199 protein-coding genes, 16 tRNA genes, 2 rRNA genes and 4 riboswitches (1 of these 221 cut by a window edge) are annotated in these 230,686 nt (G+C 53.3%); of the genes, 156 read left to right on the top strand and 61 right to left on the bottom strand.

Translation table 11 applies throughout. From position 1 onward, the window contains the following. The first annotated feature begins 32 nt into the window (after positions 1–32). The 20 genes from SNR34_RS01895 to SNR34_RS01990 all read left to right on the top strand — a co-directional run bounded on the left by SNR34_RS01895 (position 33) and on the right by SNR34_RS01990 (position 7,355). Positions 33–2,958 (top strand): 23S ribosomal RNA (locus SNR34_RS01895). Between the two features lie 75 nt (positions 2,959–3,033). Beyond that, positions 3,034–3,150 (top strand): 5S ribosomal RNA (gene rrf, locus SNR34_RS01900). Positions 3,151–3,189: 39 nt separating this feature from the next. Next, positions 3,190–3,266 (top strand) — tRNA-Ile (locus SNR34_RS01905). A gap of 34 nt (positions 3,267–3,300) precedes the next feature. Then, positions 3,301–3,376: transfer RNA gene (locus tag SNR34_RS01910), tRNA-Ala, on the top strand. Positions 3,377–3,385: 9 nt separating this feature from the next. After that, positions 3,386–3,457 (top strand) — tRNA-Glu (locus SNR34_RS01915). A gap of 9 nt (positions 3,458–3,466) precedes the next feature. Further along, positions 3,467–3,542: transfer RNA gene (locus SNR34_RS01920), tRNA-Val, on the top strand. A gap of 5 nt (positions 3,543–3,547) precedes the next feature. Further along, a tRNA-Thr gene (locus SNR34_RS01925) sits at positions 3,548–3,623 on the top strand. A gap of 10 nt (positions 3,624–3,633) precedes the next feature. Next, positions 3,634–3,711: transfer RNA gene (locus SNR34_RS01930), tRNA-Asp, on the top strand. Between the two features lie 187 nt (positions 3,712–3,898). Further along, positions 3,899–3,971, top strand: a tRNA-Phe gene (locus tag SNR34_RS01935). Positions 3,972–3,982: 11 nt separating this feature from the next. Beyond that, positions 3,983–4,068, top strand: a tRNA-Tyr gene (locus tag SNR34_RS01940). Positions 4,069–4,077: 9 nt separating this feature from the next. Next, a tRNA-Trp gene (locus SNR34_RS01945) sits at positions 4,078–4,151 on the top strand. Positions 4,152–4,168: 17 nt separating this feature from the next. Further along, a tRNA-Lys gene (locus SNR34_RS01950) sits at positions 4,169–4,244 on the top strand. Between the two features lie 10 nt (positions 4,245–4,254). Next, positions 4,255–4,342, top strand: a tRNA-Leu gene (locus SNR34_RS01955). 7 nt (positions 4,343–4,349) lie between these two features. Next, a tRNA-Gly gene (locus SNR34_RS01960) sits at positions 4,350–4,424 on the top strand. 5 nt (positions 4,425–4,429) lie between these two features. Then, a tRNA-Arg gene (locus tag SNR34_RS01965) sits at positions 4,430–4,506 on the top strand. Positions 4,507–4,519: 13 nt separating this feature from the next. Next, a tRNA-Leu gene (locus SNR34_RS01970) sits at positions 4,520–4,598 on the top strand. A 6-nt stretch (positions 4,599–4,604) separates the two neighbouring features. After that, positions 4,605–4,678: transfer RNA gene (locus tag SNR34_RS01975), tRNA-Pro, on the top strand. A 13-nt stretch (positions 4,679–4,691) separates the two neighbouring features. Further along, positions 4,692–4,762, top strand: a tRNA-Gly gene (locus tag SNR34_RS01980). Positions 4,763–5,415: 653 nt separating this feature from the next. Next, positions 5,416–6,045, top strand: a complete 630-nt coding sequence (gene cdaS / locus SNR34_RS01985; protein WP_236417758.1) for a sporulation-specific diadenylate cyclase CdaS — start codon at positions 5,416–5,418, stop codon at positions 6,043–6,045. A gap of 203 nt (positions 6,046–6,248) precedes the next feature. Continuing rightward, a complete protein-coding gene (locus SNR34_RS01990) occupies positions 6,249–7,355 on the top strand; it encodes a Glu/Leu/Phe/Val family dehydrogenase (RefSeq protein ID WP_486181020.1) in 1,107 nt (368 codons plus the stop codon). 75 nt (positions 7,356–7,430) lie between these two features. Here SNR34_RS01990 and SNR34_RS01995 read toward each other — a convergent pair whose 3' ends face one another. Next, positions 7,431–8,636: an MFS transporter gene (locus SNR34_RS01995; RefSeq protein WP_486182383.1), complete on the bottom strand. Its 1,206-nt coding sequence runs from the start codon at positions 8,634–8,636 to the stop codon at positions 7,431–7,433. Positions 8,637–8,894: 258 nt separating this feature from the next. Between SNR34_RS01995 and SNR34_RS02000 the strand changes: the two genes are divergently transcribed. Then, entirely contained in the window at positions 8,895–9,473 is a 579-nt protein-coding gene (locus SNR34_RS02000; RefSeq protein ID WP_236417753.1) for a TetR/AcrR family transcriptional regulator, read from the top strand. Between the two features lie 74 nt (positions 9,474–9,547). Here SNR34_RS02000 and SNR34_RS02005 read toward each other — a convergent pair whose 3' ends face one another. Further along, positions 9,548–10,663: an LLM class flavin-dependent oxidoreductase gene (locus SNR34_RS02005; protein WP_339275715.1), complete on the bottom strand. Its 1,116-nt coding sequence runs from the start codon at positions 10,661–10,663 to the stop codon at positions 9,548–9,550. 362 nt (positions 10,664–11,025) lie between these two features. On the opposite strand from SNR34_RS02005, the gene SNR34_RS02010 reads away from it, so the two are divergent. From SNR34_RS02010 to SNR34_RS02020, 3 genes are all read left to right on the top strand, one after another. Beyond that, the gene (locus SNR34_RS02010; RefSeq protein WP_343262230.1) at positions 11,026–12,414 is read left to right on the top strand and encodes a helix-turn-helix domain-containing protein; all 1,389 of its coding nucleotides are present in this window, start codon (positions 11,026–11,028) and stop codon (positions 12,412–12,414) included. A gap of 322 nt (positions 12,415–12,736) precedes the next feature. Further along, positions 12,737–14,107 (top strand): helix-turn-helix domain-containing protein, encoded by a 1,371-nt coding sequence (locus tag SNR34_RS02015; RefSeq protein WP_486181021.1) that lies wholly within the window; start codon positions 12,737–12,739, stop codon positions 14,105–14,107. 248 nt (positions 14,108–14,355) lie between these two features. Further along, the gene (locus tag SNR34_RS02020) at positions 14,356–14,544 is read left to right on the top strand and encodes an aspartyl-phosphate phosphatase Spo0E family protein (RefSeq protein WP_236417742.1); all 189 of its coding nucleotides are present in this window, start codon (positions 14,356–14,358) and stop codon (positions 14,542–14,544) included. A 129-nt stretch (positions 14,545–14,673) separates the two neighbouring features. Here the strand turns inward: SNR34_RS02020 and SNR34_RS02025 are convergent, their stop codons facing one another. The 4 genes from SNR34_RS02025 to SNR34_RS02040 form a co-directional block, all read right to left on the bottom strand. Beyond that, on the bottom strand, positions 14,674–15,324 hold the full coding sequence (locus SNR34_RS02025; protein WP_236417740.1) for an amino acid ABC transporter permease: 651 nt from the start codon (positions 15,322–15,324) through the stop codon (positions 14,674–14,676). Positions 15,325–15,357: 33 nt separating this feature from the next. Continuing rightward, positions 15,358–16,083, bottom strand: coding sequence for an amino acid ABC transporter permease (locus SNR34_RS02030; RefSeq protein ID WP_343262231.1), 726 nt, complete (start codon positions 16,081–16,083; stop codon positions 15,358–15,360). 107 nt (positions 16,084–16,190) lie between these two features. Continuing rightward, a complete protein-coding gene (locus SNR34_RS02035; RefSeq protein WP_486181022.1) occupies positions 16,191–17,024 on the bottom strand; it encodes a transporter substrate-binding domain-containing protein in 834 nt (277 codons plus the stop codon). 41 nt (positions 17,025–17,065) lie between these two features. Continuing rightward, on the bottom strand, positions 17,066–17,806 hold the full coding sequence (locus tag SNR34_RS02040) for an amino acid ABC transporter ATP-binding protein (protein ID WP_290371467.1): 741 nt from the start codon (positions 17,804–17,806) through the stop codon (positions 17,066–17,068). Positions 17,807–18,264: 458 nt separating this feature from the next. Between SNR34_RS02040 and SNR34_RS02045 the strand changes: the two genes are divergently transcribed. Continuing rightward, positions 18,265–19,884 carry a glycoside hydrolase family 28 protein gene (locus SNR34_RS02045; protein WP_486181023.1) on the top strand — a complete coding sequence of 540 codons (1,620 nt, stop codon included), beginning with the start codon at positions 18,265–18,267 and terminating at the stop codon, positions 19,882–19,884. Positions 19,885–20,140: 256 nt separating this feature from the next. Here the strand turns inward: SNR34_RS02045 and SNR34_RS02050 are convergent, their stop codons facing one another. Beyond that, positions 20,141–20,992, bottom strand: a complete 852-nt coding sequence (locus tag SNR34_RS02050; RefSeq protein WP_236417728.1) for a helix-turn-helix transcriptional regulator — start codon at positions 20,990–20,992, stop codon at positions 20,141–20,143. Between the two features lie 254 nt (positions 20,993–21,246). Between SNR34_RS02050 and SNR34_RS02055 the strand changes: the two genes are divergently transcribed. Further along, positions 21,247–21,705 carry a cupin domain-containing protein gene (locus tag SNR34_RS02055; protein WP_236417726.1) on the top strand — a complete coding sequence of 153 codons (459 nt, stop codon included), beginning with the start codon at positions 21,247–21,249 and terminating at the stop codon, positions 21,703–21,705. 108 nt (positions 21,706–21,813) lie between these two features. Here SNR34_RS02055 and SNR34_RS02060 read toward each other — a convergent pair whose 3' ends face one another. Further along, a complete protein-coding gene (locus SNR34_RS02060) occupies positions 21,814–22,641 on the bottom strand; it encodes an aldo/keto reductase (RefSeq protein ID WP_339275725.1) in 828 nt (275 codons plus the stop codon). Between the two features lie 300 nt (positions 22,642–22,941). Here SNR34_RS02060 and SNR34_RS02065 point away from each other — a divergent pair, with 300 nt between their 5' ends. The 4 genes from SNR34_RS02065 (at position 22,942) to SNR34_RS02080 (ending at position 26,597) form a co-directional block, all read left to right on the top strand. Then, positions 22,942–24,228 (top strand): DUF445 domain-containing protein, encoded by a 1,287-nt coding sequence (locus SNR34_RS02065; protein WP_486181024.1) that lies wholly within the window; start codon positions 22,942–22,944, stop codon positions 24,226–24,228. Positions 24,229–24,605: 377 nt separating this feature from the next. Beyond that, the gene (locus tag SNR34_RS02070; RefSeq protein ID WP_486181025.1) at positions 24,606–24,977 is read left to right on the top strand and encodes a hypothetical protein; all 372 of its coding nucleotides are present in this window, start codon (positions 24,606–24,608) and stop codon (positions 24,975–24,977) included. 57 nt (positions 24,978–25,034) lie between these two features. Next, on the top strand, positions 25,035–26,273 hold the full coding sequence (locus tag SNR34_RS02075) for a Tle-like phospholipase domain-containing protein (RefSeq protein ID WP_438286893.1): 1,239 nt from the start codon (positions 25,035–25,037) through the stop codon (positions 26,271–26,273). Positions 26,274–26,324: 51 nt separating this feature from the next. Continuing rightward, complete coding sequence (locus SNR34_RS02080) at positions 26,325–26,597, top strand: hypothetical protein (protein ID WP_236417714.1); 273 nt, start codon at positions 26,325–26,327, stop codon at positions 26,595–26,597. A 163-nt stretch (positions 26,598–26,760) separates the two neighbouring features. On the opposite strand, the gene SNR34_RS02085 is transcribed toward SNR34_RS02080, so the two are convergent. Genes SNR34_RS02085 through SNR34_RS02100 form a run of 4 tightly spaced genes read right to left on the bottom strand, consistent with a single transcriptional unit; the run spans position 26,761 to position 29,562 of the window. Then, positions 26,761–27,114 (bottom strand): YxeA family protein, encoded by a 354-nt coding sequence (locus tag SNR34_RS02085; protein ID WP_236417713.1) that lies wholly within the window; start codon positions 27,112–27,114, stop codon positions 26,761–26,763. Between the two features lie 37 nt (positions 27,115–27,151). After that, entirely contained in the window at positions 27,152–27,883 is a 732-nt protein-coding gene (locus SNR34_RS02090) for an ABC transporter permease (RefSeq protein WP_236417712.1), read from the bottom strand. A 12-nt stretch (positions 27,884–27,895) separates the two neighbouring features. Continuing rightward, positions 27,896–28,648 carry an ABC transporter permease gene (locus SNR34_RS02095; protein ID WP_236417799.1) on the bottom strand — a complete coding sequence of 251 codons (753 nt, stop codon included), beginning with the start codon at positions 28,646–28,648 and terminating at the stop codon, positions 27,896–27,898. Further along, entirely contained in the window at positions 28,645–29,562 is a 918-nt protein-coding gene (locus SNR34_RS02100) for an ABC transporter ATP-binding protein (protein ID WP_236417711.1), read from the bottom strand. Before SNR34_RS02100 ends, SNR34_RS02095 begins: the two co-directional genes overlap by 4 nt. 269 nt (positions 29,563–29,831) lie before the next feature. On the opposite strand from SNR34_RS02100, the gene SNR34_RS02105 reads away from it, so the two are divergent. The 5 genes from SNR34_RS02105 (at position 29,832) to SNR34_RS02125 (ending at position 38,230) form a co-directional block, all read left to right on the top strand. Continuing rightward, the gene (locus SNR34_RS02105) at positions 29,832–30,548 is read left to right on the top strand and encodes a response regulator transcription factor (RefSeq protein WP_339275729.1); all 717 of its coding nucleotides are present in this window, start codon (positions 29,832–29,834) and stop codon (positions 30,546–30,548) included. Then, positions 30,548–31,933, top strand: coding sequence for a sensor histidine kinase (locus SNR34_RS02110; protein WP_236417706.1), 1,386 nt, complete (start codon positions 30,548–30,550; stop codon positions 31,931–31,933). The genes SNR34_RS02105 and SNR34_RS02110 overlap by 1 nt, the downstream gene beginning before the upstream one ends. Before the next feature lie 349 nt (positions 31,934–32,282). Further along, complete coding sequence (locus tag SNR34_RS02115; protein ID WP_236417704.1) at positions 32,283–32,465, top strand: type A2 lanthipeptide; 183 nt, start codon at positions 32,283–32,285, stop codon at positions 32,463–32,465. A gap of 214 nt (positions 32,466–32,679) precedes the next feature. After that, on the top strand, positions 32,680–36,015 hold the full coding sequence (locus tag SNR34_RS02120; RefSeq protein WP_486181026.1) for a type 2 lanthipeptide synthetase LanM family protein: 3,336 nt from the start codon (positions 32,680–32,682) through the stop codon (positions 36,013–36,015). Beyond that, entirely contained in the window at positions 36,008–38,230 is a 2,223-nt protein-coding gene (locus SNR34_RS02125) for a peptidase domain-containing ABC transporter (protein WP_486181027.1), read from the top strand. The genes SNR34_RS02120 and SNR34_RS02125 overlap by 8 nt, the downstream gene beginning before the upstream one ends. Positions 38,231–38,425: 195 nt before the next feature. Here the strand turns inward: SNR34_RS02125 and SNR34_RS02130 are convergent, their stop codons facing one another. The 4 genes from SNR34_RS02130 to SNR34_RS02145 form a co-directional block, all read right to left on the bottom strand. Then, entirely contained in the window at positions 38,426–39,181 is a 756-nt protein-coding gene (locus SNR34_RS02130) for a YcnI family copper-binding membrane protein (protein WP_339275736.1), read from the bottom strand. Between the two features lie 78 nt (positions 39,182–39,259). Further along, entirely contained in the window at positions 39,260–40,984 is a 1,725-nt protein-coding gene (locus SNR34_RS02135; protein ID WP_486181028.1) for a copper resistance CopC/CopD family protein, read from the bottom strand. Between the two features lie 171 nt (positions 40,985–41,155). After that, on the bottom strand, positions 41,156–41,812 hold the full coding sequence (locus tag SNR34_RS02140) for a response regulator (RefSeq protein ID WP_236417698.1): 657 nt from the start codon (positions 41,810–41,812) through the stop codon (positions 41,156–41,158). A gap of 1 nt (position 41,813) precedes the next feature. After that, the gene (locus SNR34_RS02145; protein ID WP_486181029.1) at positions 41,814–42,644 is read right to left on the bottom strand and encodes a sensor histidine kinase; all 831 of its coding nucleotides are present in this window, start codon (positions 42,642–42,644) and stop codon (positions 41,814–41,816) included. A gap of 305 nt (positions 42,645–42,949) precedes the next feature. Between SNR34_RS02145 and SNR34_RS02150 the strand changes: the two genes are divergently transcribed. Beyond that, entirely contained in the window at positions 42,950–43,117 is a 168-nt protein-coding gene (locus SNR34_RS02150) for a hypothetical protein (RefSeq protein WP_236417693.1), read from the top strand. A gap of 171 nt (positions 43,118–43,288) precedes the next feature. On the opposite strand, the gene SNR34_RS02155 is transcribed toward SNR34_RS02150, so the two are convergent. The 3 genes from SNR34_RS02155 to SNR34_RS02165 form a co-directional block, all read right to left on the bottom strand. Beyond that, the gene (locus tag SNR34_RS02155; RefSeq protein ID WP_339275743.1) at positions 43,289–45,106 is read right to left on the bottom strand and encodes a diguanylate cyclase; all 1,818 of its coding nucleotides are present in this window, start codon (positions 45,104–45,106) and stop codon (positions 43,289–43,291) included. A gap of 304 nt (positions 45,107–45,410) precedes the next feature. After that, a complete protein-coding gene (locus SNR34_RS02160; protein WP_486181030.1) occupies positions 45,411–46,001 on the bottom strand; it encodes a DUF5317 domain-containing protein in 591 nt (196 codons plus the stop codon). A gap of 202 nt (positions 46,002–46,203) precedes the next feature. Beyond that, a complete protein-coding gene (locus tag SNR34_RS02165; RefSeq protein ID WP_486182384.1) occupies positions 46,204–47,604 on the bottom strand; it encodes a hypothetical protein in 1,401 nt (466 codons plus the stop codon). Between the two features lie 293 nt (positions 47,605–47,897). On the opposite strand from SNR34_RS02165, the gene SNR34_RS02170 reads away from it, so the two are divergent. From SNR34_RS02170 to SNR34_RS02205, 8 genes are all read left to right on the top strand, one after another. Continuing rightward, positions 47,898–48,929, top strand: coding sequence for a BMP family lipoprotein (locus SNR34_RS02170; RefSeq protein ID WP_236417683.1), 1,032 nt, complete (start codon positions 47,898–47,900; stop codon positions 48,927–48,929). A gap of 113 nt (positions 48,930–49,042) precedes the next feature. Continuing rightward, positions 49,043–50,542: an ABC transporter ATP-binding protein gene (locus SNR34_RS02175; RefSeq protein WP_339278306.1), complete on the top strand. Its 1,500-nt coding sequence runs from the start codon at positions 49,043–49,045 to the stop codon at positions 50,540–50,542. Continuing rightward, positions 50,539–51,606: an ABC transporter permease gene (locus SNR34_RS02180; protein WP_236417680.1), complete on the top strand. Its 1,068-nt coding sequence runs from the start codon at positions 50,539–50,541 to the stop codon at positions 51,604–51,606. The genes SNR34_RS02175 and SNR34_RS02180 overlap by 4 nt, the downstream gene beginning before the upstream one ends. Continuing rightward, entirely contained in the window at positions 51,590–52,513 is a 924-nt protein-coding gene (locus SNR34_RS02185) for an ABC transporter permease (protein WP_339275746.1), read from the top strand. The genes SNR34_RS02180 and SNR34_RS02185 overlap by 17 nt, the downstream gene beginning before the upstream one ends. A gap of 60 nt (positions 52,514–52,573) precedes the next feature. After that, entirely contained in the window at positions 52,574–53,245 is a 672-nt protein-coding gene (locus SNR34_RS02190; RefSeq protein ID WP_236417676.1) for a sulfite oxidase-like oxidoreductase, read from the top strand. Position 53,246: 1 nt separating this feature from the next. Further along, positions 53,247–53,990 (top strand): nucleoside phosphorylase, encoded by a 744-nt coding sequence (locus SNR34_RS02195; protein WP_486181031.1) that lies wholly within the window; start codon positions 53,247–53,249, stop codon positions 53,988–53,990. 189 nt (positions 53,991–54,179) lie between these two features. Beyond that, positions 54,180–54,800: a hypothetical protein gene (locus tag SNR34_RS02200; RefSeq protein ID WP_486181032.1), complete on the top strand. Its 621-nt coding sequence runs from the start codon at positions 54,180–54,182 to the stop codon at positions 54,798–54,800. 210 nt (positions 54,801–55,010) lie between these two features. Next, complete coding sequence (locus tag SNR34_RS02205) at positions 55,011–55,196, top strand: hypothetical protein (protein ID WP_236417670.1); 186 nt, start codon at positions 55,011–55,013, stop codon at positions 55,194–55,196. A 169-nt stretch (positions 55,197–55,365) separates the two neighbouring features. Here SNR34_RS02205 and SNR34_RS02210 read toward each other — a convergent pair whose 3' ends face one another. Continuing rightward, positions 55,366–56,313 carry a response regulator gene (locus SNR34_RS02210; protein ID WP_236417669.1) on the bottom strand — a complete coding sequence of 316 codons (948 nt, stop codon included), beginning with the start codon at positions 56,311–56,313 and terminating at the stop codon, positions 55,366–55,368. Further along, positions 56,291–59,353, bottom strand: a complete 3,063-nt coding sequence (locus SNR34_RS02215) for a hybrid sensor histidine kinase/response regulator (RefSeq protein WP_486181033.1) — start codon at positions 59,351–59,353, stop codon at positions 56,291–56,293. Before SNR34_RS02215 ends, SNR34_RS02210 begins: the two co-directional genes overlap by 23 nt. Positions 59,354–59,581: 228 nt before the next feature. On the opposite strand from SNR34_RS02215, the gene SNR34_RS02220 reads away from it, so the two are divergent. The 7 genes from SNR34_RS02220 (at position 59,582) to nfsA (ending at position 66,492) form a co-directional block, all read left to right on the top strand. Beyond that, positions 59,582–60,070 (top strand): GNAT family N-acetyltransferase, encoded by a 489-nt coding sequence (locus SNR34_RS02220; protein WP_486181034.1) that lies wholly within the window; start codon positions 59,582–59,584, stop codon positions 60,068–60,070. A 112-nt stretch (positions 60,071–60,182) separates the two neighbouring features. Next, positions 60,183–60,584 (top strand): metal-sensitive transcriptional regulator, encoded by a 402-nt coding sequence (locus tag SNR34_RS02225; RefSeq protein ID WP_339278307.1) that lies wholly within the window; start codon positions 60,183–60,185, stop codon positions 60,582–60,584. A gap of 27 nt (positions 60,585–60,611) precedes the next feature. Further along, positions 60,612–60,812 carry a copper ion binding protein gene (locus tag SNR34_RS02230; protein ID WP_236417666.1) on the top strand — a complete coding sequence of 67 codons (201 nt, stop codon included), beginning with the start codon at positions 60,612–60,614 and terminating at the stop codon, positions 60,810–60,812. Between the two features lie 136 nt (positions 60,813–60,948). Continuing rightward, entirely contained in the window at positions 60,949–63,471 is a 2,523-nt protein-coding gene (locus SNR34_RS02235; protein ID WP_343262246.1) for a heavy metal translocating P-type ATPase, read from the top strand. Positions 63,472–63,756: 285 nt separating this feature from the next. Beyond that, the gene (locus tag SNR34_RS02240) at positions 63,757–64,917 is read left to right on the top strand and encodes a YhgE/Pip domain-containing protein (protein WP_236417664.1); all 1,161 of its coding nucleotides are present in this window, start codon (positions 63,757–63,759) and stop codon (positions 64,915–64,917) included. Between the two features lie 233 nt (positions 64,918–65,150). Then, a complete protein-coding gene (locus SNR34_RS02245; protein WP_236417662.1) occupies positions 65,151–65,765 on the top strand; it encodes a TetR family transcriptional regulator in 615 nt (204 codons plus the stop codon). After that, positions 65,746–66,492, top strand: coding sequence for an oxygen-insensitive NADPH nitroreductase (gene nfsA, locus SNR34_RS02250; protein WP_236417660.1), 747 nt, complete (start codon positions 65,746–65,748; stop codon positions 66,490–66,492). Before SNR34_RS02245 ends, nfsA begins: the two co-directional genes overlap by 20 nt. Before the next feature lie 218 nt (positions 66,493–66,710). On the opposite strand, the gene SNR34_RS02255 is transcribed toward nfsA, so the two are convergent. From SNR34_RS02255 to SNR34_RS02280, 6 genes are all read right to left on the bottom strand, one after another. Continuing rightward, entirely contained in the window at positions 66,711–67,517 is an 807-nt protein-coding gene (locus SNR34_RS02255) for a TatD family hydrolase (protein WP_236417659.1), read from the bottom strand. 38 nt (positions 67,518–67,555) lie between these two features. Continuing rightward, entirely contained in the window at positions 67,556–68,404 is an 849-nt protein-coding gene (locus SNR34_RS02260; protein WP_486182385.1) for an ABC transporter ATP-binding protein, read from the bottom strand. A gap of 76 nt (positions 68,405–68,480) precedes the next feature. Then, complete coding sequence (locus SNR34_RS02265) at positions 68,481–69,239, bottom strand: ABC transporter permease (RefSeq protein WP_236417657.1); 759 nt, start codon at positions 69,237–69,239, stop codon at positions 68,481–68,483. Continuing rightward, positions 69,239–69,529, bottom strand: coding sequence for an MTH1187 family thiamine-binding protein (locus tag SNR34_RS02270; RefSeq protein WP_236417656.1), 291 nt, complete (start codon positions 69,527–69,529; stop codon positions 69,239–69,241). Before SNR34_RS02270 ends, SNR34_RS02265 begins: the two co-directional genes overlap by 1 nt. A gap of 42 nt (positions 69,530–69,571) precedes the next feature. Next, positions 69,572–70,609: an ABC transporter substrate-binding protein gene (locus tag SNR34_RS02275; RefSeq protein ID WP_343262250.1), complete on the bottom strand. Its 1,038-nt coding sequence runs from the start codon at positions 70,607–70,609 to the stop codon at positions 69,572–69,574. 196 nt (positions 70,610–70,805) lie between these two features. Next, positions 70,806–70,917: riboswitch (TPP riboswitch) on the bottom strand. An 82-nt stretch (positions 70,918–70,999) separates the two neighbouring features. Beyond that, the gene (locus tag SNR34_RS02280) at positions 71,000–71,386 is read right to left on the bottom strand and encodes a VOC family protein (protein WP_236417652.1); all 387 of its coding nucleotides are present in this window, start codon (positions 71,384–71,386) and stop codon (positions 71,000–71,002) included. A 205-nt stretch (positions 71,387–71,591) separates the two neighbouring features. Here SNR34_RS02280 and SNR34_RS02285 point away from each other — a divergent pair, with 205 nt between their 5' ends. From SNR34_RS02285 to sdaAA, 28 genes are all read left to right on the top strand, one after another. Then, complete coding sequence (locus SNR34_RS02285) at positions 71,592–72,080, top strand: DUF2798 domain-containing protein (protein ID WP_486181035.1); 489 nt, start codon at positions 71,592–71,594, stop codon at positions 72,078–72,080. A gap of 326 nt (positions 72,081–72,406) precedes the next feature. Further along, positions 72,407–73,699 carry a serine--tRNA ligase gene (gene serS / locus SNR34_RS02290; protein ID WP_486181036.1) on the top strand — a complete coding sequence of 431 codons (1,293 nt, stop codon included), beginning with the start codon at positions 72,407–72,409 and terminating at the stop codon, positions 73,697–73,699. 123 nt (positions 73,700–73,822) lie between these two features. Then, entirely contained in the window at positions 73,823–74,926 is a 1,104-nt protein-coding gene (locus SNR34_RS02295; protein ID WP_339275768.1) for an Ig-like domain-containing protein, read from the top strand. 180 nt (positions 74,927–75,106) lie between these two features. Continuing rightward, positions 75,107–75,529 carry a ribosomal maturation YjgA family protein gene (locus SNR34_RS02300; protein ID WP_486181037.1) on the top strand — a complete coding sequence of 141 codons (423 nt, stop codon included), beginning with the start codon at positions 75,107–75,109 and terminating at the stop codon, positions 75,527–75,529. Between the two features lie 55 nt (positions 75,530–75,584). Beyond that, positions 75,585–76,142 (top strand): GNAT family N-acetyltransferase, encoded by a 558-nt coding sequence (locus SNR34_RS02305; RefSeq protein WP_486181038.1) that lies wholly within the window; start codon positions 75,585–75,587, stop codon positions 76,140–76,142. A 59-nt stretch (positions 76,143–76,201) separates the two neighbouring features. Beyond that, the gene (locus tag SNR34_RS02310) at positions 76,202–76,537 is read left to right on the top strand and encodes a DUF952 domain-containing protein (RefSeq protein WP_236417639.1); all 336 of its coding nucleotides are present in this window, start codon (positions 76,202–76,204) and stop codon (positions 76,535–76,537) included. Between the two features lie 64 nt (positions 76,538–76,601). Then, positions 76,602–77,165, top strand: a complete 564-nt coding sequence (locus tag SNR34_RS02315) for a DUF1572 family protein (RefSeq protein WP_438286891.1) — start codon at positions 76,602–76,604, stop codon at positions 77,163–77,165. Between the two features lie 80 nt (positions 77,166–77,245). Continuing rightward, positions 77,246–77,836, top strand: a complete 591-nt coding sequence (locus tag SNR34_RS02320; RefSeq protein WP_236417635.1) for a histidine phosphatase family protein — start codon at positions 77,246–77,248, stop codon at positions 77,834–77,836. 66 nt (positions 77,837–77,902) lie between these two features. Beyond that, on the top strand, positions 77,903–78,703 hold the full coding sequence (gene pxpB, locus SNR34_RS02325; RefSeq protein WP_486181039.1) for a 5-oxoprolinase subunit PxpB: 801 nt from the start codon (positions 77,903–77,905) through the stop codon (positions 78,701–78,703). Further along, positions 78,654–79,682, top strand: coding sequence for a 5-oxoprolinase subunit C family protein (locus SNR34_RS02330; protein ID WP_486181040.1), 1,029 nt, complete (start codon positions 78,654–78,656; stop codon positions 79,680–79,682). The genes pxpB and SNR34_RS02330 overlap by 50 nt, the downstream gene beginning before the upstream one ends. Beyond that, entirely contained in the window at positions 79,679–80,440 is a 762-nt protein-coding gene (locus SNR34_RS02335; RefSeq protein WP_236417624.1) for a LamB/YcsF family protein, read from the top strand. Before SNR34_RS02330 ends, SNR34_RS02335 begins: the two co-directional genes overlap by 4 nt. Before the next feature lie 38 nt (positions 80,441–80,478). Next, positions 80,479–80,937, top strand: a complete 459-nt coding sequence (locus tag SNR34_RS02340; protein WP_236417783.1) for an NUDIX domain-containing protein — start codon at positions 80,479–80,481, stop codon at positions 80,935–80,937. An 89-nt stretch (positions 80,938–81,026) separates the two neighbouring features. After that, a complete protein-coding gene (locus SNR34_RS02345) occupies positions 81,027–81,443 on the top strand; it encodes a pyridoxamine 5'-phosphate oxidase family protein (RefSeq protein WP_236417621.1) in 417 nt (138 codons plus the stop codon). A 451-nt stretch (positions 81,444–81,894) separates the two neighbouring features. Then, positions 81,895–84,156, top strand: a complete 2,262-nt coding sequence (locus SNR34_RS02350) for a bifunctional 2',3'-cyclic-nucleotide 2'-phosphodiesterase/3'-nucleotidase (RefSeq protein ID WP_486181041.1) — start codon at positions 81,895–81,897, stop codon at positions 84,154–84,156. Between the two features lie 235 nt (positions 84,157–84,391). Further along, entirely contained in the window at positions 84,392–85,435 is a 1,044-nt protein-coding gene (locus SNR34_RS02355) for an EAL domain-containing protein (RefSeq protein WP_236417619.1), read from the top strand. 235 nt (positions 85,436–85,670) lie between these two features. Then, complete coding sequence (locus SNR34_RS02360; protein WP_486181042.1) at positions 85,671–87,764, top strand: methyl-accepting chemotaxis protein; 2,094 nt, start codon at positions 85,671–85,673, stop codon at positions 87,762–87,764. A gap of 90 nt (positions 87,765–87,854) precedes the next feature. Further along, positions 87,855–89,147 (top strand): arsenic transporter, encoded by a 1,293-nt coding sequence (locus SNR34_RS02365; protein ID WP_486181043.1) that lies wholly within the window; start codon positions 87,855–87,857, stop codon positions 89,145–89,147. A 585-nt stretch (positions 89,148–89,732) separates the two neighbouring features. Beyond that, on the top strand, positions 89,733–90,671 hold the full coding sequence (locus SNR34_RS02370; protein WP_486181044.1) for a phosphate ABC transporter substrate-binding protein PstS family protein: 939 nt from the start codon (positions 89,733–89,735) through the stop codon (positions 90,669–90,671). A gap of 117 nt (positions 90,672–90,788) precedes the next feature. Continuing rightward, positions 90,789–91,721: a phosphate ABC transporter permease subunit PstC gene (gene pstC / locus SNR34_RS02375; RefSeq protein WP_236417614.1), complete on the top strand. Its 933-nt coding sequence runs from the start codon at positions 90,789–90,791 to the stop codon at positions 91,719–91,721. A 2-nt stretch (positions 91,722–91,723) separates the two neighbouring features. Continuing rightward, positions 91,724–92,611 carry a phosphate ABC transporter permease PstA gene (gene pstA, locus SNR34_RS02380; protein ID WP_236417774.1) on the top strand — a complete coding sequence of 296 codons (888 nt, stop codon included), beginning with the start codon at positions 91,724–91,726 and terminating at the stop codon, positions 92,609–92,611. Positions 92,612–92,623: 12 nt separating this feature from the next. After that, positions 92,624–93,379 carry a phosphate ABC transporter ATP-binding protein PstB gene (gene pstB / locus SNR34_RS02385; protein ID WP_236417613.1) on the top strand — a complete coding sequence of 252 codons (756 nt, stop codon included), beginning with the start codon at positions 92,624–92,626 and terminating at the stop codon, positions 93,377–93,379. A 339-nt stretch (positions 93,380–93,718) separates the two neighbouring features. Beyond that, complete coding sequence (locus SNR34_RS02390; RefSeq protein WP_339275777.1) at positions 93,719–94,429, top strand: response regulator transcription factor; 711 nt, start codon at positions 93,719–93,721, stop codon at positions 94,427–94,429. Beyond that, on the top strand, positions 94,426–95,889 hold the full coding sequence (locus SNR34_RS02395; protein WP_486181045.1) for a sensor histidine kinase: 1,464 nt from the start codon (positions 94,426–94,428) through the stop codon (positions 95,887–95,889). The genes SNR34_RS02390 and SNR34_RS02395 overlap by 4 nt, the downstream gene beginning before the upstream one ends. A 35-nt stretch (positions 95,890–95,924) precedes the next feature. Further along, positions 95,925–97,013 carry a LolA family protein gene (locus tag SNR34_RS02400; protein ID WP_486181046.1) on the top strand — a complete coding sequence of 363 codons (1,089 nt, stop codon included), beginning with the start codon at positions 95,925–95,927 and terminating at the stop codon, positions 97,011–97,013. Between the two features lie 17 nt (positions 97,014–97,030). Further along, positions 97,031–97,537 carry a PH domain-containing protein gene (locus SNR34_RS02405; protein ID WP_486181047.1) on the top strand — a complete coding sequence of 169 codons (507 nt, stop codon included), beginning with the start codon at positions 97,031–97,033 and terminating at the stop codon, positions 97,535–97,537. Beyond that, entirely contained in the window at positions 97,527–99,038 is a 1,512-nt protein-coding gene (locus tag SNR34_RS02410) for a PH domain-containing protein (protein WP_486181048.1), read from the top strand. The genes SNR34_RS02405 and SNR34_RS02410 overlap by 11 nt, the downstream gene beginning before the upstream one ends. A gap of 292 nt (positions 99,039–99,330) precedes the next feature. Continuing rightward, positions 99,331–99,459: riboswitch (glycine riboswitch) on the top strand. A 4-nt stretch (positions 99,460–99,463) separates the two neighbouring features. Next, a riboswitch (glycine riboswitch) is annotated at positions 99,464–99,562 on the top strand. A gap of 122 nt (positions 99,563–99,684) precedes the next feature. Continuing rightward, positions 99,685–100,374 (top strand): L-serine ammonia-lyase, iron-sulfur-dependent subunit beta, encoded by a 690-nt coding sequence (gene sdaAB / locus SNR34_RS02415; RefSeq protein WP_236417606.1) that lies wholly within the window; start codon positions 99,685–99,687, stop codon positions 100,372–100,374. Beyond that, on the top strand, positions 100,364–101,296 hold the full coding sequence (gene sdaAA, locus SNR34_RS02420; RefSeq protein ID WP_343262265.1) for an L-serine ammonia-lyase, iron-sulfur-dependent, subunit alpha: 933 nt from the start codon (positions 100,364–100,366) through the stop codon (positions 101,294–101,296). Before sdaAB ends, sdaAA begins: the two co-directional genes overlap by 11 nt. Before the next feature lie 99 nt (positions 101,297–101,395). On the opposite strand, the gene SNR34_RS02425 is transcribed toward sdaAA, so the two are convergent. Further along, positions 101,396–103,159 carry an alpha-glycosidase gene (locus tag SNR34_RS02425; protein WP_343262266.1) on the bottom strand — a complete coding sequence of 588 codons (1,764 nt, stop codon included), beginning with the start codon at positions 103,157–103,159 and terminating at the stop codon, positions 101,396–101,398. 108 nt (positions 103,160–103,267) lie between these two features. On the opposite strand from SNR34_RS02425, the gene SNR34_RS02430 reads away from it, so the two are divergent. From SNR34_RS02430 to SNR34_RS02455, 6 genes are all read left to right on the top strand, one after another. Further along, positions 103,268–103,951 carry a response regulator transcription factor gene (locus SNR34_RS02430; protein ID WP_236417603.1) on the top strand — a complete coding sequence of 228 codons (684 nt, stop codon included), beginning with the start codon at positions 103,268–103,270 and terminating at the stop codon, positions 103,949–103,951. Continuing rightward, complete coding sequence (locus tag SNR34_RS02435; RefSeq protein ID WP_486181049.1) at positions 103,948–105,480, top strand: HAMP domain-containing sensor histidine kinase; 1,533 nt, start codon at positions 103,948–103,950, stop codon at positions 105,478–105,480. The genes SNR34_RS02430 and SNR34_RS02435 overlap by 4 nt, the downstream gene beginning before the upstream one ends. Positions 105,481–105,580: 100 nt before the next feature. Then, positions 105,581–106,495: an ABC transporter ATP-binding protein gene (locus tag SNR34_RS02440; RefSeq protein WP_236417601.1), complete on the top strand. Its 915-nt coding sequence runs from the start codon at positions 105,581–105,583 to the stop codon at positions 106,493–106,495. Further along, complete coding sequence (locus SNR34_RS02445; RefSeq protein WP_236417600.1) at positions 106,492–107,208, top strand: ABC transporter permease; 717 nt, start codon at positions 106,492–106,494, stop codon at positions 107,206–107,208. Before SNR34_RS02440 ends, SNR34_RS02445 begins: the two co-directional genes overlap by 4 nt. Before the next feature lies 1 nt (position 107,209). After that, complete coding sequence (locus tag SNR34_RS02450; RefSeq protein ID WP_236417599.1) at positions 107,210–107,944, top strand: ABC transporter permease; 735 nt, start codon at positions 107,210–107,212, stop codon at positions 107,942–107,944. 151 nt (positions 107,945–108,095) lie between these two features. Continuing rightward, complete coding sequence (locus SNR34_RS02455) at positions 108,096–108,950, top strand: alpha/beta fold hydrolase (protein WP_486181050.1); 855 nt, start codon at positions 108,096–108,098, stop codon at positions 108,948–108,950. Positions 108,951–109,042: 92 nt separating this feature from the next. Here the strand turns inward: SNR34_RS02455 and SNR34_RS02460 are convergent, their stop codons facing one another. Then, on the bottom strand, positions 109,043–109,996 hold the full coding sequence (locus tag SNR34_RS02460; protein WP_343262269.1) for an L-lactate dehydrogenase: 954 nt from the start codon (positions 109,994–109,996) through the stop codon (positions 109,043–109,045). 563 nt (positions 109,997–110,559) lie between these two features. Between SNR34_RS02460 and SNR34_RS02465 the strand changes: the two genes are divergently transcribed. Both SNR34_RS02465 and SNR34_RS02470 read left to right on the top strand, forming a co-directional pair. Further along, on the top strand, positions 110,560–111,294 hold the full coding sequence (locus tag SNR34_RS02465; RefSeq protein WP_236417588.1) for a MerR family transcriptional regulator: 735 nt from the start codon (positions 110,560–110,562) through the stop codon (positions 111,292–111,294). A 105-nt stretch (positions 111,295–111,399) separates the two neighbouring features. Beyond that, positions 111,400–112,260 carry a serine/threonine protein kinase gene (locus SNR34_RS02470; RefSeq protein WP_486181051.1) on the top strand — a complete coding sequence of 287 codons (861 nt, stop codon included), beginning with the start codon at positions 111,400–111,402 and terminating at the stop codon, positions 112,258–112,260. A gap of 201 nt (positions 112,261–112,461) precedes the next feature. Here the strand turns inward: SNR34_RS02470 and SNR34_RS02475 are convergent, their stop codons facing one another. After that, positions 112,462–112,674 carry a hypothetical protein gene (locus SNR34_RS02475; protein ID WP_236417585.1) on the bottom strand — a complete coding sequence of 71 codons (213 nt, stop codon included), beginning with the start codon at positions 112,672–112,674 and terminating at the stop codon, positions 112,462–112,464. A gap of 254 nt (positions 112,675–112,928) precedes the next feature. Here SNR34_RS02475 and map point away from each other — a divergent pair, with 254 nt between their 5' ends. Beyond that, positions 112,929–113,675 (top strand): type I methionyl aminopeptidase, encoded by a 747-nt coding sequence (gene map / locus SNR34_RS02480; RefSeq protein ID WP_236417584.1) that lies wholly within the window; start codon positions 112,929–112,931, stop codon positions 113,673–113,675. A gap of 170 nt (positions 113,676–113,845) precedes the next feature. After that, positions 113,846–114,859: an NADP-dependent oxidoreductase gene (locus tag SNR34_RS02485; protein WP_236417583.1), complete on the top strand. Its 1,014-nt coding sequence runs from the start codon at positions 113,846–113,848 to the stop codon at positions 114,857–114,859. An 89-nt stretch (positions 114,860–114,948) separates the two neighbouring features. Here the strand turns inward: SNR34_RS02485 and SNR34_RS02490 are convergent, their stop codons facing one another. Next, positions 114,949–115,443 (bottom strand): CcdC family protein, encoded by a 495-nt coding sequence (locus tag SNR34_RS02490; protein ID WP_236417582.1) that lies wholly within the window; start codon positions 115,441–115,443, stop codon positions 114,949–114,951. Between the two features lie 309 nt (positions 115,444–115,752). Here SNR34_RS02490 and SNR34_RS02495 point away from each other — a divergent pair, with 309 nt between their 5' ends. Then, positions 115,753–116,874 (top strand): hypothetical protein, encoded by a 1,122-nt coding sequence (locus SNR34_RS02495; protein ID WP_236417581.1) that lies wholly within the window; start codon positions 115,753–115,755, stop codon positions 116,872–116,874. Positions 116,875–117,053: 179 nt separating this feature from the next. Here SNR34_RS02495 and SNR34_RS02500 read toward each other — a convergent pair whose 3' ends face one another. Both SNR34_RS02500 and SNR34_RS02505 read right to left on the bottom strand, forming a co-directional pair. After that, on the bottom strand, positions 117,054–117,629 hold the full coding sequence (locus SNR34_RS02500) for a TetR/AcrR family transcriptional regulator (protein WP_236417580.1): 576 nt from the start codon (positions 117,627–117,629) through the stop codon (positions 117,054–117,056). Next, positions 117,626–118,351, bottom strand: a complete 726-nt coding sequence (locus SNR34_RS02505; RefSeq protein WP_339275806.1) for an MBL fold metallo-hydrolase — start codon at positions 118,349–118,351, stop codon at positions 117,626–117,628. The genes SNR34_RS02500 and SNR34_RS02505 overlap by 4 nt, the downstream gene beginning before the upstream one ends. A 340-nt stretch (positions 118,352–118,691) precedes the next feature. Here SNR34_RS02505 and SNR34_RS02510 point away from each other — a divergent pair, with 340 nt between their 5' ends. Together SNR34_RS02510 and SNR34_RS02515 are read left to right on the top strand one after the other, a co-directional pair. After that, complete coding sequence (locus SNR34_RS02510) at positions 118,692–119,126, top strand: RrF2 family transcriptional regulator (RefSeq protein ID WP_236417578.1); 435 nt, start codon at positions 118,692–118,694, stop codon at positions 119,124–119,126. 188 nt (positions 119,127–119,314) lie between these two features. Continuing rightward, positions 119,315–119,941 carry a nitroreductase family protein gene (locus SNR34_RS02515; RefSeq protein ID WP_486181052.1) on the top strand — a complete coding sequence of 209 codons (627 nt, stop codon included), beginning with the start codon at positions 119,315–119,317 and terminating at the stop codon, positions 119,939–119,941. Between the two features lie 154 nt (positions 119,942–120,095). Here SNR34_RS02515 and SNR34_RS02520 read toward each other — a convergent pair whose 3' ends face one another. Both SNR34_RS02520 and SNR34_RS02525 read right to left on the bottom strand, forming a co-directional pair. Beyond that, positions 120,096–120,779, bottom strand: coding sequence for an S-layer homology domain-containing protein (locus tag SNR34_RS02520; protein WP_343262272.1), 684 nt, complete (start codon positions 120,777–120,779; stop codon positions 120,096–120,098). A 92-nt stretch (positions 120,780–120,871) separates the two neighbouring features. After that, positions 120,872–121,774 (bottom strand): AraC family transcriptional regulator, encoded by a 903-nt coding sequence (locus SNR34_RS02525; RefSeq protein ID WP_236417575.1) that lies wholly within the window; start codon positions 121,772–121,774, stop codon positions 120,872–120,874. Positions 121,775–121,849: 75 nt separating this feature from the next. Between SNR34_RS02525 and SNR34_RS02530 the strand changes: the two genes are divergently transcribed. Together SNR34_RS02530 and SNR34_RS02535 are read left to right on the top strand one after the other, a co-directional pair. Continuing rightward, positions 121,850–122,035: a hypothetical protein gene (locus SNR34_RS02530; protein WP_486181053.1), complete on the top strand. Its 186-nt coding sequence runs from the start codon at positions 121,850–121,852 to the stop codon at positions 122,033–122,035. Beyond that, positions 122,013–123,071, top strand: coding sequence for a lactonase family protein (locus tag SNR34_RS02535; protein ID WP_236417574.1), 1,059 nt, complete (start codon positions 122,013–122,015; stop codon positions 123,069–123,071). The genes SNR34_RS02530 and SNR34_RS02535 overlap by 23 nt, the downstream gene beginning before the upstream one ends. A 214-nt stretch (positions 123,072–123,285) precedes the next feature. On the opposite strand, the gene SNR34_RS02540 is transcribed toward SNR34_RS02535, so the two are convergent. The 6 genes from SNR34_RS02540 to SNR34_RS02565 all read right to left on the bottom strand — a co-directional run bounded on the left by SNR34_RS02540 (position 123,286) and on the right by SNR34_RS02565 (position 130,376). Next, positions 123,286–124,251, bottom strand: coding sequence for an ABC transporter ATP-binding protein (locus SNR34_RS02540; protein ID WP_236417573.1), 966 nt, complete (start codon positions 124,249–124,251; stop codon positions 123,286–123,288). Continuing rightward, complete coding sequence (locus SNR34_RS02545; protein ID WP_236417572.1) at positions 124,244–125,227, bottom strand: ABC transporter ATP-binding protein; 984 nt, start codon at positions 125,225–125,227, stop codon at positions 124,244–124,246. The genes SNR34_RS02540 and SNR34_RS02545 overlap by 8 nt, the downstream gene beginning before the upstream one ends. Positions 125,228–125,239: 12 nt before the next feature. Continuing rightward, positions 125,240–126,271 (bottom strand): oligopeptide ABC transporter permease, encoded by a 1,032-nt coding sequence (gene opp4C, locus SNR34_RS02550; RefSeq protein WP_339275817.1) that lies wholly within the window; start codon positions 126,269–126,271, stop codon positions 125,240–125,242. A 12-nt stretch (positions 126,272–126,283) separates the two neighbouring features. Beyond that, positions 126,284–127,240: an ABC transporter permease gene (locus tag SNR34_RS02555; RefSeq protein WP_236417570.1), complete on the bottom strand. Its 957-nt coding sequence runs from the start codon at positions 127,238–127,240 to the stop codon at positions 126,284–126,286. Between the two features lie 122 nt (positions 127,241–127,362). Further along, positions 127,363–129,099, bottom strand: a complete 1,737-nt coding sequence (locus SNR34_RS02560) for an ABC transporter substrate-binding protein (RefSeq protein ID WP_236417569.1) — start codon at positions 129,097–129,099, stop codon at positions 127,363–127,365. Between the two features lie 329 nt (positions 129,100–129,428). Beyond that, positions 129,429–130,376 carry an ArsR/SmtB family transcription factor gene (locus tag SNR34_RS02565; protein ID WP_486181054.1) on the bottom strand — a complete coding sequence of 316 codons (948 nt, stop codon included), beginning with the start codon at positions 130,374–130,376 and terminating at the stop codon, positions 129,429–129,431. Between the two features lie 256 nt (positions 130,377–130,632). Between SNR34_RS02565 and SNR34_RS02570 the strand changes: the two genes are divergently transcribed. The 5 genes from SNR34_RS02570 (at position 130,633) to SNR34_RS02590 (ending at position 136,321) form a co-directional block, all read left to right on the top strand. Next, positions 130,633–132,507 (top strand): rhamnogalacturonan lyase, encoded by a 1,875-nt coding sequence (locus SNR34_RS02570; protein ID WP_486181055.1) that lies wholly within the window; start codon positions 130,633–130,635, stop codon positions 132,505–132,507. A 382-nt stretch (positions 132,508–132,889) separates the two neighbouring features. After that, positions 132,890–133,975, top strand: coding sequence for a sulfate ABC transporter substrate-binding protein (locus SNR34_RS02575; RefSeq protein ID WP_343262278.1), 1,086 nt, complete (start codon positions 132,890–132,892; stop codon positions 133,973–133,975). 106 nt (positions 133,976–134,081) lie between these two features. Further along, positions 134,082–134,918 (top strand): sulfate ABC transporter permease subunit CysT, encoded by an 837-nt coding sequence (cysT, locus tag SNR34_RS02580; RefSeq protein ID WP_486181056.1) that lies wholly within the window; start codon positions 134,082–134,084, stop codon positions 134,916–134,918. 58 nt (positions 134,919–134,976) lie between these two features. Further along, on the top strand, positions 134,977–135,852 hold the full coding sequence (gene cysW, locus SNR34_RS02585) for a sulfate ABC transporter permease subunit CysW (protein WP_236417565.1): 876 nt from the start codon (positions 134,977–134,979) through the stop codon (positions 135,850–135,852). 229 nt (positions 135,853–136,081) lie between these two features. Further along, positions 136,082–136,321 (top strand): YezD family protein, encoded by a 240-nt coding sequence (locus SNR34_RS02590; RefSeq protein WP_236417564.1) that lies wholly within the window; start codon positions 136,082–136,084, stop codon positions 136,319–136,321. A gap of 105 nt (positions 136,322–136,426) precedes the next feature. On the opposite strand, the gene SNR34_RS02595 is transcribed toward SNR34_RS02590, so the two are convergent. Beyond that, positions 136,427–137,299 carry a hypothetical protein gene (locus SNR34_RS02595; protein WP_486181057.1) on the bottom strand — a complete coding sequence of 291 codons (873 nt, stop codon included), beginning with the start codon at positions 137,297–137,299 and terminating at the stop codon, positions 136,427–136,429. A gap of 138 nt (positions 137,300–137,437) precedes the next feature. Between SNR34_RS02595 and SNR34_RS02600 the strand changes: the two genes are divergently transcribed. The 3 genes from SNR34_RS02600 (at position 137,438) to SNR34_RS02610 (ending at position 140,568) form a co-directional block, all read left to right on the top strand. Beyond that, complete coding sequence (locus SNR34_RS02600) at positions 137,438–137,851, top strand: GNAT family N-acetyltransferase (RefSeq protein ID WP_339275828.1); 414 nt, start codon at positions 137,438–137,440, stop codon at positions 137,849–137,851. 199 nt (positions 137,852–138,050) lie between these two features. After that, positions 138,051–138,683: an NAD(P)-dependent oxidoreductase gene (locus SNR34_RS02605; RefSeq protein ID WP_343262280.1), complete on the top strand. Its 633-nt coding sequence runs from the start codon at positions 138,051–138,053 to the stop codon at positions 138,681–138,683. A 220-nt stretch (positions 138,684–138,903) separates the two neighbouring features. Next, the gene (locus SNR34_RS02610; protein WP_486181058.1) at positions 138,904–140,568 is read left to right on the top strand and encodes an NAD(P)H-hydrate dehydratase; all 1,665 of its coding nucleotides are present in this window, start codon (positions 138,904–138,906) and stop codon (positions 140,566–140,568) included. Positions 140,569–140,874: 306 nt separating this feature from the next. On the opposite strand, the gene SNR34_RS02615 is transcribed toward SNR34_RS02610, so the two are convergent. The 4 genes from SNR34_RS02615 to SNR34_RS02630 all read right to left on the bottom strand — a co-directional run bounded on the left by SNR34_RS02615 (position 140,875) and on the right by SNR34_RS02630 (position 146,495). Beyond that, a complete protein-coding gene (locus tag SNR34_RS02615; protein ID WP_486181059.1) occupies positions 140,875–142,527 on the bottom strand; it encodes a methyl-accepting chemotaxis protein in 1,653 nt (550 codons plus the stop codon). A gap of 65 nt (positions 142,528–142,592) precedes the next feature. Beyond that, positions 142,593–143,609 (bottom strand): BMP family lipoprotein, encoded by a 1,017-nt coding sequence (locus SNR34_RS02620; RefSeq protein ID WP_486181060.1) that lies wholly within the window; start codon positions 143,607–143,609, stop codon positions 142,593–142,595. A 257-nt stretch (positions 143,610–143,866) separates the two neighbouring features. Further along, positions 143,867–145,477 carry a gamma-glutamyltransferase family protein gene (locus SNR34_RS02625; RefSeq protein ID WP_486182386.1) on the bottom strand — a complete coding sequence of 537 codons (1,611 nt, stop codon included), beginning with the start codon at positions 145,475–145,477 and terminating at the stop codon, positions 143,867–143,869. Between the two features lie 118 nt (positions 145,478–145,595). Continuing rightward, positions 145,596–146,495: a glucose 1-dehydrogenase gene (locus SNR34_RS02630; protein ID WP_236417556.1), complete on the bottom strand. Its 900-nt coding sequence runs from the start codon at positions 146,493–146,495 to the stop codon at positions 145,596–145,598. Positions 146,496–146,644: 149 nt separating this feature from the next. Here SNR34_RS02630 and fosB point away from each other — a divergent pair, with 149 nt between their 5' ends. Both fosB and SNR34_RS02640 read left to right on the top strand, forming a co-directional pair. Then, entirely contained in the window at positions 146,645–147,070 is a 426-nt protein-coding gene (fosB, locus tag SNR34_RS02635; RefSeq protein WP_236417555.1) for a metallothiol transferase FosB, read from the top strand. A 197-nt stretch (positions 147,071–147,267) separates the two neighbouring features. After that, entirely contained in the window at positions 147,268–149,082 is a 1,815-nt protein-coding gene (locus SNR34_RS02640) for a S9 family peptidase (RefSeq protein ID WP_486181061.1), read from the top strand. 189 nt (positions 149,083–149,271) lie between these two features. Here the strand turns inward: SNR34_RS02640 and SNR34_RS02645 are convergent, their stop codons facing one another. The 3 genes from SNR34_RS02645 to SNR34_RS02655 form a co-directional block, all read right to left on the bottom strand. After that, a complete protein-coding gene (locus tag SNR34_RS02645) occupies positions 149,272–150,246 on the bottom strand; it encodes an SMI1/KNR4 family protein (RefSeq protein WP_486181062.1) in 975 nt (324 codons plus the stop codon). Positions 150,247–150,478: 232 nt separating this feature from the next. Further along, positions 150,479–151,510 carry a ribonucleotide-diphosphate reductase subunit beta gene (locus SNR34_RS02650; protein ID WP_236417551.1) on the bottom strand — a complete coding sequence of 344 codons (1,032 nt, stop codon included), beginning with the start codon at positions 151,508–151,510 and terminating at the stop codon, positions 150,479–150,481. Positions 151,511–151,658: 148 nt separating this feature from the next. Next, positions 151,659–153,992, bottom strand: coding sequence for a ribonucleoside-diphosphate reductase subunit alpha (locus SNR34_RS02655; RefSeq protein WP_486181063.1), 2,334 nt, complete (start codon positions 153,990–153,992; stop codon positions 151,659–151,661). A gap of 765 nt (positions 153,993–154,757) precedes the next feature. On the opposite strand from SNR34_RS02655, the gene SNR34_RS02660 reads away from it, so the two are divergent. From SNR34_RS02660 to SNR34_RS02675, 4 genes are all read left to right on the top strand, one after another. Next, complete coding sequence (locus SNR34_RS02660; RefSeq protein WP_236417549.1) at positions 154,758–155,093, top strand: MTH1187 family thiamine-binding protein; 336 nt, start codon at positions 154,758–154,760, stop codon at positions 155,091–155,093. Between the two features lie 337 nt (positions 155,094–155,430). After that, a complete protein-coding gene (locus SNR34_RS02665) occupies positions 155,431–155,535 on the top strand; it encodes a YjcZ family sporulation protein (RefSeq protein ID WP_236417547.1) in 105 nt (34 codons plus the stop codon). Between the two features lie 411 nt (positions 155,536–155,946). Further along, positions 155,947–156,069 carry a YjcZ family sporulation protein gene (locus tag SNR34_RS02670; protein WP_236417769.1) on the top strand — a complete coding sequence of 41 codons (123 nt, stop codon included), beginning with the start codon at positions 155,947–155,949 and terminating at the stop codon, positions 156,067–156,069. 484 nt (positions 156,070–156,553) lie between these two features. Continuing rightward, entirely contained in the window at positions 156,554–158,077 is a 1,524-nt protein-coding gene (locus SNR34_RS02675; protein ID WP_486181064.1) for an HD-GYP domain-containing protein, read from the top strand. Here SNR34_RS02675 and SNR34_RS02680 read toward each other — a convergent pair. Next, positions 158,070–158,723, bottom strand: coding sequence for a phosphatase PAP2 family protein (locus SNR34_RS02680; protein ID WP_236417545.1), 654 nt, complete (start codon positions 158,721–158,723; stop codon positions 158,070–158,072). The two genes, SNR34_RS02675 and SNR34_RS02680, sit on opposite strands and share 8 nt — an antisense overlap. 221 nt (positions 158,724–158,944) lie before the next feature. Here SNR34_RS02680 and SNR34_RS02685 point away from each other — a divergent pair, with 221 nt between their 5' ends. Then, complete coding sequence (locus SNR34_RS02685; RefSeq protein ID WP_339275848.1) at positions 158,945–160,357, top strand: ATP-binding protein; 1,413 nt, start codon at positions 158,945–158,947, stop codon at positions 160,355–160,357. 157 nt (positions 160,358–160,514) lie between these two features. Then, the gene (locus SNR34_RS02690) at positions 160,515–160,889 is read left to right on the top strand and encodes a RidA family protein (RefSeq protein ID WP_236417543.1); all 375 of its coding nucleotides are present in this window, start codon (positions 160,515–160,517) and stop codon (positions 160,887–160,889) included. A gap of 115 nt (positions 160,890–161,004) precedes the next feature. Here the strand turns inward: SNR34_RS02690 and SNR34_RS02695 are convergent, their stop codons facing one another. Further along, positions 161,005–161,763 (bottom strand): tryptophan-rich sensory protein, encoded by a 759-nt coding sequence (locus SNR34_RS02695; RefSeq protein ID WP_236417542.1) that lies wholly within the window; start codon positions 161,761–161,763, stop codon positions 161,005–161,007. Between the two features lie 222 nt (positions 161,764–161,985). Here SNR34_RS02695 and SNR34_RS02700 point away from each other — a divergent pair, with 222 nt between their 5' ends. Continuing rightward, positions 161,986–162,954: an arsenic resistance protein gene (locus SNR34_RS02700; protein ID WP_486181065.1), complete on the top strand. Its 969-nt coding sequence runs from the start codon at positions 161,986–161,988 to the stop codon at positions 162,952–162,954. A gap of 235 nt (positions 162,955–163,189) precedes the next feature. Here SNR34_RS02700 and SNR34_RS02705 read toward each other — a convergent pair whose 3' ends face one another. Together SNR34_RS02705 and SNR34_RS02710 are read right to left on the bottom strand one after the other, a co-directional pair. After that, on the bottom strand, positions 163,190–164,818 hold the full coding sequence (locus SNR34_RS02705; protein ID WP_486181066.1) for a response regulator: 1,629 nt from the start codon (positions 164,816–164,818) through the stop codon (positions 163,190–163,192). After that, entirely contained in the window at positions 164,815–166,653 is a 1,839-nt protein-coding gene (locus SNR34_RS02710; protein WP_343262502.1) for a cache domain-containing sensor histidine kinase, read from the bottom strand. The genes SNR34_RS02705 and SNR34_RS02710 overlap by 4 nt, the downstream gene beginning before the upstream one ends. Positions 166,654–166,796: 143 nt before the next feature. Between SNR34_RS02710 and SNR34_RS02715 the strand changes: the two genes are divergently transcribed. The 23 genes from SNR34_RS02715 to SNR34_RS02825 all read left to right on the top strand — a co-directional run bounded on the left by SNR34_RS02715 (position 166,797) and on the right by SNR34_RS02825 (position 195,940). Continuing rightward, a complete protein-coding gene (locus tag SNR34_RS02715; RefSeq protein ID WP_236417538.1) occupies positions 166,797–167,678 on the top strand; it encodes a carbohydrate ABC transporter permease in 882 nt (293 codons plus the stop codon). Further along, entirely contained in the window at positions 167,678–168,514 is an 837-nt protein-coding gene (locus SNR34_RS02720) for a carbohydrate ABC transporter permease (RefSeq protein WP_486181067.1), read from the top strand. Before SNR34_RS02715 ends, SNR34_RS02720 begins: the two co-directional genes overlap by 1 nt. Before the next feature lie 865 nt (positions 168,515–169,379). Further along, the gene (locus tag SNR34_RS02725) at positions 169,380–170,678 is read left to right on the top strand and encodes an ABC transporter substrate-binding protein (protein ID WP_486181068.1); all 1,299 of its coding nucleotides are present in this window, start codon (positions 169,380–169,382) and stop codon (positions 170,676–170,678) included. An 89-nt stretch (positions 170,679–170,767) separates the two neighbouring features. Further along, on the top strand, positions 170,768–171,388 hold the full coding sequence (locus tag SNR34_RS02730) for a TetR/AcrR family transcriptional regulator (RefSeq protein WP_486181069.1): 621 nt from the start codon (positions 170,768–170,770) through the stop codon (positions 171,386–171,388). Between the two features lie 75 nt (positions 171,389–171,463). Further along, positions 171,464–173,431 (top strand): alpha/beta fold hydrolase, encoded by a 1,968-nt coding sequence (locus SNR34_RS02735; RefSeq protein WP_486181070.1) that lies wholly within the window; start codon positions 171,464–171,466, stop codon positions 173,429–173,431. Positions 173,432–173,639: 208 nt separating this feature from the next. Further along, positions 173,640–174,590 (top strand): DUF1177 domain-containing protein, encoded by a 951-nt coding sequence (locus tag SNR34_RS02740; protein WP_339275857.1) that lies wholly within the window; start codon positions 173,640–173,642, stop codon positions 174,588–174,590. Between the two features lie 65 nt (positions 174,591–174,655). Then, the gene (locus tag SNR34_RS02745; protein ID WP_486181071.1) at positions 174,656–175,324 is read left to right on the top strand and encodes an AroM family protein; all 669 of its coding nucleotides are present in this window, start codon (positions 174,656–174,658) and stop codon (positions 175,322–175,324) included. 32 nt (positions 175,325–175,356) lie between these two features. Then, positions 175,357–176,304: an aminopeptidase gene (locus SNR34_RS02750; protein ID WP_236417531.1), complete on the top strand. Its 948-nt coding sequence runs from the start codon at positions 175,357–175,359 to the stop codon at positions 176,302–176,304. 232 nt (positions 176,305–176,536) lie between these two features. Beyond that, the gene (locus SNR34_RS02755; RefSeq protein ID WP_343262493.1) at positions 176,537–177,187 is read left to right on the top strand and encodes an aspartate/glutamate racemase family protein; all 651 of its coding nucleotides are present in this window, start codon (positions 176,537–176,539) and stop codon (positions 177,185–177,187) included. Between the two features lie 371 nt (positions 177,188–177,558). Further along, positions 177,559–179,100: a PucR family transcriptional regulator gene (locus SNR34_RS02760; RefSeq protein ID WP_236417529.1), complete on the top strand. Its 1,542-nt coding sequence runs from the start codon at positions 177,559–177,561 to the stop codon at positions 179,098–179,100. Positions 179,101–179,409: 309 nt separating this feature from the next. Further along, a complete protein-coding gene (locus SNR34_RS02765) occupies positions 179,410–180,420 on the top strand; it encodes an ABC transporter permease (RefSeq protein WP_236417527.1) in 1,011 nt (336 codons plus the stop codon). Between the two features lie 27 nt (positions 180,421–180,447). Further along, positions 180,448–181,350 carry an ABC transporter permease gene (locus SNR34_RS02770; protein WP_236417525.1) on the top strand — a complete coding sequence of 301 codons (903 nt, stop codon included), beginning with the start codon at positions 180,448–180,450 and terminating at the stop codon, positions 181,348–181,350. A 528-nt stretch (positions 181,351–181,878) separates the two neighbouring features. Beyond that, positions 181,879–183,462, top strand: a complete 1,584-nt coding sequence (locus SNR34_RS02775) for an ABC transporter substrate-binding protein (protein ID WP_486181072.1) — start codon at positions 181,879–181,881, stop codon at positions 183,460–183,462. Positions 183,463–183,570: 108 nt separating this feature from the next. Further along, positions 183,571–184,893, top strand: coding sequence for a M20 family metallopeptidase (locus tag SNR34_RS02780; protein WP_343262489.1), 1,323 nt, complete (start codon positions 183,571–183,573; stop codon positions 184,891–184,893). Between the two features lie 54 nt (positions 184,894–184,947). After that, the gene (locus SNR34_RS02785; protein ID WP_236417519.1) at positions 184,948–185,928 is read left to right on the top strand and encodes an ABC transporter ATP-binding protein; all 981 of its coding nucleotides are present in this window, start codon (positions 184,948–184,950) and stop codon (positions 185,926–185,928) included. Continuing rightward, a complete protein-coding gene (locus SNR34_RS02790) occupies positions 185,925–186,887 on the top strand; it encodes an ABC transporter ATP-binding protein (protein WP_339275865.1) in 963 nt (320 codons plus the stop codon). The genes SNR34_RS02785 and SNR34_RS02790 overlap by 4 nt, the downstream gene beginning before the upstream one ends. A 517-nt stretch (positions 186,888–187,404) precedes the next feature. Further along, positions 187,405–188,106, top strand: coding sequence for a dihydroorotate dehydrogenase electron transfer subunit (locus tag SNR34_RS02795; RefSeq protein ID WP_236417515.1), 702 nt, complete (start codon positions 187,405–187,407; stop codon positions 188,104–188,106). Then, positions 188,087–189,019 carry a dihydroorotate dehydrogenase gene (locus SNR34_RS02800; protein ID WP_486181073.1) on the top strand — a complete coding sequence of 311 codons (933 nt, stop codon included), beginning with the start codon at positions 188,087–188,089 and terminating at the stop codon, positions 189,017–189,019. The genes SNR34_RS02795 and SNR34_RS02800 overlap by 20 nt, the downstream gene beginning before the upstream one ends. A gap of 286 nt (positions 189,020–189,305) precedes the next feature. After that, positions 189,306–189,737, top strand: a complete 432-nt coding sequence (locus tag SNR34_RS02805) for a chemotaxis protein CheW (protein ID WP_236417511.1) — start codon at positions 189,306–189,308, stop codon at positions 189,735–189,737. A 253-nt stretch (positions 189,738–189,990) separates the two neighbouring features. Next, on the top strand, positions 189,991–193,197 hold the full coding sequence (locus tag SNR34_RS02810; RefSeq protein WP_486181074.1) for a DEAD/DEAH box helicase: 3,207 nt from the start codon (positions 189,991–189,993) through the stop codon (positions 193,195–193,197). A gap of 52 nt (positions 193,198–193,249) precedes the next feature. Then, the gene (locus tag SNR34_RS02815) at positions 193,250–194,035 is read left to right on the top strand and encodes a hypothetical protein (RefSeq protein WP_486181075.1); all 786 of its coding nucleotides are present in this window, start codon (positions 193,250–193,252) and stop codon (positions 194,033–194,035) included. A gap of 349 nt (positions 194,036–194,384) precedes the next feature. Then, entirely contained in the window at positions 194,385–195,353 is a 969-nt protein-coding gene (locus tag SNR34_RS02820; protein ID WP_236417507.1) for a M15 family metallopeptidase, read from the top strand. A 194-nt stretch (positions 195,354–195,547) separates the two neighbouring features. After that, positions 195,548–195,940, top strand: a complete 393-nt coding sequence (locus SNR34_RS02825; RefSeq protein ID WP_486181076.1) for a RidA family protein — start codon at positions 195,548–195,550, stop codon at positions 195,938–195,940. Positions 195,941–196,134: 194 nt separating this feature from the next. Here the strand turns inward: SNR34_RS02825 and SNR34_RS02830 are convergent, their stop codons facing one another. Beyond that, positions 196,135–197,268: a copper amine oxidase N-terminal domain-containing protein gene (locus SNR34_RS02830; RefSeq protein ID WP_486181077.1), complete on the bottom strand. Its 1,134-nt coding sequence runs from the start codon at positions 197,266–197,268 to the stop codon at positions 196,135–196,137. A 300-nt stretch (positions 197,269–197,568) separates the two neighbouring features. On the opposite strand from SNR34_RS02830, the gene SNR34_RS02835 reads away from it, so the two are divergent. After that, positions 197,569–198,096, top strand: coding sequence for a GNAT family N-acetyltransferase (locus tag SNR34_RS02835; RefSeq protein ID WP_486181078.1), 528 nt, complete (start codon positions 197,569–197,571; stop codon positions 198,094–198,096). A 36-nt stretch (positions 198,097–198,132) separates the two neighbouring features. Continuing rightward, the gene (locus SNR34_RS02840) at positions 198,133–199,203 is read left to right on the top strand and encodes a Gfo/Idh/MocA family protein (RefSeq protein ID WP_236417503.1); all 1,071 of its coding nucleotides are present in this window, start codon (positions 198,133–198,135) and stop codon (positions 199,201–199,203) included. A gap of 37 nt (positions 199,204–199,240) precedes the next feature. On the opposite strand, the gene SNR34_RS02845 is transcribed toward SNR34_RS02840, so the two are convergent. Beyond that, complete coding sequence (locus SNR34_RS02845; RefSeq protein ID WP_236417502.1) at positions 199,241–199,606, bottom strand: hypothetical protein; 366 nt, start codon at positions 199,604–199,606, stop codon at positions 199,241–199,243. A gap of 119 nt (positions 199,607–199,725) precedes the next feature. After that, positions 199,726–202,287, bottom strand: a complete 2,562-nt coding sequence (locus tag SNR34_RS02850) for a UvrD-helicase domain-containing protein (RefSeq protein ID WP_486181079.1) — start codon at positions 202,285–202,287, stop codon at positions 199,726–199,728. A 360-nt stretch (positions 202,288–202,647) separates the two neighbouring features. Here SNR34_RS02850 and SNR34_RS02855 point away from each other — a divergent pair, with 360 nt between their 5' ends. Together SNR34_RS02855 and SNR34_RS02860 are read left to right on the top strand one after the other, a co-directional pair. Next, positions 202,648–203,445, top strand: coding sequence for a zinc ribbon domain-containing protein (locus SNR34_RS02855; protein WP_236417501.1), 798 nt, complete (start codon positions 202,648–202,650; stop codon positions 203,443–203,445). Positions 203,446–203,516: 71 nt separating this feature from the next. Next, on the top strand, positions 203,517–204,323 hold the full coding sequence (locus SNR34_RS02860; RefSeq protein WP_236417500.1) for a TrmB family transcriptional regulator: 807 nt from the start codon (positions 203,517–203,519) through the stop codon (positions 204,321–204,323). 269 nt (positions 204,324–204,592) lie between these two features. Here the strand turns inward: SNR34_RS02860 and SNR34_RS02865 are convergent, their stop codons facing one another. Next, a complete protein-coding gene (locus SNR34_RS02865) occupies positions 204,593–205,291 on the bottom strand; it encodes an NUDIX hydrolase (protein WP_486181080.1) in 699 nt (232 codons plus the stop codon). A gap of 80 nt (positions 205,292–205,371) precedes the next feature. On the opposite strand from SNR34_RS02865, the gene SNR34_RS02870 reads away from it, so the two are divergent. Then, positions 205,372–205,674 carry a hypothetical protein gene (locus SNR34_RS02870; protein WP_236417498.1) on the top strand — a complete coding sequence of 101 codons (303 nt, stop codon included), beginning with the start codon at positions 205,372–205,374 and terminating at the stop codon, positions 205,672–205,674. A 181-nt stretch (positions 205,675–205,855) separates the two neighbouring features. On the opposite strand, the gene mscL is transcribed toward SNR34_RS02870, so the two are convergent. Then, positions 205,856–206,407, bottom strand: coding sequence for a large conductance mechanosensitive channel protein MscL (gene mscL / locus SNR34_RS02875; protein WP_486181081.1), 552 nt, complete (start codon positions 206,405–206,407; stop codon positions 205,856–205,858). 185 nt (positions 206,408–206,592) lie between these two features. Continuing rightward, a riboswitch (purine riboswitch) is annotated at positions 206,593–206,692 on the top strand. 248 nt (positions 206,693–206,940) lie between these two features. On the opposite strand from mscL, the gene SNR34_RS02880 reads away from it, so the two are divergent. Further along, positions 206,941–207,528: a xanthine phosphoribosyltransferase gene (locus SNR34_RS02880; protein ID WP_236417497.1), complete on the top strand. Its 588-nt coding sequence runs from the start codon at positions 206,941–206,943 to the stop codon at positions 207,526–207,528. 1 nt (position 207,529) lies between these two features. After that, positions 207,530–208,891, top strand: a complete 1,362-nt coding sequence (locus SNR34_RS02885) for a nucleobase:cation symporter-2 family protein (RefSeq protein ID WP_236417496.1) — start codon at positions 207,530–207,532, stop codon at positions 208,889–208,891. Between the two features lie 313 nt (positions 208,892–209,204). On the opposite strand, the gene SNR34_RS02890 is transcribed toward SNR34_RS02885, so the two are convergent. From SNR34_RS02890 to SNR34_RS02900, 3 genes are all read right to left on the bottom strand, one after another. Then, positions 209,205–209,543 carry a DUF4870 domain-containing protein gene (locus SNR34_RS02890; RefSeq protein ID WP_486181082.1) on the bottom strand — a complete coding sequence of 113 codons (339 nt, stop codon included), beginning with the start codon at positions 209,541–209,543 and terminating at the stop codon, positions 209,205–209,207. A 172-nt stretch (positions 209,544–209,715) separates the two neighbouring features. Next, positions 209,716–211,572 carry an IucA/IucC family protein gene (locus tag SNR34_RS02895; protein WP_486181083.1) on the bottom strand — a complete coding sequence of 619 codons (1,857 nt, stop codon included), beginning with the start codon at positions 211,570–211,572 and terminating at the stop codon, positions 209,716–209,718. A 22-nt stretch (positions 211,573–211,594) separates the two neighbouring features. Beyond that, positions 211,595–212,905 (bottom strand): MFS transporter, encoded by a 1,311-nt coding sequence (locus SNR34_RS02900; RefSeq protein WP_486181084.1) that lies wholly within the window; start codon positions 212,903–212,905, stop codon positions 211,595–211,597. A gap of 256 nt (positions 212,906–213,161) precedes the next feature. Between SNR34_RS02900 and sbnA the strand changes: the two genes are divergently transcribed. The 15 genes from sbnA to SNR34_RS02975 all read left to right on the top strand — a co-directional run. Beyond that, complete coding sequence (gene sbnA / locus SNR34_RS02905; RefSeq protein ID WP_486181085.1) at positions 213,162–214,154, top strand: 2,3-diaminopropionate biosynthesis protein SbnA; 993 nt, start codon at positions 213,162–213,164, stop codon at positions 214,152–214,154. Between the two features lie 25 nt (positions 214,155–214,179). Continuing rightward, entirely contained in the window at positions 214,180–215,202 is a 1,023-nt protein-coding gene (sbnB, locus tag SNR34_RS02910) for a 2,3-diaminopropionate biosynthesis protein SbnB (protein WP_236417490.1), read from the top strand. 65 nt (positions 215,203–215,267) lie between these two features. Beyond that, positions 215,268–216,467 (top strand): type III PLP-dependent enzyme, encoded by a 1,200-nt coding sequence (locus SNR34_RS02915; RefSeq protein ID WP_486182387.1) that lies wholly within the window; start codon positions 215,268–215,270, stop codon positions 216,465–216,467. Between the two features lie 54 nt (positions 216,468–216,521). Continuing rightward, positions 216,522–218,366 carry an IucA/IucC family protein gene (locus SNR34_RS02920; protein ID WP_486181086.1) on the top strand — a complete coding sequence of 615 codons (1,845 nt, stop codon included), beginning with the start codon at positions 216,522–216,524 and terminating at the stop codon, positions 218,364–218,366. Next, on the top strand, positions 218,363–220,303 hold the full coding sequence (locus tag SNR34_RS02925; protein ID WP_486181087.1) for an IucA/IucC family protein: 1,941 nt from the start codon (positions 218,363–218,365) through the stop codon (positions 220,301–220,303). Before SNR34_RS02920 ends, SNR34_RS02925 begins: the two co-directional genes overlap by 4 nt. 129 nt (positions 220,304–220,432) lie before the next feature. Continuing rightward, a complete protein-coding gene (locus SNR34_RS02930; RefSeq protein ID WP_486181088.1) occupies positions 220,433–221,443 on the top strand; it encodes an ABC transporter substrate-binding protein in 1,011 nt (336 codons plus the stop codon). Between the two features lie 221 nt (positions 221,444–221,664). After that, complete coding sequence (locus SNR34_RS02935; protein ID WP_486181089.1) at positions 221,665–222,666, top strand: FecCD family ABC transporter permease; 1,002 nt, start codon at positions 221,665–221,667, stop codon at positions 222,664–222,666. Continuing rightward, positions 222,663–223,670: a FecCD family ABC transporter permease gene (locus SNR34_RS02940; RefSeq protein ID WP_486181090.1), complete on the top strand. Its 1,008-nt coding sequence runs from the start codon at positions 222,663–222,665 to the stop codon at positions 223,668–223,670. The genes SNR34_RS02935 and SNR34_RS02940 overlap by 4 nt, the downstream gene beginning before the upstream one ends. 46 nt (positions 223,671–223,716) lie before the next feature. Further along, the gene (locus SNR34_RS02945) at positions 223,717–225,327 is read left to right on the top strand and encodes a helix-turn-helix domain-containing protein (protein ID WP_486181091.1); all 1,611 of its coding nucleotides are present in this window, start codon (positions 223,717–223,719) and stop codon (positions 225,325–225,327) included. Further along, a complete protein-coding gene (locus SNR34_RS02950; protein ID WP_486181092.1) occupies positions 225,303–225,431 on the top strand; it encodes a hypothetical protein in 129 nt (42 codons plus the stop codon). The genes SNR34_RS02945 and SNR34_RS02950 overlap by 25 nt, the downstream gene beginning before the upstream one ends. A 123-nt stretch (positions 225,432–225,554) precedes the next feature. Beyond that, the gene (locus SNR34_RS02955; protein WP_486181093.1) at positions 225,555–227,267 is read left to right on the top strand and encodes a helix-turn-helix domain-containing protein; all 1,713 of its coding nucleotides are present in this window, start codon (positions 225,555–225,557) and stop codon (positions 227,265–227,267) included. A gap of 42 nt (positions 227,268–227,309) precedes the next feature. Continuing rightward, positions 227,310–228,323: an ABC transporter substrate-binding protein gene (locus SNR34_RS02960; RefSeq protein ID WP_486181094.1), complete on the top strand. Its 1,014-nt coding sequence runs from the start codon at positions 227,310–227,312 to the stop codon at positions 228,321–228,323. A 42-nt stretch (positions 228,324–228,365) separates the two neighbouring features. Next, on the top strand, positions 228,366–229,391 hold the full coding sequence (locus SNR34_RS02965) for a FecCD family ABC transporter permease (RefSeq protein WP_486181095.1): 1,026 nt from the start codon (positions 228,366–228,368) through the stop codon (positions 229,389–229,391). Continuing rightward, a complete protein-coding gene (locus SNR34_RS02970) occupies positions 229,388–230,419 on the top strand; it encodes a FecCD family ABC transporter permease (RefSeq protein WP_486181096.1) in 1,032 nt (343 codons plus the stop codon). Before SNR34_RS02965 ends, SNR34_RS02970 begins: the two co-directional genes overlap by 4 nt. A gap of 4 nt (positions 230,420–230,423) precedes the next feature. Continuing rightward, on the top strand, positions 230,424–230,686 hold the start of the coding sequence (locus tag SNR34_RS02975) for an alpha/beta hydrolase (RefSeq protein WP_486181097.1). 1,354 nt of this gene lie beyond the right edge of the window; 263 of the gene's 1,617 nt are visible here — the first part of the coding sequence; the start codon lies at positions 230,424–230,426; its stop codon lies beyond the right edge, outside the window.

Genomic DNA, 230,686 nt, shown 5'->3' on the forward strand with positions numbered 1-230,686 from the left:
TAGTGAAAACTGCATTGCTCATCCGAGCAATTGGTTAAGCTACTAAGAGCACACGGAGGATGCCTAGGCGCTAGGAGCCGATGAAGGACGTGGCGAACAACGATACTGCCTCGGGGAGCTGTAAGCAAGCTTTGATCCGGGGATGTCCGAATGGGGAAACCCAGCTGGCGTAATACCCAGTTACTCTTGTCTGAATACATAGGGCAGGAGAGGCATACCAGGGGAACTGAAACATCTAAGTACCCTGAGGAAGAGAAAACAATAGTGATTCCGTCAGTAGCGGCGAGCGAACGCGGAACAGCCCAAACCAGGGAGCTTGCTCTCTGGGGTTGTGGGACGTCTCACATGGAGTTACAAAGGAGCCGGTTAAACGAAGAGGTCTGGAAAGGCCCGCCATAGAAGGTAAAAGCCCTGTAATTGAAAGTCTGCTCCCTCCGAGACGGATCCCGAGTAGTGCGGGGCACGTGAAACCCCGTATGAATCCGGCAGGACCATCTGCCAAGGCTAAATACTTCCTAGCGACCGATAGTGAAGCAGTACCGTGAGGGAAAGGTGAAAAGCACCCCGGAAGGGGAGTGAAATAGAACCTGAAACCGTGTGCTTACAAGAAGTCAGAGCCCATTTTAGGGGTGATGGCGTGCCTTTTGTAGAATGAACCGGCGAGTTACGTTCCCGTGCAAGGTTAAGGTGAGAAGCCGGAGCCGCAGCGAAAGCGAGTCTGAATAGGGCGACATAGTACGTGGACGTAGACCCGAAACCGGGTGATCTACCCCTGTCCAGGGTGAAGGTGCGGTAACACGCACTGGAGGCCCGAACCCACGCACGTTGAAAAGTGCGGGGATGAGGTGGGGGTAGCGGAGAAATTCCAATCGAACTCGGAGATAGCTGGTTCTCCCCGAAATAGCTTTAGGGCTAGCCTCGGAAAACAGAGTCGTGGAGGTAGAGCACTGATTGGGTGCGGGGCCCGCAAGGGTTACCAAGCTCAGTCAAACTCCGAATGCCATAGACTTACTTCCGGGAGTCAGACAGTGAGTGCTAAGATCCATTGTCAAAAGGGAAACAGCCCAGACCATCAGCTAAGGTCCCCAAGTGTGTGTTAAGTGGGAAAGGATGTGGAGTTGCACAGACAACCAGGATGTTGGCTTAGAAGCAGCCATCATTGAAAGAGTGCGTAATAGCTCACTGGTCGAGTGACTCTGCGCCGAAAATGTAACGGGGCTAAACACACCACCGAAGCTATGGCTTGATCTTATGATCAGGGGTAGGGGAGCGTTGTATAAGGGTTGAAGGTGTACCGTAAGGAGCGCTGGACATTATACAAGTGAGAATGCCGGTATGAGTAACGAAAAGATCAGTGAGAATCTGATCCGCCGAAAGCCTAAGGGTTCCTGAGGAAGGTTCGTCCGCTCAGGGTAAGTCGGGACCTAAGGCGAGGCCGAAAGGCGTAGTCGAAGGACAACAGGTCGAAATTCCTGTACCACCGTAAATCGTTACGAGCGATGGGGGGACGCAGTAGGGTAGTGACGCAGGCTGATGGATGCCTGTCCAAGCAGTGAGGCTGGTTAGTAGGCAAATCCGCTAACCGCAAGGCTGAGCTGTGATGGGGAGTGAAAATTACAGTAGCGAAGGTCATGATCTCACACTGCCAAGAAAAGCCTCTAGCCAGATGAAGGTGCCCGTACCGCAAACCGACACAGGTAGGCGAGAAGAGAATTCTAAGGCGCGCGGAAGAACTCTCGTTAAGGAACTCGGCAAAATGACCCCGTAACTTCGGGAGAAGGGGTGCCCCGGTAGTGTGAATAGCACGAGGGGGCCGCAGTGAAAAGGCCCAAGCGACTGTTTAGCAAAAACACAGGTCTGTGCGAAGCCGTAAGGCGAAGTATACGGGCTGACGCCTGCCCGGTGCTGGAAGGTTAAGGGGAGCGGTTAGGGATTTATCCCGAAGCTGTGAACCGAAGCCCCAGTAAACGGCGGCCGTAACTATAACGGTCCTAAGGTAGCGAAATTCCTTGTCAGGTAAATTCTGACCCGCACGAATGGCGTAACGACTTGGGCGCTGTCTCAACGAGAGATCCGGTGAAATTTTAATACCTGTGAAGATGCAGGTTACCCGCGACAAGACGGAAAGACCCCATGGAGCTTTACTGCAGCTTGATATTGAATTTGGGTACGATCTGTACAGGATAGGTGGGAGCCTGAGAAGCATGAGCGCCAGCTTGTGTGGAGGCACCGTTGGGATACCACCCTGATCGTATCTAGGTTCTAACCTGGTGCCCTAATCGGGTACGGGGACAGTGTCAGGTGGGCAGTTTGACTGGGGCGGTCGCCTCCTAAAGAGTAACGGAGGCGCCCAAAGGTTCCCTCAGAATGGTTGGAAATCATTCGAAGAGTGCAAAGGCATAAGGGAGCTTGACTGCGAGACCTACAAGTCGAGCAGGGACGAAAGTCGGGCTTAGTGATCCGGTGGTACCGCATGGAAGGGCCATCGCTCAACGGATAAAAGCTACCCTGGGGATAACAGGCTTATCTCCCCCAAGAGTCCACATCGACGGGGAGGTTTGGCACCTCGATGTCGGCTCATCGCATCCTGGGGCTGAAGTAGGTCCCAAGGGTTGGGCTGTTCGCCCATTAAAGCGGTACGCGAGCTGGGTTCAGAACGTCGTGAGACAGTTCGGTCCCTATCTGTCGTGGGCGTAGGAAATTTGAGAGGAGCTGTCCTTAGTACGAGAGGACCGGGATGGACGTACCGCTGGTGTACCAGTTGTTCCGCCAGGAGCACCGCTGGGTAGCTATGTACGGACGGGATAAGCGCTGAAAGCATCTAAGCGTGAAGCCCCCCTCAAGATGAGATTTCCCAGTATGTAAGACCCCTTGAAGACGACGAGGTAGATAGGCTGGGGGTGGAAGTGCAGCAATGCATGGAGCTGACCAGTACTAATCGGTCGAGGGCTTATCCAAGAAATGCAGGTTCTAAGATCGCAGATTTCGTTTCGAATCCAGTTTTCAGAGAGCAATCTCTGAACTGAAAAATCGTTTGGTGGCGATGGCGGAGGGGTTCCACACGTTCCCATCCCGAACACGACCGTTAAGCCCTCTAGCGCCGATGGTACTTGGACCGCAGGGTCCTGGGAGAGTAGGAAGCCGCCAAGCGAAACCCCTTAAGGGGCTTTTTTTTCGCCTTATTTGCTTGGGCCCTTAGCTCAGTTGGTTAGAGCGCACCTCTGATAAGGGTGAGGTCGGTGGTTCGAGTCCACCAGGGCCCACCATTTAACTTACAAATCAATAAATCCTACATATTATGGGGCCATAGCTCAGCTGGGAGAGCGCCTGCCTTGCAAGCAGGAGGTCAGCGGTTCGATCCCGCTTGGCTCCACCATTATATCAAGGCCCGTTGGTCAAGGGGTTAAGACACCTCCCTTTCACGGAGGTAACAGGGGTTCGAATCCCCTACGGGTCATAGTAGTATGGAGGCTTAGCTCAGCTGGGAGAGCATCTGCCTTACAAGCAGAGGGTCGGGGGTTCGATCCCCTCAGCCTCCACCATATACGCCGGTGTAGCTCAACTGGTAGAGCAACTGACTTGTAATCAGTAGGTTGGGGGTTCAAGTCCTCTCGCCGGCACCATTTAGTGCCTGGAACCGTGGTGTAGTTGGCCTAACATGCCTGCCTGTCACGCAGGAGATCGCGGGTTCGAATCCCGTCGGTTCCGCCACTTTGAATATTCAGCAGGGATGAGAATCCGTAAATGGGTTCGTCGAAGCATTCACTTCGAGAGCATAAGCTGCGCAGTCTCGAACGAAGTGAGAGTATCCCGTCGGTTCCGCCACTTGAATATTCATCAGGGATGGCAATTCGGTATTGGGTTTGTCAATTCCGCTTTTATCTTTATAAACGAATATGGCTCGGTAGCTCAGTCGGTAGAGCAGAGGACTGAAAATCCTCGTGTCGGCGGTTCGATTCCGTCCCGAGCCACCTTATATTGTGGAGGCTTAGCGAAGTGGCCAAACGCATCAGACTGTAAATCTGCTCCCGTACGGGTTCGGTGGTTCGAATCCATCAGCCTCCACCATTATTTTATAGGGGCATAGTTTAAAGGTAGAACAGCGGTCTCCAAAACCGTTAGTGTGGGTTCAATTCCTGCTGCCCCTGCCAGAGAATTTTTTTAGTAAGAGCCATTAGCTCAGTTGGTAGAGCACCTGACTTTTAATCAGGGTGTCGAAGGTTCGAGTCCTTCATGGCTCACCAGTTATATTATGCGGTCGTGGCGGAATTGGCAGACGCGCACGGTTCAGGTCCGTGTGGGCTAACCCCCCGTGGAGGTTCGAGTCCTCTCGACCGCACCAATCATATGCGGACGTGGCTCAGCGGTAGAGCATCGCCTTGCCAAGGCGAGGGTCGCGGGTTCGATTCCCGTCGTCCGCTCCAAATATGCGCCCTTAGCTCAGCTGGATAGAGCGTTTGACTACGAATCAAAAGGTCGGGAGTTCGAATCTCTCAGGGCGCGCCATTTAATTAAATAAGCCGGTGTGGCGGAATGGCAGACGCGCTCGACTCAAAATCGAGTGGGAAACCGTGGAGGTTCGAGTCCTCTCACCGGTATGTTTTCGGGATGTAGCTCAGCTTGGTAGAGCACCTGGTTTGGGACCAGGGGGTCGCATGTTCAAATCGTGTCATCCCGATTTTTTATAGGATGCGGGTGTAGTTCAATGGTAGAACTCCAGCCTTCCAAGCTGGTAGCGTGGGTTCGATTCCCATCACCCGCTTAAATTTTTTTGAGACCCTTGTGCGACAAGGGTTTTTTCTTTGCGTAAATTTCGACATACTGATCTCGAAGCAGCATGTCCGCGGTATGCCGTATCCTCAATCCTCGGAGCGATGCCAACCAGGGAGGAATATTCAATTCCACATCCTAGAATTCGGTATCTGTACCGGCCCATCCACAGTTCTGATTTTCGCCCGATCCTCCTAAAGAGTGGAACAACATATTATAAACGCAAAAAGAAATGTAGAAGTATTTAAGAATGCCACGATCCCTGGAGGCGACGCCCTCGATCCTGGAACCCCAATAGTAGTCCAATTCGTCGTCTCTTAATGGTCTGTTTTTAAATTAATGCAAGAAGGATCTGCTTCGCATTTAGACGAACGGGTCCTTTTCTCGATCTTTTGTACGTTTGACAACCATAGACTTCGACCATCACCCAACTTATATTTAAAACACAAAAAAGCTTTTGCGCTGCAAGGGCTTTTTTTGTTGCTTATAGGTGGTGTTCCACCCTGGTAAAAAAGTACCTTTGTTATGATGGCGGAACAGATTATGTAGCATTGCATAGATTGAATGGGCTTATGGGCACGTTAATGAACATTAGGTACCGTGAACGTTGGAAAGGATGAAGACATCACGAAGGAGGAACATTCCATGATCCATCAGCAGGCAGATTGCGACAGTTCATCCATGCGGCAAAAATTGAAGGAGGATCTTCGGCGCGTGGCGAACCGCATGAATGAGACATTGACGCGTTTCGATCAGGATAGCGTCTGTTTGCTGGCACAGTTTGCGGAGATTCGGAACGAGATCAAGAGGGTCGAGGTGCTGGCTGCCTCCTTTTATCTGGACTGCTATTTGTCACCCTTCACGGAGAAATTTGCCGAACTGACGGTGAGTGTGCAGCATTTGTCGGATCGCAGATATGGTGCGTTGATTGTGATCGAACGCGAAATATCGCTTGAGAAGATTATCCATTCCGGCGTTGCCGTGGATGCGAAAGTCACGCATGCCTTGCTGGAATCGCTTTTTATTCCGGGTGCTCCGTTACACGACGGTGCCGTGTTGATTCGTGGCAACCAGATCGTGTCGGCCGGCAACGTGCTTCCCGTCTCGCAGGCCGACGCCATTGGAGGAAAGTTGGGAACCCGTCACCGGGCCGCGCTGGGACTGAGTGAGCTGACGGACGCGATCGTGCTGGTCGTCTCCGAAGAGACGGGACAGGCTTCTTTTGCAGTCGACGGGGAGCTCCATCCAATCAACGTGATAGAGACGATTCAGTAAAGGTTAGGGCCTGCACGGAAAGGAAATATATTGCCCCCAGAAATAAGTAATCCATTCTGACATTAGAAAGCTAGTATGAATATGATCTTTACATGGTTGGTGTCATTGTAATGGAAATAATGAATCGCGTGCGCAACAGAGAGGAGTCAAAAAGACAGAATGATTGATTCGATCGCAAAAACGGTTTGAGGAGACGGTTAGCCATGAATTGGTTTGAAGCAATGGAACGCCATGATTACGAGGAGCTCGTCTTGTGTCAGGATAAATCATCCGGATTGAAGGCGATCATCGCTATCCATGACACAACGCTTGGACCTGCACTGGGCGGGACGCGAATGTGGACATATGCCTCCGAAGATGCAGCCATTGAAGATGCACTGCGGCTTGCCCGCGGAATGACGTACAAACATGCCGTATCCGGCCTGAACCTGGGCGGAGGAAAGGCAGTTATTATCGGGGACCCGCGACGGGACAAAAATGAAGCGATGTTTCGCGCTTTCGGCAGATACGTTCAAGGGTTGAACGGCCGTTATGTGACTGCGGAAGACGTCGGTACGACCGAGGAAGACATGAACCTGATTTATCAGGAGACGGACTACGTTACGGGCATCTCCCCGAGTTACGGTTCATCCGGTAATCCTTCTCCGGCGACGGCCTGGGGCGTATATCGGGGAATGAAGGCAGCAGCCAAGGAGGCACTCGGCACCGATTTACTGGAAGGCAAAACGATAGCCGTGCAAGGCATCGGAAACGTGGCCATGCGTTTATGCGAGTATTTGCATGAGGAGGGAGCCCGCCTGATCGTGACGGATATCCATAAAGACGCTGTGCAGGAAGCGGTGAACCGTTTTGGCGCGACTGCCGTGGATCCCTCGGATATTACTGGCGTCGACTGCGATATTTATGCACCTTGCGCCCTTGGAGGCACCATCAATGACGACACACTTAGGACGCTGAAGGCAAAGGTTGTCGCTGGCTGTGCGAACAACCAGCTCTTGGAGACTCGGCACGGCGACCGACTTCACGAGATGGGCATCGTATATGCGCCTGACTACGTGATTAACGCAGGAGGCGTCATCAACATAGCCGATGAACTCAGCGGGTATAACCGGGAGAGGGCATGGAGCAAGATTGGGGAAATTTACGAAAATCTGGAGAAGGTTTTTGAAATTTCGCGGACGGAAGGTATAGCAACTTACATGGCGGCGGACCGTCTGGCTGAGCGTCGCATTGAATGGATGAAAAACGCGCGCAGTACGTTTCTGCAAAATGGGCATCACGCCCTGAGCTCCCGCAGATTGCGCCGATAAATCAGCATAAGCAAAAAATCAGGAGAGTCCCTTGCAGGATTCTCCTGATTTTTTATATGCGTCGAAACTAGAAGTTTACGGATTGACTGCGGCCTGAGCTTTTCTCTCCGTCAGATAGTAACCGAGAGCAAGCAGCGGCATAATCAATCCGATAAGCGTGGTAAGGCTCCATCCTCCGGCTGCATAAGACCAGCTGCCGAGTGTTGAGCCGATCGCCCCGCCGATAAAAAAGATCGACATGAAGATCCCATTCACGCGTCCGCGGGCATTGCCTGCCAGAGAATAGATCACGCGCTGTCCCAGAACCAGGTTGCCCGAAACGGCCATGTCCAGCGTGATGGCGACGACGACGAGCAGAGAGAGCGACAGGACGGAGTGGCCTTGGAACAGATAAGCGAGACCGAAGGATAGGGCAGCGACGACCATGGCGACTCCCGTCAATACTTTGGTCATGCCCCGGTCTGCCAGACGGCCTGCAATCGGAGCAGCCACGGCACCGCCCACACCAGCCAAAGCGAACCAGGCTATGCCTTGCTGAGACATATTGAAGTCATTAGCCAAACGCAGCGGAACGGTAGTCCAGAACAGGCTGAAGGCACCGAACAGGCTGGCCTGGTAGAAGGCGCGGCGACGGAGCATCGGCAGTGTTCTGAACAATTTGGCGAGCGATCCGATAAGTTGGCCGTAATTCATGACAGGCTCGGGTCTCCGGGTAGGCAGGGCCCGAGAGAGGAGCAGGGTCAGCAGAGCGATTACGACGGCCGAGAAAATGAAGACCGCATGCCATCCGAACAGGCTGGTGATGAAGCTTGCGACAGGGCGAGCGAGCATAATGCCGAGCAGCAGGCCGCTCATCACGTTGCCCACGACGCGCCCCCGCTGCTCTTCGGAAGTCAGGTACGTGGCGTACGGCACAAGAATCTGGGCGATCACGGAGCCGATTCCGATAATCAGCGAAGCTGACAGGAACAGCGATGCATTAGGTGCGAACGAAGCCACCATAAGTGCGACGATCAGAACAAGGAGAAGTATGGTGATCAGACGGCGATTTTCGGTAATGTCGCTAAGCGGCACGATAAAAAGCAATCCAAGGACGTACCCGATTTGGGTAATGGTGACGATCAGTCCGGCTGCGGCAGACGATAGCCCCGTGGCAGCGCTGATTGGGCCAATGACGGTTTGAGCATAATAGAGATTGGCCACGATGAGCCCGCATGCCGAGGCCAAAAGCAATATCATCCATGATGATACGGGCGCAGCCGGCTTCGAATTTTTGGTCATTTCCATGACGATCATCCTCCGTAATATTCAAATTGTTATTCGTATCGTTCGTTGCGAGTTAAAGATGAATTACTAAACGTTTAGTTCATTAATTATGGTTATATAATAAACTATACGTTTAGTATTGTAAATAGGCAAATCCATTTTTTCTGCATTCAAATTTGAAGCGGGGCGAAAATTGGTTGTGTCCGATTTCTTTTAGTATAATGAACGTACATTATATGGATGATTAGTTTATAGGTTTGGGGAGGACTATCGATGACTGCCAAAAGAGGGCGCCCTCGCAACATGGAAACCCAGAACGCTATTCTGACCGCATCGTACGAGCTGCTGCTTGAACTCGGATTCGCGGCGGTTACGGTGGAGAAAATTGCTGAACGGGCGCAAGTGAGCAAGGCAACGATCTATAAATGGTGGCCGAACAAAGGCGCAGTAATTATGGACGGATACATGAATGCGGCCACGGCACGGCTTCCCGTTCCCGATACGGGAACCGTATTCGAAGATTTGCGCATTCATGCCGCCAATCTCGTCGTTTTTCTGACGAGCCGTGAGGGGAAAATGATTACTGAAATTATTGGAGAAGGACAACTCGATCCTGCGCTAGCCGAAGAATACAGAAGCAGGTATATCCGCCCTAGAAGGCAGGAAGCTTGGGGGATCATCGAGAAAGGCGTGAAACGCGGAGAATTGAGAGCCGATGCCAACATCGGATTGTATATCGATATGATCTATGGACCGGTTTTCTATCGAATGCTCGTTACGGGGGAAGGCATCTTGGAGAGCGACATCCTGGAGCTTCTGGACTCGTTATTTGAGGGGATTCGCGTTACATAGCGATTGTTCGGCCAAAAGATTAAGGGACGATTCCATGGAATCGCCCCTAGTTTGCGTGGGGAAGAGGACAAATATCATACCTGAAAAATCGGGGAAATGGCAGGAGGGATGCCGACAGAGGACGAAGTGGAGTCATGCTCATTCAGAATCGGGGGTGTGCTCCACACCTGACTGGGGATTTCCCTCCGTAAAATGGGAGCCACTTCTTCAGCGAAACGCTGTACTTGCTCTAACTGCTCCTGATGGCTCAGGCCGTCCACGCTGATGCTTAGCACCTGATGGCCAAATGCCTGGTGGTAATCCAGAATTTTTTCGACGATCTGCTCCGGGCTTCCAATCAGTACCGGGCCGTTAGCGATGTTATCCTCCAGGTCCTTGAAAGGCGACTGGTTATGCTGAGCGGCGGCTGTTGCATGAAATGCCTCGTAGTAGGGCTTGTATCGGCGTATGGCTTCCTCGCGCGTATCTGCCAAATACAGGCTGCCTGCTCCGGAGCCTATAAGCGCTTTGCCGGCATCGTGGCCGTAGTGCTCAAGGCGTTCTCGATAATGATCAATCAGCGCCTTGTATTTGGCTTGGGGATGGAAGGAATTCGAAGTGAACAAAGGCTCCCCATGTTTGGCTGCAAGCTCGGTAGACAGGGTGCTGGATGCACTGCCATGCCAAACAGGGATGGTTTGCTGATAAGGCCTTGGCTGGGTTGTGACTTCATGTAATGGTGGGCGGTATTTTCCGTTCCAGGTGACGCTCTCTTCCGTCCAAAGCCGTTTCAGCAGCTCGTATCGTTCTCCTAGAGATTCCCATTGATCCTCTTCACGGATGCCGAACAGCGGATAATGCCGGGGATCGTTGCCTTTGCCGATGATTAGCTCCAGGCGTCCGCCGGAGAAGTGGTCAAGCGTGGCGTAATCCTCGGCTACACGCACGGGGTCAAGCACGCTAAGCACGGTTACCGTCGTCAGCAAACGAATGCGCGAAGTCGCGGCAGCCACCGCGGTTAACACGACGGGAGGGGAAGATGAGAGGAAGGGAGCGCCATGTCTCTCGCCGACCCCATATGCATCGAAGCCCAGCTTCTCCGCCAGGCGGGCCTGATCCAAAATGTTCAGGAACTTCTGCTGCGTGGTCAGGGCTTCGCCTGTTAACGCATTGGGCAGATTCATCATGAGGCTGAACAAGGCAAACTTCATTCCATCGTCTCCATATCCTATTGGAATAATTGGATAAGTTACTTTTTTAATGTACCATGGTCCGAATCAAACTTCTAATGGATTTTTTCTATAAGCAGCGGAAAAGGTGTAGAGTCAGATTCGAAGCCAGGTTATTTTGAATGCGTTGAGTACGGCTTCGCATATTAGCAGCCCGATCATGAACACGAGAAAATAATTTGATTAGTGACAAAAATCACTGAAAACGAACAGACATAGCATGAATGATATTGAAAAGGTAACGGAATTGCCACGATTTTTATTGACCACTGTAAAATTTAGGGTTAAAATTATTGTTATCATATAAATTCTAATTTCTGGATTTTATTGCGGGGGTGGGATGCATGGAACCTACAGCTACGATTCGCTCGACGATCGAGGATTACATCAGGAAACAGGGGTACACCCTGCAGTACTTTGCTGATATATCCGGTGTTAATGCAGGGACCTTGAGTGCCATCATCAAAGGGACAAGACCCATCGCCATGGCACAGCTTGACTTGCTGACGGAAGGCATGAAGCTGGAAGAGGGGCATTTTTACGAGCAGTATGGGGCCGAATGCTTCGTGGAAGCAGCCCCGCATTGGAGAAGGCTGGAGCCTTTCCTGCAGCGTTGTGCCGAATTGGACAAGCTGGATTGCATCCAGAACGTGATTCGCCAGGTAACGGACGACCGTTCGTACATTTCCGAGTTGTTCGAGATGGCGGAAGGCATGTTCGAGCGCGGACAGAACCAGGCGGCACTCATGCTCTACGAATGCGTTGCGGAGTGCGAGAAGTATCAACATTCCGAGCGTTTGGCACTCTGCCAATACCGGATTTTCACCTTGTCCTTGGGTCAGGATCAACATGCAAACCTGAGAGCGGCCGTGCATTTCGAGCCCTTCATCAATCGGCTGGATGAGGAGCGGCAGCTTGATGCGATCAAGGATCTGGCAAATACATATGGAGGGCTTAATCTATGGGATAAAGTTCTTCATCTTGCCAATGAACTCGAAGAAAGAGTAAACTTTATGGAGACCATATATAGGAAGAATTCGGATGTATCTCTGAACAGATTATCTAAATATCCATTATTCATATACAAGTATTACTCCTATTTAATGAAGTCGGTAGTTTTTGGTGAATATCAAGATTACGAAACAGCTTTAAGTTTCACAAAATTATACTCGGATATTCATGTGGAAAACGCGAGCTCCGAGGATCGATTATTTATTGAGAGATTTAAAGGCTGGGCAGAAGTCAACACATATCTTTTTCTATTGATGATGGGGAATTTGGAAGCGTTAAAGCCATACGTCAATTATATTGAAAATAATCCGGATGAATTATTACCGGGTTTAGTGAAAATATTAGAGGCTTCCAATATGTATGATATTAACATTGACCATGTTCTTACAAAATTTGATTCATTTATTTCTCTATTAAATGGCCCTGATCATCTGAATAGCATCTACAATACCGAAATCAGTAATGAGAGGCAAGTAAAGCTTCTAATGGAATTAGCTAAATATTATTTAAGAAGTTCAGATTCTATCGAAGGTTTCGTTCAATTGTTGAGTTGTTTGTCTCACGCAATCAGAATCAATGACCACAAAACCATTATTTATTGCGTAGGACTTTTTGAGAAAAATAGATCCAGTGCTCCAAATCATATTATTAATAGTTACAGACAACTGATTGAGGAGGTCTATAAAGGTTATGAGAAGAAAAAAAATATCTACGTCCATTAAGGTTTGTACGGTGGCAATGTTGACTTTCTCAATTACGTTGGATACTGTTTTAAGGCTGTTAAACCATGGATTTGGTGGAGTATGATGTATAAACCGTTATTACAACATAAGTTCGGGATTTATTAAAATTACGAGTATAGCGAAATGAAAAACAGTAACCCCTAACCTGAGGGGCTACTGTTTTTTTTGTTGAATTAACAGATCAACAGGTTTAAAATCGAGGATATAATTTACATTAATTATATTTATCGTTTATGTTTGCAGATTCGGGGTGGGACCATTGGGGCCAGAGGCTACGATTTGCTCGCAAATTGAAAGGCACATGAATAAGGAAGGTTACAAACTTCAGAGATTTTCAGAATTATCTGGAGTAAATGTTGGGACACTTAGCGCCATATTAAAAGGAAAAAGGCCGCTGTCTATGAATCAATTAGACAAAATTACTGCTGCTATGGGACTAGAGTTAGGTTTTTTTTACGAGAAATATGCAATAGAGAGTTTTGTTGAAGGAGAAACTCATTGGAGAAGGTTGGAGCCCTTTTTAAATCGGTGTGCTGAACTTAACAAGCTTCAGTGTATAAAAAAGGTTGTAACCCGTGCAACAGATGACCGTTCTTATATCAATCAGTTATTTAAGTTGGCTGAGAAATGGTACGAAACAGGGTTATACAAGGCTGCGCTTATTTTATACAAATGTGTCGCAGAGATCGAAAAATATCAGCACTCAGAAAAACTCGCTATATGTCACTACAGAATTTTTATCTTGTCTCTAGACTCTGATAGCAGAAAAAATCTCCGTTTAACGGCAGTTTTTGAGAAGTATGTTGATTGTCTGGATGAAGATCATAGGTTGGATGCGATAAAGGATCTTATGAATGTTTACTCTGCTTGTCTTGAACTTGATAAATTATACGATACTACGATTAAACTTGAAGAAGCTGTGCAGACAAGGAAAAAGTACACATCAAATAAAACTGTAGCAAAATCTAAATACCCGATTTTCGTTTACGAAGCATATGCATATTTAATGAGAGGCTCGTTTTTCAGTCATACTGAGCAATATGAAAAAGCTTTGTTATGTGTGGAACATTATCAGAGAATCACCTTAATTAATGATCCAACAAGAGAAGAATTGATACACATCAATAAATTTAGAGAATGGGCAAAGTTGAATAGTTTACTTTATAACGTGATGATGGGTAATATGACAAAATTAAGAGAATATATACAATGTATAATTGCGTATAAAGATGAAGAGCATATTGCGTTGGGACATATATTTAAAGCCGCGAATAAATATGATTATGATGTTGATTTTGTAATAATTCAATTCGAGGAACTGTTAAATAAATTCTACCATTTCCCTTTTGAGGGAGATGTAATGACATCGAATAAATTTGTAATTTCAATGTTTTACGAGCTTTCACGATATCATTTGCGAAAAAAAAGATACGATAAGGGTATAAGGTTCTTGCTTAAAAGCTTAGAAGCTGCTATCAATAATTGGGATTATTTTACGATTGTTAAATGTCTCGATCTCTACGGTGAGAATAGGGGCCATGCTACGTTAGAGCAAGAGAAAGAATATGACAGATTTCTTCAAACAATGTCTATGGAAACGCCTCGATACAAGAATTTCACCGCTGAGAGAGGTTTAGGTACTTGTGAGCGCAAAAAATATGGAACCAACTGAATGTCGGACGCTGACCGATGTTGGTTGGTTTTTTTTATTTGCTGAATATTTTCTTTTGGAGAGTTGTGAAAAATAAAGTAAATTTTTATCAGTGATTGGAAGTTTGTTGTTTGGTTATGTTTGAGGAGGGTGTCATTATTCTATGAAAAATTATTTTTGCAAACCATCATTTCAATTTGCAAAGGAAAAAAAGTTCAACTTTTTGGCAAACTATCTTAAAATGGATATAAGAAGGGGAGGGGCATGCTGTGAGAGTACCGAAACAGATTAGAGACCAAATCGAACAGAACCGGAAGGAACTAAGTCGTTTGGCGGCCGATCATGGCATGCACGACCAGAAAGTGCTGCACCAGTCTATGGTGCTGGACGAGCTTATTAATGAGTACTATCGTTTCGATTACCAAAAACGTATTCTGAACCATCAGCCGATCGCGTAGAGCCGTCGGTTTTTTTATTTTGCCAAATGAAAAGAGTCGAAAAACCGCCGATTGCATCATGCATTCGGCGGTTTTGTCATGGTATCGTTCATACATTCATCGGATACGTTATCGAGCCATGCGTTTTCCTCAATGGATACGGGCCTCAAGTCGTCGTGCCACGATCGACAACGTGTAGTTGATGATAAAATAGAGCGCGGTCGCCAGCAGCAGGGCCGGAATGACGTAATTGAAGCTTTGCCCGCCAAGAATCTGCACATTGCGCATCAGCTCCGGCAAGGAAATGATGATCGCAAGGGACGTATCCTTTAGCAGGGAGATGAACTGGCTGACCATGGGAGGAGACATGCGCCGCAAGGCTTGAGGCATAATGATGCTGCCTAGTGTCTGCATATAACTCAGGCCGGACGAGCGGGCTGCTTCAATCTGCCCTCGTTCAATGGAGTTCAGCCCGCTGCGAACGATCTCGGCGATCATGGCCCCCTCAAACAAACTCAAGCCCACAACGGTGGACCAAAATACGGGCAGTTTGATGCCGAGCTGCGGCAGGACGATATGGATGAAAAAAATGATCAGCAACAGCGGCAAATTGCGAATGATGTCCACGATGACCGCAGCAAGCTGCGACAGAACCGGAACCCGCATATACCGGATCGTTCCGAACACGGTTCCAAGCACGAAACTGAATACGATGGATAATCCGGCGACCTGGAGGGTTACCAGAAACCCCTGAAGCAGAAAGCGTAGATTGGGCCAAGCGTAAGCGCCGGCAAAGTCCATGGGATCGATCACCACCTTTGATAAAAGAATGCCTCACATCGTCGCTTGCTCCGAGCGCTTATTCGGTTTTCGGGAATGCTGATGTTTGGGCCGAATTCCGCCATCGCTTTTCCCGAGCCGCCGTTCCATGTAGTGCACAAGGAAGCTGAGCGGCAAGGTCAGGACCAGATAGAACAAGGCAACGATCGTATAAACGCTGAGCGGCTGGAACGTATCGGAGTTGACCAGGTCGGCGAAATACATCAGATCCATGCCAGCCACGACGGCCAGTATCGAGGAATTTTTGACCAGGTTGATAAATTGGTTGCCGATGGACGGCAGCACGATTTTGATTGCCTGCGGCAAGATGACCAGATTCATGGCCTGAATGTAGGAAAGACCCGATGACCGGGCGGCCTCCAGCTGCCCGCGCGGTACGGACTGAATGCCCGCGCGGATCGCTTCGGCGATAAACGCCGCAGTATAAATGGTCAGGCCAAGCGTGCCCGAGACGAAGCCGTCCAATGAAATGCCGAGTGCAGGCAGCCCGAGGTAAAAGAAAAACACGACCAGCAGCAGCGGGATGTTGCGAATGAACTCGACAAACGCGGTGCCGATCCAGTTAAGCGGCTTGACGGGAGCGATGCGAAAGACCGCAATGACCGCACCCAAAAGAAAACTGCCAACGAGGGCGATCAGGCTAATCTGGATCGTATTCAGGAAACCTTCAAGGAAGCGGTCCGAGTGCCTCGTCAGCACGCTGAAATCCAATGTTCCCATAACGTTAAACGCCTCCGTTCGTTGCGGGAGTGACACAGATGGGGTGAAGCAGGGCAGAGGACTGGTATCGGTTGATTGTCTGCAGACCTATCCGCCCTGCTGCTTGTTTACTCAGGCTTGCTGCCCAGCCACTTTTCATGCAGGGCATCGTATTCGCCGCTATCTTTCATGTTTTTGAGCAGGGTATTCACTTCCTCCACAAAGGCGCTGTCTCCCTTGCGGATGGCCATGCCGTAAGGTTCGCTGGTGAAATTGCCGCCGACGAGCTTATAGTTGTTATCGGATTGCTGCATGCCGATGAGGATGATATTGTCGGTGGTTAGCGCATCGCCTTTGCCGGCTTTGAGAGCGGTGAAGGCATCCTGATAGTTGTCGTATTCCAGCACCTCGGCGTCCGGTGCTTTTTCGCGAATGTTTTGCGCAGAGGTGGAGCCTTTCACCGCAAGCACTTTCACGCCTTTGCCAAGGCTATCCAGCCCGGTGATGGAGCTATCGTTTTTCACGAGAAGGGATTGCCCTGCTTCGAAATACACATCGCTGAAATCAACCTGCTCCTTACGCTCATCGGTAATGGTCATGGTTGCGATGATGATGTCGATGTCGCCGTTTTGCAGCATGGGGATGCGCGTTTTGGAGGTGACCTCTTTCAGCTCGACCTTGGTTTCGTCTCCGAGAATTTGCTTGGCGAGCGCTTTGGCAATATCGACGTCGAAGCCTTCGACGGCTCCGCTGGACGGGTCTTTGAGGCCAAACAGCTTGGTATCGTACTTCACCCCTGCGATGAGTTTGCCACGCTCTTTAATCTGTTCGATCGTGCCTTTGGCCGAGGAATCGTCGTCCCCGCCGTTCCCCGGTGAATCGCTCCCCGTATTACAACCGGAAAGAACAATAGAGAGCATCAGCACCAACATGAATGCAGGCCATTTCAACACGTTTTTCATTGGATCATACCCCTTTCGGATCGTGGATTTTCTCTGCTTTCCTAATGATGAATCAAGCGGCTAAGAAATTGTTGTGCACGTTCCTCCTTCGGTTGATCAAAAAAGTCGGCGGCAGCGGCTTCTTCCACAATTCTTCCTTCATCCATGAAAATAACCCGGTCCGCTACCTCGCGGGCAAAGCCCATCTCATGCGTCACGACGACCATGGTCATGCCATGATGGGCCAGGGAGCGCATGACGTCGAGCACTTCGCCGATCATCTCCGGATCGAGCGCGGAAGTGGGCTCGTCAAACAGCATGATTTTGGGCTCCATCGCGAGTCCTCGCGCAATTGCCACGCGCTGCTGCTGGCCTCCGGACAATTGGGAGGGATAGCTGTCGGCTTTGTCGGCAATGCCTACGCGGGTCAAATACTTCATGGCCGTGGCCGCGGCCTGGTCTTTGGATTGTTTGCGTACTTTGATGGGGGCAAGGGTGATGTTATCGATGACTTTTTTGTGAGGGTAGAGATTAAAGTGCTGGAATACCATGCCGATGTCGCGCCGGAAGAGGTTGATGTCCACCTTTTTGCCATGCAGGGCGACGCCGCTAACGAACAGTTCGCCTTCGGTGATCGTTTCCAGACGATTGATGCAGCGAAGCAGCGTGCTTTTGCCTGAGCCCGAAGGGCCGATGATCACGACGACCTCGCCCTCGGCAATGGTGAGATGGATATCTTTGAGGACATGAAATTGACCATAATGCTTCTGAACACCCCTGAATTCAATCAAAATACATCCCATCCTTTCTGCTGTTTTGGTGTGACAGGAAATTTTAGGGATTAAATGGAATTGGTTATTCTATCATACCGAGACATCCTCTTCATGGCAATTGATTTGTTATAAAATATGACGTAAGTAATAGAAATAATGGGCCTGAAGCTCGTTATTATGTTATATGTTTGTGATGTTGTTGGAATTGTTGTGACGAATCCTGACAAAAAAATGAATCGAATCGCCTAGATGATTTGTAGAGATTGGAATATATGGTTGTAGTATACTTATTATGGAGAAGCCCAAATGATGTGGATCATGGAGCATATAATCTCAAATTCCGTGCGGACAGAGCAAAAAAGCTCAACCCGAAGGGCTTGTCCTGCTGATATGATGGAGCCACCATCTGTGAACCGGGGGGTTGATGTCCGGTTTTGGTGCCATTCCAAAGTTTTGAATAGTAATGATATGGAGGGTGATTCGGTTCGATGAATACATATAACGCTTCCTTGCAAACAGACAAAGGTACTGCTTTCAACACCAATGAACCAAAATATGAAGTACAGCTGCCCAAGATTCCTGCGCGTGATTTTCGAATCACCGATTACGGCGCCGTTGGAGATGGCCACACGGACAATTCGGAGGCATTCCGATTGGCAATAGCGGCCTGCGCGGAAGCGGGCGGCGGGCGAATCGTCATTCCGGCAGGCGTATGGCTGACAGGACCAATCGTGCTCCGCAGCAGCATCGAACTTCATACACAAGCAGGGGCGTTGGTCACCTTTAGTCAGGCATTTGATCAGTATCCCTTAATTGCATCGAGTTTTGAAGGGTGGCAAGTCGTCAGATGCCAATCCCCGATCGATGCCGAAGGAGTGGAAGATATTGCGATTACGGGCGAGGGCATCTGGGATGGGGGCGGTCAAGCCTGGAGACCGGTCAAACGTTCCAAGCTGACACCTTCGCAATGGAGAAAGCTTGTGTCTTCGGGCGGAGTGGTAGCGGGAGCCGGAGAAGAGGACCAGATCTGGTGGCCGTCCGCGTCTGCGCTTGAAGGCGGTTCCATCGCCCTGCGCCTATATCAGGAAAAGGTACGGGATGTGGCGGCCTATGAAGGAATTCGCGATTTTTTGCGTCCCAACATGGTCAGCCTGCGACGCTGCAAACGGGTGCTGCTGGACGGACCGACGTTCCAGAATTCACCGGCATGGAACCTGCATCCGTGGGCATCCGAACACGTGACGATTCGAAATGTGCAAGTGCGTAATCCGTGGTTCTCGCAGAACGGTGACGGGCTGGATATAGATTCATGCCGTCATGTGCTGGTGGAACAAAGCGTATTTGACGTTGGCGATGATGCCATCTGCTTAAAATCCGGCAAGGACGCGGAAGGACGCGAGTTGGGAATGCCCTCCGAGTACATCACGGTCCGGGATTGCACCGTGTATCACGGACATGGCGGGGTGGTCATCGGCAGCGAAATGTCCGGCGGCATTCGGCATGTACGCGTGTCGGACTGCACGTTTATCGGCACGGACATCGGGCTGCGTTTCAAAAGTGCACGCGGACGCGGAGGGGTTGTCGAGGATATTCAGATCGAGCGTATTTACATGAAAGATATCATCTGGGAAGGCATCTCGTTCTCCTTTTTCTATGCTAACCAGGAAGGTTCAGCGAGGGGCAGCGACTTGGCGCAGGAGGTTAGCGAGGAGACCCCCGTTTTCCGTGACATTCACATTCGGGAAGTGGTCTGTGCAGGCGCGGAAACGGCGCTGTTTGTCAGCGGGCTGCCCGAAATGCCGTTGGAAGGATTGGTCATCGAAGATTACAAGGTACAGTCCCGATCCGGAATACAGTGCTCCCATGCCAAACATTTGCGAATTGCGCGGCTGGACGCCGACATTGCCGAAGGTTCCCTAATCCATTTGCATCAGTGCAAAGGAGCGGAGTTGGAGGCGATTGGGGGGCATGGCGCGGACGGGCGTTTGTTGACGTTGACCGGGCGAGAAACAGCGGGGATCGTTTGCCGAGAAGGTGATGACGAAACAGCAGGACGCCAGATATCCGTCGGACCCGAAGTGCGGAGCGGGGCGCTTATTCGCAGATAGTCCCGACAAGACGCCGCAGCTGGGTTGAGGGAGCGGCGCTGTCATACAGACGTGTCTCGCGGTGGCTGGAAACAGGGCACAGCCACCGCGCCTTTTTTTCATAATGAGAACTCCAGTCGTTGATCTCCACATTCCAGTGGCTCGGCTTAAGCGTCCAATCGGGTAAGGGTCGCATTCGCGAAATGCGGCTCTTTTTGTCCTATATGAAAAAGACGGAGAGAAGGGCCGGAAATGCAATATGCTTGCTCCAGACCGTTCACCGATGTTCTTTCCGGTATCGAAGGGGGGTCGTCCCCGTCACCTGTTTGAATGTTTTATTGAAATGGGCCGTGTGCTCGAATCCCACCTTCTCCGCGATCATCTGTACCCGGTCCCTGGTAGAGAGCAATCGGCGCTGGGCCTCCCTGACGCGCACGACGCGCAAATATTCGCTGAAACGGAACCCCGTAAATCGGCTGAACATCCGGCTGAGGTACGAAGGGCTGATATAAAAACGGGACGCCGTATCTTCAAGCGTAAGGGCTTGGCTGTAATGCTCGTTAACGTAACCTACGATTTCGCTAATCTTGTCCTGCATGGGATGGACGGGATCGGACATCGTCTGGCGCGTAGCCTCTTCTACGCGATGGATGCTGATCAATAGTTGGGCAAGCAGGCTTCTCACCGCAATCTCATGATGCGATCGGCGCTCTTTGCATTCACGCAGCATCTGCCATAACAAACGTTCGGTCTCCGGCTGCTCCTCTTTCGGGAAATGAACCAAACGGGAATGGTCAAAGGGAAGCAGGCCGCAGAGGCCGACCTCCATGCCCGTAGCAAAAGAGGGGGAGAACTCGATCAGGATCCGTTCAAAGCCGGGATTGCTTCCTTTGGATGTTGTATGTGGATCATGGGGATTGATGAGCATCAGGTCCCCTTTGCGTGCGGTAAGAACCTGTCCCTTCATGGAATACACCCGTTCTCCTTCCAGGAGATAATACAGCTCGTAAAACGGATGGGCATGCGGGTGTGTCATGGCGTATCCGTCCTGTCTGCGTATATGCTGAATGGTAAATGAATTCTCCCCGATGCGATACTTGGGTCCGATTCGATCCTCGATTACATGCATTTGCGCAGTTCCTCCCTGCAAGAATGGTTTACGAATATAACCATATCATAACGGAAAATCCAGTTAATTGTAAACGCTATCAATAAATTGACATGCTGAAGGCCGGGGGTGGGGCGAATCGGCTCTAAATCCGAGTATCGTTCAGGTTAGGAGCGGGAAGGATGACAAAATATGATCGATGATTTACAGTAGGAGGAGTGGGACAGAGCCTGGATCGGCGTCTCCAAACTGAAGTGGAAGGAAGGAAATTGGTTATGACGACACATGAACTTTCGCCTCTCGTAGCTGCGCTCGACATGCAGCCGCACGTTGAAGGTGGTTGGTATAAGGAAGTATGGAAAGCATCCTATCAAATTCCGCAGTCCGTGCTGCCTGAAGCCTATTCAGGCCCGCGCTTTGCGGCGAGTTCGATCTATTTCCTGCTTCACCCGCATGAATTTTCCGAATGGCATACAGTGCTGTCGGATGAACTGTGGATGTGGCACAGCGGAAGTCCGATCGAACTGAAGCTGGGCGGCACCGGCGAGCGTCCGGAAAATGAGGAAGTCCATGTGCTCGGCATGGATATTGCCGCAGGACAGCTGCCGCAATTGCTTGTGCCGGCAGGTGCTTGGCAAACGGCGCGTCCACTTGGCGATGAGCCGGTGCTCGTTTCGTGCGTGGTGGCGCCAGGTTTCCACTACGACGATTTCAAACTGGTAGCCAAGGGCTGATTTGGCTTTTCGAAAGCATGCTAACCATTGTTAACATTCATTCCAACAACAAACGAAAACCCCGATGCAGACATGAGCCTGCATCGGGGTTTTTGGCATCATTATTTTTTAGAAATTGAAGTTGTCGGGGTCCGAACCGAAGCGTTTGTTTTCGTTCAACCCGTTAATTTGCCCGATGTCTTCCGGCGTCAGTTCGAAGTCGAACAGATCGGCATTTTCCCGAATGCGCTGCGGTGTAACGGATTTGGGAATGGTGACGATGCCGTTCTGAAGATCCCAGCGCAGAATGACCTGGGCCGGGGACTTGCCATACTTGGCGCCGATTTCTTGGAGCAGCGGATGTTCCAACAAATGGCCCTGACCAAGCGGAGACCATGCTTCGACCTGGATTTTATGCTTACTGCAATAATCCCGCAATTCCTGTTGGTTCAATAGCGGATGCAGCTCAATCTGATTGACGGCAGGAACAACGGTTGCTTCGGTCATCAAATCCTCCAGATGGTGAATTTGGAAGTTGCTTACGCCAATGGCGCGAATGCGTCCTTCCCGATGCAGTCGTTCAAGCGCGCGCCACGTATCTTTGTATTTTCCTTTGACCGGCCAGTGAATGAGATAAAGATCCAGGTAATCCAGCTCCAGGCGCTCCATGCTGGCCTCGAAGGCAGCAAGCGTGGATTCGTAACCCTGGTCGGAATTCCAAACCTTCGTTGTAATGAACAAATCTTCACGGGCAATGCCGGATTCGCGAATGCCTTGGGCAACGCCGGTTTCGTTGTTATAGGCTTTGGCGGTATCGATGCTGCGGTAACCGGTTTCAATCGCCGTTCTGACGGCGTCCACGGCTTCTTGTCCGTCCTTCACCTTGAATACGCCAAATCCAAGCCATGGCATTTTGACTCCGTTATACAGCGTCGTCGTGTCCTGTACATGTTTCATGGTCCGAAATTCCTCCTTTGGTTATGTCGATGTGTTCTCCGTGTGCTTCCCCGGATGTGTGCTTGGCCCTGCAGGATGATTCCAACATTTATTATACTAAAGCTGCTCCTCCGTCGGCAAAGTTTATGGACCATGTTGGACATGAAGATCAGCTGTTTTTTTCCTTATTCTACAGGAAGAGGTTTGGATTTGATGCGCACGGGTGATAAGATGAAGTATAACGAGTCAGGGGGCTTTGCTTCCGCTGACGAAGGATGATCTCAATTGAAGGGATGCGGCTCGAACGGCAACTAACGGGGCGTGTCATTAATCATAAAGGAGCAAGTGGAGATGAAGAAATCGAAGCATACCAAAACCGCGGCGGCCTGGTCCCTCGTCGTCATGGGGGCGGGATTTGCCGCATCCTTGCCGTTCCAAGGCTCGATTGCCGGCAAATTGCTGGTGGGATCGTTCGAGGCCGGTTTGGTGGGAGGACTTGCGGACTGGTTCGCCGTCACGGCATTGTTCCGCCATCCGCTCGGCATTCCGATTCCGCATACGGCCTTGCTGCCGAAGAATCGGGCGAAAATGACGGAAGGGCTTGTGTCTGCCGTGGAGAACAACCTGCTCAACAAGGAGAGCATCACGGAGAAAATCGCCGGATTCAAAGCAGCGGAGATGGTGATGGATACCCTTATGCGGGAACTGCATACCGACGGAGCCAAGCAGATGATGGATACGCTCTGCAAACGCATTCTGGCCGGGCTGCCGCTGGAGCAAATTGCTCCCATCGTGGCGGCAGAGGTCAAAACGCAAGCCGGGGCATTCGATCTTGGACCGATTCTGGAACGGGCGATATCGCAGGTTAGCGAAAAAGGGTATGACGCCAAGGCATTGGATTATGGCCTGAAGCAGGCTGAGGAATGGCTGGTGAAGCCGGAGACGGTCTACGTGCTTGGCGAGAGCGCCATGAAAGCGATCGGCGGCATCCAGATGAATGGGCTAATGCAGTTTGCGATGAACGCTTTTCTGGGTTACATGAACGAAGAGAAGATGGGCGCGATTTTGCAGGGGTATCTTTTCGACAGGGTAGAAGACATGAAACGCGAAGGCAGCGCCCTCCGCTACAAAGTGCTTGGCCTTGTCCGTGAGCAGGCCTCCAAGCTTGCTTTCAGCGCCAAGGTGCAAGACGGGCTGAATGGATGGAAGAACGACATGTTGAACCAATGGGATGCCGAGCAGACGGTGCTTAACAAATTGACCGAGCTGCGCGACAAGGCCCTTAGCGCCATGGAGGATGGAGCCTACGTAGAGGCGTATGCGCTGCCTGCCATCAGCAGGATGCTGACGGATCTGCGCTCCGACGAAGAGCTGCTGTCCGGGCTCAATGCCAAAATCGTGGTAGGCGTCACGACGTTGCTGGAGAAGAACCATTCCAAGATCGGCAGCCTGGTCCGTGAAAACGTCGAGAAAATGGACAATAAAACGTTGATTTCGCTGATCGAAGACAAAGTGGGACAAGATTTGCAGTGGATTCGGATTAACGGCGCGGTTACCGGTTTTATCATTGGAATCGTGCTCACGGGACTACGAATGGTGCTGGAATAATAGCGAGAACCCAGAATCGTCTGGGAAAAGGAGAGAGCCGCTGGGAAGCGGCTCTCTTTGGCATGCGTTCGTGCCGTTATGGCACAAGGATTGCAGAGGGTTCAAGGAAAGCTTGGTTAACAGCACAGCATGTTGCATCGGACCGACAAGCGGGTAATATAGACCGGGACACTTTGCCCGAATCATTTTAGGAATAAAGTTTCACAAAAACGATGCTGACAGCCGATATGGCCGATGTTGATTTTGTACTATCATTCATCTAACAGGCAAAATAGCGGATATGGAGCAAACGGGTCTGCATAGATTCATTATGGGGCGGATTGACTTCAGCGTCTGTTTTTCGCAGGAAACTCAATGGGGAAGAGAAGGTGACCCGCATGAAGCCGAGAAAACCTTGGGTGATTTTGTTAGTCGTGACGATGTTGTCTATGTTCGTATTGGGGGGGTGCCAGAACATGAAGGTAAGCGAAAAAGAAGCCTTGTTCAAGGAGGCGGAGGCCAAGGCTGTCAGTTATTTCAAGAACAATTATGAATTGGACGTGGCGATTACCAGCAAGAAGCTGCTGCCCGAAATGGCAATGAACGAGATCGGTCTGGAAGGCCATGTTCAGGGACACGAGGAACAACACTTCAGCATTTCGTATAACTATGACAAAAAAACCATGGTGGGCTTCGTCATGAGCCCGGAAATCAAGGAAGCCATCATAGCGAATGGATACGATCCGTTTGCGAAGCCGCAGGCCGAATAGGGAGGGGAGAACAGTTTGAGCCAAGGACAGAAAATCGATGACGAAACGTACAAGACGATGTCCCAGCTTGCCTACCGCGATTTCAAAGAAGGGGACGAGGTGCAGGACTTGCCGGGCTGGAAGGTGCTTGAAGACAGCCATGGGAACAAGAGGTCGGGATTCGATGCGGTGACCTTTTACAACCCGGAAACCAATCAGGCGGTAATCGCTTATCGGGGAACCGAAGGCAGTGCCGGACTGGATCGCATGGCTCCCGACTTGTTCGCGGACGGACAGATTGCGCTTCCCGAGTTGGGGCGCAAAATCGATCAAAGCATGGATCTGCGGCCCGACTGGCTGTCAGGCGGCATTCAGAAGGTCAAGGACGTTACGGGCATGACCGCAGTGGAAAACTTTTTCGGCGAAGTGGATAAAGGGATCGATAAACACCTTTCCTTTGGACCAAACCAGATGTACGAGGCTGAGGATTATGCCAAGGATATGCAGAAAAAACACAAGGATCTGGACTTTTCGCTGACAGGACATTCGCTTGGCGGTGGTAATGCGCAGTACGCCGCGGTGTATACGGGCCTGCCTGCAGTCACGTTCAGCGCGCCATCCGTCATTTCAAGTCTGACGCCGGGCATGAAGCGTAAGGCCGAGGATGGAGAATTCGACAGCCAGATCATCAATTTCGGGCATCCGGGCGATTTCGTGGCCAGCGGGTTTTTCGGAGGATACGACCGCCACGTCGGCTCTACCTATTACATCGATTCGAATTACCAAGACATGAACGACGACATGAGCATGATCGACAAGATCAAAAACACCTTCGGGGGCAAAGATTATCATAGCCTGGATCGCTATGAGTTCGAAAATGGCTACGTGTCCAACGAATTGTACGACCCCGTCACCGGCGAACGGATCGCACGCACGCCAAGACAGCCGTCCAACGCGCTGAGTGATCTTGCCCTGTTTATGCGTAACATTGGCATTCGCGCAGGCGAAATTGCCATGGGGGCGGTTGCGGGCACGATCCAGGTTACCCCGGAAGAACTCAAAGACGTGGCCACTCGCTGGAAGCAGCATGCCCAGCAATGCAACGGGGAACTGAACGCGGTGCGGGGCCGCATGATGCAATATCTGCATTCCAGCCGCAGCCGAAGGCTGGAGCCGATCGTTGGCCAATTGGATGCCTCGATGAACGAACTGGGTACTTGGCATATGAAACACACAAGCCAGTTTTTGAACTTCATTGAGCAAAAAGCCGAAGAATTCCGGCAGGCGGACCAAACGCAGGTTAGTTTTGCCCGATAGGGCATGGTCACTTGTTGCCTGGTTAGAGGGTGTACATAAGGAGGGAGCGAAGTGAACGGACAATTGCTTGTAGAGCTCAATGATCTCCGGACTGCGGAAAGGGAGCTGTCCCAGCTGCTGGTGCGCCTGCAGGCGGATGAACAGGAAGCGAGGGCGCTTTACAAACGGTTGGAAGACTGGAAAGGGCAATCGGCCGATCATGTCAGGCAGCAGATCGAAGCCTTTTTTGCAGGTCTGTCGAGCCGCATACAATCCATTGAGGAGCAGAAGCGGAGTTTATTGCAGTATATTGAGGCCATGATCCAGACGGACCAGTCGAGGTAAGCCATTTGCACCCCATCCGATCCGGTTCATAAAATAAATTCCATGGACTTTATAAACTGAACCCCGGCAATATGAACGGAGGCAGCTGCCCTCCGTCCGTATTACCGGGGTTGTTTGGTGCGAGGAGATGAATACGGCACACTTCCGTAGGCGATTCCGGATGCTATTGGGAAGATAACTGTCGTGCTTCGCCAGGAAGATCATTTGCACTGACCTCTTCCCAATGTGTGACTCCGCGCAAGGTGGTTACGTACAATTTCAGGAATGCGCCCTGCTGAAGCGGCTTGCTTGCGGTAAAGCTGAGTTGTTTCGATTTTCCCTCATCCGTGTAACCGGTCAGCTCATACGCGTATCGGCCATTGCTATCCGTCGTGGCGCTTTCCTGATTTACGACGGTGTAATAAATCGTTTTGCCTGCCGGATTGTCTGGGGTCAGCTTGGCCGGATTCATGAAAAACAGCCACAGGCCAGTCAAGATGACCAGTCCCACAGCCAGTAAGGTGAATGCTTTTTTCATGGGGACCTACCCTCCTTAATGGATGATGACGTTTGTTTTAGGACGAGACGATGTCCTTGGTTTTCAGGCGATGTATCGACCAGAAAGCAAAAATCAGTATAAACGCGATATTCATCAACATAAACAGGACGTTCTGGGCCCGTGTGAGTCCTGTCTGGCTCAGGACGCCCATGCCGATGGTCAGCAGAGAATGGGGAAACAGCATGCCGATTTTGAGTACGTACATCCCCAAGCCAAGGAAGACGGCGCACAGGCCGATACCGATCGGCGTGGCGAAGCTGCGGATGCGGATCGACAGGCCGAGCTGCAAAGCGGCGATCGATAGGGATGCGAACCAACCGCGCAGACTCCATATGATGGTCTCCATGGGGAAGGCGTCAGGAATGGCAAACAGCTTCCCTGCAGCCCAATACATAAACATAAAGAACCCTTGGGCTGCCAGAATCAGCACGCCGACGATAACCAATTTTGCCATAAAGAAGCTGGTAACGGACATCGGGGACGAGAGCACCATGTTCCAATTACGATTGTTATGCTCCAGTCTGCAGACGAAGGCGCAGCATATCGCGATCAGGATCGGCAGAAAAAACTCCCCGTAAAACAGGCTCACCTGCGTCCAAAGGCTGTACCATCCATTCTGAAGTGCGGCCTGGTTGAAATAATAGTTGAAGCATCCGATCAGCAGGCTGATAATGGGCAGAATGGCCAACACCAGGCTGATCCGGGAATGCCTCAGCTTGAGCCATTCGGCGGAAATGCTTCGGATCATGTGGTTTCCTCCTTATACGTCTTGTCGTGAGACATGGATATTGCCCGCGATGTAAAACAAGATTGCCATGAGCAGGGCGGCGGCAAGCAGTCCGCCAGGCAGGCTGCCAGAAACGTAAGACCCCGAGGAAGCGCCATAAATATACGTCACCGGAGTGAGATCCATGTAGTAGGACCAGATAAAAAGGTGCCGAACGCCTGCGGGAAACAAGCCAGACGTCGTTCCGATGAATCCTCCGAGCATGCCAAGGCACAGCGCAAAGGCCTGGTTATGGACGGTGAGCGATAACCATTGTTGAAGAGCGGTAATCGCAAGCGTCGTAAGCAGTGTCCCGATCACGAACTGCCCGAGCAGGGAGAACGGGAGAGGGCCCGGTATGTTTTTGGAAAGACCAAAAGCGACGATGAACACGGCCTGAGCCAGAATGCCGTACAGAATCAGGCTGTTGGAACAGACGTACTTGGCGGTGTATACCTCATTGCGCCCGATATTGGTAGTCATCAGCATTTTCCAGGTGCTGCCCTTGTGCTCCATGTCGCAGATGCGGGAGACGACAATCGCCGAGATGATGGGAAGGAACAATCCGTTCATGGAAGCGATGCTGAAAATGAGGGCCTCCCAGTTTGCGTTAGACGCGCTGCGGGAGATGGAAATACTGATAGACATCGCTGCCCAGATCATCTCGGCGGCGAGAAACAGGGTCAGCATGACCCAAATCTTTTTGCGTCGAATTTTGAAATACTCCAGCGCGAGTGCCTTCATTATAAACTCCGCTCCTTCCCGGTAAGATCAAGGAAGATGTCCTCCAGGCTTTTTTTGTGCTCTTCGATGCGCGTTACGGCGATTTCCTGTTCCACCAGAATTCTGTTCAAGCGGGACACTTCCTCATCGCGGAGATAATCGAAGACCAGCTGTTTTTCTTTTGTTTTGGGCATATAACCCTGCGTAAGCAAAATTTTCTCCGCCCGGGCAGGATCTGCCGTTTGGAAATGGATCGTTGCCCTGTTGCTGGCCTGCAGTTCCTGCATCGTTCCTTGGTACATCAATCTCCCGTCACTAATGATGCCGACGGATGTGGCAATCTGTTCGATTTCGGATAACAGGTGGCTGGAGAGCAGCACGGTGATGCCATATTGCCCCGGCAGGGACTTGATCAGCTCGCGGATCTCGCCGATACCGGAAGGGTCAAGGCCGTTCGTGGGTTCATCCAGAATCAGCAGTTTGGGAAAGGCAAGCAAAGCCATGGCGATCCCGAGACGCTGCTTCATGCCGAGCGAATATTGATCCGCCTGCTTGTGCTTCTGATTTTCGAGGCGGACGATTTGCAGCACCTTGTCGATGTTTTTCGCAGGAGCATTCCGCAACCGCTGCATCACTCTCATGTTTTCCAATCCGGTCAGATGGCCGTAGTAGGAGGGGGATTCGATCAGCGAACCCGTCTGGTTCAGGATCGTGGGGCGATGCTTGCTCAGGTCTTTGCCAAAAACCCGTATGGTGCCTTCCGTAGGTTTGATCAAGCCTAGCAGCATTTTTAGCGTCGTTGTTTTGCCGGCCCCGTTGGGACCCAAAAATCCATAGATTTGTCCGGTTTCCACGCAAAGGTTGACTTGATGCACGCGCTCTACGCCGCCGTAGGTTTTGGTCAACTGCCGCGTTTCTACGATGGGTTGTATGCTCATCGTCGTCTCAACTCCATTTCAACTCGATTTATCCCGTTGTCCCCAATATAGCGTCATCGCCTTGCTCCCCGCTGAAGGTAACCTTACATTTACCTTAAATGAAATTGGAAAATATCGGGTGAATGCCTTTATCATGTATAATAAGAAAAAAGTCTGTAGATGTAAATTCATGGAATGTTGGAAAAAGCCGAAGAAAGTTCTTAGTGCAGTGCCGGGGAACCGTACTGCCGCACCAGAAGCGTACCTAGTTTAAAAAAAGGTGATGTGAATTGGATACAATGAAGAACAAAAAAATACTGATTGTGGACGATGAACCTGAAATACGGGAGATGATTGAACGGTTTTTGCGAAAAGAAGGTTTTTTTCGGGTATACACGGCAGACAACTTTGCCAATGCACTCTCGGTATGCAGGATGGAAAAGCCGGATGCCGCGATTCTGGACGTGATGCTTCCGGACGGAGACGGTTTTTCCCTGCTCTCGTCCATTCGCTCATTCTCGGATATGCCTGTATTGTTCTTGTCGGCCCGAGGCGAAGATGAAGATCGATTGCTGGGCCTTGGCTTGGGCGCGGACGATTACATGGTAAAGCCCTTCTTGCCGAGAGAGTTGATTTTGCGGCTAATGGCTATTTTGAAACGGGTATACGCGGCACCGGTCGTGGAAAGATTGCCTGTGTTTCGCCTCGGTTCGCAAGTCATCGATTTGGAAAGCGCAACGGTGCAAAGGGGGGATAGCGAGCATCCCCTGACGGCCAAGGAGCATGCCATTCTGGTCAAGCTGTACGAGAATCAGGGCCGAATCGTAACGAGCGATGCACTATGCCAGGCCGTCTGGGGGGATGAAAGCTTCGGATATGAAAACACGCTGATGGTTCATGTGCGCCGCATCCGGGAGAAGATTGAGGAGGACCCGTCCAAGCCGATGTATTTGCTGACCGTGCGGGGGCTGGGGTATAAGCTGCTCGCTGTTCAGGAGGCGCGTTAATGGATGGGGCCGTCCGCATTCTCAGGCGATTCGTCGGTTCCACCATTCTCGTATCCGTTATGCTTCTCATATTCAACTTAATCCTGCTCGGTTCACTGATCTTTAAAGAGCTTCATGAGGGTCCTTCGCCTGAAGCGGTTGTGAAGCAGCTCTCAAGCGGTCTTGCGGAGGATGGACAGGGAGGTTATGAGCTAAATGCGGAATCCTCCGGCCTGCTTGGTGCGCATCAGGCTTGGGCGATGCTGCTGGACGAGCAGGGGAAGGTGCAGTGGAGCGAGCATTTGCCGACTGAAATTCCACGATCGTACAGCGTAACCGATGTCGCAAAGTTTTCCAGATATTATCTCATGGAGTACCCGGTGTATGTGTGGGAACACGCGAACGGTCTGTTAGTGGTAGGATACCCCAAGAACTCCCACGGGAAATATCAGCTTGATTTTCTCGCAGATTGGTTGAGATCCCTTCCGCTGCGCATCCTGCTGCTATTGGTATGCAACGTAGTTCTGGCGTTGGTGGTGTCTATATTAATCGGAACACGCCTGATTCGCAGCATCCGTCCACTCATGGAAAGCATCCATGCGCTTGCAAAAGGAAAGCCCGTGCATGTGGAGAACGGCGGTATTTTCAGCGACCTTTCCCAGAGCATCAACTCTGCGTCCCGCATGCTGCAGGAAAAAAACGAGGCATTAAAGGCAAGGGACGAGGCCCGCTCGAACTGGATCGCAGGCATATCGCATGACATACGGACGCCGCTCTCCATGATTTTGGGTTACGCAAGCGAGCTGGAGGAGAGGGAGGAGCTGCCCGAGGAGGCCAGCCATCAAGCTGGGATCATCCGTCGGCAAGGGGAACGCCTGCGTTCGCTCGTCAGCGATCTCAACCTGGTATCCATGCTCGAATACGAGATGCAGCCGCTGCAGATGAAGCCGATCCGGCTCTCTGTGCTCGCGAGACAGGTCGTATCCGACTTTTTGAACAACGGGTTGGATGATCGGTACGACATCGTGCTTCAAGTACAGGACGAAAGTTTGCAGGTGATGGGCGATGAGCGCCTTCTATATCGGGCCGTCACGAATTTAATACAGAACAGTATTCGGCACAACTCCGAAGGATGCACGATCCGGCTGCAAACATTGCGTTCTTCAACCGATGGCTTTTGTCATTTTGTGGTATCCGATGACGGCCAGGGCATTGCCAAGGAGGAACTGTCCGATGTCGTCATGCTGCCCTACGCCGCAGGGCGAAAACGGCCTTCCCGGCAAGGACACGGCTTGGGCTTACCTATGGTTTCGCGAATTGCCCAAGCTCACAAGGGCAAGCTGATCTTGAAAAGCGACGTTGGAGCAGGTTTGTGGGCTGTTATAGAGCTTCCCCTATCCCGATAGGTTTCTTTCGGGGACGGGACTCTTTGACGTTTATGCCTATAACAACGATAGAAAGATACATAAGAGCGTTTTATATGATTCATTGGATCGTTCAATGCTTTGAGGAGTGCATTCTTTGAACTGGCAAAAGAACTTGGAGTGACGAGGCATTGTAGGCAGGCTGCATTTTTTGTAAAAATGTTGGAAAAAAATTTAAGGAAACTATTTACAAATACTAGAATAGTATGGTAGATTATGAGTATAGAAGATTTACAAAATATTTAAATAATGTAATAAAATGTTTATTTAATGTGGTGTTTAGCTTAATTTAAGCTATTCATAAAAAATTATTCGAATGGAGGTTTTCTCAATGAAAGAATTCAATTTTGAAGCATTGGGAGCAATCGAAGACATCAGTGATGACGAGCTCATGGTCATTACGGGCGCGGTAGCGGCCATCGAGGCTGCGAAAAGCGGCGGCGTGTTCTGCACGGTGAGTCATGAGTGTCATTATAATTCGGTTTCGCCTTCTTCCTGGTTGACTTGTTGCTAAGTTCTTTTGATCATCTTCAAGCACATGGCTGTTATCAGTTGTGTGCTTGAATTTTTTAAAATTATGGAACATACAGGTTTCAGCGGAGCTGAACCATTCTATATCGCAAAATTAACTTCGTCTAAGAACGGACCATCTTCCTTCAAGTTACGTAGATGGACGTTTTTTCTTATAGGGCTTTATATCATCTCGCACAGGACAGGAGTTGGGAAAAATGAACATGCAAGAACTACTGGGGGATGTTCGATGGAACAATGCCCTATACCTGAACGAAAAATATGAACGCTTCAAGCAGGCTGTGTCGTCTGGACGTGCCTCATGGTCGTCTCTGCATAACCGTACCGCAGGACCGGAGGAATCAGGAGGCCGGATGGCCGATTGGATCGAGAAGTATTTCGGTGACCGGCAGCTTTTGGAGGAACGTTTTGAGGCTGAGCATATGACGTTTGAAGAGGTTCGTTCATTGTCTGAACATGAGGATTGGTCCGATGCTTACACGCACATGGAATGGTATGGGGAGCTGAAGCGCACCTTTTTGGAGAACGAAGATTATGAAATCGAATATTATATCGGGGGCGAGACGGAAGAAATTCCGTTTTTTGAATTTTCCAGGCCATTTCTGCAACGAGTCATTCATATTTTGCAGGAGGGCATGCACGAAGGCTATGAGTGGCTGGACCGCAGGCGCATCACGGGGCTGGTGCTCAAAACCGTATCGGATAAAGTGTTTCACCTGTCCGCCAAAATGCTGATTTATGAGTTGAACAGGTCGAGACTACAGGGAGAATTGAAGGGAGATCATCCTGCCGAGAGGTATAAATATTTCGTCAGGGAGAACTTGCAGCATCGGCATCAGATTCTTAACCTGCTCATCGATTACCCCGTACTGGCCAGAGCCATTGTCGAGCAGACCCGGCGGATTGCGCTAAATCTGCTGACTGTTCTGGATAGGCTTACGCTGGATCGTCGTGACCTGGAAGAGGTGTTTGCTTTTAATTTGGACCGGCTGGAGGATGTCGCTTATCTGGGAGATTCCCACAATGGCGGGGCAAGCGTGATGCGGTTACAGTTTGCCAGCGGTGCCAGCCTGATGTACAAGCCGAGAGATATGGGGATTGACACGGCTTTTGCCAAGCTGCTGCAATGGTTCAATGATCGGCAGATCGCGCTGCCTTTTCGAATGATCAAGTCGCTGGATCGGTCGGATTACGGATGGCAGCAGTTCATTCCTTATAAGGAGGCTGCAAGCCTTGAAGAAGTGGAACGATTTTTCGAGCGGCAGGGGCAATATCTCGCCGTCTTGTATGCGTTGAACGCGACCGATATGCACATGGAAAATATCGTTGTTCATGGCGAGCATCCATTCTTTATCGATTTGGAGTCCCTTCTGCACAATCAACCCTTCCAGTATAACGATGACCAGATAGGGGGAACGGCGCTCGAGAAAACGATGGCCATCCTGAATGATTCGCTGCTGAAAACAAGCATGCTTCCTACGCTCGATGCCAATGCCTTGTACCATAGCGACTTGAGCGGGCTGGCGGGCGATGTGGACCAAGTACTCAATACGTATGAAATTTTGGACAAAAATACAGATACGATGCGAATCAAACGAACGAAGGTTAGCGTAACCCGATTTAATCATTTGCCTTCCTACCGCAATAAGCCGATCAATCCCGAGAGGTACATCCAGAACCTGAAGACAGGCTTCTACCGCACGTATTCCCTTATCATGGAAAGCAAAGAGTCCTTTGTCGATGCGCTGTCTTCGTATTTTCACGGTTGCACGGTGCGAACCATCGTCCGTCCTACCGTTTCCTATTTCAGCCTGATCGAAGCAAGTTCGCATCCCAAATATTTAAAAAATGCGCTGGATCGGAACCTTCTTTTCGACATGATGTGGATGATCGTTCGCCAGGATCGGAACCGGAAAAGATTGTTCGCATACGAGTATTATGATCTGCTGCACGGGGATGTACCGATGTTCAAGACGAGGATCGGAGACAAGCTTTTGTTTCACCATTCGGATCATGAGCCGATCGATGGCGTGTATGCATCGGACATTTTGACGCTGACGGCGGACAAGGTTATGCGAATGTGCCCGGAAGATCTGGAGATGCAGTGGGAGTTCGCAGAACGAACCATTCAAACGAAATATGTGCTTGAACGTTCCTTCGCCATGGAAAAAAGCAAGGATCGCGTCAGGGCGGAACAAATAGAAGGAAAGCGCACCACGTTGTCCGCCGAGGATTACCTGCTTGAAGCATCGAGGATCGGGGATTACATAAAAGAAATTGCCATTGCGGGAGACGACGGTCGGTCCGTATCGTGGATAAGCATGGGAATGGATGCCGACGAGAAGCTGATCTACAAATCCTCCGAGCTTGGTCTGTATAACGGGGTAACGGGAATTGCCTTTTTCTATCTCTATCTGAGCAAGGAGACCGGAAAGAGCGAGTATTTGGAAATGGTGGATCGGTGCACGGAGACGGCCTGGGAGATGATCCGCAAAAAAATGGACAGGAACGTTTCCTTGTTCACGGGATACGGTTCGCTGCTTTACCTGCTGATGCATCGATCCAGCGTCTGTTCCGAACCGGCAATCCATGCGGATACGCTTGAATTGCTGGACATTCTGGAAGAGATGATCGATGACGATCAGCAGCTTGACGTGATATCCGGTTGTGCGGGTACGCTGATCGCCTGCGTAGACATGTACGTCTCCCAATCCTTCGGAAGGGCTTTGGAGGTGGCCAGACGCTGCGGCGATCGTTTGTTGGAAATGGCGCGTCCCATGGAAAGCGGAATCGCCTGGGTCACTTCGGCCATCAATAAAACGCCGCTCAGCGGAATTGCCCATGGAAATGCGGGAATCTGCCTTGCGCTTGCCCGGTTGTACCGCGTGACCGGCCAGACGAAATATTTGGATGCTTGCCTGAAGGGACTGGAATATGAAGAAAGCCTATACAACCCGGAATTGAACAACTGGAAAGACCTTCGATTCACCGATGGAAGCGAGCCGGAGAATCATTATGTCATGTACTGGTGCAACGGTGCGCCGGGCGTTGGTATAGCTCGAGTGGGCATTGCGGAGCAGCTTGGATCATCTGCCGCAGCCCAGAGCGTGGAGACGGACATTCATCGCGCCGTAGCGAAAACGATCGACGACGGATTCACGGAAGTAAGCTATTCGCTATGTCATGGCGATATGGGGAATCTGGAGCTGCTGCTGCTGGCTTCCAGTCATTTCGGCGATCGTGAGCTGGAACAGTATGCTTACGATATGGCAGGCCACATCGTAAGGCAGGTACGCAAAGACGGGCATCATTGGAGATGCGGCGTTCCCGGCCGCCAGCAGATCCCCGGATTGATGCTTGGCTTGGCGGGAATCGGATACCAGCTGCTAAGGCTTCATAATCCCGACTTGCCTTCCGTACTCATGATGGAAGGACCACGGAGCGACAACCGAACGGATCCGGAAGGGACGCTTCATTTGGAGGGCATTCCGAGCAGAGTTGAAACCTATGCGGGGGAGCAGCCTTATGCCTAAGGGAAAGGTGCTCGGGCTATGGCGGGGAAAACGACGCCGCGTTCCTATTAAATTGCAGATGAACCAGTATGATTGCGGGCCGAGCTGCCTGCACATGCTGCTTTCCTATTACGGTTATGAGGCAGACTTTGCCGAGCTGAAGGAGCGTTTCGCTATGCTCGGCAATGGCCGTGACGGAAGCTCCATGCTCAAAATGAAGGAAGTGGCCGAGAGCTATCAGTTGAACGGAATTGCCAAACGGGCATCCATTGAGCAGATGAGCAACGAATTTTTGCCGGTCATTTGCTTCTGGGAAAACAGGCATTTCGTCGTCCTGGAGCAGATTAGGGCAGGCGGGCAATATGTGGTGGCTGACCCGGCGCTGGGCAGGGTCACGCTTGACCGGAAAGAATTCGAAGAAAAATATTCGTGCATTTTTCTGCTCGTGCATCCCAATGAACACTTCGTGCCGCTAACGGGTAAAAAAATCAGCAAGGTTGGCTATTTCGGGGAACTCATCCGCAGCAACAAAAAATATTTTGCCTGGACGGTAGCGCTGGCACTGGGACTTCAACTCGTATCGGTTGCTTTCCCCTTCCTGATGCAGATATCCATCGATACGGCGATGGGAGAGAGCGGGCAGTCCATTTTTTCGGTGCTGATCGTCAGCATCGCGGCATTGACCCTGTTTCAGATCGGTTTCAGCTATATCAAGGATATGTGTATCGTCAAGCTGCAGGAACTGCTCGATGCACAATTGACGACTCGTTTCGTGTCCCATATGTTGAAGCTGCCATACCAGTATTTCGAGATTCGGTCCCGCGGCGATCTGATGATGCGGCTGAACAGCAATACGACCATTCGGGAAATCGTATCCCAAAAAATGATCTCCACCCTGATCAACTTATTTCTGATCGTAGTGACCTTCACGTATATCGTGATCCAGTCCCGGGTGATCGCTTTTACGTTATTGGGCATCGGCGTGCTGCAGGTGGCGATTTTCGGATGGACGCGCAGCAGATTCAAGAAGCTGACCCAGACTCAAATCGTCGCGCAAAGCCTTGCGGGGTCGTTCATGACGGAAGTGCTTGAGGGAATATCGACGATCAAATCACTGGGCATTGAAGAGCGAACAGAGGATACGTGGCGGGAACTGTTCAAACGTCAATTGGCCACGATCAAGGAGAAGTCGATCTTTCAAACCCGGGTCAATACGGTGACGAATACGCTTAATTTCGTGGCGCCCATGCTGATTTTGTTGGTGGGCTTGTACCAAATCATGCAGGGGAACATGACATTGGGCATGCTTGTATCATTTCAGTCACTGGCTGCCCTGTTTCTTGGCCCGTTGAATGCGTTGGCGTTGATGCTGAATGAGTTTGTCATGGCGGACACGCTGCTTGATCGGATCTATGACGTCATCCAGGCGGAAGAGGGCGAGAGATTTAAGGAAAAAGAAACGGATAACAACCTGACGGATTTTAAGTTGTCAGGCGAAGTTGCGATCGAACAGGTCAGCTTCAAATATACCGATTATGGATCGGAAGCCTTGAAGAACATCAGCATGCAGATCAAGGCCGGCGAACGGGTTGCTTTGGTCGGCAAATCCGGTTCGGGCAAAAGCACGTTGGCAAAATTGCTGGTAGGGTTGTATGCGCCTACCCAAGGCAAGATTTTCTTTGACGGTGTAGATATGGAGGATTTAAGGCAGCAGGAGATTCGTAACCAGATCAGTATTGTGCTTCAGGATAACTTCGTGTTCAACCGAACGGTATGTGACAATATCAGGCTTCATGCAGAGCAAGCAACTATGGAAGAGGTCGTTTTCGCCGCCAAGCTGGCGGACATTCACGAAGATATTCAGAAAATGCCGATGAATTACAACACTTTGATATCGGAAGCGGGGTCCAATCTGTCTGGTGGGCAAAAACAGCGGGTTGCCTTGGCGAGGGCGCTGGTCAGCAGGCCCAAAATATTGCTTCTGGACGAGGCGACCAGCGCACTCGATACGATTACGGAGGCAACCATTTCACGCAATTTGAGCATGCTCAAATGCACCCAAATCATCATAGCCCACCGCCTTAGCACGATTCGGAATGCGGATAAGATATATGTGCTTGATCAGGGCGAGCTGATCGACGCCGGTACGCATGATGAATTGCTGAGCCGCTGTGAAACGTATGCCGAGTTGGTTGGCGAGCAGCTGATGGAATCGGCTATCCGGCAGTATGGATGAGATCGTGCTGGCCTTCATTCCCCGCATGATAGGCAAATCCCGAATCCGCAAGGCGCCATGGACGGTTTAGAAACAAAGAGAAAGAAGCCACGGCTCACGGGTATTCCGTGCGGTCCGATGGCTTCTTTTCATTCAGCGCTTATCTTTCCTGATGAAGATGTGGAGCGTTTAACGTCTCATTGAGGAAGTGCATGATCATCTTTTTTTGCGACGTGTGGCCAGTGCGATTCCAAGGAAGGACAGGATCAATGCCAAAATAGAAACGATCAGCGTAGCCTGCTGCAATCTCAGCGTACCGGGATCGGAGTCGGTGTTGTTCGGCTCTCCGGTTACCGTATCACTTAATGCATCGCCAAGCGTGGTATTGTCGTTGGACTTGCTGCCATCGCTTGCTTTGTTTGTGCTGCCGGCTGTTCCGTCGCTGTCATGGCCATGGCTGTCCGCCGCGGAATCTGCGGCGTCGGGATTGGCCGTAATGGTCGTGATGCTGTGCGGGTAATCCGCATTCGATTCGCCTGTCCATTCCACGATGCTGCCATCGCTGTAATATTGGAACGCATCCCAGGCAACTTCCGCTTCGCGATCCGTGTTCTGGGCAACAAAGTTAAATTGTTGGAATTGTCCGGCCAGAATCCCTTCGTTATCGCCGTCCACTTCCCAAGTGACCATAGTGACTTCGTTGGAGTCGTTCTTTTCGGTGGTTACTTTCCAACCGGCCAGCGGCTGGTATTGTTTGAACGAAACGCCCTCAGGTATTTTCAAGGCGATTTTGGTCGTGGCGATGTCCTTCTCGGACGGAATCTTGATCGTATACGTTTGCCATGCTCCTGTCTGCGCGACAGAGGGATTGACGGTAACGTGAGCGCTGGCGAACCCGGCAAAGAGCATGAGGGCGGCGGCTCCGGCAGTTAAAGTGGAAGCAAGTTTGGACATCCATGACGTTTTTTTCAACTTGAGTAACCCCTTTCGTAATGCGTAACTTTGTTTTTTAATGGTAAATCCAAGGTTTGGAAAAGGATCATCGCCTATTCAGGGATTGTTTGTCTCGAATTCGAATTCGGCATCCAGTGAATCCAGGGACCTTGTCAGTGCGTGTACTTTGACGTGCCAATGGCCGGGCATGGAGAGATAATCCTCGGCTTTATAGATGCCGGCGTCGTTTTTGGGAATGGTAATCTCATAGATGCCCATATCCATATCCAAATGAGTCAGGGAAAGCGTAACCTGTTCCAGATCGTTGACGGTTGTTCCGTCTGCCCGTTTGATATCCACAGTAAAGGTATTTTCACCCGTAACGTTGGGACTGATCTGGAGCGTGATCTCCGATCCGTCCTGGATCGTTTGCGTTTCCTGAAACGGCCCCGATGCGGCCGGTTGTCCTGGCGACAGATGTGTCAGGACGGCGGCAAGAGCGAGCACGACAGCGCCTGCGGCCAGTTCAGCCTTGAGGCTTCCCGAAAGCCGGCCCCCCGTTCCGGTGCGGGCAAGCGCAGCGTGGCGCCATGCGAGTGCCAGCATGGCCATGAGCAGCAGCACTTTGGCCAACAAGACATAGCCATAAGCGGTCGTGAACAGCGATGTCAGGATCGGCTCGGGCAAAATGACCAGGCTGCTATAGATCCCCGTAGCAACCAGAGCGGCCACGGCACCGATTCCCCAGGCCGAGAAGCGGCGAATGGACGCCCAGTAAGCTTCTCCTCTCAAGGACGCGGGGAGTCTGTCCGTTAGCGGCGGCAAACATACAGCCATAACCGCCAGGGCGCCGATCCAAAATGAGGCTCCGACCAGGTGGATGTAGTCCATGGCAATCGCCAGTACCTTCTCCTCCGCAGCCGCCGGGTGCCCGGTCATGGCATGGGTGAACAGCCAGCCCAGGACAAGGACTAGCGAGCCATAGGAATTCCAGTGCCGCGCCTTCACTGAACGATCGCGATCATATCCGGACAGGATGGTCACAGCGAGCAGCATCAGGAGCAGCATTTGGACGAGCCAGAGCTGTCCGAAGGAGGTCAGTTTTAGCGCGCTGCCGATGAGCGACCAGCTGAATTCGCCGATGGCCACGCCCGATTCATAGATCGTGTTTAGCGGCAGGCTGATGATCGCCGCAGCGGACGCGGCGGCATAGCTTATCCATAACAACCTGTGGCTGCGCGGAACGTCCAACGCTTCGCCGGCGATGGACTTCGGTACGATCCGAAAGAGCAGGAAGGCCAGCGTGCCAAGGATCGTGGACAGTCCCAAGTATTGAATCCAGTCGGTCAACGATACCAGCCATTTGAGCGGGCCGCCGCCTTGCTCCGCTCCGGAACCTGAGGTCAGGTTCTCAAGCCCCGGTGGCGCTCCTGACGGTGCACCGATATGAAATACATAAACGCCTTGAATGGGGTGCCCGTCGGCAGATACGGCTTTCCAGCTTACCGCATACGTTCCGTTCCCAAGTCCGCTACGAAGCCCGGTTTCCAGCACATGCGGTTTGGCTTCATCGATGCGCACGCTGCCATCGTCCGCCCGGTTGCCGTCCGGTCCGGTAATCACGACGTCATAGAAGGCCGTCTGCAGCGATTCGTTGAATTCCAGCGTGAGTAGAGCCGGTGCGGAGGCAACCGTCTCGTTCTCGCCCGGGCTGGCCTTAACGATATAGGCGTGAGCGGATGCCCATTGCGGCATGGCAAGGCAGCAAAAGAGCAACAAGGAGATGGCAAAGGACCAGTGTCTCTTGGCCCATGCCGGTTTAAATCCGTGAAAAAGAATCAAAAAATCACCTTCAGGTAAGTTGGAATGGTTTTCCTGTGATACGGATCACAATCTATTCCATTATAACTTTGTCCAATTTATAGTTATATGACTACATCGGGCTATAAAAAAACGGATTGCTTTCCGGAAATGTGACAAATGCATGGATGTCTCTACGGTAAGAGCTTGCGTTTACTTACGCAGGTTGCGCCCGGCCAACCCGCTCTCCAGGGCATAGCGGGTTAATTGGACCCTGTTGTCCAACTGAAGCTTTTGCAAAATGTTTTTAAGGTGGTTTTTCACCGTTTGGTCGGAAATGCCGAGCTGTTCTGCGATTTCCCGGTTCGTATAACCGGCAGATACCCACTGCAATATCTCCAGCTCGCGCGAGGTCAACGGGTTATCGGGCACGTCCTGACTGCGCGGCGCAGGAAATTCCTGCAAAATGCGATAGGCCAGCTCCTTGGTCAGCGGCGCATCGTCGGAAACGATGGCACGCAGGTACTCGAGCCATGTGGAGGGCGACAGGTTTTTGAGCAAGTATCCCTGAGCTCCTTGTTTCAACGCTTCGAACAGGTAGGTCACGTCATCCGAGACGGTAACCATCACGATCATGACGTAAGGAAAACGCAGCTTGATCAGCCGGGTGGCTTCCAATCCGTCCATATCGGGCATCTGCACATCCATCAAAATCAGATCCGGCATCCATTGCTCCGTCAATGCGAGCGCATCATGGCCGCTCGCGGCCGTAGCGATCACTTCGAACAAGCGGTCCTCGGACAAAATGCTGCAGATCGCTTCGCGCGCATGTGCATGATCATCCACAACCAATACGCGTACATGCTCCATATCAGTCATTCTCCTTTCCGATCGTTATGCGGGTAAGCCCCGGCTTGGATTCCAGCGAAAAGAACCAGCCCATCTGCGCGGCACGTTCTTTCGTGATTCTCAGTCCGTATCGTTCCTTAAGGGCAAACGGGTCACCGTTGATCCCCACGCCATTATCCTCGATCCGAATGGTCCAGAACGTGGAATCGCCTTTTGCATCAATCCGGACATCCGTGGCCTCTGCATGCTTGCGTACGTTCATCAGTGCCTCGCGGATGCAAGCCAAAAGTTCGACCTGCTCTTTCGGCGTCAAAAAGGTGGCATCGAGCTGCCAATGAACGCGAGCTGAGGGAACGGTATCGTTGACAATCGATTTGACCTGGCCGAGAAGAGGTGCCTTTCCCGGCATGGCCGAATGTCCCGGCACGTATCGGAGCTGGGAGATGGCTTGCCTTACATAATCATTCGCTTCTTGAACCGTTTTGCGAATTTCACGGATATCTCGCTCGTGTTCGCTTCCGGCCAGGCTGCGCTCGGCTTTATCCGTTTTGACGGAGAGCAGGAAGAGCGACTGGGCAATGCCGTCATGCAATTCCCTGGCCAGCTGATCCCTGGCTTCCAGCGCAGCTTTGGTGGATCGCTCCTGCTCCAGGGCAGCCCTGGCACTCTCCAGCATATTGAACAGGCGGCTGAGCAGCGTTACGCTGACCAGATACACGATGAGCGGCGTAAGCCAGTTTCCGGCGTCCATGGAGAGATAGGGCATCAGAAACTGGTGGCGAATATACTCCCATAGTCCGACCGTGACGGTTGGAATAAGCAATATCATCCATTTGATCTGTTTGTAGGACACCAAGCATAACCCCTTAGATAGAATTCAAAGTCAACAAACATGACAAGATTGATGGCATGGCCTCATTATAACGCAACCGTTCTCGAAGACCATAGCCCGGTGGGGGGATATGGCGATTGGGCTGTATGCAGGAGCATCCGGGAGGATCTTTGCGAACAGACATGGTGGGTATCTCTGATGGACTGTTAAGCCCGATGTGGAGGGCTAAGCATGGATGACCCCGTTTTCCCGAACCGCCAAGGTTCTTTATACTTATATAGAGCGTTAAATGATGACAAACCATGTTAAGGAGTGAATGCATCAACATGAATCAAGAGGTATTGGAACGTCGCAGCGAGTTGCTCAAAAAAAACATCCATCAAATGATTCTGCAGGATAATCAATATGGAATCAGCCGCCAGGACAGCATGTTTTTGCAGCAAATGATCAAGGAATTGGTTCAGACTTCGCATGAACTGAACGCTCAGCGATAATAGCGTTCGTAGAACAGGGAATGGGTTCGAATACGAATTATGGCCGCCTGCATGAACAGTGTTTTCTTGGAATTTAATATTTCGAAAAAAAATGGCGCTATCCCCGGATTGTATGGGGATAGCGCTTTGACGTTCTGCTGAACTACAGTCCGGTTATACGGGTCAGGAGCGTTAGGAGAGTTTGGTTTGGATGTACCCGATAAACAGTTCGACCAGTTCGGGGTCGAATTGCGTGCCTGAGCACCTGCGAAGCTCATCGATGGCTTCCTGCATATTTTTCGTTTTTTGGTAAGGCCGCTCCGTCGTCATCGCATCGAATGAATCAATGACCGTCAGCATGCGGCATAACCGCGGAATTTCGGCCCCCTTGAGGCCGTAAGGATAACCTTTCCCGTCGTACCGCTCATGATGCAGCTCAATGTAAGGGATCAGGTCCGCAAACCGCTCGTTGGTCATGACCATTTTTTTGCCCCAGGTGACATGGCCTTTGATCGTTTCCCATTCATCGGCGGTGAGCTTATCTTTTTTGTTGAGCAAAGACCAGGGGATTTCCAGTTTCCCGATGTCGTGAATTAATGCACCCAGCACGAAGCGCCGTTTGTCGGCATTGTCCAGCTGCATGCGTTCACTGATATCGATTGCGTATTTGTATACCCGTTTCGAATGTTTAAATGTATCCATATCCTTGTACCGGAACAAGTTGAGCTGCTGTTCGATATCCCGCACGTCCTGTACCAGGTCGATTTCCTGCTCCATGCCGTCGTTGCTGCCATGGCGATGCACATTGTTTTTGCCTTGTTTCTTGGCGTAATACAGTGCCTTGTCCGCCTGATCTACGAGTTGGGACTTGTTGTACATATCTGTTTCATATTGCGCAACGCCAGCGGAAAAGGAAAGGCAGCCATGCGGGAAAACCTCCACGCCTTCAAAAGGAGTATCGTTCAGTTGTTTGCGCAGTGCATTCATGAACGTAAACGCTTCGTCCACCTCCAGGCCCGGCATGAGCAAGGTGAATTCTTCCCCGCCGTAACGGAAAGCGGTAAACGGTGTGCCTTTCGTTTTTTGGATCAGAAATTTGCCAAAAAAAGACAACAGGCTGTCTCCTTGCAGATGCCCGAAGCGGTCGTTGTATTTCTTGAAATCGTCGATGTCGATTAATCCCAGAGAAAGCGACGTTCCTTGAATGCGGGTCTTGGCCAGCTCGCTTTCGAGCATGTTTTCGAAATAGCTGTGGTTGAACAGTCCTGTGCGCTGGTCCTTGTTGGCCTTTTCCTCAATGTCCTGATACATGAGAAACAGTTGTTTGAACGCATGCGACAGCAAAATGGTAAGACTGAGGTACAGCAGTAATCCAAGTACGCCGTTATGGCTAACCAGTATCGTTAAAACCAGCGCGAGAATGAGTGTACACAGGTAGACGAGCAGCGACTCCGTGACGAAGGCGCGTTTCATCTGCTGAAGGGCATCCTTGGTTGTGAAATGAAAGAAGAGTCCAAGCGTGAACGTATTAATAATGAAGTACGCCGCCAGCGCAGCAATATAAGGGAACAGGTTGTATCCGTCCAGCAGGCCGGGTTTGCCGCCAGTCCAAGCAAATACGGCTGCGGCTCCGGCAATCATGAGGACATAAATGCTGAAATTGATGATATGCTTCCACCAGGCAAGCTTGCGATCCTTGATCAGAAGAATGAGAGAGACGGGAAGCAGCACCGACAGGCTGAAGGCGCCGCCGAACATGAAGATGCATGCAAGATATACGGAAGAATCCATCGATTGCTGATTGCCTTTGGGCGGAATCTGGAACGTGAAGTAGTCGAGGATCAGCGCGGCCCCGAGCATGGTATATACCATAACCCAATCATCCATGGAGAGATGAAAATAAGACCACCTGTTCATATACAGAAAACCACCGATACCCGCGCAGCATAGCAAAATGGTATACACGCTGCTGCGATCTGCTTTATGGATAAGGTTACGAATGAAGTTCATGCCAATTCTCCCGCTTGATTTAGTCTGCTCGTGATGTTGTATCCGCTTATACTATATCGATGTATACCATAACAAGTTGCTGGGCAAAAATCCAGAACGAAAAAACAGGCTGCTTGGGCAGCCTGTTTTCGTTAGTTGGCAAGTTTGGAGTTATTAGCCGCCAAGCTTGTATCCGGAAGTTAAAGCCACAACAACGGAAGCTACGATGATTGCATTGATGACAAGGCGAGAATATTTGATGTTTTCAAATTTTTTCATGGATTGAACCTCCCTTCCTTGGAATCGGATGGCAGAACCATTCCGTTTATGCCTGACGTGCTTCGGGAGCCTTGGCTTTCTTCCGGTTCTTGTCCACCATCATGTGCTGAATAAACAGGAAGATGCCCAAGTTCATGACCACATCGCCGATGCTGATGACCTGGGTGCGCGGATAGGGACTGGACAAGGGGATAATGTCACCAAGGAAAGATAGCCGGGTAGAGGCATCCATCGCAAAATGTTTGGAGACCGCGCCCCCTTGCTGCAATAAATCCACATAGTACGGACCCAGTACCTCAGAAGCCTCCACTGAAACGGGCATCCGTCCGCCATTCGCCGCCATGACGGCAAAATTGAGAAATACCCCGATCCAGATCAATGTAAACCCCGGATACTTCCTATTCATCCAGAGGAAAACGAGACCGGTGACATACACGGCTCCAAACAAGTAACCATTAATAGAAGCAACCCAAGTCCACTTCTCCTGTACGTAAAAAATCAGAAACTGGCCAAGCAGCAATAACGGGAAAATCCAGCCGCCTTTCAACTTTAACGTTGAAAATTGGGTAAGACCATGGCGAAATCCGCCCCGAAACAGCCCGACGATCACACCGATCAAAATCCCATCGTATACCATGGAAAACTCCTGTTCTTGCAGATATGTGTAAGTAAATGCGTGTTTATGTATCTATGTTATTCGACCTCGTATTGGTAATTCCTTCATGATTTTGGACGATTCGATAAAAAAATTGTTAACCTCTGGAGAAAGATCAAAAAACCGCATTCGTGAGCCTTCGCGACTAGTCGCTGCAGGTTCATGAATGCGGTTTGGTTCGTAATTATTCCGATTCGCCGTTCAGGTAATTGAAAAACGGCTGATCCACCCAGAAGTCGTATCCGGAAATATCGGCATCCGGGGCAAGCTTGCGGAACCCATCGCGAATCGTTTGCGCCTGCTCTTTTAGGGAGAAGGATTGCGCGTAATAATGGCCAAGCGCGATTTTGGTATTGGAAATAACCGGGTAACCGTCAATGGCGGTTGGCGAGTAATACAGCGGCTGCCACCAGGAAGCATGAATCAGCGGGGACGTGCCGTCACTGTTCTTTTTGGCATATTTTGCAACGATGTCGTTAAATCGGGCTTTGTCTGCCGCATTGTTGAACTCGAATTGAATGTCGTATTCTTTGGCATAAGCGATATAATTGCCGTTTTCGATTTGCGTTACTTTATAATCCGGGGTTTCTTTCGGCTCGCCCCATTCCTTCAAATAAATGAATGCCGATGTTTTCGGCTGGAACTGTATGTCTGCATCGATGCCTTCGCTGCGCAGCAGGCCGATCAGCTGTGCGGCATGTTTGATGTCGTCATGACCATACGTCAATGTCAGCTCACCGATGAAATTCGAATTAAAACGTTCGTCCTTCAGGTTGTAACCTGTGACGAGATTGTCGCGCAATGCCTGATCGACGATCTTCCTCAGCTCAGGCGCATCGATCAGATCAGCCGTGCGGTATGCGGCATACAGTTTGGAGTAAATATCCGGGTCGCCGGCTCTTCCGATTTCATTTTTGTATTGTCCCAGACTGGTCAGCACCTGTCCAAGCAATACATTGGCGAAATCCTTGCTTGCTGCCCCGCCTTTGCGCAACGCAGGGTACAGGCTTGCTGGCAACAGCCCCGTATCGATGGCAGCGGCCAGCTCCTGAGCGGCTTGTCCTTGGACGCGATTTTTGGAAATGCCCGCTTTGGCCAGCGCATTCTTCACCTTTGCTTCAGGGTACGTATAAGCGAGCTCCTTGAAGCCGGCTGCTTTGACGGCAAGGTATACTGCGGCATAAGTGCCGAGCGTATCGTCTGCCCGAACTTCGGTAGAAGTGAGAATGCCTGCGTTAAACAGCGAAGCTGCGGCATCATAGACGTCGTCGCCGGCCTTCAGGTCGGTAAACGAAGCCGCCTGATCTGCGGCAGCATCAGCCTCAGCGGTTTGGGTGATGGCGGCAACGGCTTGAATAAAGTCGCCCTTCGTGATCTGTGCCGGCAGCCGCACGCCATACTTGGCTTGCAGGAATTGGGCGTAATCAGCGGCGCTTTCGGCATGCGTTGCCGATGTTGATGATGCTGGGGCCGAAGCTTGCGCCGGCGTGGACGCCGTTGCAGCGGATGCGGGAGTGAGGGGCAGGCCAATGCTGCCGATCGTAATCGGGGCCGCAAGCAGTGCGGCGAGTGTGGCGCGAGTCATTTTTTTCAAAGGAAATGCCTCCTTAAAGGAAATATGTATTGAAAGTTTGGATGAAAAGCATTAAAATTCTGACAAATCCTATCCGAATTTAAAGATTGGAATGAATTTAGCACGGTGAAGCGGAGGATGTCAACGAAAAAAACAAAGATATCATTGTCGTTCAAAGTTGCCGCAATGAAGGATGTAACATTAAGCCATTTAAAAGAGTGTATACGGTTAAAGTTTTATTGACAAGGATCGACATTATCCGATAGGATGATAACAAAAGAATGTGGAAAAGGGGAAGTTTAAAAATGAAAAGAGGTTTATCGTTCGTCTTATCCATCGTTATGGTCGCTATTTTGCTGGCTGCTTGCGGAAATTCGGCCTCTAAAGACGAACAATCCGCGCAAGGTGGCGATTCCGGAAAATCGCTCCGCATGGCGCTGGTGCTTCCCGAAAAAATCGGGGTTAACCCGTTCTTCGTACAAATGGATGAAGGTTTCAAAAAAGCGGGCGAAGAGTTCAAGGTAGATACGAAAACGATCGAATCGACAGACCCGGCTGCGTTTGAACAAAATTTGCGTGCCGCTGTTGCCGAGAATTACGACTTGATCATTACCGCTACGTTCCAAGCGGAAGATGCCCTGAAAAAAGTGGCTGCCGAAAATCCGGACAAGCAATTCGCGATCGTGGACACAACGGTAGACCTGCCTAACGTGCGCAGCGTCGGTTTCCGCGAGTACGAAGGGGCTTACCTGCTCGGCGCTGCAGCCGGATTGTCCACCAAAACGGATAAAGTCGGCATGATCGCAGCGGTAGACGTGCCTCTGATCAAGAAATATACAGAAGGTTTCAAAGCAGGTCTGGAATCCGTTAACCCGGATGCCGAGTTCCTGGTAAACTATGTCGGCGGCTTCAATGACCCGGCCAAAGCTAAAGAATTGGCGTTGGTTCAATTCGGCAAAGGTGCCGACTTCATCGCCGGCGCATCGGCTGTAGGCGATCTGGGCGTGTTCGAAGCAGCGAAGGAAAAAGGATTCTACACTTCCGGACAGGATACGGACCGTACTGTTGAAGATCCGGAACACATCGTTTTGTCCCAGTTGAAATCTACGGATACCGTTGCTTATCAAACCGTCAAGGATTTTGTGGAGGGCAGCTTCAAGGCTGGCGCGGTAAACTACGGCCTGAAGGAAGATGGCGTTGGCCTGACTTTCGTTACGCGTGACAGCGAATCCCCGCTGAGCGATTTCGTGGGACAAGAAGTGATCGACAAAGTAAAAGCGATCAAGGATGATATCGTATCCGGCAAAATCGTCGTCAAAGATCCACTGCAACAGTAAGATTGAAGTGTCGATTATGGAGTGATTGACATGTTGATCAGCCGGCTGCCCAATCAGGCAGCCGGTTTTGCTGCTATTATCATGTCCGAGACCGAGGGGAGCGAATGAGGGAAATGCTGTTGGAGATGGAACAGATTACGAAGAAATACGGCGAATTCACGGCCAACCGGGACATCCGTTTTACGCTGCGCGAAGGGGAGATCCATGCCCTTGTAGGCGAGAACGGTGCCGGAAAAACAACGTTGATGCGTATGCTCTACGGTATGGAGCAGCCTACATCGGGAACGATCCGCGTCCGTGGGAAAGAGGTGAGCTTTGCCACCCCTTCGCAGGCTATGGCCTGCGGCATCGGCATGGTACACCAGCATTTCATGCTGTTTCCATCCTTTACGGTTGCCGAGAATATCGTCATCGGGCGCGAGCCTTCATCGGCCGGGGTGTTTGACCGCAAGCAGGCGGCTGCGCAGGTGAACGAGCTCGGCAAGAAGTACGGGATGCCGGTCGATCCGTGGAAAAAGGTAGCCGAATGTCCCCTTGGCATGCAGCAGCGCGTGGAGATTCTGAAGGTGCTGCATCAAGGTGCGGACATCATCATTCTGGACGAGCCTTCTGCCGTATTGACGCCGCTTGAAGTGAAGGAATTGCTGGCAAACATGAAATCGCTCGCCAGATTGGGCAAAACGTTTGTCCTGATCACCCACAAGCTGCAGGAAGTGATGGATGTGGCGGACCGGATCACGGTGCTCCGCGACGGTCAGGTCACGGGCACATTGGATGCGAAGGATACCGACGTGGAGGAGCTTTCCCGTCTCATGGTAGGGCGCGAGCTTGTACGCATGGACAAACAGCCGTCCGTTCCGGCCGAAGCCGTGCTTCGGGTGGAAGGCGTCAATTTGTCCGGTGCCAAGGACCGCTCGCCACTGAAAAACATTCAGCTTGAGGTTCGCAAGGGCGAAGTCGTCGGTGTGGCGGGCATTTCCGGCAACGGACAGTCCGAGCTGATTCAGGTGATTGCAGGGCTGCGCAAGGCGGACAGCGGGCGCGTGCTGCTGTCCGGACAGGATACGACGAACTGGCCTGTACGGCGCATCCGCGAGCAGGGTCTGGCGCATATTCCGGAAGACCGCTACATGTGGGGAGCGGCGAAGGATGCCAGCGTACGCGAGAATGGATTGATGGGCCATCATTACCGCCTGCAATCCCGCGGCCTGATCAAAGCCAAGGCAGCCCGGGCGATGGTGGAAGGTTGGATTAAGCAGTTCGGCATCAAAACGGGATCGGCTGACACCAAGGCACAGTTTTTGTCCGGCGGTAATTTGCAAAAGCTGATTGCGGCGCGCGAATTCGCTCAGGACACGCCGTTTCTGATCGCCGCCGAGCCTACCCGCGGCGTCGACATCGGCGCGATGGAAACCATCCATGCCGAGTTATTGCGCAAACGCAATGAGGGAGCCGGCATTTTGCTTGTCTCTTCGGAATTGACTGAAATATTGCAGCTGTCCGACCGCATCGTCATCATGTACGAAGGCGAGATCGCCGGCGAACTGAACGCGGCTGATGCGACGGAAGAACAGATCAGCTTGTTAATGGCAGGAGGGAAAGAGCGGGTATGAATCGGTTAAAAGACTCACTTCGCGGGCTTGTGCAGCCGCTGCTTGCCGTATTGATCGGCTTGCTGGCCGGCGCAATCGCGATTCTCGTCGTTGGCGGGAACGTCATCGAAACCTATGGGGAAATGTGGAAAGGGGCCTTCGGGAACTTCTATTTCTTCACCAACACGCTGGCCCGCTCCACGCCGATCATTCTGGCGGGGTTGGGCGTCGCGCTGGCTTTCCGTGCCGGATTTTTCAACATGGGTGCCGAGGGGCAGATGATTCTGGGCGGACTAAGCGCAGCGCTTACGGCGCTCTACCTTCCGGGACCAGGCTGGTTCGTATGTATTGCCGCGATCGTCGCAGGCATTCTGGCAGGCGGGATATGGTCCCTGCTGGCAGGCTGGCTGGATGCGCGGTTCGGCATGAATCTGCTCATTACCACACTGCTGCTCAACTATATTGCGATCTGGTTCGGGGGATATATGGTATCGTACCCGTTCAAGGACCGCACCGGCTCCGCCGCCATGGCGCAGACGCCGATGATCGACCAGAGCGTCTGGCTGCCGAAGCTGTTTCAGGGCATGAGTTTGCATGCCGGCTTCATTATTGCCATCGTGGCGGCGGTTCTGATCTATTTCTTTACGTATAAAACGGTGACCGGATACGAGATCCGCATGCTCGGCAGCAACCCGTCCTTTGCGACATATGGCGGGGTTCGCCGCATTCGCATCATGATGCTGTCCATGATTATCAGCGGCGGACTCGCCGGACTGGCGGGTGCAGGAGAGGTTCTTGGCACGCAGTACCGCTTCCTGGACGGCTCTCTGTCTTCGGCCAGTTATGCCTGGAGCGGCATCATGGCGACCTTGCTGGCCCGCTCGCATCCGCTTGGAACAGCCGTAGCGGCCATCTTGCTCGCTGCTCTGCAGACGGGAGCGATGGGCATGGAGCGCAACACGGATGTGCCGCTGGAAGTCGGCAGCGTAATTCAAGCCGTGCTGACCCTGTTCGTGTCGGCGCAGATCGGTTATTCATTCCTGAAGCGGAGAAAGGAGAAGAAATCCAATGCAGCAACTGTTTGATGCAGCCTTGTTTGGCTCGACCCTGCGGATCCTGACTCCCATTCTGCTTGCGGCGCTTGGCGGGGCCTTGTGTTCCCGTGTCGGACTGTTCAACGTCGGACTGGAAGGACTCGTGCTGATCGGCGCTTTCTCTGCGATCGTGGGAAACTACCTGTTCGGCAACGTATTGCTGGCCGTGATGTTCTCCATCGTGATCGTTATGTTGTTTTCGGCCTTATTCGCATTCATCAGCATCAATCTCAAGGCGAATGCCATCGTTGTCGGCATTTCGCTCAACTTTTTGGCGACAGGGCTGACGACCTTTGCGCTCCGCGCGATTTTCGACGTAAAAGGCGCATATTACGATAAGGACATGCAGGGACTTCCGAAATGGGACATTCCGCTGATCAAAGACATCCCCTGGGTCGGAGACGTGTTCTCTGGCCACAGTCCGCTCGTGTATTTGGGGATCGTGCTTGTCATTGCGCTCCAGTTCTATCTGTTCAAAAGCGTCTCCGGATTCCGCTTGCGCTCGGTCGGTGAAAATCCGATTGCTGCGCAAAGCATCGGCATCAAGGTGCGCGGCATTCAATACGGCGCCGTCCTGATGTGCGGCGTGCTGTGCGCGTTGGCGGGAGCGCAATTGTCGCTGGGCCAGGTGACGATGTTCACCGAAGGCATGACGGCTGGACGCGGATTCATCGCGCTCGTGGCGACGATGCTCGGGCAGGCGAACCCGCTTGGCGTATTGGGCTCCAGCGTGCTGTTCGGCTTCATGGAAGCTTTGAGCATTCGTTTGCAGGGCTTCTCCCTGCCAACGCATTTCACGATGATGCTTCCGTATATCGTGACGCTGGTGGCCATGTTCTTTTTCAAAGATCGGACTTATGCGCAGGACGCGCAAAAAGCGGGCGGAAGCTCGCGTTAATCTGAATGCCCGCTGGCGAAATAACGTCGGCGCGCCAATCGAGCAAGGGAGGAAAGCAAATTGCATAACAAGGCTGAACGTCTGAAAAAAACGAAGGCCCCGGCGTCGAAGGCCGGTTCAGTATATGGCGACCGCCTGCCCCCAGGGCAGGTGTTGACGGAAAAATTCCCGATCCTGCACGAAGGAGAAGTGCCGGAATACGACCTGTCCACCTGGGATCTGAAAGTGTTTGGCGAAGTGTGGGAGGAAAGGGTATTCTCCTTCGCCGAGCTGCAGGCGATGCCGCAGGTGAACACGGTCAGCGACATCCACTGCGTAACGCGCTGGTCCAAGTTTGATACGTCCTGGGAAGGCATCCGCTTCTCGGATTTCGTGAAGATTCTCGGCGTCAAGCCGGAAGCGAAATATGTGATGGTCCACGCCGACCATGATTATGAGACGAATGTGCCTTTGGAGGAACTGATGCACGATGACGTGCTGCTCGCCTTCAAATATAACGGCGAGCCGCTGACGCCGAAGCATGGTTATCCGCTGCGCCTCGTTGTGCCGCAGCTCTATTTCTGGAAGAGCGCGAAATGGATTCGCGGTTTGGAATTTATGACGGAGGACCGCAATGGCTTCTGGGAGAGCAACGGTTTCCACCATTTTGCCGATCCGTTCAAAGAACAGCGCTTCTCGGGCGAGGATTTGCCGATTCCGGAAGACGAGTGGACGAAAAAGGAGTTTGATTGACATGTTGATGCCGATTTTGCAAATTCATTCGGAGGATATGCCCGCTTACGCCATCGTGTGCGGTGATCCGGCCCGTGCGGAGAAAATCTCCCGCAAACTGGACGGAGCCAGGGAGCTGGCGTTCAGCCGCGAATATCGTACGTTTGTAGGTGATTACGAGGGTGTGAGGCTGGCTGTGGTCAGCCATGGCGTAGGTTGTCCAGGAGCCGCAGTGTGCTTCGAGGAATTGATTCGCGCCGGCGTAACGACGCTGATCCGGGTCGGCACGGCCGGTTCGTATACGGCCGACTATCCGGCTGGCAGCGTCATCGTCAGCACGGCGGCAGTTCGTACGGACGGTTTGACGCGTCAGCTCGTGCCCGACGGTTTCCCCGCCGTTGCAAACCTGGATGTGACCCGAGCGCTGCTAGCGGCTGCGGAAGCCGGAGAAGGCGAGCAAGGGAAGCTCGGCGTCGGCATTACGGTGACGCTGGACGCGTTTTTTACGGGCGTGGAGGAAATTCCCCACCGCAAATATAAACAAGCGGGAGCCTTGGCGGCCGAAATGGAGATTGCAGCGCTCTACATCGTGAGTACCCTGCGCGGTGCGCGCGCCGGAGCGATCGTGGCGATCGACGGTTTTGCGGACAGTGACCTGGCTGCCGAATACGACCCGCATACGGATGCGGTATCCAAGGCCGTGGAGCGCGAGATCGATGCCGCGCTGCGTGCGCTTGCGTCGCTCGCCCGCCAGGACAAGGAATAGTACAGTGCATGCTGGCAGGAACAAGAAGCGTCCTTGAAATAAGCATTCTGGTTGCCGATGAACGGCATTCAGAGTGCTTTTTTTATGGCTTATAGCTCCAGTTTGAAGAAAAATTGCTGTATACTGGGGGCTAGATCGAAACAGGATTAATAGAAAAGTTTGGAATGTAAAAGGAGGATCATTAGGATCATGTCTATGGGCTGGGCTGAATTTCGGGAAATTCCGTTTGAATACAATGATCAGGTGAAGCAGATCGATGAACAGCTGTTAAGGCTGGTGGCGGCAAGAAAAAGCATTACGGGGGCTGCTTACCATCATCCGGATCAGAAAACCATTGATGAGTGGGTGGAGCGACTGGACATGAAGGAGGAGGACATTCGCCATGTTCTTCGCAGTGTACAGCCAAGGCCCAAACGACCGTTTGTCCCCCAGGAGGAAACCAAACTGACGGGTGTGCTTCCGATTATGAAACAAACGACGCAGGACGGCTGCGATTATGTGATTACACATGCCATGCAATATGATCATGAAAGCATTGTGCATCTCGACATTCACCACCGGGAGCCCAAGGCAGAGCATGTCTTTCTCAAACCGCAATTGATGCTGGAGGTCACCAGTGCTCAGGGTGAACACATGGTTCTTCGAGAAGGCAGTCGTGGTAGCGGTAGCGATGCTCAGCTTAGCTACCGGGTTGTGCCTGCACTCCCACCTTCGTTGGAGCAGGTGAAATTTTCGCTTGTTCCGGCAGTTCACGAACTGGAGATCAAGTTGGAGGAAGTCATCCTGGACAAGCATGTAGACTTTAAATAGCGTGGATGAAATAAAACGTATTGCATCTAGCGGGAGCTGTAAGGCAGGGAGACTGATCCATACGTTTTTAGGTTGTGAAGTGCAGGCAAAGATCGATTTGCCTCTCTGCATTTTTTCAGGCAGGCGTTATGCATTTTTCGAATGATGGCGTTCAAATTGGGTAAATTACTTAAGAAGCATTACACCCATAATGAAGAGGAGGAGTCCATCATGAAGCAAAACAACCAGCCTCAGGACGAGGCCGAAATCCGCAACAAGCTGGACGAGGATGGGGATTCCCTGATGGAAAAGAAAAAGATTCTGAACGGAGTGGACATTGAGCCGCAGGCAGACGCTTGGGCGGCAAAACCTTCACCGGTAGCATTTGACGAAGCGGATACAACGTCCAAAAAATAGCGGAAACAACGATGTTTATTCAAACGCAAACGAAGCGGACACCCGATCGGGTGCCCGCTTTTGGCATCGTCTTATTCATTCAATCTGTCCGCTGCAAGTGGTTGTTTGGCTTCGTCTGCTCTCTTGCAGAAAGAAGAATACCTCCGGAGGCATTGGAAAACGTCGGTAATCATATGTAATCCAGTTCCAGTAGCTTGCTCTGCAACATGGAGCGAATTTCCTCGTCTACATTGGGCAGGAGCTTCTCCAAGTGCCTGATAAATTTGCTCCGCAATTCTTCCCTTTTGACGTCGGCCCACTGGTAATATTCCATTTCGAGCAGGTCTCCCCTGTACAGCTCCAACAGTTCCCGGACATTGCCGCTTTCCGACTCCAGCAAGGACTCCAGGCGAGTCATGTCGCTGCTGATCCAATGTGCATGCATCCAATAGCGTTCGTCGCCGAATTCCACTTTGTTGACGAACCCTTCCGATTTCAGAAGGCTCCGCAAGTTATACAACGTCGTATGAAGCAAGGCCTGTGCACGCTCGACGTCGATATTCGGCCAGAGATCATCCAGCAGGTGATAACGATAAACCGGTTTTCCACGTTGGAACCACAGGTAGGCGAAAAGCTCCTTTGTCTTTTTGGTTCGCCACGTGATCAGCTTTCCGCCGGAATTGTACAGTTCCAGTCCGCCGAGTACTTTGAGCTGAAGCTGTTTGGTTTGCACGACGGACTCCTGGACTGCGGAGGCTTTTGATTCGTCGCGTCTTTGCCGCAAACGGGTGTAACGCTGCAATGTTTCCTGCAGACGATCTTTCGCAACGGGCTTAAGCAAATAATCGATGGCGCGGGCATCAAATGCCTGTACCGCGTACTGCTGATAAGCCGTCACGAAAACGATCTCTGCATCCGGACACAGGAGAGATAACTGCCTGCCCGCGTCCAGACCGTTGATCCCGGGCATTTCAATATCGAGAAAAATGATGTCCGGCTGTACGGTTGCAGCACAGGCCAGTGCGTCCGCTGCCAGCTGGCATTTGCGGACGACCTGAACGCCGCCGATTTCGTTCAGCAAAATTTCCAACACATCTAGGGCGATTTTTTCATCATCAACCAGCATTGCTTTCAACATTTCTTACCTCCGGTACAGTAAGCTTAACCCGTGTTCCCTTCCCTTGCACACTGCTGATTTCAAGCCTTAAATTGTACAACATCTGCAGGCGGCGATTCACGTTCCGAAAACCGATGCCTGAAGCCTGATCGCGTTCCAGCATCTCCAGCTGAACACTGCTCATGCCAACGCCGTCATCTTCAACGACGATTTCCGTGATGCCGTTCCGGTTATGCGCAGAGATCAACAACGTACCGCCTTCGGGTTTTGGCCCGATGCCGTGGCGAACAGCATTTTCCACAATCGGCTGCAGCGTGAGAGGGGGGATCAGGCACTTCAAATTCTCTTCAAGCTCATAACGAATATTCAATCTCTCGCCGAACCTTAGATTTTCAATGGCAACATAAGCTTGTACCAGTTCCAGTTCACGTTCGAAGGTAATCGGTTCGCTATGAAAAACAAACGTAAACTTGGAGCGGAGGTACGTCGTCAGGTGATAGATCGTTTCCCTAAGCCTGATGGGGTCGGTGTAACTCAACCCTACGAGACTGTTCAAGCTGTTGTAAAGGAAGTGGGGCATAATCTGTGCCTGCAAGAAGTCCATTTCCCTGCGAACCGCCTGCTCGGAGGAATTTTTTAATTCCAGCAGGGAGCGGACCCTTGCTTTCAATTCCGCAAGCTCGAATGGCTTTTGCAAAATATCGTTGGCTCCCGCGTTCAACGAAGCCACGATATCGCCGGTCTGTCCCGAAGCGGTCAGCATCAGGACAGGAAGCTCGGCCAGGCCCTGTCTCTCGCGAATTTGGCGGCATACTTCGATTCCCGAAATACCCGTCAGCATCAGGTCCAATAAAACGATATCCGGTTTGGAGCCGTCACGCAGCACTTCAAGAGCCTCCTCGCCGCTGCCGACCGCGGTATAGGCGTACCCCAACGATGATATAACATCGACGAGCACTTTCATATTGGACAACTCGTCATCGACGATGAGCGCGTGAAAAGGCGCGAGGGGGCTGGGATGCAGCATGTCGTTCATCGTTTCCGCGTCCACCGTCAAGGAGACGGTCGGTGCCGTGGCCGAGGCTTCAGACTGTTTGTCTAACGGAAGGGTAAACGTGAACCGGGTACCTTGTCCCAGCTGCGATGCTACCTCCAGGCGACCGCCTTGCAGCTCGATCAGCTGTTTGGAAATGCTAAGGCCGAGCCCGAGGCCCCCTGAAGTATCGTCCTGAAAGCTGTCCTTGTACTGATTATAGGGCTGCAGGATGTTATCCAGCTCTTCGGCAGGGATGCCTGGTCCCGTATCGGTGATGGATATAGCCATCTCCTCTTCAAGACATTCCACGGATACGGTCACCGTCCCCCGTTTCGTGAATTTCAGCCCGTTTTCGATCAGGTTGTGCAAAATTTGCTTCAAACGATTTTCGTCGGCATAGACCAGGGGAAGCGCATCAGGCAGCTTGTTGACCAGACGAACCTCCTTGTTGATCGGCGCGATCGAAAGGGTCTCCAAGACGAAATGAATGGAAGTGCCCACGTTGACGGGGGTCGGATGGATCACGAATTGGCCATGCCGGATCCGATTCAGATCCAGAATGTCATTGACGATCCCCGACAGCCTTCGGCCCATCAGATGGAGAAGCATGATGTTCTCGCGGTGATCTTCCTGCAGCGGGTGTTCCGTACTGTCGAGGAGCGATTGGGACAGGTTGACGATGCCGTGCAACGGCGTCCGCAGTTCATGGGATGTTTTGGCCAAAAACTCATCCTTCTGACGGTCGTAAATCAATAGTCTTTCTGCAAGGCTTTCGCTCCGTAAAAAGTTGTCCTGCAGCCGGTCGGAGATGAGCAGGGCCTGGGATAATAAAAGAAGCAGCGGCGTCCCTACCATGAAATAGGGATTGTCCAGGGCAAACAAGTATCGCAGCTCCCCGAAAATCCAGTAGACCGCAAGAAAGAAACAACCGAGAAGCAGATGATGGCGATCGTTAATGCCTTTTCTTCTCCCCCGGAAAATGGCTCTTACGATAAGAAAAAATACGAATATCTGTATCGGTACGCCAAGCGCCAGGGAAAACGGAAGATAATCGTTGGGAAGCACGAGCAAAATGACCGTAAGAACGATCGCGCATGACCCAAGCCATTTAAACAAAAAGAAGTTGGTCTCGTCGGTGTATGAATGCACGTAACTTGCAAAAAAATAAAATGAAGCGATCGGCAGCAAAAACAGCAATCTCTGCAGAAAAGGAAAAGGCATATCCGGAAAGATGATTAGCGCCAGAATTTCGTTGTCGATACTGATAAAAAGACCTGTCGCCAGACAAAACAGGCAGAAATGCATCAGGTAGCGTTCCTTGCCCCATTGCCTGAACATGCCGGCATAATAAAGACCGAATGAAAACAGCATGGCAATGATGGCCATATCGGCGAGCCTTGCCCCATCAACGCGTTTGCCAATCTGGGTAGCCAAGCCGAACTCGGGTGTCTGAACCATGCCGCCGCCCAGGTTGTTGAACGCAGCCGTTTGCACGATGATTTCGTTTACGCCTTTGTTCAATTGAAATGTGCGAAAATAGGGCGTGTTGCTTGGTACGAAGTGTTCCGAAGTCATCGAGGGTTTCCCGCTGCCTCCCATTTCCTGGCCGTTAATGAAGAAGCGCGATGAGATGCGGATTTTTTTGGCGCGAAGTCCGTACATTCCGTCTTCGGGCACTTCAACGAGCAAACGATAGGTTCCAGCCCCTTGGTTGTTGGGATTGGCCGAGGAGAGCGCATTGGTTTTTTCATTCGGGACATTCTTCAGCTTGCGGATCTTGGACAGACTGCCGTCGTCCTCGGCAAAATCCACAGGAGTCAGCAGCCGGTTCGCATAATACTCCCATTCCCCGCGCAGCGGCAAGTAGCCGTCCGCTTCGAAGTTCCATTGACGGGCGTCAAACACCCCGTTTTTGGCCTCGACTTCCTTCATCGGTGGCACTAACCATTGATAAAGGCTAACTACCGTGATCAGCAAAAAAATGCCGATCATAAGCGGTAGTGCAATTTCCCGTTTCGGTTTCATTTACGTCAATCCCCGTTATGTTTTTCCATGGTACTTGTATGATTTTCGTCATCATTCGAGCACTTCCTTCATTTTTATACAAAAAATGAAGGTTTGGAATAGGTAAGTGTCGATTTTTCGGATCATTTCATCAGAAGGTAACGTTTTTATGGTGTTATGACACGTCTGGGCACCTTGCCAACCGGTAATGTATAATCATGGAAACAAGTGGCGAGGTGGCATTAGTTTATGGACAAGCTCTTGATTCGACGTGCCAGGGTTAAAGATTATATCGGCATTTCCGCGTTAATGGATGAGTTGCATGAACAACACGTCAAAGGGAGACCGGATATCTATCGGGCCCTTCAGCCCCGCTTGGAGCCGGGCGAGTATGAGGATTGGCTCGAAAAGGATACTCGATACCTATTCGTTGCTGAGGATCTTGAAGCGGGGGAGATCGTCGGATTTGCCAGCGCCCAATGGCAGCAGATTCGGAACCTGAATGTGCTGCTTGACCGGGATATGCTGTATATCAACGAAGTTGTCGTGGATCGGAAGTGGCAGGGAAAAGGCGTCGGGCAGCGAATCATGACAGAACTGATCGAACTGGGCAAGGAGCTTCAGGCAGACAGCGTGGAGTTGACGGTATCGTCGTTCAACGAGGGAGCGCAGACTTTTTACGAGAAACTTGGTTTCGCCGTCCGCAGCAGCCGAATGGAATATATTTTGCGAGCGTAAGCCCCTCATGAAGAAATGATGAACAATTGATGGCGAGAAAAAATAGGGCTTGAATACCCCTATGGGGTATGTTATTCTGAATTCAGAAATCATTTGAAAAGGGGTGTTCATGATGGAACATCAGAGCCATCCCCATGAAGAGATGGAAACGGCGGTAACCGCAGCGGGGCAAGAAGGTTCGCTGCCGGAAACGCAGGCAAATGCCTGTCATACGCCGGGACCTGACGGGAAACCGGTTCGCAAGAGCCATCATTCCCAGGAGATGAAGAGCAATCTCATTTCCCGCTTGAACCGCGTGGAGGGGCAGATTCGCGGGATCAAAGGGCTGATTGAGAAGGATACGTATTGCGACGATGTGCTTACGCAAATCGCTGCAGCGCAATCCGCATTGAGCTCGGTCGGCAAGCTGCTGTTGGAAGGGCATATGAAGAGCTGCATCGTCGAACGCATTCAGGCCGGAGAGCATGAGGTTGTAGACGAATTGCTTGTTACGGTCAGAAAGCTCATGAAATGATGAATATATACTAAGGAGGAATGAACGATGTCCAACATCACATTGAACGTTGCAGGCATGTCTTGCAACCATTGCGTCAAATCCGTAGAGGAAGCCGTTAAAAGTGTAGGAGCGAAAGGCCAGGTTGATCTGGCAGCGGGAACCGTTGCTGTGGAATACGACGAGCAAAGCGTGAGCGTGGAACAAATTAAGGCAGCGATTGAAGATCAAGGTTATGACGTAGCCTAAGATAAGCAATAAGCGATCGTATTGGGTTTAAGCGCAGCTTCCCTTAAGAGAGTCGGAAGCGGGCGTTTAAGCCCGGATTTCGGCTTGTTTTATACCCCTTAGGGGTATTTTCGGAATAGGGAAAGGAGACTGTGTTATGGTTAAATCATCGACAACGGCAAGCGATCAAGATTCGAATGCGTTGACGTCTCCGGTTGGAGTACAGACCACGCTGCAGATTACCGGCATGACTTGCGCGGCCTGTTCGAGCCGGATCGAAAAGGGATTGTCCCGGATGGAGGGCGTGAATCAGGCCAACGTGAATTTGGCCACGGAGCAAGCGACGATTTCGTATGATCCGAAAATGGTGGACGTCTCCAGCTTGCGCGACAAGGTAGAGGCACTGGGTTACGGCACCGCCTCGGAATCGCTGGACCTGAACATCACGGGCATGACCTGCGCCGCTTGCTCAGCCCGCATCGAGAAAGGATTGTCCCGCTTGCCCGGCGTATCGCGGGCGAACGTCAATCTTGCGCTGGAGACGGCGCATGTGGAATATGCCGCCGGCACGTTGAAGCCGTCCGACATCATGGCCAAGATCAAACACCTCGGTTATGGCGCTGAAGTGCAGCAGGGCGAGCAAGAACACCAGTCTGTCCGCGAACGCGAATTGCAGCGCAAAAAATGGAAGTGGATCGTTTCTGCCCTGCTGTCCATTCCTTTGCTCTGGGCGATGGTCGGTCATTTCTCATTTACGTCCTGGATCTGGGTGCCCGATTTGTTCATGAACCCTTGGTTCCAGCTGCTGCTGGCAGCACCGGTACAATTCGTGATCGGCTGGCAGTTCTATGTCGGAGCGTATAAAGCACTGCGGGGCGGCAGCGCGAACATGGATGTACTCGTTGCGCTGGGAACGAGCGCAGCTTTTTTCTACAGTTTATATCTGACCCTAAGCAGTGGATACGGGACTCAGCCGGCTATGGACCATGGCGGAATGGGTACGGCGGTCGCCGTCCCTTCGGTTGAACTGTATTATGAGACGAGCGCCATTCTGATTACGTTAATTTTGCTCGGCAAATGGTTTGAAGCGGTCGCCAAAGGACGCTCCTCTCAAGCGATCAAAAGCCTGATCGAGCTTGCTCCGCGCGAAGCGCGGGTGATTCGCGACGGCAAGGAAGTTGTCATTCCCTCCGCTTATGTTGCCGTTGGCGATCTGGTGATCGTCAAGCCGGGCGACAGCATCCCGGTCGACGGCGTGGTGGAAGAGGGACGTTCGTCGGTCGACGAGTCCATGCTGAGCGGGGAGAGCTTGCCGGTCGACAAACAACCGGGCGATCCGGTTACGGGTGCCACGCTGAACAAAAATGGCGTATTGCGGCTGCGGGCCACTCGGGTCGGATCGGATACGGCACTCTCGCAAATCATCAAAGTCGTTGAGCAGGCACAAGGCTCCAAAGCGCCGATCCAACGCATTGCGGACGTAATATCAGGCATATTCGTGCCGATCGTTGTCGGCATTGCGGCGTTGACGCTGCTGATTTGGTATTTCTTCGTCAGTCCCGGAGATTTTGCGGGTTCGCTGGAAAAAGCCATTGCCGTTCTGGTTATTGCCTGCCCCTGCGCCCTTGGGCTTGCCACGCCGACGTCCGTCATGGCCGGTTCGGGACGGGCAGCGGAGTTCGGCATCCTGTTTAAGGGAGGCGAATACCTGGAAACCGCGCAGCAGATTCAAACGGTCGTGCTGGACAAAACGGGCACGGTTACCGAGGGTAAACCGGTGCTGACGGACGTGGTTGCTGCCGGGGACTGGCACGAGCCCGAGCTGTTGGAACTGGTAGGCGCCGCGGAGCAAGGATCCGAGCATCCTTTGGCGGAAGCCATTGTAGAAGGAATCCGGGGCAAGGGCTTGGAACCTGGCCAAGCGGAACAATTTGAAAACATACCCGGATACGGTATACATGCAGTGGCAGGTGGCCGGCAGGTGCTGGTGGGGACCCGCCGTTTGCTTGCCGATGCTCAGGTGAACGTGCCGGAGCAGGCCCTGCAGCGTATGCACGAGCTTGAAGAGCAAGGGCGCACGGCAATGCTTGTTGCGGTGGACGGTCAATGGGCAGGCATCGTTGCCGTTGCGGATACGATCAAGGAAACGTCCCGTGAGGCCGTTGGTCGTCTGCATGCGATGGGGATTGATGTCATTATGATTACGGGCGACAACGAGCGTACCGCCCGCGCCGTGGCGGCACAAGCGGGCATCAAGCACATTCTCGCCGAAGTCCTGCCTGAGGGCAAGGCTGCGGAAGTGAAGAAGCTGCAGGAAAGCGGCCGCAAGGTCGCCATGGTCGGCGATGGCATCAATGATGCGCCTGCGCTTGCTACGGCCGATATCGGCATGGCGATCGGAACGGGGACGGATGTAGCGATGGAAGCGGCCGACATCACGCTGATGCGCGGCGATCTGAACAGCATCGCCGACGCGATCGAGATGAGCCGCCGCACGATGGGCAACATTAAACAGAACTTGTTCTGGGCGCTCGGGTACAACGTGCTGGGCATCCCGATCGCTGCGGCCGGTTTCTTGGCTCCTTGGCTGGCCGGAGCAGCAATGGCATTCAGTTCGGTATCGGTCGTGCTGAACGCGTTGCGCTTGCAGCGCATGAAGCTCCAGCGGCGTGCCGGGTAACGTCGCGGTGGTTCTTTTGGCTTGATGAATACAGAAACCTGAAATAGATGTGAGCACTTTGCACGGCCCGCCAAGGCGGGGCGTGCATTTTCATCTGTTCTAAAGGTTAAAATGCCAGACAGATGATCTCCGTTTTTTAATGAAAATGCTAGTGTGTATTTCTGCATCTTTCAGAAAACCGGGTTGACAATACAGACAACTCCATTTAAAATTTTAAACGACTGTTTGATTCAAACGATTGTTTAAATCAATGTAAAACTAAATATCCGATGGAGGACAAACTTTATGCTGCGAGCTTTACGCGCTCTTTTAAAGAAACCGCCAGTCATTATCGGCATTGTGACGGCGTTGATGTTCCAAGTCATTTTCAGCGTGATCTGGATGACGGCTTACTCCGGCGTCAATGATCGAACGAAAGAACTGACGGTAGCCATCGTCAATGAGGACGGCACGCAATCCCAAGGGATTGCAGACAGCTTGGCCCAAACGCTTCCTTTTCACACCGTGGCCAATCTGAGCAGCGCCGAGGCGCTGGACCAACTGGAGCATCATAAGGTGCACATGGTGCTTGACATCCCGGCCGGATTCAACGAGGTGCTTCAAACGCCGGGCTCCACGGCACAGATCAAGTACACGCTTAACGAAGCAAACCCGGTTACGATCAAAAGCATGATGCAAGGCGTTTCCCAAAGCGTGACCAACACGATCAACAAACAGGCATCTGCACAAGGCGTTCAAGCGGTATTGACCGCTTCCGGCGCACCTGCCGACCAAGCGGCTTCGGCAGCCGCTTCGTTGACTTCCCGCGTGGAGGGAACAACGACATCCATCAATCAGGTGAACGGCATGAATAACCAAATGGTGCCGATGATGATGGTGCTGGCTTCCTATGTGGGAGCAATGATCATGGGAATGAACGTGCAAGGAGCCATGGGCATGCTGGCAGCGATGCATTCGCGCCTGTCGCTGTTCGGGGCAAGAGTGATCATTAACATCGGATCCGCGCTGCTTGTATCCCTTGTTGGTTCCTCTCTGATCGTGGCCCTCGGGGGACAATTCGAACAAGGCTTTATCGCGTTCTGGATGTTCCAGGCATTGTTCCTGTGCACATTTATGTTCTTCTCCCAATTTTTCCTGATCCTGTTCGGACCGGCAGGAAGTGTGTTCAACATTATCTCGCTGTCCCTGCAGCTGGTGTCTTCCGGCGCGATGGTGCCGCGTGAACTGCTGAACGGGTTCTACAGCGGTTTGGGACAATATTTACCAGCCACATATGCGGTACAGGGCATTCTGAGCGTTCAGCTCGGCGGTCCCGGAGCACAGGCGGCCGCAGGAACGATTGCGATCATTCTGGTCGTTGCGGTGGCGCTGTCCTTGCTGGCGACGTTGCTCAAAAAAGGCCGTATGCCTGCAGTAGCGCCAAACCCGGCACCGGTTAACGGTTAAGAAAAACGAAGGCTTGCGACGCAGATGCAGATACCCTCATCGCTGCGATCGACCGAACACCCCGATGGAATTCATCGGGGTGTTCGCCTGTTCTGGAGTGTTGGCTTTGCGGAAACGGCACATGACATGCCTTGCACTTTTTGACACAAACTTTCATAATAACAGGTAGAGATCAGGCATGCAGTCCGAGCGTGCCGGGCGCTTGAATAGAACGGACAAGGGGAGAGAACGGAATGACGGAACCGGAATTGGATATCAAAACGAGGATTTTGGTGGCAGCGAAGAAGCTCTTTGCCCAGCAGGGATATGACGGGACGAGCGTGCGGCAGATCTGCGACGAGGCGGGAGCGAATATTTCGCTCGTTTCGTATCATTTTGGCGGCAAAGAGAAAGTGTTTGAAGCGCTGTTCGAACGTTATTTCCTGATCCGTATTCCGGATGATTTGGATGAGATCATTCAGTCCATGTCACCAGCCGAGGGGGTAAGTCTCGTCATCGGCGAGATTGTCAGGTTCACCCTGTCGGACCGGGACATGAGTGATATCGTGCAATTGGAGATGGCGCTGCGGACCAACCGCGCCGCTTCCGTCATTCGTTTCCTGGAGCCGATCTGGACCAAGCTGACCGAATTGTTGGAAAGAGGCAAGGAGCAGGGAGTATTCCGCATCGAGTCGGCCACATATGGCATGCTTCAGGTATTAAGCGTGGCGCTTGCCCACAAAAGGGCCCATAACACACGATTTATGCTGGACTACCCGAATGTCGATCCGGAAAAGCTAGTCGAACAGACCGTCGAGTTTGTATTACGAGGATTGGGAGTGAATGAGCATGAACAACGAAACCATTGAATTGATGATGAAGCACCGCTCCGTGCGGAAATACAAACCTGATCCGGTTAGCGAGGAACAATTGGCCGCCATCGTTTCGGCGGGTCAAATGGCTTCTACCTCCAGCAATGTGCAGGCTTACACGGTTATTGCGGTTACCGACAAAGACCAGAAGGCGAAGCTGGCCGAGCTTGCGGGCAACCAGGCTTACATTGATCAATGCCCTGTTTTCCTGGTGTGGTGCGCGGATTTGTATCGTCTCAAGCAAGCCGCAGTTCAACATGCGCCGGAGAAAGAATCGTTCGAAGATAGCATGGAAAATTTCATGGTAGCGACGATCGACGTGGCCCTTGCTTCCCAGAACGCAGCGCTTGCGGCGGAGTCGCTCGGATTCGGAATTGTATATATCGGCGGTCTTCGTACGCGGATCAGCGAAGTTTCGGAACTGCTGGGATTGCCTGAAGGCGTATACCCTGTGTATGGCATGTGCATCGGCGTAGCGGATCAAGATACGGGCATTCGCCCAAGACTGCCGCTGCAGGCGGTGCTGCACCATGGCCGCTACCAGGCTGAACAGACGCTGCAAGGCATGAAAGAGTACGATGAAACATTTGCAGCATATATGCAGGAGCGCACCCAAGGCGAGCGTTCAACGACATGGTCCGAAATGATGGCGAAACGCCTTACGGAGCCGGCAAGGCTGCAAATGAAGACATATCTTGAAGGCAAAGGGTTTATAAAACGGTGAAAAACTGCCGAAAGTTGCTCGTTGCGCAGATTCGGGCAGCGAACGCGAGTGAGATATCGTTCAGTAGCAAACCTGTTTGGATAGAGGATGAGATGTAACAGAGACACTGCACATAGCATCCGCATAATTATAGAAGCCAGTCCTCGTGGACTGGCTTCTTTTGCGTAGAAGATATGACCTGCTCTAGCGGCTTGGATGATCCAATTAGGGGTCCTTGTTCAGGGTAAACGATAGAAGCGCTTCGTATTTTCGTAGAAAATGCGTACTGCCGCCTCCGGCTTCGTTCCCGTAATCTCGCACCACGCCTGAACGACGCGGCTTGTCATGGCTGGATGCGTCATCCTGCCTGCAAAAGGGCCCTCGAACGGCCAGGGCCCGTCCGTCTCGGCCATGATCTGTCCTGGAGGATACACCCTTGCCAGTGCTTGAATCTCCTCTTCGTATACGATATCCGGCGTGAACGAGACGTAGTATCCGTTGTCCGCCATTCGCCGAATCGTTTCCGGCGAGCCTTTGAACCAATGGAAGTGAGCCTTGTTTACTTGGTACTGCTCCAGCAGGTCGCAAGCCACATCGGCATCTTCATACACGGCATGCAGCACGATCGGTTTGTCGTGCTTTTTGGCGAGCCGAACGAAACGTTCGAGCAGCAAAACGTAGCCGGATTGGTCCCAAGGTTTCCCTGCTTGCTCCGCCTCCTGGCGGCTGTAATAGGGAAGCCCTACTTCGCCGATGGCAACGGCCTGATCGATGCGGCGCTCGATCCAGTCGAACAGCTGCTCCGCTTCCGACGGCGAAGGTAGAGGCTGCTCCGGATGGAATCCGATGGCCGGAAAGACGGCATGCGGATGTCTGGCCGCCAGGTCCATCGTGGCCTGCGAGGAGGCAAGGTGCATGGAGACGGCGATGACCGCTTCAACCTGGTGCGAAGGCAGGGAGCGAAGCATGTCCTGCTGTTCGGCCGGGGTGTATTGATCCAGATGAAGATGGGCATCGATGAAGGGGACATGGGTTGGCATTTTCATGGAGAGACGCTCCTTCTGCATGATTTAAGCCCGCTATCTCAGGATAGGCGGGCCTTCTTTTGTTCTTGCTTCATCCACTCGGAGATTTGCCGTTTGCGCTCCAGGAATGCCGGCAGATCGGCGATCGTTTCTTGACGGGGCCGTTCAAAAGGAACATGGACTTCGTGCATCACCGTTGCAGGCCGATTCGAGAGCACGTAGACGCGATCGGCGAGCAGCAGCGCTTCTTCGATATTATGGGTGATGAGCAGCACCGAGCGGCGGTTCAGCTCCCATATGTCGAGCAGCCAGCGCTGCATGTCGCTGCGCGTCAAGGCGTCGAGCGCGCTGAACGGCTCGTCGAGCAGCATCAGCTCCTGGGGACTGAGCAGCGCCCGCAGGAACGCGGCGCGCTGCTGCATTCCGCCGGACAGCATGTGCGGGTATGCCTGCTCGAAGCCGCCGAGGCCGACGCTCTCCAGCCATTGGCGCGCTTCGGCAAGCGCGGTTTGCCGCGGCTGGGCCGATGGAGACACTTCGCCCGCAAGCAGCACGTTCTCTTCGATGGTGCGCCACGGGAAGAGCGCAGGTTGCTGCGGCATGTAGCTGATCTTGCCGCGCTGGCCGGTCACGTTCTCGCCGTTCATCCAGATCTCTCCCTGCTGCGGCTTCAGCAGCCCGCCGATGATATGGAACAGGGTGCTTTTGCCGCAGCCGGACGGTCCGACGAGTGCCACGAATTCGCCTTGCCCCACAGTCAGGGAAATATCGTTAAGCACCGGCAGCTTGCTTCGCCGCTCGCGGAAGGAGGCGTGCACATTCCTGACGTTGAGCGCAGGCGCCGTTGCCGATGCCGATGTCGGTGCCGTGCCGTCAGAGTGAGCTGCACCCGTTTCGCTTGCCTGCATAGCTGGGGCAGCCGCTGGTGTTGCCGGAGAACCGGTATGATTCATGTCGTATTCACTTCCTTGGTTCAATGTCGGGTTAGCGCTTCTGCGGCCGCCATTTAACGAGCAGCTTCTCCAGCAAGGCAATGAGCAGGAAGAGCAGCAGGCTCAGCGCCACGATGATCATGATGGCGACGAATAATCGATCTGTCCGGTAAGCGGACTTCTGCAGCATCATGTAATAACCGATGCCCTTGTCGGCGCCGATCCATTCTGCGATGATGGCGCCCATAACGCTGTATGTGGCGGCAATCTTCACGCCGGAGAAGATGGAGGGCAGCGCATGCGGCAGCTCCAGCTTCCAGAAGATGTGGCGGCGCGATGCACCGGCCATGCGCATGTAATTCATCATGGCCGCATCCGTGCGGGTTAACCCGTCCATGGCCGCTACGGCGACCGGGAAGAAACAGACGAGAACGATCGTGATCAGCTTGGGCAGCAGCCCGAAGCCGAACCAGATCAGCAGGAGCGGAGCCAGCGCGATGGTGGGTATGTTTTGACTTAAAATAAGCAAAGGGTATAACGCCTGTTTGAGCAAAGGAATAAGATGCAGCACCATCGCGATCAGCAATCCGACGGCCGTGCCGGCAGCGAAGCCGATCAGGGTAAGCTGGATGGTAGCCCAAGCATGCATGCCGAGGCGATCGGCTTGAGATGCCGCTTCGCGGGCGATGTCCGAGGGTGCGGGAAGCATCCACTTTTCAATATGGAACAGGGATACGGCTCCCTGCCATAACGCGATAAAGAGAATAACCGCCACGAAGGGCGGCCATACGCTTTTCCAGTATGAATTCATTAGCGATATTTCTCCGTGAGGGCATCCATGCTGAACCCGTCAGGGCTATGGGCAATTTTGATCTGGGAAATGATGCTTGGGCTGCCGGCCTCCACGAGTGCTTCGTGCATTTTGCGCACGATCTGCAGCAGCTCCTCAAGTTCGCCTTCCATGGTCGTTTCCAGCGGGTTTACTTGATATTTGACGCCGGATTGTTGAATGACTTCGATCGCGCGATCGACGTAAGGATAAGAGTTTTCGCCGTTCGGCGTTTTGGGAATCACTTGTATGCTAAGCAGTGTGCTGGCCATGTCCATTCACGGCTCCTTCCGATTTCGTTATATAGTTGCTCGTTATTGTGGTAAAAATTCGTTCGTATACGCTTTGGAAACGTCGACTTGCTGGTCGAGCAGTTTTTTGCTGAACATCCAGTCCGCGTAATTTTGCCAAACTTCCTGTTTCTGTTCGCCCCAACGTGCGGCATCGTCCTGATATTTCGGGCTGAGCCACTTCTGGCTGGCGAGTACTAAATCCTTGTCGAGGTCCGGAACGGCCTTCAGCAAAATGTTGGCAGCCTCCTCCGGGTGATCGATCGCATATTGATATCCTTCGGATGTCGCTTTCATGAACGCTTTAACCAGCTCCGGATCATTCTGAATCGTCGTTTCGTTGGTTACGAGCACAGGCGTGTAATAGTCGAGCGCTTCGGAGTAATCCTTGACGTACAGCATGTCGATCGGTTCATTCCGCAGTTGTGCTTCAATCCCGGTCCACGCATAGAAGATCCAGGCAAAGTCGATGTCGCGTTTCACGGCAGTGAAGAAATCGGCATCGCCCATATTGATGTTTTTCACCTTGGAGACGTCGGCGCCTTCGCCTTCCATAATCGATTGCATGACGGCTTCTTCTACCGGAGAGCCCCAGCCTCCATAAGATTTGCCTTCAAAGTCTTTGGGCGATTTGATATTCCGGTCCACCGGAGCGGCAAAGCCGGACGTGTTGTGCTGAATGACCGCGGCGATGGATACGAGCGGTACGTTTTGCGTGCGTGCTTGGGTTACGCTCTCCTGGTAACTGACGCCAAAAGGGACCTCGTTCGAGGCTACCATCGTGTCCGCTCCGCCTGCGCCAGGCTGCACGATTTCGACGTTAAGTCCCTCGGCTTTGTAAAAGCCTTGATCCACCGCAGCGTACAGGCCGGTATGGTTCGTATTCGGCGTCCAATCGAGCACCACCTTAACGTCTTTCAGTGCGGCATTGCCGCCTTCGCTTGCCTTTTCCGTGCTGCTGCCGTTCTCGCCGGCAGGTGCCGCTTCCTTGCCGCCGCATGCGGCAACGGTTACGAGGGTGATGCACAAGAGCATCAGGCCCATCATTTTGCGCCATTTCATTTCTTTTTCTCTCCTTCATATTGTCCGGCCATCGGCACGGGTACTCCTTGGCTTCATGTCCACAACATCTGATTAAGAATGCCATATCAGGGGAATTGCATCGCGGTCCACACGTTCTGATATTAACAAAAAAGCGTCCCGTTATTCGGGACGCATGCAGGCGTTAGAGAATGGCCACCAGCCTTGGGGCTGTGCCTTGGTCAATATACTCCGATTCCTACGCTGGCATGATCCAGATCAGGTCTAAGGGTCAGTATCTTATGGGATACACTCTCAGCCGGCCAATTCCGACACCCCTGGGAAGCTATGAAGTTACGGGCGTTGCTATCACAGTAATTATAGGCAAGAGTCCGGATTGTGTCCAGTAAGGAATTGGAGGGACGACCGGGATTACCGTTGGAAAAATTCAATCCATTCTTTTTCAGGTCCATAGATGAAGAAGTAACGATATCCGTTCGGCAAGGTTACAATCTCCCCATCGATGAACTCTGCATCCGTTGCCTGAATGCGCCGGTATTCCGCTTCGATGTCCTCCACATGGATGGCAAAGTGGTGCACCGTTCCTTCGGATGGCAGCTTGTCGCTATACCCCTGAATCAGCTCGATCTCGGTCTCGTCGCTCCCGTTAAAACCGAGAAATGCCAGCTGAATGACACCGTTGGTGTGAGTCAACCGTCCCTTCAGTTCCAGACCGACAATCTCGGTATAGAAGCGGAGCGTTGTTTCCAGATCGCGAACGGAGATTCCGACGTGGTCGACGCGTTTTTGAAAAGCCATATGAACATACCTCCCGGGGCAGATAATTCGCCATTAGCATTTTAGAAATAGAATAGATGTGGAAATCCAAGCTGTCAAGTTGGAATTAGAGCGGCAATTGAACGCGCTTACGTAAAAAATAAAGATTTAAATTTTAAAAGTTCACAATTTGTTCACTTATGAAGGGCATAACGTGATCACTATAATGATCAAATGAACAGAAAGGATGAGTACATTGCCAACAACGAAAAGAGAACAAGTGGTGTTCGGATTAATGATGTGCTTCGGCATGGTCACGATCATGCTGTTGTTTAATCTGTATAACAGCGGAATGATCGGGAAATTGTCTTTGATGGAGATTCTGCTGCAGTTTGTGATCTGTTTTGTGGTCGCTTTTGCGGTTGAATCGATATTGATAGGTCCTGTGGCGAAAAAAGTAGCGTTTTCCCTGCCGTTCGACAAGTCGAACAAATTGGTGGCCGTGTTGACGCTCTCGTTTTTTATGGTGGTCGGCATGGTGTTGGTCATGTCTTTCTATGGTGTAATGACATCCTACCTCACCAATGGACTTGGAGGTCGTTCCATCCTGCGAAGCTATGGTTCGGCGATCGGCCATAACTTCTTGCTGGCACTTCCGGCACAGCTTCTGGTGGTGGGGCCGATCGTTCGGGCTGTATTTGGCAATGTGGTGGCCAGAAGCAAAGTCAGCGCTTGACCGATCTGTCTTATTTCCTGGGCAATGGTCGTTTGAAAACATAATGAATGAAGCTCTTGCGAATGGGGGAGCATTTCATATATAATCATTGTCAACAATTGCAGATCGGAACTATGCCGTTGAAGAGCATCCAACTCGGAGGCGTTTTCGCCAGGGGAGCGAACCCATTCCCCAAGTTAACCGGAACCGCCCGTTACCGCGGACCAAGAGGCTGGACACAGGATTACCTGTCCCGGCAAGTTGGGTGGCACCGCGAGCAGAGCGCTCCTCGTCCCAAGGGATGAGGGCGCTCTTTGCATTTTTATAGCCCAAAGGAGACGGTGTACATGTTGGATATGAAATGGATTCGTGCGCATGCGGATGAGGTTCAGGCGGCCGCGGACGGCAAAAAAATCAAGGTTTCGGTTCGCGAGCTGCTTACCCTGGACGAGGAAAGAAGAAGGCTTTTGCAGGAAACGGAGGAAGGGCGCCGCTTGCGGAACGCCTGGTCGGCAGAGATTGGCAAGCTGATGCAGGCTGGAGATCGGGCACAGGCGGAAGAGCTGCGGACACGCGTAAAGGAGCTTAACGACAAGCTCCAGCAGAATGAGACCAAGCTTGCCGACGTGCAGGAGGAGGTAACGAGACTGCAGTGGCTGGTACCGAACGTGGTGTCGCCGGATACGCCGGCAGGAGCATCGGATGAAGATAACGTTGAAGTGCGGCGTGTCGGTGAGATTACGAAATTCGATTACGATGCGAAGGATCATGTTGAGCTGGGTGAAATGCATGACATGATCGACATTGCCCGAGGCGTAAAAATCGGCGGCACTCGCAGTTATGTATTGAAAGCGGCAGGTTTGCTTTTGCATCGGGCCGTACAACAGTTAGCCCTCGACCTATTATTGAAGAAAGGCTTCACGCCGATGGAAGTGCCGCTGATGGTGAGGGAGGAAGCGCTGGTTAATACGGGCTTCTTCCCCACAGGGCGGGATCAGGTATATGAGCTTGAGGGCGAGAACAAATGGTTGGTAGGGACTTCGGAGGTGCCGCTTGTTTCTTATTATATGGATGAAGTCGTGGATGTAGCGGAACCGATCCGATTGGCCGCCATGTCCACCTGTTTCCGCAGCGAGGTTGGATCGGGCGGCAGGGATGTGCGCGGACTGTATCGGGTGCACCAGTTTTCCAAGGTAGAACAGGTCATTATCTGTGCGCCGGATGCGGACGAATCGGAACGAATGCTGCAGGAGATCACCGGACATGCGGAGGAACTGCTGCAGCTGCTGGAGCTTCCGTATCGCGTGGTTGCCGTGTGCATCGGGGATATGTCGCAGAAAACCTATAAACAATACGACATCGAAACATGGATGCCAAGCCGCGGAGCCTATGGAGAAACGCATTCGTCGTCGAACCTGCACGACTTCCAGGCCCGGCGCTCCAACATCCGTTGTCGTAACGCAGAAGGCAAGCTGGTTTATTGCCATACCCTTAACAATACGGCAGTGGCATCGCCGCGCATATTGATCCCGCTTTTGGAGAATCACCAATTGGAGGACGGGAGCATACGCATTCCGGCAGCGCTTCGGCCCTATATGGGGGGATTGGAATACCTGAAGCTGCCGGAAGCAGAAAAATAACAAAACATGTCGAATGGTCCTGTTATCCGAATTTCTTCAGTTATAGTATTCATTTCTGGGCATACCATTTCCGATATACTATAATAGGAGTAAAATACTGGATTATGGGAGATGAAGATGGGCATGAAAGGTTTAAGAGCAGGATTCAAGGCAACCCTGGCCTTGATCGTGGCGTGCGTTGCGCTGATTCCATCGCTGGCCATGGCGGCCGCGGGAGATATCACATCCATTAAAATTGTAAGTAATACGGATAAAATGAGCGTTTCCGAAACGGCCTCGTTGAAAGTGATGGCGGTGGTGGAAGGATTCGATAACGAGCAGGACGTCACGGCTGGCGTGACATGGTCGTCGAGCAATGCCAAAGTCGCTACCGTAACGAAAGGCAAGATCAAAGCCGTGGGTGCGGGAGAAGCGACCATCGTCGCCCAGGTGGATAATGAGAAGGCGCAGTTTGCCGTGCAGGTACAGGAGAAAATCAAAAAGATCAAGGCATCGCCGAGCTCTTATAATTTTGTCAAAGGCAAGGAGAGCGCATTGCCCAAAGTAACGATCGTGCGAACGAGCGGTAAAGAAGAGGACGTCACTTCCCAAATCGTCTGGACAGTTTCCAAGCCATCCGCCGTCGTGGAAAATGGGAAAATCAAAGGGGTGGAACCGGGACGCGTGCTGCTGCAAGGAAAATACGGCTCAACCACGGTCAAAGTCCCTGTAGCGATTACCGATATCATCGCCAAGGTGGAGGTTACGCCATCGGCCATCCAGATGAACATCAAGAAGTCCAAAGCTCTTAAGGTCATCGGTACCTATGAGAACGGCAAAACGGTGAACTTGTCGAAGCAAGTGACCTGGACATCGTCTAACCCCACTGTGGCCACGGTCAAAAATGGCACGGTCAAAACGCTGACAGAAGGCAAGGCCACATTGACGGGCGTGTACCAGAATCAGACCGTCAAAACGGAAGTGACCGTGGTGCCTCTACTCAAAAAGCTGATCAGCAGCACCAAAAAGCTGGTCTTGTCTCCTCAGGGCACAGCAACGGTGAGCGTTATGGCCCAGTATGACACAGGAAAGACCGCCTTGGTAACGAGTGACGCGGTATGGAGCAGCAATAAGCCAAGCGTGGTCACGGTTTCGAATGGCAAAATCCAGGCCGTTGGCAAAGGCAAGGCTTCCGTGGTCGTCAAATGGAACAACAAAAAACTTACGATTCCGGTGACGGTAAAATAGCAAGCTTGGTTCTGGTTTTAGTGGTATAATGTTAAAAAATGGAATGTTGAAGGGCGCTGGCAACGCCCTTTTTTTGTATCCTTTTGTACGATGGGAGGAAGATACATGAAAGATGCATCGATCGTGGAATCGAACTCAAGCCTGGGGGAAATCGCATATGATACGGGTTGAAATACAATCATGACAATGCATAAGCAGAGGTACGCCAGTAGTTTAAGAGGCAAACTGTTGTATTTGTCCGTGACATTGCTGGCGATGTCTGCCGGGTATGCCTCCAGGGCCTATGGCGAGGTTTTGCCCGCATTTCTGCGAGAACATGCCGGAGATGCCTTATGGGCAGCTATGATTTATTTTGGAATACGCCTAATATTCACGTCGTGGAGCAAGGGATGGTCAGCCTTTGCCGGATTGCTGTTCAGTTGGTTCATCGAATGCTCGCAGCTCATCCAGGTCCCGTGGTTGAACGAAATTCGTTCGACGACGTTAGGGGCACTTGTGTTGGGCCGGGGTTTTTTGGTCATGGATCTCATGCGTTACACCGTGGGGATATTGGGAGCTTGGTTTGTAGATCGATATGTGTTAAAGGCCGAAACCGAGCGTTGAAAGAGATGCGGCAAGAGTGGTTCTTTTGAAACGGATTCGTCAGGAGGAAATGAACATGAATGTCGACAAATTATTTTCCGAATCGCCCGAATTCGAGACAGAACGTTTGCGGTTGAGACGTCTGACCTTGGAGGATGTGCCTGAATATTTTGCGTTTGCCTCCGATCCGCTCGTCAGCCAGCACAGCCTCTGGAACTGTCATGAGACCATAGATGATTCGGTCGGATATATTCGGCGGGTACTGGATCAATATGAACAGCAGACTGTGTACATTTGGGCCTTCATTTGGAAGGACACCGGGGAACTGATTGGGCGCGGGGGCGTATTCGATATGAACGAATCGATGCAGAGCGCCGAATTGGGATACGCGATATCGAGCAGGTACTGGAATATGGGCGTGGCCTCCGAAGCGATGCAGCCTGTTGTGAACTATTGCTTTCGCGAGCTGGATTGCAACAGATTGGCAGGCAGGTGCAATGCGGACAATATCGGTTCGGCCCGGGTGATGGAGAAACTCGGCATGTCGTATGAAGGTTTACTGCGCAAACAGTTGAAGATTAAAGGCGTGTTCACCGATCAGAAATTGTACGCACGCATCCGGGATGATCTATAATATTCGAAAGCGGATGCAAGACATCGAACGATTTTCGAATCATGGGGGGAGGGTCAAGTATGATATACAGCATTATTTCCCGCGCTGCGTGGGAAGAGGTGTCGAAAGCAGAAGTGTACGCACCGGAAAGCTTGCAAAAAGAGGGGTTTATCCATTGCTCCACCAAAGAACAGATTCCGTGGGTGGCATCGCAGTATTATGCCGGGCGTACCGATCTGGTGCTGCTGGGCATTGACGAAAAAGCATTGAAGCCGGAATTGGTTTATGAGGACCTATACGACTTGAATGAACTGTTCCCGCATATATACGGGGAGCTGAACCTGGATGCCGTGCAGAAAGTGATTCCGTTTGGTCCGAACGAAGACGGGACGTTTGCATTTCCTGTATCGGAATAATTGGAAGATAAAGAATAGATGATGATGGCCTGATTTGACGAAAACATGAGAGGATGCGGCGAGTGTGGATACGAACCGAATGTTTCTGGAGACGGCGGAAAAACAGTTTTTGTATTATAAACAGCTCGGCGAAAAAGCGATGGCCCAATTGGAGACAGAACAGCTCTTTCAGTCGTGGCATGAGGATACGAACAGCATCGGAGTCATTGTGAAGCATCTATGGGGAAACATGCTGTCCCGCTGGACAGACGTGCTGAATTCCGATGGCGAAAAGCCATGGCGCGAGCGCGACGCCGAGTTCGTCAACGACATATCCACGCGCGAAGAACTGATGGACAAATGGGAGGAAGGGTGGCAGTGCCTTTTGTCCGCGCTTCGTGCCTTTACGGCCGAGGATTTGGAACGCATCATATATATTCGCAATGAAGGTCATACCGTCATGGAGGCCATTATCCGTCAACTCGCGCATTATCCCTATCATGTCGGGCAAATAGTCTATGCTGCCAAAATGATCAAGGAGACGCCTTGGGACAGCCTGTCCATCCCTAGAAACGCTTCTGCCGATTATAATGGCGGCAAATTCGCCAAACCAAAGACGCGACGGCATTTCACCGAGGATGAGCTATAGCTTGGGGCTGTGATTCGTCAATAACATCTGAAGATGATCATCCATCCGTTTCGGGTGGGAACAGAAAGGAAGGAAAAGGGATGACACATTTTGCATTGATTCGCCACGGAAGCACGGCATGGAACAAGGAGAAACGTTCTCAGGGCCAGACGGACAACCTGCTTGACGATGAAGGAAGAGAGCAGGCGAAATTGCTCGCCGAGCGGCTTAGCGGAGAACATTGGGATGCCATCTATGCCAGCGACCTGAAGCGCGCCAGTGAGACGGCCCGAATCATTGCGGAGCGCCTGGGCATTCAGGAGATTCATTTGGACGCGCGGCTGCGCGAAATGGGCGGCGGACAGGTGGAAGGCACGACGGAGGAAGAGCGCGTTGCAAAGTGGGGAGCGGATTGGAGCACCCTGGATTTGGGCAAAGAAGCACCCGAGGCCGGAACGGCAAGAGGCTCCGAAGTGTTGGAGGAAATATCGCGCGAGCATCCGGACGGGAAGGTATTGGTCGTTAGCCATGGAGCGATTTTACGCAATACGCTGCGCGGTCTCGTGCCCGATCTGGATGTTAGCGCCAAACTGTCCAACACTTCGATTACCCGAATCATGACGGGGCAAAGAGGTTGGCAATGCGAGCTGTACAATTGCAGCGCGCACCTGGTCCCGTCCAAGGACGAATAATCTACGGATGCAGTCGCACTGAGAGGACAATGGGAACTGTTGAGGAGTGGGTGAAGGAGGGCTCGCATGGCTGATCGGTCGTACATATGGACGAAGGAAACCTTATCTCCGCTTGGCGAGTCCGGCGTCGTGATTCGCTGCGGGGATATCATTTCCGAAGAAGTCCACCATCGGGTGATGTCTGTGTGTGCCTTGCTGGAGTCACAGGATGTCATGGGAATCGTTGACGTTGTTCCGTCTTTTAGTGCAGTTACTTTGTTCTTTGATCCCGTAAAGGTTGCGGCGTCAGCGCAGCTGTTGGAGGGGACGGCGATGCTGCCCTATGAGGCCATCTGCGGCTGGTTGTTGGAGCAGTTATCGGGCTTATCGGAGAACCAAGATGCGGCGCCGCCGTCTCGAATCGTGACGATTCCCGTCTGTTATGGCGGGGAGCTGGGTCCTGATTTGCAGCACGTCGCGAGCGTGAACGGGCTTGATGCCGATGAGGTTGTTTCGATCCATTCGGGGGCGGAATATTTGGTGCACATGATCGGTTTTGCACCAGGTTTCCCATACCTGGGCGGCTTGTCCGAGCGGATCGCCACACCGAGACGGGCGACGCCAAGACTTCGCGTTGAGGCCGGGACGGTGGGCATCGGCGGCAGTCAAACGGGAATCTATCCCGTGGCCACGCCCGGCGGATGGCAGTGTATCGGCAGGACGCCGCTTGCCTTGTTTGCGCCTGATCAATCCCCGCCCAGCTTGCTTGCAGCAGGGGACAGGGTCCGTTTTCAACCGATTACGCTTGAGGAATACCTTTCTCTGAAGGAGGCTGTCCATGAGTATCGAGGTCATTCGTCCAGGAATGCTCTCCATCATTCAGGATGAGGGGCGAACCGGTTATCGAAAGTATGGCGTTCCGTCAGGTGGGGTGATGGATACCTTTGCTGCCCGGACAGCGAACATGCTTGTAGGCAACCCGCGTGAGGCTGCCGTGCTGGAAATGACGCTTAGCGGTCCAGAGCTCCGGTTTCGGGAAACCCGGCTCATTGCGTTGTGCGGTGCCGACATGTCCGCCATGGTAGACGGAAAGCCGGTGCCTCTCTGGCGTCCGGTTGTGATCCGGCAGGACAGCGTGCTGCGAATCGGGAGCTGCCGCTTGGGCATGCGCGGTTACATCGCTTTTGCTGGCGGCGTGGAAGTCCCACGGACGATGGGCAGCCGCAGCACCGATCTCAAGACAGGCTTCGGCGGTCTGGATGGACGCCCATTGCGTGCAGGCGACAGGCTGTTCACGAGAGAGGGGAGCGGGGCAGCTCATGCCTTGTTGCATGTTATGGCTAAACGCGCCAAAGAGCAGGGGGAAGGCATGGCCGCCCCTTCGTGGCGCCTCTCCGAGTACGAAATTCCTGGCTATCGCACCGATCCTGTTCTGCGGGTTATGCCTGGCAAAGATCATGGGGAATTCACGGAAGAAAGCTTGCATCGGTTCTATCGGGATCGGTACATGGTCACCTCGGAATCGGATCGGATGGGATATCGCCTTAAAGGAGCGGCGCTGGAGCTTGCCCGGAAGGCGGATCGCTTATCCGAAGCCGTCGCGTACGGCACGGTTCAGGTACCCCCGGATGGCCAGCCGATCGTGCTGATGGCCGATCATCAGACGGTTGGCGGTTATCCCGTCATCGCCCAGATCGCTCGTGTAGACCTGCCGCTGTTGGCACAGGCGAGGCCCGGTAACCGGGTTGCCTTTGCAAGGGTATCCCACGAGGAAGCGCAGCAGCTGCTTCTGCATCAGGAGAAAAGCATGCGGCAAGCGGAAATGTGGATACGGCGAAAAATGAGCGAAATGGGGAATGAACGATGAGTGCAGTCGACATCAACTGCGATCTTGGCGAAAGCTACGGCATTTATCGGATGGAATCGGATAAACACATCCTGCCTTGGATTACCTCGGCCAACATTGCTTGCGGTTTTCATGCCGGCGATCCGGCAACGATGCGAAGCACCGTAGAGCTGGCATTGGAGCATCAGGTTGCGATCGGGGCTCATCCGGGTCTGCCGGATCTTCAAGGTTTTGGCCGCAGGAGGATGGATGTTACGCCGCAGGAGACGTACGACATGATGGTCTATCAGATCGGCGCGCTGGATGCTTTCGTCCGCGCCCGGGGCGGTCGCATGCATCACGTCAAGCCGCATGGAGCTTTGTACAATATGGCCGCTGCGGACGTTACATTGGCGGAAGCCGTTGCCGAGGCGGTATATCGCGTGCAGCCGGAACTGTATTTGTACGGCCTGGCCGGCAGCGCGTTGATCGAGGCCGCGGACCGGATCGGCGTGCGCAGCGTAAGCGAGGTGTTCGCGGACCGAACCTACGAGGCGGACGGAACGCTGAGATCGCGGCAGCTGCCCGGAGCGGTCATTCATCGGTCCGACGAGGCTTTGGCACAGGTGCTGCGCATGGTGACTGAAGGCAGCGTACTGGCAGTGGACGGGACGGTTGTGCCGATCAAAGCGCAAACGATTTGCATCCATGGCGACGGGCAGCAGGCCCTTGCTTTTGCCAAGGATATCCGAAATCTTCTTGAAGCCGAAGGGGTCACTTTGACAGCCATGAAACACTAACAAAGATCACAAGAAGTACAAAGGAGGGAAACATGGAAATGAAACCGATACGCAATTCGGCCAAAGCGGTCATCATACAGAACGGGCGGCTTCTGGTTATTAAACTGGAGGACCAATACGGAACGGCATATGTTTTCCCCGGTGGCGGGCAGGAAAAGGGAGAAGAACTGAAGGATGCCGTTGCACGGGAATGCTTGGAGGAAATTGGCCAGGCCGTGACGGTAGGGGAATTGCTGCATATTCGCGAGTACATCGGCAAAAACCACGAATTTGCCGAGTGGGACGAGGACGTACATCAAGTCGAATTTTATTTCAAATGTCATCTGAACGACCCGGAAGCGAGCGAATTTGCGGGTTCCAATCCGGATGATCACCAAGTGGCGGTAGAATGGATACCCCTTGAGGACTTGCCGCAGGTAAGACTGTATCCGAAAACGATCGGCGAAATGCTTTTACGCCCTGAGCAGGCACGTATTTATTTGGGCGATTTGAACTAAACCTGCAGCGGATTCGCTCCCGGTGAGATGGGTACACTATAAGTATGTGAGAGTTCCATCATATACACCATCCGGAAGGGAGCATGATCATGAACCGAAACGAATTGGAGCAGCAGATCATAGGCGCTTTGGAAAACAATCCGTATTGCAGTTTTTCCACCGTGGAGAACGGAAAACCGAAAGCGAGATACATGGCACTGTTTAATGATGGGTTGAACATCCATCTGGCTACGAATCGCCGTACCCATAAGGTAGAAGAGCTTGAGAACAATCCGAATGTCAGCTTGCTGCTGGGCTATGAAACGGGCGGCACCAAAGAAGTGGTCGAGATCGAAGGCACTTGCGAGGTTACCAAAAACGAACAGCTCCGTCAGGAGATTTGGAACGATGAGCTGAAGGCCTGGTTCGACGGACCGGATGATCCGAATTACGTGGTGCTGGATATTACGCCGCAGCGCATCGAATACACAGGCAAGGATCATGAACATCAAGTCTGGGAGCAATAATCAGAACCATATGCCTTCTAGGCAAGACAGCCGTGAGGTCTCGGACTTTGCGGCTTTTTTATGTTGTTTATGCCATTTTTGGGGAAGGGCATGAATCGATGTGAAGTAAATGTAATGTACGTATTTTACGTGTAATGTAAACTAATTTTAGGTAGAGTAATGACGTATAATGTCGAAAACACGCATGATTATGTAAACTTCCGAGGATATGTGCGGATAAAGTAAAAAATAATGCTTTTCAACCGCATCGCATTGCGTTATGATTTGGAATGTAAACGTCGCACTTCAGATATGAGCAGATATTCATGTGAGTTTAGCTGACCTGAATCACGAATTGCAGTGCCCCAGGAAGCAAAGCATCCCACAGCCATGAATTCTGTCCTTTTGGCGTCTGTTCGTTTGCCCATTAAACGAAGGTTTGATTCAATGTACATAACCGGGAGGGGTTATTTTGAAAAAGAACAAAAAAGTGTTATCGAGCCTGACTGCCGCTTTTGTTGCATTAAACGTGCTTGCGGTATTTCCGGTGCCCGTATCGGCTGCCGATGCGGCCAAAGTCAAACTGCGCATCATGGAGACGACGGACATTCACGTCAACTTGGCGAACTATGACTACTACTCTGATAAAGAGACAGACCAGTACGGATTGGCCAAAACGGCAACATTGATCAAAAAAGCGCGCGACGAGGCCAAAAACAGCCTGTTGTTCGACAACGGCGATTTGATTCAAGGCAATCCGCTTGGCGATTACGTCGCCAAAATCGATCCGCTCAAACAAGGGGAAACCCATCCAGTATACAAGGCGATGAACCTGCTCGACTACGATGCGGGCAACATCGGAAACCATGAATTCAACTATGGACTCGACTATCTCGACATGACGCTGGAGGGAGCCAATTTCCCTTATATCAATGCCAACGTATACGTTGATGACGGCGACGATGACGAGACGAACGACAAAAACTATTTCACCCCTTATCAGATTTTGGACAAGAAGGTGACCGATGAGAACGGCAAAGAGCATACGATCAAGGTAGGCGTGATCGGGTTCGTGCCGCCACAGGTCATGCAGTGGGATAGCGCAAATCTCGAAGGCAAAGTGATTGCCAAGGATATCGTGGCTACGGCCAAAAAATTCATTCCCGAAATGAAGGCGAAGGGTGCGGACATTATCGTTGCCATTCCGCACTCCGGATTCGAGGATATTCCCCAAACCGATCTGATGGAGAACTCGGTGTTGTACCTGAGCCAGGTGGAAGGCATTAATGCCATTCTGTTCGGACATGCCCATAAAGTATTCCCGAGCGCCGATTTTGCCGGCAAAAAAGGGGTGGATCTCGATAAAGGCACCATTAATGGCGTTCCATCCGTTGAGCCGGGATTCTGGGGCGACCATCTCGGGATCATCGATTTGGATCTGGAACAAGTCGACGGCAAATGGAAAGTCGTAGATTCCGCAACCGAGGCACGTCCGATTTATGATGCGGCGAACAAAAAACCGCTGGTGGAAGCGGACGAAAAAATTCTGGATGCCATCCATGACGAGCATGAGGGCACACTTGAATATATTCGCGGCCCGGTCGGCGAAACAACGGCTCCTATCAACAGTTACTTTGCTCTGGTGCAGGACGATCCTTCCATCCAGATCGTAACGAATGCTCAGAAATGGTATGTGGAGAAACATCTGCAAGGAACGGACTACGAGGATATTCCGGTTCTGTCCGCAGGAGCGCCATTCAAGGCAGGTGGACGTTCAGGCCCGGCTTATTATACCAACATTCCTGCGGGCACCATCGCCATCAAAAATGTGGCTGATCTGTACGTATATCCAAATACGGTACATGCCGTATTGATCAACGGCGCCGAGCTGAAAGAATGGTTGGAGTGGTCGGCAGGACAGTTCAACCAGATCGATCCGTCCAAAGGCGGACAGCAGCAGCTGATCAACATGGACTTCCCGACATACAACTTTGACGTGATTGACGGTGTAACCTATCAGATCGACGTGACGCAGCCTGCAAAATACGATAGCAAGGCAACGGTAATCAACGCATCCGCGAGCCGGATCAAAGACCTGAGCTTCAACGGCAAGCCGGTGGATCCTGACCAGAAGTTCATCGTGGCTACCAACAACTACCGCGCCTCTTCGTCCAAGCTTGCGAATCCGGACGGCAAACGCATCGTGCTGGCTGCCCCGGACGAGAACCGCCAAGTCATCATCGATTACATCCGCGAGAACAAAACGATTAACCCTACGGCGGATGGCAACTGGTCGCTTGCTCCGATCAAACCTGCTGCAAATGCAGCGGCTGCAGCAGCTGGCGATCTTGAAGTCGTATTTGCTTCTTCCCCGGATGCACAAGCATTGGTTGATGCCAACCCGGCCATGTCCTTCATTGGTACTAATGAGGACGGTTTTGCTGAATACGGGTTGAAACTGACAGGAGCGGCGCCTTCGACACCAGGTAACGAAACAGCCGGGCCAGCCCCAACGCCAACACCTGCTCCAGCACCTGCTCCGACGCCGACACCAAAGCCTGAGCCGGAGAAGCCTGCGAGCGGGAAAGTGGTCCATGTCGTGAAAAAAGGGGACAACCTGTATCGCATCGGCTTGAAGTACGGTGTGGATTGGCGCAAAATTGCAACAGCAAACAAAATCAAGAACGTACATGCGCTGAAAGTCGGGCAAAAGCTTGTCATCCCTGCTTCATAAACGGGAAAGCATTCGATGAAGATGGGCAGTCGTAGACTGCCCGTCTTTTTTGCGTCGGCTCCGAATATGAACATATGCGAGGTCATCAAAACGATAGAGATAATTTAGGAGACCCATGATATAATATTTACAAAGTTTGGATATCATTCTGTGGACCAATCCGACGTAGCGAACGCATCGACGAAAGGATGCAACATGACGATTTTGAACTCCAACAACGGCAAGGGGGGCTTACATGAATTGCAGCGGCTGCAGTCCAATACATCCGATTGAGGAACAAGGTATTTTGTATCTGCGTCCCAGATCCCCCGTTTTGCTTGAGGCTCTTCAAGCATTGGCAATGAAGGTTGTGCATTCAAACGATTTAATCCAGATGCAATATACGAGTACGGAAGCGGTTAGAAACGTGTTAGGGAAAGTGGAGAGGGCAGACCTGTCTCTGCAAGCTTCAGTCGAGGTTCAAGTGACCCCGCTGCATATGCAAGCAGACCCGGACGGTTGGATTCGCCCGCAAATGCTGGAATCCCGGATTCGGCATGCCGAGTTGGTCTCCATCATTTTGGGCAACCAATTCAGCAGTCATATGCAGCCCATCGTGGATGCCTCCGAACAGATTATCGGATTTGAGTTTTTGCTTCGTCCCGCCGAGAATGGTAAGCCATTCAATCCTTACGAATTATTCGAGGTGGCCCGGTATACTGGTTTGCAATCGTATCTTGACCGCAAGGCACGTACTACGGCCATAGAGACAAGCGCTGCATGTTTGCCGCACGGCGTTAAACGCTTTGTCAACTTCCTGCCCTCGTCGATATACCACCCTGCTTCCTGCCTGACCCACACGTTCAATGCGATTGAACGTCTTGAACTTGATCCGAGGGACTTTGTGTTTGAAATGGTGGAGACGGAACAGGTTCAGCATGTTTCCATGCTTCAATACATTTTTGATACCTATCGTTCCCACGGAATTTCGGTAGCTCTGGATGATGTGGGGGCGGGATTTTCGACGCTCGAACTGATGAATCGACTGGAACCGGATTTTGTCAAGATTGACCGCAGCTTGATCGACCATTGCGACATGGACAAGACCAGACAGCGGAAAATCGTCGATATTGTCGAGATGTCGCGGCGGTTTGGCGGCCGGGTGCTGGCCGAAGGCATTGAACGAATCGAAGAATTCGAGTATTGCCGATCTGTCGGAATTGAGCTTGCTCAAGGATACTATTTCGGTAAACCTTCATCGTGTCCTCCGGAAGGGCCATACCGACGAACAACGGCTTGAAATGGCAACTTTTTGGCTAAAAATAACCGGTCACTTCATTATTGCGAAGTGGCTTTTTCGCGTTGATGTATATCATGAATGTGCCCAAAGAATTAAGGGGATTTAACCGATATAATAGGTAGACCTATACATATATCGATCTTAATGGCTTCTAGCCATGGTCTGATATCGCAGGTTGATGGAGAGGGACTTACATAAATAGAGAAAAGTCATATTTAAGAGGGGGAGAGGCTTCATGGGTAATTCTCTTGGAAATGGACAGCAGCAAACTGCTGCAGTCGGAGCATCCAAACAGAAAAAGAAAACAAACAAAAAGAAAAAAGGCTCGTTCTGGAACATACGTACCAAGGTATTGCTTTCGTTCCTGATCGTACTGATTCTTCCCAGTCAGGCCGTTGGATTCATGACCTTGACGATTGCAGACCGCACCGTGGAAACGCAATTGATGGATAGTGCCAGGCAAAACGTGATTACCACCAATTCGATGATCGACGACCAGGTGAGCGCTAAGAAAAACGACATCAACTATTTTGCCGACACCGTTGGGGTTGAAATGGTCAAGGGCCAGGACGAGAGTCCTGAACTGACGGCCAGGCTGGAGCAATATTTGAAATTGCATCCGGAAACGCTGAATATTTTCGTGGGCACGAAAGATGGCGTCATGGTTCGCGGGAAAGAGACGACAGGCAGCGCGCAAGGGTCGGCATACGATCCGCGTGAGAGAGAATGGTACAAGCTTGCCATGGAAAAACAGGGGACAACAGTGATTTCCCCCGTATCCAAAAATACGGATGGGGTTGCGGTGGTTTTCGTTTCAAGAACGCTTAAGGATCAATCCGGCGTCGTCGGCCTGTCTCTGAACTTGACGAACCTGCAGGAATTGGCATCGATGAAGATTGGAAAAGAAGGTTATATCATCATTCTGGATGGCGAGAAAAACTACATCGTATCTCCGGATGTGGAGGCGGGTTCCAAAGTGGAAGGGACGGAGCTGGACCCGCTGTATGCATCGGCAGACGGCAGTTTTGACTACACACACAAGGACGATGATAAACATCTGGTCTTTTCGACAAACCCGGAAACCGGCTGGAAAATTGGCGGGACGATGTATAAAAGCGAAATCAATGATGCCAGCAAGGATATTCGCCTGGCAACACTCATTGTAGTTCTTGCGGCCACAGTGCTTGCATTGATCTTCATTATTTTGTTCACGCGTGCGCTGCTGCGGCCAATTAAACGCCTGCAGGAAACCGCGAGAGCGGTTAGCAAGGGTGATTTGACGGTGAAAATGGACACCGCGCGCAAAGACGAAATCGGTGATCTCGCAAAGTACTTCGAACGAATGGTGGATAACTTGCGCATGATGATATTGGGCGTACAGGAGACGGCTGAACAGGTATCGGCTTCTTCCCAGGAATTGTCGGCAAGCGCAGAACAAACCACTAAAGCGATCGAGCATTCCACGCTTGCCATTCAGGAGCTGGCGGAGGGTGCTGAGCAGCAGGTCAGACGAGTGGCAGACGGAACAACACAGATGGGCAGCATGGCCGAAGAAGTGCGGATCATGTCCGAGCATGTTCAATCCATCACGGAAAACATGAAAAACACGTCCGGAGCGGCTGCGGAGGGCAATGCGGCCGCAAGCCAGGCGATGCAGCAGATGAACAGCATTCAGGAAACGGTGGAGCAGCTGGCAGAGGTCGTTCAATCCTTGAATACCCGCTCCATCGAAATCGGCAGCATGGTCGATGTCATTGCGACCATCTCCAAACAAACGAACCTGCTGGCGCTGAATGCTTCCATCGAAGCAGCCAGAGCAGGAGATGCCGGGCGTGGGTTCGCCGTTGTGGCGGGCGAAGTAAGGAAGCTGGCGGAGGAATCCGGAAGCTCTGCAGCCCAGATCGGTGAGCTCGTAAACAACATCCGTCTCGATATGGACGCAGCTCTCAAGGCGATGGAGGCAGCGCAGAATCGGGTTGGAGATGGCATTGAGGCAGTGAATGCTTCCGGTCAGTCCTTTGCGCAAATTCGCGAAGCCGTGGTGGAAGCAGCCCATACGCTGGATGGCCTATCCGGGCAAACGCAGCAGCTGGAGGCAGGAGCGGCTGACGTCGCCAAAGCTATGAAAGATATATCGGGCATTACGCAAGAAGCGGCGGCAAATACGGAATCCGTATCGGCTTCCTCCGAGGAACAGCTTGCTTCGGTGGAGGAGATTGCGTCATCCTCGGCTCATTTGAACAGTATGGCGGAACAACTGCAAGGTCTGCTCGGCATGTTCAAGATGGTGGAAGATGCACCGAAGAGCGAGAATCCTACGAAAAAATAATGGACATCTGCCCTTGTCGCCCTGTATAAATAGATCGTTGGGCAATGCTTACCTAACTAGGATACGGCTATTTGTGGCGTGGGGGACATTATGACGATGATTGCAATACTTATTTTTGTGCTTACCATCGCCTTGGTCATTTGGCAGCCGCGAGGGCTTGGCATCGGTTGGTCTGCCTCGGGAGGAGCGCTGCTCGCCCTTCTCTGCGGAGTGGTAAGTCTGAGTGATGCCGTGGATGTGGCATCCATTGTATGGAATGCAACGCTTGCCTTTATCGGCATTATTATCATTTCGCTCATTCTGGATGAGACCGGATTTTTCGAATGGGCTGCCCTTCATATGGCAAAGCTTGCGAGGGGAAACGGGAGAAAGTTATTCATTTATTCCATTATGCTGGGGGCCGTGGTATCGGCACTGTTCGCCAATGACGGGGCCGCTCTCATTCTAACGCCGATTGTGCTTGCGATGGTAAGGGCGCTGAAATTGGATGAACGGATGGTTTTGGCCTTTGTCATGGCCAGCGGCTTCATTGCGGATACGACTTCGCTGCCGTTAATCGTCAGCAATTTGGTCAATATCGTATCGGCCGATTATTTTGGCATTACGTTTGTCGATTATGCTGCGCGCATGATGGTGCCCAATTTCATTTCGCTTGGGGCCAGTACCGGCATGTTGTATTGGTTCTATCGCAAAAGCATACCGGCTCGCTATGATTATGCGTCAGCGCGTGATCCAAGGGAAGCGATCCGGGATCCGCGGATGTTCCGCATATCCTGGTACATGCTCGGATTGCTGCTCGCTGCGTATGCGTCCAGCGAAGTGCTGCCCATCCCGGTATCGGCCATCGTTGGGGCGGTTGCTCTGGTTTTCGCTTTGCTGGCTCGCCGAAGTGATGCGGTTAACCTGAAACGGGTCGTGCGGGAAGCGCCGTGGTCGATCGTCATTTTTTCCATCGGCATGTACATCGTCGTGTATGGATTGCGTAACGCCGGGCTGACGGACCATTTGAGCGAATGGCTTGATGCCATTGCCAAACACGGCGTGTTGGCCGCCTCGCTCGGCATGGGTATGATTGCAGCGGTGCTCTCTTCCGTAATGAACAATTTGCCGACGGTGTTGATCAATGCATTGGCCATTCACGGGACGCAGGCCGAGGGTGTCGTGCGCGAAGCATTGATTTATGCCAATGTGATCGGCTCGGATCTCGGACCGAAAATGACGCCGATCGGATCGCTCGCCACGCTGTTGTGGCTGCATGTCTTATCTCGCAAGGGTGTCAAAATTACTTGGGGATATTATTTCAGAGCAGGCATCATTTTAACCGTTCCTACATTACTTGCTACGTTGGCAGGGTTGGCGTTATGGCTGTGGTTGATTGGTTAGCCGGCGGGGCTCGAATGGAACTGCCGTTTATGTAAACATTGTTTACGAAAAGCCGTACTCATGCACGGGTCTTGAACTCGACATGAGACGGCTTTTTTCTATATGTTAAAGCAATGTGTCGCAATCTGCTGCATTTCCCATATAGCTTACTTCTATTAATAGAAGTATTCCGTTCCATAGATCTGCATCATTCATGATTAGGCCAGTCCAAATACGACTGGCCTTTTTTTGCATCCCCAGGCGTGGGGAGATTTTTAGTGAAAAACTAAGCAGCTAAGTAGTGTAGAGGATGAATGAATGCGGAGAGCGAGAGCGTTCGCCTTTGCGGCCGTATTTTAACCATTGATCATATAATCAAAAAATTCGGAAGCAACAGCGATTGGAGCAACGTTCGTTTCCGGAGCGACTGCTCCGAGAAGGGATTTCATTTACGATGTTTCGAAACCACCGCCCATATTTTTAACACTGCGTTTACAAAACATTGATTTAGAGATGACATAGCGAAACTACAATAAGAACAGAGTTGATGGTGAACAAAAAAAATCGCAAATCGCCATCACTACATTGGGGGAGGAAAACAAAACTATGTTTAAAAAGTTGCCGTTTATTCTGATGACCTTAACGTTCGTACTGGTGCTTGCTGCATGCGGATCGAACAAAAATGCTGCGACAGATGATACTGCAAGCAATGGTTCCGGATCGACAGGAGAACCCGCTACGGAGCAAGTGAGCGGAAACATCCTTGCTGTCGGATCGACTGCTTTGCAACCACTGGTAGAGCAAGCTGGACAGAAGTTTATGGCAGTTGACGAATATAAAAACGTAACGGTTCAAGTGCAAGGCGGCGGCAGCGGTACCGGTTTGACTCAAGTTTCCGAAGGCCAAGCCACAATCGGGAACTCCGACGTATTTGCCGAAGAGAAACTCGAAGACGAAGCAAAAGCCAAAGAATTGATCGACCATCAAGTGGCTGTTGTGGCCATCGCACCAGTAAGCAACAAAGACGCTGGCGTGACCGACCTGACAAAGCAGCAGCTGATCGACATTTTCTCCGGCAAAATCACGAACTGGAAAGATGTTGGCGGTGCGGATCAAGCGATCGTGATCGTTAACCGTCCAAGCAGCTCGGGTACACGCGCAACATTCGAAAACTTTGCGCTCGGTACCAAAGTGAAAGACATCCAAGGTTCCATCCAAGAAGATTCCTCCGGTACGGTTAAAAAACTGGTAGCCGAAACACCAGGCGCAATTGGTTACTTGGCCCTGTCTTACCTGGATGACAGCCTGCAAGTTTTGAAATACGAAGGCGTTGAGCCGACGGTTGAAAACGTGGAAGCAGGAACTTATCCAGTGTGGGCTTACCAGCACATGTACACTAAAGGCGAGCCTGATGCAGCAACGAAAGCGTTCCTGGACTACATGCTGAGCGACGAAATTCAACAAAACGACGTTAAGGAGCTGGGTTACATTCCGGTATCCGGCATGAAAGTTAAACGCGATGCAGCAGGCAACGTCACTCAATAATCTTTGAACCTACGCATACAGCGAGAGAGGCGGACTATGGTCCTGCCTCTTTGCGCGGTTTGCTCCGATGTTTTCCCAATATTTGTACCCAAACCAATTATAGAAGGATGGTAGTTTATGGAACAGACCGAAAGGGGAACGGCAGTGAAAAGCATTAAACCGGGTCGGCCCTTGAGAGAGAAACATTACTGGGAAGAATGGACGGGACGCATATATACGTCGATCTGTGTCGTTTTTCTGATCGTTGTCATGTTTTCTATCGTATATTTTGTCGCATCCAAAGGTCTGATGACTTTCTTCAAGGATGGCGTAAGTCTGAGCGAGTTTTTATTCGGCAAAACATGGAGCCCGACCACTGAACCTGCATCCTACGGGGCACTGCCGTTCATTACCGGGTCGTTTACGACGACGCTGCTTGCGGCACTGATTGCAAGTCCGCTCAGCCTTTGTGCGGCTTTGTTCATGACGGAAATCGTGCCGGGCAAAGGGAAAAAGATATTGCAGCCGGCCATCGAGCTGTTGTCTGGCATTCCTTCCGTTGTATACGGCTTTATCGGTCTTACGGTCATCGTTCCTGCGTTGCGAAGCATCTTCGGCGGGGCCGGCATCGGAATCGCGGCAGGGTGTCTTGTGCTTTCCGTTATGATTCTGCCAACGGTAACTAGCATCATGGCGGATGCGTTGTCCGCACTGCCAAAAGGATTACGCGAATCGTCCTATGCCCTTGGGGCAACGCGCTGGCAAACGATCTATCGCGTGATTATCCCAACGGTTCTGCCTGCGCTTCTGACGGGTGTCGTTTTGGGCATGGCCCGCGCTTTCGGTGAAGCTCTTGCGGTTCAGATGGTAATCGGTAATGCGCCGCACGTTCCGTCATCCTTGCTTGAGTCTGCTTCTACGCTGACCAGTGTAATTACCTTGAGCATGGGTAACACAACGATGGGTTCGGTTCACAACAATGCTCTGTGGAGCATGGCGCTCGTGCTGCTGGTGATGACGTTTGTCTTCGTCCTGCTGGTTCGTTTGCTTGAAAGGAGAAACCGCGTATGAAGATGAAAGCTAAAACAGTAGACAAAGTGGCCACAGCCGTTATTGTGGCATTGGCGCTATTTATCGTCGTTCTGCTGCTCGGACTGCTCGCCTTCATTCTGGTGCGCGGAATCGGCCAAATCGATTGGCATTTCCTGACGAGCGCGCCTCAGCTGCTGAAGGGCGGCGGCGGGATTGGCCCGCAATTGTTCAACTCGGTATTTTTGCTTGTTTTGACATTGATTATCACCATTCCGCTCGGTTGGGGCGGGGGTATTTATATGGCGGAATATGCCAAACCGGGTCGAATCACCAACTTCATTCGACTCGTTGTGGAAGTATTGTCTTCTTTTCCGTCGATCGTGATCGGTTTGTTCGGTCTCTTGCTGATCGTTAACACGTTCGGCCTGGGCTTTTCCCTGATTTCGGGAGCCATGGCACTGGCCATCTTTAACCTGCCGCTGATGGTGCGGACGACGGAACAAGCTTTCCGGGCCGTGCCGAAGGAACAAAAAGAAGCCGGGCTTGCGCTGGGTCTGTCCAAATGGAAGATCATCACGTCCATTTTGCTGCCTGTGGCATTGCCGAGTTTGATTACGGGTACAATTCTGGCTTCGGGCCGAATTTTCGGCGAAGCGGCAGCGCTGATGTTTACGGCAGGCATGAGCAGCCCGCCGCTGGACTTCACGGACTGGAATCCTGCGAGCCCAAGATCGCCGCTCAATCCATTCCGTCCGGCTGAAACGCTCGCCGTGCACATCTGGAAAGTCAACAGTGAAGGCATCGCGCCGGATTCCAAGGAAGTGGCGGCAGGAGCATCGGCCGTGCTTGTCCTTCTCGTACTGGCGTTCAATCTGAGTGCTCGTTGGATCGGCCGGGTCGTTTACCGCCGCATGACAGCTTCGAAATAAGGAGGAACCGACATGGCCATACCTTTTGGTACGGAACAGTTAAGCATATATTACGGGCATTTTCAGGCGGTCAAACAGATCAGCCTGGCATTTCCCGAATCGAGCGTAACGGCGCTCATCGGACCTTCCGGCTGCGGCAAATCGACGTTCTTGCGGTCTTTGAACCGAATGAACGACGAAATTGCCGGCTCCCGTACGGAAGGGCATATCTGGATGGATGGCAAAGACTTGAACGAACCGGGAACGGACGTGATCAAGCTCCGCCAGAAAATCGGCATGGTATGGCAGAAGCCCAATCCTTTCCATAAATCCATCTATAACAACATCGCGTTTGGGCCGCGTTACCGCGGCATGAAAAAGAAGAAGGATCTGGATGAGGTTGTAGAGAAAAGCCTTCGCCGCGCGGCGCTGTGGGATGAGGTCAAAGATCGCCTGAACGATTCGGCACTGGCTCTTTCCGGCGGACAGCAGCAGCGTCTGTGCATTGCACGCGCATTGTCCGTGGACCCGCAAATTTTGCTGCTCGACGAGCCGGCCTCCGCGCTGGATCCGGTGTCCACCGGCAAAGTGGAGGAGCTGATTTCGGAGCTGAAGAAAGATCTGCGCATCGTCATCGTTACCCACAACATGCAGCAGGCGGCCCGGATTTCGGATTTTACGGCATACTTCTACCTGGGCAGCCTGGTTGAGCACGGAGATACGGAGCATATTTTCACGAATCCGGACAACCGCTTGACGCAAGAATACATCATGGGTCGTTTCGGTTAATCGAAGCACACTCGCATGGAATGCAATTTAGTTCAATAAAAAGAAATGGAAGCATAACTCCCGAACGATGAGTTTCGGAGTTATGCTTTTTTTGTGGTAGCGTTTGCCACGACAAAAACAGTCATGCTACGATAATCAGGGCCAAGGCGCTGTCCTTGGAGAGCGAATTATAACGATAACATGCGTCAACCACAAAAGAGGGGGCGTCCTGACATCAGGGGGCTCTTTTTGCGTACCCTTTGCTCTTATATTCAAGAACGCATTTATGAAGAAAGTATAAACTCTGCGGAGGGATGAACGTTCTTCGCTACAATACAGTCATGGGAGGATGAAACAGCGATGAGAGACCACGTGAATATTTTGCTGGTGGAGGATGATCCGGAAATTGCCCGCATTTTGACGGACCATCTTCGGCGTGAGGGATATGGGGTGACTTGGGCTTCGAGCGGCCTGGAGAGCTGGGAGGATTTCAGGGAAGGGACCTACCAATTGGTTTTGCTGGATCTGATGCTGCCGGAGATGGACGGGTTCGCGGTATGCAAAAATATCCGGCTGATCAGCGACGTTCCGCTGCTCATGATGAGTGCGCGCATCGAAGAAGAGAGCAAGGTCAGAGGTCTTGGCCTGGGCGCTGACGATTACATTACCAAGCCGTTCAGCCTGGCCGAACTTACGGCCCGCATTGAATCCCACCTTAACAGATATCGCAGATATCAGGGCATCAAGCCGGATTCGACCCATCAACAGTACAACGATGGGTTGTCGATCGACCTGTTGAATCAACGGGTGCAGCTTCATGGGGAAGATATCGTACTGACCAATAAGGAATGGGCTTTGCTCACGCTGCTTGCCTCTCATCCGGGCCGGGCATTCACCAAGGCGGAGCTGTATGAACATGTGTGGAATCAGCCGGTAGCGGGAAGCTCGGGTACGGTCACCGTCCATGTGAAGAGCCTGCGGGCCAAGCTGGGGGATGAGCCCCATCAACCACGCTGGATCCAGACCGTATGGGGCAGCGGATACCGGTTTGTAGGAGATTTGGCGGAATGAAGCTGAAGTACTGGCTGATGATTGCTTTCCTCATCGTGATGCTGCTGCCTGTCGCTGCAGGCTGGGCGCTATTCTCCCTGTACGATTACTATAACGATCAGCGCTCCGTAGCGGAATATGTAGAGTTGTCCGGACGGCTGGGTCCCATCGAGCAGGCATTGTCCGACCCGGGCCTGTACCGCCTGCAATCTGCTGATGCCTATGCTTCGCTCTCCGGGCTCGCCAGTGATCAAGTGAACTTTGACCTCTATCTGCCGTCAGGGATCAGGGTGTATACATCCGGTGGGGATCCCTGGTCTGCCGGGGCTTATACCGTCAGGGGCTCGGAACTATATCGCGATCTGTACGACATGCATATTCGTCATCGCACGTTTACGCTGAAAAAGCCGGTATGGGAAAAGGGTGAACTGGTTGGCATTTACGAGATCGTCATGCTTCGCGGAGAGTGGCTTGAAGGCATCTCGGTCCGGACGACATGGGTCGTCGGCTCCGCTGTTATATTCTTTATCCTGTTATATGGCACCGTGCTCTGGCTGCTATCCAGAAAGCTTTTTCGACCGATGAGACAGCTGATGGACAGAATGCATGCTTTTGCGCGGGGAGAGTTCCCCATGGATGACGCACCGGTACGTCGCGATGAAATGGGCACGCTGCTCAAGCAATTTGATGCAATGCAGGAAAAAGTGAGGCAGACGCAGGCAGAAGTGGAGAAGGAGCAAAAAGAGAAAGAGCTCATGGTCGCTTCGCTGTCCCACGATCTGAAGACACCGTTAATGTCCATCAGTGCCTATGCGGAGGCGATTCGTATGGATACGCAATTGGAACCGCCCGAGAGACGGGAGTACTGGGACGTGCTGTTCGGAAATGTGGAGCGGATGAAACGGATGATTGGCGAACTCGAAATGTATACGGCGCTGGGTTCCGGTGAATTGGAGATGGCCATGGTCGAGGTGGAAGGAGAAGAGTTCTTCGATATGCTGCTTGGTAGTTATGGAGGACTTGCCGAGCGTGAACAGATTGACGTAAAAACGGTCGTCCGCACAGATCACCTTTACCGCCTTCATCCCGAACAACTGATGCGCCTGACAGACAATTTGATGAACAATGCACTGCGTCACACAAGAGCGAACGGGGCGATAGGTCTGGGCGTCATTGCTTCAGATCAGCCGCTTCCGGAATGGATCATTCCAACGCTGGATTTAGAGCTGGATAAGTTCAGGAAGGGATCAACCTTGATCCTGGTGCAAAATGAAGGGCCTGCTATTCCTGAAGAACAGCTGGATCGTATTTTCGAACCTTATGTTCAACATCAGAATCAGGAAGGGAAGGCGTATGCAGGAAGCTCAGGTCTGGGATTAAGCATAGCCAAACGGATTGCTATCAAGCACGGAGGTGAAATGCGCATGTGGTCGGCCGAAGGATACGGTACGCTCGCTGCATGCCGATTGCCTGAGATGTAATGCATTGAATAAAATGAGAGAGGACGATGGGGATGATGAAAAAAGGATGGATGATGCTCGGTACGGCTTTGCTTGCAGGTTCACTGCTCGGAGGTTGTGCAGAGAAGGAAATGCTTGGCCTGTCAGGAGATGAGATGATCGAGAAGGTGGTCGCTGCAGAAACGAAACCCGCATCATATTATGCTGAAGGTGAAATGAAAATATGGTCGGACGACAAGCTGAATCACACCATGCACATTAAGGAATGGGTCGATGGAGAGACAGGGCGAAAGCGCACGGAAACAGAGGAGAACGGCCACGTAAGCTATGCGGTCAATAACGGAACGGAAATTACAATTTACGAAAAAGAGACAGGCACGGCGTATTCGATGGACGTATCCGCCATGGGACAACAGCCCGAACAGACCCAGAAGCAGATGCTCGTGGATCAGCTGGAACGGTTGCGGGATTCCCATGATGTGGATATGATGGGACAGGAAAAGCTTCAAGGACAGGACGTCATTCACATTAAGCTGACGCCGAAAGAAGAAGGCACTTTATCCATTTCCTCCGAGTATTGGGTAGACCCCAAAACGTGGATGATTGTCAAAGTCATTAGCACCTATGGCGATGAAAAGTCAGAAATGGTCTATGACCCGATTCAATATGATCCCGAGTTTTCCGAGGATACGTTCGTGATTGATATCCCCAAGGAGGTTGATGTGAAGGATCTGAATGATCTAACGCAGAATTCGGAAGTGAGTTTGGAAGAAGCCGAACAAGCTTTGGGGCAACCCTTTTTGCAGGATATGAACGGGGAGTTGGAGCTGTCGCGGATTGAGATGACTTCACTCGGCGGAGAGCTCAGCAGGGACGAAGTGACATTGTATTATGTCAACAACGACAAGGTTGAAGTGAGTATGACCGTATTCAAGGCGCCGGATGAAGATGGTGATGACACGCTGCTGCCTGATGAGTCCGAGGTTGAGGTTCGTGACACAGAGGGTTCGTATATGAAGAGCATCCGGAACATATCCTGGACCGAGAATGGATTGCGCTACTCGATCATGGGTGAGAACGAAGAATGGACAAAGGAGAAGCTTCAAGCTTGGGCGAAGGATCTGAAGCTGCCCAATCAGCCTTAATTGAATTGGAGGAGAGTGTGAGTCACGCAATGGATTACGCAGAGCATAACAACGGAGAACGGCGGCGCCTCCACCCGAAAGCTAAACAAGCAACAGCCTTGACGGCCCTAATGGTCAATGGGCTGTTGATTTTACTGGCCGTCGGATATCTGATCGTAGCATGGTTTAGAGATTGGGTGGAGTGGCCGGGATGGCTCGGGACAGGGCTTTTTATGATTTCACTAATCTGGTATACCTGGATTTTGCCCGGATTACGTTATCGGCACTTCAGTTTTCGGGTCGCTGATGATGAAGTGGAGATCCATTCTGGCTGGTTGTGGCATACGGATACGATTGTGCCGATGACGCGTGTGCAGCAGGTGGAACTGGAGAGCGGTCCTCTGCTGCGAAAATATGGACTTGCCAAAGTCAGCATCGTTACGGCGGCAGCTACGCTCCACATTGCCGGGTTGGAACGGGCAGAGGCAGAGCAATTGAAGCGCAATATCGGTCATCTGGCGAAGGTGGAAGATCATGATGAATGAACCGAAGCGTTTACATAAGATGTATGTCCTCTTTCCTTTTTTTACCGTAACGAAGTCCATCATTCCGATTATCGTACTACTCATCATCAAAGGCGTGGACTGGAGCAAATTTCCGTGGTACAGCTATGCTGCGGCCGTTGTGTGCATCGCGCTTCCTTTTGTTCTGTATGGTTGGATCAAATGGCGTAAATTCAGTTATACGCTGCAGGACGATCGTATTGTGCTGCGCCAGGGCCTATTTGTCCGGGAGGAGAAATCGATCTATTTCAGCCGCATCCACTCCGTCCAGACGCAACAGCCCCTGATTCAGCGGATGCTCCGGCTGGCACAGCTCAAGATTGAGACGCCGGGGGGCAGCGTTGAGGCGGATGGCGTGCTTCCCGCTCTGGCAATTACAGAGGCCGAGCGGATCGAGCGGTGGTTATATCAGAAGCGAAGTGAAGCGGTGAAGAGAGAGGACGCGCCTGCGGCAGCACCATGGTCCGAAGAGCATGTTCGCCGCGAAGAGGGAGAAGCTCCCGGACAGAGTGTGGAGCTTATGGAGGGGGCAGCATTCCCGGTAAAGCGAGAGGTTCTGCTGCGCCTGTCAGCCGGCAGATTGTTTGTCGGAGCGCTGACAACGATGAATCTGCCGCTTGTCGTGGTTTTCGGTGCAGGGGTCTATTCATTCGCAGATGACCTGCTTCCGGATCACTTTTACAGCAACCTGGTTGAACAGGCCGGGCGGCTGCCCGTAATTTGGTGGCTCGGACTTGTGCCCGTCATGTTTTTGCTGGCATGGATCTTGTCAGCCGTGCTGTTTACGATCAAGTATGCCGGGTTCACCGTGGAGCAGGAAGGCGGAAACATTGCCATCGTTTCCGGTCTGCTCGACCGGAGAAAGCATGTGTTTTCTCCCCGTAAGGTACAGGCTGTGGAGGTCAAAGAGGGGCTGCTGCGCCAGCCATTTGGTTATGCGGAGGTGGAGATATATGTCTTGACTTCGGAGATGGAGAAAAAAATGATGCTTCATCCGCTGCTGCCGGTTCGCGATGTGAATGAGCTGCTTGCCCGAATCGTTCCGCAATTCGAAATGCACACACCTGCCAGCCGCCCTCCGGATCGAGCCCGCTGGTTGTTCCTGCGCTGGAAGCTTCTGGGTGCGGCCGTGCTGGGAACGGCGGGAACCGTATTTCTGGGCCAGGCCGGCGCGCTGCTGTTTCTCTTCGTGCCCTTATGTGCCGTTTGGGGATACGGATGCTTCAAGGATGAAGGGATGAGCATTCAAGGCAAGCAGCTGACGCTTCGTCACCGGACCATATCCCGCAGAACGGCATTAATGCGCAGGCCCCATGTCGTTACGGTGAACACCGCTGCCACGACCGGACAGCGAAGCAAGTCCTTGCTATCCGTTCGGGCCAAGCTTATGGTGAATCGAAGCGGCTTTAGAGCGGTTTTCCTGGAACATGACCAGGCTAATGCCGTGAAGGATTGGTTTCGACAGGCTTCGAACTTGATCTAGTTGGATAGGGAGACTGTCTAATCACTGAACAATACCATAAAAGGATGCATATAAATATATGTAGAACCTCAATGTATATATGTACAACGTCTCCAAACATTATTGGCCTCTCAGCCGGGATTTGCGATATCATGCAGCCGTTTATCTGGCACTCGTCCGAGTATGGTAATAATACGTTAATTTTATTGACATAAAGTGTGTTGAAGTTTAATCTGTTATATGAATGACCAAGATGAGTAAGTAATATGTGTGAACAAGAACATGACTTATCGATTATGACCTATATAGCGAATGATGACGAGTGGGAGAGACCCGGACAGGCTGAATAAACATTCATGCGGCCACTTCGGGCACCGAAGGAGCAAGCGGCGTGCACCCGGCACGAACGTTAATCTCTCAGGTAAATGTACCATCGTTGGACGCAGCTCTGGAGAGTGTGCCATGACATGGCGCCGCCCAAGGGGTAAATGATGGGGTCGAACAATCGACCAACATCATGAAACTCTCAGGCATCGAGGACAGAGAGAGGGCTAAAGGCCCTTCTCTGTCCTTTTTGGTGTGTTTATAAGGAAGCATAGTGAAAATATGGATGCCTTGGATTCGGACATGATGGAGTCGGCGGGGCAGTTACATGGAGGGGTGCAGGATGCGTTTCAAAGATGTGTTTTCAATTATTGGCCCGTCTATGACGGGGCCATCCAGTTCACATACGGCAGGAGCGGCAAGGCTCGGCCGAATTGCGCGCCAATGGCTCGGCTTTATGCCCGAGCGGGCGCGGTTAACGTTGTACGGCTCGTTTGCGGATACGTATCAGGGCCATGGCACCGATCTTGCGTTGATCGGCGGCCTTCTCGACTATGCAACCGACGATCCGCGCATTCCGGATGCGGAGCGATATGCGGAAGAAGCCGGAATGGATGTCGAATTCTATACGAGCGGCCTGCCTGCCCCGCATCCGAATACCGTCAAGATCGAACTGTGGCACGGCGAACGTCAATGCTCGCTGGTTGGTGCCTCCATCGGCGGCGGCAGCGTATCGGTGCACGCGCTGAACGATTTCCGCGTGCAGATCAGCGGCGAATTCCCCACATTGGTCCTGCGCCATTCCGACAAGGCCGGCGTCCTTGCCTCGGTGACGTCAACGGTCAGTTCCTCCGGCGTGAACATCGGTTACATGCAGGTAGACCGCAAAGCCCGCGACGGCGAAGCGTTGACGGCGATGGAGATGGACGGTCCGCCAAACGCGGAGATGCTGAACCGATTGCGTACCCTGGAACATATGCTGGACGTTCGGGTCATTGATTTGAAGAGAGGGGTGGGTCACGATGCGGTTTAAACATTTGCACGAGCTGAGTGCCATCTGCACGGCCGAATCCAAGTCGATTGCGCAGCTTATGGTCGAGGAGCAGGTAAAGGAAACCAATGTCCCGGAAACGGACGTTGTGCGGCAAATGTCGGAATATTATCAGGTGATGAAGGAGGCTGTGCGTAAAGGACTGACGGAGGACACCACTTCGCGCAGCGGATTGACGGGCGGAGACGGCAAAAAGATGGCCGCGTACATTCGCAGCGGAGAAACCTGCTCGGGTGATGCTTCTGCGCTTGCAATGGCCTATGCGCTGTGCGTATCCGAGGTGAATGCCTCCATGGGACGCATCGTGGCGACGCCGACGGCGGGTTCCTGCGGCATTATCCCCGGCGTGTTCATTAGCGCCCAGGAGCGGTTTGGCTGGAATGACGAGCATTTGGTCAATGGTTTGTTCTGTGCCGGAGCCATCGGATACGTCATTGCCAACAATTCCTTCATCTCGGGAGCCGAAGGGGGCTGCCAGGCTGAAGTGGGCTCGGCGATTGGCATGGCAGCAGGCGCAATGGTGGAGCTGCGCGGAGGCACGCCGGAGCAGGTCGTGCATGCAGTCGGTCTTGCGCTCAAAAATACGCTGGGCCTGATCTGCGATCCGGTGGCCGGGCTAGTAGAGATCCCTTGCATCGTCCGCAATGGGCTGGGTGCCGTGACTGCACTGGCTGCCGCGGATATGGCCCTGGCTGGCGTGCGCAGCGCGATTCCTTCGGACGAAGTGATCGATGTGATGCTGGAGGTGGGCAGCGCCATGCCGAGCAGGCATCGCGAGACGGCCCAGGGAGGTTTGGCGCAGACGCCGACGGGGCGCAAAATGATGGAGAAGCTGGCCAGACCGAAAGCGAAGCGTGCGCCCGAGCCTGAACTGCAAACGGGAGAAGAACAACCTTCCGAGTAGACGGAAATGGTGTCATTGCCATGATTTCATCGATATTTAAAAGCCGATGCAAGTTCTTCCATAGGAAGAGCCGCATCGGCTTTTTTGAGCATGGGGCACTTACTCGGGTTTCAGCGGCGTGGTTCCCAGAACGGCATATCCATAGGCGGGAAGCTCCACGGCGAGCGTGCCTCCTTCCAGGGCGATCCGGTGGTCGCTCTCCAACAAATCGGCCCATTCTCCTTCGCCTGCTTCAAGCTCGAACATGGCCGTTTCTTCGGAGCGGTTGAATAACACGAGAATGCGTTCCTCGTCGCTTTGCCGCTCCAGCACCAGCTGGCTGCCGCCTGGGCTTGCTTGCGGGAAGCGGATGCTGCCTTTCGCACGCAGGGCGGGATGGGCATGGCGAAGCGCAATGATTGTTTTGTAGAAGTCCAGCAGCTCTCGATCTTGCTTCGCTTCGTCCCATTCCATGCATCTGCGGCATTCGGGATCTCCCCCGCCCTCCAGACCGATTTCATCCCCGTAATAGATGCAGGGGGCTCCCATGTAGCTGAACTGGAACAAGGCTGCCAGCTTCATCTTGCGTTTATCCCCTTGAGCCAACGTGAGCAGTCTTGGCGTATCGTGGCTGTCCAGCAGGTTGAATGCAACCTCGCTGGCCTGGTGTACATATCTGGACAATTGTTTTGCCATGGCATGCACGAATTGATCCGCATGCATCTTTCCCATCACAAAAAAGCGGTTAACGGCTTCGGTGAACGGATAATTCATCGCGGCGTCGAATTGGTCGCCCTGCAGCCATGCCGAAGCTTCGTTCCACACTTCGCCCAAAATGTAGGCATCCGGGTTGGCTTGCTTGACCACGCGCCGGAAATCCTGCCAGAACGCATTGTTGACTTCGTCGGCCACGTCCAGCCGCCATCCGTCCGCTCCGACATCCTTGATCCAATACTCCGCGACCTTGAGCAGATATTCCTTGACCTCGGGATTTTCCGTGTTCAGCTTCGGCATATGCGGCTCAAAACCGAAAGTATCGTACGTGGGTACGCCGTCCTTCACGTCAAGGGGAAACTCATGAACGTGAAACCAGTTCGCATAACGGGATTTCGACCCGTTCTGTTGTACGTCGACGAAGGGAGCGAACGTTTTGCCGGAATGGTTGAACACCGCATCGAGGAGCACCTTGATTCCGCGCTTATGGCACTGTTCCACCAGGCGTTTGATCGTTTCCGCATCTCCGAAATGGCGATCCACTTTCAGATAATCTTCCGTATCGTACTTGTGGTTTGTGGTTGCTTGGAAAATCGGAGTGAAATAGATGGCCGTGATGCCGAGCTCGCTCAAATAATCGAGATGGTCCATGACACCCTGCAAATCTCCGCCGAAAAAGTTGAAAGGCGTAGGTTCGCTGCCCCATGGTTCAATGTCCTTCGGATTCCGGGAAGGATCGCCATTGGCGAATCGTTCGGGGAATATTTGATAGAATACGGCGTCTTTGACCCAATCCGGCGGTTCAAAAACGGCTCCGGGATGTATGTACGGGAACTGGAACATGCGGCCGGGATCGTCAGGCTCCTCCTCTTGAAAGTCGGTTTCGGTCATCCAGATCTGCTCTTGCCCGCTTTTGAGCAAAAAGGCGTACTTCAGCCGATGATAGGGCGGCTTGACCTCTCCTTCGAAGTAATCAAACATGGAATCGGAGGCATACTTGCTTAAAGGAATCAAGGCTCTCGTTTCTTCCCAGGCATATTTGTCCCCGGTCAGCGCAAGGGCCTCGGTGAGATCGTCTTTTTTGGCGCGAAGCCGGAGACGAATCGTATCTTTGTCGTAGGCATAGGCCCAATTGCGTTTGGATTGGTGATAGATGGCTTCCAGCAGCATGTGATGCATTCCTCCAATCATAATGAACATGAACCGACGTGATATCGGCAGTTTAGGTATAATTGAGATATATTACCTCAAAGAAGCAGAAAGGAAACGATGATACGCATGAAACCAAAATTGTTATACATTGAGGACGACATCGAAATTTCCGCATGGGTCAGGGATGACCTTGAAGAACGAGGATATGACGTCGTTTGGCTCGCAAGCGGCGAAGGAGCCACGGAGGCGGCAAATGGATGCTCCTTGATTATTCTCGACGTGATGCTGCCCGGATTGGACGGATTCACGGTAGGGCAACGACTCAAAAAGGAACATCCCGCGGTCCCGATCGTCATGCTTTCGGCCCGGACGTCGATTGACGACAAGCTGCACGGGCTTGAATTCGCGGACGACTACGTGACCAAACCGTTTCATCCGGATGAGTTGGCCGCCCGAATCGAGGTCCAGTTGCGCAAGTCGGGTACCGCAGTGGCGTCCGGTCAAACGATCAGGCTGGAGCACCTCTCCATCCATGAGCAGGATCATCGGATCGTCAATGAAGAAACGGGAGAAGAGATTATTTTATCGGGAAAACAGTATCACATCTTCGCCTACCTGCTCCGGCACATGGGCATGATCCGAACCAAGGAGCAGATCTACGAAGCGGTATGGAACGAACCTTACCTTGACGGCGACAAGACGTTAATGGTGCATATTCGCCATCTGCGGGAGAAGCTGGAGCGCGATCCGGCGAATCCGACGATTTTGCAAACGGTGCGCGGCGTTGGATATCGCGTGAAAAAACCATGATTCGCCGTTGGCGGAAACGGACTACAGTAGAAGCGCCCCGCCAGACTCGAAAGGGCAAATCGGAGAACGTGCGCAAGCTCCGGTGGACGCGTTCCTTGATGTCCCGTTATATTCTGCTCATTTTATGTGCGGTATTATTTGTTCCGGTCGTCCTCCCGATCATTTCTGTAACATATGCCGTCATTGCCAACTACACAAACCATCATGTGGACCAGACTCCGTATGGCGATGCAACGGGATTCGGGAAAATGTGGATCGGCGAAGGTCGGAGGCTGGACGGGGTTCCCCCGAAGGAAGTGGATGCACGGCTAAGGAAGCTGCATTACGATTATCCCGAGTCTTCGATATACCGGGTTAACGGCAAAGGGGAGACCGAGCTTATTCTGCCAGGAACCGGCGTGGAAGTGGCTGCAACGAAAAATGCAGCTAAAGCGGAGACTCGATTGAAGTGGATGCTTGGCGAACAGCGAACGGAAGTTACCCTTATTCCCGCCGTCTGGGAAGCGTCCGACATGCTGCAGTTCATGAAGGATGCTTCCTACCGCGACCCGTTGACGGCGGTCGCTTTTGTGGGCGGCGGGAATGTAGACAAAGGGCAGGGGTTTATGGTCATCGAGATGCCGCGGCATATGTTGGAGATGCAGCGCAGCGAACCTTGGGAGTTTTTGTATTTGCTCACGTTTATGGGCATCGTGTTCCTGTTCTTTATCTTGATGTCGGTCCTGTTCTTTGCCCGCATTCGCAAGCGGCTGATCCGGCTGCAAACGGCGATGGTGGATCCGGGCAAAGAAGGCATTCCGCTGCCTGTCAACGTCCGTGCATCAGATGAAATCGGCCAGCTGGAGGAATCGTTTAATCAGATGGTGCACCAACTAACGGATAGCCGGCACCGGGAGCGGGAAGAGGAACAGCTGCGCAAGCGGCTTGTGGCTGGGCTTTCCCATGATTTGCGCACGCCGCTTACCGTCATTCGGGGCCATATGCATGCTTTGCACAAGGAAGCGCTCAGCGAAAACGGGCTTCATGCGTTGATGCGAATGGAAGCTAAAATGGACGACCTGGGCGGACTCATCGACAACATGCTCTCTTACAATTTGTTGGCGAGCGGAAAATATACGCTGAAGCTGGAGGATAAGGACGTTTTGCGTATCGTGAGGGAAATGGCGGCATCCTGGTATCCGGTATGGGAGAGGGAACAATTCGAGATCGACATTGATCTGCCGGACGAATCTTTGATTTGGCGCGTGGATGAACAGGGATTCAGGCGCGTGCTGGACAATCTGTTTCAAAATGCGGTGCGGCATGCAGCCGCAGGCCGGTACATCGGCATCGCCACGGAAGAAATCAAGGGTCAACGGGTCATCGTGGTGCGTGATGCCGGCCCAGGCATGCAGAAGGAGTCCGAGACCAGAGGAACGGGGCTTGGTTTATCCATCGTCGATCTGCTCATTCGCGAAATGGGGCTGCGCAAGCGCGTGGAAAGTTCGGCGCAAGGTGTTGCGATTTATATCTACAGCAGCGTTAACTAGTGACATCCCCGGGAACGCGTTTTTTTAAACTAAACTTAAACTTCGGACACCCCGGCTTTTAACCTTGAGCCTTTAATATGGGTTTCGAGGTGATTAAACCATGAGCGAAAACATTATTCAAACCGCCAACCTGTGGAAAACATATCGCGACCGCGCAGCGGTCCGGGAACTTGATTTGACGATTAAAAAAGGAGACATCTACGGTTTCCTCGGCCCGAACGGCGCCGGCAAAACAACGACGATCCGCATGCTGCTCGGCCTGATCAAGCCGACGAAGGGCGTCATTCGCATCTTTGATAAAGACATCCGCAAGGATCGCATGGACATTTTGCGGCGTGTGGGCTCGCTCGTCGAATATCCGTCCTATTACGGGCATCTGAATGCGGTCGAAAATTTGGAAGCCCTGCGCCGGATTTTGGGCGCGCCCAAATCGCGGATTAGCGAAGTGCTCTCGATTGTTGACCTGACTCGGGACGCCAAACGGTCAGTCAAAGGATATTCGCTGGGCATGAAGCAGCGTCTCGGCATTGCCAGCGCGCTGTTATGCCAGCCGGAGCTGCTCATTTTGGACGAGCCGACGAACGGTCTGGACCCGGCAGGCATTCAAGAGATCCGCGAACTGATCAAACGCATGCCCTTGGAACACGGCATCACGGTCCTCGTGTCCAGTCACTTGCTCAGCGAAGTGGAGCAGATGGCCAGCCGGGTCGGCATTATCCGTGACGGAAAAATGGTCTTGCAGGATACCATCGCGAACTTGCATAACCAGACAGGCAGTTCCATATGTCTGACGGTGTCGGAGCCGGAAGAAGCGATGAAGCTGGCGCGGGAGCAAGGACAGTTCGGCCAACGCCAGGGGTCAATGCTGACGTTCCCTTACATGGACGATAGCGCCATCGCCTTGCTCGTTCGCCGCCTGGTGGAACGGGATCATGCGGTGTATCGCGTGGAGGAGCATCGCCAATCCTTGGAGGACCTCTTCATGCGCGTGATCGGCGAGGGGGCTTCCATATGACAGGGCGGGCGCTATTTTCCGATTGGCTGAAGATACGCGGCAAGGGCATTTGGTTTCTCGTTTTTCTGGCACCGATCGGACTGACCGCGATGCAGGCGCTGAACTTCGGTTTGAGGCTCGATTACTTGAAGGAACAATACGCAGCCGATCTGTGGGGAGGGCTGCTCGAAAACGTGGTGATGTTCGTGCCGCTCGCCCTGATGTTGGGCGCAACGGTGCTCAGTTCGATGATCGCGGGCGTTGAGCATGAACAGGGTTCATGGAAGCAGCTTTTGGCCATGCCGATCTCCAGAACGGCCGTATACACGGGCAAATTTTTGCTTGCTTGCGTGCTGCTGATCATTTCGTGTTTGTTGCTGACCGCTGGCATCGTCGTCCTTGGATTGGTGCTTGGATTCGATGCGGGAAGTATTCCGTGGGGACAGGCGATCACGCTCGGATTGATGCCGCTTGCTGGGGCGCTGCCGGTATTGTCGCTTGAATTTTGGTTGACCACGGTCAGCAAAAACCAGGCGCTGCCGGTAACCCTTGGCATTGTTTTGGCCATCGTAGGCTTGTTTTCGTTGTCCCTTTCCCCATATTTCCCGCTCGCTTGGTCCCAGATGGCTTGGAGCGGTCCGAATCCCTTGATGTTTGCGGGTATGGGCATTGGTGCGGGATTGCTGATCCTGCTGCTTGGCATGGTCCACTTCAGTCGAAAGGATGTGGCCTAGGATGAACTTTGCGACGACATATTTTCGAATCCTCTCGTCCGAGCGGCTGAAAATGGGGAAATCGCCGATATGGCTCCTGATTCTCGTCAGCCCGCTGCTTGCGCTGCTGCTTGGGATCACCGCCACGCCGGGCGGAAACTGGGCCGTGTTGATGAACGCGATGCTTTCCTTGCACGGCTTGCTGTTATTTCCGATGTTAACGGGCGTGTTTGCCTCGTTCGTCTGCCGCTTCGAACATGCCGGCGGCGGATGGAAACAAATGCTTGTCCTCCCGCTGACGCGCACAGGCGTATACTCAGCCAAATTGACCGTCGTGATGGTGCTGCTTGCACTCACGCAGTGTTTGATGCTCGGGTCCATCGTGCTTGGAGGCATGTTCCATGGCTTTACGCAGCCTGTCCCGTGGGGACTCCTTGCAGGCCATCTGCTGCTGGGACTGTTCGCCGCTCTGCCGTTAGCTGCTTTGCAAATGTTCGTATCGTTGGTGTGGAGCAGCTTCGCCGCACCGCTCGCGTTGAATTTCGGCCTGACCGTGCCGAATATTCTGATCATCAATTCGGCGACTTATGGTCCGTATTATCCATGGGCGCAGCCGATGCTGCTGATGATGCCGACAGGAAGCGGCGGCTTTGGCGCGTATAATGTGCCGCTCGGCACGTTGATTGCCGTGGTTGGCGGAAGCGCGGTATTTTTCCTGCTGATCGGGCTGCTGTATTTCCGGCGTAAAGAAATTTGAACGCAGGTACAGGTCGATGAAAATGAATACAACTATAAAACGTTTGCGGGCCGTGGTCTTGAAAATCATATTTCTCCTTGTCTCATTCATTGTTCTGTGGGTGGTTATTCACCAAGTGCTTACAGCTTATGAGAAAGGAAAGTATCCTCCCATGGGGACATTCATCGAAGTAAACGGTGAAAAGATGCATGTCTACGCGAAAGGCGCCGGGAAGCAAACGATCGTGTTGTTGAGCGGACTCGGTACGCCGGCCCCCGTGCTGGATTTTGAACCGTTGATCAACGAGCTGGCTGAGAGGAACAAAGTGGTTATCGTGGAGGGCTTTGGTTACGGCTGGAGCGATGTGACCCACAAGGAGCGGACCGTGGAGAACATCGTGGAGGAGCTGCGAACGGCTTTGAAAAAGTCAGGGATCGAAGGTCCTTATATTTTGATGCCCCATTCCATGTCTGGTATCTACAGCATGTACTACGCCAACCGTTATCCGGATGAGGTCAGGGCGGTCATTGGCATCGATCCAACATTGCCCCAGGCGTTGGCATACTTTGGCGAGCGCGCGCCTACCGCACCTTCGTACATGGGCCTGGCAGCTCCGACCGGCGTGATCAGGTTGGCTATGCTCATCAATCCGGCAGACTTTTTGCCAAGAGCGGAAGAGGGGCTGTACTCGGTTGCGAATCTTGATAAGATGAGGGCAATTACGGCATGGAAGGGAACCAACCGAAACATCATCGATGAAACGAACGAAATTGGCAGTAACGTGGCCAAGACCGCCGACATGGCATTTCCCCCGGATGTTCCCGTCCTGATTTTTACAACAAAAGAAAACAGGGAGGCAAAGGATGGAAAGACCAACGTGACGTTCTATCAGACTCAATTGCCGGACGATTCTGTCAGCCGAATCATCGTCATGGAAGGCGGCCATTACCTTCACTGGACGAAATACAAGGAAATAAGCCTGGCAGTCGAGCAGTTTACGTCGGACATTTCCGAGAAAGGGAACTGAAAAGCGACGGTTGGGCGCAAAAAAACAATAAGCCAGGGCCCCGTACAGCGAGGGGTGTCCTGGCTTTTTGTTATATGTTAAAAAGAAAATCGCTATGCCAACGTTAATCGACGGATGCTCCCGGACAAAATGCTGCACGAACGTTCGAACTTTTCACGTTCCGTTTCATGGAGATGCAGCTCGATGATTTCCTGGATGCCATTGCCACTAATAATGGCTGGTACCCCAACGCAAACGTCTTTCTGTCCGTATTCCCCGTCCAGAATGGCGGATACGGCAATGATTTTGTGCTCGTCGTTCAGGATGGAACGCGTAATGTGGGCGAGGGCGTTGCCGATACCAAACTGCGTGGAGCCTTTGCGCGTGAAAATTTCCCATCCTGCATCCTTCGTTTTGCGGGCGATATCATCGAGATCGAGATGTTTGAAACGCTCCTTGTGCTGCTCCAAAATGTGCATGATCGGCTTGCCGCCGATCGTCACGTGGGACCAGGCGACGAACTGGGACTCGCCATGTTCCCCGAGGGCATATCCGTGCACGCTGCGCGGATCAATGGAGAACACTTCGGACAGCAAGGTTTTGAGCCTGGATGAGTCGATGGAAGTTCCCGTGCCGATGACGCGTTCGCGCGGCAAGCCCGACAGCTTCCAAACCATATAAGTGACGACGTCAACCGGGTTGGCTGCAACGACAAAAATACCCTGGAACCCGCTGTCCATGATCGGAAGCACGATATCTTTGGTGATGGCCTCGGCCTCCTCCAGAAGGTCAAGGCGTGTCTGCCCCGGCTTGGGGTTGGCTCCGGCCGTAAGCACAATAACGTCCATGCTGGTGCAATCGGCATACGTCCCCGCGTACACCTTGGTGCGATTGTGCGTAAAGTCCATGCAATGGGAAAAATCGAGCGCTTGCGCAACTGCGCGGTCGTATGTCCGGTCAACCATCATGATTTCCCTGCATATGGACTGATTAATCATTGAATAAGCACAACTTGAACCAACCAAACCCGCCCCGATCACCGCTACTTTACCTGATCTGCCTAACACCTCGTTCAACCTCCGTTTTCGAATATAATCCGTTCATAACATGCATTATGTTAAGTAAGGTCTTATAAAATATGTCGGATTCCAAATATACGTTACATAAGATAACACATGAAAATGCTTTACAGCAATGATTCCCGTTATCGCGGGAGCGTAGTGGGGTAATGAGGTTAACAAAATTGACACGAATTGCGATGGAAATAGGTAACCTCCCCTTTTTTCGAGGCATGTACCCCTGAAAATGTCTGATTTCAACACGGGTGTCGAAGCAAAATGACAGCATTTGCATGTGCAGCGTTCGACACGACGGCATATGTGGCTTAAGTCGAAACAGGCGGGAATTTTTCGAAAAAAGCGACTGACAAAAGTTCTTATGAATCCCCAGAAACAGAAGAAAACCGTCAAAGGGATTATTCCATGAATTCACGAATACATACGGCAAATGCTGAAAACAGCATGATTGAGCTTGTTTAACTGTTGCCCGATCCGATGAACGTTCCCCAAGAGGAACGCTGAAGCTATGTCCTTTGGTAGTCAAAGACTTCGATAACGGGAGGGAATTTCAAATGATTGAAGAAGCAGGAGCAACGACGGAAACAGCCAAGAGTCTGGGAATTGGGGCCAGCACTCTTCGTAAATATGCAGCGGCGCTGGAAGAACGGGGATACCGCTTTGAACGAGCCGCGAACAAATCGCGTCTGTTCAAAACAGAGGACGTGGAGTGCATTGAAAGACTGATGATGGAACTGCGAGAGCACAATATGCCGCTTGCCGATGCGGTAGTAACCGTCCTGGCCAATGATATGCGTGCCGATGACGGTCCCGAACCTGATGAGACAAATGATGAAATGGACGTTTCCAACAGTGGGCGGGAGGGAGCCGATCACGAGGTTGTGGGTGGCAGCGGGGAGCCTGCATTCGAGGCTGCCGCGCCATTGTCCATGCCATCGCTTTTTCCGGAAGTGGCGGCATCCTCCGTCCATTCCCGTATGGTGGAAGGGTTGGGGCAGCTGGTCAGCGAAGTGACGCATGGGGCCGTGGAACCGAAGGATGAGCAGACGCAGCTGCAGGAGCGGGTCAATGAACTTGAAGCAAAAATTGGGGAGCTTGCCGCCGTATATGAGGAATTGCTGGGGCAGATGGACAAGCAGCAGCAATGGATGAATGACAAATTGGAGGAAGAGCGGGATCGTGAGCTGGTTACCAATCTGCGCAGTTACCAGGGGAGACAACGCAAATCCAAGGGGGTGTCGTTGCGGATGTTGTTTGGGTTGTTGCCCAAAAAACATAAAGAGGCGTGACGAACATCGTTGTCCGCCCGGGCTATTCCTCTGCTTACGCTGCCTGATATAATAGTCTCCATACGATACCAGAAGACGGGCCGGGTACGATTTTGCACGCCACTGATGACAAGTTCGAATCCCGGCTGCGATGTAGGAGGACATGTGGGACTGCGGCGAAGCTGGCAACGATGGATCGGATTTTGGACAGACCGACCCCGGAGGAAGGGCACAACCATTGCCGAAAGGTACACCGTTACCCGACTCCTTGGCATGGGCAGTTACGGACTCACTTATTTATGCACGGATGAACATACGGGGCAGGAAGTCGCATTGAAGGAGTCGAAGCCCAGCAAAGGAACGCTTTCGGTGAGGCTGCTTGAGCGGGAAGCGGAAGTGATGGGCCGTCTGGAGCATCCTTTCATCCCCAAGCTGCTCGAATCGTTCAGTTACCTCGGCCGGAACTACCTGGCTGCGGAGTATGTACGCGGAGAAACGCTGGAGCAGTGCATCTTCGAGCAGGGGTGCGTCTATTCGGAACAGGAGTGTCTTGAACTGGTGGGTCGTCTGCTCGGACCGTTAAACCATGTGCATCAGCAGGGATACATTCATGGCGATGTACGCATCCCCAACGTCATCCTGCGTGACGGCCAGGTGCATTTGATTGATTTCGGCCTGGCGCGGCGCATGGGGGAACCGCTCCTGCCGGAATTGAAACGGCGAATGCGGGATGTTCCTTTACCGGAGGACGAGCCGGCGATTGCGGATCAGGATCTTCAGGATGTGGGGCATTTTCTGTTGTTCATGTTGTATTCCGCGTTTGAACCGGAAAAGGGGAAAGCTCCTGCAAGCTGGCAGGAAGAGCTTGATCTCTCGCCATCCATGCGAGTCATGCTGGAAAGGCTGTTAGGGCTTCGGCCCGGTTATGAAGGCGGCGTGCCCGAGCTTTTGGCCGATGTTCGGGATATGCTTGAGGAGACGAAGTGAATTATTTTTCTGGTAAAAAAGTAAAGGTGATCTGATGCAATGGCTGCCATGATCCGAATAAAAAGGGTGCTCTCCAACCGCGAAGCGGCTGGCAGGGCACCTCTTGTTTTGCACTCACCGGATAACAACCGCCGGGCGCGAGTTCCTTTCAGCAATTACGCCGCCGGATGCGTCGCATACATATCCGATGAACGCTGTATATTAACTGGAACTATATTTTCTGCTTTTGTAATAGCTGGAGCCGTGGCGGCTGTCCCGGTGCTTCATGTCCGACGAAGAATAACGCCGGTATGCATGCTTCCCGGAAGAACTGCTGTAGCGCCTGTAGACGCGTTTTCCCGAGGAGCTGCCATAATGTCTGCGGTGGGAAGAAGATTTGGAATCGAGAAGCTTGCCTAACATTTTTCTGAGCATCAGTTTCCCCTCCTTTCGTCTTCGGCCGTATATGCGAATATACGTTGCTTCGACGGGGGCGGTTTCGGTTTTTTAGCACGATTCGTCTTTGCGGGATGCGGATGGATCCAATGTTTTCAGAAAAGTGTATTCATTGCATTGACGGGATATCGTATAATAGATTGTTGATGATGTTGCGGATTTTTTTGTTTTTGAGCGTTTCGAGAGTAGAATAGAGGAAAGAACAGATTAATTACGGACAAGGAGAAGTTATCATGATTACGTTGAAGACGAATGAACAGATCGGGAATATGAAAAAGGCCGGAGAGATTCTGGCTGCATGCCATAGAGAAATCGCCAAGATGATTCGTCCGGGAATAACGACCCAGGAAATCGATCAGTTTGCCGAAGCTTTTATGAAGAAAAATGGGGCAACGCCTGAGCAGAAAGGATACAACGGTTATCAATTTGCCACATGCGCGTCCGTCAATGATGTGATCTGTCACGGTTTTCCGGGAAAATACGTGCTGAAGGACGGAGATATCGTCACGATTGACATGGTTGTCAATCTGAACGGTTGGCTGGCCGACTCGGCTTGGTCTTATGCGGTTGGGCAGGTAAGCCCGGAAGCCCGGCATTTGCTGGACGTCACCAAGGAATCCCTGTACAAAGGCATTGAAATGGCCGTAGTCGGCAACCGCATCGGAGACATCTCCCATGCAATCCAGGTATATGCCGAAGGTGAAGGACTTTCCGTCGTGCGCGAATTCGTTGGGCATGGCATCGGCGAGAAAATGCATGAGGAACCGCAGGTGCCTCATTACGGACCACCGCATCGCGGGCCGCGTCTCAAAGAAGGCATGGTGATTACCATCGAGCCGATGTTGAACATCGGAACCTATCGCAGCAAGCTGGATTCCGACGGTTGGACAGCGCGCACGCAGGATGGAAGCCTTTCGGCGCAATACGAGCACACCATCGCCATTACGGCTGACGGTCCAATTATTCTGACGGCTCAATAATAGACGGCACATTCAAAACCACGATATTTGGCGAAAGTCGGGCGGACACGTTTGTGATCCGCCTGTTTCGGTTTAAACTGTTAAGGAGTCAGGAACATAATTTGCCAGGGCCAGGATAGCCCTGGCCACAAAGGCCGGTACGGTCTACTGACAGCAAGGAGGTCATTCAGTTGTCCGAAAATGAACAGATTGTGCTGGCATCGCGTCCGGAAGGTGAGCCGACCAGGGACAATTTTCGATTTATCCGGTCTCCCCTGCCGCAGCCTGAAGCCGGACAGGTGCTGGTTCGCACGTTATATTTGTCCGTTGATCCATATATGCGCGGCCGCATGAAGGATGCCAAGTCTTATGCGCCCCCTTACGCGCTGGATGAGGTCATCAAAGGTGGAGTCATCGGTCAGGTGGTTGATTCGTCGGAACCGAACCTGCGCAAGGGAGATCTTGTGACCGGGATGTGGGGATGGCAGCGATTCGCTGCGGTAAACACGGCCGATATTTCCCTGATCGAGCCGGGAGAGGCACCGATCACGGCGTATCTAGGCGTGCTGGGTCTGACCGGACTGACCGCGTATTTCGGGCTTGAAGATATCGGCAAGCCGCAAGACGGCGAAACGGTCGTCATTTCCGGCGCCGCCGGAGCGGTCGGCATGGTCGCAGGACAGATCGCAAAAATCAAAGGGGCGCGCGTCGTGGGGATCGCGGGTAAGGACGAAAAATGCGCGTATTTGAAGGAACAACTCGGATTCGACGAGGTGCTGAATTACAGACGGGAGCAGGATATGTCGGCAGCGGTCGAACGCGCTTGCCCGGAAGGTGTCGATGTTTATTTCGACAATGTGGGAGGCGACATTTCCGATGCGGTACTCCGCCATATCAACCGGAATGCGCGGATTCCGTTGTGCGGGCAAATTTCGGCTTATAATCTGAAGCAGCCCGACGTTGGCATGCGCCCGCAGACATTGCTTCTGACCAATACGGCTCTGATGAAAGGTTTTTTGCTGGGCGATTATGCCAAATCCTTCAAGGAAGGAAGAGCCAAATTGGCCAAATGGCTTGCTGATGGGCTTATTCGGCATGAGGAAAACATTGTCGAAGGGTTTGAACATACGCCGGAAGCGTTCATCGGATTGTTTACGGGCGACAATCTCGGCAAACAGCTCGTTAAGGTCGCGGATCCCGAATAGCGATGAAGCCGGGAAGAGCCGAAATCGTGACCTATGACAAAAGACACGTCATTCGCCAATGCAGCGCGAAAGACGTGTCTTTTGTCGGTTTATCGGGTTGCCGCATCCGAGGCAATGACTTCCTGATAATGTTTATACATATATACGCGCCAGCGCACGATCATGCCGAAAGCCAGCAGGAAAAAAAGTCCGCCCGTCTGCGGTATGGTGACGTAACGCTGGATGACTTCATGAAGAATAAGACGCACGGCGAGCAGGCCGAGCAAAATAAAAACAAAGCTGCGCGAACGAGTGGCGAAAATCTCGCCGTTAATCCGTTCGAACTTGGTGCTCCGTATGAGCGGGTACGAAAAGATGAACCAGCCAACGAGCAAGGCGATCAATGCCCACAACCACGGAACATGCGTCTCGGGCACGACAAACATAAGGAACCCGGTGCTCATGCCGAGCGGGGGAATCAAAATTTTACGAATGGTTACCGGCCTGTGGCTTGCCTTCATGCGAATGAAGATAGCGAGCAGTGCCATGACAAGCATACCGACGGTTGCGCCGATTTGAAGATATAACGGACTGATCTGAGCCACGGAAATATCCCTCTTTCCGGAAGAATAGTTGGACCCGCCCAGCGGATCTGCAAAAAAGTTGCTTGAATCTATGATTTCTATTATATCACAAAGAGATAAAGCCGATAGAATGCTAAGTGTGTCATTTATCGAATACTTCAAATCGAGGAATTACAAAATTTGCATTTATTTTCAACCAAAGCGGTACCGTTTATTCGGCGATGGAGGAATAACTTTCGTTCCGGGCACAGCAGCATGAGAGCAAACGCAGATCATGAAAACGTGCAGACCTTGGTGAGACTTTGACACGAATATGGAGGAAGACGCAGCATGAAAAGAACTCACAGGTCATCCGTATGGGTGATGGCTTCTTTGACAACCTTCTCGATCGTACTGGCCATCCCTTGGATTTGGTGGCAATCCGAGGCATCAACTCCGCTTGAAGTCCTGATTATCGACAAAGGGGCATCAGAGTCTCCCAATCCGGAACATAAAGGTTTGATCTGGTTGCTCAATCAGCAAAAAATCGTCCGAAAGAACGGGGAACGATATATGTACGACGAAAATGATGCGGACCGGGCAACGACCTATTCACCGTCCGTGAGCCGGCGGTTGCCCGAAGACATCATGACCGATACGGATATCATTTATGTAACGTCTTCTTTGAACCGACAAGGGAGTACGGGTTTAAACGAATCGAGTGCGCGGGAAGGAATCACGGAGCAGGATATCGGTAAAATCCGTGAGGCGGCGTCCAGAGGAGTTCTGGTCGTTGCCGAGTATGGAACTTTGTCAAATACGTTATCCCCGGCGGCCCAAAAGCAGTTTTACGAGCTGATGCATGTAAGGAGCAGCGGTTGGCGGGGGAAATACATATCGCATTTGCAAAGCTCGGATGAAGTGCCGGAGCAAGTGATGAAACGTTACGAAGCCGAGACGCGGGCGAAATGGCCGTATTCCGGATCGGGTCTGCTGCTTATGCACGAGGACGGATCAATCGTTGTATTGTGCCACGGAACAGATATGCGAACCGAGGATAGCGGGCTTGCTTTTACCCAGGAGGGAACGAATTGGAGCGGCATTGATGAACGGATTCACTACGACAACTGGTTCGATATTGTAGAGCCGGATTCGAAAGACGCGGTGAAGGCCTGGTTCAGGACGGGATTGACGGATGCCGGGCGCCAAAAGCTGCAGGATGCCCGCATTCCTTTGGAATTCCCGGCCGTGATCCGGCATGACGACAACGTACGGACATACTATATGGCCGGTTCGTTTGACGAGTTGAACAACTATTCGTTTTGGCGCAGAATCAAAGGCTGGGACGTCATCAGGAACTGGCTGACTCCGAACCGGAAGGGCGTGCCTGATGTCATGTATTGGAAGGCATACGTGCCCATGATGAAAACGATCTTGCGGGAAGCGGAACGCGCGGTCGGGTCGCAGCCTTAGTATGAGGATAACGAAGAGTGAATCCGTAGAAGAAGGGTATGAATGTGGAAAACGTGATAGACCGGGAAAAGCCGATTTCGGTCCAAAGGGACAAAAAGAACGGCCCGCTTAGGCTATTGATTGCCGGAAGCGGCCGTTCGGATGTTTCCAATCATGCATCATGGACTGCGTGCTTGAAGCTATTGCATCTTACCCATGTGCTGCAGCCCGTTCAGGAATGCTGCCACGGTGAGGCGAAGGCTCTCGCCAGGATCGAAATCCATGGCAAATCCGCCTTGGGCGCCGATGGAGGCAAAGCCATGGCACAGGCTGCGCAAGCCGCGCACGGCATGCAAGGCCTCGGCCTTGGTCAATGGATAAGGCTGCAGGGTTCGCAGCAGCAGATCCAGGGTGGCACTGCTCGCGGCAGCAAGCTGCGGTTCGTCCCGGTCCGGCGCATGGAAGGAGGCTTCATACAGCCCCGGGTGCTCACGGACAAAGGCAGTGTAGGCTGCAGCGATGGCCTGGATGGCCTCGCCGCCGGAACGGCCAGCGGCAGCGAGCGTTAGGGCGTGGCCGAGCTGCTGCACGGACATCAGCGCCAATTCCTGGCGAAGCCCCGGAAGACCGCTGATGTGGTTGTACAGCGACGGGGAGCGCACGCCCAGCCGCTGGGCCAGGGCGGCCAGCGTCAGCGCCTGGAAGCCGTCGCTGTCGGCGAGCTGGATCGCGGCGTTCAGCAATGCGCCGCGATCCAGTCCTTGCCGGGGGCTCATACGCGCCCCCCGGCAGGGCGCAGCCGCTGCTCGGCGTCAGCCGCGGCTGCCCGCATCGCCGCCGCCGGCTGGCGCAGCATCCGTCCGTGGCCTACGGCGAGCACGGACGGTTCCAGCTCGGCCAGCCGCTTCGCGCTGGCCAGGGCCAGTTCCCCGTTCCAGGTCGCAAGCGCGGGGAACGGGAAGAGCGGGCGCAGGCGGCCGGACACGGCCAGGCCGCCGCGCGACTGGTACGCGTCGCCGGCGATCAGCACGCGGCTGCGCGTATCCATGAAGGCCATATGCCCCGGCGTATGGCCTGGTGTGGCGATGGCGACCAGGGAGCCGATGCGGTCGCCATCTTCCAGCACCCGGTCCGGACGGGTGCGGATGCCTTTCGGCACGCTGCCCCGAACAGGGGTCTGGGGCTCGTGAGGCAGCAGGGAGGCGTCGCCCTTCAGCAGCAAGGCATCGCGAGAAGAGATGCACACTTCGGCATCCGGCAGGGCCTCGTGCAGGCGATCGAGTGCGCCTACATGGTCGCCATGGGCGTGGGTCAGAATGATGCGGGTAATCGGTTTGCCTAATGATCCGGCCGCCTTCAGAATCCCTTTGTAACTGAAGGGCATGCCTGCATCAATTAATGTTAAGCCGTCCTCTTCTTCCACAAGATATACGTTAACGGGAAAGAGACGGGGCAGAAACGAAACCTGGATGACATGATGTTCACGGGTCATGCGCATGGAGCATTCCTCCTCGAAAACTAATGATATTAGTAATATAACTAATGTGATTAGTTTTTGCAACGGGAACTTTCGACAAAAATAAAAGGAAGGATTATTTTGCGAAAAAAGCGTTTTCAAAATATGGATTACCGATTATAATAGTCTCGTAAGCCCTTTCATATGTCTATCTTATTGGAGCCCTTCGCGAAGCGATCGGCTCGCTTTTTTTGTTTTCGGACCCGATCGGGGGCAGAAATGGCCAAAGTTGACAACCTTAACTGTCATTCCTATAATGACAGTTGTACTTGCCTTGGGGCTGAAGTTCACCGGAGTTTGCTGCCGGGAGAGGAGTAAAAAAATGAACAGTGAGTTTACGATTGCTGTCCACTGTCTCGTCTTTCTGTCCATGAAGGCTGAGTGCATGGCCAATAGCGAAGACTTGTCGCAGAGCGTCGGCACGCATCCGGCGAGAGTGCGCAAGGTGTTAAGCGTGCTGCGCAAGCATGGCTATCTGACAACGAAGGAAGGCGCACATGGGGGGTATATCCTTAGCCGGGCCAGCAAGGAGATCAAGCTTGGCGAGTTGTACAGGCTGGTTGCGGGCGGTTCGCTCGGTCCAAGCTGGTGCTCGGGAGAGCTGGATTCGCCATGTATCGTATCCTCCAATATGCGGGAAGTCATGGGTTCCATCTATGATGGCGGGGAGAATGCGCTAAGCATTTATTTTGACGGCATTTCGATTGAGGACGTTAAGCGGCGCATCGGCGAATCAGAACGGATTACCCGCTTATGATATGATCCGGCCGGGACTCTGGTACTACGAAACCCGGGCATTCCGGGCATAACGTGAACACAGATGGAGATCGTCTGCGCTGATGTTATTTTCGGAGGGCGGGTAAACTATCCGGGTGCATTCCCGGTGCCTTGCGAACTTAAAAAAGAAGCAAACCTAAATAACAATTTATGGGGAGTGGAAACTGCATGTCCAGCATTGAAAACAACGAAACACTTCGCGTGATCAGCGAGCGTCACGCCGTTAAAAAGTATGAAAAAGGCTTCGTTATGCCGGAAGCCGACCTGAAAGCCATTCTGACGGCAGCGAGCGAAGCGCCGTCCTCCTGGAACCTTCAGCATTGGAAGTTCCTGGTGATCGAATCCGAGGCCGATAAAGAAAAATTGCTGCCTATCGCTTATGGCCAGTCGCAAATTACGGACAGCTCCGTGACGATTGCCGTATTGGGAGATTTGGAAGCTAACCGCAATGCCGTCATTTATGATCAAGCGGTAGAGGCGGGAGCCCTTTCTTCCGAGGTTCGCGACGCGCTTGTCGGGCAAATCAACAGAGCCTATGAAAACCCCCAAACCGCTCGCGAAGAAGCGATCCGCAACGCTTCCCTCGCTTCCCAGAACATCATGCTGGCAGCGCGAGCACTTGGATACGATTCCTGCCCGATGGGGGGATACAACCCGAAACAACTGATTGAAACGTTCAACATCCCTGCGCGTTATGTGCCGAACATGCTGATCACGATCGGCAAGGCTGCGCAGCCTGCGCGTCCTTCGGGTCGTCTGCCGTTGTCCGAGGTTGTTGTCAAAGGATCGTTCTAATTCAAGAGACGTATATAACCCTTGATACGCAAACAAACCGCAGGTCCGTTAATGGAATTGCGGTTGTTTGCGTTTTGTTTGCGTTTTTTTGATTGCTTTTGTCGGGACGCGTTGTCCACGTATCATGGATCGATTAAAGCATCGCTTTGCCTCGTTATTTTTCCGGCATTTCCGGAATTTGAGGCGCATGGAAGCTCTCCATGTGTTTGATCGCGTTGTACATCATGACCGCGGCTTCGGCGCGGGTGACCGTTTGTTTGGGATTGAACTTGCCGTTCTCGTCAAGGGTATTGATTTTGAATACGAGGGAACGCTGGATGGCTCCCTGATAACTTGGCGTAATCTCATCTTCGTCAGCAACGTCGAGCGGATTGATTTTGATCATGGGGAGAGCACCTTTGCTCTCGATGCCTTGCATCAGGAACATGGTGAACTGCTCGCGCGTCAGCGGCTGGGACGGATCGATGTCGGCTTCAAGCTGGATTCCATTATATTGGGCGCGGATAAAAGCGTCGCTATACCATACCCCGTCGAGCACCTTCGAGAACCTGTCGCTTGGCAGCGGCTGTTTGACGAAACGGATGGCATCGAGATTGAGGTCCAGTCCATCCGCAATAAGTTGTATGCCTTGAGCGGTGGTGAGCTGTTGCCCTGGTTTGAACAGGGAGTCGGTGATGCCCTTGATCCGGCCGTCCTGATGCAGCGATTCGATCTTGTCCGCTCCGGCGAGACCCTGAATATCGGTGAATTTGGCCTGATCGGCATGAATCGGACCGGCGCCCAGCGAAATGGTAAGCAGTGCTCCAGCGGCAACTGTGGCTAAAATGTTCTTTTTCATTGAGGTTCGCCTCTCTTTTCCAGGGGATATCCCTTTAACTAAAAGCTATTTGCCCTTTTAGACGAACCTTGGATTCAAAAGGTTGCTGCCATTTATCCTTTCGATTTGTTGCGATATTCGGTAGGCGAACGGCCCATCATTTTGCTGAATAGACGTGAAAAGTAGTAGGGGTCCTTGAACCCGAGCTCCGAGCTGATCTGTTTGACCGTCCAATCGGTAAAATCAAGGTAGCGGCAGGAATGCTGGATTTTGAGCCGCAAATAATAGTCGATGGGCGAGTAACCGGTCGCCTGCTTGAACAATTGCGAATAATGAGGGACGGACAGGCGGGCTTGAGCCGCTAGTTCCTTGAGACTGACCGCGCCTTCGAGATGCTGGAGCATGTATTGCACCGATTTCTCGGCTGCCCGTTTGCTGCTCATTGACTCATGATCTGTCCCGGAGCCGTATGCGAGCATGCCGAGCATGTATCCGGCGATCTGGGAGGCATACATCATCGTTTGCATCGAGTAACCGGTCTCCAATGTACCGTAACATTCGTGAAAAAGTTCAAGCCATTTTTGCGTTTTGGCGGGAGCCATGGCGGTCACGCCTTCGTTCAACAACGGCTCGATGTAATTGTTCGACAGGGTGCCGCGCAAGTGAACCCAGTAGATGCTCCAAGGTTCGGACGCATGCGCCCCGTACACGTGAGCCATGTTGGCAGGGAGAACAACCAGATTGCCTGCATTCACCTCATGCCGCTCGCTCCCACCGACGGAATACCATCCTGTGCCCTCGGCACAATACATGATGATATGGGAAGGGCAACCGGCAGGACGATTGCGGTAATGGTGCTCTGCCTTGTGGAAATACCCGATATCGGTCACGTGCAGTCCGGCGGTAACGGGATGGCCGGAGGCTTCTTGCAGCAGCGGGTCAGGCAGAACGATCAGCTTTTGCAGGTGAAATCCGTCCGATTTGCGCATGGCGAGAAGTTTGTCATATGGTTTCATACTTGTATTATGGTAATGGCGCGGCGGCGGAGTCAATCCCCAAACCGATCGCGTTATCATGGGCATGAAGCGGGGATGAAAATCGATCAGGATGAAGCATATGGACCTGGGATGGGTAAATACATAACAGCCAAGATTGCCGGTGGACTTTTAATGGACAGACATAAGTTATGGGGTTCGTCGGGGGATAGAGATCAGATGTTTTTAGATAAAAGACAGACAAAGGAGAGGGTACGCGATGGAACAGTCAATCTACAATGAGACGTTATTTTATGTAGGGACGTATGCTTCTGCCGATCAGCCGGGAATCTACCTGTGCGCCTTGAATAATGACACGGGCGAAATGAGAGTGGTCAACTGGATGCAAGGCGTGGACAACCCTTCGTATCTTGCGCTCTGCCCGAAGGCCGACTGCCTGTATGCGGCGAGTGAAACGGAGGAGGGCGAATTGTTCGTGTACCGCCGCGACCCGGCGACGAGCGAGCTTCATTTGATGGATCGTAAACGTACGGAAGGATCGTCCCCTTGTTACGTGTCGGTCACTCGCGATGGTCGATGGGTCCTGACCTCCAATTACGGAAGCGGCAGCGTCAACGTGTTTCCGGTCGGGGATCAAGGTACGCTGGATGAAATGAGCGCAATGGTGCAGCATGTCGGCAGCGGGGAGAGCAAAGAGCGTCAGGAAGGCCCGCATGCGCATTCCATCCAGCCTGACCCGTCTGGCCAATACGCCGTGGTGTGCGATCTGGGATTGGATCAAATGATCGTCTATCGGCTGGATGAGGAGGGACGCCTTGTTACCCACCGCGAGCTCAAGCAGCCGCCTGGTTCAGGTCCAAGGCATCTTGTGTTCCATCCGAGCGAAAAGTGGGCATATGCCGTCAATGAACTGAACAACACAGTTTCCGCGTATTTGTACGACCTTCGCAGGGGAGAATTTTCGGTCATCCAACATGTCTCCACACTGCCTGAAGGGCATGACGGCACGGGAACGGCAGCCGATATTCGCGTATCGGCATGCGGACGATTCCTGTACGCGTCCAATCGCGGCGACGACAGCATCGTGCTCTATCACATCGACCAGGAAACCGGAAAGCTGGAAGCAGCGCAATGGACATCCACGATCGGCCGGACGCCGCGAAACTTCAACCTTTTGCCCGGAGGCATTCTGCTCGTGGCCAATCAGGATACCGACAGCATTGTAGGCTTCCGAATGGATGAGGAGGACGGAAGGTTGACCCATAACGGGTTCAAGCTGGAGATACCGCGCCCGGTGTGCATCGTGCCCGTCGTTTGACGTGAACCTTGACATGAATAGAACAGGCGCGAATGGAATGGATTGCAGAACATGTTATGCTGTTCGGGTGCATTTGGATTGAAGAAAGGCCGCTTAATCATGCATAGAGCATGATTAAGCGGCCTTTTTCGGAATCTGCGCTGCGGTGGGAGTTCAATGGATCGGACCCTCGAAGCGCCCTTGACCATTGCACGAAACAAGTCGATGAGGAGGCCTATACCAAATGGCAGGCTACCCAGTGATCGCTGCCGGCATTTCGGTACTCGGGCACTTGCTGCGAGCAAACTTCCTGTGCCCACGGGCAGCGGGTATGGAATTTGCAGCCAGCCGGCGGGTTGACCGGACTGGGGATGTCTCCTTGCAGCACGATGCGTTCCCTTTTGAGCTTGGGAATCGGCAGGGGCACTGCCGACAGCAAGGCTTTGGTATATGGATGAAGCGGGTTGCGAAACAGATCGTCCCGGCTCGCCGTTTCCACCATGGAACCCAGGTACATCACGCCGATGCGGTTGCAGAGATGTTCTACGACGCTCAAGTCATGGGAGATGAACAGGTAGGAAAGGCCCCGTTGTTGCTGCTGCCGTTTGAACAAATTGATGATTTGCGCCTGGATCGAAACGTCCAGCGCGGATACCGGCTCGTCGGCAATGATCAGGTCGGGATTCAGTACCAAAGCTCTCGCAATGCCGATCCGCTGTCGTTGACCGCCCGAAAATTCATGCGGAAAGCGGTCGATGTGGGCGACGGAAAGGCCGCATGCCTCCAATATTTCCTTAACCTGGTCGCGTACATTTCCAGCATCGCTCAGTCCGTGGTCGAGCAGCGCTTCTCCGATAGCGTCCCCAATGCGTATTCGGGGATTCAAGGAGCTGTATGGATCTTGAAATATCAATTGCAGCCGGGGCCGAATCCGCCGGATGTCTTGAGGAGACAAGGCGTGAAGGTCTGCCCCCTTGAACAGAACCTGTCCGTCGGTTTTATCCGTCAGCCGAACGATCGTGCGTCCAACCGTGCTTTTGCCACTGCCGGATTCGCCAACCAGGCCGAAGGTTTCTCCCGGGCGGATCGTAATGCTGACGTCGTCCACCGCTTTGACGTATCCGGTCGTGCGGTTCAGCAGCCCTTTTTTGATCGGAAAATACGTCTTCAGGCGTTTTACTTCCAACAGAGGCTCACTCATGGGCATTTACCTCCTCATAGAGCCAGCAGGATGCTTTTTGTCCTTGGCCCACGTCCCGCAACCGCGGCGGGCGCTCCCGGCAGATGGGCATGCACTGTCCGCAACGATCATGGAAATGACAGGAGTCCGTTAGGGAAAGCGGGTCCGGAACTTGACCAGGAATCGAGTACAGTTCCTCGTGCCGCTGATTCAGAATGGGCTTCGAACGGAGCAGTCCCTGAGTATAAGGATGCTTGGGATTTTCGAACAGCTGTACGACTTCTCCCTCTTCCACCACCTGGCCTGCATACATGACGACCACGTAATCCGCCATCTCGGCAACGACTCCAAGATCATGGGTGATCATCAGGATGGACATGCCCGTTTCGGATTTGATGGTACGGAGCATATCAAGAATTTGTGCCTGGATAGTTACGTCCAGCGCCGTCGTAGGCTCATCCGCAATCAATAGCTTGGGACCGCAGGAGACCGCCATGGCGATCATGATTCGCTGAAGCATGCCGCCGCTAAGCTCATGGGGATAGCTGTCGGCAATCTGTTCGGGCCGCGAGATTCCTACCTGCCGGATTAACTCGATGGCACGTGCACGGGCCTCCGCTCGCGTCAGCTTCAGATGGACCCTGAGTGGTTCCATAAGCTGCTGCCCGATTTTCAGCACAGGATTCAACGAAGACATCGGTTCCTGAAAAATCATCGAGATGTCATTTCCGCGGATATGACGAAGGGATGCCTTGCTCTCACGCAGCAAATCTTTGCCGCAGAAACGAATCTCGCCATGCGTAACGCGCCCTGTCTGTTCGTCGACCAGCCCCATGACGGACATGGCGGTGACGCTTTTCCCACATCCCGATTCTCCGACGATGCACACCGTTTCGCCTTCGCGTACGCTAAGACTTACACCGTTGACGGCGGTAATAAGACCTTCTTCCGTCTGGAATTTCGTTTCCAGGCGGTCAATTTCCAAAATGCCGGCCATCGCGGCAATCACCTACCTTTTCTGTTTTGGATCCAGGACGTCGCGCAGGCCGTCGCCGAAAATGTTGATGGCAATGACCGTGAGGAAGATGGATAACCCGGGAGGAATCCATAACCAAGGGTGCGTCTGGAAATCGATCATGTTGTTGGCTGCATCGATCATGTTCCCCCACGTTGGTGTCGGAGGCATAACGCCCAAGCCAAAAAAGCTGAGGACCGATTCGCTAAGAATCGAGCCGCCGATGCTAAGCGTAGCCATAACGATCAGCAGTGGAACGATATTGGGCAGCAAATGATGGAACAGCTTGCGTCGGTCGCGCAGCCCAAGCACTACCGCTGCCTGCATGAATTCTCTCTCCCGCAGGCTCAGCATCTGTCCGCGAATCATGCGGGCCATGCCGGGCCAGTTGACGAAACTGAGCATAAGCATCACGATGTACATTCGCGATTCCGGGGGCACCTTCCATTCGGAGAGCAGTGCTCCGAAGATGAAGAGCAGCGGCAGGCCCGGAATGGTCAGCAGCAGGTCGGCTACGCGCATGATGACTTGATCGACGATACCGCGATAATAACCTGCGATCGCTCCGAGCAAGGCACCGATGAATACGGACAATACCATGGAGGCGAGTCCTACCGTCAATGAGATGCGTCCGGCCATGAGCACGCGTGTAAGCACGTCCCTGCCCAGCGCGTCTGTGCCGAGCCAGTGACGCAAGCTAGGCGCCTGTTTCATGGCCGCCATGTTGATTTTGTTATCGGTGTAGGGAGAGAACAGCGGCCCAAGGAAGCAGGCGAGAAACATCAGAACAACGACGATCAAGCCGGCCATGGCCAATTTGTTTTTGGACAATCGCCGGATCGCGATCCGCCACAGGGAAGACTTGCGCGACTGCGGCGGCAAATTCGGCTGAGATTGCGGCCCGGGCTCGATGCCATAACCGGGTGCTTTCCGTCCAGGCTCTGCTTGGGGGGCTTCGACATGTGCCAGCGTTTGGCGGAGCTGCCCGCTTTTCGCACGGGAACCGCTAATAGGGGGGAATGACATGGCGTGTACCTCCTATTGCAGCCGGACGCGCGGGTCGGCAACATGGTAGAGCACGTCCGACAACAGCGTCCCGATCACGGTCAGAATGGCGATGAACATGGTGAAACCCATCAGCAACGGATAGTCCCGCAGCGTAAACGACTGCATGTAGAGCTGGCCGATGCCCGGCCAATTGAAGATTCGTTCGATGATCAGTGATCCGCCGAACAGCGATGGCAGCTCGAAGCCTACCAGCGTGATGGCCGGAAGGAGCGCATTCCTTAGGGCATGGGTATACAGCACCTTGTTTTCCTTCAGTCCTTTGGCCCGCGCGGTGCGTATGTAGTCCTGCCGGATAACTTCGATCATGTTGCTGCGGAAGTACCTGGTTAACGACCCTACACCCAGCAAAGTCATGACAATGACGGGGAGTGTCATATGTTCAATGACCTCCCGCACGTAGGCCATACCCGTCGCATTGCTTCCGGTAGTCATCATGCCCCCTGGCGGCAGCCATTTCAGATCGACGGCCAGCATTTTGATCAGAAACAGGCCGATAAAAAAGGACGGTACCGACATGGCTGCGAATATGGCGACCATCACCAGCGTATCGAACCATGAATACTGTTTGTAGGCCGCGATGACCCCGACAATGACGGCTATGATCCAGGTGAAGAAGGTAGACACTGCGGCGAGCAGGAACGAGTTCCAGATATATTCGTTGAACAGCGTAAGCACGGGCTTCTGCTGTGCCAGCGAATAACCGAATTCGCCCCGCATCGCATTGCCCATCCAGGTCAAGTACCTGTCCAGAACGGGTTTGTCCAGGCCGTAAATTTCCCGAAGCTCCGCCTTTCGCTCCGGGCTGAGCTTGATGTTGCTGGAGATGAAATCCCCCGGCGTCAGTGCGTACAGGCTGAAGATCAGTACCGACGCTGCCAGAAGAATGAGAATCATATAGGACAATCGCTTGGTGACGTATGTGCTCATGGCAATATCAGCTCCTTATCGGCACGTCCCCTCCAGTCTTGATGATACGGCTGAAGGGGACGCGGATTTGGCGTTGCATATGGTCGGTTAACGTTAGAAGGACATTTCTTCACGCGACCCGCTTATTTCAAGCTCCATTCCGGCAGGCTGGTCGCGATCCCGCGGAACGGGCTGACGGATAGCCCTTCGATGCGCCCGTTATAGGCATATACCGTTTTGCGATAGCTGGTGAAAATAACGGGGAGTTCATCGTTCAGAAGCTGGTAGAGCTCTTTGTAGACTTGTTTGCGTTCCTCGATGTCTGTCGTGGCGAGCCCTTTTTGGTACAATTCCTTGACTTTGGGATTGTCATATCCCTTGATCTCGCCATCCACGAATTGATAAACCCCTTCGGAAGGGTCAGTCAGCATGGGAGTCGAGAAGGAGGCCATGTCATAATCTCCGCCCTCCACTTTGGAGACGAGCGCGTTGAAGTCGGCGAATACTTCCGGCTGGAACTGGATGCCGATCGCTTCGAAGTTTTCCTTGGCTACGGCAATGAAAACATCGGTTGCCGGGCTTTTGGTGCCGAGGAAGTGCAAGGACAGCTTGGTGCCGTTCTTTTCGCGTATGCCGTCCGCGCCGCGAACCCAGCCCGCTTCATCCAGCAGCTGGTTGGCTTTGTCCGGATCATAGGCATACGGATTGATGCCGTCTTCCGTATAGGACCACGAAATCGGGGAGGCCGGGATGTTCGCTACTGCACCGGCTCCCTGGTTGGCATCGACATAGATCGATTGCCGATCAAGCCCGTAGGTAATCGCTTGGCGGACCTCTTTTTCTTTCAGCTGTTCATGTTCCAGATTCAACTGCAAATACCCGTATGTACTTGGCGTGTAAGGCAGCAGATTCAGGTATGGCAGCGATTTGAGTTTGTCGATATTCTCCTGGGTGGCCGTGAACGCGGCAAAGTCGATCTCGCCTGTTTCGATGAATTGCCAGGTATCCCCTTCGGACGTTTTGTAAATAAAACGCTCGGCTTTCGGTTTACCTTTGTAGTAATACTCGTTGGCAATGAAGCGCACTTCCTGCCCGGGCAGGAACTTATCCAACTTGTACGGCCCGTTGCCGACTGGAGCGGCATGCAGCTGCTTGATGTAGTCGAGTTGGCCGAATTTGTACTCTTTGCCGTAGTAGGCTTTGGACAACACTTCCGAGCCAAGTGTCAACAAAGCGGTTGCGTTGGGCTGCTCAAGCGTAACGGAGATCGTTAGCGGATCAATGATTTTGATGCCCTCGATATGATCCGCTTTCCCGTCCGTATAGGCCTGCCCGCCTTTGACGTGAGTCGAGAAGATATCAAATCCGCCGTCATAAGCTTTATCGTGCAGAATGGTCCAGGTAAAGGCTACGTCTTCCGAGGTTAGGGGCGAACCGTCGCTGAATTTGGAGTCAGGGCGAAGATGAAACGTATAGGTCAGCTGATCGTCCGACACGTCCCAGCTTTCAGCCAGATCAGCCACGGGCAAGCCTTGTTGATCGACGGTGACGAGCGAAGCAAACAGCAGTGAGGCAACATTGCCGTCATAACCGCTCTGGTGGAAATAAGGAGTGAATGCGCCGCTCGGATCCGTCAATGCCACAATGATCGTGTCCGTACGTTCCTTGGCAGATGCCGGCAATTTGCTCAAATCGGTGGCTTGATAAGGTCCATCCAAGCCGACGGCGGCAGTGGATTGGGTCTGGGCAGCCGAACCTTCGGCACTCCCGGATGAGCCGGCTGTTTCGGACCCGGAGCTGCTGCCTGCCGAGCAAGCGGACAACAACAACACTCCGCTAAGAAACATGGTGGACAACATCGAAGCTTTTTTCGTTTTCATAGTATCCTCCCTTGATTGCAATCTTCGATTTTTTCTCTCTCCTGAACCTTGTCTGAGGATGTTTAAATTTTTATAATTCCTATGAACTTAGTCAGGTATGAGAGCGATAAGCCCTATTATAGAAATGCGGATTGGTTCTGTAAATAGAGAACCGGAATATTTTTTTTATAGTTTAACCATAATTAACCACTTTAACGTGCTAAAATGCCGCATGATCAGGGCCGAAAATCATTGAACGGTCAAGTTCTGGGGCAATCCTGTCATGCGGCATGTTGTACAGTGTGAAGGAGAATATTTTTTTGTGCAGATCCGAAATCCCGAAGGACAATTCAATCGCGTTCGATGTATTCATGAACACTGGGAATCAGCTTGTCCAGCGCGCGTCGACGAATGGAATACTCGATCAGGTTCTCTCCCTCGAAGTGGGAGTAAATCAGCCCTGCTCCGCGAAGCTTGGAGATATGGTCATGCGTAATTCCTTTGGAAAGACCCAAATGGCGAACGATCTCGATGAAACTTCGAGGCCCATGATGCAGGAAACGTAAAATTCTGAGACGGTTTTTCTCGCCGAGGCTTCGGATGACGCGAAGTTCGTGGGTGGACATATATTCTTCGTTGCCGAAATACAGGCGTGCAGCATAATGGCATACCAAGGTATCGTCCAACTGCAGAATGATGTTCAAAGGCTGAAAGTGAAACTGTGGCACCAGTACGATGCGTCTCAATCCTTCCCGTGGACGGAACATGATGCCATTGGTTGCATCGTCGAGCACTTCATCGGGGGGGAGAAAATTCAGCTGTTCCCGACGTGCGGTCATTTCCTTCAGCAAGGCCGGATGGATCCGCGAATCGGTAGAGGCGAAATAATGTTCGTTCCAGCCTTGCAACACTTGGGTCATCGCGGAGTGAAAGGCTTGCACATCTTCCGGGTAGGGGTAGCTGTAGCGCAGGAACAGCTCCGTTAACCCGTCGGTTCCCATCATGTCGAACCACCGAATAAACGATTCAGGGTCATTCTGATGACGTGGATCGGAAATTGATCCGTTCTCTGAAGCGTCCACGTACAGAAAGGCAAGCATCAGCATCCAGTTCCAATCGTCGTCTACCTTAAGCTCGTTCAGAGCGGATGCCAGTCCTGTCGGCAGTCGTTCCTGAACGTCTTTGGCCCATGATGCGGACAGATCGATTTTTTTATGTGATTTTCGGCAGATATACGTATGCAAGCTGGCGATAAACTCCAAAGCCGGTGCGTATAATATCTCGATTTGAGGGTTCAATTCGGAAGCCACCTTTCTGGAAAACAAGGGTCACTCCATTATACCTTTATCGAGGTGATCGACGCCATGTTGGCTCAGACGTTATACGTTGAACGACCGCGTCGTCAACAGTGTAAATGAAATGAGTGAAAATGTTATTTTAGTCCTATATATGGAATTAAATGTTTAATGTAATATAAGTTATAATTAAAGCGCTTACATAAATATGCGCTATCGGGCATCGGGCTTACCAAATTCATGGGGGAGGCTGTTGAATATGGTGAATCGTCGGTCTTGGAAGCGAACATGGCAAAACGCGGGTTTGTTAATGTTGAGCTCGGCCTTGCTGGTGGCGACGCTTGGACTGGGCAGCCAGCAGGCGGCCCATGCGGCGGAGGCGCGCCAGATGGAGCTGCTGGATCGCGGCGTCGTGGCCGTTAAAACGGGCCAAGGCGTCTTTGTCAGCTGGAGGCTTTTCGGCAATGAAGGTTCTAATGTGTCGTTCAACGTGTACCGGGACGGGAAGAAGGTGAACACATCCCCGATTACGAACAGCACCAATCTCCAGGATGCAAGCGGGACAAGCAGTTCCACATACACGGTCCGGGCCGTCGTTGGAGGTGCGGAGCAGGCGGCATCCGCCCCTGTGGGTGTATGGGGGAACAATTATTTGTCCGTCCCGCTCAATGTGCCGGCAGGAGGCACGACGCCGGACGGGGTTGCTTATACGTACAGCGCCAACGATGCAAGCGCGGGCGATCTGGATGGGGACGGCGAGTACGAACTGATCGTCAAGTGGGACCCGTCCAATTCGAAGGACAACTCCCAGAGCGGATACACCGGAGAGGTGTTCATCGATGCGTACAAGCTGAACGGAACGCATTTGTGGCGCATCAGCCTGGGCAAAAACATTCGTGCAGGCGCCCATTATACCCAATTCATGGTCTATGATCTGGACGGAGACGGCAAGGCCGAGGTGGCGATGAAAACCGCCGATGGCACGAAAGACGGGGCCGGCAGGGTCATCGGCGATGCGGGCAAGGATTATCGCAATTCGAATGGCTACGTGCTGTCCGGACCGGAGTACCTGACCGTGTTCAACGGGGAGACGGGCGCGGCCCTGTCCACCGTGAATTATGATCCTCCGCGCGGGAACGTTTCCGACTGGGGAGACAATTACGGCAACCGGGTGGATCGTTTCCTGGCGGCGATCGCGTATTTGGACGGAGAGCGGCCAAGCCTGGTCATGGCACGCGGATATTACACCCGTACGGTACTTGTCGCGTACAATTGGCGGGATGGACGATTGACCAAACAATGGACCTTCGATTCCAAAGCTTCGGGCAACTCGGGTTATGCGGGACAAGGCAACCATAATTTGAGCGTCGCCGACGTGGATGGAGACGGCAAGGACGAGATCGTTTACGGCGCCATGGCGGTCGATCATAACGGAGCCGGGTTGTATACGACAGGGCTGAAACACGGGGATGCGATGCATTTGAGCGATCTTGACCCGGATCGGCCGGGACTGGAGGTATTCCAGGTGCACGAAACCCCGTCCAACGCGGGTGTGGAGTTCCGTGACGCAGGGACAGGGCAGTTGATCTGGGGGGTCCCCACAACGAGGGATGTTGGCAGGGGGATGGCTGCAGATATTGACCCGAGATATCGCGGGGTGGAAGTATGGGCAGACGGCGCGCTTTATACGGCTCAAGGCCAGAAGATCGGGACAAAGCTGCCTTCATCCACGAATTTCGGAATTTGGTGGGACGGCGACTTGCTGCGGGAGCTGCTGGATAGCAACCGGATAGACAAATGGGACTATGCCAACAGCCAAACGGTTAATTTGCTGACTGCGTCGGGGGTTTCCTCCAACAATGGCACGAAGTCCACGCCGAACCTGCAGGCGGACCTGCTGGGGGATTGGAGGGAGGAAGTGGTCTGGCGCACGAATGACAGCTCGGCGCTGCGCATCTATACGACAACGGATGTTACGGACAAGCGAATTTATACGCTGATGCACGATCCGGTCTACCGGCTGGGCGTGGCCTGGCAAAACGTCGCCTACAACCAGCCGCCGCATACCGGATTTTATCTGGGAGATGGCATGAGTGCCCCTCCGATGCCTCATATCCGGTTTGCCGGGCAGTGAAGGCCGATCACGAGGCATGACCCGGAAGGTTTGAAGCGGTTAGGGGTACGGATATGTTCCGTACCCCGCTTGTTTTCTACGCATGAAAAATATTGGAATTTTGCGTAAAAAACGTTTGACAGACCTGGGGACTGCCCTTATTATAGGCATATAACTTACTAAACAGGTAGGAATAATTGTTTAGAACAGCATACGTTCTCACCGTACAGACGGAGGAACTCCACAGCACGTCATCCTGGATGAAGCTTGCACGCGTATTCGGCGGCAGGACTTCATAGGAGGATCGGGCATGGGGTTCCTGCGTCTATTTTTCGTTGAACGTCATACGCTGTTCAGCCTGCCGATGCAGTCACGCAGATTCATTCAGGGGGAGTGTTGAGCGATGAAAAAGGGAGTTCGGAGAAGCATTTTGGTTGGTCTTGCTTTGGTGTTGACGGGGGTGCTGGCTGCATGCGGATCAGGCAGCGGAAGCGGCGCATCAAGTGCTGCGGAAAGTTCGGGAGAACAGGGGAGCGGTTCCGGGAAAGCCAAGGCAGTGGAGCTGCTGAACGTATCCTATGATCCGACCAGGGAACTGTACGAACAGTTCAACAAGGCATTTGCGGCGCATTGGCTGCAAGAGAAAGGTCAGGAAGTGACCATCAAGCAGTCCCACGGAGGTTCGGGCAAACAGAGCCGTTCCGTCATCGACGGGCTTGATGCAGACGTGGTGACGCTCGCGCTCGGTTACGATATTGATGCGATGGAGGACAAAGGGCTGATCAATGCGGGCTGGCAGGACAAATACGAGCACAACAGCTCTCCATATACGTCCACCATCGTGTTTCTGGTGCGCAAAGGCAACCCGAAAGGGATCAAGGATTGGGATGACCTGATCAAGGATGGCGTCGAGGTCATTACGCCGAATCCGAAGACGTCCGGCGGAGCCCGCTGGAACTACCTTGCAGCTTGGGGTTATGCGCTGAAGCAGAACAACAATGATGAGGAAAAGGCGAAAGCGTTCGTGGCAGAATTGTTCAAACACGCACCGGTGCTCGATTCCGGAGCGCGCGGGGCAACGACGACATTTGTGGAGCGCGGCATTGGCGACGTGCTTCTGGCTTGGGAGAATGAAGCCTTCCTCTCCGTCAAGGAACTGGGACCGGACAAATTCGATATCGTGGTGCCTTCAATCAGTATCCTGGCTGAACCGCCGGTCGCGATCGTTGACAAAAATGCGGACAAAAAAGGGACTCGCGAGGTCGCGGACGCCTATTTGAAATACCTCTATAGCGAAGAGGGGCAGACGATCGCGGCCGAGAACTATTACCGTCCGACGCTGGACAGCGTAAAAGAAAAGTTCAAGGATCAATTTCCGGAGCTGGAACTGTTCACATTGAAGGATGTATTCGGCACATGGCGGGATACGCAGGCCAAACATTTCAACGATGGGGGCATCTTCGACCAGATCTACGTTCCGGGGAGCTAATGGACGCAGCCAAGGCAAGGCGGAGGACGGCCATGAACGGCCGTCTGTCCTAAAGTGTACGCAGCCAACCGGTCCTACCGACCGAAGGCAGAGAGGATGATGGTTCATGAGCAAGGTAATGGCAGCCCGGCGACGCACGTTGCCGGGGTTTGGGCTGACGATGGGGTATAGCGTGTTCTATCTGAGCCTGGTTGTTCTCATTCCGCTGGCGGCCTTGCTGTTCAATTCGACCGGATTGACCTGGTCAACGCTTGTGGAGAACGCGACCAATCCCCGGGTGCTCGCTTCGTTCAAAGTCAGCTTTCTGACGGCCGGCGCGGCAGCCTTGATCGATCTGTTCCTGGGGTTGCTGCTGGCCTGGGTGTTGGTTCGTTACGAGTTTCCCGGCAAGCGGCTGTTCGATGCCGTGATTGATCTGCCGTTCGCCCTGCCGACGGCAGTGGCCGGCGTTGCGCTTACGGCGCTGTATGCGGGAAATGGCTGGATAGGCCAGTTCTTCGAGCCGCTCGGCATCAAACTGGCCTATTCCCAGGCCGGTATTACGCTGGCCTTGATGTTTATCGGCATCCCGTTCGTGGTGCGCACGGTCCAGCCGGTGCTGGAGGAACTGGAGGCCGAGGTGGAGGAAGCTGCAGCGACGCTCGGTGCGGGACGCTGGCGCATATTTCGGGCCATCTTGCTGCCGGACCTCGTGCCACCGCTGCTGACCGGCTTTGCGTTAGCGTTTGCCCGGGGAATCGGGGAATACGGGTCGGTCGTATTCATTTCGGGCAACATGCCGATGAAGACGGAAATTGCGCCGCTCTTGATCATGGCAAAGCTGGAACAGTTCGACTATGCGGGAGCGACGGCGGTTGCGCTGTTATTGTTGCTCGTTTCCTTCGTCCTGCTGTTCGTCATCAATTCGCTGCAGCGCTGGAGCCGCAAGGCGGGCAGGGCTTAGCTCCTGTCGTTCAAGGATGGAAACGATCAAAAATACCGTTGGAAGGGGGCGAAGGCATATGGCTGGTTCCGTACCATTAACTCCGCTGCGGCCGGCGGGAAAGCAATCCGGGACGAACAGGGCGACGTCCGAAGCGCCCTGGGTGAAATGGCTGCTCATCGGACTGGCAACGCTTGTGCTGCTGTGGCTGCTAGTGCTGCCGCTCGTCATCGTGCTGATGGAGGCTTTGAAGCAAGGCTGGGGGGTCTACATTGCCGCGCTTACGGAGCCGGATGCCTTGTCCGCCTTGAAGCTTACCCTGCTCGTGGCGGCCATTACGGTGCCGCTTAACACGATTTTCGGGGTAGCGGCGGCATGGGTAATCACCAAATTTCAATTTCGGGGAAAAGGGCTGCTGATCACCTTGATCGACCTGCCGTTTTCGATATCTCCCGTTGTGGGCGGTTTGATCTTTGTGCTCGTCTTCGGCTCGAACGGCTGGTTCGGCCCGTGGCTGGAGCAGCATGACATCAAAATCATATTCGCCCTGCCCGGCATCGTGATCGCTACGCTGTTCATCACGTTTCCGTTTGTGGCGAGAGAGCTGATTCCCTTAATGGAAGATCAGGGCACGCGGGAGGAAGAGGCTGCAGTTACGCTGGGTGCATCCGGCTGGCGCATTTTTTGGAGCGTGACCTTGCCAAACATCAAGTGGGGTTTGCTGTACGGCATCATACTGTGCAATGCTAGGGCGATGGGCGAATTTGGCGCGGTATCGGTCGTGTCGGGACATATTCGCGGTCAGACGAACACGCTGCCGCTGCATGTCGAGATTCTGTACAACGAGTATCAGTTCTCGGCTTCGTTCGCGGTTGCTTCTTTGCTGCTGATATTGGCGCTGGCCACGCTGCTGCTCAAAAGCTGGTTAGGGCACAAGGCTGCACATGCCAAGTAATCCGGATATGCCATAATGCTCTTAAACCGGATTTGATGCGGATAATCAAGCAGTGGATAATTTCATTCTGACTTTAAGTCCAAAACCAATTGACAGTAAAATACAGCCCTGATAATGTATAATCCAAGTATATAGGTTGGATAAGAATGAATTATAGACGGGTACATGGAAGCGAAGCATTCGATGCAAGAAATATGGCGGGCACGGCCCGGGAAGAGGAGGCGGCTCTATGGCTAAGCCGTTAAAAGTGGATGAGGTATGGCTGGACCGCATTGCCGGACAATTGAACGACATGGAGTTTGGCTCGCTGCATATCGTTGTGCATGAAGGCCAGATCGTGCAGATGGAACGGACGGAACGCAAGCGTTTTGAAAATGTGTCTTCAGGCAGCGCTTCCAAATCCGGGAGCACTGCGAGAAGCAGCTCTGCCCGTGCTCTTCGGAGCCCCAAGGCAGGCACGAAGGGATAATAATTCAGGATCGAAACGCAAAAGGAGAAGCACGTTAAGACGGCTTCTCCTTTTGCGTTTGTTGTTTTGAGAAAGTGCCATTTTAGGATAAAGTCCGCCGTATCGTCAGCTCTGGCCGTCTGCTCCGTCCGCTCCATCCGTGTGGGCAGCTTGAGCCGTTTCCATCCCGTCATGCCCGGCATAGGGGCGATTGCTGCGGGAACTGGTCCTGGTAAGGCCGAAGCCGGAAACGATGAGGATGAGCTGAAGGCCAAGGGCATAAGGCGCAGCTGCGGAACCGATCAAATGCAGCAGGGCAGCCAGCACGATCGAAAGCGACAACAGCTTGCTCAGAGGAGCAGGCGTGCTCCCGCGCGGTCCGGACCAGAGCAGGTATCCATACAATATCGTGATCAACAGCGAAACGAATTGCATCCATGGCAAGGCATTGTCCCAAGATGCCCAAAAGGGGCGGTGCAACCCTGACTGCCGGAAGACGAAATCCGCGCACAGCGCTGCCGTGGCAGCAAAGGCGATTGGTTCTGCGGCAGGACGAAACACGTTCCAGACACCCTGTCCCCAACCTGCCGGGAGTTCATTGCGTCCGAGTTCGTCGGACAAGGCCCCGGTTTCCCTCTCCAGCGCTTTGTGCACGAGAGACAGGCGTGCAGGTTCGGGATGTCGGGTACAGTCCCGAATCTGCTCCTGCAATGGCATGGACAAGCAGGCTGCCGCTTTGCATGACAGCATCGCTTGCAAAAGATCGGGAGAAGAGTGCTCGTCGAACATGTACCCATGGGTTTCTTTTGCCGCAAGTTGTCCCAACAAGGGTGTGCTTATGTATAATGTATCTCGTATACTCCGCATTCGCCGTTCGCGGTTGCGTCTGACTTCGGTTGCCGACCATAAATAGATGCCTGTTAGCAGCGCGGTCATTGCAAGCAGCAGCCCCCAAAATCCGGGATAGCTGAGCATGTTATGCAGCCAAAATGAAAACAAGGGTAACCCTCCTTTACTTAGGAATCGTTGCAAGTAAACGCACGTATCGTGAAACACGGTTCACGCAAGCTTTTCTCTCACTATTACACAGGAATTGCCTGAATTCAAGCATGAAGCGAAACGAAAGGGGATTGGATTATGGACGCCATTCATATTGTACATACGCCTCCGAAGGCAGAAGAGTATCTTGCGTTACGCAAACGGGCAGGCCTTAGCGCCATGAGCAGGGAAGGAGCCGAAGCAGGTTTGCCAAACTCGCTGTTTGCCGTATGCTTGCGCCGTGGCGAGGAGCTTGTCGGCATGGGCCGGGTGATCGGCGATGGAGGGTGCTTTTTTCAGGTGGTGGACATCGCGGTACATCCGGATTCGCAGGGGCAAGGATACGGCAAACGGATCATGAGCGAGATTATGGACTATTTGCGGCGTCATGTTCCGCCTCGCGGCCTTGTCAGTCTGCTGGCCGATGTTCCGGCCGATCGGCTGTATGCCCAGTTTGGCTTCACGTATACCAGTCCGAAATCCGAAGGTATGTGGTGGAGACAAGAAGAGTAGTCGGGGGAACGAAGTCCTTTGATCTGGAAAAACGATCTTGGATCGAAAACAAACTGCATTTTTTTAGGCGTTGCGATTGACTTCATCGGATCATGAGGTTTAAGATGGCGTGTGCCGTTTAAGATTTATAACAACAGGAGTAAATTGGGACAATAATGATGCATTGAGCTTAGGACTTTGATGAAATGAGGGATTATATATGAAAGTTGCGCTGTTTGGAGCTACGGGAACGATTGGGAAAACGATATTATGGGAGTTGATGGACCGCGGGCATGAAGTGACGGCCATCGTGCGCGACCCATCCAAAGTGGAAATGGTGCATGAACGTTTGCACGTGGAGCAGGGCGATCTGCTTAATCCGGATCAGATTGCCGATTATACGGCAGGCCAGGATGCTGTTGTGAGCGCCTACGGGCCTAAGTTTGGCGAAGAGGAAGAACTGCTCGAAGTCACGCGTTCGCTGCTGGAAGGCGTTCGCCGGGGCAAAGCGGGCCGTTTGATCATCGTTGGCGGCGCAGGAAGCCTGCTGACGGATTCCGGTGAAATGCTGATGGACACGCCCGGATTTCCGGAGGAAGTCAGAACGCTTGCCAAAGCTCATCTGGACGCCTACGGATTAATCGAAGAGTCGGACATTGCCTGGACTTATCTGAGTCCTGCGGCAACGATTACTTCGGGCAGACGTACGGGTCAATTCAGGATTGGCCTGAATCGCATGATTACGGATGATCTGGGCGAGAGTACGATTTCCGTTGGAGATTTTGCGGCAGCGCTGGTGGATGAACTGGACGATCCGAATTTTATCCAGACGCGGTTTACGGTTGCCTATTAATGTAGGAACGGCATAAGGCCGGGTTTCGGGGTCGCATCGGGACGTTTGAATTCGCGAACGGCATCGGTGCGTGCGTAATCTCTAGTGGGCAGAAACCTGTTGCAAAGGTCTGCATAGCATATCGCTGTATCGGTCGGTGCTTCGCGTAAAGGATGATGGAACCTAGGATATGCCGGTTCGCATGAAGTCTGGATGTTAATCTTCCGGGAGGGGAATTGCGTTGTATATCGTAACGGCTGAACAGATGAGGGCGGTGGACGAACATACCATCCGCGAGCTCGGCATTCCGGCCCTCAGTCTTATGGAGAATGCGGGACGTGCCATTGCCGAGGAAGTAATCCGGCTATGCCGGCAGCAGGAGGCGGGCGTAGGCGAATGCCCGGAGCCGCCGCGTGGGGCGGATCGCCAGGCAGGCCGCGTGCATGGCGGTCCGCCGGGGCTTCCCGGCTTCATCGCCGCCGACCCGGCGCTCGTGATGAAGCGGCCCCGCGATCAGCATTGGTACATGCTGATCGGCAAGGGCAACAATGGCGGCGACGGGCTTGTGGCGGCGCGCCATTTGGTGGAGGCGGGGCTCGGCGTCACGCTGGTGTACGCCGATGCCCCGGAGGCACTGCGGGGCGAAGCCGCAGTGCAGCGGGATGCCGCCGCGAAGCTCGGCATCCCTGCTTTGGTCCACGGGCGCGGAGCCGTGGACTTCAGCCGGTGCACGGGCATCGTGGATGCGCTGCTCGGCACCGGCTCGCGGGGAGCGCCGCGAGACTCTTACGCGGCGCTGATCGAGGCAGCGAATGGCAGCGGCAAGCCCGTTGTGGCGGCAGATATTCCGAGCGGGCTGGATGCGGACACGGGTGAGGTGCATACGCCATGCATTCAAGCCAAGGTCACCGTGTGCCTTGCGCTCTTGAAGCGCGGACTGGTGCAATATCCGGGGGCTTCTGCCGCCGGGCGCATCGTGGTGCGTTCCATAGGTATTCCCGCGCGGCTGGCCCCGGAACACGGAGCCTCTGTACGCTTGTTGACGGAAGAGGTGCTGCGCGATGATCTCGGCGTAGATACCGGCCGTGTGCGCGTTCCTGACGGGCACAAGGGCACCTATGGCCACGTGCTGCTGGCTGCAGGCAGCCTGCCGATGAGCGGCGCTGGCCTGCTCGCGGCAAAGGCCGCGCTGCGCGCCGGCTGCGGGCTCGCCACGTGGGCGCTGCCCGCGGCACTGCTGCCGCACGTCGTCGGCAGCGTGCCCGAGGTCATGCTCGCCGCCGCAGCCGAAGGCCCCGGCGGCGAATGGAACGCGGCTTCCGCGGACGCCGTGCTGCGTCTCGCGGAGAGCCGCGACGTGCTCGCGACCGGCCCCGGCCTCGGTCGCTTCGCGGGGGACACAGGCTGGCTGCGCAGCCTGTGGCAGGGCACGGATCGTCCGCTCGTCATCGACGCGGACGGCCTCAACATGCTGGCCGACGCCGGCCCGGACGGGCCCCGCGTCTGGGGCAAGCGCCGTGCGGCGGTCGTGCTGACGCCGCACCCGGGCGAGATGGCGCGGCTGCTGCGCCTGCCGACCGCCGAGGTGCAGCGTGACCGCATCGGATACGCTGCGAGGTACGCCCGCGAGCAGGGCGTGACCCTGGTGCTCAAGGGAGCACGCACGGTCATTGCCATGCCTACCGGCGAGGCGTACGTCAACACCACCGGACATGCCGGCATGGCAACCGCCGGCGCCGGAGACGTCCTGACCGGCATCATCGCCGGTCTGCTGGCCCAAGGGCTCGGCGCGGAGCAAGCCGCTGCCTGGGGCGTGTATTTGCACGGCCTTGCCGGGGAACGCGCCGCGCAGCACCGGGGCGATCCGTCTGCCGTGCTCGCAGGCGACATCGTCGAGGCCCTGTGACGCCTGTAAAGTCGGGCCGAACAGGGTTGGTGGATCGTGCCAATGCGTTTCGTGCGTTTAATTTAAAGAGAAGAGGAAACTTCTATAACCGGATGATAACGGGTTTCAAGCCCGTTGCCTCTGAATACACATCAAAGAGACGCTTCCATCACCACATCTGTCGTGGTGGCGAAAGCGTCTCTTCTTATTGGTTCCGGACCGACTCCTTCGTTGTGATCCTGATCGTTAGGTAACCGTCCTTTCGGTACGCCTGCTCCCCGTGCCGAAGATTTCCCAAACCCGGTCGTTCCGGCACCGATTTCCCGGTTACATTTTGAACCTTGCCAGTTCCCGGTGCATCTCCGCGCTGATGTCGCGGAGCGTTTTGACCTTGTCTGCCGCCTCTTCGAACGAGCGCTGCTGCTCGGCAGCGGAGGCGGTAATTTCTTCGCTGCTGGCTGCGGATTGCTGCGTGATGGCGCTGATGTTTTCGATGGCCTGGTGCACGCGGGAACTCCATTCATGGGATTGCTGCATCTCCGCGGCCAACTGCTTGATCTGGGCGCTGATCCGCTCCGCGCTGCCTTCGATTGTTGAGAAGGATTGGCCGGTTTGTCTGGCAGCTTGTTCCTGCTGCGCAACAAGGCCGATGCTGTTCAAGACGGATCGTTTCACGTTGTCCATGGCGGTTGAAATCTCTGTCACGGCCGCATAAATATGCTGCACGGACTGTTCCGATTGCTCCGCCAATTTCTTGACTTCGCTCGCCACCACGGCGAATCCTCGGCCGGCTTCGCCCGCCCGCGCCGCCTCAATGGAAGCGTTCAGCGACAACAGCGTGGTCTGGGAAGCGATGTCGGACACGTAGCCTGTCATCGTTTCGATCCGTGCGGCGCTGTCCTCCAGCTCCCGGAAGGTCTGCTCGACTTCCGCCATCGCTTTTTGGTTGACCTCGCTGAGTTTGAGCTGTTCCTGCATGAATGCTCGGCCGTCCGAAACCGTGCTTAACACTTCATTCCCGTATTCCGCCGATTGCGAGGTGGATTGCAGGCTGTTGTCGAACGTGTGCTGCATCTGTTCAACGATCATGACGGTTTCGGCCAGATCCTCGGCGATTTTCTGGCTGCCGATGGACAGTTCCTCCGTCGTACGGGTCACCTGCTGCACGATGGCCAGCATCGTGTCATTGCCGCGGTCAATGTCCTGCGCCATCGCATCCACCCGATTGCCTGCGGCGCCGATCGACTCGACCATGCTCCGAATGCTGTCGATCATGACCCGGAAGGAGGCGCTAAGCTCATCCAGCTCATCTTTTCCGCGGGTCGCCGCCAATTGGACGCTCAGATCGCCTTGGGCGATCCGTCCGGCAGCATCTTTAAGCACACGCATGCGTCCTGCCAATCGGCGGGAGGTGAAGAAGTTGAACAGGGTGACGGTGATGATCAGGAAAATTCCCCCTGCCAGCGCGATTTTCCATGTATCATCGATATCCTTGTCCAGTTGGGCAGTAAACTGCTCATAACGCTCGCGCGTGAGCTCATCCAGCATATAAATGTCATTCTGGATGCCTTTCACCCTTGAGCTGTAACGTTTGGCTTCCGTGCTGTCCTGGGCATTCATGGCTTGAGCTGCGCCCTCGCCCAGCGCGGTCAGCTTCTCCTGAATGGTTCCGATCAGGCGCATCTGCTCCTCCGTTTGCAGCAGCTCTGCCGCGAGCTGGTCCGACAGCTGTTTTCCTTCGTCCAGCAAACGCAGCACAGCGTCCTGATTGGCTGCCGACATGGAGGTGGAGTAAACGTCCAGCGCCTGCGCCGTCTGCAGCTGGTTGGCATCCAGCTCGGAAACTTTAAGCATGGCAGGCACCAGATTTTGATTGCCGGCATTCATGCCGAGCAGTTGGAATATGATGTAGGCCACCAATACGAGGGATGCCAGCATTGAAAATAACGCATAACCGATCAGCTTGCCTTGAAGCTTCATAACATATGCCCCCATTGTTGAGTATTCACGTGCTTTGTCCTTATTTATTACGACTGCTGCCTTGTTCAAGGGCTAAGCGTAATTTTGGTCTCGCCTGAAGCAATCTTTGCTTTCTGGTCTTCAAATTGTTTCTGCTGCTCGTCGCTCAAGGTAATATTGTGAAGCGCCGTGATGCCGATGCCGTTTTCAGCCAAGCCGTATACCATGACCTTTTGCGGGAAAGTGTTGTTGTTCTCTTTATATGTAGCGATGGCATTGCGGATGGAGACGTCCACGTTTTTGAGCATGGAGGTCAAAATCGCTTTTTCAGCCAAAAAGAATTGATCCGTATCTACGCCGATGGCATGTTTCCCCGCCTGCTGAATTTCGGTAAGAGCGCCCACGCCGGTCAAGCCTGCGGCAACGTAGATCACATCTGTGCCTTGGTCCTGCATCATTTGGGAAGCGATCTGTGCTCCCAGCTCGGGTTTGCCAAAATCGCCGGCATACACAGCATGAACGCTGGCATTCGGGTTGACGGCACGTACGCCTTGTTCGAAGCCTTCCTGAAAATCATGCAGCACCGGGATGTCCATTCCGCCCAAAAAGCCAACGTGGTTATCCTTGGTGGCAAAGCCGGCAATCATGCCTGCCAGATAACTGCCTTCCTCCGCTTTGAACTTAATGGAATTGATGTTGGGGAGTTCGGACTCGCCGTCTATCATCAGGAAGGTCTGATCGGGATATTTTTCCGCCACCTTTTCCAAATCGGCTTTGACCGTATCGGTCAAGGCGATGATCAGGTCCATTTTTTCTTGTGCAAATTGCTCGAAAGCCTGCTCTGGCGTCAGGCCGTTGGCAGGTTCCTTATAGTCAAAAATGATGTTGCCTTCATTCCGTTCCTGAATCAGTCCGTCAAAGGCAGAGTCGTTAAATGAGCGATCGCCGAGCCCGACTTCGGTCAGGACAACGCCAACCTTAATCCGGTTTTCCTGCGTGCTTCCGTTCGTCGAGCCATCGGGTGCGGAGCATGCCGTCAAAAGCAGCATAACGGCAAATATGTTCAGTACCAACACAGGAGAAATCCATTTTTGTTTTTTCATGGCCGGGTCCTCGTTTCTTTTCAAAATGTCTTGGGTGATGAATGAGTATACTTCTAGAACTATATCGGTAAAGTCCGGAAGGATTTTCATTGTTTTATTGAAAAATTACGCAAATAGTTCAATTTTCATGGAAATAGTCATTGGATTTTACAGAGGGGCAGTATTTCAAATGTTGAATTTGGTCAAAAATAAAAAAAGATCCCGAACCGTTTTCTCAAACGGGGGATCTTTTGATTTACAAGACGAGTACCGGAGCGTCACCAGGCCGCAATGGTACCATCGGTTCGGCTCTCGGTGCCGCCGCATAAAACGCCGTTGTCCGGATTGCGCCAGATGATCTGGCCGCGTCCGAAGGTGGAGGAATCGAGCGCGACCTGAATGTCATGGCCCTTTCGGGCAAGCGCCTGGGCAATGTGCTGCGGGAAGCCGGGCTCTACCATGACCGTCCTGCCCTTGGTCCATTGCCAGCGCGGCGAGTCCAGCGCAGCTTGCGGATTCAGGTGAAAGTCCAGCGTATTCATAATGACCTGCACATGGCCCTGGGGCTGCATGAAACCGCCCATGACCCCGAACGGGCCGACAGCCTTGCTGCCGCGGGTGAGAAAACCGGGAATGATGGTGTGGTAAGTGCGTTTGCCGGGTTCCAGCCGGTTGGCGTGAGAAGGATCTAGGGAAAAGTTGTGCCCCCGGTTTTGCAGCGCGATGCCTGTGCCCGGCACGACAATGCCGGAGCCGAAGCCCATGTAATTGCTTTGGATAAAGGAGACCATGTTGCCTTCGCCGTCCGCCACGGCCAGATATACGGTGCCGCTTGCCTGCGGGTCGCCGGCTTCAGGAAGGCGGACCGTATCGCCGATCAGCTTCCGGCGCCCATCCGCATAGGTTTCGGATAACAGCTCCTGAATGGTTACTCCCATTTTTCCGTGATCGGTAATATATTTCTCTCCATCGGCAAAGGCAAGCTTCATCGCTTCCAACTGACGGTGGTACGTCAGCACCGATTCCTTCTCTTCGAACGCGAAGCCCTTCAGCAAGTTCAGCGCCGACAGCGCGATGAGTCCTTGCCCGTTCGGCGGAATCTCCCAAACGTCATACCCGCGGTACGAGACGGAGATGGGCTCGACCCACTCCGGTTTGAACGAAGCCAGGTCGTCTCTTGTCATATAGCCGCCATGCTCTGCCATGAATGCATGCATGCGTTCCGCCAGCCCGCCTTCGTAGAAATCGCGTGCATCGCTTTCGCCAATCTGTCGCAAGGTGGTCGCATGATCCGGCGAACGCCAGATTTCGCCGGAAGCAGGTGTACGCCCGCCCGGTGCGAAGGTTTCGAACCATGCGCTGCCTTTAAGCACCTCTCCTTGCGAAGCATAGATCCCGGCTGCCCTTGCCCAGTTGCGCGCCAGACCTGGTGGCAGGGGGTAACCCTCTTCCGCATAGCGTGCTGCAGGCTCGAGTGCTTCCGCCAGCGTCAGCCGCCCGAAACGCCGGCTGAGCTCGGCCCAGCCAGCAGGCGCGCCGGGAACGGTTACCGGGACGACGCCAAGTTTCGGCATTTCGGTGTAGCCGGCACTTGTGAGGGCTTCAATGGATAGGGTCCCGGGGGCCGGGCCGCTGGCATTCAGGCCGTACAGCTTGCCGCCCGTCCAGACCAGCGCAAAGGCATCGCCGCCGATGCCATTTGAAGCCGGCTCCAGCACGGTTAATGCGGCAGCCGTTGCCACAGCTGCATCCATGGCGTTGCCGCCCTGTTTCAGAACGTCCAGTCCGGCTTGTGCCGCCAAAGGCTGCGAAGTGGCGACCATGCCCTTATTGGCGTAAACGGGAACCCGATGTGACGCAAACGGCTGGTAAAGGGGATCAAAGTTCATCGAATGGTTCATCTCCTTGTCGCGAAATGTCAGCTTTCGGCCTGTCGAAGGCTTTGGTTCCTGAACCTTTTTCGCAGCCGGGGAACCGAACTCCTGCCTGAACTTCAAATCCGTTTGCTCAGGTAGTTACCATATCCCCGCCGTTGACGTGAATGCATTCGCCGGTGACATAGGAAGAGTCGCGAGATGCGAGATAGACATAAGCTGCCGCAAGCTCATAGGGTTGACCTGCCCTGCCCATCGGCGTTTCCGTGCCGAACACTTCGACATCCTCGGCGGAAAAGCTGGACGGAATGAGCGGTGTCCAGATCGGGCCGGGCGCGATGGCATTGACCCGGATGCCCTCGGCCGCGAGCGATCTCGCGAGCACGCGCGTCAGCGAGACGACGGCCCCTTTCGTGGAAGAGTAGTCAATAAGCCGGACGTCTCCCTTATAGGCCGTGATGGAAGCGGTATTGATGATGGAGGCTCCCCTTTTCATGTGGGGGTAAGCTGCCTGAATCAGGAAAAAGTAGGAAAATACATTGGTTTGAAACGTGTGATACAGCTGTTCCTCGGTAATATCGACGATACTTGGCTGCGTATACTGTACTCCATGATTATTCACGAGAACGTCGATGCTGCCGAATGCGTCCATCGTGGCACGGATGACCGCTTCACAGTTGACTTTCAGCCTCAGGTCGGTCTCGACCAGCAGGCAGCGCTGCCCCAATTCCTCGATGCGGTGTTTCGTCCATTCGGCATCCGTTCGTTCGTACAAATAAGCAATGACGATGTCGGCGCCTTCCTTGGCAAAGGCGATGGCCGCCGCCCTGCCGATGCCGCTGTCTCCTCCGGTGATGATCGCAACCTTGCCTTGCAGCTTGCAGCTTCCGATGTAAGCCGGATCTTCGCTGATGGGTTCGGGCACCATCAAGGTTTCGAGTCCGGGCTGAACGTTCTGATGTTGGGGCGGGAACGCCAGCTTTTGCTCTTTGCAGACCGTTCTTTCGCCGTGAAAAGGATAGACCGGGTTCATACGCGTTGCATCCTCCTCGCACTAAGGTTATATGCCTACACTATGCATTCGCCCATAGGATGGTGTGAGGACGAGAAAGAGGGGTTTGTTTTTTGACCAAAATATTCCATAATAAAGATAACCAAGACCATGGAGGTGTCAGGAGCCCAATGAACATTCAGGGAATCAATCATCTGTGCTTTTCCGTATCCGATTTGGAACGATCCATTGCTTTCTATGAGCAGGCCCTTGGAGCCAAGATCCTGGTAAAAGGCCGCAAGCTGGCCTATTTCGAACTTGCAGGCCTCTGGGTTGCCTTGAATCAGGAGGATGTGATTCGCAATTATACGGAACGAACCTATACACATATTGCATTTACGGTAAAAGAAGAAGAGTTCGAGGCATCGGTACAGGAACTGAAAGCGGCCGGCGCAAAGATTCTCCCTGGAAGAGAACGTGATCCGCGGGATGCGATGTCGGTGTACTTTACCGATCCGGACGGCCATCTGTTCGAATTGCATACCGGCACCATGGCCGAAAGGCTGGCCTATTATCGCGAAGAGAAGCCTCATATGACCTTTTATACGGAGTCATGAAGAATGCAGGCTGCCTATGCCATGCGGGGAATCGCAAATATACACGAATCTTCTATTTTGTTTAGCATGGCGGCGGAATGATTTTAGCGGATAGCTTACACAGGTATTGTGGTAACAGGTAACTTCCATATATTATGACTAATAGATTCCTAATTTACCACTGTTCAACTGGTGAGCCATTATGGAGGAGGTTGGTCATGCTTACTTTCCCGAAACCCGATGTGGAGCAATTTTTTCAGACGTACCGCATTTCGCATTTTGCCGTATCTTCCGACGAGAAGCGTTTGTTTTTCGACAGCAATCTGAATGGAAATCCGAATTTGTGGGCGATGGACCTGCCTGGCGGGTTTCCATACCCACTGACGTACCTGAACCAGAGCAGCCAGTTTATCAAAGCCGATCCGCAAGGACGTCATTTGCTCACCGCCTTCGACAAGGATGGGGACGAGAGTTATCACATTTATGCCTTGCAGCCGGAGGGCGGCGCTCCGTTACCTGTCGTACCCGCGGGGCCGGGGGACCGCTGTTATTATGTAGAGCTGTCCGAAGACGGGGAACGTCTCTATTACATCACAAGCGCCGGCAATCCGAATTTCCTGGATTCCAGGATCATGAACTTGCGGACGGGAGAAGGCGCGTTGCTGCACAAGGGTGAAGGAACGACCAGCATGCTGGCCGCTGTAAGCCCGGATGAGAACAGCCATGTGGTCATCAAAATATACTCCAATACGTACCAGACGGCCCATCTATACAGGAATGGGAAGGAACAAGCCGTTTTGCCTGCATCGGAACGCCAGAGCCAGGTTCCGTATGTTCTGTTTGCCGACAATGACCGTTTGCTGGTGATCACGAACGACAACGAATCGTATTCCTATGTTGCCGAATATCGGGGCGATACGGGAGAATTCCGCCAGTTATGCCGGGTGGAAGGCGAAGACGTGCAGAGCATTGCATGGCATAAGGCATCCAAGACGCTTTATTTCTGGACGCTCAAAGGAACCGAGAATCGGATGTATACGCTGGGCGAGGGGGAAGAACAACCGAAACAGGTGGATATGCCGCTGGACTTCGTGGAACAGTCGCTGGTTACGAAGGCAGGGAATGTATACGTCCTTGGACGCGGAGCCATCCAGCCGCATAACATTTATCGCCTGATGGCGGGGGAAGAGAAATGGCAGCAGCTTACGTCCAACCGGGTCACCGGACTGCATCCGGAAAATCTGGTGTATCCGGACGTCGTTCGTTATGAATCCTACGATGGATTGGAGATCGAAGCCTTGTTGTTCAAGGCCAAGCCGGAGAACGCCAACGGGCATACCGTGTTTTGGCCGCATGGCGGTCCCCAGGCGTCAGAGGCAAAGTTTTTTCGCCCGATGTTCCAATTCATGCTGGCCCAGGGCTATCATATTTTCGCGCCCAATTTCCGGGGCAGCACGGGATATGGCGCGGAGTTCGTGAAAATGGTCGAACGGGACTGGGGAGAAGGTCCGCGTCTGGATTGCGTGGCCGGGATGGAATGGTTGTTCAGCGAAGGAATATCCTCGCCAGAACGACTGTTCGTCGTGGGCGGCAGCTATGGCGGATACATGACTTTGCTGCTTGCAGGCCGCCATCCCGAATATTTCCGGGCAGCCGTGGACATATTCGGGCCTTCCAACCTGTTCACGTTCATTGAATCCGTACCCGACGACTGGAAGCCGCTGATGGACAATTGGCTTGGCGATCCGGTTCGCGACCGCGAGCGATTGACCAAGGATTCCCCGATAACGTATCTCGATCAGATGAGAAACCCGATGCTGGTGATTCAGGGAGCCAACGACCCGAGAGTGGTCAAGGCCGAATCCGACCAGATCGTGGCTGCGCTGCAGGAGAAAGGCGTGAACGTGGAATATATCGTGCTGGATGACGAAGGACATGGTTTCTCCCGCAAAGAAAACGAAATTTTCGTGTATCGGCGCATGCTGGAGTTCCTGCAGAGACATCAGGAGGCGGCGGTACCGCTTCAAAGCTAGGGGACGAGGCAGAGAAAATGTCCTCATACCAATAAACGGCACCGGCTGGTCTGACAGATTCGTCAGCACCTTGCCGATGCTGTTTGCCGTTTCTATGGCCGAGGTTCAACAGGTCATTTCGCTAAGGGGGGATGATGGGATCCTTCAATCCATGCTCCGAAACAGAAGATTTTTACTGCACTAATGGCCTTAATCCTCGATATCTTCGCCTTCGTCTCCCTCATCAAACACGCTGTCATCCACCAAGCCGCGAATGAAGGCTTCGAAATTCGGCGCAAGGTAGGTGATCTCGTAATCGTCTTCCTGGTCGACGTGTACGACCGAAGGCTCGCCTTCCGGCCCGCAGAGACGGTAATCCAGCATGACGACGTCATGGCCCGCGGACGGGCAATCGCAAATGACGATGCCAAGATCGGGATATCCCCATTCTTCGATCATGAAACGGCTGCCCAGGCCACCTCCAAAGGAATGGGACCTGTCTCGGCGGATGCCGTGAATGTCCGTTATGGCAATATGGTCTTCGGCCCAGGATGTCGCTTCTTGGGTTGGAAAAGAGGTGCGCGACGGCGTGCCGCCGTTTTGCGATTTCATGAGGGCGATGTAGGCCGCGGGAATTGTATATCCGAGTTCTTGCTCAATGGACCGAACCACGGCTTCGTCCACCGGTTCAGAAATTTCATTTGCTCGTGCATACTCGTTTCCTCTCCAGAATGAAGCAAGGTCGAACCCTTCGAACGGCAAGGCGCTCCCATGTTTCTGTTTCCAGATGGCCGCATCCAATTTGCAACGCTGCTGATCCCGGATCATTTTCTCTGCTTTGGGACGAATATATTCGATGTAATCGAGCGTATCTTCGTCGCCCGGCTGCAGCCTGTTCGCTTCACGGAAAGCATGCAGTGCCTGGTCATACAGCCCCAGATGATGATAGGCGAAGCCCAGCCGGAAATGCCAAAGCGGATCCTGCTTACCTTCGTCGGCAACGGATAACAGCTGTTGGATCGCTTCCCGGTAGCGCGCGTCATTGTTATATGCCCGGGCAAGCTGGCTGATCAGCCCATAGCCGCGCTCTTGTACCGGGACTTGCTGAATTCGTTCGATAATCCGGCTGTATTCGTCATTGTCGTGCCAGTCGTGAAGCTGTGCAAGAAGCTCTTCATGATCCATGATGAGGCCCCATTTCGTTGAAAGATGTGAATCCCTTTCATTATACTGCAGCTTGTTCGCTTTACTCAAAATGAAGGGAGGGAAACGTGGCCGCGCCTACGATTGTATGTGATTGCTGTAACGATCCAATGAAAGTGGGATCGACAAAAAAACGGATGAAATCCTATTCCGGGATTTCATCCGTTTTCTATTCTGCCAAGTCAGGCATGGGCAAGCCGATGTTGACTGAGTTTTACAAATCGTCGAACCCGTTGTCGTCGCCGACTTTGCCGTAGTTGCGGGATTTGGCTTCGAAGAAGTCTGTTTTGGTTGCGTTCAGCGCTTCGTCGGAGAATGGTTTGATCCAAGGCATGCAGTTGACGTCAACGCCTTCGTACGCTTTTTCCATGCCCATCAGGCGCAGGCGTTTGTTGGCGATGTATTTGATGTAATCGGAAAGCTCGTTCAGGTCGATGCCGTTTACGTTGCTGAGCGTGTAATGGGCCCAGTTGGTTTCGAGCTGCACGGCACGGTCGATCGTTTTGTAGACGTAGTCCATGTTTTCCGCTGTGTTCAGTTCTGGGAAGTCTGCGAGCAATTGTTTGAACACTTCGGCGAAGAAGTAGCAGTGCTGGTTCTCGTCGCGTTGGATGTACGAGATCATTTGGCTTGTCGCCATCATTTTCTGGTCACGGGCCAGGTTGTAGAAGAAGGCAAACGTGCTGTAGAAGAAAATGCCCTCCAGAATGAGGTCGGCAACCATCGCCTGGAAGAACGTCTGCGGAGACGGTTCGTCCCGGAAGCTTTGATAGATGTCGGAGATGAACTGGTTGCGTTCCAGCAATACCGGATCATGTTTCCAATACTCGAAAATTTCCTTTTGTTCCTGCTCGGATACGATGGAAGAAAGCACGTAGGAGTAGGATTGGTTATGAACCACTTCCTGCTGCCCGATAATCGCCGAGATCGCTTCGAGCGAGGAATCGGTGAAGTAGCGTTTCACGTCGCCCACAAACATCGTTTGCATGGAGTCCAGCACCGCAAGCAGGGAAATGTTGATCTTGAACGTACGCTGCTCCTCGGGATCCAGCTGCGCGAACTGGGAAGCATCCTTGGACATCGGGATTTCATCCGCGATCCAGTGATTCAGGAGCAAAACCTTGTACAATTTGTACATGTGAGGCATCCGAATGTCATTCCAGTTCAGAATGCCGGAGCATTCGCCTTCGATAATGCGGGTCGATTGGTTGGGGGCTTCCGTATTGAAAATTTTCTGTAATTGCATGAAACGATTCACTCCTTAAAAAATCTATTTCAACATCCGGGTGGATGCAATGATCCGGTTTTGGGCAAAAAAACAACCAGGGCAGCGCCGGTTTGCAAAGAAAACAGGGTGCCCTGGAGGTTATCGTAACTCAGGGATAATTCATTAATCAGCTAGCGCAGGATTCGCATTCTTCGATGGTCAATGCGCGGCTGCGGACGTAATAGGTTGATTTCAGACCGGCTTTCCAGGCATGCAGATGCAGGTCCAGGAATTCGGTTGCTTTGATGTCCGGACGAACGTACAAGTTGAAGCTTTGGCCTTGGTCCACGTGGCGCTGGCGGGCCGAGGCCATGTTGATCGAAGCATGCTGATCCACCATGAACGCCGTTTTGTAGTACCAGATCGTTTTTTCGGACAGATCCGGTGCCGGGTTGGCGATTTTGTACGTTGTTTTCTCTTCGTAGGACAACAGCTCATAGAGCGGGTCGATGCTGGCCGTCGAGCCGGCAATGATGGACGTCGAGCCGTTCGGCGCGATCGCGAACATCCACGCATTGCGCACGCCGTTCCGCTGCACTTCGGCTTGCAGTTCTTTCCATTGCTCCGTCGTTACGAATTCGCCGACGCGGTTGCCTGTCGTGTAATCACGCTGCTCGAAATATTGCCCGCTTTCCCAGTCGGAGCCTTTGAATTTCGGATAATGTCCTTTTTCCTTGGCCAGCTCCATGCTGGATTTCACGAGCAGGTAGTTGATTTTTTCGTACAGGTTGTCGTTGTAGGTCACGGCTTCGTCGGACTCCCAACGGATGCCTTCCAGGGCAAGCAGATGGTGCAATCCGAATGTTCCAAGGCCCACGGCACGATATTGGCTGTTCGTGTATTGGGCTTGCAGCACTTCGATATTGTTGATGTCGATCACGTTGTCGAGCATGCGAACCTGGATCGGAATCAGGCGCTCCAACACGTTATGAGGCACGGCGCGTGCCAAGTGGATGGAGTTCAGGTTGCATACCACGAAATCGCCGGGAACTTTTGAAATGACGATGCGCGTTTGGCCGTCCTTCGTGACGAGTTCTTCTTTTTCCACGACGGTTGCCGATTGGTTCTGCATGATTTCCGTGCACAGGTTGGAAGAGTATACCATGCCGTGTGCGCGGTTCGGGTTCGCGCGGTTGACCGTATCGCGATAGAACATGTAAGGCGTGCCGGTTTCAAGCTGGGACTTCATGATACGTTTCATGATGTCGATCGCTTGTACCGTAATGCGGGACAGCAACGGATGGTTGACGGCTTCCTCGTACTTCTCGCGGAATGTACCTTGGCCAAACGCTTCATCGTAGAAGTCTTCCAACCCGAGTGCGCGTCCGTTTTCGTCTTTCCATCCCATCACTTTCTTCACTTCGTGCGGGCAGAACAGGCTCCACTCGCCACGCTGCTCGACACGTTCCATGAACAAGTCAGGCAGACATACGCCGTGGAATACGTCATGCGCACGCATACGCTCGTCCCCGTTGTTCAGCTTCAGGTCAAGGAAGGCGAGAATGTCTTTGTGGAATACGTCCAGATAAACGGCGATTGCGCCTTTCCGCGTACCGAGCTGATCCACGCTGACGGCTGTATTGTTCAACTGGCGAATCCATGGGATGACGCCGGAGCTTGTGTTTTTGTGTCCGCGAATGTCGGAGCCGCGCGCTCTGACTTTGCCGAGGTAGACGCCGATGCCGCCGCCCATTTTGCTGAGACGTGCCACGTCGGTATTGGAATCGAAGATGCCTTCCAGCGAGTCATCCACGGTATCGATGAAGCAGCTGGAGAGCTGTCCGGCTACCTTTTTGCCGGCATTGGACATCGTTGGCGTCGCTGCCGTCATGTACATGTTGCTCATTGCCCAGTACGCTTCTTTGACCAGGTCCATGCGTTTCTCGGCTGGTTCCTGGTGCATCAGGTACATGGCGATGACCATGTAACGCTCTTGCGGAAGTTCCATGACTTTGCCGTCAAAATCATGGGCGAGGTAACGTTCTGCCAGCGTAAGCAGGCCAATATAGTCGAACAGCAGGTCATTGCGGTAGTCGATGCAGTCTGCGAGCTCGTCGATCTGCTCTTTGGTATAACATTCGAGCAATTCTTCGCGGTAGATGCCCTTTTTCACCAGATCTACGATCAACGGGTAGAAAGCACCGTACGGCTCGTCCGGATAGGATTTGTAGCGGCGGTTGTTGGCCGCTTTTTTGTACAGGGAAGTGAGCAGGGAACGCGCTGCGGCGAATTTCCAGTTGGGTTCCTCTTTGCTGACGAGCTCCAAGGCGCTCATCATAAACGCGGAACTGATTTCGTCCCCGGTGACCTCGTCGCGGCGAAGCTTGCTGTTCACCCCGCGTACCAGGCGCTCCTTGTCGAGCATCTCCAAATCTTGCAGAATGCGGTCGGCATAGACCGAAATGCGCATGTCGTCAAAGGCCAGCTGACGATTGTTCGGCTTGGTCACAACTTGTGGCATGGATATTCCTCTCTTTCATACGGTCAAAGTGTTTTGGAAAATTCTTATGTTAAGAATTGAGTTGTTACGATGTGGTGTAGCTGCTAATTCGTGCTGTTTCGTATGCGGACAAAATGGCTGCTGCAATGGCTATTCAAATGTTTAGGCAGCAAGTTGCGGGTAAGGCAGTGCACGGTGCATGTCCATACAAAAAGCATTCTCCCTGCCTCACGGCCGAAAATGCTTTCTGATGTCCGGCTGTCCTCTTCATGCCTCCAAAAAGCTGGTTAACACAGGGACACCGTATGTAAACAGTGCTGGTGCCAAAATATGATGTAAGCGATGGACTTGCGCAGTCCAAACAGCCCCGGTGCCTCGAGGTCGACTCTGTTCGTGGAGAGCAATGCGCACCTGCCAAAGATGTCTTTGTAGGTAGTCCCATTTTTGTTTCTCGCGAACCTGCAGAAGTAGACTCATAGAAGCGGGGTTATAACATTTCACTACATTTTGTTGCTGCTATCCTAATGTAACCCAACATATAGTGTTTGTAAACAGGCCGATAAGCCAAAACGTAATTCCGAGTATATCATATGAAGCCTCAATACCGCAAAGGAAAAGGACTGGAAGATTTGCGGATTGCCCAAAAAAAATTTTCGTCAAAAGAGGGTGACGTTTTAACGTCAGTTTGAATTGGCGTTCATTCAACTGGTACAATAAAATAAGTCAAAAACGATCACAAAATGGGTGGCCGAGCGGATTTGCACGGTCAGCAGGGAGGCTAGCGAAATGGCAATAGCGGAAGTAACTGTAATTCCGATCGGAACCGGAACCACCAGCTTGAGCGGTTATGTAGCGGATATGCAAAAAGTATTGGAAAGGCAGCGGGGAATTACATATCAGCTGACCTCGATGAGCACGATTATCGAAGGACCGCTGGACGAAGTGTTCACGGCGATTGCCGCGCTGCACGAGGCGCCGTTCCTGTCGGGAGCGCAGCGGGTATCCACGTCCGTAAAAATCGACGACAGGCGCGACAAACCGGGTGCATCCAGTGAACAAAAGCTGCAGTCGGTGCGCGACAAACTAACTGCGCTGCCGTCCCGTCCGCAAGAATTGAATTAAACGAGACTTGTGAAACAAAGGGTAGTATGTAATATCTAGATCTATTGGACATGCACACTTTATTAAAGATAAATAACAATGATCCAAGCAGTATTAGATTTGATTAAAACGCCTGAGTTTCGGTAAAAAGGAGCAGATTCTCCCAGCATGATCATTCATGCGGGATGATTCGCTCCTTTGTTTTGCTAGCGTATGTGGGACTAGCGGGACGTCTATCTGATGGAAGCCTTACCTTTACACATTACTTACATTTTCTGCCCATTTTCGGCATGAGCCCGGTCTTGAAGGGGAGAAATGCATATAGTGAATCGTACCCCACGTTAAAGGAGGGTTTTACATGAGTGGAGTTGTAGGTGCTTACGGCAACCCGTGGACATCGACAGGCGCCATCTTGGTCCTGTTCATTCTCTTGGTCATCATCACCAAATCTTTCTGGGTATAGCTTGATCGACTCCGCCGGGCAACCGGCGGAGTTTTTCTTTTGCGGACAAGCTCGGGGAGGAAGAAAGGCCAGAAGTTTCACAGCGGCATGGATCAAAGACAGGGTACGAAAGCCCATTTTGTGCCAAGAGGGCCATAGCCCGGTCCGGGAAAGGGCTGGATACATAGCTTAGGGGTGTAGGCAAATGCTAAGGAGGAATGAACGATGAGCGAAGTGAATAAACCGAAAACACCGAACGGGAAAGGTCATGTTTACTCTAATAATATGGGAGGTTATGGAAATATGCAGGGAAATGCAGGTTATGATGCGAATGGGTACGGACATGGTTACCCTAACAGTTATGGTTACGGTTACGGCTATGGAATGCCAACGGGGTATGGCTATGGATATCAGCCGAACCAAGGTCCTGTTATGAAACAGGATTATCAGCAAAACTATGGATGCTACGGGTACGGCGGCGGCTGGAGTTCGGTGGGCACCATCCTCGTATTGTTCATCCTTCTAGTCATTATTTCCAAAACGTTTTTCATCTAATGGGCACATAACATGGAAAAACACCCGGAACCCAATTCCGGGTGTTTTGTGTATGTTTTCAGTCTTCTCTGGAATAAGTGATGTCCAAACAACAAAAGCCCTGCCTCTCTTTTGTCCTTGCGGCTCCGATGACCGCGCCAGTGTGAATGGAAAAATCTTGCGTACCCTGCAAATACCGGGTCAGTGCAATTCAGGTTCTTCAATCTCCATGGGTTAAGTGATACATATTCGCTGCGGATGCAGCATGAAGAAAATATTCAGGGGTTAAAAGAAGAGTGAAAATCATTTGAGGTTGTAAACCAACTTTATTATCATACCACATCATGTAATTTTTTGCAAATATATTGAATCCTTTTCATGATTGCGCACGGCCTAAATATTAATTCTTTCCGCCCAATTTGCCGATAACACATGTACAAGCGTCATCAAGATCCGCCTTATTGACAGGGGAAGAAGTGATGCAAATGGAGAGTGAGGGATAAGGGTGGAAATTTACCGTTCGTTTGTAGTTCGTTTGTTGCGGAATTATGTGATGGGCTCCGTGGCGGCTTTGGTCATGATTGGAACTGTCATGATGGTTTCCACCTTGCAATTCCCAAAAGCCCAACTTATGCACCTGATCGTTATTGTAGTGATTTCCCTGCTGTCGATGACAGGGTTCGAATGGCTGACCCTCAAGCGTCAACTTCGCCCGATAAGGCGCTTTTTTGCTGCCAAGCGAACGGATCGGACCGAATTAAACGAAATATATGAGCGAATTCACCGTTTGCCGGAACAGGCGGCTTATCGCATTCTGGGTCCCCATTTGTTTGGCTTTGCCCTGCCGGCAGCAGGTCTAACGTGGTGGATGTTCTTTAAGGGCTGGATCCAATTCTCGCCCGAATATGTAGCTATTGCAGCGGTCTGCGCGCTGTTGATTGCCGGGATGCATGCTTTGGCCGAGTATTATCTCACCGTGCTGGCCATCAGGCCGTTACTGCTGGAGGTAAGAAGGCTGGGAAAGATCCAGCATGGCTTCGAGCCGTCGCTTGGCGGTCGCATCATGGTATCCTTTCAACGCAAAATCCGGTTAAGCACAGCCATGATCAGTCTGTTTCCTCTGCTATTGTTCTTTTTTGCCACTTCGATTCGCTTGCAGTACGTGGACCATGAGTTTGCCCGGGAATATCTGATATGGGCCCTTCTGATCGTCATCCTGGGGGCAGGGGTTGCCATGGTCGGGAGCTGGCTGCTGATTCGCGATGTACGAGACCCCGTGAAGGAACTGACCGAGGAGATGAACCGCATTCAAGAGGGGGATTTCGGCCGAAGGATGCCGGATTTGTACGGCGATGAATTTTCCGCGCTGATCGCCGGATTCAACATGATGATTAACCGGCTCGAAATCAGGCAGGAGCGCAACCGGCAACTGACGCAGAGCTACTTTACGACGCTGGCAGCCGCCCTGGATGCAAGGGACAAGTACACGGCCGGACATTCGATGCGTGTCGCTGAATATTCCCTCATGATCGGCAAGCTGAGCGGAATGAGCGAGGAGCAGTCAGACCTTTTATACAAATCTGCCCTGCTGCACGACATCGGCAAAATTGGAATTCCGGATGAAGTTCTGCACAAAGACGGCAAGTTGACCGACGATGAGTTCGACATTATCAAAACGCACCCCGTGCTGGGGGAAAACCTGTTGCAGCAAATCGAGCCGGCTGAAGCGATGGCGGATTTTCTGCCGGGAGTGCGCTCGCACCATGAACGTTATGATGGAAAAGGGTATCCGGATGGGAAAGCGGGTCAGGATATTCCGGTATTCGGTCGCATTATCGCGGTAGCGGATGCATTTGATGCCATGACCTCGGACCGCCCGTACCGGAGCGGAATGAGCCATGAACGGGCATTGGCCATTTTAGAGGAAGGAAAGGGGACCCAATGGGACCCCCATTATGCGGGTTTGTTCATCAATGAATGGAGGCGCAGGCAGCATCTCCACGGTTCGCCGGACAAAAGGGTCAGTTGATTCTTTCTGTCCATTTGGATTCTTTTCTGCGCCGGCGGTGCAGGAATAGTCCGGTAACCAGTGTGAAAATGAGCTCGCCCAAGATGATAGCTCCGAGCGCATCGTAGATGACATGCTGCTTGATCAGCAGGGTCGAGAGCACGATGACTGCCGAACCGCTGGCGATGAGCAGTTTCACTTGCCGCTTTATTCCCTGGACGGAGAATGCCGCCCGCATGACCAGGTAGGAGTATAAGGCATGAATGCTGGGAAAGCAGTTGAACGGTTCGTCCCGGTCATAAAGCCAGCTTACGATGGAACTGCCGATGCCGCTCCCTGTAATCACGGGGCGGTGTACCGTCGTCTGAAAATTGAAATAAATGAGATAACAGATCCAAACACAGATGTTCATGGACAACAACACCCGGTAATAGACTTCTCGGTCTTTGGCACAGAGATAAGCGAGCACGCCGAAAACGAACGGATACCATCCCAGATATGGAATGGACATCAATGGAAGGAACGGAATCGCTTGATCGATGGGTGAGCGCAACACGACGAATCCGCGATCAGGTGAATTGAGGACATCATAGAACAGTCCCATAACGACAAGCGAGAGCATCAGGCTCAAAGACAGCCAGTAGGATTTGCTTTTTAGCGATTGCACGGCAGTGCTTCTCCTTTCGTCCACGTCTGCAAGGAAGTGGATGCAACGAATAAATAGACAATAATATATTTTACAATTTTAAGCGCACAAATTGAATCGGGATTTGTGTGTTTTTTTGTGTACATTTTCCAGGGCAGAATGTCGAAGATTGGCTGAGCGTGATATGATGAAGGTACAAAAGGGCCGTCCATTGCGATGGTTGGGACAACGGGAGTGAGTGAATGGAATTTTCAAAAATGTTCGTCATGAATATGGGGATGCTGATTACATTCGCCTATCTTGCTAGTCTGTTCTATAAATACGTTGTCATACGAACTTCTCCCAAATTTAAACAAATGATATCGGTGTTCCTGCTCATACTGGCCGGGTGGATCAGCATGGTTTTTGGCTTCCAACTGAACGATGAGGTCATTTTCGATCTTCGCTTCGTTCCGTTGATCGTTGCAGTGCTGACGTACAGGCAGCCTTATAGCGTTTTCCTGATCGGGTTGGGGATCGGACTGACTCGGTTAACCTTCGGCATTAACGAGGCCACGCTGGCCGGATTGATCAACTTGACTATACTTGGCGCAGTGTGCGCAGGATTGAATGTCTGGATGAGGCGAACGGACTATAGGCTGATTATCAAGGCCGTGCTTGTGATCCTGATCGTAAATATGGTTAACAGCCTCAACATTGCCGCGTTTGGCGTCATCCCGGCAACGTACTTTTTCTCGCATATCATGCCTTACACGCTGCCGGCCGGGGTCGTGCTCAGCTTTGTATTTACGGTTATTCTGCGGGATTTTCAGAACGAACAGAATCGGATTGTGCTCATACAGAGCACCAATCGCCTGTTATCCTTGCAAAAGGAAGAACTGCAGCGCGCTCAGGCGGTGCTGGAGGAGCGTGCGAGGCAGCTTGCGCTGGCTTCGCAGTACAAATCGGAATTTCTGGCCAACATGTCCCATGAGCTGCGGACGCCGCTGAACAGCGTCATTAATTTTGCGCAAATGATCAGTGAAAACACGGACACGATGGACAAGGAGGAGATCGTCCGATTTGCGGAGATGATCGACCAGTCCGGTCAGGAGCTGCTCGCGTTGATCAACGATATTTTGGATTTGTCCAAGGTGGAGGCAGGACGGCTGGATATCGTGCTTGAGCAGATTGGCGTCAAGCAGCTGGCCGAGGATGCGATGAGCCACTTTCTGTTGGTTGCGGAGAAGAAGGGCATTCAACTGCTGATGGAACAGGAACCGGGCGTCCCCGAGACGTTGTGGTCCGATCCGCAGCGCATCCAGCAGATTTTGCGCAACCTGGTGTCCAATGCGGTTAAATTCACGCATCAGGGGACCGTAAAGCTGACGATCAGCAGCGAGGCCTGCAGCGAAGGCTTTTCGGGCCGGTGGATCGTCTTTTCCATTAAGGATACGGGAATCGGCATCCCGAAGGAACGGCACCAATCGATTTTCGAAGCATTTCAGCAGGCGGACGGTTCGATCAGCCGCAAATTCGGCGGCACAGGTCTGGGTCTGTCCATCAGCCGTGATTTGGCCGGATTGCTGGGTGGTTTTATTCAGCTTGAAAGCGCGGAGGGAGAGGGAAGCACCTTTCGTTTGTACCTGCCGTTGACTTGTGAAAAAATGAATTGACAACGCGTATGCCGCGAGTGGAAGTTGGAAAATTCCTGAAGGTCATCCTCTTTGGGCTATGCGCCGTCCTATGGAACGGACGTTAGTTGCCCGAGGACAGGATCGTGATATAATAATCATCAACCAAAACAGGATGAAAGCAAAGGAGATCATGTCCATGAAAAAACCAATCTCTACCGAGCAGGCGCCAGGCGCCATCGGACCATACAGCCAAGCGATCGAAGCCGGCGGCTTCGTTTACACTTCCGGCCAATTGGGACTCAATCCCCAAACGGGAGAATTTGGAGCAGATGTGCAGGAACAAGCGCGCCTGTCTTTGAGCAATGTAAAAGCCATTCTGGAAGCGGCGGGCACAAGCATGGATAAAGTGGTGAAAACGACGGTTTTCCTGAAAGACATGAACGATTTCGTGCCTGTAAACGAAGTATACAGCAGCTTCTTCGAACAGCCTTATCCGGCACGCAGTGCGGTGGAGGTAGCCCGTCTGCCGAAGGATGCACTCGTCGAGATCGAGGTTATTGCCCTGAAATAGTTCTTGGACAGGCCAGAACCATAAAAGCCGAGTTTGGTTGGATAACCGGACTCGGCTTTTTATATGTCTATCGTTATGATGAAGCTAGTTTCTTATCTGCCCCTATATTAAAATGTCAGTCCCGGTCCTGATTGCTGGCCAGGAACAGCCACACCGCATAAATCGCCAGCACAATCGCTGCCGCGATTGCCGTATAATAGACGGAAATGACATCCTTTTGTTTGATCGCGATCGCGATGTAGGCCCAGGTGAAAACGAGTGGATAGAATCCGTCTCTGTATGGGAAGCTTACCAGCACCGCGAGCAACGTGCCCACGGCAAGCATGATGATTGCCCATGTTGAATCGCTGAGCCCGAAGCCGTCCCAACCGATTTTGCGCAATAACACGGCGACGTTAATGATGGTTGCCACGCTTATCCAGCCCAGATAGATGCTGAAGGGCAGTTTAATGAACCAGATCTCGGCCGTGGTAGGTATCGTAATGGCGCGTGTTCGTAAATACAATGCAATCAGGGACAGGAGCAGCATAACCATGATCAGCAAAGACAGCCCGATTTGCAGGTTCTGAAAAGCAAAAATCCAAGCAATATTCAGAGCGCAGCTGACGGGGAACCAATAACCCAGGCTGGGGATGGAATCCCTTTTCCGGGAAGAAGGCAGGAATCCATAGATCACGAACCCGGCAAGCAGCAAATAAATGAGTGCCCAGATCGAAAAGGCATATCCGGCCGGGGTGATCAAGACGGGGTACATATCAGATACTTGTTTGTTGGTCCTGCCGCCGATCGGCAGGGCATTGGATAGATAGTTCACGACAACCATGGCGGCAAAGCTAATGGCATTGATCCATTTGTATGGAAGATTACGAGACATGGCATTCCCTCCTTGGTATGCAGCAGATGAATGAACAGCGGGTCATCCTACCTTGAATATACCCAATTCCGGAAAAGTTTAAATAAGCGCATCTGAAAATTGTGACAGATAGGGGAGCAGGGAACGAAATGCGGATTTGTTTGCAGCGTCCTGTCCAAGGTTACGCGGAGGCGGAACATAATATGTCCCTCAGGGGATGGAGAAGAGCGGGGAGAGCATGGAATGAGACGTGAAACGATGGAGAAATACCAAAGCTGGTTTTACGTTGCGGCGCTGCTGGCAGGGACGGCCATCGGACTGGGAAGTGAAAAGGGGGGAGCTGCGCTTGGAATGGCCGTATCCCCGGTACTCGCGGTGCTGTTATACAGCATGTTTGCGCAAATTCCTTTTTTGCAAGTCAGGGAGGCCTGGTCCAACCTTCGTTTCATGGGGGCGCTGTTAACGGCGAATTTCGTCGTGGTGCCCGTGGTTGTACTGGGACTTACGCTATTGTTCCCTCAATCGTCTCCTGTGCTGATCGGGGTTCTTTTGGTGCTGTTGACGCCTTGCATCGACTATGTCATCGTGTTCACCCAGTTAGGCAAAGGGAACGAGAAACTTGTGCTTGCCGCAACGCCATTGCTTTTTATTGCACAGATGGTGCTGCTGCCGCTGTATTTATGGCTGTTTGTCGGTAGTGAGGCAGCCCGGGTGATGGAAGTGGGGCCGTTTGTCGAAGCCTTTCTGTTTTTGATCGTTATTCCGATGGTGTTGGCGCTTCTTACGCAGCTGTGGGGCAAACGCAGGAAAAAAGGAGAGGCCGTGCTTCAGGCAGCGGCCTGGCTGCCGGTCCCGCTGATGGCGCTGGCCCTGCTTGTGGTGGTAGCCTCCCAAATCGGCAAAGTTCGCGAGGATATCGGGGTCATCGTTGGCGTCGTGCCAATCTATGTGGCTTTTGCTGTCGTCATGCCAATCGTTTCGCGGTTCATCGCGGCAATTTTTCGCTTGGACGTCGGTTCGGGACGAGCCGTGATCTTCAGTTCGGCCACGCGTAATTCGCTGGTAGTTATGCCACTGGCCCTGGCGCTGCCGCAGGAATGGGCGACGATGGCGGCGGCGGTCATCGTGACGCAAACGATGGTTGAGCTAGCTGCGGAACTGGTTTATATCAGGTTGGTCCCTGCGTGGATCATGAGAGATCGACTGACTTGAGAAAAAGACGTCCCATGGCCCTGTACTATGCGCAACGAACATTGCACAACTTATTCGGCAGAATATGACCTTTAATTTCGGCTAACGAACCTCAGACACGCTATTGCTGGCCGAATGGACTCAGCACACACCACTTTCTTGAAATAGCGTGTCTACGGTTCGTTAGCGCCTCAAAAGGTCATCTTTTCGGCAAATAAGACGTCTCAGGTTCCTTAGAGCTTAGAACATTCCGCTTCTAATTCACCCCGGATGACATTTTCCGGTATTCCCCAGGCGTCATGCCCTCCATTTTTTTAAAGACCTTGCTAAAGTACTTTTCATCCTGATACCCTACCATCTCCGCAATTTGGGCAAGCCGCAGGGAAGGGTTCTGCAGCAGCAGCTTGGCGTTGTTCATCCGCTGTCTTCCAAGGTATTCGGACCAATTGAGCCCGAATTGCTGCTTGAACTTGCGCGAAATGTATTCGCGGCTCAGATAAAATTTCGCTGCAATCTGCTGCAGGGAAAGATCTTCCTTATAATGGGCTTCCGTATAACGCGCGATGTCGCTCATCGGGTCGGAGTTTGCAGGATGCGGCGCGATCAGCGCCTTGCCTGCAGCCAGCAATCGGTGCTCCAGTTGGGACTGGAACAAGCGGATTGATAATCGGCCGGCCCGGTCCAGGGGCAGTTCCGCAAAAGGAAAAGCCTGCTCTTCGATGGTATCCAGATCCATCGCCGTAGGCAGGTCTTCCTGGTCGTCCAGCCAACGGCCGATCATCCACTCGAATTCGTCCATCCACTGCTGCAGTTGTTCGCCCGTAATGACCTCAAGCTGAGAGATGGGTTCGATCCACTCGGCAACGGCTGCCGATATGCTCGCCGCATTGCCGCTCATGGCTGCGACGCGCCACGTTTCCTCCATCGATGACAGGCGCTTTGGTTTGTTTCCGGACTGGACAGGGGGAGAAAGGTGAAGGCATCCTGCGGATTGGCGTATATTTCTTCGCCACAAGCGAAGCCGAGCCTCCTGGTAAGCCGCCGATATCCCTCCGGGATACGCGTCGCAAGAAGAGATGCCAAAATGCAAATGGCGTTGGAGCGTCTGGTCCATACCTTGGTTGACTTTCTCCAGAAGGGACTGCAGACCGGCGCTGTCTCCCCAATAGAGCAGCACGACTTCATCAGGCTGCTCCAAATGCCGGAATGCGACGCCTTTGTCCGGGTTGTTGAACGACTCGGCCGCGATATTGATGACCGAGAAGGTGAGCAGTTCAGGCTGGCTCCGGTATTTGGCCAGTATACCTGCATCGAGATGGGACAGGCTTGTCACGGCTACGCTGCAACAGGGCAGCGCATCAGGAAAGCTCAACTCGTCCCGAAGCTGCTGCAGCCGGGACGCGCCATTCGTCCGACCGGCGACGAGAGCAGTCAGCAGCCTGTCCTGATAATGCGGGCGCATCCGGTTCACAACGATGGATTGTGTGGCGGATTGCCTGCGCGCGGCCTCCGCCTCGCTCCAAGCTCGGATGGCTTTGCCCAGGGAAGCGTTCAGTTCGTCCGCTTCGACGGGTTTAAGCAAATAATCCATGCCGCCGTAACGGATGGCGTGCCGAACCAGCTCAAAGTCGTCATAACCGCTGATGACCACCACTTTACTATGCGGAGCGTGAGTCGAAATCCACTCCAGCAATGCCATGCCGTCTTTCCCCGGCATGCGCATGTCGCTGAGAATAAGTTCCGGAGATTCGGCGGTGATGACCGCCACGGCTTCATTTCCGTCTGCAGCTTCCAGCAATGTTTCGACCCCGAGCTCAGCCCAATGACCAAGCAGACGGATGGCGTCGCGAACGTGTTTTTCGTCATCGACGATCAGTGCTTTCATGGTGTCCACTCTCCTGCGTATAGTTTAATGGTAATGGTGACGCCGCCTTCCTCGCGATTACTGACCGACAGACTGGCTGGGGATTCGGGCGGCGAGTGCAATTGAAGCCTGCGGATGACATTACGCAGACCGATGGATTCGGAATCATCCGCCGCGGTGCCTGCGGTTTCCGCATTCTGTTCATGCTGTTGCATCCACCCTTGAATTTCCTTCAACCGTTGTTCGGATATGTGCGGCCCATTGTTCTCCACTTCGATCTCGACCTGTTGCTCGTTAGTGCGGCGGCTGGACACGCGGATTACTGCTTGACCAGGCTGTACGTCTGCCCCGTGCTTGAAGCAGTTTTCAATGATGGGCTGCAGCGTCATTCTGGGGAGTCTGGTCTCCAACGTGTCCCCGGCAAAGCGCAGGTGCACCTCCAGACGTTCGCCGAAACGCTCCTGCTGCAATTGCAAATATAACCGGGCATGCTCCGCTTCCTCCTGCAAGGTGACAAGCGCTTGTTCCCGCATGCTGTAACGAAGCATTTTGGACAGGGAAGAGAGCAGCGTATATACCCGCTCTCCCTGCTGCTGCAGTGCAAGCGTGCCGATGGACTGCAGGGTGTTGTACAGAAAGTGCGGATGAATCTGGGCCTGCAATGCTTTGAGCTGATTGGTTTTATTGGCGATCTCCAACCGGTATTCCCGCAAAATCAGGTTGTTCACCGTATCCATCATATCCCGGAAGTGGCGGGCCAGCACGCCGAATTCATCCCGGCTTTTCAGTTGGATGTTGACATGAAGGCGACCGGCCTGGATTTGATTCATGTACCGCATCAATTGTTTGAGCGGCCCTGTGATGCGGATGGAAATAAACAACGTGGCCACGATGACGAGCAGCAGCGCCGCAATGGCAATGAGCGCATTATTCCAGGTCAGCGAGGTGGCTTGGGCATACAACGTTTCATTCGGAATCTGTTTGACGATGGTCCAATCGGCGAAGCGGCTGCCAAGCTGCTGATAGACATACATGGAACGTTCTTGCTCAAAATGTCCGGATGCGGGAAAGGCTTGTCCCGAGCCTGCTCGTACAAGATCCAACTGTTCCGTCGCCTTAGCGCTCAGAGCTTCCGTACCTTCGATGCTCGACGTGCCTTGATAAATGATGCGGTTCTGCCCGTCTACCACGTAGATCTGTTCTTTGGCTGGGTCGTAAAGCCGGTTGCAGATGGCTGCGATCGTATCCATGTTGAGGTCGATGGCGAGCACCCCGAGCTGTTCCGTCGAAGGGATGTCCATAATGATCCGGCGCAGAGTCACGACCGTTCGAGGGGCACCACCTGCGGCGGAAGCCTTGAAGCCATAGGAATGGCTGACGTGTGCAGGCTCAAACCAAATGTCGGTTTGTCCCTGTGCGACATCGTCATGCGGGAAGCCGGCATAAGCCTGCTCCCGTTCCTCTCTTTTTGGAAATGGATCGGTAATCAAGGTCGACTGATTGGCGGCATAAGAGTGCAGATATAGTTGAAACACGTCCGGAACGGAAGTGCGAATCGTTTGCAGCGTCGTGTAGATTTCGGCTACGGCACGGTAGTCCCCCGGAATTTTGATCAGGTTGCGCAAAAATTTCGGATCGTTGTACACGGCCAGTGAAGCCTTCGCCACGTTGTCGAGCACGTTGTTTAGATTGGTGGACGCCTGATAAATCAGGCGGATGTTCTCTTGCGTCGCCTGTTCGCGCAAGGCCGTTTTCGTCTGGGTAAAGGTCATGTACGTAGACGCCAGCAGCGGCAGCGTTGTAGCAATGAGCATAAAGGCAATCAGTTTGATGCGAATGCTGTAGTATTTGGACATCGAAACACCCTTCCGGCTTAGGTATGGGAGAGGACAATATTTTACACCCAACTGTTCACAAGGGTCGGTGTTTCCTGCGGCAGCATTGGGGTTTAATAGAAAAAGAGACCGAATCCATCCAACCATAGAAGGGGGAGAACGACATGAAGCATCGCGGGTCATCACAGCTGTTGCAGCAGCTTGTGTTTGTGGGTCCCTCCATCGTCTTTTTTATTCTCATTATCGTCATTCCTTTCCTGCTCGGCATGGTGTATTCTTTTACCGACTGGAATGGCGTGTCCGCGACGATCAACTGGATTGGGCTCGACAACTTCCTGCATATTTTTGCAAACGATCCCAAGTTCCAGACCGCATTCTGGTTTACGGTGCGCTTTACGGTGGTTGGCGTGGTGCTGACCAACATCATCGGATTTTTCCTGGCGTATTTCCTGACCAAACCGCTGAAGTCGAGAAACATGCTGCGCACGATTTTTTTCATGCCCAACGTCATCGGCGGATTGCTGCTCGGCTTCATCTGGCAATTCATATTTGTGAAAGGGTTTTCAACAATAGGCGACCTGACCGGCTGGTCCTTCTTTAATCTCCCCTGGCTGGGGGACGAGGCGACGGCCTTCTGGGGAATCGTCATTGTGTTTGTATGGCAGACTGCAGGTTATCTGATGGTGATCTACATTTCTTCCTTGACCAACGTCTCCCCGGATCTGCTGGAGGCTGCCGAAATCGACGGAGCAAGCCGCTGGCAGATATTGCGCAGCATCATCGTACCGCTCATCATGCCGGGCGTGACCATCTGTCTGTTTTTGGCCATCTCCTGGTCGTTCAAAATGTTCGATCTCAACCTGTCGCTCACGAAAGGCGGACCGTTTGGCTCAACCGAGTCGGTGGCGCTCAACATCTACAATGAGGCCTTCGTGAACAACCGATACGGGATCGGGACGGCCAAAGCATTTGTGTTCTTTGTCATCGTGGCCATCATTACGATCATTCAGGTACGGCTGACCAAGAGCAAGGAGGTGGAGGCATAATGGAAACAAGCAAAAATTATCGGTTCGGGACGCTGCTTATCGAGGTGATCATGGTACTGGTCGGGCTGCTGTTCCTGGTCCCGTTCTACTTCCTGTTCGTCAATTCGGTCAAAACGTTTGGCGACCTGCTCACCAATTCGGCCGCATGGCCCGAGTCGTTCCAGTGGGCGAACTATTCGAACGCATGGGAAAAAATAAACTTTCCTTCCGCGCTGGTCAATTCGCTGATCGTTACGATCGTCAGCAACCTGCTGCTGGTGCTCATCAGCTCGATGGCGGCTTATCGGATGGTTCGCAGCAACACCCGGTTCAACCGGATCTTGTTCGGCCTGTTCATCGCCGCAATGGTGATTCCGTTCCAGTCTATCATGATTCCGCTGGTGACGGTAACCAGCAATCTGGGTCTGATCGACAGTCTCCCCGGGCTGATCATTTGTTATCTCGGTTTTGGGGCCCCTATGTCGATATTCCTGTTCCACGGATTCGTCAAATCCGTGCCGGTCGAGATTGAAGAGGCTGCACGAGTGGACGGAAGCTCCGTATACGGCGTGTTCTTCCGCATCGTGTTTCCGCTCATGAAGCCGATGTACGTTACGGTCATCATCTTGAACACGCTTTGGATCTGGAACGACTACCTGCTGCCGTCCCTGATCCTGCAAAGCTCCAATCTGCGCACGATACCGATTGCGACCTTTGCGCTGTTCGGCCAGTACACGAAACAGTGGGATTTGGCACTGCCTGCGCTGGTGCTCGGCATTATGCCGATTATCATATTCTTTTTGTTAATGCAAAAATACATTATTCAGGGGATCACGGCGGGATCAGTTAAAGGGTAGGTGTAGGAGTGCGAGTGTGGTCGCTCCGGGAGCAGTTGCACTTCCGATCGCTGTTGCTCCCCGGTGGCTTGAACGAGTAGGGCAAGGAAGCCACCGGGTATCAAAGGCGACCGCTGCGCTTCTCCAGTGCATCCAGCTCCCTCCGCTTTCGACTCGCACGGAAAGAAGCAAAGAGGGACCGTGCTGTGAGGAGAAGGAGCACGGTCCCGGAAAAAACAGATCAAGGTGGGTGCGAGTGTGGTCGCTCCGGGAGCAGTTGCACTTCCGATCGCTGTTGCTCCCCGGTGGCCTGAATGAGTAGGGCAAGGAAGCCACCGGGCATCAAAGGCGACCGCTGCGCTTCTCCAGTGCATTCAGCTCCCTCCGCTTTCGACTCGCACGGAAAGAAGCAAAGAGGGACCGTGCTGTGAGAGAAGGAGCACGGTCCCGGAAAAAACAATCAAGGTAGGTGCGAGTGCGGTCGCTCCGGGAGCAGTTGCACTTCCGATCGCTGTTGCTCCCCGGTGGCCTGAACGAGTAGGGCAAGGAAGCCACCGGGTATCAAAGGCGACCGCTGCGCTTCTCCAGTGCATTCAGCTCCCTCCGCTTTCGACTCGCACGGAAAGAAGCAAAGAGGGACCGTGCTGTGAGGAGAAGGAGCGCGGTCCCGGAAAAAACAGATCAAGGTAGGTGCGAGTGCGGTCGCTCCGGGAGCAGCTGCACTTCCAATCGCTGTTGCTCCCCGGTGGCCTGAATGAGTAGGGCAAGGAAGCCACCGGGTATCAAAGGCGACCGCTGCGCTTCTCCAGTGCATCCAGCTCCCTCCGCGTTCGACTCGCACGGAAAGAAGCTACCCGTCCAAAATCATTCAAGGGAGAGAATGCTCATGAAAAAAATGACGAAGTTAGCGCTGCTCATGATGGTTGCTTTTGCGGTGGTACTCGCCGGTTGCGGCAATGGCGACAAAAGCGGAAGCCCTACTAGCAATCCGGGCAGCGGAGAAACGCCTGCTGCGCCAGGGGACAAGGTCATCAAAATCTTTCAATACAAGGTCGAAATTGCGGAAGCGCTCAACCGTCTCAAAGCGGAATACGAAGCTTCCCATCCAGGCATCAAGCTGGACATTCAAACCGTCGGCGGCGGCAGCGATTACGGCGCGGCACTGAAGGCGAAGTTTGCGGCTGGCGAACAACCCGACATTTTCAACGTGGGCGGTTATCGTGAGCTGGATACGTGGCTTGAATATCTGGAGGACTTGTCCGGCGAGTCTTGGGCCAAGGATGCGCTTGAGGTAGCCAAGGAGCCGATGACCAAAGACGGCAAGCTGTATGGCCAGCCGCTGGCATTGGAAGGGTATGGTTTCATTTATAACAAGGACCTGTTCGCGAAAGCAGGCATCACTGAGATTCCAACGACGCTGGAAGCGCTGGAGCAAGCTGCACAGAAGCTGCAGGATGCAGGCATTACGCCGTTCTCTAACGGATATCAGGAGTGGTGGGTGCTGGGCAACCATAACGTCAATGTGGCTTTTGCCAATCAAACCGATCCGGTTAAATTCATTCAAGGTCTGAACGACGGCACCGAGAAAATCCCGGGCAACCAGGTGTTTGCCGATTGGATGAACATGCTCGATCTTACGCTCAAATACAGCAACAAAAACCCGCTGACTACCGACTACAATACTCAAGTAACCTTGTTCGCAACCGGTGAAGCGGCGATGATGCAGCAAGGGAACTGGACGCAGGTGCAGATTGACGGCATCAATCCCGACCTGAACCTTGGCATCCTGCCGATGCCGATCACCAATGAACCGAATGATAAACTGTTCGTCGGCGTGCCAAACTTCTGGGTTGTGAACAAGAACTCCCAAGTGAAGGCGGAAGCGAAAGAGTTTCTGGAATGGCTCGTTACGTCGGATGTCGGTAAAAAATATATGACGGAGGAATTCAAATTCATCCCGGCCTTCAGCTCCATCCAGGCGTCCGAAGAGGAGCTGGGCGATCTGGCAGCCGAGATCATGAAGTACAGCCAGGAAAACAAAACGCTGAGCTGGAACTTCAACCGCTTCCCTGAAGGCGTGCCGCAGGAATTCGGAAGCACGATTCAGGCCTACGTTGCGGGCAAATCGGATAAAAACGCCTTGCTCGAAGCACTGCAGCAGAACTGGGACAGCCTTAAAAAGTAACTTGTGATACGTCATGAAACGTCCATTTGAATCAGCCGGGAGTCATATCCCGGTTGATTTTCTATTTATAGTACTGTATAGTTCTAAATATGAAAAATGATCACACAACCACTCGGTCGAAAAAAGGGACCGGCTCCAACCCGAACAATCGGGCGAAGGCCATCGAGGTGGCCTCACAACTGTTTCTGAGCCAGGGATACAGCTATGTCAGCATGGATGAAGTCGTAAAGGCCAGCGGCGTATCGAAGTCCAACATTTATTATCATTTCAAAAACAAGGAGGAACTGCTGCTCGCCGTCGTGCAATTTTGGATTGCGCGTTACGAAACGGACGTGTACTTGCTGCTCAGCCAACGTGAGCGTTCCGTGGAGGAACGCGTAACTATGTTTATTGCATCCCTTTCCTCCGGCATGGAGCAGCGGGATTACGCATGGGGTTGTCCGTTCGTCACGCTGTATATGCAGACGCCGCCGGACGCGCCGGAAGTGAAAGAGACGATATCGCGTTTTTTGCGCGAGCTTCAGCCGTTGGTGGAAAAGCTGTTGCGACAAGGAATTGAGCAGGGGGAGTTCCGGGCCAATATCGATCCGCAATCTGCGGCTTCCTTGTTCGTTACTGCACTGGAGGGCTCGCTTGTGCTGGCGGAAACTTCGCGGGACGTTTCCATCCTGGAACGGTCTGCGCGCACATTTTGCCAAATGCTTCGGTAATCGAAGCACTTTTTTTTACACATGATTAGTACTGTCTAGTACTAATTAACACTATGCATTGATGGAGGTACAATAATGATTACTGCAAATATAGATAAGGAAAGTGCGGGTAATACAACCATTTTCATGACAGGCAGCACGGGATTCATCGGCAAAGAAGTGGTAAAACAGTTCATGAACGGCACGGCGAATCTGTTACTGTTGGTTCGTTCCGAATCGAGAGCAAGAAAAGCGATGCGGAATCACGGGATCGGAGTGGACGAGAGAATCCGATTCGTTGAAGGCGACCTGTCCCGGCCGGGTCTTGGGCTTAATGGCGAAGACAGGAAGCGGGTTATGGAAGCCGACGTCATCATTCATTCGGGCGGCACGATGGACGTTACCTTGGAACGGAAGGAGGCTGAACGTATTTTCATGAACGGGGCCAAGGAGATCGCGGTGCTGGCGGAGGATATTCATAAGGCGCGGGGACTGCGGCATTTTATTCATGTTGTAGGTTACATGAGTCCCTACGGAGATGACGATAATTCGTCGTTACCGACTAATCGAAAGAAGCGGGCAGCGGACAATCCGGGGAAATGGAAAAGATGGCTCAATACCATGCTTCACACCGAGAGTGCCTACGAGCATATGAAATTTGAAGCGGACCGCTACATTCGCGAGCATGCGAAGCGATGTTCCTATCCTCTATCGGTGGTCAACCCGAGCACGGTCGTGGGGCCTTTTCCGACAGGAATCACAGAGCAGCTCGGGGGATTCGGCCTGCTCGTCCAAGCGACGAGAAACCGGAAAATGCCCGTTGTCCCTGGAGGTTCGCATCATTGGCTGCCGCTGGTATCCAATGATGTAGTGGCTGCAGCGATTGTCTTTCTTGCTGGCGAGTCGGATCCGACGGGAGGAACATTTCCATTGTTGTCGCGTAAGGAGGTCGGCCCGGACATGAAAGATCTGATCGGCATGTTAGCGTCTGAACTGGACGTGTCCACCCCTCGCGGAGTCGTCCCGCTGCCGTTCATCCACGTTCTGATGAAAGCGGGCGGAAGTCGAATTAGCGGCATACCACCGGAATCTCTAGCGTTCATCACGACGCGTGAGTTCGAGGTTGAGCAGACGGAACGGCTTTTTGCATGCATGGGCCGAGCAATGCCTGATATTTCGGCAATGCTTCCCGATGTCGTGGCTGATTTGGATTATCGGATAAGCTATCCCTCGAAAGAAACAAACCTGCCCACAGGCTGGACGCGAACGCGGAAAGGGGAATTGGCGGTGTTGTCTCATGAGGGGGAAGGGGACCCGTGGATTATCGTTCATGGCTTGATGAGCGATGCAGATGATATGCTGCCGTTGGGGCAGGAGATGTGGAGCCGAACGGGAAACCCGGTGTGGCTGATCGATCTGGCAGGGTTCGGCCGATCTGCGAGACGAAGGCAATCGTCGGAAACAAGCAATGCGTTCAGCAGGCAGGTGGCGGCTCTCCACCGCGTGCTAGCCGAAGTAAACGGGCCGATGACGCTGGTCGGCCATTCGGTTGGTGCGGCCATCGCCGCAGAAGCAATGCGGGAGAGCGGGCGCATGGATATCGGCCTGGCCTTGCTGCAGCCGGTCTGGGGAGCCCCGAAGGACAAGCTTCAGCGTTTTGCATCTAGATTGCCGCGCAGAATGTTACATCGTGAACTTTCCAGGATGAGCGCGCAGCGCATGATTCGTCAGTTGCAGCGGACGAATTCGGCAGATGCGGAACAGGCTGTGCTTGAAAGTTATGCCGCAAGAGCCGCGGCAGGGCTGAAATCTCCGCGGATTGCGGGAGCGAATGCGGACTTGCTGCAATGGATTTCAAGGCCTGATCGTGAAGTGGCGATCACGGCGGAGAAGGCGTACACAACGTTACTTGTCTGGGGATTAGAGGATACTGGATACGAGCCGCCTTCAGGCATTCATACCGATGTACAACGTGCCGATGTTCCTCACGGTCATCAGTTTCCCGTATTTCATGCAGCTAAAACGGCTACCTTACTGGTGGAATGGCAGGATGGGCGTCGATGAATTGAAACGTGTCGCCATTGAACCAAGTGTGAGTATTTGTGACACAATAGGGTAGAACTAATTTAGGTTAAGCGCTATATTTTTGTTTTTTTATTCTTATCGCACAATAAACCAACGATCATTTTGGCAAAGCGGCACATTGTGACCGGCTTCTCGGCTGCGTTAGACTTGATCACAAGATATAACAGCTTAGAGAGGATGTGTAGCGATGCCACTTCAAAAAACATTGTTGGCACTTGAAGCGCTCGACAGCGCTTACGTTAACGGGGAGTCGGTGAAACAGCTGTTTGGCGCTTATCCACGCGTAACGGTCGACGTTATGACGGTGCAGGGAGAAAAGGGCAGCACCGACTTTGTGAAAGTGGTTGTACCTGGTAGCGAAGGTAAACGATCTGGCGGACAAGCTCCGACGATGGGCATTGTGGGCCGTCTCGGCGGAATCGGTGCGCGCCCAAGCCGCATCGGTCTTGTTTCCGACGCCGACGGAGCAGTAGCTGCTATTGCAGCGGCATTAAAGCTGGCGGATATGCAAACGAAGGGAGATACGCTGAAAGGCGACGTGATCGTCACGACGCACATTTGCCCGGATGCCCCGACATTGCCGCATGAGCCGGTTGATTTCATGGATTCCCCTGTGGATATCTTGCAAATGAACGAACACGAGGTTTTGCCGGAAATGGAAGCGATCCTGTCCATCGACACAACGAAGGGCAACCGCGTTATCAACCACAAAGGCATCGCCATTTCGCCGACGGTGAAAGAAGGGTACATTTTGCGCGTCAGCGAGGACTTGCTGCGCATTATGGAAATGACAACAGGACAACTTCCCGTGACATTCCCGGTGACGATGCAGGACATTACGCCTTATGGCAATGATCTGTACCATATCAACTCCATTTTGCAGCCGGCAGTAGCTACTCATGCTCCGGTTGTGGGCGTGGCTGTAACAGCCCAGTCGGCTGTGCCGGGTTGTGGAACCGGTGCGAGCCATGAGGTGGATATTGCCAGCGCCGTACGTTTTGCAGTTGAAACGGCCAAGGAGTTTACTGCTGGTATTTGTTCGTTTTATAACGAGTCGGAATATGATCGTATCCTCGGATTGTACGGGTCGATGAGAGTGCTTCAAACCGCAGGTGCGCAGACCACTCCGGCCGTTTGATAACATGAATTGTCCGGTCTGCGAATTTGGGAGACGGGTGAATTGTTTTCGAAGGAGTTGATGACATGAAGCAATTGGGCATGATCACTATTGGCCAAGCTCCGCGGACGGACGTCGCGCCCTTGATCGAAAAATATTTGGAAGGCAGAACGGAGCTCGTGCAATGCGGCGTGCTGGACGGTCTGACCGCGAAGCAAATTGCCGAGCTCGCCCCTGAACCCGGGGATTACGTGCTGACGTCCCGGTTAAAGGACGGCAGCGCTGCCGTGGTGGCTAGAGAGAAAATCCGGCCGCTTCTCGATGGAAAAATACGCGAACTGGAGACGCTCGGCATTCGAACAATCCTGTTGCTGTGCACAGGCTCCTTCCCTGGGTTGCACGCCAACCGCTCCCATCTGATCGAGCCGGACCGGATCATTCCCCCAGCGGTGCAGGCGCTGGCAGATGGCCGCAGGCTGGGATTGATTGGCCCGCTGCCCGAACAGGCGGGACAGCTGGATTTGAAGTTTTCCACCCTTGTTCAACCTGCCTTTGCTGCCGCTTCGCCGTACACGTCGGGCGAAGCGGAATTTCGCCAAGCTGTGGAAACGCTGAAGGGGAGAGTGGAACTGATCTTGCTTGACTGCATGGGATATGACGAACGCCATCGTGAATGGGTAAGTAAGGCAGCCGCAGGAATCCCGGTCATTTTGTCGAATGCTCTAATGGGCAAACTCGTCTCGGAGACCGTCTGAGCCGGTAGTTTGACATAGGAGGAGGCAATACAATGAATCAACAACAGATCGAAGTGAGTAAAAATGTACTGGTCCAGTGCCTGGGACTCCGTCCCGGAGAGACGCTGGCCGTTGTGGCTGATGACGCAAAGCGGGAGCTTGCGGAATCCATCTATGAAGCAGGCAAGGAACTCGGAGCAGAAGCGATGCTCCTGGTTATGAAGGAGCGCAGCAGATCCGGCGAGGAACCTCCGGCACCGATCGCCGAGGCGATGGCGCGTGCCGATGTGGCCGTGTGTGTAACGCGCCATTCGGTAACGCACACTCAGGCACGCAAAAATGCGGCGGCTGCCGGCACGCGGGTTGCAACCATGCCAGGTATGACGGAAGACATGTTCCTGAACGGGGCGATTACGGCGGAATATACCCAGGTCAAAGCGCTGACTGAAAGGGTAACGGACATGCTGACAGCGGGCAAAGAAGTCCGGATCGAAAAGGAGGGCAGATCCTTGTCGTTCTCGATTCATGGTCGGAATGGCGTGCCGAGCACAGGGATGTACCTGAATCCTGGAGAATCGGGCAATTTACCTTCGGGCGAAGCTTACATCGCGCCGGTTGAAGGCCAGGGAGAGGGACGGATCATTGTGGACGGTTCGATCGCGGGTATCGGAGCATTACCTGAACCGATTGAGTTGACCATCGAGGGAGGACGCTTGATCGCGGCAACAGGCGAGAACGGCGAAAAGCTGCTTTCCGTTTTGGGAGATGGCGACGGCCGTTATCTTGGTGAATTCGGAATTGGAACCAACAATAAAGCGAGAATTACCGGTGTTGTGCTGGAGGACGAAAAAGTATATGGCACCATTCATATTGCATTTGGCAGCAACAATACGTTTGGTGGAACCGTAGCTGCCGGCGTTCATATTGATGCCGTTGTGCAGAAGCCTGATGTATATATTGATGATGTCCTAATTATGCGTCAAGGGGAGTTGCAGTCTTAGGCTCGTGCTGGTGCTGGTGCAAGTTGGCGCATCAATTCGATCCAGCAAATCCAGGGATATCCACAACATGTCCAGGGATGTTGACAGCAATCGCGATTTACGTCAGCTTTACAAACAAGTACACAATATATACACAGGATATCCACAGTTATACACAGGCTGGTATAGGTTTATAAACAAGATACCGCTACTATATCCACAAGTTATGCACAAATTGGGGAGGAATATGTGAATGCTGGGTATCATTCGAGTAATTACGCTGCAAAATGATGAAGATATTCACAAACATGGGTCTTTGATCGAAGCGAAATATGGCCTTCCTGTGCTTAGCCGCTGTATTCCGGAGCAGTCTCTTGGCGTGTATGATGAGGAAACCGAAGCTGAGTCTGTTCCCAAGATCCTCAGTCTGGCGATCGAGCTCGAAAGGCTGGGGTGTTCGGCTATTGGCATTAGTTGCGCGGCTGACCCGGCACTTGCCGAGACTAGGAAAGTGGTTCGTATTCCTGTGTATGGTGCAGGGTCCTGCGCTGCACATCTTGCATTAACGTCTTCCAACCGGGTTGGTGTTCTGACCATTCTGGAAGAAGTACCAACACGTATCCGTTCTATTTTGGGAGATGCATACATTGGCATGGATCGCCCGGAAGGCGTCGTGACTACCGTGGATCTGAATACGCCTTCGGGAAAGCGTGCAGCTCTTGATGCAGGAATGCGCCTGCGCGAACGCGGGGCTGATTCGATCGTACTGGCATGCACAGGGTTCGCCACCATGGGCTTTGCCTCGATTGCTGAACAGGAATTGGGCATCAGGGTGCTTGATCCGATTCTGTCGCTGGGGGCGGCAGTTTCCGCATCGTGTTCGGATGCATCGGTACAGACATGAAGAGGTTTGGATGGAGATATCCACAATGGAACAAATATAGATCTAGGCTGATTTGGTTATGAGACAGCGTTGACCTACGGGGACTGATCCTCGTCCGTCAACGCTGTTTTTTAATGCTCTAAAGTGAGATGGCCTATTATTATTCCGAGTAAAAGTGTCGCACGGGAAAAATTATTTTCAATGTTTGATAATGCGTATAACAACGTGAAAATCATTATGATTTTCATTGAAACTGTGTTCTTATATTTCATATAACATATATTCCCTTTTTGTTTGCATCATGAGTCTGGTACACTTACATGAAAATTTGAGGTATAAGTAATAAAAGTTAACATCAAAAGGTGTCCATTCCGGATCAGGGGGCGATTGACTTGAGAACAACAGGGGTTACTTTGCGGGAATTACTCCACATATCGATTCTGGGGAAAGCAAAAATCATCAGCGGCAGTCAAGGATTGGATCGGGTTGTAAGGTTTGTGGACATTATGGAGGTGCCTGATTTAAAGGGATGGCTGAGAGAGGGTGTTCTGTTGCTGACGACGGCATATTCCATCCGGCATGATCCAGCTATCTTGGGCGAATTGGTTCATACGATGAACGAGGCAGGTGCCGCAGCGCTAGCCATCAAACCGGCCCGATTTCTTAAAGAAATCCCGGCAGAGGCCATAGAGGCAAGCAATGCGTGTGGTTTGCCCATCATCGAAATTCCGCCGGAAATTCCCTATATGGACATTACTCAACCTGTGATGGAGCTGGTTCTCGATCGGCAAGCGGCGCTGCTCCGGCGCTCGGAAGAAGTATACCGGACGCTGACCACAATGGTGCTGGAGAACAGCGGCATTCAAGCGGTTGGTGACAATATTGCTGACCTGCTGCAGGCCCCTGTTGAGGTGTTGGACAATGCCGGGCGGACGATCGTATCATCTCCTCCGGATCATGATTGGCAGAAATCGGACGAATCGCTGCTTGCTTGGGAAATTAACGTGGATCGGCGCCGAGTTGCTCGGTTGCTGGTGGACAAGCAGGCGCTGGATGACATGGAGCAAGTGGTGATCGAACAGGCGAGGCTTGTCCTGTCTCTGGAGTTGATGCGGAATAAGGTTGCCGAAGACACCGAACTGCGTCTCAGGGGTAATTTTATCGACGAGCTGATGACTCCGCCTATGCTGTCGAGGCATGAAGCGGAAACGAGAGGGCGCAAGTTGGGTATGAATCCCGGGCATATCTGGGAAGTGGCTGTCATCGAAGGAGAAGCGGAACCGGACGAGGAGTTATTGGCCACCCTGTTGGATCGCGAAGCGCGGCGACGGGGTGTTGCGCCGCATATCGAGTTTCGCTCGAACCGTGCCGTGTTGTTTCTGCCGACGCCTGAGTATATGCAGCATGGGCGCGATGAAGAGGGAGATGCGACCTGGAGCGAGACGATTACAAGCTGGATGGAAGACACTTCCCACCGGCTCGGGACTTTCCGGGCAGGGATCGGGAGCAGGGTGTATCTATGGAACATGCATCAAAGTTATGGCGAAGCACGAAATGCATTAAGGGTCTCGGAGAAACTATGCACGTCCACTACAACGCGGTTTGAAGACGTCGAGGCGTATCATCTGCTTGGCGAAACGACGGCATCGGCCCCCGGTTATGAGGCGTTATTCGAGCGAAAGTTGGGCAAGTTGCGTCAATATGATGAGGAACATGGCGGCGACATGCTCCGCACCTTGTTCTACTATTTGGAGAGTCGCGGCAGTCTGATGGAGACGGCAAGCAGGCTCTACATCCATCGGAATTCGGTCAAATATCGGTTGGAACGCATCAGGGACATTGTCGGATTTGACCTGAATCACCCTCGTGAGCAATTCGTGTGCCACCTGTGTCTCGTATACCACTATCTCCGGCAAGGACAGGAGGAACTGTGAACAACCTGTAACTGGATGATATGGAAAATGTATATGTAGAACGAGGCTGCCTGTGAAAAGGGTGCAAGATGGTCATTAGATTCATTGGTGTTATTAAATGTGACATAAAGCGATGATATTAGTGCACAGCCGACAAACGGTTGTGCATTTTTTTAGCTGAATTGGACGTAGTTCAACCCTCTGAATCTATGTAAAATAAGCACAATTACTAAAGAAGAGACGATAATGGCGGGAATCTTGACATGACATTGTCTGCTCGACACAACATGACAGCAAAGTGAGGACAACAGAGGTAAAGGGGTTGATCGATTGTTAGCTTATACGGTCCGAAGGTTGCTGCAGATGATCCCGGCACTGCTGGGCATCGTAGTCATTACGTTTATTCTGTCCAGGGTGCTGCCCGGGGACCCCGCGCTCGTGATGGCCGGGGAACAAGCGACCGATGACGTCATTAACCGGATTCGGCAAGACATGGGGCTGGACCAACCGTTATTCGTACAGTTTTTTACGTATGTATGGCAGCTGCTTCAGGGCGATCTGGGCTTCGCCTATCACACGGGCCATACGGTAGCGAGCGATTTCGCCTCGCGCTTCCCGGCAACGATTGAGCTGACGCTGGCCAGCATCGTGATCGCCATTTGCGTCGCCATTCCGGTGGGCATTATAGCGGCTACGAAAAAGGAATCCTTCATCGATCACATTTCCAGAGTATTTTCGTTGATTGGTGCTTGTGTACCGATTTTTTGGCTGGGTCTGCTGTTCATCTACATTTTCTACTCGATTCTCGGTTGGGCACCTGCACCGATGGGCCGCATCAGCGGCGACCTGAATCCGCCGACCCATATTACCGGGATGTACGTACTGGATAGCCTGCTCAGTGGTGACATCGTTGCATTGAAAAGCAGTTTGGCCCATTTGTTGCTTCCGGCGATTTGCCTGAGCACGGGCACGATGGCCATCGTGGCCCGCATGACCCGTTCAAGCATGCTGGAAGTCGTCGGGCAGGATTACGTACGGACTGCGAGAGCAAAGGGGCTCAGCGAGGCTTCCGTCGTGGGCAGGCACTCCTTGATCAATGCCCTGATTCCGACGTTGACGGTGCTTGGCCTTCAATTTGGCGGATTGATGGGCGGAGCGGTCATTACAGAAACGATTTTTTCCTGGCCCGGGCTAGGCGGTTACGTCACAGACTCGATTCTGGCTGCGGATTACGCGCCGATTCAAGCTTTTACACTCGTCAGTGCGATCCTGTTCTGTTGCATCAATCTGATCGTTGATCTGGTCTACGGCCTGATTGATCCGCGAATTCGTTATGAATAAAGATGCCGTGAAAGGAGGATACCCGCTGTGAATACTGCTGCGCCAACAACACTGGGAAGTTCAAAGCCGGTACAAGAAGCCGCTGCCAAACCCAAAACCTTTCTGCGGCTGCTGCTGCGCAATCGGCTTGCGGTCGTAGGCCTGACCTTTATCGTCATGTGGACGGTGATTGCGGCTGTCGCCCCTTGGATCGCGCCATATGATCCTTACGCAACAAACACTGCGGTTAAGCTGCAGTCCCCTTCCGGCGAGCATTGGTTCGGAACGGACAATTACGGCCGCGATATTCTGAGCCGCGTGCTCCATGGAGCACGCATCAGCATATGGACGGGCCTGATCGCCGTCGGCATTTCGTTTCTGATCGGCGTTCCGCTCGGCGGAATCGCTGCCTACTATGGCGGTCGGATGGGGAACATCATTATGCGGCTGATGGATGTACTGCTGGCGTTCCCCTCCTTGGTCCTGTCGATGGCGATTGCAGCATCCATGGGTAACGGTTTGACCAGCGCAATGATCGCCGTCGGCGTTGTCGGCATTCCCGAGTTCGCCAGACTGATGTATGGGCAGACGGTATCGCTGCGCGAGAAGGAATACGTCGAAGCCAGCCGGGCCATCGGGGTGAAGGATCGGACGATCCTGTTCCGCCACATTTTGCCCAACGCGCTTGCACCCTTGCTTGTGCAGGCCACACTCGGGATGGGTTTCGCGATTTTGACCGCATCAAGCCTCAGTTTCCTGGGGCTCGGCGTCAAGCCGCCAACGGCCGAGTGGGGCGCGATGATCTCGGAAGGCCGCGAATACATTATTTCCGGTCAATGGTGGCTGGTGACTTTCCCGGGTCTCTCCATTGCAACTTCGATTTTAGGCTTCAATTTGCTGGGAGACGGATTTAGGGATGTATTGGACCCAAGGTTGCGTTCGGGCAGATAGAGGGGATTTATCGCGGGTTCGCAACATGCTGCTTGCTTGGACCTGCTTGAAGTCCCTGAACCTTGCTCGTTGAATATGAATTTCAAGACGTGGATTGTACCGGTTGATATGCATGTTGGAGACTTGCGCTTGGAAGTGGTGATATGAAGAAGGAAGCTGCTCGTCCGACTCATCATCCTTCAAAGTCCATCATTGATCTTATGCCACTAGCGCATTGAAGCAGATACATCCCCTCTCTTCCCTATCCTAGGGTGTGCTGTTTCATTGGGGGAGTGACAATAATCAAACGAGAGTCTTCGAGGCATACATCCGGAACCACGACTGGGGCTCTGCGAGGATGGAGCGGGGAGGTGTATAACCTCTTACTCTATTTAAGCACCGCAACAACGCTTCACAGTTTTAAACATAAAGGCGTAGAGAGAATTCAACCTGCTGTAATGCAGCCAGGATTGGGATGCGGGCGTGACCCGCGAATCCGGCCTGGCTGCAGTCCAATCAAGAGATGGTCCAAATGGGGAGGAAACAGACATGAACAAACGCAAATGGTTTTCTGCAATGATTGCCCTTACCGTCGTGCTCAGCGGCTGTGCCAGCAATGCGAACCAGCAACCGGCAGCAACGGGCACGGGAGAGACAACAAAACCCGCACCAACCTTGACAGTGGCTTATTCAGAGGGCGGAACAACGATGGATCCGGCAGAAGCCAACGATTTAACCTCGGATACGCTCGTACTCGCTACTTATGATCAGTTGGTCACTTACGGGGTGAAAACGGTCGATGGCGGAGAAGTGGCCGATACCGAGAACATCCAGCCGATGTTGGCGGAGAGCTGGGACGTGTCTGACGACAACGCGACGTACACATTCAAGCTCAAAAGCGGCGTGACGTTCCAAAGCGGAAATCCGGTGAACGCGGATGCGGTCGTATATTCATTTGAACGGGTGAAAAATTCAAGCTCGGGCAGCTTTCTGTACGGCATGGCCGATATCAAAAGCGTGACCAAGATCGACGATTCGACCGTCGAAATCGCGCTGAACAAGCCAAACCACATGTTTACCCAAATCATTGCCATGTACACCTTCTCCATCGTGGACCAAAAGCTGGTCGAGGAGAAAGGTGATGAATATCTCAAGACCAATGCGGCCGGTTCCGGACCATTCTCCCTCGAAAAGTGGGATCCGGCGAGCGAGGCCGTATTCCAAGCCAACAACGATTACTGGCAGGGAGCGCCTCAACTGGGCAAAGTCACGCTGAAATTCACGAAAGAAGCGTCCAACCGGGTGCTGCTGCTGAACAAGGGCGACGTGGATATGGCGATTGAAATTCCTCCCAAAGACGTAACGGCCTTGCAGGAAAACAGCGATCTAACGATTGCCTCCAATGCGAGTAACCGAATTCTGTTCTTTGCAATGAATAACAATGTAAAGCCGTTCGACAACGAAAAGGTGCGGCAGGCCATCTCATACGCCATTCCTTATGACCAACTGATCAATGACGTCATGTATGGACAAGCCAAAACGATGAAGAGTGCGGTGGCGAGCAATACGCCGGGATACACGGATACGGGTTACGTCTACGAATACAATCTCGACAAAGCCAAACAATTGCTGGCCGAAGCCGGATATGCAGACGGATTCAGTTTTGACTTCACGCTGGGCTCGGGCTTTGACGATTGGGAATACGACGCCGTATTGATTCAGGCCGAGCTTGCCAAAATCGGCGTCACGATGAACATCAACAAGGTGGCGCGTGCGCAGTTCCTTGAACAGCAAAAAGAAGGCAACCTGGTATCTTATATTTCCAAATGGACCTCCTTTGTCAATGATCCTGGTTACCATCTCGGCTTCCTGCTCTATGGCGAAGGTTCCTCCAACTATATTCACTACAACAATGCGGAAGTGAACAAGCTGTGGGAGGAAGCCGGTGCCGAGCCGGATGCGGATAAACGTAACGAACTGTATGGAAAGGCGCAGGAAATCATTACAACGGAAGCGCCTTGGGCGTACTTGTACGAGTACAATCGCGTCGTGGGCATGAACAACAAGATCAGCGGCTACGTGTATTACCCGGATGAAGTGCTGCGCTTCTATCCGCTTAGCAAAGGCGAATAAGAAGGCAGCGAAAGCGGACGGGAGACAGGCGGACAGCCTGTCTTCCGACCATTTGCCGCATGTCCTTGCTTGCATAACCATATCGGAAATACGGAGAGGAGCCTGACCATGATGGATTGGAAAAAGAAAGTGCTGGATGCGATCGAGGAAAATCAGGACGAGCTGCTTGAGCTGTGCTCCAAGCTCATTCAGTTCCCGACCGAAAACCCGCCGGGAGATTCCCGGGAAATTAGCGCGTTTATCATCGAATACCTGCATCAGGCCGGGATCGGCACCAAGGTGCACGCAGCAACGGAAACGATGCTGAACCTGGTCTCCACGCTGAAGGGCACAGGCGAAGGGGACGAAGGAAAACATCTGATCTTCTGTGGTCACACGGACGTTGTTCCTGCGGGCGATTTATCCCGTTGGGATTTCGATCCGTTCTGCGGCGAAATTCGGGACGGGTACATGCTTGGACGCGGAGCTTCTGACATGAAAGGCGGGCTGGCCGGCCTGATATTCGCCACAGCAATCCTGGCCAAGCTGGGCGTACCGCTTCGCGGTGATCTGTCGCTCATGATCGTGCCGGACGAGGAGACCGGCGGGGATCTGGGGGTGCCTTGGGTACTGGAACGCGGGCTTGCCACCGGAACGGCGGCTGTCATTGCCGAACCGTCCAGTCCACAGCATCCGACGATCGGACAGAAGGGCAGCTGCTGGTTCGAATTTACGGTGGAAGGCACGCCAGGCCATGGCAGCTTGTCTCCGGTCGTGGGCGAGAACGCCATCGTAAAGGCGGCGAAAGGCATCGAGGCGCTGCAGCGGTTGTGGGATATCAAACCAAACATCCCGGAAGAAGTGAAAGAGATCATCGGCATTTCGCAGCATTATGCGAAGGAACGAGAGCAGGCGGGGCTGGCTTATCAGGTATTCGATCACGTGACGGTGAACATCGGAACCATTACGGGCGGTACCAAAGTCAACGTGGTGGCTGATCGCTGCACGGTGCAAGTGGATTCGCGGGTACCGTTCGGCGTTGATTACCGTGACGTTCTGGACCGGGCTCGCTCCCTGCTGCTCGAAGCAGGCATCGAATCGGAACTGAAGCCGTTCGGTTTTCAAGGAAACGCCAACTGGACTCCACCGCATGAACCGATCGTAAGCCAACTGGTCGAGAGCATTGAAGAGGTGAGTGGCGAAGAAGCATACGGCGTGCTGCAATGGGCTTCGAGCGATGCGCGTCATTTCCGCAACCACAACATTCCTGTACTGCAATACGGCCCTGCCGAGTTGTCGACCATCCATAATTTCAACGAAAAGGCGCCGGTATGGCAAATTATCCAGTGTGCCAAGGTGTACGCGCTTAGTGCGCTCAAATATCTCGGCGTCGAAGGCATGCAAGATTCGGATCGGTCCGTATCTGCAGCCTCGAAAGTTTCTTCGTCATAAATCGTATCTTCGTCATCATTAAGCATTTCATCATCGAATTGGGAGGGGAATAACATGACTGCACTGCTCGAAGTGGCGGATCTGCGAACGGAATTCATCACGGACCGAGGAGTTATTCGCGCCGTGGACGGGGTGAGCTTGTCGGTGCGTCAGGGAGAGACGCTGGGCATTGTCGGCGAATCAGGTTGCGGCAAAAGCATTACCTCGTTGTCGATCATGCAGCTTCTGCCCAAACGCATCGGCCGCGTCGCTTCCGGCGAGGTTCGCTTTCAGGGCAAGGACATGCTTAAACTGTCCGGTCGGGAAATCCGGAAGATCCGGGGTAACCGGATGGCGATGATTTTTCAGGAACCGATGACCTCGCTGAATCCAGTGTTCAAGATTGGCAAGCAAATATCGGAGTCGGCGCGGTATCACCTGAAACTGGGCAAAAGAGAAGCCTGGGAACGCTCGGTCGACATGCTGCGCAAAGTGGGGATTCCCCGTCCCGAGAAAATCGCGGACCAATATCCGCATCAGTTGTCTGGCGGCATGCGCCAGCGGGTCATGATTGCCATGGCCATGGTGTGCAATCCGCAATTGCTGATCGCCGACGAACCGACCACGGCACTCGACGTGACGATTCAGGCACAGATCCTCGACCTGATGCGCGAACTGCAACAGACCGAGAACATGGCGATTGTAATGATCACCCATGACCTTGGTGTCGTAGCCGAAATGTGCGACCGAGTCATGGTGATGTATGCGGGACAAGTGGTCGAAGAGACCGATGTCAAGACGTTGTTCTCCGATCCGAAGCATCCGTACACCCGCGGGCTTCTGGCTTCGTTGCCGCAGCTCGCCGGCGATCAGGACAGGCTTTCTTCTATCCCGGGGCAGGTTCCGAATCCGGCACAGATGCCTGCAGGCTGCCGTTTCGCTCCGCGTTGCCCGGTGAGGGAAGAGCGGTGTGAACGGGTACAGCCCGAATTGCTGGAAACCGTACCCGGACACCGCTGCCGTTGTTTGCTTCAACAGGAAGGGGGATTGCAATGAGCGCCATTTTGGAAGTTCGCGATCTGAAAAAGCATTATCCGATCCGTAAAGGTTTGTTATCGAAACAGGTCGGCGCGGTAAAAGCCGTGGACGGCGTAACCTTGACTGTGGAACGTGGCGAGACGCTTGCTGTGGTGGGTGAATCGGGCTGCGGCAAATCAACGACGGGACGTGCCATTCTGCGTTTGATCGAACCGACGGACGGCGAGGTGTTCTTCGAAGGAAAGGACGTGCGCAAGCTGGCACCGGAGCAATTGCGGCGTTTCCGCACCGATATGCAGATGGTGTTCCAGGACCCGTATGCATCGCTTGATCCGCGTTGGACCGTGCAGCGTACGCTGGAGGAGCCATTGCTGACCCATCACAAGCTGGGAAAAAATGAACTGAAAACCCGGATCGAAGAGCTGATGGAAGTCGTCGGGTTATCCCCATATCAAGCCCATCGGTTTCCGCACGAATTCTCGGGCGGGCAAAGGCAGCGGATTGGCATTGCGCGCGCATTGGCGCTCAATCCGAAGTTCATCGTATGCGACGAGCCTGTGTCGGCGCTGGACGTATCCATACAGGCCCAGGTATTGAACCTCATGCAAGACCTGCAGGAACAGTTCGGCCTGACCTATATGTTCATCTCGCATGACTTGTCCGTCGTTAAATTCATCAGCGACCGCGTGGCGGTCATGTACCTTGGCAAAGTCGTTGAGCTTGCGCCTACGGCAGAGCTGTTCTCCGAGGCGCTCCATCCCTATACCAAAGCGTTGATGTCTGCCGTCCCTGTTCCTGATCCCGAAGCAAAAAAAGACCGCATCGTACTGGGCGGCGACGTGCCCAACCCTGAGAATCCGCCAACTGGCTGCACGTTTCATCCCCGTTGTCCTTATGTCAAAGAAGAATGCCGCTCTGCGATTCCGGAGCTGCGGGAGATTTCCCCGGGCCGTCAGGTGGCGTGCCATTTGTATTAGCAAGGAAAACCGTTCGCGTTATGCGCTGGACGGTTTTTTGGTTATTGATCGTATCGGTTTTTTTTATGTTCTGGAGGCTGAGGCGATGTAAAAGAAGAAGAAGGGGCTTTTAGCCTAGTTTCTTATAATATGTCGATGATAACTTAGAGAACAAATGCACAGGTTATGCACATGATTTAAATACATATGCACATATATCAACAGGTTTATTCACAGGTTGTGGGTAATTGTGCACAAGTTATTCACAATCCGGGGTTATTGATACAAAAATATAGTGTTTTTCCGAGTGATATGGGGACAAGCAGAGTGAATTTGAGTGTTATCCACAGAAAAATGAGAAGTTGCCGTTGTCCCATGAGAGAAAAATAATGGACCCGCCTTTGGACCTGGTTGTAGCAAGAGATGTCGAATGATGTAAGGAACGTATTGGATCGGTGAACGGTGTTCACTTATGAGGAACGTCACGTAAACTTGGCTGGTTATGCGATATAGTGGGTGGTTAATGGGGAGGGATGGTATGGCGAAGTTGATTTCCAATGAGGCGATTGTTCCGGATGTTCATGTTATGAAGGTAGAAGGGAGCTTCGAGGGCAGGATGGGGCAGTTTTATATGCTGCGCGGCCGGCACGGTTTCCCGCTGCTTGCGAGGCCGATCAGCATATATGATATCGCGAAGGAGCACATTTCCTTTTTGTATCGGGTGGTTGGCGAAGGGACGCGCATATTTGCCCGGATGCAGCCAGGGGAGGAATTGGACCTGGAGGGACCGTTCGGCAACGGTTTTCCGCAAGTGGACGGAAGCTTGGCGCTGATCGGCGGGGGAATGGGAACAGCTCCGCTGCTGCTTGCCGCCAAACGATATCCGGATGCCCACGTGTATCTGGGATTCGCGGAGCAAGCTTTCGGCGTTGAAGCATTCGAGGCAGCATCGTTGTCCGTTGCCGTTCAAATCGGGGGAAGTATCATCGAACGGGTTGATCCGGCACATTATGCGAACATGTTTGCCTGTGGACCGGCCCCGATGCTAGGGGCGCTTGCCCGCAAAACGGCGAATACGCCGGCAAGGCTGTATATTTCCGTTGAACAGCATATGGCATGCGGGATCGGTGCCTGTCTCGGATGCACGATCCATACTGCCGCAGGCAACCGCAGAGTATGCAAGGAAGGTCCGGTTTTTCCAATCGGGGAGGTGGGACTGCATGAGTTCTTTGGCATGTAACATTGCAGGGGTAGCTATGAAAAACCCGGTGATGATGGCATCGGGTACGTTTGGCTTTGGGAGAGAGTATGAGAGGTTCTACCCTCTGGACGTTTTGGGAGGCATCGTCGGCAAAGGGTTGACATTGCATCCCAAGCCGGGCAATTCGGGCCTGCGGATTCATGAGACGGCTTCCGGCATGCTCAACAGCGTAGGGTTGGAGAATCCCGGCGTATCCGCATTTTTGGAGCATGAATTGGATGAGATGATCCGCTGGAATACGGCGGTGATTGCCAATGTGGGTGGTTCCGATCCGGAGGAGTACGTTCAGGCCGTCACGATGATATCGGAAAACGCGAAGGAGCGCGGCGCGACAGGACGCAGAGGCGTGGACATGCTGGAGCTGAACATCTCTTGCCCCAACGTCAAAGAGGGAGGCATGCAGTTCGGCATTCAGACCGAGACGGCCCGGGATGTCGTCCGCCAAGTCCGGAATGCGACGTCCCTTCCGCTGATGGTCAAGCTGTCGCCCCAAGCCGAAAATATCGCGCGGATGGCAGCCATGTGCGAGGAAGAGGGCGCCGATGCGGTTTCGTTGATCAATACGTTTTCGGCGATGAAAATCGATGTGCGCAGACGCCGAAGCGTCTTTGCGAATACTTATGCAGGGCTTTCGGGGCCGGCCATTAAACCGATTGCCCTCCGCATGGTTCATCAGGTGGCGCGGGCCGTATCGATTCCCGTGATCGGCATGGGAGGCATTCGGTCCGCCGAGGATATCATCGAATTCGTCATGGCAGGCGCAAACGCGGTCCAGGTGGGAACGCATAATTTTGTTCGTTTGCGCGCAGGAGCGGAACTGGTGCGGGAGCTTGAGCAGTGGATGCAGCGTGAAAAGGTAAGCGATTTGGAGGAAATCCGGGGGATTGTCTAAATTATGGAATGCCAGAGGCGGATTCTGCCGAATGTTGACGAGGACATGCGATTTGCAATTGGTTTAGAAGCATGCTGACTCGTGAGGGACTTGACCATAGGCCGTGTACAAAACGGCGCCAAAAACCGACAATTCAGTCTTGATTTTGAGAACGGGTATGGTAGACTTCACCTTAACAGTGACTGCTTTATAATAAAGAAAGCGTTCGGGGTTTTGGACGCAAAGCCGTTAAGGCCAGAAGTATTACGCTACATAATTACGAAATCCGAAAGGGTATGGACAACTTATGAATGATGAAATTCAGTATATCCATTTCTCCGTGGGAGAACAGGTCTGCGCGCTGCCGATTCACCAAGTGCATGAGGTCATCAAAATGGTCCCGATCACCTCAAGCCCGTTCAACACCGGCGCGGTAAAAGGGTTTGCAACGCTGTACGGCAAAGTGGTCTCCGTGGTCAGCTTGCGTGCATTGCTGGGCATTCCCGAAGATGAAACCACGTCTTCGAACCGCATCATCGTTGTCCCTTATCAAGGAGCAAACGTGCCGCTTATCGTGGATTCCGTGGATTCCATCGTTTCCTACAAAGAGATTGTGGAGCCGTCGGAGAAGTACAATCGCTACATGAAGGGAGCGTTTAAGGGAATCGCGCACGCGGAGGATCATGAAGCGGGCATTCTCGATTTGGACGTTATTCTGGGCGACCTGCCGAACGCATAACCTGCCGAGCGCATAGAGAGAATTTTCAAAAATCAGACCGGATACCACATATGAACCTAGCGATGCTCCTCTCCCGACCGGGAAGGGGCATTTATTTTTTGGGGTAAGTGGGGCGGCAACAAAATGCTGCCGATATGGTTGTAAGCCATGGAGAGGGACCAAATCTGTTTTTTTTGTTTGTAGAGGTTTTTAAATCCAGGCATTTTCGTATATGATGGAGAGTAACAATGCAAAGGAATGACGGGAGACTGTAATGATGCAATCGTTGTATGGAGTATGGCTTGGTGACGTATTTTTTTGTTTTTCCGGAGAAACATCGGAGCCGCGCGTGGACGCGTGGAGTCATGTGGTGAGAAGGCTGAGCTTCGGCGACGGGGGTCGTCTGCTTCAGCCTGCCGCCCTGCGCCTGGCAGAGCTGCGCTGGCCGAATCCGATGAGGAATGCGTCGGAAGCAAAGGGAACGAGGCGTCGACAGCTGCTCGGCCGCACGTTGGAAGGTTTGGCTGTTTCGCCGAGGGATACATTCAAGCTGTTGCTTCATTATGACGAAAGCATTCTGAACGCAGCGGGCATCCAACCCGGGCAAGAGCTTGCCTATTGGGTCAAGGCCGCGAGGTTTGCGCAGGAGCTCCTGCTGCGCGGGGAAATTGCGCCGTCTGCCGAATTTGCAGCCAAAACGGGAGCCAGACGCCGTTCCGGCCAGGAAACGCTGACGGGGATTTGGAGACCGCGTCTCGTGCAGAAGGCGGACGCGGAACGTTTCCGCGAATTGGCGGAAGCGATGCCGCCCATCGGTTTGTCGGCTCCGGGAGTATATGCCTCGATGGAGCCGGAAACGCGCCAAGAAGCGGCGGCGGCCGTACTGTATTCTTTTATGAGCGGAATGATTAACGCCTTCGTCACGAAAGAGCTTGAAGGCATGGATAGTGAAATGTCCCGCTACCGCACGTCGTTCCGGCGGGGAATTTCACCGGTGAGCGAGCTGTGGTGGAATAGCCTGATTTCCATGTTCCGTCCGGTAACGGTGCAGGGCTCGACGGAGGAAATGGCCGAGTTCATCGATACCGTTCAGGAGGCGGGCGGTACGATGATGCCGGTGGTGCGCAGCGAAGAGCCGGTTCAGAACGAGGGCGAGTTGAAGCTCGCTCTTCGTCTGGAGCCGCCGCTGGGCGACCAGGAATCGTCATGGGGCATTACGTTTTGGGCAGAGAGCGTGCAAGAGCCGGGAATCAGGCTGCCGGCAAAGGCCGTATGGGCGCATCCTGAGAAGGATCTTCATCGGGGCAGGATTACCTACCCGTCCGTCGCGGAGCAGTTTTTGATGGCGCTCGGGCGTGCGGGGGAGCTGGCCCACGAACTGGAGGCCGCTTTGCTGCGGCCGTATCCGGAAAAAATCGAGCTCGAGCCGTTCGTCTTTTTCGAATTTTTGACGCATGGCGTGCCGCGGCTGCAAAAAGCGGGCGTGACGGTGCTCATGCCTTCCCGTTGGACGCGTTCCGGCAAACGGCGGGCGGGCCTGCGCCTGCAGATGCTCGGTTCCGGGACTGAACGGGCGCCCGGCTCGCCTTCAGCGCTTGGCATGGAGCAGTTGGTGGCTTTCAAGGCGGAGCCGATGCTCGACGGCAAACCGGTAACGGCAGAGGAGCTGGCCGCGCTTGCGGAAGCGACCGTGCCTTATATCATGTTCCGCGGCGAATGGATCGAAGTGGATACCAAGGAAATTCGCCAGGTGCTGCGATACATGAAAAAAGAAGAAGAGCAGAACATGCCTCTTTCCGAATGGCTGCATCTGGTCGCCGGAGAAGGAGAAGACGCCGCATGGAAAGGATTGTCCGTATTCGGGGCGGAATCGGAAGGCCTGCTGTCCTTCCTGCTCGACGGGCAAGTGCTGCGCAGCATTGAACCCCGCACGGTGCCCGAAGAGCTGCACGGGGAGCTTCGTCCTTATCAGGAACGGGGGTATCAATGGCTGTCGGCCATGCGCGAGCTTGGCTTCGGCGTATGTCTCGCAGACGACATGGGGCTTGGAAAGACCATTCAGGTGATCACCTGCCTGCTCGATTTGAAACACGAAGAGAAACAGATGGCGGCTGAGGAAGCGAATGAGCAGGACAATCTTGGTATGGGTTACGATGGGCTGAGGGAACGTACGGATTCAGCCTTTTCCGGGCAGGAGGGTTCGCCTGCATTGATCGTTTGTCCGACATCCCTGCTGGGGAACTGGCAGCGCGAACTGAAACGCTTTGCCCCCGATTTGTCCCTTTACATTCATCATGGCGGACAGCGTCTGCATGGCGAAGCATTCCGGGCAGAGGCCGGCGGGCATGACATCGTGCTGACCACGTATCACCTGGCAGGCAGGGACGGCCCGGATTTGGCTTCCCTGCATTGGTCCACCGTTGTGCTGGACGAAGCGCAGTATATCAAAAATTACCGCACCAAACAGGCGCAGAGCGTCATGCGTTTGTCCGCGCCGCATCGGATCGCGATGACAGGAACGCCTGTTGAAAACCGGCTGAGCGAGTTATGGTCCATCTTCCAGTTTCTTAATCCGGGATATTTGGGCACGGCGACGTCGTTCCGTCAGCGCTACTCCGGTGCGGGCACAGCGGAAGAGAACAGCGCGGCATTGCGCGAACTGCACCGTTTGGTGTCCCCGTTCATGCTGCGCAGGCTCAAAAGCGACCCGGATATCCGCAAGGATTTGCCGGAGAAGCTGGAACTGAAGTCATACTGCTCCCTGACGCCGGAACAGGCCGTGTTGTACCAGCGGGTAGTCGATGAGCTGATGGGCGGTTTGGACGGTCGGGGCGGCATAGCCCGCAAAGGGATCGTATTGTCTTCGCTCACGAAGCTGAAGCAAATTTGCGACCATCCGGTGCTGATCGACAGCCAGCGTAAGGACCATGCCAAGAACGAGGCGTCGGGCAAAATGGAACGCCTGCTGGAGCTGATCGATGCCATACGGGACAACGGAGAGTCCGCGTTGATCTTTACCCAGTACGTCGCTATGGGCGAGCTGCTCGTGTCGCGTTTGGCTCAAAGGTACGAGGAAGAGCCTTATTTCCTGCACGGTGGCGTTTCGAAGGCTCAGCGGGACGAAATGGTCGATACGTTCCAGAAGGGGGGAGGACCCTCCCTGTTTGTGCTCTCGCTTCGCGCAGGCGGCGTCGGCTTGAACTTGACCCGGGCAAGCCATGTTATCCATTATGATCGTTGGTGGAACCCGGCCGTGGAGAACCAGGCAACGGATCGCGTGTTCCGGATCGGACAGAATCGCAACGTGCAGGTTCACAAGCTGATCTGCCAAGGAACGCTGGAGGAACGCATCGATGAGCTGATCGAGAGCAAAAAGGCGCTCTCCGAGCAGGTGGTCGGCTCCGGCGAGAACTGGCTGACCGAGATGTCGGACGAGGAACTGCGCGGCCTGATCTCGCTCCAGGGAGAGACTTGGCTGTAGAACAGGACCCGGGCAGTCGGCTCGGGATCAAAGAAGCGAAAGGGGGATGGATGTGAGCGATCAATGGAACGTGCAACTGCAGATGCAGCCGTCTTCCGCTCCCGGAGCGTGGACGGCGGAAGTAAGCCCCGCATCCGGGCATCGTGCCGGGATGCGGGCAACTGGAGCAGAGCCGCACCTGGAGGATTCCGGCGCCGGCCCGTTCACGGTGACGGTCGTGCAGGCGCATCTGGACGCCGGCGCCCGCGCCGCCCTGCTGGCCGAGCTGCGTCGGCGCCCGCAGGCGCTGTACGCGCTGCTGCGCGGCGGCCCGGCTCCGGCAGAGCTCGCCGGGCTGCTGCCGGCGGCGCCCGAGGCCGGCGCGTGCACCTGCGGCCGCACGGGCTGCGCCCATGCGGCCGCCGCCGTGCGCGCCGCCGCGGCCCGCTGCGCGGCCGAGCCGCTGCAGCAGCTGGCGCAGGCCGGCCTGCCGCGCGAAGCGCTGCTCGCCGGCGTGTTTGGATCATGGGCCGAAGCTTTGGCCGATGATCCAAACGGCGCCAGCCGCGCCGCGGAGACGGCGGGCCGCCCGCAGGCGCGCGGCGGCGAAGGCGGCGCGGCCGTCGGCGAGTGGATCGCCGAGGCAGCCGCTGACGGCGCGCTGCACCAGCCCGGGCCGGGCTTCGGCGCCGTGCAGGTGCAGCTGGCCGAGCCGGGCAAGCCCCCGGCACTGCCGCAGCTGGAAGCACTGCTGCCGGGCAAGCCGGCGGCAGCAGGCCTGGCTCTGATCCGCGAGCGGGTTGCCGCGCGGCTCTGGCAGGCTGTCCGGCCGCAGAAGGACAGCAAGGCAAAGACGTGATATCGGGGTTAAACGAAGCGGGAGATGCGAATGCATCCCCGCTTGTTCGCATTGAACCAGGGGATGCCCTAAAAGGCCGAAAACGGACCCATGCGGCCGTCCGTACGCCATGATGAGAGGAGAAAACCTCTCAAGGATGGCATTGCCGGTGGAGGTTCGCGTTCTTTTAAGGTATACTGTCGCAGGGGAAGGCAGACCGCAAGGTGTTGCCGTTTCCCCGTGAACCGGCTTGGCTGAATGCATGCCTTTTCCTTCGTTCGTCTAATTCAAAAGGGGAAAAGCTTGTCCGTCGACCGGGATTTGACATCATTCGAATTCATCAAATTGATTACAGGATAGGAGTTATAACATGAAAAACAGTAACAGCAGACAGCGCCGCATTGTGGTTATGCTGTCTTCCTTCATGATATGTGCGGCACTGCTGACTGCATGTCAGGACAGTTCCGGCACCGATGGCAAGGCGGGCCTGAACGCAGGCGGGGACACCGTGCAGGGAACCGACGGAACGACCGTTCATTTTACCGAGGATCACGGCGGTGATGGACAACCGTCCGCTGGCAACGGCGATGCTTCGGCTGAAACCGGCGGAAACGGCGAGGGGAATTCCTCTGCCGGCGAAGGACAGGCTGCCGAAGGCGGCAGCGGGGGCGGAGAAACCGCAGTCTCAGCTGCCCTGATGGAGAAACGCAGCGTCAGTGCCCTGCAGAATACGATCGACGGGCAATCCGTCGTGACCAATGCCGAAGCGATGACCGTCATCGTTAACAAACAGCGCAGCCTGCCGGAAGGCTATGAACCGAATGATCTGGTCGAACCGAACGTGCCGTTTTCCTTTGACGGACCGCATGAGAAGCGCCATATGCGCAAAGAAGCCGCTGAGGCGCTGGAGAAGCTGTTTGCAGGTGCAAAAGCGGACGACATTGAACTCCGCGCCGTTTCCGGCTATCGTTCGTACGAGCGCCAGGTTTCCATTTACAACAACAACGTCAAAACCAAAGGGGAAGAATATGCTTCCCGCGTCAGCGCCGTGCCTGGACGAAGCGAACATCAGACCGGTCTTGCCATTGACGTATCGAGCCCAAGCGTGGGCAATGTGCTGGAAGAGTCCTTCGGCAAATCGAAGGAAGGCCAGTGGCTGGCCGAACATGCAGCCGAATATGGTTACGTCATCCGTTATCCGGACGGCAAGGAGAGCATTACCGGTTATGTGTACGAACCTTGGCATATCCGCTATGTCGGCACAGATTTGGCTCCGGATGTCGTCAAAAGCGGCCTGACGCTCGAAGAATACTTCGACGCAGCCAACATCAAGCTCTAATGAGGACTGCGGCCTCAGTGCCGCTACGGAAAAGCGGGCCTGTCCGCTTCTGAACAAAAGCCTTTCGCACAAACGCCATCAAGATGCACTCGGCGTGTGGGCGAGAGGCTTTTTACGTGCTGTTCGGCACATGGACATGCTGATATAATTGAAACGACAATGGTGAAAAATGACAAATAAGCGAGGGTGACAATATGAGCAGGCAGCAGGTGTTTACGGGGTCCCCATGGGAACCGCTCGTGGGATATTGCAGGGCAATCCGTGTCGGCAACCGCATTGAAGTGGCGGGAACCACCGCCATGCAGGATGGCGTTGTTGTGGGGGCGGGTGATCCTTATGCGCAAACGCGTTTCATTTTGCAGACGATTGAAAAAGCCCTGAAGGAACTTGGTGCCGATCTGTCCCATGTTGTGCGGACCCGCATGTTCGTGACGGACATTTCCCGCTGGGAGGAAATCGGAAAAGCACACGGCGAGTTTTTTGGCCAAATCCAGCCTGTCGCTACGATGGTCGAGGTCAGTGCGCTGATCGATCCATTGCTGATGGTGGAGATTGAAGCGGAAGCCGTCATCGAAGAGAACGAGTAACCTGTCGCAATCCGCCGCAGCCAATATGAATTACGGCTCAAACGATCATTTCCGGCCTCAAGTACGGGGCAGGCGGGATGTACATATCTTTTGCTTCGTTGATTTGAAGCAGGGTGCAAATCAACGCCAAAAACCCTTATTCGTGCATGACGAACATGCTGAATAAGGGTTTTTGGCATCATTTAAACTATAGCTTACTTCGGTTGAATTTCCGCCCCATCGGCTCTGTCTGCCGGAGACGGCAATCCGTCGGTCATGCTGGTGCCGTCAGCATCCGTATCCACGACAAGTTTCCAAGCCGTTCCGATCGGCGGCAGGCTGCGAGTCAGAAGTGGGCTGTAAAATCCGATAATCGCGGCATCCTTGGTCAGCACGTCAGCTTTCAGCGTTTTTCCTTGAGGATCGACAATTTGGGTATCCTCATTGATGTTTAGAATGACGCGGTCCTGTGAGGTCTCAGACAGCCCGATGCCCGAGATTTCGATGCGCGTAACGGCATGGCCCTCGCTCGTTACTTGTTCGATTTTGCCCGCGGTACCCAGAACTTCGGAGTTTTCCGATTTGGAATCCATTTGATCAAGTACGGTGATGCGGTAGGTAGGAGTTTGTGGCGGCAGGCTCATGGTCATGATGATTGCATGCTCTGCTTCAATAGTCATGCCGATGGACAGATCGCCCAGCTTCAGTGTTTTGCCATCAGCGGTTTGATACACGGTATCCTCGCCGACGTTGAGTACGATGCCTGACGTGCCGACGCCGCCGATATGAACGGAAGCGTATTTGTCTTTTTGGTTGATGCTTGTAATGACGCCGCGCTCAATGATGGTTTTGGCCTGCTCTTCCGACGCGATGGATACCTGGTTGCCCGTTGTGCTGACTTGCGCTTGCAGCACTTTCTCGGCGAAGGCTGCCGGTATGTACATCTTGCCGTTTGTGATTTCAGGGGCAGTTCCCAAGGTCAACAGCATTTTGTTGTACGAATATTGGTCTTTTCCTGTCGTAACGATCGTCCACAGGTTGCCTTTGCTTAATTCGGCGGATTTGTTTTCCTTGTTCCATGTCAGTTCAATGCCGAGCGCATCCGCAAGGTCGCGCAGCGAGATCATGGGGGTTTTTCCGTCTTTATTCCAGTATCCTTCAGCGATGGCGGTATCGTTGACATGGACTTTTACCGGACTCAAGGCCTTGCCCTGACCCTGAACCGTATTCTGAACGATGTCCTGGCTGCTCACGGGGATCGCGTCTGATCCGCTGTTTAATTCAGCCGCATAGGCAGCCCCTCCACCGAGTGCCAGAGAGAGAACCATCAGGGCGCTAACTTTTTTCATGTTGTTGTTCATTGTTGATCATCCCTTTCATTCTTGTATGGACGTTGGCACATTTTATCAATGACCGGTCGTTCATTCTCTCTAGACGGGACTTCTTTGCCGAGTGTTGCACTTATTTATGAGTTTCCAGCGTTAAAGTATGAAGGCGTTACAAAATAGGAGCGATTTGACGTATTTTTGCTTAACATATACGTGAATCGATGGGATATTTTGTGTAAAATAGGAAGCAGTGAGCAGGGTTGATCCATTGACGGTTAGGTTGGGGATATCCGCCTGAACCAATGCAGCTGCCGAGGCTCCATGAATAGAGGTAACTCAATCGAGTTGGCGAAAACGGAGGAGAAGCGAACGATGAGCGACATGCTGGTTGCACTGTATCGATTGCCGGAACAGGACAAGGAGCTTGATGAGTTAAGACAAAAGGGCATCGTCATTCGCAAGCCGCTTGCACCGGAAAAGCAGGTCGTGTTGGATTGGGTGAAGTCGCATTTCAGCCAGGCTTGGGCCGACGAATGCGACGTTTCTTTTTCCCGCCAGCCTGTAGCCTGCTATATTGCAGTGGAGCATGACAAAATGATCGGGTTTGCCTGTTATGAGGCAACCTGCCGCAATTTTTTCGGCCCGACAGGGGTCGGCGAACAAGCGCGGGGACGTGGAGTAGGGAAGGCTTTATTGCTAGCTTGCATGCATGCCATGCGTGCAGAAGGGTATGCCTATGCCGTTATCGGGTCCGCAGGACCAGTGGATTTCTACGCCCGTACCCTTGGTGCCGTTCCGATTGAACATTCGACGCCGGGCATATATGAAGGCATGCTGCGGGCAGACTAGAACAACCTGATTACGGATAAGGGAGGAAGCGCGAGGATGAATACGGGCAAAAGGCTGCATATCGGCATGATTGGCACAGGCTCCATTTCGGATCTTCATCTTAGATACTATGCCCAGAACGAACAGGCCGTGATCTATGCGATCTGCGATCTGAACGAGCAGCGGGCTGCGGCAGCGGCGCAGAAATACGAGGCACAGTCGGTGTACACCGACTACCGTGAAATGTTGAAAGACCCTCATGTGGACGCCGTCAGCATCTGCACATGGAACAATACCCATGCCGATCTTGCCATCGCAGCTTTGGAAGCGGGAAAACATGTCTTGCTGGAAAAGCCGGTTGCCACCACGGTTGTGGATGCGCTGCGCATTCAGGAGGCGGTAAAGAAGAGCGGCTGCACCCTCGTCGTCGGATTCGTCCGGCGTTATGACAACAACATGCAGATGCTGCGCAGATTTGCGGAGGCCGGGGAGTTCGGGGAACTGTACTACGCCAAGGCTTCCCTTCTCCGAAGGCACGGGAATCCGGGAGGCTGGTTTGCCGACAAAAATCGCTCCGGCGGAGGTCCCCTAATCGATCTGGGCGTACATATCATCGACCAATGCTGGTACATGATGGGCAGGCCCAAACCGATATCGGTAAGCGGCAATACGTACCGGAAGCTGGGCAACCGGGCAAACGTAGAGCATCTTTCCTTTTACAAAGCAGCCGATTACAGTTCAGCCGTCAACGACGTGGAGGATATGGCCAACGCGATGATCCGATTCGAGAACGGCGCTTCGCTCGTCGTGGACGTGAGCTTTACGCTCCATGCTCGCAAGGATGAAACCTATGTGAAGCTGTACGGCGAGCGAGGGGGGCTCGAACTCGAACCGGAGACGCTGATCGTTGCGGAGAAACATAATACGATCCTCAACATCGAACCGCAGACGGATCATTCCGGTCTTCATATTCACAGTGCGTTCCAGAACCAGATCGACCATTTCGTGGATTGCTGTCTGAACGGCACGGAGCCGATCAGCCCCATTGCCGATGGCGTGACTTCGACGAGAATGCTGTGCGGCATTTACGAGTCTGCCGAGAAGGGAAAAGAAATTCGTTTGGACTAAACGCATTCACTTGGGACTATTAGATATAGACTGGAATCTACTTGTTCATCGGTGACTGTTCATAACCAGGGTCGTCATAGTCTGTATCCTGAAGACGGTCAAGCACATTCATTTCTTCAATGGCCTGACGGGTCGGCAGCGTTCCATGATGATGCAAAAAGGCGTACAGCAGGACTAGTCCATTTGCAAACCGCTCACTTGCATCATCGTGATCAGCCGACTTATAAGGTACGGGAGCGCGTTGCAGCGTGTAGGCATCGTCATTTTCCGCAAGATCCATCAGCTCCTCCAGCCTGGCCAGCTCTTCGTCATCCAGGACGACTTCGAAAGGCGTTGATTCGCTGCGGGACTGTTCGATGAGGTTATGGGTTACCGATACATAATAATGCTTTTTTTCGACCATCCTCGTTCAACCTCCATTCAAAAATGGAAAAAAGACGCTTTCCACTGTTAATAAACAGCGGAAAGCGTCATGAAACGAAATGAGAACGGAAGGGCAACGTCCTGAGCTCATTGTATAGTTTATCTGAAGCGTGCATCCCTTCCGGTAACGGGAACGCTGCGTGTGCCCGCCTCCATGGGGCCGGAGCACAAGGGGCATGCAGGCGGACCCGAGGCAGTTCTGCGCCCGGAGCTGCTGCGGGAGTGAGTGTCCGTCTTCTGCCGCAGCCACGCCTTGCACGTCGGCGAGCTGCATTTCCAGATCGCCACAACTTCCGTGCGTCCGCCGCCGCTTGATGTTCCACTATTTGTGGCGGATGCCGAAATGGAGGACGTGTTCTGCCGGACGCTTGGCGTACTGTAGGCTTTGTGATTGCGTACTTCCCCGCTTCGCCTGCGATCCTTTGGCTCCGGTGTTTCGGCATCGCCGCCGTTGATTTTGCGCCTGTGGATCATATCCCTTTTGCCGGAGTCTGCTCCGGAGCGAGTGGGAGAGGCGGAGCCGTTGCCATAGGATCTATGCGAGGAGCCATAAGCTCCGGAATCCGTGTTTTTGCGTTTGTCCGGTACGGTGATGCCGAACGCCTCCAGCAGAAAACGCGACACATCGGCAGGTTTGCCGTGGTGGCTGGCAGGAGAAGTCACGTACAGGTACTGCTTGGCACGCGTTACGGCTACGTAAGCAAGCCGCCGTTCTTCCTCGATCGCAAGCTCCAGGTCGGCAGCGGTTTGCTGCACGGTGAGGGCGGCCTTTTGATCATCGGGCAAATCTTGCCGGAGGGCCGAGCTATGCGGAATGATGCCTTCACTGGCGCCGATCCAGTACACGCAGGGAAATTCGAGCCCTTTGGCCCGATGGATCGTCATAAGCTGAACGGCATCGCTGTCCTCGGCTCGGCGCAATGTTTCCATTTCCCTATGCCTGCGGGACAGCTCGTCGGCGAAGCCGATGAATTCTTCGACGGTTTCGAAGCGTTTGGCTGCCGCTTCGAATTCGTCGAGCGTCTCCAGCATCGTTTCCCGGTAATGCGTAAATATGCTGGGGTCTCCGCTCTCCATGTATTTGTCGTAGAATTGGCGCCGCATTTCCTGAACGGCAAAGACCGGTTTCATTTTGCTGAGCGATTTGATCAGCTTGATGCGTTCCTTCACTTGTTCCTGCTGGAAAGGCTTCAGCTTATCCCATTTGGCCAGATGAATCAGCGGATACTTCTTGGCCTGCTGTTGTTCGGAGCGTTGAATCCACTCCAAGCCGGCATCGCGGGATACGTACAGCGGACCGAGCGCGCTGGGGAGTGCTTCCGCCGAACGGGGGTTGAGCGACAACCGCAGGTGATCCATCAGCGGCCGGATCAAGGACTGATCATAGAAGACAGGGGATGCGCCATGTTGAATGAAGGGCACGTCCTTCAATACCAGTTGCTCGAAAACGGCCCGGCTGCTGCTCGCGGTACGGTGAAGAATCGCAATGTCGCGGTAACGGAACATGCCGTCCTCGACCTGGCTGCACAATTGCTCGACGACCCAGGCAGCTTCCTCCTCGGCATTGGAGGGCGTTGCGAAGCGTGGTGCGTCACCGCGATGTCCGGCCGCTCGCAGCGTTTTGTGGCGCCTGCGTTTGTTGCGGGCAACAAGCTCGCTCCCAAGCCCCAGGATGCGCGCATCGCTGCGATAGTTGATGTCCAGCGTCACGATGCGTGCTCCGGGATAGACTTTATCGAATTCCAGAATCGATTCCTGCCTCGCACCATTAAAGGTATAGATCGTCTGGTCGTCATCGCCGACAACCATCAGGTTGCGATGCGCCGATGCCAGCTTCTGCACGATTTCGTATTGAAGATGATTCGTATCCTGGAATTCGTCGACCATGATGTACTGGAAGCGCCTTTGCAAGGGCTCAAGGACGGCCGGATCGCGGAGCAAGGCGGCGGCACGCAGCAAAATATCATCGAAATCCATTTTGTTCCGGTCCCGTTTCCATTCCTCGTATCCGATCAGCACACGTTTGGCGTCGCGTTCTTCCTGCGTTTTTTCGGGGAGGTCGGCCGTTGCGGAGCCTTGCATTTTCCAGGCGGACAGCATGGCAAGCAGGCTTTCTGGCTGGAATGCCTCACTCATGCCATATTGGCGCAAAAGCATTTTGATCACGGTGTGCTGGGCTCTCGGTTCGCCGAAGATGTCTTCTTGCGTGCCGTAGTGGCGAAGCAGCGTCAGCGCAAAGGAGTGGAACGTACGGGCCTGCACCGCTCTTGCGGCTGCCGGGCGAATGCCGGGCAGGGAGGCGATGCGGTCCTTCATCTCCGCTGCGGCTTTATTCGTGAACGTCACCAGCAGAATGCTGCCGGCGTGAACGCCGTGAATTGCCATCAGGTAGCCTGCTCTGGCAGCCAGCACCGTCGTTTTGCCGCAGCCGGCACCAGCGAGGGTGAGCAGCGGGCCTTTGTTGTGGCGCACAGCCGAAATTTGCGGCCCGTTGAGCCGGATGCCGGCTTCCTCCAGCGAACGGAAATAGGCTGCATCCGCCTCGTCTGCCCTGACGAGCTGCCTGCTTGTTTCCAGCGGCGCCGAGGGCGATTGCGGCAAGGAAGCAGCGGCGGTAACCCCCAGGGGACGGGGATAAAACGTTGAGTTCGGACTTAACATCATTCATCCACCTCGATATGATTCAGGGATCCGTGAAGATCCCGTTAAAAGTAATCCATTTGCCCTTTTCACAATCCCATTGTAAATTGGTATGATAGGGTTAGCCGCCCGAATGGGCGAACAGACAGGGCCAAAGCTTCATTATACCGAACGTATGGTCCTGACGAAAGCCCCCGATTTCATCCAAGCGGAGGAACGAAGGGCGTGGATGAGGTTTTGCGCAACTTTTCGCCATCACGTCGTATAAGTTATATGTCGGGGCGTGACGTACCTGCTAATGATGAATGAAAATGAATCTATCAAAGGCTTTTCTCGTTGAATCGAGCGATTCAACGTTTGACGGACGGAGGAGGAGATGTCATGAAATTGCTTCAACGTATCAAAAACGGAGCAAACCGCGCTACGGAACGTGCACAGCACGCGGTTGAAATTGGCAAATTGAACAATCAGATTTTGGGCTTGCAGGAGGAACAGAGAGTCCATTTTACAGATATGGGACGTATTTTTTACGAAGGCTACCGGGCGAATGACATGATCAATATCGAGAAGGACATGGTGGAGCTTTCGAATCTGTGCGATGAGCTTCAGGATGAAATCGACGGATTGCGTACCAAAATCGCGGAATTGAAGAACGAACGCTTATGCGAATGCGGTCATGTTGCCTCGCTGGATGCCAATTTTTGTCCGAAATGCGGACGCAAGCTTGGCGAGTTTAAGCCTGCTGCACAACAACAGGCTGATCCAGGATACCCATCTGCGCGCAACGAAGCTGCAGTGTCTCTGAGCAAGGAAAGCCCTGCCCCAGAGAATCCGAAATCGATGCCAGCGGAGGAGGAAGATCCGTACGAAGCGGCCATCCCTTCCATTGCCGATCTGGAGGAAGAGATGGAGTATAACGGCATGGATTTCACCCAAGAGGAGAAGGAAGCTTTCGATGCCGAGTGGGAGCGGCGCCGCGAGGAGGAAATGCAGCGCGAACGCGAGCGCCAGCAGGAATTGGACGAACGGATCAGGTATTGGAAGGAAAACAATCCGATTGTGGGCAACGTTCATGTGCAGAATGAGGTTGCCCGCGAATTGGTGAATTGCCAGATTTGCGCCTCGGAGCTGCCGAAGGGCTCCAAATGGTGCCCGCGCTGCGGAGCAGAACAGATTTGAAGCAGTAGAATGGCTGCTTCACAAAAGAGGAGAGGCAGCACAGGTTGTCGACAGCATGGGGGGACGGGATAATGGACCGACTGCTGCATCATATCCGTCATCTTGGCTTTACCGAGATGGAAGCAAAAATCATGGTGGAACTCGCCAAGCACGGTTCGGCTTCGGGTTATGAGGTTGCGAAACGCCTTGGCGTGTCCCGCTCGAACGTATATGCCGCGCTACAGCGAATGGAGCAGCGGGGCTTTTTGCTCCGCAGCGCCGGCGAGCCGGCCAAATACAGCGTGCTTGAACCCGAGGAACTGACGCGTATGATCACCGAGCAAATGCGTTCATCGCTCGATTACGTGCAGAGCAGCATGCCTAGACATGAACCGGAACAGCCTGCTTTTTATAATCTCGAAGGTGACCGGAACGTGCTGGATGCGCTAAGCCTTAAGCTGGCCGAGGCGAAACACGAGATCGTGGTGGATCTTTGGTGGGAGGAGGCCGAGCTGCTTCACGTCGAACTCCAGCGCGCCGAAGAGCGGGGCGTACGCGTATTATGGTCTTGCGATGGCGGAGAGGGAGGTATGGAACCGCCTGTCCCGTGGGCATTTGATTCACTGGGTGGCATGAGCAATGGCCGGAGATTCACGCTGGTCGTGGATCGCCGCTGGTGCATGCTTGGCATGCGTGGGGAAGCATGCATGACTCAAGCCGTAGTCACGGCTCATCCGGCCATGACGGGTCTGCTATTGAACCATTTTGCACAGGCATTGGTTCTGTTTGAACTGGAACAGGACATGGGCGGGGAACTCGAGGCGCGATACGGACCGCGTTATGCCGAGTTGGCTGCACGTTACTGGGGGGCATTTCCCGAAGGAAATTCGGGAAGCTGATCCATGCGAGATTAGGGGATGCTCTCGCTCAGGTAGGGAGCAGGGCGGAGCATCCGGACAGGTCTTGCGTTTTTCATATTTGAGGCTGCAACGAGGCGCTGCGATCGGCAGCGCCTTGTTGTATTATCGCGTTATGAAACAGGGAGGCTGTCGCACGAAGAAAGTATAACGCCATCCGGTTTCAGGGAACATAAACATCGGAAGTGAAACATATGCTGATCAGGCAAAATGAATTCGTCGAGCCATCAAAGCTCCCTATTTCTTAAGTCTTAAGGACAACCGGGCACATGATGGAGTGCTTCAAGGATCTCGGTATAATACGTGGTTCCATGAGGCACGAAATCGGCTGCGCGCACCTGGCGAATCACCCGCTTGAAGGGGAAAGCATTGCCGGACGCACCTTCATCTGCAACGGAGAGGGGCCCGTGGTCGCCGGAATCCTCGTATTCCGCCTGTATTCCGGTAGCTTTTACGCGGTCTGTCTGACCGCGGAACAAGGCAAGCAGCTCGTTTAAAGGAACTTCATACAGACTGTCCACTTCGCTGGCCTGGAGCGTATAGGCCTCGAGCGGTTGATCGACGCACAGGCCATAAACGGCGCTGATTTCGTTATCGATAAAAGGAATTCCGCGCACTTCGCCTTGCAATTGCTGTTTGACGGTAAGCAGGTGGGTCAGCGCTTCAAACGGAACCGCCACCCCCAGCTCCTCTTCCAGCTCCCGGCTGGCCTCGTGTAATTGCTCGCCGGCGGTGAGATGGCCTGCAGCCGTAATATCGTAACAGCCAGGGAACGTGTCTTTGGTATCCCGGCGGCGCTGGAACAACACCATGCGCTGCTCCCCTTCGTCGCGCACGAGCCAGCAGTGGAAGGAGCGATGCCAATATCCTTGGGCATGGACTTCGTGGCGAGGTGCCGTGCCGATCCAATTTTGACGTTCATCGTAAATATCGAAACGTTCTGGGGTCATGAAACGTATCTCCTTATATAACAAGTTTAAAAGTTCAAAATTTCACAAAGTTTGCTTAACGATGAAAGGGGAAGGATTCCATGGAATGCATTGTACACTTTCAAGTGATTTATCCGCAACCTCAGGAGCGCAAAAGCCTGCGCGGCCTCATTTTTGTAGGGCAAGGCCAGGAACCGGCAAACAGCCAGTTGGCGAGCATGTTTAAGGATATGGGATTCAACGTACGTTTGGAGGATGAAGAGCAGCTGTTGTTTAAACCGACGGACCCTGGAGCGGATTTCGAATTTATTCGCGTGACAGAACTCGATACAGGGGAAGAAGTATACAAGGAAGACCGTGATCTGAAGGCAATTCTGGAGCATCTCCTGCCACGTCGTTTCTAGAAGCGGGCGGCGTGGTTTTCCGGGGCACCCGTTCTCGGGTATACATATTCAGCAATGTTGAGCAGTATTGACGCAGACAGTAAGCCATAGTAAAAGGCCAAGCCCATACCGACGCTGCATACGCAACGTAGAGGACTTGGCCGATTTTTTTTCCTGCAGGAAACGCGCAGAACCTGTTTTTTTAGGCCGGCGATCCGCTTCCTTCCACATCCAGATGGGACGTGCAGTGCGAGCAGCGCGTGGCCGCAATCGGGATTTCGGACAGGCAGTACTTGCATTCCTTGGTCGTTTTCGCGGGTTCGGGTTTCTTCTCTTCTTTGCGTTTGAGCAAGTTAATGCCCTTCACCAGCATGAAAATGCAGAATGCCACGATGAGGAAATCGATAAGTACGTTGATGAATTGCCCGTAAGCGATGACCGTAGCTCCTAATTCATTCGCCTGGGCGAGCGTTGTAATGTCCTGACCGTTTGCCGTTTTGATATCAGGGTCCAGGTTAATGATTTTCTGGCTGAAATCGATGCCTCCAAGCAGTTTGCCGACAGGCGGCATAATGATGTCGTTGACGATGGACGTCACGATTTTGCCGAATGCCGCACCGATGATCACACCGACTGCCAGATCGACGACGTTGCCGCGTACGGCAAATTCTTTGAATTCTTTAAGCAAGCCTTTCAATCTCAATCCCTCTCCTTTGACCAGCAAAATGCTGCCAGTGTTATTTTCCCCATCCATTTCGCCCCACAGCGAACTTCCGTTTACATATTGTACAAAAAAATGTCGCTGCCATCATCCTATTTCTACAATTTTAACGGGATTTCCGCAAATTACATGAAAATACTTCTTTATTTCACGGCGCCAATTCGGTATACTTCTAACATTGTCAGTTATGTATACACGTTTATGTTCCTTATGAACATTCAAAAGAATATGCCTTTACTCGTATATGTGCAGGAATAGGCCTGCATGTCTCTACCCGATCACCGGAATGATCGGACTACGGGAAGGAAACGCCGCATCATCGGGGTTGCTGAAACCCTTGGACTGCGAGGACGGAGCTGGGTTATCGGCTGCCGGCCTTCGAGTTCTGGATGATCCGTGCGTTTTGCCGACACGTTTTGACTTTGCGTGTTTGCAACAAGTCCGTCTTCCCGTCTCTGGTCCAATCCGCAGTGAGGAAGGCGGGCTTTTTGTTTTTCCCGTTCTCCCTGTGAAGGGTATGAGGCCGGCCGCACATCGCGAGGGCAATTACAGGGGGAAGCTTGCAAATGAAGTTGTTGAAGGACAAGGTGCGCCAGGAAGGCATTGTGCTGTCCAATCAGGTGCTGAAGGTCGACTCGTTTCTGAACCACCAGATGGACCCGGTGTTGATGAAAGAAGTCGGCAAGGAATTCACCCGCCGTTTTGAAGGGGAAAAGATTACACGGGTCCTGACGATCGAATCGTCCGGAATCGCGCCAGGCATCATGACTGCGCTGGAGTTGAACGTGCCGCTCATTTTTGCACGCAAACAGAAGTCGCTTACGCTGCGCGAGGATATTCTTGTAGAGAAGGTGTACTCCTTCACCAAGCAGGAAACCAATGAAATCACGGTAGCCAAAAAGTTCATGGAACCGGGCGACCGCGTGCTGATCATCGACGATTTTCTTGCCAACGGCGAAGCGGCATTTGGTCTGGCACGGATCGTGGAGCAGGTTGGGGCCGAAGTTGTGGGCATCGGCATCGTGATCGAGAAGGCGTTCCAGCCAGGCGGCCGTTTGCTGAAGGAAGCCGGATACCGCGTGGAGTCGCTGGTTCGCATCGGCGCCCTGTCGGACGGACAGGTCACGTTTGCGGATGAGGAGGGCACGAACTGATATGGCACGCGAACGTATCTTTCAAGGCCACCGTCATCCCATCCAAACGTTCTCGCTGGGGCTCCAGCATGTGCTGGCTATGTATGCAGGGGCCGTGGTGGTGCCGCTCATCGTCAGCAGTGCGCTCGGTTTTACGACAGAGCAGCTCACATACCTGATCGCGATCGACTTGCTTGCTTGCGGCGTGGCTACGCTGCTGCAGGTATGGGGAAACCGCTTCTTCGGCGTCGGGCTGCCCGTCATGCTCGGTTGTGCGTTTCAAGCCGTTTCGCCAATGATCCTGATCGGCATGAAGAGCGGGGTGTCAGCCATCTATGGCGCCATCATTGCCTCCGGATTGTTCGTGGTATTGTTCTCGGGATTGTTCGGCAAACTGATCCGGCTCTTCCCGCCTGTCGTGACGGGGTCGGTGGTAACCATTATCGGACTTACCCTGATTCCGGTCGCATTTAATGATCTGGGCGGCGGTCAGGGAGCCGAGGACTTCGGCAGCGGTACTCATCTGATCCTTGGTTTTGGCGTGCTGGTGTTCATCATCCTGATGACGCGTTTCACGACAGGATTCCTGCGTTCCATTTCCGTATTGGTCGGACTGCTTGCAGGCACGATCGCAGCCGGATTCATGGGCGCGGTCGATTTCGCTCCGGTTCGCGAAGCAAGCTGGTTCCATGTCGTGCAGCCGTTTTATTTCGGGAAGCCGACCTTTGAAATCGTTCCGATTCTGACTATGATTCTGGTTTCCATCGTCAGCGTGGCAGAATCCACGGGCGTGTTTATGGCGCTGGGCAAAATTTTGGACAGAGACCTTGACTCGAAGGATTTGGCGCGCGGTTATCGTGCCGAAGGATTGGCCATCGTGCTCGGCGGTATTTTCAATTCGTTCCCGTACACGACGTATTCGCAAAACGTAGGGCTTGTCCAGATGACCCGCGTCAAAACGCGTGATGTCATCGTTGTTGCCGGCGGATTGCTGGTCGTCATCGGATTCGTGCCGAAAATCGCGGCGCTGGCGCAGTTGATTCCAGGTTCGGTTCTGGGCGGGGCGATGGTAGCCTTGTTCGGCATGGTTGTGTCTTCCGGCATCCGTATTTTGGGCACGCAAGTCGATCTGGGCCGTCATGAAAATCTGTTCATCATTGCCTGCTCCGTCGGGATGGGGCTTGGCGTAACGGTCGTTCCGCAATTGTTTGCGGGTGCGCCGGATTGGGCGCAAATCATGCTCGGCAACGGCATCATTGCCGGCAGCTTTACAGCCATTTTCATGAACCTGTTGTTTAATGGACTGGGTACAAAGGAATCTGCAGCCCGGATGGCCGAGAAACAGGCTGAAGGCATTCTTGGAGAAACGGGCAAATCGGCATAATCGTCGGGGAGCCTGATCGGGGAAGCCAAGCTGCATCTTGTTATATATGTGAATGGTTAACCATGTAAATTCATGTGGTTAATCTCGCAAATGATATACAGCGTAAATAATGAATCTCATGAATGATTTACGCTGTGAATGATTCAGGTCATGAACCGCTTACGTCATGAACCACTACACCGAGAACATCGGCATCGGCTGCCATGTTTTCGGTGTTTTTGTTTTGGCTGGAAAACGTCGGGTCAGGTAATGAGGATGAACGGTTGGGGGCGTGAAATGTTGATATCCGATTTATTATGTTTACTCAGCTAAATTAGAAATGACGCATCTGCTTTTCCGCAAAATCGCCGACCCAAGGCAGCTTGAGCCATTTTCCCTGCAAGCTGGTGACCACCATGATGAGCCAAACGACCAATCCCATCATGGACAACAGCGCAGCCAGGAGCGCACCGAACAGGGGGAGAAAGGCAGACAGGACGTGGCCCACCATAATGATGCCGAACACGGCAACCGATTGCAGCGCATGAAAGAGAACGAACCGGCTTCGTTTCTCCACCGCCAGAAAGATGATGCCGCCTACAAAGGTAAACAGGTAACAGAGCATGGCTGCGATATTTTCATCCAGACCGCTTGACGATTTTCTGGAAGGCATTCCGGCCCAGCCTCCTTTGTCCTTTTTCTATAGGTTATGAGCGAGAGGGACAGAACTGAACCGTGATCTGATTGTTCCGAATAATTCAAGTTGCTGCCTTAGGTCTTTCCCTAGGTCCTTCCTTAAAACGTGAAGAAGCCCGTCTCCCTTTGGATGCAGGCTTCTTAGCAGGCTACTCCTTCACCCGCATCGGGTTCGGAATATCCACGTATAACGGCGTTTCGCCCCGCTGATGGAATCGGCTGAGCAGATTGGCTTTCGCCGGAAGCGTGGGTACAGTGAGCAGGTCGCAGACGATGTGTTCCAGCAACGATCCGGGCAGTGCCTGTTCGCGAAGACGCTCCAGCGTTCGGCTTGCAATATGCCAGAAGGGCATCTCCGACTGTCCGGAGTAATAGGCCAAACGTTGTACGACATGGCTGAGATGATTGACGAAAAAATAATACTTCAAACGATGGCGCGCCTGCTCCTCCGAATACAGGACCGGGCTGTCTCTTTGGACGATCGTCCCGATCCAGCCCTGCTGCTCCGCAAGCTCCCGATTGACGCTGATGCCTTCCAGATCGCGCACGATGAAAGAGGACGGTTTGCCATCATGGAGGCGCAGCATCGAATTTTGCACATGCGCTTCCAGGCTGATTCCCGTTTCGGCGTAGAGCCGCAGCATCGGCGCGACGGTCAGCTCCGCGTATTCGCGGAACCAGGCCTGCCAATCCGGCTGAAAATTTGTATCGACTTCTCCGCCTGAACCTGCCTGTTTGCTTTCCCGCACGGCGCGGAACAGAAGCGGTTCGCGTTCGCCGGGCAGCACCTCCATCAGCGAAGCGATGACGTAAGGTGTGCCTGGGGCACTGCCGACCTCGTCGGGTGCTTCACGCACGATCATGGAAAAGCCGGACATCAGCTGCTCCCGCATCGTCGGGGCAGAAGCTTGCGGCGGTTCCAGTGTACGATAGCCTTTTTCCAGCAAAATTTGAAAACGCCGGGACTGCCAACGTTCCTTTATACTCGCAACAATGCTCGACGCATCCAGCGTCCGCAGCAGCTGTTCCTCATTGTTCTCGCGAATGAAATTGGTGATCCGAATATGCAGGGAGAGCTTGTAGAAACACCGATCCTTCGGGTTCCACACCGTCCTGACCGATGAAGTGGGAACCACGGCAGGGCCCGTGCTGCCCAAATCGACCAGGTGCCCCTCTGCCAGTAACTTCTGCACCGATTCAAGCGAGCGCAAGTATCCTGCCTGCCAAGGGTGGCAAGGGAGCAATACGTAATGGCTGCGTTCCGGCGGAAGAAGACGATGCGCGGCTTCCCTCATTTCGGCAGGGATCCAGGAAGCGTCCGATGCGCCGTCCGCGGGATCAATCCAGTCTTCGCCGATCCATTCAGGCGCTGCGGCAAAGCAGCTGAGCGGAAATGTTACGCCATATTCCGGCGAATAAGCGAGCGAATCGGCAGAACTGAAGCCTTCAAGGCTTTTTGGCGTCGGATGGAACGGATGTCCGCACAACAAGGCCTGCTCGGCAGCGTTGAAGTCCAGACTGGCCGGAGGCCCGGACACGTAAGCATGCTCAAGATAGGATTCCATATGCTGCAGGCTGTTGGTAACCATCTGCTGCAACTCGATCTTTTGGGCCATGGCATCATGAGATGATCCTTGTTGAGACAGCGCAATGTCGTCCAGCAGAAGGGCAACGGCTTCCTCAAAAGATAGCGCTTTCCAATCGTCCGGATGTTGTCGTTCAATTTCGGAGGCATACAGGTTTTCCCCATAAACGTGATGCCCGGCCAGCGAGCGGTGAAGCAGCGAACCGTAAACGATCTGTCCGATGGATGGGAGCCTAATGGCCAGCGATATGTTCGGTAGGCGAGAATCTGTGAAGTAAGGATCATGCTGTCCCGTTTCGCGCAAATAGGCGTTCAGTATCCTGCTCAGCATTTCGCGGCGAGCCAGCAGGGAAGGAGAAGGCGAGCCCTCCTCCAACCAAGCATGGCTTTTTAACGGGTCGATGAGTTGCTCTTTGCTCATGGTCAAGTCGTCCTTTCGTGATTTATTGGAGCGGCACCTGCAAGGGAGCCTTTCTTTCGGGCGCAAGGCTGCGCGGAACGAGCAACAGGGCTGCTACCATGACGAATCCCATGACGAGGTATACCGCCGATACTCCCCAAGCAGCGCCGATCCAAACGCCAAGCGTAGGTCCCGTGAGCTGCCCGACCATCAGCATGCTGTTGGTTGCGCCGATCCGGACGCCGCGGTCCGAGTCGGTTGACGATCGGAGCACGTTCAGCATGACGGTCTGAAGCAGGGCGCTATAGAAAAAGCCCTGCAGGAAGCGAATGGCGATCAGCCATGCCACGCCAAGCGGAAGTGTATGCGCCAGTACGCAAATTCCGCACAACAGAGCTGCCCAACGGAGATTGCGCTCGGGTGCATGCCGGTCGTTCCGCTTGCCCCACCAGGATGCGCCCACGAGTTCGCCGACGGAAGACATGGCCAGCAGCAGTCCGACGACAAGCGCTGCGGTGGACGACGGAATGAGCTCGCGGATGAATGGCGTAAACATCGTGAATGTTGCAAAATCGACCAGCTTGAACACGATTCCGGCAAGTACCAATCTTCTGGCTAACGGATGGAAAACAAGCGAACGGAACGCGTGAAGAATGCCGCCTTTGTCGGGCGGAGCTTTCGCAGCCGATTCTGTGACTGGAACGGATCGTTGAACTGGCGAAGCTGATCCGTCCGTACGATCCGCAGAAAAAGGGATGGAAAGGCTCTTGCCCGGCTTAGCCGCACCTGCAAGCGAAGAGGCGGCCAGCAGGGCGAAGGCCATCGTCAATCCGGCCGTAATGAACAAGAGCGGGCGGCTTCCCCACGTATTGACGCAGATGCTGCCGAGCAGTGGACCGACGAGCAGTCCGGCTGCCGATGCCCGCTCCAGTCTGCCAAGCGCAAACCCTTGCTGCTTGGCGGGCGCGTGCGATCCGACGAAGGCGCTGCTGGCATCGGATATGCCCCCGAAGGCCCCTTGGCAGAGCCGGAACAAAAAGAATTGGAACGGCGTCTGTGCGATGCCCATCAAGAACATGCTCAGTGCCAGGCCGACAAGGGCGCGAACGACCATCCATTTGCGGCTCCACCGATCCCCGATTTTCCCCCAGAAGGGAGTGAGCAGGGCGTACGAAAGGGCGGGCGCAGATACGGACAGACCGGTCCACATCAGCACTTCCTCGGGGGTTCCCGCGTTCATGTGCTCCATGTAGTACGGAATAAACGGGCTGATTCCCGTCAGTCCTGCACTGGAAAGAAACCGTCCCCCGGAGAGGATGCGAATGCTCTGGTTCCAGGCTTTATGTGGCATCATTTTGCCGTTTCACCCACCCCGATTTTGGAAATTACAAGCAATTGCTGAACAGATTATCAAGAATGATTCTCAATGTCAATGCCGATTTTTGTGAAAAATTCTCTGTCGATTTTTCGGTTGACAGGAAAAAAAAGGGTATGCATAATAGGTCCTGCGTCCAAATGAGACTAATTATCATTATCAACAACCCTGCATGTGGACGACAAAAAACTGCCCGGAAAGCTGGTGTAAACCTTTGGAACACAGTGTCCTGCAAGTGAAAAATCAGTCGCTCAACGTTGCCGATTCCATCCTGGATTGCATAGGTCAGACTCCACTGGTTCGCTTGAGTTCGCTATTTGGAGCAAAGGGGCCATCCGTCTATGCCAAGCTGGAGATGATGAATCCCGGCGGCAGCATGAAGGACCGTCCCGCAAGGTACATTATCGAGCAAGGGTTAAGGGATGGAACGATCACGCCCCAAACGCATCTCATCGAGAGCACTTCGGGAAATTTGGGAATCGGGTTGGCCCTTGCGGCGAAAAGGTATGGCCTGAAGTTCACCTGCGTCGTAGATCCGAAGATCACGTCAACGAATTTGCGGATGATCACGTATCTTGGCGCCAACGTGGACATGGTGAGCGAAGCCGACGAACACGGCAGCTATCTGCAATCCCGCATCCGCAGAGTCAAAGAACTGGCCAGCCAAGATCCCGCGGGATACTGGATCAACCAATACGCCAATCCGTTGAACTGGAAAGCCCACTACCACGGTGCCGGACAGGAAATCGTGGAACAGTTGAACGGCCGCATCGACGTTTTGGTTTGCGCGGTCAGCACGACGGGCAGCATTCTCGGGATTTCCCGGAGGGTGAAGGAAGCGAACCCGCAGGCCAGAATCGTGGCCGTGGATGCTGTCGGTTCGGTGATTTTCGGTACGCCATCCAAGCCACGGGAACTGCCGGGCATCGGAGCCAACCGGGTGCCGGAGCTGTTCAGTCCTGCCGAAATCGATCAGGTCATTCATGTGGATGACCGCGAATCGGTGCTTGGCTGCCGCAAACTGCTGGAGCGGGAAGGGATTTTTGCCGGCGGGTCCTCGGGTTCTTTGGTTGCCGCACTGGAGAAATTGTTGCCGACCTTGTCGGCGAATGCAAATGTGGTCACCGTTCTGCCGGACCGCGGCGAACGTTATCTGGATACCGTGTATGACGAACAGTGGGTAGGCCAATTGCCGCCAGGTCCGACCGTTTACCATGCAACCAACTAAATCGAACAAGGGAGAGAATGACGATATGAGTACCGTTCAACAGGAACACAGCCTTTTGTATTTAAATAAACAAGATATTATAGATCTCCAAGGGCTGCAATCAGAACCATATGTCAAAGCAGTTACCCGAGCGTTGGAGCTGCATGCCCGCAAAGATACTGTCCAACCGCTCAAGCCATACCTTCGGGTGAACGAAGAGACCGGGCATATCGCCGACCGGATTATCGCAATGCCCGCCTATGTTGGCGGAGATATTGCGATCAGCGGTTTGAAGTGGATCGGCAGCAAACATGACAATCCGCAAAAACGCCAAAAGGAACGTGCAAGCGCTCTTATCATTCTGAACGACCCCGAAAGCAACTATCCGGTTGCCGTGATGGAGGGCAGCATTATTAGCGGCATGCGGACTGCGGCGGTAACGGTGATCGGTGCCAGGTATTTGGCAAAAGAGGGATTTCGCGTCGTCAGCGTGATCGGCTGCGGCGTCATTGCAAAAATGCAGGCGATGTCGCTGCTGGAGCAATTCAGCTCCATTCGTGAGCTGCACTTGTTTGATCTGAATGCCGATACGGCCCGGAGCCTTGCGGACGAGATAAGCTCCCGCTTCGGCGATGTGGATGTACAAGTAGCCGTATCCTCCGAGCAGGCCGTTCGCAAGGCGGAAGTGCTGGTGACGGCAACGGTGGCTTCTGCGCCTCACATTCCTTACGAGTGGCTGTCCAAAGGCACGTTTGTAAGCAACATTTCGATCATGGACCTGCACAAGGACGCGTTTGTTCAGGCAGACAAGGTGGTGGTGGATGATTGGGACCAGTCCAACCGCGAGAAAAAAATCATCAACCAGCTGGTGCTGGAAGGCAGGTTCTCCCGCGAGCAGCTGCACGCCGAGCTCGGCGAGATTCTGATCGGAGCCAAGCCTGGCCGGGAGCATGACGACGAGATTATCGTACTGAACCCGATGGGCATGGCCATCGAGGATATTTCAAGCGCTGCGGAGATGTATGCCCGTGCGGTTGAGCAGGGGAAAGGAACGCGGCTATGGCTGTAAGTCGGCAGGAACCGAACGTGAGCTTTGAACAGCAGCGCGGGCGTATCCATGCCCACGTTCGCGAAATGAAGCAGCGGGGTCATGAACCGGTGTGCGCTTATATCCGGGATGTGAGTGCATTGGTTAGCCATGTACGTCAGCGCGTGCAATCGATGCCGCCGTCCAGCAGGCTGTTCTATGCCATCAAAGCAAACTCGGAAGAACATGTTCTAAGGGCGTTGGCTCCGGTGGTGCATGGCTTCGAGGTTGCATCACTCGGCGAGGTTGCGAAGGTTCGCGAGGTGTCGGCCGACATTCCGATCGTTTTTGGCGGCCCGGGCAAAACCGAAGCCGAACTGACCGGTGCCATCGATTACGGGGTACAGCTCATCCACGCGGAAAGCCTGCATGAGCTGAACAAGCTGAACGATCTCGCAGGAAAACGCGGCGTGACGGTATCCGTGCTGCTGCGCATCAACCTGAAAGGGCCGCTGCCCCAGGCCACGCTGGCGATGGGCGGCCGTCCCACCCAGTTCGGCATCGATGAGGACATACTGCCGATCGTGGCGGAGCTGGCCATGGGGATGGAGAATGTCAGGGTGGAAGGATTTCACTTCCACTCGCTCTCCAACAACCTTGCCGCAGACCAGCATGTGAAGCTGGTCGAATATTATTGCCGACTTGCCCGCGAATGGGCCGCGCAATATGGTTTTCCTTTGCGGTATTTGAACGCGGGGGGAGGAATCGGCGTGAACTATGCGGATCTGGAACGACAATTCGAGTGGGAGGCATTCGTAGGGGAACTTGCTCCAATGCTGGACAGGGAATTGCCTCATGGTACCACGCTGCTGTTTGAGTGCGGCCGCTATCTTACGGCATCCAGCGGTTATTATGCGACAGAAGTGCTGGACGTGAAAAAGAACCATGGGCGGACATATGCCATCGTGCGCGGCGGCACGCATCATTTTCGGCTGCCGGTGTCCTGGCAGCACAGTCACCCGTTCGAGGTGATCCGCGTGGAGGAATGGCCGCATGATTATGCGCGGCCTGCGGTGTCCGGGGAACCATTCACGGTTGTCGGGCAGCTGTGCACGCCGAAGGACGTGCTGGCAAGCGATGTCGTTGCCGGCGAGGTGCGCGTCGGGGACATTCTGCTGTTTCAATATGCCGGTGCTTACGGCTGGGCCATTTCGCATCATGATTTTCTCAGCCATCCCCATCCTGAGCATGTGTATTTGACTTCATCGCCGCAACAAGAGCATCCGCAGGAATCAGGGGGAATCTGAGCAGAGCGGGTAGGCAGTGCATGACAAAAATTTGATCAGGGAGGTACCGCACGCATGAATGGTTTAGCAGCATCGCTCGCCAGGTCCGACGAATGGATTCGGGTACGACGGAGGGTCTTCAGGCAGCTTATCGAATCGCTGCTGTACGAGCAAGTGATTCGGGAACCTGTCGTTAAGGGGCAGAAAGAGGAAGAGTACGTGCTGGTAGGGAGGACAGAAAGAGGAGAACCGGTACAATACGCATTCAGGGCTGTTCGCAAAAAAAGCTTTGGCCGGATCCGCTTGTCCGAGCAGCCAATCCTGCGCATCACGCCTGAGGGGAGCGCGGAGGCGGAATCCTTGCCGCGCTTTCTGCTGGAGATGTCCGCCGGAATCGTGGGTACGACAGCAGAATTGCTCTCAAGGTTTGCGTCCGAGCTGGAGCAAACGCTGCTGAAGGACACTCAAGCGGTTCGCTGGAGGTCAGGGCTGCCTTACCCGGAGACCCCGGACTACGACGAATGGGAGTCAGCCCTGATTGAAGGGCATCCATACCATCCTTGTTATAAATCGAGAATCGGGTTCACGCTGGAGGACAATATGGCGTATGGCCCGGAATTCCGGCCCGAATTCCGAATCGTCTGGTTGGCGATCCACCGGGAAGCGGTCGTGGTCACGCTCTCGGAAACGCTTGGCACCTACGACGAGTTCGTGCATGAGGAGCTGGGTGAGGGTGAGCTGAAGAGGTTCGGGGAAATCGTACGAGAGACGTTGCCCCACGTCGATGCGAATGACTATGCATACGTACCTGTTCACCCGTGGCAGTGGGAACGGATCATATCGGTGGCCTGTCTGGATCAGCTTCACGCTGGAGAGATCGTGTATCTTGGACAAGCCGGGGATATGTACCGTCCTCAGCAATCCATTCGCACGCTGACGAATGTTGCCGATTCGGGCAAGCCTTACGTGAAGCTGCCGATGAACATCGTGAACACGTCTTCGGGCCGCATTTTGGCGCAGCATACGATCATGAATGCGGCGCGCATCTCCGACTGGCTGGGCAGCACCGTGACGCGAGATGTCTTTCTGGGGCAAGAGCTGGGCCTGATCGTGCTGAAGGAAATCGCGGGCATTTCCTATCGCCACCAGAAGCTGCCGGATCTGCTCGAACGAAACGTGTATGGCTCACTTGGCGCCATTTGGCGGGAAAGCCTGCATCCACGGCTTGCGGCGGATGAGACGGCCCTGCCGTTCAATGCATTGACTCAGCTTGATCGCGAGGGGAAACCGATGATTGCCCCATGGGTGGAGCGGTACGGACTGGAGAGCTGGTCCGCTCAGTTGCTGCGCGTATCGGCAGTGCCGCTGCTTCACCTCCTGTATGCACACGGCGCAGGGCTCGAATCTCATGCTCAGAACATGATCCTCATCTTGAAGCAAGGCTGGCCGACTCGCATTGCAATCAAGGATTTTCACGACGGCGTCCGGTATTGTCCTTCTTTGCCCCACCCATTGGGCTATCCAGACATCGAATATCCGCCGGCCAATCATCACGGGGTGAACCGCAATTCATTCGTGGAGAAGGATAAACCCGCCGAGGTAAAGGATTTCATGCTGGATGCGCTGCTGTTCATCAACCTGACGGAAATTTCGTTTTTTCTGGAGAAGCATTACGGGTTAGGCGAGGAGGCATGGTGGGAAACGCTGGCCGGGATCATTCGGCGTTATCAGGAAAGGTTCCCGGAACTGCGGGAACGGTTCGAACAATTCGACGTATTTTCGCCCGAGATCGAAATCGAGCAGTTAACCCGGCGGCGCATTCACGCAGGAACGGAAGATTGCGTGCAGCGGGCAGCAAACCCGCTGCATGCATACAGGCCCCTGTGGCAAAACGAACCGGTTGGAGGAGGGAACGCATGAGTAAAGAAGCAGCATGGGAGGATTCGCAGGCGGGTATGGGGGATATTGGGCCAAACACGGAGACGGCAGAGATAGAAAGGCAGCTGTGGCAGCAAAGACTGTACTTTGAGGCGCTATCCTCCCACCATTACCCGGCTGCTCGCAGGCGCATATTCAGGCAGCTGGTCGAATCTTTGCTGTACGAGAAGGTTATTCAGGCAACGTCGACCGAGCAGGCGGATGGGAACACACTATGGACGCTGGAAGGCCGAGGCCTGAATGGGGAGCAAGTGCATTATTTCTGCATAGGCAAAAGGCATCTGACGTTTGGCCGCCTGCGGCTGACGGACGAACCGATCATGAGAGTGATGAAGCAAGGATCATGCCAAGAGCAGAAAGAGGCGGATTCCATCCCGCTTTTCCTGCTTGAAGTCGTCCGGGGAACCGGGGCTGATGAAGCAAAGCTGCTGCATTTTATCCGGGAGCTGGAGCAGACCTTGATCAACGATACGCTGGCTCGCCATGTCCGTTCACTGCGGCAGGCTGATCCCGTGCCGGTACACGATGAAGAGTGGGAGCAGCGGGTCATCGAGGGCCATCCCTATCATCCCAGCTACAAATCACGCATCGGCTTTCGTGTGGCAGATCAGCTGAAGTATGGGCCGGAATTCGGGAATGCCATCAGGCCGTTATGGCTGGCTGTCCGCAAAGAGCGGGTGCGTGTCAGTCGTTCAGCACCAGCACGAGTGATCGGATCTGCTAACAACGGGGAATGGGTACGCGAACAGATTGGGGAAGAGACGTTATCCCGATTTGATCGGTTCCTCCGCGAAAATGGAGCCCATGCCGCCGATGCGTACACGCTGATCCCCGTACATCCCTGGCAATGGGAGTTGGTAATCACCTCCGTATTGGCAGAGGATTTGCGGAATGGATACATCGTCCCGCTGGGGATCAGCGATCACGCATACACGGCACAGCAATCCATTCGTACGCTGGCGAATCGCTCCCGTCCGGATCTGGCTTCGCTGAAGCTGTCGCTCAGCATCATCAACACGTCCACGGGCAGGGTGATCGCGCCGCACACGGTACAGAACGCTCCCCTCATCACGGACTGGCTTCAGGGAATTGCCAGCGAAGACCCTTATCTAAGGGATGAACTGCGCGTCATCATGCTTGGCGAGATAGTCGGGGCCGCATACGATAACAGTCATGTTCCCGACATGCTCCAACCGGATGGTTACGGCGTATTGTCTTGCATCTGGAGGGAGAGCGTGTATGCGCAACTCGGAACGGGTGAATCGGTCTTGCCGTTCAACGCGCTCGCCACGCTGGATGCCGAAGGCTGCCCGGTCATCGAGCCATGGATCAGACGCTATGGCGCAGAAGCATGGTTGAACGATCTGTTGAATGTGTCAGTCCTCCCCCTTATTCACTGGTTGTTCGCCCATGGCATCGCGTTGGAATCGCACGCCCAGAATATGCTGCTAATCCACGATGATGGCAAGCCCCTTCGGATTGCCCTGAAGGATTTTCACGACGGCATCCGTTTCAAGACAGATTTGCTGGCAGAGCCCGGTCGCTGCCCGGAACTGGTGGATGTGCCGGAATACCACCGCAGAGTGAACCGCAATTCGTTCCTGGTTGCGGAAGAAGCGGAAGCAGTGCGCGATTTCGTGCATGATGCCTTTTTCTTTATCAACCTGGGCGAATTGGCTTTGTTCATGCAAGAGCATTACGGCATTCCAGAGCGGCATTTCTGGAACCGAATTCGCCGAATCATCGAGCAGTACCAGCACCGATTCCCGGAACATCAAGCGAGATACGAGGCGTTTTCTTTGTTCGAACCGGAGATCGGAGTTGAACAGCTGACGAAACGGAGGATGTATCCGGATGACGTATTGAGAATGCATCAAGTTCCCAACCCGCTCTCTGAACCAAGCAATGTACTCTCTTAAATGCAGCCATTCAAAAAAGTATATGAGATCAACAGATTTTTGCATGGACATAATCCGGAAAAATGGGCTATTGTCTTAATAATGATAATCATTATTAATTAGCACGCAGAGAGGAGAATTGGGGGTCATATGGCAATGCAGGTAAAGAGACAAAACAAAGGCAAGTTATCTTGGGGACAATGGGCCTTGTTAGCGATATTGATGTTGGTACTGGCAGGTTGCGGGAATGCCGGGTCGGGTGCTGCAACGAACTCGGCAGTCGAAACGGGAACAACCGACACCAAGCAGGAGGAACAAACTGCAAACGCAGTCGACACACGCACGATCACGGATGCGTACGGTGAAGTAGAAGTTCCGGCCGATGCCAGCCGCGTCGTCGTGCTGGACATCGGTGCACTGGATAATCTGCTGCAACTGGGCGTGAAACCTGTAGGAGCGCCATCGATCCTGGCACCGGGCGAGCCGTACCCGGCTTATTTGCAAGGAACGGACGGCATCGAAAACATCGGTTCCGTCAACGAGCCGAATCTGGAAGCCATCGATGCTTTGAAACCAGACCTGATCATCGGCAACAAAGATACGCATGACGCCATTCACGATCAGTTGAAACAAATTGCGCCAACCGTTTTCGTTGAAACGCTTGGAGTGACCTGGAAAGAAAACCTGAAGCTTCATGCGGAGGCGGTAAACAAACAGGACGAAGGCCAAAAACTGCTGGAAGGTTACGAGCAGCGCGCTGCTGAATTGAAAGCCGCATTGGCCGGACAAGATGCCAAGGAAGTATCGCTGATCCGTCCGCGTGAGGACAAAATCCAGATTTACCTGAAAGAAACGTTTGCAGGAACGATCATGGAGGATGCCGGAATCGTGCGCCCGGCGGCCCAGCAGGAGGCAGGCTTTTCGAAGGATGTCACCAAAGAACAGATTGCGGATCTCGACGGGGATATCATTTTCTGGTTCAATCGGGAGCAGGATGCCTTCGCCAAGTTGGAAAAAAGCCCGCTGTGGGCCACGTTGAAAGGGGTCCAAAGCAAGGCTGTGCATCCGGTCGATTGGGAATACTGGCTCAGCGGGCTGGGGATCCAAGCCGTGAACAAAGTGCTGGACGATCTGAACCAATATGTGGCGAATCCATCATAAGGTTTGTCCGGTGCCGGTGTAATGAAGCCGCAGAATGACGTCTATAATGAAGGATTTTTATAGCATGCGCTCGAATTGGGTCGTCAACGTGACGATCCAATTTTTCTGCATCAACAGGCTGCTGTCATTGATTCCGTTTTATATAGAAGAAACTCGGATCTTTAATCATATCGTTACCTTAGAAATAGATCAGCTATGTGGGGCAAGAGGTGGATTTAACAATGAGGATGAATACAGGATTACGAGCGACGGGATTGGCCCTGCTGCTGGTTATGGTGTCTCTCGCATTTCTGGGCAGCATTATGTTTGGCATCGTGAAGGTCCCGCTGCGTTCCGTTATGGATGCGTTCTTTTCATTCGACGGTTCGCGCGAGCATTTGATCATCCGCAGCGTGCGTCTGCCGCGAGCGGTCATCGCGGTGCTGGTTGGGTCTTCGCTGGCCGTGGCCGGATGCATGATGCAGGCGGTGAGCCGCAATGCGCTTGCCGGTCCGGAGTTGTTCGGCATTAATTACGGTGCGGCACTGACCGCAGTGATCGCATCGTTCTGGCTGGGTACGACTTCGCTGCAAATGTTTGCGTGGTCATCGCTGCTAGGTGCAGCGGTGGCAGGTTTGCTGGTATTTCTGCTCAGTTCTGCAGGCAAAGGGGCCATGTCGCCGATCAGGCTGGTATTGGCCGGTTCAACGTTGAATCTGCTGTTTGCGTCGCTGACGCAAGGCATTCTGATCATGAACGAGCAATCCCTGGATACGATGCGCTTCTGGCTCGCCGGAGCATTGACCGGAAGAGATATGGGTTTGCTGGTTCAATTGATGCCGTATATCGGCATCGGATGGGTTGGCGCGGCCATGCTTAGCAGGCAGCTGAATATTTTCGGACTTGGCGAAGAAGTAGCGCAAAGCCTTGGGCAACGAATGCTGCTGATTCGCGTGGGCTGCATTGCAGTGGTGGTACTGCTCGCAGGCAGTGCGGTCGCCATCGCCGGGCCCATCGGGTTCATCGGCCTCGCCGTGCCGCATATTGCACGGATGCTGGCCGGTGAGGACTATCGCTGGATTGTGCCGTTTTCGGCCCTGCTGGGGGCGCTTCTTTTGCTCGCGGCGGATATTGGCGCAAGATTCGTACTGCCGGGTCAGGAAATTCCGGTCGGCGTGGTAACGGCCTTTTTCGGGGCTCCATTTCTGATTTACCTTGCCCAAAGAAAGGAGAGACGTTCATGATCCCCGCTCATATTCGCAAACGTGCATCGTTGATCCTGATGGGCTTATTGTTTCTGAATGCAGGCGTGCTGGTGCTGAATGTCATGTTGGGCGAGCGCTCGATCCCGCCGATGGAAGTGCTGCGCAGCCTGATTGGAGCGGGTGACCCGGAGTATCATTTCACGATCTTCCAGCTCAGGCTGCCGCGTGTGCTAACCGGCTTTCTGGTCGGCTGCGGGCTCGCCCTCGCGGGCGCAGTGCTGCAGGTCATTACCCGCAATCCGCTGGCTTCTCCGGGTATAATCGGATTAAATTCAGGAGCGGCTGCGGCCGTGGTTGCCGTTATGGTACTGGTGCCTGCTTTCCCGATGCGGGCGATGCCATGGATTGCGTTCAGTGGAGCACTGCTCGCGGCTTCGGTCATTTATGGTCTGTCGTGGCGAAAAGGGGAGGCGGCTTCGATCTCGCGCATGCTGCTGATTGGCATCGGGATCTCCGCGATGGCCGGGGCACTGATTACCTATCTGTTAACGTTGGGCAAAATCTTTCGGGTATCCCAAGCTTCCGTATGGATGGCAGGCAGCCTGTACGGGCGAACATGGGATCATTTCTGGCCGCTGCTTCCTTGGGTACTGATCCTGTTTCTACTATTATTATGGAAGGCAGGCGTGCTGGATTCGTTCTTGCTGGACGTGCAATCTACGGCCGGTCTTGGCGTTCGGGTGGAACCGATGAAAATGCTGTTCATTCTGATCAGCGTTGGTTTGGCGGGAGCTGCGGTTTCGATGGCGGGCACCATCGGGTTCGTGGGATTGATGGCGCCCCATATGGCGAGAAGCATCATCGGCAGCCGAAGCCTGGTGCGATTGCCCGTTGCCGCACTGATTGGTGGGCTTATCGTCATGCTGGCCGACCTGGCCGGGCGGCAATGGTTCGCTCCTTACGAAATTCCGGCGGGGCTAATTACCGCACTTGTCGGCGCGCCGTATATGATTTATTTGCTGCTGGGCCGCAGGGCTATATAATGAAGGAAAAGAATGCAGTCTGACGAAAGGCGGGTGCATCCGTTCCATGTCATCTCTTTCCAACGAAGCCCAGCAGATCTATCTTTTGTCTTCCGTACGCAAACGCAGATTTCCTAAACGCAGCGGGGCTGGAAAGTTAAGGATTCCCGCATACATATTATGCTTCATTATCGAAGGCGAGGGCGTCATCGTGCTGGACGGAGCCTTGCAAAAGGTGCGGCCATTCCAGCTGTACCTGCTCGTTCCGGGCATGATCGTCGATATTCCAGAGCAAGCAAGCACGTTTGAGTATTACGGTATTTGGTTCGATCCGATCCGTTTAACGAAAAAGCAAGGAGCTTACGAGGCACGGACTGCCTCGCCATTGGCAGGAGCGCTGTCACCCGGCATGCTGCCGGTTCATCAGCCGCAATCCATCCTGCAGGCCATGGTACAGCTGTACCAATTGGGCAAAAAAGAATCCATCCGCCATTCCTTTCAAGGAAGGATGCTGTTGGAGCAGCTGATTCATGACCTTGCCCAACAAGGGCCTGTACCGTCGGCCAAGGCCATGGATGAACGGATCGAGCGGAGCATCCTGTACATGAAGCGGAACTATCCCGATAAAATCAGCATCGAACAGCTGGCCGAGGCGGCCGGCGGCATGTCGGCAGCAGCCTTTTCCCGGCTGTTTCGCCGAGAAACCGGCATGCCTCCGATCGAGTATTTAAGCAACGTGCGCATGGCCGAGGCCAAAGTATTGCTTAGCGCCAAGGACAGTCGCGTGAAAGAAGTGGCAGCAGAAGTCGGGTTTCGGAGCGAGTTTTACTTTAGCCGCATGTTTCAGCGAACCGTCGGCGTTTCGCCCACCCAGTACATGAAGCGAGGCATGCTGAAGGTAGCGGTGGCATCCTCCTTGAGCCTGGAAGACCACCTCAAATCACTGGGCATCGAACCGGTATGCGTTGCAGATTTGTTTCGTTACCCCGGGCAGAGCGAAGAACAGCATGCGGATCACGTGAAGGACCAGCTTGCGCTGTTGCAGCAGTCCAGTCCGGATCTGATCATCGCCGACGATTATCATGCCGAGTTCCGGGACGAGTTCAAAAAGTCGGCTTCTCCGGTATTCCTTGACTTTGAAGTGTGGGATTGGAAGAGGAACTTTGAGCAAATCGCCGAACTTGTCCATCGGGAACGGGAAGCGTCCGAGATGCTGACAAGGCTGTATGTGCAGAGCGAAACGACCGGGCAGAAGCTGCGCGGCATGTTGGGAGACGAACGGCTGATGCTGATGCAGGTCAATCACCGGGCGATCGGCATTCAGGGCCGGGCGGGTCATCCGTTGAACGAATTGATTTATGGCGAACTGGCCTTGAATCACGGCGCACCGGCATCGGAGGAGCTGTGGCGGCTGGAGATGCAGCCGGAGGAGATTGCCGTTCTGGAAGCGGAGCATGTGTTTATTCATCAGCATCATGTATTGGCTGGAAGCAGCGAACGTTATCAGGATCTGATGCGTACGCCCGCCTGGTCCGGCATGGAGGCTGTACGGCTCGGCCGCGTATATGAGATTCCGAACTGGTTTGCGATGAGCTGGACGCCGCTGGGCAGACAGCGCATCATGGTGGAGCTGCTGGACATGTTGAACGGCCGATGGCAAAGCGAGAACAGGAATTAAGCCGCGTTGAGTTCGAATCGAACAACGATGAAGAAGGACAGGTTGCAGCCTTGGTTGCAGCGCTGTTCTTTTTTGCGCTGGAAATGGCAAGGGAATGTACATAAAGCGTTGATTTTCATTTATAATGATAATGATTCTCAATAAATAGGCGAACTATACGAATCTATCTAAGCCGCAAATTTGTGGTTTCTATCATCGTTTATAACCATAGATCAGGAGTGTATGAAATGGAATTATCGCGAACCGGATCGTCGGCATACCCTGCACCAGCGCCGGAAAGGACGATTTATCTGCATCATGCCGAATTGGCGACCGTTGGACATGCCGGGCATTTGACCCAAATGATGGCTACCCAAACGACATTGATCATTCTGCTCGAAGGCCATTGCCATTTAAAGAAAAAAAACCGCAGCACGTTGATGAAGATGGACACGGTCTACACCTGTTATCCGGGCACGACCTTTGAATTCATCGGAAAAGGCGAGCCGTCGCTCGTCGCCATTCTGCGAGTGGAACTCTACCAGCCGTCAACGAGCCGGCCCGGAATGCTCGAATCGGCTTCGCAGCATATCTCCGCACTGCTGCCTGACGAAGCAGCGCATCCTGTTCCCGGGGCGGCGGGAGATTGCTGCAGATCCGTGTGCGCAATGCTTCGCTCGGGAGATCCGATCCAGCAGCTGCGGGCCCAGCTTCAGGTCATGGGGTTGGTGATCGATGCCGCTTCGGCGTGCTCCTCCGGTTCATCCATGCAGGCCAGCGGCGTCGAACGGGTCAAACATTACATGGATGAGCATCCGGAAGAACCGCTGAACTCAGGTAAATTGGCCGAGCTGGCCGGACTAAGCCCTAAACACTTTGCGGAACAATTCAAGAAACGATATGGAAAAAGCGCTCGCGAATATATCACGGAATTGCGTCTCGCCAAAGCCAAACGCCTGATGCTCCGACCCGGCCGAAAGCTGAAGGATGTCGCCCACGAGGTGGGGTACCAGGACGAGTTTTATTTCAGCCGGTTGTTCAAAAAAGAATTCGGCGTTTCCCCCTCAAGCTATATCGGCAAACGCAAGCACAAAATCGCCGCTTATGCATGTGCCTCCACATTAGGAACATTGCTCGCGCTGGAACAGCTGCCTTACTTGGCCCCGCTTCATCCCAAATGGACGAACTACTATTTGGAGAGATACGGGGACGACATCCCCTACCATCTGGAATATGGTTCAAGCGATTCGGCAGCACACCCGAACATCAAGCAGATCGCGGAGGCTGCGCCGGAGCTTATCGTATGTCCGGATTATGTTACCGGGACGGAGTATGAAACATTGAGGGATATCGCTCCGGTGTTCAAACTTCCTCCGGAAGGGCCGGGCAGTTGGAAACAGGGGTTGATTCAGCTTGGCACCATTTTGGGCCTGGAGAAAGAGGCATTGCAGTGGACTCGGGAGTTCGAGATCCGAAGCCAAAAGACAAGTCGCGCGATATCCAGCCTTCATGGGCGAAAGGCGGCCCCCTCCATTTTATTTGTGCGCATGATCCGAGGCCGACTGCTTGGATTTGACTCGGCGGGCACGCTCGATTACGTGTATAACGATCTCGGAATCCGGCGCCCGCGGTGTACTCCGAGAGATGGCGACGAGTGGTCGCCGGTCACATGGGAGCAGCTGCAGGCAGAAGACGTGGACTACGTGGCGTTGATGATTCGGCAGGACTCGAAAACGCTGGAGCAGTGGCAAGCACTCAGCCGGTCGCCCGAATGGCGGGCACTGCGAGTGGTTCGTCAGGATCGGGTATTCATGCTGTCCTCCAATCCGTGGCGCGAGTATTCTCCGATTGGTTTGGACCGGGCACGCCTGGATTTGTTTAACCATTTGAAGTCTGCCGGAAAAAAATCCATGCCGAATCCTCCTGCAGTCTATGGAGAAGACATCGCAAACCGCTCATAATAAATGATAATGATTATCAATATTAGCGGAGGGGTCAACCAGATGAAAAAAGCAACGATACTTCTGCTGTCCACCATCATGCTGGGCATGTTGGCAGCTTGCGGAGGACAGAACAATACAAGCGGCGAGGCCCAGTCGGCAGGGCAGGCCGCACAGACGAAAACAACCGAGAATGCGGCATCGGGCGAGACTGCATCGGCAACGGCGGAGACCGGCACACGAACGGTAAATTACCTTGGAACGGACTATGAGGTGCCTGCCCAGATCGACCGATATGTCATTACGGGTGCGCTTGAAGCGATGGAGGATTCCATTCTTCTCGACATCCATCCGGTAGGAGCCATTACTTCCGGAGGCAAATTCCCGGACATGTTCGCTTCCATCACGGATCAAGCGGAGTCGATCGGTGAGAAAATCACTCCGAACTTCGAGAAAATCCTCTCCTTGAAACCACAGGTCATTCTGGGAAGCACCAAATTCGAGGCAGCGGTATTGGACAAGCTGAAACAGATTCAGACCACCATTCCGTATTCCCACGTTGCAACCAACTGGGAAGCGAACTTGATGCTGCTCGGCGAGTTGAGCGGCAAACAGGACAAGGCCGCAGAGCTGATCCAAACCTACAAATCCGATCTGGAACAAGCCAAACTGACCGTGAACGAAACGCTCAAGGATAAAAAGGTCGTGCTGGTTCGTATCCGTGACGGCGGCATTTATATTTATGGACCCGACCTGTACTTCAACACGCTCCTCTATGGCGAGCTTGGACTGACGGTGCCTGATGCCGTTGCGGCTGCGGAAAAACAAGAACTGCTGTCCATGGAACAATTCGCTGCCATCAACCCGGACGTGCTGTTCATCCAGTTCTCGGAGGACGAGAATCCGGATAATACGGCCGCGCTTAAGGAGATCGAGAGCAATCCGATTTTCCAAAGCGTCAATGCCGTCAAGGAAAAGCAGGTGTACGTAAATATTGTGGACCCGTTGGCACAAGGGGGGACCGCATACAGCAAAATCCAGTTCTTGAAAGCTTTCATGGAAAAAGTTCAACCATAATGTCAGGGGTATGGGTATGATTCAATGTTAACTACCAAAACCATGGAACATCACGATTCGGGCTCCCGCAAAAACAGGCGGCTTGCGCTCCTGCTTGTTCTGTCTCCGGCAGCGGCGCTGCTGATCGTAACTTGTTCGGTTCTTTATGGCGCCAAGGATATTGCTCCGGATGACGTTTGGAATGCGCTGATATACTACGATTCAGGCAACGTGGACCACCAGATCATTCTGCATTCACGCATTCCGCGGGCAGCGGGCGCACTGCTGGTCGGCTTGATGCTGGCCATGTCGGGGGCTGTCATGCAGGGAGTAACCCGTAATGACCTGGCTTCGCCATCCCTGCTCGGAGTGTCGGACGGTTCGGTGTTTGCCGTTACGCTATGCATGATTTTGGTTCCAAACGTTGGCGGCTCGGGGCTGATCCTGGTATCGATGGCCGGATCGGCGCTCGGAGTTGCGCTTGTATTTGGCATGGCTGCGCTCATTCCACGAGGCAGCTCGCCCGTCACGCTGGCTATATTGGGGATCATTACAGGCATGTTCTTGAACGGTGTATCGGATGCATTAGCCATGTATTATCATATCCCGCAAAAAATCAGTTTCTGGTACAACGCCAGATTGTATCAAATGGAACTTGGAGAGCTGGAAATGGTTTGGCCATACGCCTTGGCAGGCATCATTCTCGTACTGCTTTTGTCCCGATACATCTCCGTGCTCGCGCTGGGAGAAGAGGTTTCGGCCGCGCTTGGGCAGCGGGTGCGGCTGATCAAAGGCATTTCGATGCTGGCAGTGGCTTTGTTGACCGGCATCGCGGTGGCTATTGCCGGCAAAATCGCTTTTGTCGGCCTGATCATTCCCCATGTGGCGAGAATGATCATCGGCAACGACTACCGGCGGGTCATTCCTCTATCCGGTGCGCTCGGTGCATTGTTTTTGGGACTGTGCGACATTTTGTCCCGCTTCATGAATTATCCGTTTGAGATGCCGATCGGGGTCGTGCTGGCGATCTTTGGCGTTCCTTTCTTTCTGTATCTGATTCGCCGCAGGAAGAAGGAGGTGGCATCGTGAGAAATGCAAAGAAAACGACGGCCGGTTATGCTGCCGTGATCGGTTGTACCTTGGCCGCCATTGCGGGCATGTTTCTTCTCGGACTGATGACCGGCGAGATGAAGCTTTCCATCGGCGACGTGTTAGGTACCTTATTTGGCAATCAAGGACAGTCGGACTATGATATCGTCATATTCCAGTTCCGCCTGCCTCGCATCGTACTCGGCGCATTGCTTGGGGCAGCTCTGGGCATGTCCGGGGCCGTCGTGCAGAGCCTGACGCGCAACCCGCTGGCAGACCCGGGCATTCTGGGCATCCATGCGGGCGCAGGCATGTTCGTTATCCTGTTCATGTTTGTCTTCCAGGACTTGATTCCGTCGACCGGACGGTTGGCGGTCATGCTCATGCCTCTATTCGGCGTCGCGGGTGGCGTGCTTGCGGCGCTGACGATATTCATGCTGGCGCGAAACAAGGGACATCTTGAGCCGCAGAAGCTCATTTTGGTCGGGATCGCGGTGACGACGGGATTTTCGGCAGTGACGCTGTACATTTCTCTGAAGATGAATCCGCATGATTTCGAGCGGGCGGCAATGTGGCTTGCGGGAAGCTTGAATTCCGCCAACTGGATTTTCATCGTCTCCATTCTGCCTTGGATGGTTGTGCTGCTGCCGTACCTGTTCTGCAAAACGCGGGTGCTTGATCTGCTGCGGCTGGGCGACGACAATCTGATCGGACTCGGGATGTCCGTACAGCGGGAACGGAACTTGCTGCTGTTTGCCAGCGTGGGCGTAGTGACGGCTGGCGTGGCCGTGGCAGGCAGCATCGGGTTCGTCGGGCTGATCGCCCCTCATATGGCGATGCGGCTTACAGGACTCGCACACCGCAGATCACTTCCGATCAGCGGTTTGTTGGGCGCAGCGCTGGTGCTGATCAGCGACTACGTTGGCAGGACGGTATTTTCCCCGTCCGAATTGCCCGTCGGCGTTGTGCTGTCCATTGTCGGCGTCCCTTATTTTGTGTGGCTGATGTGGTCACGTTCACGGAGGTAAAATGATGATTGAAATGCAGCAGCTGGAGGTGGAGGGACGCAAGCTCACTGTTTTTCTGCCTCCTTCGTATGCCTTGTCCGGAAGGCAGTATCCCGTTGTGTACCTTCACGACGGGGCCAAGCTGATGATGAGCACGTTGAACTACATGTACAGGTTGTTCCGTGAAGGTTTGCTGGCAGAGGTGATCGTTGTTGGCGTGGATAGCGAAGCACGCAATGACGAATATACTCCCTGGCCAGCGCATGCCGCGACCGAAGGGAAAGAACC

The organism is Paenibacillus sp. XP01 (assembly GCF_057364885.1).

Excerpts from the sequence above, each read along its gene's own strand:
- SNR34_RS02640 (WP_486181061.1), top strand. The coding sequence starts at position 147,268 with ATGCTTACTTTCCCGAAACCCGATGTGGAGCAATTTTTTCAGACGTAC.
- SNR34_RS02140 (WP_236417698.1), bottom strand. The coding sequence starts at position 41,812 with ATGGAGCATGTACGCGTATTGGTTGTGGATGATCATGCACATGCGCGC.
- pstC (WP_236417614.1), top strand. The coding sequence starts at position 90,789 with ATGGAACAGACCGAAAGGGGAACGGCAGTGAAAAGCATTAAACCGGGT.
- SNR34_RS02755 (WP_343262493.1), top strand. The coding sequence starts at position 176,537 with ATGCTGGGTATCATTCGAGTAATTACGCTGCAAAATGATGAAGATATT.
- SNR34_RS02925 (WP_486181087.1), top strand. The coding sequence starts at position 218,363 with ATGAGTAAAGAAGCAGCATGGGAGGATTCGCAGGCGGGTATGGGGGAT.
- SNR34_RS02620 (WP_486181060.1), bottom strand. The coding sequence starts at position 143,609 with ATGAAAAAACAAAAATGGATTTCTCCTGTGTTGGTACTGAACATATTT.
- SNR34_RS02915 (WP_486182387.1), top strand. The coding sequence starts at position 215,268 with ATGAAGCAGCGGGGTCATGAACCGGTGTGCGCTTATATCCGGGATGTG.
- SNR34_RS02750 (WP_236417531.1), top strand. The coding sequence starts at position 175,357 with ATGAATCAACAACAGATCGAAGTGAGTAAAAATGTACTGGTCCAGTGC.
- SNR34_RS02070 (WP_486181025.1), top strand. The coding sequence starts at position 24,606 with ATGAAGCCGAGAAAACCTTGGGTGATTTTGTTAGTCGTGACGATGTTG.
- SNR34_RS02230 (WP_236417666.1), top strand. The coding sequence starts at position 60,612 with ATGTCCAACATCACATTGAACGTTGCAGGCATGTCTTGCAACCATTGC.
- SNR34_RS02285 (WP_486181035.1), top strand. The coding sequence starts at position 71,592 with ATGAGTACATTGCCAACAACGAAAAGAGAACAAGTGGTGTTCGGATTA.
- nfsA (WP_236417660.1), top strand. The coding sequence starts at position 65,746 with ATGAACAACGAAACCATTGAATTGATGATGAAGCACCGCTCCGTGCGG.
- SNR34_RS02475 (WP_236417585.1), bottom strand. The coding sequence starts at position 112,674 with ATGCTCAGAAAAATGTTAGGCAAGCTTCTCGATTCCAAATCTTCTTCC.
- SNR34_RS02660 (WP_236417549.1), top strand. The coding sequence starts at position 154,758 with ATGGCAATAGCGGAAGTAACTGTAATTCCGATCGGAACCGGAACCACC.
- cysT (WP_486181056.1), top strand. The coding sequence starts at position 134,082 with ATGAGCAAGGTAATGGCAGCCCGGCGACGCACGTTGCCGGGGTTTGGG.
- SNR34_RS02950 (WP_486181092.1), top strand. The coding sequence starts at position 225,303 with ATGGCAAAGCGAGAACAGGAATTAAGCCGCGTTGAGTTCGAATCGAAC.
- SNR34_RS02025 (WP_236417740.1), bottom strand. The coding sequence starts at position 15,324 with ATGGACTTTGCCGGCGCTTACGCTTGGCCCAATCTACGCTTTCTGCTT.
- SNR34_RS02695 (WP_236417542.1), bottom strand. The coding sequence starts at position 161,763 with ATGTCTCGTAATCTTCCATACAAATGGATCAATGCCATTAGCTTTGCC.
- SNR34_RS02730 (WP_486181069.1), top strand. The coding sequence starts at position 170,768 with ATGAAAAATGATCACACAACCACTCGGTCGAAAAAAGGGACCGGCTCC.
- SNR34_RS02010 (WP_343262230.1), top strand. The coding sequence starts at position 11,026 with ATGGAACCTACAGCTACGATTCGCTCGACGATCGAGGATTACATCAGG.
- SNR34_RS02055 (WP_236417726.1), top strand. The coding sequence starts at position 21,247 with ATGACGACACATGAACTTTCGCCTCTCGTAGCTGCGCTCGACATGCAG.
- SNR34_RS02850 (WP_486181079.1), bottom strand. The coding sequence starts at position 202,287 with ATGTTAAGTCCGAACTCAACGTTTTATCCCCGTCCCCTGGGGGTTACC.
- SNR34_RS02795 (WP_236417515.1), top strand. The coding sequence starts at position 187,405 with ATGGCGAAGTTGATTTCCAATGAGGCGATTGTTCCGGATGTTCATGTT.
- SNR34_RS02835 (WP_486181078.1), top strand. The coding sequence starts at position 197,569 with ATGAATAGAGGTAACTCAATCGAGTTGGCGAAAACGGAGGAGAAGCGA.
- SNR34_RS02740 (WP_339275857.1), top strand. The coding sequence starts at position 173,640 with ATGCCACTTCAAAAAACATTGTTGGCACTTGAAGCGCTCGACAGCGCT.
- SNR34_RS02630 (WP_236417556.1), bottom strand. The coding sequence starts at position 146,495 with ATGAACCCGGTCTATCCTTTTCACGGCGAAAGAACGGTCTGCAAAGAG.
- SNR34_RS02395 (WP_486181045.1), top strand. The coding sequence starts at position 94,426 with ATGAAGCTGAAGTACTGGCTGATGATTGCTTTCCTCATCGTGATGCTG.
- SNR34_RS02940 (WP_486181090.1), top strand. The coding sequence starts at position 222,663 with ATGATCCCCGCTCATATTCGCAAACGTGCATCGTTGATCCTGATGGGC.
- SNR34_RS02000 (WP_236417753.1), top strand. The coding sequence starts at position 8,895 with ATGACTGCCAAAAGAGGGCGCCCTCGCAACATGGAAACCCAGAACGCT.
- SNR34_RS02330 (WP_486181040.1), top strand. The coding sequence starts at position 78,654 with ATGAGTATCGAGGTCATTCGTCCAGGAATGCTCTCCATCATTCAGGAT.
- SNR34_RS02345 (WP_236417621.1), top strand. The coding sequence starts at position 81,027 with ATGAACCGAAACGAATTGGAGCAGCAGATCATAGGCGCTTTGGAAAAC.
- SNR34_RS02820 (WP_236417507.1), top strand. The coding sequence starts at position 194,385 with ATGAAAAACAGTAACAGCAGACAGCGCCGCATTGTGGTTATGCTGTCT.
- serS (WP_486181036.1), top strand. The coding sequence starts at position 72,407 with ATGTTGGATATGAAATGGATTCGTGCGCATGCGGATGAGGTTCAGGCG.
- SNR34_RS02115 (WP_236417704.1), top strand. The coding sequence starts at position 32,283 with ATGAAAGAATTCAATTTTGAAGCATTGGGAGCAATCGAAGACATCAGT.
- SNR34_RS02885 (WP_236417496.1), top strand. The coding sequence starts at position 207,530 with ATGGCACGCGAACGTATCTTTCAAGGCCACCGTCATCCCATCCAAACG.
- pstA (WP_236417774.1), top strand. The coding sequence starts at position 91,724 with ATGAAAGCTAAAACAGTAGACAAAGTGGCCACAGCCGTTATTGTGGCA.
- SNR34_RS02465 (WP_236417588.1), top strand. The coding sequence starts at position 110,560 with ATGATTGAAGAAGCAGGAGCAACGACGGAAACAGCCAAGAGTCTGGGA.
- SNR34_RS02240 (WP_236417664.1), top strand. The coding sequence starts at position 63,757 with ATGCTGCGAGCTTTACGCGCTCTTTTAAAGAAACCGCCAGTCATTATC.
- SNR34_RS02215 (WP_486181033.1), bottom strand. The coding sequence starts at position 59,353 with ATGAAACCGAAACGGGAAATTGCACTACCGCTTATGATCGGCATTTTT.
- SNR34_RS02030 (WP_343262231.1), bottom strand. The coding sequence starts at position 16,083 with ATGGGAACATTGGATTTCAGCGTGCTGACGAGGCACTCGGACCGCTTC.
- SNR34_RS02785 (WP_236417519.1), top strand. The coding sequence starts at position 184,948 with ATGACTGCACTGCTCGAAGTGGCGGATCTGCGAACGGAATTCATCACG.
- SNR34_RS02450 (WP_236417599.1), top strand. The coding sequence starts at position 107,210 with ATGAACTTTGCGACGACATATTTTCGAATCCTCTCGTCCGAGCGGCTG.
- SNR34_RS02100 (WP_236417711.1), bottom strand. The coding sequence starts at position 29,562 with ATGAGCATACAACCCATCGTAGAAACGCGGCAGTTGACCAAAACCTAC.
- SNR34_RS02945 (WP_486181091.1), top strand. The coding sequence starts at position 223,717 with ATGTCATCTCTTTCCAACGAAGCCCAGCAGATCTATCTTTTGTCTTCC.
- SNR34_RS02735 (WP_486181070.1), top strand. The coding sequence starts at position 171,464 with ATGATTACTGCAAATATAGATAAGGAAAGTGCGGGTAATACAACCATT.
- SNR34_RS02690 (WP_236417543.1), top strand. The coding sequence starts at position 160,515 with ATGAAAAAACCAATCTCTACCGAGCAGGCGCCAGGCGCCATCGGACCA.
- sdaAB (WP_236417606.1), top strand. The coding sequence starts at position 99,685 with ATGCGTTTCAAAGATGTGTTTTCAATTATTGGCCCGTCTATGACGGGG.
- fosB (WP_236417555.1), top strand. The coding sequence starts at position 146,645 with ATGAACATTCAGGGAATCAATCATCTGTGCTTTTCCGTATCCGATTTG.
- cysW (WP_236417565.1), top strand. The coding sequence starts at position 134,977 with ATGGCTGGTTCCGTACCATTAACTCCGCTGCGGCCGGCGGGAAAGCAA.
- SNR34_RS02865 (WP_486181080.1), bottom strand. The coding sequence starts at position 205,291 with ATGACCCCAGAACGTTTCGATATTTACGATGAACGTCAAAATTGGATC.
- SNR34_RS02780 (WP_343262489.1), top strand. The coding sequence starts at position 183,571 with ATGATGGATTGGAAAAAGAAAGTGCTGGATGCGATCGAGGAAAATCAG.
- SNR34_RS02525 (WP_236417575.1), bottom strand. The coding sequence starts at position 121,774 with ATGAAACCATATGACAAACTTCTCGCCATGCGCAAATCGGACGGATTT.
- SNR34_RS02355 (WP_236417619.1), top strand. The coding sequence starts at position 84,392 with ATGAATTGCAGCGGCTGCAGTCCAATACATCCGATTGAGGAACAAGGT.
- mscL (WP_486181081.1), bottom strand. The coding sequence starts at position 206,407 with ATGGATGGGGAAAATAACACTGGCAGCATTTTGCTGGTCAAAGGAGAG.
- SNR34_RS02435 (WP_486181049.1), top strand. The coding sequence starts at position 103,948 with ATGATTCGCCGTTGGCGGAAACGGACTACAGTAGAAGCGCCCCGCCAG.
- SNR34_RS02120 (WP_486181026.1), top strand. The coding sequence starts at position 32,680 with ATGAACATGCAAGAACTACTGGGGGATGTTCGATGGAACAATGCCCTA.
- SNR34_RS02035 (WP_486181022.1), bottom strand. The coding sequence starts at position 17,024 with ATGAAAAACGTGTTGAAATGGCCTGCATTCATGTTGGTGCTGATGCTC.
- SNR34_RS02720 (WP_486181067.1), top strand. The coding sequence starts at position 167,678 with ATGGAAACAAGCAAAAATTATCGGTTCGGGACGCTGCTTATCGAGGTG.
- SNR34_RS02280 (WP_236417652.1), bottom strand. The coding sequence starts at position 71,386 with ATGGCTTTTCAAAAACGCGTCGACCACGTCGGAATCTCCGTTCGCGAT.
- SNR34_RS02310 (WP_236417639.1), top strand. The coding sequence starts at position 76,202 with ATGATATACAGCATTATTTCCCGCGCTGCGTGGGAAGAGGTGTCGAAA.
- SNR34_RS02545 (WP_236417572.1), bottom strand. The coding sequence starts at position 125,227 with ATGGCCGGCATTTTGGAAATTGACCGCCTGGAAACGAAATTCCAGACG.
- SNR34_RS02700 (WP_486181065.1), top strand. The coding sequence starts at position 161,986 with ATGAGACGTGAAACGATGGAGAAATACCAAAGCTGGTTTTACGTTGCG.
- SNR34_RS02440 (WP_236417601.1), top strand. The coding sequence starts at position 105,581 with ATGAGCGAAAACATTATTCAAACCGCCAACCTGTGGAAAACATATCGC.
- SNR34_RS02900 (WP_486181084.1), bottom strand. The coding sequence starts at position 212,905 with ATGATGCCACATAAAGCCTGGAACCAGAGCATTCGCATCCTCTCCGGG.
- SNR34_RS02335 (WP_236417624.1), top strand. The coding sequence starts at position 79,679 with ATGAGTGCAGTCGACATCAACTGCGATCTTGGCGAAAGCTACGGCATT.
- SNR34_RS02710 (WP_343262502.1), bottom strand. The coding sequence starts at position 166,653 with ATGTCCAAATACTACAGCATTCGCATCAAACTGATTGCCTTTATGCTC.
- SNR34_RS02520 (WP_343262272.1), bottom strand. The coding sequence starts at position 120,779 with ATGAAAAAGAACATTTTAGCCACAGTTGCCGCTGGAGCACTGCTTACC.
- SNR34_RS02685 (WP_339275848.1), top strand. The coding sequence starts at position 158,945 with ATGGAATTTTCAAAAATGTTCGTCATGAATATGGGGATGCTGATTACA.
- SNR34_RS02390 (WP_339275777.1), top strand. The coding sequence starts at position 93,719 with ATGAGAGACCACGTGAATATTTTGCTGGTGGAGGATGATCCGGAAATT.
- SNR34_RS02590 (WP_236417564.1), top strand. The coding sequence starts at position 136,082 with ATGGCTAAGCCGTTAAAAGTGGATGAGGTATGGCTGGACCGCATTGCC.
- SNR34_RS02300 (WP_486181037.1), top strand. The coding sequence starts at position 75,107 with ATGACAATGCATAAGCAGAGGTACGCCAGTAGTTTAAGAGGCAAACTG.
- SNR34_RS02810 (WP_486181074.1), top strand. The coding sequence starts at position 189,991 with ATGATGCAATCGTTGTATGGAGTATGGCTTGGTGACGTATTTTTTTGT.
- SNR34_RS02895 (WP_486181083.1), bottom strand. The coding sequence starts at position 211,572 with ATGAGCAAAGAGCAACTCATCGACCCGTTAAAAAGCCATGCTTGGTTG.
- SNR34_RS02600 (WP_339275828.1), top strand. The coding sequence starts at position 137,438 with ATGGACGCCATTCATATTGTACATACGCCTCCGAAGGCAGAAGAGTAT.
- SNR34_RS02960 (WP_486181094.1), top strand. The coding sequence starts at position 227,310 with ATGAAAAAAGCAACGATACTTCTGCTGTCCACCATCATGCTGGGCATG.
- pxpB (WP_486181039.1), top strand. The coding sequence starts at position 77,903 with ATGGCTGATCGGTCGTACATATGGACGAAGGAAACCTTATCTCCGCTT.
- SNR34_RS02220 (WP_486181034.1), top strand. The coding sequence starts at position 59,582 with ATGGACAAGCTCTTGATTCGACGTGCCAGGGTTAAAGATTATATCGGC.
- SNR34_RS02860 (WP_236417500.1), top strand. The coding sequence starts at position 203,517 with ATGGACCGACTGCTGCATCATATCCGTCATCTTGGCTTTACCGAGATG.
- SNR34_RS02715 (WP_236417538.1), top strand. The coding sequence starts at position 166,797 with ATGAAGCATCGCGGGTCATCACAGCTGTTGCAGCAGCTTGTGTTTGTG.
- SNR34_RS02665 (WP_236417547.1), top strand. The coding sequence starts at position 155,431 with ATGAGTGGAGTTGTAGGTGCTTACGGCAACCCGTGGACATCGACAGGC.
- SNR34_RS02570 (WP_486181055.1), top strand. The coding sequence starts at position 130,633 with ATGGTGAATCGTCGGTCTTGGAAGCGAACATGGCAAAACGCGGGTTTG.
- SNR34_RS02360 (WP_486181042.1), top strand. The coding sequence starts at position 85,671 with ATGGGTAATTCTCTTGGAAATGGACAGCAGCAAACTGCTGCAGTCGGA.
- SNR34_RS02575 (WP_343262278.1), top strand. The coding sequence starts at position 132,890 with ATGAAAAAGGGAGTTCGGAGAAGCATTTTGGTTGGTCTTGCTTTGGTG.
- SNR34_RS02235 (WP_343262246.1), top strand. The coding sequence starts at position 60,949 with ATGGTTAAATCATCGACAACGGCAAGCGATCAAGATTCGAATGCGTTG.
- SNR34_RS01995 (WP_486182383.1), bottom strand. The coding sequence starts at position 8,636 with ATGACCAAAAATTCGAAGCCGGCTGCGCCCGTATCATCATGGATGATA.
- SNR34_RS02840 (WP_236417503.1), top strand. The coding sequence starts at position 198,133 with ATGAATACGGGCAAAAGGCTGCATATCGGCATGATTGGCACAGGCTCC.
- SNR34_RS02205 (WP_236417670.1), top strand. The coding sequence starts at position 55,011 with ATGAAGCAAAACAACCAGCCTCAGGACGAGGCCGAAATCCGCAACAAG.
- SNR34_RS02725 (WP_486181068.1), top strand. The coding sequence starts at position 169,380 with ATGAAAAAAATGACGAAGTTAGCGCTGCTCATGATGGTTGCTTTTGCG.
- SNR34_RS02225 (WP_339278307.1), top strand. The coding sequence starts at position 60,183 with ATGGAACATCAGAGCCATCCCCATGAAGAGATGGAAACGGCGGTAACC.
- SNR34_RS02060 (WP_339275725.1), bottom strand. The coding sequence starts at position 22,641 with ATGAAACATGTACAGGACACGACGACGCTGTATAACGGAGTCAAAATG.
- SNR34_RS02625 (WP_486182386.1), bottom strand. The coding sequence starts at position 145,477 with ATGAACTTTGATCCCCTTTACCAGCCGTTTGCGTCACATCGGGTTCCC.
- SNR34_RS02430 (WP_236417603.1), top strand. The coding sequence starts at position 103,268 with ATGAAACCAAAATTGTTATACATTGAGGACGACATCGAAATTTCCGCA.
- SNR34_RS02930 (WP_486181088.1), top strand. The coding sequence starts at position 220,433 with ATGGCAATGCAGGTAAAGAGACAAAACAAAGGCAAGTTATCTTGGGGA.
- SNR34_RS02160 (WP_486181030.1), bottom strand. The coding sequence starts at position 46,001 with ATGGTATACGATGGGATTTTGATCGGTGTGATCGTCGGGCTGTTTCGG.
- SNR34_RS02005 (WP_339275715.1), bottom strand. The coding sequence starts at position 10,663 with ATGAAGTTTGCCTTGTTCAGCCTCATGATGAATCTGCCCAATGCGTTA.
- SNR34_RS02605 (WP_343262280.1), top strand. The coding sequence starts at position 138,051 with ATGAAAGTTGCGCTGTTTGGAGCTACGGGAACGATTGGGAAAACGATA.
- SNR34_RS02050 (WP_236417728.1), bottom strand. The coding sequence starts at position 20,992 with ATGCATGTAATCGAGGATCGAATCGGACCCAAGTATCGCATCGGGGAG.
- sdaAA (WP_343262265.1), top strand. The coding sequence starts at position 100,364 with ATGCGGTTTAAACATTTGCACGAGCTGAGTGCCATCTGCACGGCCGAA.
- SNR34_RS02955 (WP_486181093.1), top strand. The coding sequence starts at position 225,555 with ATGGAATTATCGCGAACCGGATCGTCGGCATACCCTGCACCAGCGCCG.
- SNR34_RS02495 (WP_236417581.1), top strand. The coding sequence starts at position 115,753 with ATGAAAAGAACTCACAGGTCATCCGTATGGGTGATGGCTTCTTTGACA.
- SNR34_RS02445 (WP_236417600.1), top strand. The coding sequence starts at position 106,492 with ATGACAGGGCGGGCGCTATTTTCCGATTGGCTGAAGATACGCGGCAAG.
- SNR34_RS02245 (WP_236417662.1), top strand. The coding sequence starts at position 65,151 with ATGACGGAACCGGAATTGGATATCAAAACGAGGATTTTGGTGGCAGCG.
- SNR34_RS02180 (WP_236417680.1), top strand. The coding sequence starts at position 50,539 with ATGAATCGGTTAAAAGACTCACTTCGCGGGCTTGTGCAGCCGCTGCTT.
- SNR34_RS02920 (WP_486181086.1), top strand. The coding sequence starts at position 216,522 with ATGAATGGTTTAGCAGCATCGCTCGCCAGGTCCGACGAATGGATTCGG.
- SNR34_RS02210 (WP_236417669.1), bottom strand. The coding sequence starts at position 56,313 with ATGTTGAAAGCAATGCTGGTTGATGATGAAAAAATCGCCCTAGATGTG.
- pstB (WP_236417613.1), top strand. The coding sequence starts at position 92,624 with ATGGCCATACCTTTTGGTACGGAACAGTTAAGCATATATTACGGGCAT.
- SNR34_RS02045 (WP_486181023.1), top strand. The coding sequence starts at position 18,265 with ATGAATACATATAACGCTTCCTTGCAAACAGACAAAGGTACTGCTTTC.
- SNR34_RS02270 (WP_236417656.1), bottom strand. The coding sequence starts at position 69,529 with ATGGCCAGCACACTGCTTAGCATACAAGTGATTCCCAAAACGCCGAAC.
- SNR34_RS02500 (WP_236417580.1), bottom strand. The coding sequence starts at position 117,629 with ATGAGCCCCCGGCAAGGACTGGATCGCGGCGCATTGCTGAACGCCGCG.
- SNR34_RS02015 (WP_486181021.1), top strand. The coding sequence starts at position 12,737 with ATGAATAAGGAAGGTTACAAACTTCAGAGATTTTCAGAATTATCTGGA.
- SNR34_RS02075 (WP_438286893.1), top strand. The coding sequence starts at position 25,035 with ATGTCCCAGCTTGCCTACCGCGATTTCAAAGAAGGGGACGAGGTGCAG.
- SNR34_RS02705 (WP_486181066.1), bottom strand. The coding sequence starts at position 164,818 with ATGAAAGCACTGATCGTCGATGACGAAAAACACGTTCGCGACGCCATC.
- SNR34_RS02195 (WP_486181031.1), top strand. The coding sequence starts at position 53,247 with ATGTTGATGCCGATTTTGCAAATTCATTCGGAGGATATGCCCGCTTAC.
- SNR34_RS02400 (WP_486181046.1), top strand. The coding sequence starts at position 95,925 with ATGAAAAAAGGATGGATGATGCTCGGTACGGCTTTGCTTGCAGGTTCA.
- SNR34_RS02535 (WP_236417574.1), top strand. The coding sequence starts at position 122,013 with ATGGAACAGTCAATCTACAATGAGACGTTATTTTATGTAGGGACGTAT.
- SNR34_RS02090 (WP_236417712.1), bottom strand. The coding sequence starts at position 27,883 with ATGATCCGAAGCATTTCCGCCGAATGGCTCAAGCTGAGGCATTCCCGG.
- SNR34_RS02935 (WP_486181089.1), top strand. The coding sequence starts at position 221,665 with ATGAGGATGAATACAGGATTACGAGCGACGGGATTGGCCCTGCTGCTG.
- SNR34_RS02040 (WP_290371467.1), bottom strand. The coding sequence starts at position 17,806 with ATGGGATGTATTTTGATTGAATTCAGGGGTGTTCAGAAGCATTATGGT.
- SNR34_RS02275 (WP_343262250.1), bottom strand. The coding sequence starts at position 70,609 with ATGAAATGGCGCAAAATGATGGGCCTGATGCTCTTGTGCATCACCCTC.
- opp4C (WP_339275817.1), bottom strand. The coding sequence starts at position 126,271 with ATGTCATTCCCCCCTATTAGCGGTTCCCGTGCGAAAAGCGGGCAGCTC.
- SNR34_RS02510 (WP_236417578.1), top strand. The coding sequence starts at position 118,692 with ATGAACAGTGAGTTTACGATTGCTGTCCACTGTCTCGTCTTTCTGTCC.
- SNR34_RS02170 (WP_236417683.1), top strand. The coding sequence starts at position 47,898 with ATGAAAAGAGGTTTATCGTTCGTCTTATCCATCGTTATGGTCGCTATT.
- SNR34_RS02455 (WP_486181050.1), top strand. The coding sequence starts at position 108,096 with ATGGGGACATTCATCGAAGTAAACGGTGAAAAGATGCATGTCTACGCG.
- SNR34_RS02560 (WP_236417569.1), bottom strand. The coding sequence starts at position 129,099 with ATGAAAACGAAAAAAGCTTCGATGTTGTCCACCATGTTTCTTAGCGGA.
- SNR34_RS02540 (WP_236417573.1), bottom strand. The coding sequence starts at position 124,251 with ATGAGTGAGCCTCTGTTGGAAGTAAAACGCCTGAAGACGTATTTTCCG.
- SNR34_RS02255 (WP_236417659.1), bottom strand. The coding sequence starts at position 67,517 with ATGAAAATGCCAACCCATGTCCCCTTCATCGATGCCCATCTTCATCTG.
- SNR34_RS02670 (WP_236417769.1), top strand. The coding sequence starts at position 155,947 with ATGAAACAGGATTATCAGCAAAACTATGGATGCTACGGGTACGGCGGC.
- SNR34_RS02165 (WP_486182384.1), bottom strand. The coding sequence starts at position 47,604 with ATGACTCGCGCCACACTCGCCGCACTGCTTGCGGCCCCGATTACGATC.
- SNR34_RS02155 (WP_339275743.1), bottom strand. The coding sequence starts at position 45,106 with ATGAACTTCATTCGTAACCTTATCCATAAAGCAGATCGCAGCAGCGTG.
- sbnB (WP_236417490.1), top strand. The coding sequence starts at position 214,180 with ATGAGTACCGTTCAACAGGAACACAGCCTTTTGTATTTAAATAAACAA.
- SNR34_RS02650 (WP_236417551.1), bottom strand. The coding sequence starts at position 151,510 with ATGCAATTACAGAAAATTTTCAATACGGAAGCCCCCAACCAATCGACC.
- SNR34_RS02470 (WP_486181051.1), top strand. The coding sequence starts at position 111,400 with ATGACAAGTTCGAATCCCGGCTGCGATGTAGGAGGACATGTGGGACTG.
- map (WP_236417584.1), top strand. The coding sequence starts at position 112,929 with ATGATTACGTTGAAGACGAATGAACAGATCGGGAATATGAAAAAGGCC.
- SNR34_RS02110 (WP_236417706.1), top strand. The coding sequence starts at position 30,548 with ATGGATGGGGCCGTCCGCATTCTCAGGCGATTCGTCGGTTCCACCATT.
- SNR34_RS01990 (WP_486181020.1), top strand. The coding sequence starts at position 6,249 with ATGAATTGGTTTGAAGCAATGGAACGCCATGATTACGAGGAGCTCGTC.
- SNR34_RS02410 (WP_486181048.1), top strand. The coding sequence starts at position 97,527 with ATGATGAATGAACCGAAGCGTTTACATAAGATGTATGTCCTCTTTCCT.
- SNR34_RS02365 (WP_486181043.1), top strand. The coding sequence starts at position 87,855 with ATGACGATGATTGCAATACTTATTTTTGTGCTTACCATCGCCTTGGTC.
- SNR34_RS02305 (WP_486181038.1), top strand. The coding sequence starts at position 75,585 with ATGAATGTCGACAAATTATTTTCCGAATCGCCCGAATTCGAGACAGAA.
- SNR34_RS02370 (WP_486181044.1), top strand. The coding sequence starts at position 89,733 with ATGTTTAAAAAGTTGCCGTTTATTCTGATGACCTTAACGTTCGTACTG.
- SNR34_RS02085 (WP_236417713.1), bottom strand. The coding sequence starts at position 27,114 with ATGAAAAAAGCATTCACCTTACTGGCTGTGGGACTGGTCATCTTGACT.
- SNR34_RS02425 (WP_343262266.1), bottom strand. The coding sequence starts at position 103,159 with ATGCTGCTGGAAGCCATCTATCACCAATCCAAACGCAATTGGGCCTAT.
- SNR34_RS02880 (WP_236417497.1), top strand. The coding sequence starts at position 206,941 with ATGAAGTTGTTGAAGGACAAGGTGCGCCAGGAAGGCATTGTGCTGTCC.
- cdaS (WP_236417758.1), top strand. The coding sequence starts at position 5,416 with ATGATCCATCAGCAGGCAGATTGCGACAGTTCATCCATGCGGCAAAAA.
- SNR34_RS02295 (WP_339275768.1), top strand. The coding sequence starts at position 73,823 with ATGAAAGGTTTAAGAGCAGGATTCAAGGCAACCCTGGCCTTGATCGTG.
- SNR34_RS02655 (WP_486181063.1), bottom strand. The coding sequence starts at position 153,992 with ATGCCACAAGTTGTGACCAAGCCGAACAATCGTCAGCTGGCCTTTGAC.
- SNR34_RS02745 (WP_486181071.1), top strand. The coding sequence starts at position 174,656 with ATGAAGCAATTGGGCATGATCACTATTGGCCAAGCTCCGCGGACGGAC.
- SNR34_RS02830 (WP_486181077.1), bottom strand. The coding sequence starts at position 197,268 with ATGAAAAAAGTTAGCGCCCTGATGGTTCTCTCTCTGGCACTCGGTGGA.
- SNR34_RS02805 (WP_236417511.1), top strand. The coding sequence starts at position 189,306 with ATGAATGATGAAATTCAGTATATCCATTTCTCCGTGGGAGAACAGGTC.
- SNR34_RS02265 (WP_236417657.1), bottom strand. The coding sequence starts at position 69,239 with ATGAATTCATACTGGAAAAGCGTATGGCCGCCCTTCGTGGCGGTTATT.
- SNR34_RS02150 (WP_236417693.1), top strand. The coding sequence starts at position 42,950 with ATGAATCAAGAGGTATTGGAACGTCGCAGCGAGTTGCTCAAAAAAAAC.
- SNR34_RS02790 (WP_339275865.1), top strand. The coding sequence starts at position 185,925 with ATGAGCGCCATTTTGGAAGTTCGCGATCTGAAAAAGCATTATCCGATC.
- SNR34_RS02530 (WP_486181053.1), top strand. The coding sequence starts at position 121,850 with ATGAAAATCGATCAGGATGAAGCATATGGACCTGGGATGGGTAAATAC.
- SNR34_RS02615 (WP_486181059.1), bottom strand. The coding sequence starts at position 142,527 with ATGAAGCTTCAAGGCAAGCTGATCGGTTATGCGTTATTTTCAATGCTG.
- SNR34_RS02340 (WP_236417783.1), top strand. The coding sequence starts at position 80,479 with ATGAAACCGATACGCAATTCGGCCAAAGCGGTCATCATACAGAACGGG.
- SNR34_RS02890 (WP_486181082.1), bottom strand. The coding sequence starts at position 209,543 with ATGCCTTCCAGAAAATCGTCAAGCGGTCTGGATGAAAATATCGCAGCC.
- SNR34_RS02260 (WP_486182385.1), bottom strand. The coding sequence starts at position 68,404 with ATGCAGGCAAGCGAAACGGGTGCAGCTCACTCTGACGGCACGGCACCG.
- SNR34_RS02845 (WP_236417502.1), bottom strand. The coding sequence starts at position 199,606 with ATGGTCGAAAAAAAGCATTATTATGTATCGGTAACCCATAACCTCATC.
- SNR34_RS02965 (WP_486181095.1), top strand. The coding sequence starts at position 228,366 with ATGGAACATCACGATTCGGGCTCCCGCAAAAACAGGCGGCTTGCGCTC.
- SNR34_RS02200 (WP_486181032.1), top strand. The coding sequence starts at position 54,180 with ATGTCTATGGGCTGGGCTGAATTTCGGGAAATTCCGTTTGAATACAAT.
- SNR34_RS02775 (WP_486181072.1), top strand. The coding sequence starts at position 181,879 with ATGAACAAACGCAAATGGTTTTCTGCAATGATTGCCCTTACCGTCGTG.
- SNR34_RS02175 (WP_339278306.1), top strand. The coding sequence starts at position 49,043 with ATGCTGTTGGAGATGGAACAGATTACGAAGAAATACGGCGAATTCACG.
- SNR34_RS02555 (WP_236417570.1), bottom strand. The coding sequence starts at position 127,240 with ATGAGCACATACGTCACCAAGCGATTGTCCTATATGATTCTCATTCTT.
- SNR34_RS02515 (WP_486181052.1), top strand. The coding sequence starts at position 119,315 with ATGTCCAGCATTGAAAACAACGAAACACTTCGCGTGATCAGCGAGCGT.
- SNR34_RS02125 (WP_486181027.1), top strand. The coding sequence starts at position 36,008 with ATGCCTAAGGGAAAGGTGCTCGGGCTATGGCGGGGAAAACGACGCCGC.
- SNR34_RS02505 (WP_339275806.1), bottom strand. The coding sequence starts at position 118,351 with ATGCGCATGACCCGTGAACATCATGTCATCCAGGTTTCGTTTCTGCCC.
- SNR34_RS02185 (WP_339275746.1), top strand. The coding sequence starts at position 51,590 with ATGCAGCAACTGTTTGATGCAGCCTTGTTTGGCTCGACCCTGCGGATC.
- SNR34_RS02645 (WP_486181062.1), bottom strand. The coding sequence starts at position 150,246 with ATGGATCATGAAGAGCTTCTTGCACAGCTTCACGACTGGCACGACAAT.
- SNR34_RS02870 (WP_236417498.1), top strand. The coding sequence starts at position 205,372 with ATGGAATGCATTGTACACTTTCAAGTGATTTATCCGCAACCTCAGGAG.
- SNR34_RS02825 (WP_486181076.1), top strand. The coding sequence starts at position 195,548 with ATGAGCAGGCAGCAGGTGTTTACGGGGTCCCCATGGGAACCGCTCGTG.
- SNR34_RS02800 (WP_486181073.1), top strand. The coding sequence starts at position 188,087 with ATGAGTTCTTTGGCATGTAACATTGCAGGGGTAGCTATGAAAAACCCG.
- SNR34_RS02855 (WP_236417501.1), top strand. The coding sequence starts at position 202,648 with ATGAAATTGCTTCAACGTATCAAAAACGGAGCAAACCGCGCTACGGAA.
- SNR34_RS02320 (WP_236417635.1), top strand. The coding sequence starts at position 77,246 with ATGACACATTTTGCATTGATTCGCCACGGAAGCACGGCATGGAACAAG.